Raw genomic sequence first — 230,686 nt, 5'->3', positions numbered from 1 at the left:
AGCGCCTGCTGCTTCAAACTGCTCAGCAGCAAAGTGACTATGGCTTAATTCAGGGCTAATAAAATCAGAAGCATATAATTTGAAAGCATCACTTTTGGCGTCAAACGTTAAGCCAGTAAGTGCCGACAGCCTCAACAACTGCTGCTCAGGAGCCTTGAGAATATTTTCATACTCAACCACCAGGCAGCGCTCCCCTCTGGTATACCACAGGCAAGACAGCATATAATTTTGCCACAAAGGCAGAGTCTGCTCTGGCAGCATATTGTCTCTTTTGGCAAGAGACTGCACTATGCTTAACGGATGGCGAGCAGCAATAATATAGAAAACATCAAGACCAAGCAGATCAAACACCTGCTTCCAGAAAGGCAATAACACAGACATGCGCGGATCTTTAAGCCCAAAACACGCGGTATGCTGCATTTTCTTTTTAAGCAAAGCCACCGCCCCAGGCACATAAACACGCACCTGTTCACTATTGCAAAGCTCAGGGCTAATAATGGCCAGATTGTCCCAATCCAGGCCCAGCACGCTCATCAGCTCAACATTAAATTGCAGAATTTCTCTGTCTTCCCAAAAGCCTTTGGCATTAACTTGTGCATTTGCTGGTAAAAGGTTATCGCCTAAATCTACACCCAGCACTTGCAAGCTTCTGGTCAAGGCGCTGGTTCCGCTACGGTGCATTCCCAACACCACCACTAACTGCTTGGTCATCTGGTTTCCTGTTATGCTTTAGTTGGTTTTATAAAGAGTTGCTTTCATTAAAGCTTTATTCCGTAACGCCGATATAAACGAACACGTTCAGGAAAGTAACTCAACCTTAAAAAAGTAAGTAAAAGTCGTTGAAAAACGCTTTTCTTGTACTCGCCAGAAAAAACCTTACGCGGCTCGCAACAAAAACGCTCCACACCCAAGAATTCAGCAACTTTATTCAATGAGCCATAATGATCATAAACAAGATCATTATTTCTCAATATAAGAACCTGTTCTTTTTTAAAATTGTCAAATATAGCATCTAACTGACGGCTATAATAACCTCTGCTTCTATAGCTAAAAGCGCGCCAGGCAGAGCTGAAACAGCGAGGCTTACTGTCTTTTTTTAAACGATGGTTTTCTATTAACAAGGCTGAAAGAAAAGAAAAACGCTCACTACCCTGTCGCTTTTGCATGTGAAAATGTGACAAAGCCCGCTCTGCGGGGTCACGAAGCAACACTATTACTTTAGCGTCTTTGTTATATTGCAACAGCTGGCGAGCAACGTCGGAAAAAAACATATAAACCGGCGTTGCATCACAGCGGTAACGCTCTCCACCATAATGAGAAAAGTGCTGAGAATACGCTTCGTCAATCTCTTCAGCACTCATGCCTGGAGCTGCTTCATGATCAAAAATATGCACCTCTTTATTCTTAGCCACGCAAACATCAGGGTGCAAAGACATAAATTCGGCTAAGGCGGTAGTTCCCCCTTTCTGAGTGCCGACAATAAAAAGGTTAACCTTTGGCATATTTATAATCTCAAACTTCTTCGGCCATAAAGCCAGCACACAAATCAATCATTCCGGTAGCATCTTCAGATTCGGCAATCACCTGAAACATGGCTACATCAACCCCTCTGTGTAAAAACTCACGCTCACCATTAATCAGTGCAGAGCAGCCACAATTAAGAAAATAAGTGCCATTTCGCAATGCACATACAAACTCAAACTTAATGGTAAAACAACTGCCAGCCGCCACAAACGGAATGCGATGCTGATGATTTCGGGTGGTTGTAGCACCGCTAATGGGTATGCCACTCAGCGTTTTAATCATCATGCCAAAACCAACTTCAAACGCATCCTGTTCAAAGGTGACATGATAACAATAACGGTAGCGCTGGCCCGACTCCAGCAAATTAACCTTTTCGCCGTTTAAATTCTGTAAATGAGGTGCACTAAGCACAGCACCGCGAGAGGAATACCAGACAGTGGTTTCGGGTTGCAGTTCTGCATTAAAAACCGCTTCAGAGATAACAGGAGCAGGTGAATTTTCAGACTCTTCATCTGTAGGAACATAGCTGTCAGTATGGCCAAATTGCTGCAAATGCAGACGAAAACGCTCTCGCTCCCCCTGCTCCATATGCAACAGCTTATGATAATGATGCACCACCTGCTTGGGCTCACCTATCATTAACATCTCACCATGGTCCAGCAACACAGCACGATCACACAGCTCAATAACCTGGCCGGCAGAGTGAGAGACAAACAGCAAAGTAACACCTGCGGCCTGTAACTGTTTAAGCCTGGCATAACACTTTCTTTGAAATGCTTCATCACCCACGGCTAACGCTTCATCCACAATTAATATCTGTGGGTTGCTGTGAATAATGACCGAAAAAGCCAAACGTAACATCATGCCACTGGAATAGGTCTTTACCGGCTGCTCCAGAAAGTCGCCAATGCCGGAAAACGCAACAACCTGATCAAAAGAAGCATCCACTTCCTGCCGGCTCAGGCCCAACAGCATGGCATTAAAATAGACATTTTCACGGCCGGTAAACTCGGGATTAAAGCCAGAGCCCAGCTCAAGCAGCGCCGCTACCCGGCCTTCTACGGTTACCTTGCCGCTGTCTGGCTGCATTACTCCGCAAATAATTTGCAGCAGGGTCGACTTACCCGAGCCATTATGGCCCACAATGCCGATGGTTTCCCCTGCTTCAGCATGAAAGCTGATACCTTTAAGCGCCTGAAAATAAGGAACATTTACAGAGTTAAACAGGTGCTTTTTAATCAGCGCCCAGGGTGACTGGGTAGTCACAAACGACTTGCATACCTGCTCTACCCTGATAACCGCCATATAAACCGCTCTTAGCCCCACAAAAGGAAGCAGTATACCAGAGCACAACAGCCATGTTGAGCCGGCAAAAATAGTGCCTGCCAAAATTTGGCAGGCATAAAAAAAGGGAGCCGAAGCTCCCTTTGCAACAAACCAATTATCTTTACAGAGTAAAGTCAACCAGATTGCCGTTGTCACCGTCACGCTGGTTAACGTTACGGGTACCGTTCTTGATGTCTACGCCTTCAGAGTTGGACTTCTTGATAGCCACTTCACCCTGGTTGGTCTGCACTTCAAAGATGAAGCGGGCCTGGTGAGAAGGAGCGATCTGAATGCCCAGGTCTGCAGCAACAGAAGCGGGGGTCAGGGTAACAGCACCGCCGCTGGGCAGGGTTACGTTTTTCAGCAACTGACGGTCAGCGCGAACAGTACCTTTACCACCCTGGTGGGCACCGTGCTTGTCGTACTCAACCAGAGTTACCAGGATCTTGCCACCGCTGGTACCCAGACGGTTGGACACATCACGGATGAAGATCTTGTTAGCGGAAGAGCTACCGGTGGTGATGGTGTCAAACTTCATGCCGTCACGGTCAACAATGATGATGTTGGCCAGGTTAGCATCGAACGGGTAGTAAGAGTCAGTTTCGTTAGCTTCTGCTTCCAGAGTTTCACGGTTGAACTGACCGATATCAGCAGTAATGTTGTAGTTACCACCGTTGATGGCACCGTTGTTCTGAACGTCACCATAACCCGGGCGAATGTCGTTGTTGTTACCAGTGTTATCACCATTGGTAGAGCCAGTAGTGCCGGTACCATCATTCGGAGTGAAGTTATACAGAATAGACTCAATAACCTGAGAAGGCTGAGTCGGGCTCTGCAGAGTACCTACAGTATCAACCAGACGACGAGCGGTGCCGGCAGAGGTGATTTTCCATTCAGTGGCAGTACCATCAGCTTTCAGCAGGAAGTTTTGAGCATTACGCTGGAAACCAGAGAAATCACCAGTCATGGTCAGACGAACCTGACCTTTCTGAATGTTCTGGTTGCTGGTTTCGTTAGCAATTACGAAACGACCAACGATGTCAGTGTCTTCACCTTCATAAGAAGGGCGGATTGAATCATAGCCATCGTGGTTAGAGGCTGCGTTGTTCAGACCCAGCTTGTAGTTTTCAAAGAAGGTATCAACCAGCGCAGTGGCCTGGCCCTGTTTGGTGCGGGTCAGAGAATACAGCTCAGCAGACTGATCAAATACAACCGGAGTTTCCAGAATGTCGTGAGTGTAAGAGCCGTTTTGCTGGGCACCAACAGTCAGCAGCACATCTTCAACGTCGGTGTTGTAGGCTTCAATCAGACGGAAAATGTTATTACCTTCAGACAGGTTCACATCTACACGGGCGTCGGAGAAAACGGCAGTTTCAACGTCGTTTTTCAGAGCAATACGCAGGCGGCGGCCATCTTTGTCCAGGTTATGAACGATAGTGGTATAACCATTGTCCAGAGTAGTCTGGAAGAAACGCTCAAGTTCAGCAAGAGCGTTAGAAGTCACAACAGACTCAGAACCACCCAGGTCGGTAGAAACAGCCAGACCGTCCAGAGAAGCAGCGTTGGGAGCATCGGTAGTCAGCCACTGACGAACTTCAGGTGCGTTAAAGGTAGCACCAGACTCTTCGTTGATTTCAATTACCAGGAAACCATTGTTACGCAGCTCGCGGTCAGCAGGCACAGTACCGTTGTCAAAACGCAGTTCTACGTCCTCAACAGCAGTAGAGAAGTCCAGTGCAGACTGCTTGGACACGTTGGCAATCTTGGTGATCTGCCAGGAGTTTTCATTAACGATATCAACATCAGCAAAAGCAGGAGCAGTTGCAACCATAGAGACCGCTGCAGCGATCAGAGTCTTTTTAAACATTATTGTTTCCTTTTGGATCCATTTTGCTTTTTGGAAATGAGTCACTTACACCACTGCAAGCGCTCCCTGTTCCTCATCAACCTTCGGCGCACTGTGAAGGTCACAATGATAAGCATATGTAACACAGCACCCCGAAGTGCGCGCAGTGAGGATAGTAGAAATCTGGCGCGAGTGTCAACAAGCTAAGCGCTGAAAAATTTCGTCTTGCATCACCTGAAAGACTCACTCAGATCACATTTATTGCAAAACGCAAAAAAAATGACGCCATATCTAGATCCAGAAGAAATTTCAATTAGCTTTTATGCTAAAAATAAGGAATATAGGAGGATTTTTGCGACAAAATCCCGCACTACTAAAATGTAAAAAAAGCCCCAATCGAGCCCCTCAGGCTTTATCCATTTATTAACAACACGGAAACAAAAAAGCGGACCCTGAGGTCCGCTTTTTTAGTTAATGTGATGTCTTTTTGCCCGCCTTCGTAGTGCCTGCTCATAAAGCTGCATATCTGCGGCATGAAAGCGCTCCACAGCTTCTTGTATGCTTGGAGGCAGCTGCTCACGGGCTTGACCGCCGCTGGTCACATTCACTGTGTGCTTGTTAACAGGGTGTTTTAATACATACTGAGAGAAGTAATCCATATCTTCACTGTAATGCTCTGTTATGCCCACAAAACTGAAGTTACTCTGGGGAAACCCCCACAAATACTGAGTGTAAATGTTACGAAACTGCTTACTAAGGCAAAACTGCTCCAATGACCATTTTTCTTCTATCACTCGCTTATGGTGCGGCGCTGAAAGCATGGGATCATAGGTCTGCTGCCAATAATGATAATGAGATATCAACCGTTCAACAGGATGGCGCATCCAGGTAATAAAGGTACAAGGCTCACTATCGGCCAGTGGCAAATATTTCACCGGCAAAAAGTGGCCATGAATACAATCATGGGCTTCTACTCCCTGCTCAGCCACAGCAAGCGCTGATGACAGCACTTCTCTGTGTCGCTGCACAGGTGGCTTGCTGATGCTTCTGTCACCATAATCACACAGCAGGCGCTCACCAAACACCTCTTCCAGCGTAGTTCTGAAGCTGGACCCTGCAGTTTTAGGCAAATGAAGAGAAATCAGCTTCATCAGCTTTGCCCTTGCGGCTCAAACGGGTTCCAACCTGTAATGGTACGGAACTCATTGGTATAGAAGCCGGCGTCTTCCCGGGAGTTAATCACATAAGGCGTGATCAGCAGTACCAGCTCGGTAATGTTAACGTCGTCTTCCTGAGACTTGAACAAATAGCCCAGTCCGGGAATATCACCAAAGAAAGGCACCTTGCGCTCTGTGGTGGTGGTGTTACGCCGGATCAACCCCCCCATATATACAGTGTCGCCGCTGTCGGCCAGCAGCTTGGTGTTAAGGGAGCGGGTTTGTATGGGCGGTGTGTCACCACCGCCACCGGTGCCGGGAACACTTACTTCCTGACTGATAGTCAGCTCCACCAGGCCATTCTGGTTAATGGAAGGCGTAATATCCAACGTCAGGCCTACAGAAATATACTGAAATGTGGCCACTTCCTGGTTGTTATCAGAGCCGCCAATCTGGCCGGTTTTCACCGCTATCTGGTCACCCACGTTAATGCTGGCCGACTCCTGATCCAGCGCAATAATGCGCGGCGTAGACAAAATACGCGCCTGGCTATTAGTCAGAGCGGCGTTCAGCCGGGCGGTTACATCAGAGAACACACCCGTCAGGTTAAGAAAGCCAGAGCTTGCCAGCGCACTGGTGCCGCCGGTTATGTCACCGTCAGTAATATCCCAGGACACACCCAAACTGGTGCTGTCTTGCAAAGACACCTCGGCAATAACAGCCTGCAGCAGCACCTGCCGCGGGCGCTGATCCACAAACTTGAGCAGTTCCACCAGACGCTGATAGTCGCTGTAGCGACCGGTAAAGATCAGTGCGTTACGCTTGGCATCCACCACTACTCTATATTCATCAGTTACCACGCTCATGCTCTGGGCGCGGGCATTATTGTTATTATCACGCATGCCGCCACGGTTGCCGGGCAATGGATAGGTGGGCGTCACCATATTGGTGTTGTTGCGCTCAATCTCTTTGTTTGCATTGGCCAGCAGGTCAACACCGGGCTGCTCGCCCTCGCCCATTTCTTTCTGGGCACCAAAAATAGCCGACACCACCTCCCAGGCGTCTGCTGCTTTGGTGTTCTTCATATAATAGGCATATACGCCATCGCCGCTGCCCACTGGTTTAGGCCGATCCAGCCGCGTTACCCAATCTTGGGTATAATCCAGCCAGGCCCGGGTAGATGATGAGATCAGCAGAATATTATTGGACATGGGCACCAGCACCACACCGTTATTGCCTTCTTCTTCATACACCGGCACGCCGGCAGCTTTCAGTGCACGCTGCAAATCTTCCATCAGCTCTTGCTGAGTAAGATAAGAAGGCTGCACCACCGTCATATGGCTAGATACCCGTTTGGGTACGTCAAGTTTTGTCAGCAGCTGATGGATTTTCTCAATATCATCCCGTCGAGAGATCACCATAAGGGCATTCAGGTTGTTCTGAATAAGCACAGTTCCCTGGCTCTCGCGCACAATACGCTCGGCCATGCTGCTGGCTTCAATCATGGGCAAATAGTAAATAGGAATAATCTCTACCACGTTGCCATACTTCAGCTTGGGACCCACTGTTTCAGCCAGCAGAGAAATATTCCCTTTTTCGCCCTTGGAAGAAGGAATCACCGTAACCAGACCATCAGAAACCGTCAGCATCACGCCATTTACCTGCAGGGCTTCTTCAATCAAGCCCAGCATACGATCACTGCTCACCGGCTGGGTTACCCGCAGGGTTACCAGCTGTTCATTGTTTGCCAAAGACTCGTCAACAATATAATCCAGCCCCAGCACGTCCCCCAGCGCCAGGTTAATAAAATAGTTAAGCGGCATGCCATCGGCATTAATGCTTACTTTTTCTTCAGGCAGGGCAATGTTGTTACGCTCAGCAGTGCCAGACTCAGCCTGTCGCAACAAGGGTGCTGCCGGCACATTGCTGCGCGGATTAATAAAGCGCCCGCCCTGGCCAGACAAGGCACCTTCAGTCTCGTTTACAATCACCTGGCTGGAGGCATCACTCATTTTGGTGGCCTGCACGGGTTTTACTGTCATATCTGGCTGAGTAACACAGCCAGACAACACCAGACCGGAGAGCACACAGAGCGCCAACTTGCTGTATGCGGGGGTATATTCCTTTTTACTAAATTTACGCATCTGTAGAAACCTGGTTCAGCTTGTCACTGGAGGATGGGAAAATAACAAAATCGCTGGTGCCATCAGCAGTGGAAATGGTGACGGTATAGTCATTAATTGCCGTCACTTTAGCAACCTCATTCAGGTTGTCGCCCACCTGCACCATTTTCTTGGTCTTGCCGATCAGAAAAACAGCAAATTTCTCGCTGCCACGGGTAATAATGGTGGTCAGCACCGGCTCGGAAGAGACCACTTCTTCTGCAACTTCCTGCTTTTCTGCTTTTTTATCTGCATCATTTCGGCTGCGTCCGCTCACAAACAGGTTGCCCGGTGCCAAATCTGGCCAGGGCTCATACTCGTTCAGCGCAAACCGAAAATTATTGCCACTGGCCGCATCGTCTTCCGCATCACTGCTAATAGACCAGGCAGTCACCACAGTAGCCAGCACGGCACAGGCTGCAAAGCCGGCAATCAGCCTTATATCAAACGGCGTTAACAGGCTCATCTTAAACGCTCCTGCTGCTTAATCTGATCAAGAGCCAGCTTTCGGTATGAAATGAACTTGCCCGAGAGCTTGTATTTAGCCTCGCCTCTCACCTGATAAGGGATCATCTCTATCTCATCGGGAATAATAATGATGTCTGCATCGGCAATACGATACAGGAAGTCCATCAGACTCTGGCTGCTGCCTACAAATCCCCACTCGGTATGAATGCGCTCGCCCAGCCAGCTTTCATAAGCACCATCGCCAAAACGGCGTGACTCAAAAGTAATGTTCAAGGGGTTAAAAATGCCCTCAAGGGTGCTTAATTGCTCAGAAATAGCACCATTATAGGTGCGCGCCTGCAGCAAATGGCTCTGAGCCTTTTGGTGAATGGCATCCACTTTTTCACGAATAGTGTTCACGCTGTCGCGCTTGGCGTTTAACGACTCAAGTTTAATCAGCTGCGCCGAGTCTACTTTAATGGTGTCAATAAACTGGCCACGCCACTGCATATAAGGCAGTACCAAAAACATAAACACCACAATCAGCAAAATGGCCAAGCCCGCCCATTGCACCAGAGGGCTAGACAGCTCACGTTTCAGTTCTTCCTTGTTCTTAAGGGGTAAACGGTCAATGATATTCATGAGTTTTTCAGCCTTACTTCTGCACGAAACACCTGCATGCCCTCATTGTTAAAGGTAATTTCCCCCAGCAGGCGGGCAGTATCTACCGTGTTCATGGAGGTCAGGCTTTCAAGAAACTGATTACTGTCGGTGGCCGCTCCTCTCAGTGTTACCACGCGGTCTTTATAAGAAATACGCTCAATTACCACCTCTGGAGACAGCGCTTTCAGCAGCTCATCCAAATAGCCCACCAGCTGCTGCTGCTGGTTCAGTGCAGCATTAATCTGGTCCATATTTTTAGACACATCCTGAAAATGGCTGCGCGCATCCAGCACATCCTGCACCTCGGCCTGCAGCACATTTACCTCGTCTTTAATGGCACTATGCTTGCTGTTCAGCCAGGCATAATCCAGCCCCATATAACCCAGCCATAGCACAGACAACACCCCAACAGCACGATAAAGCGGCACAGGGTTGGTGAGGTCGAGCTTGTCGGCACGCTTGCCGGCTTGCAGCACACGCCAGCTGGTGTTTGGCTTTAACTCACTCCATTCCAGATCAATACCAATGTGCTCAGCGTCATTGGTAAAGCACACCACCTTGTCGCGCTGGCAAGATAGCACCAAATGACGCTGGTGCGCCATGCGCAACGATCCAATGCGTTCAATCACATCCAGCGCAGACACAGTGCAGGTAAAGGTGGCGTTATCTTCTTTGTAAAACAGCACACTTTTCTGGCCTGTTGCATTCATCATGCCCAGGTAATAAGCCATGGCCGGAACAATATGCGTAATGCCATCGGCAAACTCTGCCTGCTGCTTTTGCCAAATCCATACCGACACCTGCCAGTGGTGGCTTATTTCGTTAACCAGATAATAAAAATCATAATCCGGCCACTCCACCAGGGTTTTCAGCTCATTTTCTACACAGCCGGCAATGTCGTCTTTGGCAATAATGTCGGTTTCATACTGAAACTGCTTGAACAGGCACACACTCTGGGGCACCAGGCCAATTACCCGATCAAAACGCCCCACCTTGCCAGCCGGCGTGGTTGGCTTGCCAGAGCAGGACAAGGGCCACAGCAAGTGCTCTTTCTGAATTTTATTTAACACAACTACCTCTTAGCCTACTGTGCCGTGCTCATTAAAAAATGCCGCTCATGATCCGGAAAGTACCAGAGACGCTTTCTGGGTGGCAGCGGAATAGTGGTTCTTACCTGATACTCAGCACGGGCGCTAACGCCGTTATATTTATACAAAACCCGATAGCGGGAGCTGGGGATCAAAGACTGATCCACAGCAATACCCAAATCAAAAATCATGGCAGAAATATCGTCCCACTTTCTGCGCTCTTTCAGGCTGGTTACCCGCGACACATCGTTATCGGTGAGGCCAAAGGCATGCACCAGCAAAAAATCGGGCACAGCAGCAAAGTTAACAAAACTGGAGCCAGAAAGCGCCAGCACAGAGCGCAGGCCCGGGCGCTCGTCGTTGTCGTTGAACATGTCGGGAGTAATGCCAGGAATAAGCATTAATTCATCCAGGCTTCTGAATGGCGCATTGCGCTCCAGTGCCAGCGCTTCTCCGTCGGCATTCTGACGCTGCCAGCGAATAATATGGTTAACAATGTCGGTTGCCTGCTGTTCATCGGTATAGCCGGTAAACAACCTTACCAGCTCGGCCCTGCGTAAATAGTGCAAACTCAGCAAACCGGCCAGATCCTGCACCGCTACCTCTACGCCGTTTTTCAGTTTGATGAAGGTACCATCGGTAGGAATAAACAAATCGCCCACATTATAACCACCGGGTAACTGCTCGCCGGCAAACATAGACAGCAGCAGTTCTTGCTCGGCATCGTTAATTTTCAGCCTGGCCTGCCACTGCTCCTGCACCAGGGCCGCTTCATCAATCTCGGCATTGGAGCGCACCAGCAAAATGCTCGCCATGGTCACCATAATGGTGATCACAATCAGTGCCAGCGGCAGCACCACGCCTTGCTGCTTATTCACATCACCACCGTGTCTGCATTAATGTCGGCACTCATCTGATAAACCGGAATGGGGAAAAACCAGTCTTTTACCTCTCCGCTGGTAAAATGCAGCTCAAAATGAACACTCAGTGGCAGCAAGCCTTCTTCATCAGCCTGGTAGGCTTTCAACCAAGTGGGCTCATAACGAATGTCAGAGGCATCTCTGAAGCGCGACAGCGCATCTTCAAAATTGGGCGGAGCCAAATAGTCAATGCGGTAGCTTTTTATCTTGTCAAACAACACCAGCTCTTTGGGCTCGGTGTCGCCATAAAAGCCAAGGTAAGGATCCTGATTTACGCTTTCACGATATACCAATGCATAGGCACTGCCTTCACTTTGAAACTCAAACTCCACTTTGGCATAAGTGCCCGGCCCACTAATAGCAGGCGCATTAGACAAAAAGGCAAGCACATATTGATCGCCTTCAAAGTAAGGCATGGCCTCGGCAATGGCAGTCACAAAATTGGAGGTATTGGCCTGGGCAAAGGTGTTTTGAATCCACTGATAGCGGTTATACATTTTTCTGACTTCACTGGTGTTATCTATGCTCTTGCTCCAGTTAAGCCTGCCCTGCTCAAAGCCCAGCATAATCAAAGAAATGGCCATGGAAAACACCGCCAGGGCCACCAGCAGCTCAATAAGCGTAAAACCCTTATGTTTATTTGTCATACCAGCCAAGCTGCTCAAACTCAAAGGCACCACTATTACTACCGCTGCGGTAAGCCACCGCAATTTTATACAACTGCAAAAATTGATCAGAGTCGGCAGTCAGCTCGCCCCGGATCAGCATGGCTGCACTCACCGGCTCAGCTTTCCACTCAAACTGCAGCGCTTCACCCAGATCACCGGCACCTTCTTGTTGCTCACCCGGATTAATTAACGCAATCTGATTGCGCATATTTTCCTCAATCATGGCTTTTTCACGGACAGCATCGGCCTTGGCATGCTGCAGTTGTGCCTGATTGAACATAGGAAACACCACCGAAATGACCGTCACCATAATGGTAATGGCCACCAGCACTTCAATAAGGGTAAAGCCGGAGCTGTGCTTAGCGCTTTTCAATCAACACCTCTCCGTCGGGCATTAACACAAAAATCACCCAATGCCGGCCAGCAGCCGTGGTCAGGTTAATTTCTCCGCCCGACACCATGCCGTCACTGCGAAACATCACCGGCACCTTAATACTGGCCACCAGCTCATGCCTTGCCGCGGCCTGTTCAAGCACATCAGTATTCTGACGCAGGGTCACATTATGCCCCTGCCTGCGCTCATGGCGTATGTGAGCAGACACTTGCTGCCAAAACTGCTCTACCTGCTGCTGCTCCTGAAAGCGGGTATATTGCCCCCACAAACCGGGCACTACTACAGCGGCCGTGATGGCCAGAAGGGCCATCACCACCAGCAGCTCAATGAGGGTAAATCCCTTATGCCGAATCATCGAGATCAGAATTTACCAATATCCTGGTTTTCGTCTTCACCGCCTTTCTGGCCGTCTTTGCCAAGGGTATACAATGCAAACTGGCCATTGTCTTTCAGCTCATAGACATAAGGCTTGTCCCAGGGGTCGAGCGGCACATCCTTGCTCAGGTAAGGGCCATCCCAGGAAGGGGCATCCTGAGGCTCTGTCATCAGCGCCTGCAAGCCCTGCTGAGTGGTAGGAAAATCACCATTATCAAGGCGATAAGTATTAATGGCAGAGGTCAGCAGCTCAATCTGGGCTTCGGCCACCTTGCTTTTGGAAGAGCCCACCTTGTTAAACAGGCTGGGACCCACCAGGCCCGCCAGCAAAGAAATCAGTACCAGTACCACCAGCAGCTCAATCAAGGTAAAGCCGCTATTTTTCTTCATCTGCTTTGCCACTTTCATCTATTTACCATCCAATATCGTTAACAGAAATAATGCCGGAAATAAGTACCACCATAATAGAGCCCACCAGCAGCCCCATTATCATGATGATGGCCGGCTCCAGAATAGACAACGCCCGCTTAATGCCTCTGGTCAAGCGGCGCTCATACAGGTTATTGATCTCTTTAAAACTCTTGGGCAGCGAGGCCCCGGCCTCACCCGATTTAACCAGACGGATCACCATGGGTGGAAAAATATTCTGCTGCTCCAGCGCACTGCCCAGGGTCTGGCCTTCTTTGATCATACCCACCACCCGGTGCAGTTTTCTTGCCATGTTGGCGTCGGAAACGTTGCTAAGCGTAATTTCTACCGCTTCGGTAATTTCCACTCTCGATTCCAGCAGCTTCTGCATGCTGCTGGAAAAGTTAACAATCTGCCAGGCCGACACCAAATCTCTTAAAAACGGCAGCCGGCCAATCACTACCATCAGCTTGCTCTGCAACACGCCCTGGCGGTAAAGATGAAACAACACGCCCACCAGCACCATCAGCAGGCCATAAATCACAGTGGCATTCTCATTAAAGAACCGGGCCCAGCTCAACAGACGCACCAGCGCGCCCTGCTGTGAGTCGTTTGATACCATGCTCTCGAAGTTGGGGATCACATAAGAGAACAGAAAAAATACTACCGCCACACAAATAAAAATAAGAAAAGCCGGATAAGTCAGCGCCGATTTAACCTCAGACACCAGATTCTCTTCCCGCTCAATACGCTCGGCCACACTCAGCAGCGCCTCCGACATATTACCGTTGGCCTCACCCAGGCGCAGCATGGAGCTCACATAAAACGGAAAGGCATCAGGCTGAGCGGCCACCGCATCAGAAAAGCTCATGCCGGAAGATACGTCATCATAAAGCCGCTTGAATACTCTATATACGTTTTTATCTTCCGCCGTATCGGTAAGCAAAAACAAACAGGCATCAATGGCCATGCCACTGGCGCGCAGCGTAGCCAGCTCCCGCAGCGTGGTCATTAACGACTCGCGGCTGATTTTAAACGTAGCGCTGCGGTCTTCCTGCTTCAGCAGCACAATATTCAGCTGCCGGCGGCCCAGCACCTTACGCGCCTCTTGCTCAGATGCCTCGTTCAGCCAGCCATCCAGCAGGCTGCCGTCCTTTTTTCTGGCAATATACCGAAATTGCTTCATCCCACTACCCGCAGCACTTCATCAATGGAGGTTTCACCAAAGGCAGCTCTGAGCAATGCATCCTGGCGCAAATTACGCATATTCTGCTGGTTGGCAATGCTCTGCAGTGCCTGCATGTCTATGTTCACGTCGTAATCGGGTGACCACTCCATCAGCTCAAAAATGGCCAACCGCCCTTTATAACCGGTGCCGTTACAATGATCGCACCCCACCGGCACCCGCCACTCGGGGTTGGCCGGCGCAATCTGTGGCCAGCACTCGCTTACCTCTTGCCAGCCAAGCTCGGCCGCCCGCGCTGCCTGGTGATGCTCGGCCGTGCTGCACACCGGGCACAGTTTTCTTACCAGCCGCTGCGCCATTACGCCCACCAGGGTGGATTTAATCAAATAATCGGGAATGCCAATATCTTTAAGACGCACAAAGCTGCTGGGGGCGTCATTGGTATGCAAAGTAGACAATACAAAGTGGCCGGTAAGAGCCGACTGAATGGCAATTTGTGCGGTTTCTTTATCCCGCATTTCACCAATCAGCATAATGTCGGGATCTTGCCGCAGCGCCGAGCGCAGCACGGTGGCAAAGTCCAGGCCAATGTCGCTGTTCACCTGAATTTGCGTCAGCCCCTTCATCTGATATTCAACCGGATCTTCAACGGTAATAATCTTGTTATTGTCGTCGTTAAGGCTGTGCAAAATGGTGTAAAGCGAGGTAGTTTTACCACTGCCGGTGGGGCCGGTGATCAAAAAAATGCCGTTTTTAAGCGAAATAATCTTGTCGATGGCAACCAGGTGATCCGGAAACATATCCAGCTTTTTCACCGCAGCAGCAGGCTCTTGCTGCTCGTTGCTAAGCAAACGCAGCACGGCGTTCTCACCATAAACGGTGGGCGTGGTAGCCACCCGAATATCCACCTGCATGCCCGACAAACGCACTCGAATGCGGCCATCCTGAGGCAGACGCTTCTCAGAAATATCCAACCCGGCCATCAGCTTAATGCGCGACAGCACAGCCGCATGCTGAGACACACTGGGCTGATCCACGGTGCGCAACACACCATCCACCCGATAACGCACACTGAACTTGTTACGGTTAATCTCAAAGTGAATGTCTGAGGCTTTTTCCTTAATGGCCCGCTGCACACACTCATTCACAAACTTTACCACGGGGGCGGTAGAGCTCTCCTGCTCCAGCACACTGCCACCGTGCATGCTGCCGTGTTCTTCCACATTAGAAAACAACTGGCGCAACTCATAGTTGGAGCACAACAGCGGATGTGCCTGCAGGCCATAATTCTGCTCTACCGAGCTGGCAACAAACTCATCCCAGATATCCAGCTGAGCAATATAAAGGATGTTCTGCTGCTTGTTCAGCAGTACCGGAAACGCCTGCTGCTGGCTCCACCATTCTTCATTAAAGAACTGGCCCAGCAACTCATCGGCAGGTGCCTCGCCACCGCAGTGTTCATCCAAAAACGGCTGTAACAGCGGCAGCTCCAGCTGCACCGACAGCGCCTGCAAAATATCGGCCTCTGTGCAATACCCCTGAGAAACACAAATTTCCCCAAAATAGGGGCGCTTCACAGAAGTTGCCTGCTGCTGAATGCTTAACACATTGTCTACATCGCTTTGCGTGAGCAAACCCTGCTCACACAAAATTTCACCAAGAAACAAAGTCATTCAAAAGTCACCTTCAGGCAGCCTTACAGCAAATCTGCAAAAACCACTTTCATTTTTTTAAAGAAAACGTAAGCAAGCAACAATGCCAGCAACGAGCAACCAAACTGCACAGCCAAGTGTTCCATCATAATATGCTGGCCGGTAAAGCCGGCTCTTATGGTGTCGGCCACGCTACTGATAGGGTTAAGATACAAAAACGTGGCCAGCTCATCCGGGGCCGTTTCCACTGAGAAAAATACCGTGCTGGTAAACAGCAGTATCATACCCAGCACAGGAGTAATTTGTGCCACATCTTTAAAAAACACGCCCAGGGTAGCCAGCAAAAATGCAAACGCCGCCAGCGTAAAAAAATACACAAACACTGCCAGCGCCATATAGCCCAGGCTCAGCCAAGACAGCTCAGCTCCGCTTAACAGAGCATATGCACACACCAGCGCCAGGCCAATTAACAAGTTAACGCACGCTACCAGCACGCAAGACAAGGGCAACAGCTCCACCGGAAAAATGACTTTTTTGACCAGGTTGGTATTGGAGCGAATAATCATGCTGGATGCAGAAATCACATCGGTCAGACAAATGTGACACAAAATGCCCACAAACAGCATTAAGCCATAATTGGCCGTGTTGCCGTCGGGCAGCAACCACTTGGCCTTAAACACCAACACAAACACAGTAGAATAAATAGCCAGCATCATCAGCGGATTAAGAATGGTCCACAAAAAGCCCAGGCTGGTGCCTTTAAAACGCGAATGCAGCTCACGCACCACCAACGACTGCAGCACAGACACCTTTTGTTTTACTCCGCCAAACCCCATTAACTGCGCTCCTGCTACACTCTGCTAAACCCGAAATGCGTCGGGCACGCTACCGCCCCTGGGTTGCAGCCCCCAGAGCGCTGACTTTTTGCAACACGCCATGTAAAACAGCAATAACAACAACCAGTTACTGGCCAAAAATACCAACACAAGGCCAGCTCAAACAGGCGGGCGAATACTACCACATGCCCCATGGCATAAAAACCAGCGGTTAAAATGACTCGGGCATGGTTTTTAAGTACCCTATGCGCGCCCCATCCAGCTCAGGAACAACGGATTGACCGCCATTAAACAACGCCAGGTATTTTATCTTCACGGCTTTGACCCTCGCGGAGCCGCCCACTATCACCGGCTCTATCGCGAGCAGGCAGCGCAGCAAGGCAAGGTAACCGGCCTGAATATTAACGTGGCTGACCGCAAACGCCACAGCAGCCACAGCCACCAGTGGCAGCTGAATGCCAGCGGCACGCAAAGCAACTACTGCTTTTTAAGCTGGGACGACATAGTGCGCCGGCACTGGGCCAAAGGCTGGCGGCAAATAGTAAGTGATGCCCTGTGTTTTGTTAGCGCTTATTTACTTTCCGGAAAAATATTCCGCTTTGCCAAAGCCTCTCCCAAGCAGCTGATGGCAGGGCTTTATCCGCTTATTTTTTTACTGCTGAGTGTGTTTGCGTCTTTATGGCTGTCGGGCATGGCCGCCGGCCAGCTACCCTGGCAAATGGCGCAATGGCCCGCCGGGCTGGTGTTGTTTGCAGCCCTCATGCACGGCAGCAAATGGCTGGGCAACAAAATGGCGGTGTTCTGGCTGTTGCGCATTTATGCATTCTCGGCGCGCTGGGCCAACGGCAGGGTGCCAGAACTGGAACCCCGCATTAATCACTTTGCCGGCCAGATTGCCAATGCCATTAACGATGAGCGTAACCAGGAAGTGGTGGTCATCGCCCACAGCGTGGGCACCATGGTGGCCATGCCCGCCATGGCACGGGCGCTGGAGCTGATTAGCAACAAAGCCAGGCTGGCCAACCAACGCGTGGTGCTGATCACGCTTGGGCACTGCATTCCGCTGGTAAGCTTTCATCGCAAGGCCAGCACCTTTCGTGCCGACATGCGCGCACTGGGGCACACGCCCGAGCTGCTGTGGCTCGACTACACAGCCCCCACCGACGGAGCCTGCTTTCCGCTGCTGAACCCGGTAACGTCCTGCGGCGAAACCTGCGCCCCCAACGCTGGGCCGCGCATGCTCTCTCCGCGCTTTTTTACGCTATTTCATCCGCCGCGTTATAAAAAACTGCGGCGCGCCTGGTATACCATGCACTTTTTATACTTAATGGCCACCGACAAGCCCGGCCCTTACGACTTTTTTGCCTTTACTGCAGGGCCTCTCGCCATTGCCAGCCAACTGAAGGAGCGAACATGAGCTGCCCGGTATTTCCCAAACCCGCCAAAAGCAAAGCCTCGCTGTGGAAAGTGTTTTTCACCAAGCGTCACTCCTGGCTGGATGCACTCTATGAGCGCAGCTACGGCATGAAAATGGGCGAATACAAACTGCCCGGCCTTACCCTGTATATGGTGAACCAGCCCGAACTGGTAAGAAACGTCATGGTGCAAAACATGGCCAACTTTCCTAAAAACCAGATGCTGGGCGATATTTTAGAGCCGCTGCTGGGCGAAAGTATTTTCACCACCAACGGTGAGCAATGGCAAAAACAGCGAGACATGCTCGATCCGGCCTTTAAACACGCCCGGGTGCAGCAAGTGTTCGGGCTGATGCAAAACGCCGCTCAAGACATGCTGGCACGGCTTAAAAACCACCAGCCCGGGCAAGATATAGATCCGGAAATGACCTTTGTGACTGCCGACATTATTTTTCGCACCATTATGTCGGCCAAACTGAACGAAGCGCAGGCCAACCGCATTCTTGAGGCGTTTGTGCGCTTTCAGGCCGAGTCGCCCAAACTGGCCTTAAAAAAAATGTTCCGTCTGCCCGGCTTTATGCAGCGTGGCGCCAGTGAGCGCCAGCGCATGGCCGCTGCCAAAGAAATTCGCGGCACCATAGAAGACATTATCCGCCCGCGCTATCAGCAGGCCGAGGCCGCCCGCGCCGGCTGCCCCAACGCCAGGGCAGAGCTGGAAAACCAGCAGGATATTCTCTCTTCCCTGCTGCTCACCACAGACCAGAGCACTGGCCAGCCCTTTAACTTCAACGAAATAGTGGATCAAATATCCATGCTGTTTCTGGCCGGCCACGAAACCACCGCCAGTTCACTCACCTGGTCACTCTATTTACTGGCCCTGCACCCGCAGGTGCAGCAAGACGCCTATGAAGAAGTAGCCAGAGTGCTGGCAGAGCAGCCCATGAGCGTGGCAGCCATTCGCAAAATGGTGCTGGTGCGGGACGTCTTCCGGGAAGCCCTGCGGCTCTATCCGCCGGTCGGGTTTTTATCACGCGAGTGCGCTCACGCCACCGAAATGCGAGACAAAAAAATGAAAGCCGGCAGCACCGTTATGGTCTCGCCCTGGCTTATTCACCGCCATAAAGACTACTGGCACAACCCGCACAGCTTTGACCCCTATCGCTTTACCAGCAAAGAGCTGAAAACGCCGCTCAGCAAATCTTACCTGCCCTTTGGTGCCGGCCCGCGGGTGTGCATTGGTGCCGCCTTTGCCCAGCAGGAATCCAGCCTGATACTGGCCAGCATTTTGCAGCACTACCACATATCCATGCCACAAGGCTTTGAGCCACAGCCCGTGGGCCGGCTCACCATTCGATCCGAAAACGGGCTGCAGCTAATTCTCACACCAAGGAACAAGCAAGAACCATGAAAGAACGCATAGCCGGCTTTATTTTAATGTGCGCCGTAGTGCCTCTGGCCGTATTAGGCTATCTCATCATTTGTTATGTAGGCTTTTTAGGTAAAACCGAACGCGCCCGCAGCGGCGTGCGCGCGCTGGATCACTTTGTAAACGCCTCCGTTTTTAACGGCTACGCATGGGAATCCATTTCATCCCACGCCTGGCGCGAGCGCGACAATAAAAAATGGGCCATGTTCGTGATTTGGGTCACAAATAAATTTCAGCAAGACCACTGCCGGCGCGCCAACAAACGCGAACAGCCCCTGGTAGATTTAATGCTGCAGAAGGGACTGCACAAACAAACGATCAAGTAACAGCATTTGCTCCTCCCCCTTTCTAAGGGTGAAGGCCGGGAGGGGGCTGCAACAGACCCCACCCTGACCCTCCCCTTAAAAAGGGGAGGGAATCGTTTCTGCCACTCCCCCTTTTTAAGGTAAGCCATCTTTGCTCCTCCCCATTTTCAAGGGGGAGGCTGGGAGGGGGTTGCAACAGACCCCACCCTGACCCTCCCCTTAAAAAGGGGAGGGAATCGTTTCTGCCCCTCCCCCTTTCTAAGGGTGAAGGCCGAGAGGGGGTTAACTTACAGCTTACGGCTTACAGCTCCCGTCCGAAGGACGGGATCACTTTTTCATTAATACCAAATTTCAGTTGTGCTATTATCCCGCCGCCAAGAAAGTGAGCATCATCAAAAAAATTTCACAGGATTTGAATGAAATCAGCCTTGCTACTCCAGGGACCACTAGGACCTTTCTTCCAGCATTTCTCTCGCTTCCTCAGCGAGCAAGGCGTAGCTGTACACAAAATTCACTTCAATGGTGGCGACGGCTGCTGGCCCTGCCGCGGTGAAAATATTCACTACACCGGCAGCCTGCCCGAATGGCGGCATTTTCTGCACAACTACATTAGCAAAAACGAAATTGACACCGTTTTCTGCTACAGCGACTGCCGCGAATATCACGCAATAGCCCGCATTTATTGCCAAAGCCACAACATACGCTTTTTTGTATTTGAAGAAGGCTACCTGCGCCCGCACTACATCACGCTGGAGCAGCACGGTGTAAACGCCCACAGCCCCTGGTATGGCAAACTGGCACAAGAGCTGCCCAAACAAAGCCCCGAGCGGGTGCACCATGAGTTTGATATAAAAGCCAACTTCAAGCGCCGCATTTATTTTGCCATGCGCTACTACGCCAGCATGCACTGCCGGCGCTGGCGCTTTCGGCATTATGTACACCATCGTCACCGCCCCTACTGGAAAGAAGGCATAGCCTGGCTTAAAGGCTGGTATACCAAATATACCCACACCGCCCACGACAAGGGGCTGCTGCAAACCCTGGCAGACCATCACTCAAAGCACATATTTCTGGTGCCCCTGCAGGTGGCAGACGACTTTCAGATCCGTGAACACTCGCACTTTAACGATGTGGCAGAATCCATTATTCACATAATGGACTCATTTGCAGCAAATGCGTCACCCAATGACGTGCTCTTGTTCAAGCACCACCCCATGGACAGGGGCTACACCAACTATACCAGGCTCATTCATAACCTGGCTGCAGAGCACGGATTAACCGGCCGCGTGTTCTACGGCTATGAGCTGCCTCTGCCCGAGGTATATCGGCACTGCAAGGGCGTGGTAACAGTAAACAGCACAGTGGGCATGTCGGCCCTGTTGCACCATGTGCCCACCATTACCCTGGGCAAAGCCCTGTATGACGTGCCCGGCCTCACCAGCCAGTGCACGCTAGATGAATTTTGGCAAGCACCGCAGCCGGTAAGTGATGACCTGTTTAAACGCCTGCGCGCGTTTTTATTAAAACACACTCAGCTGAACGGCAGCTTTTATTGCCGGCCCCACAGCACCTGCCGGCAAATTTGGCAACGGCTGCAGCAGCAGGCACAACCGCCCATACGCCAGCGGCCCAAACTGGTTATAGAAAAAGAACAAGTTTTAGCCACCAAAACCAAGCAAGAGGTGGCCTGAACCAAGGGCTGATCGCAACGCCACAAACAAAATGGTAGTATTCAGCCCGCAAAAAATAACGCTGACCATGCAAAATGCGAAAGCGTTTAAATAACACTCAATCGGCGAATTGGGAGCCGCACCCCAAGGGCGGTAGCGTGCCTTTTTTACAGAAATCTTCAGTTAAAGCGAGTAGCACCATGTCTTTGATACGCACAACTCTGGTGGCTCTGAGCCTTGCTCTGGCCGGCTGCGCCAGCCAGCCTGCTGCCACCACCAGCGCAAACACCGTAAACAGCACGCCGCTTAATGAATTTTTAAGCAACGCCGCCAGCCACAGCGCCACCCAGCTGGCCACCAGCCCCTGGGGCCCCAATGTGCAGATAACCGCCGGTGCCACTTACTTCGCGGCCAGCGGCAAAACCTGCCGTCCGCTGCAGATAACGCTGCCAGCCGGCAGCCAGCAAGAACAAATAGCCTGCCAGGCTAAAAACGGGGAATGGCAACTCACCCGATCCCTTCGGGAGCTGTAAGCTAACCCCTTCGGGAGCTGTAAGCTATAAGCTGTCAGCTGTAAGTTAAAACACCAAACCCCACCCCGGCCCTCCCCTTAACAAGGGGAGGGAGAGTATTGCTCCTCCCCCTTTTTAAGGTAGGCAGCACACGTTTTGCTCCTCCCCCTTTTAAGGTAGGCAGCACACGTTTTGCTCCTCCCCCTTTTTAAGGGGGAGGCTGGGAGGGGGTTAACTTACAGCTGATAGCTTACGGCTTATAGCTGCTTTGAGCCCTGTAGGCCCCAATTTATTGGGGCAACACCACCACACGCGCTAAACATCGCCCGAATAAATTCGGGCCTACAAAATTCCGAGAACACCACATGTCACTAAAAAAACTCATCATGCCCCTGGGGTTACTCATGCTGGCGGGTCAGTCCCACGCCCAACTCATTGGTATAAACGCCGGCGAACTGCCTGCTGAACAACAAAGCCGCTTTAACGCACCGTCCGAGTCGGACAAGGCCGCACAAAACAGCAACACCCAATGGCACAATGCCCGCTACGGCGTGCCAGGTGCCACCATGGCACAACAAGACTATCCGAGCTTTGGCAGCCACCTGTTTACCGGTGGTTTCAGCGGTGTGCGTGCCGATGGCCTGAACCCCGACTACATTATTACTCCCGGTGATCAGGTCACCCTGCGGGTGTGGGGCGCAGTAGAAATAGACAGAGTGCTGCCGGTTGATGCACAGGGCAATATTTTCATTCCCGGCGTGGGCCCCATTAAAGTGCAGGGCATAAAGCACGGCCAGCTGGATGCCAAAGTGCGCAACGCCGTTAACTCCATTTATTCCAATAACGTGCAGGTATACACCAACCTGCAGGGCGTGCAGCCGGTCTCCGTGTTTGTCACCGGATATGTGCAAAACCCCGGCCGTTTTGCCGGCACTCCCAGCGACTCGCTGCTTTATTTTATTGATCAGGCCGGCGGCATAGACAGCGCCACCGGCAGCTATCGTAAAGTGCACCTCAAGCGCCACGGCAAAACCATTGCCACCGCCGATCTCTACGCCTTTTTGCTGAACGGCACCCTGCCCAATGTGCAGCTGAAAGACGGCGACACCATAGTAGTAGAAGAGCGCGGCCCTACCGTTATCGTAGACGGTGACGTAGCCCGCCCCTACCGCTATGAGCTGCAGCCCAACCAAATGACCGGGCAAGAGCTGCTTAATCTGGCCCGGCTCAAATCTAACGTCACTCACGTGCTTCTGCGCGGTGCCCGCACGCAGGGCCCCATTTCGCGCTACGTAAAACTGGACGAACTCAGCCAGCAGCAACTTAAAAGCGGTGATCAGGTTATTTTCAGCAGCGACATGCGCGACAACACTATAGTAGTGCAGCTGGAAGGCAGCTATTACGGCCCGTCCCGCTTTGCCCTGCCCCGTGATGCCCGCCTGCACGAGCTGCTGAACGCCGTGGCCGTGCCACAAAACATGACCGACACCAACAGCATCTCGCTGAAGCGGGTAAGCGTGGCCGAGCGCCAGAAACAGGCCCTGGATGAAAGCCTGGCCCGGCTGGAAACCACCTATATGGGTGCCTCATCTTCTACCGCAGAAGAAGCCGAAATTCGAGTGCGCGAGGCAGAGCTTATCAGCCAGTTTATTGAACGCGCCCGGCAAGTAGAGCCCAGCGGCCGGCTGGTGCTGGCCAACAACGGCACCATCAGTGACATTCGCCTGCAAGACGGTGACGTAATCACCATTCCCGAAACCTCCGATTCGGTGCTGATAAGCGGTGAAGTACTGGTGCCCCAGTCTGTGGTGTTTAACGCCAACCGCAGTGCCAGAGACTATATAGAAGGAGCCGGCGGCTTTACTGACCATGCTAACGAAAGCCGCATTCTGGTAGTGCGCCAGAACGGCGAAGTGCGCGAAGCAGACGACGTAACCCTGCGCCCGGGTGATGAAATTCTGGTGCTGCCCAAGGCCCCCACCAAAAACCTGCAACTGGCCGGCACCATTACCCAAATTCTTTACCAGATTGCCATTGCTGCCAAAGTAGCGGTAGATATTTAATGAGCACCATGCAAAGCCGCACCCCCTGGCAGGTAACCCGCAGCGTGTGGTTTGCCATGTTTGTGCGCGAAGCCGTTTCGCGCACCATGGCCAATCGCATGGGCTGGTTCTGGATGATTGCAGAGCCACTGGCCATGATCACTATCATGTCTTTCGTACGTTCTTTTCTAAAAGGAGGCAACAACTTCATTATTGGAGCTGATTTTACCCCCTGGATGATAGTAGGCATGATGGGCTTCTATATGGTTCGAGAGAGTATGACACGCAGCCAAGGCGCAATAAACGCCAGCAAAGCGCTGTTTGCCTATCGCCAGGTTCACCCCAGTGATGCTGTGTTTGTAAGGGTATACCTGGACGGCATGCTCAGAACCGTTGTATTCCTGCTGTTTATATTGGGTGGCCTGCTGCTGGGGTTAGACCTTTTTCCGGATAACGCCATAAAAGCACTGTTTGGCTGGCTCTCGCTGTGGATTTTAGGGCTAGGGTTTGGTTTAGTTTTATCCGTTACAGGCCCACTTATTCCGGAAACAGCAAAAATAATCAGCATGCTGACCATGCCACTGCTTTTTGTTTCTGGTGTAATTTTACCGCTGAACATGCTACCTCATTATCTGCTTGAATACTTAATGCTCAACCCCATCGCTCACGGGCTGGAGTTTATTCGTGCCGGCTTTTTTGAAAACTACAGAGTAGTATATGGCACCAGTGAAACTTACTTATGGCTATGGGCGTTATCTTTAAACTCGCTGGGCCTGCTTTTGCATGTTCGCTATAAAGAAAGGCTGAAAGCACAATGATCGAAATCAGCAATCTTTATAAACGCTACAACAGCCGTGACGGTCGTGAGGCCCCCTGGGTATTGCAAGACATTAACCTCACCATTCCCACCAACGTAAGCGTCGGCCTGCTGGGCCGCAATGGTGCTGGCAAAAGTACCCTGCTGCGCTTAATTGCCGGCATGGACAACCCGGAAAAAGGCACAGTACAGCGCCACTGCAAAGTATCCTGGCCCATTGGCCTTGCGGGTGGTTTTCAGGGCACCATGACCGGGCGGCAAAACGTAAAATTTGTGGCCAGAGTGCACGGTGCCCGCCATGAAGAAGTGCAGCGTATTATTCGCTATGTAGAAGAATTCTCTGAGCTGGGGGCAGCGTTCGACCGGCCCATCAAGACGTATTCTTCCGGCATGCGCTCGCGGCTGAACTTTGGCTTGTCTCTGGCGTTTGACTTTGATGTGTACCTCTCGGACGAAGCCACCGCCGTAGGTGACCGGGCTTTTAAAGCAAAAGCCAGTAAAGCCTTTAAAGATAAAGTAGGCCAGTCCAGCCTGATTATTGTCTCGCACGCAGAAGGCATTCTAAAAGAGCTCTGCCAGGCCGGCATATACCTTAAAAACGGCCAGGCCCATTGGTATGACGACATAAATGACGCCATAGCGGCTTATCACGAAGAAACGTCCCCGCCTCCGGCGGGGTAAAACCCCCTCCCACCCTCCCCCTTGATAAGGGGGAGGAGCAAAAACTCCCTCCCCTTTTTAAGGGGGGCCAAACGCTTTGCTCCCTCCCCTTTTTAAGGGGAGGGTTGGGGTGGGGTTAAAACAAACAACACAGAACAAACAAGCACAACGCAGAAGCCACAAACAACGCCGCGCAACTTAAAGCTGACAGCTTAAAGCTTACAGCTATGTCACCGCGGCTATAGAACATCTTCTTACTCAAATTTAGAACTGAGATCCCATGAAGCACTTTGTTAAACGAAATCCCCACTGGGCACTCGCCCTTGCGGCCATCATCGCCGTTGCCTTCTACTGGTTTGCCTGGGCATCAGACAGATATGTATCCCGCGCCACCGTAGTGCTGGAAAGCCCGCAAATAGCCGCTCCCGAGTTCAGTTTTGACAGCTTAATAACTGGCAATGGCGGCCACGGCGATTTGTTACTGCTGCGCGAACACCTGCTCTCTACCGACATGCTTAACACAGTGCTCAAGCAACTGCCCTTTCGCGAGCACTACAGCGAAAATGGCGACCTGTTTGCCAGCCTGTGGAACAAAGACGCCCCCATAGAAGAGCTGCACAAATACTATAAAAAGCGCGTAAGCGTAGAGCTGGACGAATACGCCGGCGTGCTGAACATAGAAGTACAGGCCTTTACCCCTCAGTTTGCTCACGATCTGGCTCAATTGCTGCTCAGCGCCGGCGAAAACCACATGAACGACATGGGCCAGCGCCTGGCAGAAGAGCAGGTTAAATTCCTGGAAAAACAAACCGACCGCCTGGGTGACCGGCTGGATGAAGCCCGTGCCAACCTGCTGGCCTTCCAGAACGAACATGGTCTTATCTCACCCATTCATACCGTAGAAAGCCTTAACCAGGTAGTGGGCACGCTGGAAGGCGAACTGGCCCGCCTGCAGGCCCGCTACACAGCTGCACAAAGCTACCAGAGCGTGCGCTCTGCCGAGCTGGTGCAAATAAAAGCCGAAATAAACGCCCTGCAACAGCAAATTGGCAAAGAGCAAAACCGCCTGGCCAAAGAAACCGGCAGTGCCCTTAACCAGATTTCTGCCGGCTATCAGGCCTTGGAGCTGAAAGCCCAGTTTGCTCAGCAAACCTACTCCAGCGCCCTGGCCGCACTGGAAAGCACCCGCATAGAAGCCGCCCGCAAGCTCAAGCAGGTGAGCGTGCTGCAAAGCCCGCTGCAGCCGGAGTATGCCACTCAGCCCGAGCGGCTTTACAACACCACCATTTTTGCACTCATCACCCTGTTTCTGGCCTTTATTGCCAACATGATGATGCTGATCATTCGTGACCACCGCGACTAAGTACACAGGTACCCCAAATGCTAAACATTAAAAAGACTTCATCTTCCGTTCAGCGCAAAGGCATTATTCTGGCCGGTGGCTCGGGCACCCGGCTCTACCCGCTGACTAAAGCGGTCAGCAAACAGCTGATGCCGGTATATGACAAACCCATGATCTACTACCCGCTCAGCACCCTGATGCTGGCCGGCATTAAAGATATTTTAATTATCTCCACGCCTACCGACTTGCCCCGCTTTCAGGATCTGTTAGGAGACGGCAGCGAATGGGGTATTAACCTCAGCTATAAAGTGCAACCCACGCCAGATGGCCTGGCTCAGGCCTTTATTCTGGGCGAAGAGTTTATTGGCGACTCGCCTGTGTGTTTGATCCTGGGAGACAACCTCTTCTTTGGCCATAACCTCACCGACTCGCTGAACAGAGCTAACCAGCAACAGCAAGGTGCTACCATTTTTGGCTACCATGTGCAAAACCCCACCGCTTACGGTGTGGCCGAATTCGACGAAAACGGCAAAGTACTGTCTCTGGAAGAAAAACCTGCTCAGCCCAAGTCCAACTTTGCGGTGCCCGGCCTTTATTTCTACGACAACAACGTAGTGAACATTGCCAAATCTATTAAACCCTCTGCCCGGGGCGAGCTGGAAATTACCGACGTAAACAAAGCCTATTTACAAGACGGACTGCTGAACGTAGAGCCGCTGGGCCGCGGCAGCGCCTGGCTGGACACCGGCACCCACGACGATCTGCTGGAAGCCGGCCACTTTATTTCCACCATAGAAAAACGCCAGGGTCTTAAAGTGTGCTGCCCGGAAGAAATTGCCTGGCGTTTTGGTTATATCGACGATGCTCAGCTAAAAGCCCTGGCCGACCCCATGAAGAAAAACGGTTATGGCCAGTACTTGCTTAACCTGCTTAAAGAAACCGGTTTTAAAAGAAGTTATAAGGCTTAATCATGAAGATGATCGACACCGCCATTCCTGAGGTAAAAATCATTGAAGCCACCGTATTTGGTGATGAGCGTGGCTTTTTTATGGAAACCTTTCGCCAGAACTTTTTTGATGAGCTGACCGGTGGCAAACCCTTTGTGCAAGACAACCACTCGCGCTCAGTGCAGGGCATTTTACGTGGTTTGCATTATCAAATTCAGCAGCCTCAGGGCAAACTGGTGCGGGTGGTAAGCGGCGAAGTCTATGACGTGGCCGTAGACATGCGCAAAAACTCCCCCACCTTTGGCCAGCATGTGGGTGTGGTGCTTTCTGCAGAGAATAAACGCCAGTTCTGGGTGCCCGAAGGCTTTGCTCATGGCTTTTATGTAATGAGCGACAGTGCAGACTTTGTTTACAAGTGCACCAACTACTACGCTCCCGAGCACGACCGCAGCCTGCGCTGGAACGACCCGGAGCTGAACATAAACTGGCCCCTGGTAAACGGAGAACAACCCACCCTCTCCGAAAAAGACACCAAGGCCCCCCTGCTGGCCGAAGCTGATACATTTTAAAGCTTATTTTTTACTTACAGCTGATAGCTTAAGGCTGACAGCTAACACCCCCGAAGGGGCATTTTGATGTACATTCTAATCATCGGCAAAAACGGCCAGCTTGCCCATGAACTGGCCAACAGCATTCCTGCCGGCATAACCGCAAAGTTTTTATCCAGCCACGATCTGGACATAAGCAACCAGGCTGCAGTGCATACCCTTATTGCTACCGAGCAGCCAGACGCTGTAATCAACGCCGCCGCCTACACTGCCGTAGACAAAGCCGAAACCGAACAAGAGCAGGCTTTTGCGGTAAACGCCAAAGGGCCGCAATATCTGGCTGAAGCCTGCCGGGCAGTGGGCGCTCACCTGGTGCAGGTGTCTACCGACTTTGTATTTGACGGCACCGCCAACACCCCTTATTTGCCGAACAGCACCACCAACCCGGTAAGCGTATATGGCAGCAGCAAGCTGGCCGGTGAACGAGGCGTGCAACAAGCTCTGCCCTCTGCCACCATTATTCGCACCAGCTGGGTATATAGCAGCCACGGCAATAACTTTGTAAAAACCATGCTGCGGTTAATGAAAGAAAAAGAACAGCTGGGCGTAGTGGCCGATCAAATTGGTGCCCCCACCTGGGCTGCCGGCCTGGCACGAGTTTGCTGGCAGGCCGCACAGCAAAAACCGGCAGGCATTTTTCACTGGAGCGATGCCGGTGTAGCCAGCTGGTATGACTTTGCGGTGGCTATTCAGTCTTTGGCACGATGCAAGGGGCTGCTTAACAAGCAGATTCCGGTTAATGCCATAGCCACCGCAGACTACCCCACTCCGGCTAAACGCCCCAGTTACAGCGTGTTAAGCAGCAAACAGCTGTGCCAGGCACTGGGCATAGGCCAAATACACTGGCGGGAGCAACTTAACGCCATGTTAAACGAGCTTTAAGAGAACGATATGACGCAAATGCAACCCCATACGTTAGTGCATATTGGCGCAGGTAACGGCAGCGACAATACAGAAAACACCGCCTGGCAAAAACAAATATTAATAGAGCCACTGCCCTCTGCCGCAGAAGCACTACGCACCGCTACCAAGACTGAGCCAAACACTGAAGTATGGGAGTTGGCCATAAGCTGCCATGGCAACAACCAGCCAGCACCATTTACCGAATATAACCTTGCTGATTATAGCGGCCTGCAAGCAGACAATAACCTGAGTGAGCTTTATCCGGGCATTAAGGTTATGCAGCAGCACACCGTAACCACACTCACTCCTGCTGCGCTGTTAGACAAGCTGCAACTGGTGGCACAAGAACATAACAAGCTGATTATTCACGCCAACGGAGAAACAGCCGCCATAGCCCATGCTCTGGCGGCACAAGGCCAGCTAACACTGTTTGCCGAGCTGGAAATAAACCTTGCCAGCGAGCTTTATCATCAAGAAATAACAGCAGCTGAACTCAGCACACTGCTTGAGCAAGAGTATGATCTGGTAAAAAGCACTCAAAATGATCCTGAAGTGACTGTTCAGCACTGGCAGAAAAACCAGCATAAAATAACCAGCAACTTACTTCAGCAAGAGTTAACGCAGCTGCAAACCAAACTCGAGCAAAGCAACACCCAGCTTGCCGAACAGCAGCAACAAAACAAGCAACTGCAAACCAAGCTAGAGCAAAGCAACGCTCAACTCACCGAGCAGCAGCAACACACCAAACAGCTGCAAACTAAGCTCGAGCAAAGCAACGCTCAACTCACCGAGCAGCAGCAACACACCAAGCAGCTAGCCACCAAACTAGAGCAAAGCAACGCTCAACTCACCGAGCAGCAGCAACAAAACAAGCAGCTGAAGAACAAAGAAACAACACTTTCAGACCTACAGAAAAAACATATTGCTCTGTGTGAAAAGCACCAGAAACTACAAAGTGATCATCAGAGAGTGCAATCTCGCCAAAAATTACTGGAAAATGAGCTACTTAAAGCAGAGTCACAAATAGAACTAATTAAAGAACTTATGTTCAGCGGCAACACTATTTAACGGAAAAAACATGACTAAAACTTTTTTGATCACTGGCGGCGCCGGCTTTATCGGCTCGGCCGTGGTACGTGAGCTAATCAACAACACCAAACATAAAGTAGTAAATCTGGACAAACTTACCTACGCCGGCAACCTGGAGTCGCTGGCCAGTGTAGAAAACAACCCGCGCTATACCTTTGTTCAGGCGGATATTTGCGATGCAGCCGCCATGCAGACAGTGTTTTCACAGCACCAGCCCGACATAGTGATGCACCTGGCTGCAGAAAGCCACGTAGACCGCTCTATAGACGGCCCCGCCGAGTTTATTCAAACCAACATTGTAGGCACCTACACCCTGCTGGAAGCTGCTCGCAGTTACTGGAGCGCGCTTAAAACTTCCGCGCCGGAAAAAGCCGCCGGATTCCGTTTTCATCATATCTCTACCGACGAAGTATACGGTGACCTGCACGGCACTGATGATCTGTTTACCGAAACCACCTCTTACGCGCCCAGCTCGCCCTACTCCGCCAGCAAGGCCAGCTCCGATCACATGGTGCGGGCCTGGCAGCGCACCTTTAGCCTGCCTACTCTGGTAACCAACTGCTCCAACAACTACGGCCCTTACCACTTCCCGGAAAAGCTGATCCCGCTGATGATACTTAACGCCCTGGCCGGTAAACCCCTGCCGGTGTATGGCGACGGCAAACAAATTCGCGACTGGCTGTTTGTGGAAGACCATGCCCGCGCCCTGATCCTGGTGGCCCAGCAAGGTGTCATTGGTGACACCTACAACATTGGCGGCCATAACGAAAAGCAGAACATAGAGGTGGTGCACACCCTTTGTGACATTCTGCAGGAGCTGGTACCGCAAGAACGCAGTTACCGTGAGTTGATAACTTATGTAAAAGATCGCCCGGGCCACGATGTGCGCTATGCCATTGATGCCTCAAAAATAGAACGTGAGCTCGGCTGGAAACCAGTTGAAACATTTGAAACCGGATTGCGTAAAACCATGGAATGGTATCTTAATAACAAAGACTGGTGGCAACGAGTGCAAAATGGCAGTTATCAGGGTGGACGCTTGGGAGCGGGCGCGTAAGTTTTCATTCATATATTGATGCCATTTCTTATACACAGCTAGAGCAATAATATTCTCAATCTGAAGTGGCATCTTGCCTTATTAATGGCTGGAGTTGTGAATGACTGAAGTTAAAAAAAACGTCAAACAAAACAAAAAAACCATACGCAGTTCAGATGAAAACCAAACGCCTCATAGCCTGTGTGATAACCGTGCAGAACGTCTCCAGCCAAATAGTGAGCAGCAGGTTTATCTTGAAGCAATGATGCTATGGCATGCCGGTGAGTGGCAGGCACTGGCAGAGCTGAATATAGTAAATCTTAAAAAACACCCTCAATTTATTGAGTTAACAAGCATTAAGGTTGTTGCCAATTGTCAGTTAGGAAATATGAATGAGGCAAGCAAGTTATTAAAAACCTTGCCTCATAAAAATAAAAATGCCATATGCATTCTAATATCCGGTGTTTTTAACAGTCTTGCAAGATCAAGAGTGACCTTGGATCATATGCAGAACGCTAAAAAACACTTTGAGCAGGCAGCAATAACTGCTTCATTTACTCAAAACCAGATACTAACCCAGGCCCGTTGGATTCAACAACTTTCTCAGCTTGGCATAAGCACTGAAGAAACCACATTCAGTGTAAAAACCATTAATAAAATAGCACTGGGTGATGCTTGGGCCGGTAACACCGTGAACACGGTAATCTTTCGCCACCATGGCATTTTTACTCGTAACGGCTGGCAATATACCACCTTTTATGTAGACCAGCATACCCTGCGCGTAGTACAGCGAAACCTGAACAACGGCGAAATGCTGCAGAGTGATATAAAGGGCGATTACAACATTAAGGACGCCCACAACAGCATCAGCCTGGGCATGGACAGAGACGGCTATCTCCATATCAGCTACGATCACCATGGCACCCAGTTAAAATATCGTCGCAGCCTGGCACCGGAGTGCATAGCAAACTGGAGTGATGAGCTGGCCATGACCGGCCAGCGAGAAACAAAGGTCACCTATCCGGCCTTTTTAATGCCGTCCGAAAATGCGCCGCTACAATTACTGTATCGTGATGGAAATCATCAAAAAGGCTCAGCCTTTATCAAACAATACTCTGAAGCAGAGCAATGCTGGCAAGACTCTGATACAGCCATTTTATCAGGATCAACCAATAGCCCCTGGACCAGTAATGCTTACTGGAACCATCCTGTGCGGGATGATAATGGAACCTTACATTTAAGCTTTGTCTGGCGTACACATAGCATTGGTGAAGAACAGCAGATTAATAATCTAAATGTCTGCTACGCCCAATCTTTTGATAATGGCCAAAGCTGGCATTCATCAAATCTTAAGCCCTTTCAGTTACCCATTACTCAAGTGAATGCCGAAGTGGTTTGGCCAATATCTCCGGCCAGCAACCTGATTAACCAGTGCAGCATGGCAGTAGACAGCCGTAACCGGCCGCATATTGTGTTTTACGCCAACGATGAAAACGACATAGTGCAATATCAACATCTATGGTTTGACGGTAGTAAATGGCAACACCAGACTATTTCAAACCGTATATCAGGCTTTGATTTATGTGGTGGTGGTACCTTACGTATACCTATTTCACGCCCGGATATTATAATAGACAAGCAGGATAATGTATTTGTTATTTACCGTGGGGATTTAACCGGCGACTGCATGGCTGCGCTGTGTTTAAAGGCACCAAATTACACTTATTATCCGGCAAATCAAAAAATACTGCACCCCGAGCCATTAGGCCTGACCGAACCGGTAATAGACCGGCTTCGCTGGCAGCAACAGCAAGTATTAAGCCTGTTGCTGCAACATAACGACCAGCCCAACCACGACATTGGCCATGCTAACGTCGTAAAGCCTATTTGTATTCTAGACGTAGAATTTAACGCATAATTATTATTTTCAGCAAATTTCAGAGAGTAAAAATGGCAGTGAATACACAAGCCCCGGCCACCAGAAGCATAACACAAACGTATCTGGCACAAGGTAATTCGGCCATGCGAGCTGGCCATTACAGCCAGGCACTGGCGCTGTTTGAACAGGCATTAAAACAGTCACCAGCATTGGCGAAGGTAATTGAATTTAATATACAGCTGGCGCAGCAAAAACTTGGTAAAACTACTCCTGCCAAACTTGGAAAGCCATCGACCAAAAGTGTTAGCTCATCACCTGCACAGTTGTATGGCATTAATAGCGAAAGCTGTACGGTAGACATTGTTGTGCCTGTATATAACGCCTATGAAGATGTGCAGCGCTGTTTAGAAGCAATAGAGCGCAACACTGATGGCTTTAAGGTTAATGTATATATTGTTAACGATGGCTCTGAAGCACCTACAACTAAATGGCTAAGAGCGTTTTGTAAGAATAAGCCGATGTTTGTTTTAACGGAAAACGAGAAAAACAAAGGTTATACGCCAACAGTAAACGTAGGGCTTCGCCAGTGCAAAAGTGACTATATTGTTACGTTAAACAGCGACACTATTGTCACCAAAGGATGGTTAAGTGGCTTGGTACGCTGCTTCAAAGCTAATCCTGACTTAGGTGTTGCCGGCCCGTTATCAAATGCTGCCAGCTGGCAAAATGTTCCGATATTGCTGGATGAACACAATCAGTTTGCTGTAAATGAATTACCACAAGGCTGGAGTGCAGATGATATGGCCTTACTGGTACGTAATGCCAGCAAACGTTATTACCCACAAGTACCTTTTGTAAATGGCTTTTGCTTTATGATTGCCAAAGCTGCATTTGACAAAGTTGGCCTATTAGATGAAGCGACCTTTCCAACGGGTTATGGTGAAGAAAACGACTACTGCATAAGGGTTGCGCAAGCAGGCTTCAAATTAGCAATCTGTGACGACACTTATGTTTTTCATGCCAAGTCCAAAAGTTTCGGTCATGAAAAAAGAAAAAAGCTATCAAAAATAGGTTCGAATGCGCTGAAAACAAAACATGGCAAAGATAAAGTAAATAAACTGGCTGGCAAAATTCGTGACATGCCAATATTTAATGACATACGCGAGCAGGTTCAACAGACTTTAACAAAGTCATTTAACAAACCAGTTAAAGATCTTTTACTAAACAGAATTTTATTTTTGTTACCAGTGTCTGGCGGTGGTGGTGGCGTGCATTCCATCGTCCAAGAAACCATGGGCATGCGCCGTATTGGTTTACTGGCTAAAATTGCAGTACCGAAAAAGCATCGTCCTAAATTTATTAAGAGATACGAAGACATTGATGTTGTAGAAGACTTGTTCGTAGGATTTGAACCTCATGAGCTGGGTGAGCTTTCGAAAAAGTTTGATGTTATTGTGGGCACTATTTATACCTCAATGAAACTGGTTAAAGAAGTCGTAGATGCCAACCCAGAAATTCAACCTGCTTACTATGTACAGGATTACGAACCGTTATTTTCTGAGCCTGGCACTCCTGAGTGGCAAGAGGCACGTGACTCTTATACCTTAGTACCAAATGCGATACTGTTTGCCAAAACAGACTGGATCTGCCAGAAGGTGTATGAAGAACATGGTGTACATGTACGCAAGGTATCACCGAGTATTGACCATGATGTATATAAACCTGATCCACTGGCAAAGAAACGTGCAGGTCTTGAAGATAAAATAGTTATCTCGGCAATGATTAGACCTAAAACACCACGTCGGGGGGCTGAGCGGACCATGCGTGTGTTAAAGCGGGTGTCTGATCACTTTGGTGATAAGGTACATATTGAGTTATTCGGTTGTACAGAAGATGACCCGTTATTTCAGCAATTAGAGCGTGGCTTTAAATACAATAACAACGGTGAGCTAACACGATTAGATGTAGCAGCGGTGTTGAAAAAATCTGATTTTTTTATCGACATTTCAGATTATCAAGCATTTGGTCGTACTGGACTTGAGGCAATGGCGTGCGGTGCTACACTACTGTCTACAAAGTTCGGTGGTGTTTATGAATATGTTATAGATAAAATTAATTCTTATCTTGTTGATCCATTTAACGAGAGCTGTGTATTGAAGAGCATTATTGACATAGTGGAAACATCACAATATAACACTCTTAGAGTAAACGCTATTTCTACTGCTGCTGAATATTCTATCCATAAAGCTTGCATTTCAGAACTGAAGGTTCTCCATGAATGACTTTATTAAATTAATCAGTGAGATTAAAGAGAACGAGTGTATTCCTGAGAGTGTAAAAAAAGCTATAAGTTATAGCATTAGCTTCTCCCAAGCTGCTATTAACCCTGTAGAGTTATTCTCAAAAATAAAAATCACAGCTGAGGATAAATATATACTTTCGCTTTTTTTAATTGATGAAGCATTCGGTGGCGACACAGCACGATATTGGAACTTTATTAAAGATTGCAATATTATCAACCCTGACTTTGAAAGTTCACGAAGAATATACTCCATTACAAAATCTCTAATTAAGGGAACTATTTTACACAAAAAAATAAAATCATCTTATATCTCCGAAGTTCTAATTTATATACAAAAACACCTTAACTCAACAATAAAAAATAAACCATTAGTTAGGCAGTTCAATCTTTCCAATAAAAAACACTTATCCATTACGATCGTTGCATCAATACTTTCACCGCATCGAACGGGGGCTCATTTAGGTGTAGTTTACAATATAATAAAAGGGTTGATATCTAGTCATCAAAAGGATGTTATTGTTAACCTTGCGTTAACTGGAGAAGGAACGGTTAAAACATCTTTTGGCAATATATCTTTCCTAGACAACAAAAAGATTACGAGTCATAAAATAAAATGGAAAAACGAAGGTGGAAATGGTGAATTATATATCGGCTGTTCTGAACTGTATGACAATAAATTTGATAGCTTTATAGATTTCGCTGAAAGAGTTGAAACGGATGTCATGCTTTTTTTAGGTGACATTTTTGAAAGTAAATTATTTAGACGCTTAACTTACGATTACTTTCCAGTTGCCTATACTTATGGTACATCAACTAATGACCCGAAAGGGTTTGTTGATTCAATCATTTCTAGAGGTAGTGTTTCATTTTTGGAGCGAGTTCAAGCGGATTATAAAGCACGTTGTTTGGTTGATGTGGTTCCAGCGTTTATGCAAACACCCCTGCCATTTAAAGAATATGTTGGCCAACCACTTGATGATGATTTTTTCTGGATTTTCACCCCTCTTCAATCAAATAGATTAGAGGTGTCCTTTTCTAATCTCTCTAATACTGAGCGTAATTTTATTTTAAAAACAATCATCCAGAATAATATTGCTTGGGCATTCGCTGGTGAAGTTAATCGAGATAATTTATTTAATATATGGCCAGAGCTCAAAGAGTTAGAGAATCTAAAAAGACTGCGATTTCTTGGCTACATTGATTCACTACGAGGTCTAAAGGACCAAGTGAAGATCACTTTTATGCCACCCAATGTTGCTGGTGGAGCCGGAGGTGTTCAAGCTCTTATAACAGAGGGTGTACCCGCTATTATACCTATCATTAGCGATGCAACTAGTACTGTTCCTGAATCAGGAGTTTATAGCACGGTTGAAGAGTGTGTCTTAAAGCTGGAATTGTCCATAAATAGTATGGATTTCTACGCAACTTTGAAAAGTGACATTGAAAATAAAAAGAAAAATAATTCCTTTGAGTCAGTCGGAGATGCGTGGTTTCTTTCCCTGTTAAAGGCATCATCTTTTGGCAAATCAAGGTTGATGAGAGTTTAAAATTGATTGATATTAATCAAAATAAGTCACTAGCAGTAATGCAGCCTTACCTTTTTCCTTATATCGGTTATTTCTCATTAGTTCAATCATCCGATATTTTTGTCTTTTATGATGATGTTAACTATATAAAACAGGGGTGGATTAATCGAAATCGCATATTAATTAATGGTGCTGCACATACCTTTACTATTCCTCTTGCTAATGGCAGTTCGAACGAACTTATCATAAATGTAAAATGTAGCGGCTTCACACGCTTTAGAGATAAATTTCTTAAACAGCTTAAACAAGCTTATGCTAAATCTAGAAATTTAGATTTTGGTATGGCATATGTAGAAAAAGTGCTGGCGTATGATGGCGATAGTATTTCAGAGTTGGCTGCAAAATCCGTAACCGATTTTTATAACCATATAGACCAGAAAAAAGAATTTAGATTTTCGTCGATAAGTTTTTGTGAAAGCAAAGGTTTAGAAAGAGCAGAGCGTCTAATTGACATGTGTAAATATGTCAGTGCAAACACCTACGTTAATGCTATTGGTGGGCAGGAACTATACAGCAAAGAGCACTTCAAACAATCAGGAAATATCAACCTGAAGTTTTTAAAACCATCTTTATGGCCATATCAACAGCCAGGACAGTGTGATTTTATTCCAGGACTTTCAATTATCGATGTAGTTATGAACAACAACATTGATGAAATAAAAAACCTCATTAATAGATATGAGCTAGTTTAACTATGAAGAAAATAGCAATATTCAGCGTGCCACGTTCAGGCTCTACATGGCTTGGAGAAATATTCAATAGCAGCACAAATACCAAGTACTGCTTTCAGCCGTTATTTTCATATAGCCTAAAAAGCTATTTAAGTGAAGATTCAACAGCTGAGGAAATTGACGAATTTTATAAAAAACTAGTAGATTCAGACGATGAATTCATCTGCCAAACACAAAAAAGAATCGATGGTATTTTGCCACAATTCAGTAAGAAATCAGAGTTATCAGCAATTGTGTTTAAGGAAGTGAGATACATAAACATTATTGAAAACCTGTTAAATTCCGATAAAGAAATAAAGATTATTGGCTTGGTCAGAAACCCGCTATCTGTTATGGCTTCTTGGTTTAAGGCCCCTAAAGAATTTAATCCAGAATGGAGTATAGAAGATCAGTGGTTTAGTGCTGAGCTTAAAAACCAGGGCCGAAAAGAAGAATTTTTCGGGTTTGAACGTTGGTTAGCTGCAGCTAAGCTTTTCACCAAACTCCAAGACAAACACCCAGAACAATTTAAACTTGTCAAGTATTCTGAATTAACGAGCAATACAGATGACACTGTAAAAGATCTATTTGATTTTGTTGAACTTGATTATGAAAAAAAAGTGTTAGACTTTATCTCTGAGAGCAAAATAAAACAAGTATATGATACTTACTCCGTATACAGAAAAAATCAAGATGATGACAAGTGGAAGCATGTTGTTAGTGATTCTATCTACAACAGTATTGTAGCATCGTTAAAAGAAAACAACTTACAACACTTCCTTTAAAACCAACTCATCTTCTGGAAAGTAAAACTCATGCAACCTTTTGAAAAGCCAATATTAGTAACCAGACCTATATTCCCAGATATTGACGGCTATAAAGATCAATTGCACGATATATGGGAGAGTAAATGGTTATCTAACAATGGGCCTAAGCATAAAGAGTTAGAGTCTAAAATTAAAAATTATATCAGTGCACCTAACATTTCACTTTTCAATAACGGCACTGTAGCACTACAAACAGCAGTACAAAGTCTTAGGCTACAAGGCGAGGTTATAACTACACCATTTAGCTTCCCTGCCACTACACATGTTCTTGCTTGGAATGGTATTACACCAGTATTTTGTGACATTCATCCAGAAACCTTAACCATTGATCCTGAAAAAATTGAAAGTTTAATAACAGCCAGAACAACAGCTATTTTAGGCGTACATGTTTATGGAATCCCCTGCCACGTTGAAGAAATTGATCAGATAGCAGCACGCCATGGTTTGCGTGTAATATACGACGCAGCACATGCCTTTACCACTCAGGTTAACGAAAAAGAGATCGCACACTATGGTGATATCTCCATGTTTAGTTTCCATCCTACTAAACTGTTCCATACCGGAGAAGGAGGCGCACTGGTTTATAATGACAGCACTTTAAAAGAACGGATCGAATACTTAAAAAACTTTGGCATTAAGAACGAAGACGAAGTTATTTTACCTGGCATAAATGGAAAAATGAGTGAGCTGCAAGCTGCGATGGGGTTGCAGGTTTTACCTTTAATTTCTGACGAAAAAGCCAAACGAAGCAAGATTAGATCTGTGTATACGACGTATTTGGGTAATGCTCCTGGTATTACTGTGCTTGGTGTGGGGGCCAATGCATCACAAAGTGAACAGTATTTTTGCATCAGGGTCGATGAGCGCCAGTTCGGTCTGTCTCGGGATGCTATTTATCATAAATTAAAAGAATTCAATGTTTATTCACGAAAATACTTTTACCCATTGATTAGTAAATATCCATGTTATACTAATCTTCCTTCAGCCAGCCCGGACAAATTGCCGGTTGCTGAAGTGGCAGAAAAACAGGTGTTATGCCTACCCTTTTATGGCGACTTACAGTTGGATGATGTTGAACGCATTTGTCAAATCATCCTATCCCTGCGTTAATAACCGCTATTCCCTCGGGGGAAAGAGTACTGAGTGCCGACTTTTGCACTGTTCATCTGTCTAGCTAGGAAGGTTAAGAAACTCAGTAGCTGGGTGAAATATATGAAAAAGTGATTGCCGAATTTACCCTGAGCACGCCAGTGAAGACATGGCAACTTGCTCATTACATGGGTTCAGAGCACAGGGTGATAAAGTCAGTTCTAAGACTGACATTAAACGTAGCAAAACTGATAATTTGCAAGATCGGCTGGCTTTTTCAAGCCAGTCTAGACTGTACGTACGTTTAATTTTATCTACTTCACAAAAATATTCTCTTTTTTAATCAATACCCATGAGCAATCAAATGAAAAAAAACATTGCTATTGCCGGCACCGGCTATGTTGGCCTATCCAATGCCATGTTACTGGCACAACACAATAAAGTTATTGCCGTCGACATAGTGTCAGAAAAAGTACAGTTGCTGAATAGCAGAACTTCTCCAATAGAAGACAATGAGATCAGTGACTTTCTTGCTAATAAAGAGCTTGACTTCACTGCAACTCTGGATGCAGTGCAGGCATATCGCGATGCCGATTTTGTGATTATTGCCACTCCAACAGATTATGATCCCGAGACCAATTACTTCAACACCAACAGTGTGGAGGCAGTAATTGAACAGGTTATATCAATAAACCCCAACGCCGTGATGGTCATTAAATCCACGGTGCCTGTGGGCTATACCTCATCGGTAAAAGAGAAGTTTGGCTCGGATAATATTATTTTTTCCCCCGAGTTTTTGCGTGAAGGCAAGGCGCTTTACGATAACCTTTACCCCAGCCGGATTATTGTGGGTGAGCGCAGTACGCGCGCCGAGCAGTTTGCCGCGTTATTACAGCAAGGTGCGATAAAGAAAGATGTGCCAGTGCTGTTTACCGACAGTACCGAGGCCGAAGCCATCAAGCTGTTCTCCAATACCTACCTGGCCATGCGTGTAGCCTACTTCAATGAGCTGGACAGCTATGCCGAAAGCCATGGGTTGAACAGCCGCCAGATTATTGAAGGGGTCGGGCTTGATCCTCGCATTGGCAGCCACTACAACAACCCCAGTTTTGGCTACGGTGGTTATTGCCTGCCCAAAGACACCAAACAACTGCTGGCCAATTACAAGGATGTGCCCAACAACATTATCCAGGCCATTGTGGATGCCAACCGCACCCGCAAGGATTTTATTGCCGAATCGGTAATCAAACGCAATCCTCAGGTTGTGGGTGTGTATCGTTTGGTGATGAAGTCCGGATCAGACAACTTTCGCGCATCAGCCATTCAGGGCATTATGAAGCGCCTTAAAGGCAAAGGCATAGAAGTGGTGGTGTATGAGCCCGAGCTGCACCAACCCGAGTTTTTCCACTCTCGTGTGATCACCCATCTTGACGAGTTTAAACAAACGGCGGATGTGATCCTGGCCAATCGTATGACCGAGCAATTGCAGGATGTGGCCAGCAAGGTATATACCCGGGATCTATTTGGCAGTGACTAAAGATTCCAGACAGAGCGCAGAAGAACGGCTGCTTCAGGAAAGTAGTCTGTTCAATACCCACTGGTATTTACTACAAAATCCTGATGTTGCGGCGGCAGGCATGGAGCCGATACATCACTACTTGCATTACGGATGGCACGAGGGTCGGGAGCCAGGCCCTGAGTTTGACACCCGATATTATTTAGTACAGCAACCGGCCGTTAATATGGCTCCACTGCTGCATTATTTGTTGTATGGCAAAGCACAGGGTGCCATAGCCAAACCGCATTGGTGCAATACTCCCTGGTGGTGGAGCATAACACCAACATCAGCTGAGCCCCCCTCATGCACAGCCAGGCTAGCACGCCTTACCGCTTGGCCAACTGTGATTATACCGGTTTATAACGCTGCTTTAGCGGTTAAAAAGTGCCTGGACTCGGTACAGGCCTTTACTCATTCTGGCTGCAGGGTGTTAATAATAAACGATGCCAGCACAGACCCTGCCATAATCCCTTTACTGAAACAGTATGAAGCGGTGCCCGGCTTTGAGGTGTTCACACATGCTCACAACAAAGGCTACACCCCTACGGTAAACGAGGGCATAGCACTGGCCGGTCAGGCCGATGTTATTTTGTTAAATTCCGACACCTGCGTCTCCGCCGGCTGGGTGCAACGGCTGCGCTGGGCTGCCTGCTCCCATCCCAAAGTGGCAACGGTGACCCCTTTTTCCAATAACGCGGGGGCATTTTCGGCCCCGGCTCCCGGTGTTAATCCGCTACCGCAGGGCACAAGCCTTGCCGAGTGTGCCCGAGCCATTGCACAGGCATCCGGTCGTTATTTGCCACAAGTGCCTACCGGAAACGGCTTTTGCATGTATATTCGCCGCGCCTGCCTTGACGATATTGGCTGCTTTGATGAACAGGCCTTTCCTCGGGGTTATGGAGAAGAAAACGACTTTTGCATGCGTGCCGGTGCTCAAGGCTGGCTGCATTTAATTGATGACAGTACCTATATCGAGCATCAACGCTCGGCTAGTTTCGGCTCTAATAAAGAGGCTTTGTTGCGGGCAGGCGGTGCTGTTGTGAACTCTCGTTACCCACACTACACCCATCAGGTACGCCAGGCATTTTCTGCCCCTATACTGCAACAGGCACGTAACAGAGTTGATGCCGCACTAACGCAGTGCACCAACATAAACAGCCGGATCCTGCCAAGAGTACTGTGTGTTACTACAGTTAATAAAATGCACCTGATGCAGGAACTATCAGCCAAGACAGAAACCATGGTTCTTAGCTGCAATGCTCAAAAAATGACACTGGGGCACTATGCAAAGGGCGTGTATACTCAGCTCGCCATTCATACCCTGACCCAACCTCTCAAGTCATTATCACACCAGCATGAAGAATATGATGCGGTAATAGCCAGCTGGCTTATGCAATGGTCAATAGAGTTTGTTTATGTTCAAAACACTGTCACACACCATTTACGGGTGCTTGAGCTTGCTCACCTGTTGGGGATAAACGGTATTTTTTCTCACAGTGCAATAAGCGACCTTCGCCAATTTTTGTTGTTTACCAAATAAAGAAAACCTGAACACGTTAAAAAGCAGAGCGCGATGCAGGATCAAAAACTAATGAAAGCTATCATCCCCGTAGCAGGCCTTGGCACTCGTATGCTGCCTGCCACCAAGGCAATCCCAAAGGAAATGCTGCCCATTGTGGATAAACCGCTTATTCAATATGTGGTAACCGAGGCAGTGGCTGCCGGCTTTAAAGAAATTGTGCTGGTTACTCATTCCAGTAAAAACTCTATTGAAAACCACTTTGACACCAGCTTTGAGCTGGAAGCCACGCTGGAAAAACGGGTAAAACGTCAGCTGCTGGATGAGGTGCGTTCCATTTGCCCGGCCAATGTAACCATTATGCATGTGCGCCAGGGTGCCGCCAAAGGGCTGGGCCATGCTGTGCTTTGTGCTCAGCCCATGGTGGGTAATGGGCCCTTTGCGGTTATTTTGCCAGACGTATTAATTGACGATGCTGCCTGCAACCTGGCGCAAGATAACCTGGCCCGTATGCGTGAGCGCTTTGAGGAAGCAGGCAACAGCCAGATTATGGTGGAGCCGGTGCCAGAGCAACTGGTAAGCCAGTATGGTGTGGTGGATTGCATGGGCCACGAAGTGGAGGTTGATCAGAGCAAACCCATGACCGGCATTGTGGAAAAACCTGCTGCCGAGCAGGCGCCGTCCAACCTGGCTGTGGTTGGACGCTACGTACTGAGCAAAGCCATTTGGCCGTTGCTGGCCAAAACACCTCCCGGTGCCGGGGATGAAATTCAGCTTACTGACGCCATTGCCGAGCTTATGCAACAAGAGCGGGTAGATGCTTACCGCATGGTGGGCAAAAGCCACGACTGTGGCAGCAAGCTGGGCTATATGAAAGCTAATGTAGAATATGCTCTGCGCCACCCCGAGCTGGGTGAGGAGTTTGCCAGCATGCTTGCAACTTATACCGGCAATAAGGTAGTACCGTTTGCTGCTGGTGAATAACCGAACTGGATTGATTGTGCCGTTATCTACACTTCCTTTGTTTAAGGCGCTGCAACGCAGCGCTGAATCCATGCCCACGCTGGCAGAACGCTTTGCTGAAAACAGCCAGCGCGTGCAGCAGCTTACTTTTCATGTTGGTGACGAGTTGCTGGTGGACCTTTCTCGCCAGCAGGTGTGCCCTGCTGTGCTGCAGCAGCTGTGCGAGCTGGCCCGGCACATAAACCTGCCCGCAGCCATTGCCGGCCTGTTTGCAGATAACCAGTTTAACCCCACCGAGCAACGCGCCGTGCTGCACACAGCACTGCGTATGCCGGCCGGTGCCGTGCTGATGCGTAACGGGGAAAATATCATCCCCGTTGTGCATGCAGAGCTGGCCAAGATGCGCCGGTTTTGCCAGCGCATACACAATGGCGAATGGCGGGGTTACACCGGACTGCCCGTGACGGATGTGGTCAACATTGGCATTGGTGGCTCTGACCTGGGCCCGGCCATGGTGTGCGAGGCGCTTAAGCCCTATTGCACCACCGGCATTCGCGCGCATTTTGTGTCGAATATTGACCCTGCTCATTTGGCCACCACTCTTGAGCCGCTTAACCCGGCCACCACTTTGTTTGTGGTGTCGTCCAAAAGCTTTGGCACGGATGAGACCATGTCTAACGCGGTGGCTGCCCGCCAGTGGTTGCTGAGTGCTTGTGGTGACGACAGCCTTATTCAGCAGCATTTTGTGGCGGTGTCTACCAACCATCGTAAGGTGGTGGAGTTTGGCATTGCGGCCGAAAACATGTTTGAGTTTTGGGACTGGGTAGGCGGACGCTTTTCTTTGTGGTCTGCCATTGGCCTGCCCATTGCGCTGGCCGTGGGATTTGAGCGCTTTGAAGAGCTGCTGGCCGGTGCCCATGCCATGGATGAGCATCTGCGCACCACGCCCCTTGAGCAGAACATTCCGGTGCTGCTGGCCTTGTTAACCGTGTGGAACCATAACGTGCTGGGCCATGCCAGCGAAGGGGTGTTCCCCTACAGCCAGCTGATGCACCGTTTTCCGGCGTTTTTGCAGCAGCTGAATATGGAGTCGAACGGCAAGTCGGTTACCTTGAGTGGCGAGCCGGTCAGCTGTGCCACCGGCCCCATTGTGTTTGGTGATGTGGGCTCCAACAGCCAGCATGCGTTTTTTCAGCTGCTGCATCAGGGCACCACTGTGGTGCCGGCGGAGTTTATTGGTTTTGTAAACTCGCCTTACGACTTTCCCGCACATCGCCACAAGTTGCTGGCCAATATGCTGGCTCAGGCCGAAGCACTGGCCTTTGGCAAACCGGCCGCTGAAGTTGAAAGCGAGCTGAGAGCGGAAGGCTTGAGCGAGCAGCGCATTGCCGAGCTGCTGCCCAGCAAGGTGATGCCCGGCAACCGCCCCAGCACGGTGATTTTGTGCAAAGAGCTGACCCCTCATACCCTTGGCAGCTTAATTGCCCTGTATGAGCACAAAACCTTTGTACAGGGCGTGCTGTGGAGCGTAAACAGCTTTGACCAGTGGGGTGTGGAGCTGGGCAAAAAACTGGCCAGCGGCCTGGTAGGTGCCCTTGCCGGTGAAACGGATGCCTCAAACCACGATGCGGCCACGCAGAGTTTGATTAAGCAAATATCTCTTTGGAGCGGTAAGCCTGCCCCTGCGGGGAGCTGTAAGCCTGCCCCTACGGGGAGCTGTAAGCCGTAAGCTATCAGCTGTAAGTTAACCCCCTCCCGACCTCCCCCTTGAAAAGGGGGAGGAGCGGAACGGTTCCCTCCCCTTGCCAAGGGGAGGGTTAGGGTGGGGTTAAGGGCTGAGTTAAAACGGAAACACCACCGGCACCAGTGCTATCACTCCTGCTGAATACACCAGGCTTACGGGCAGGCCGGTTTTAATGAAGTCGGTCATGCGGTAGTGGCCCGGTGAATACACCATTAAGTGCGTTTGATAGCCAAAGGGCACCATAAAGCAGGCGCTGGCACCAAAGGCCACTGCCATAATAAACGGCATGGGATCGGCTCCAAAGGCCTCAGCGGTAGACAGCCCCACCGGAAATGCCAGCGCTGCGGCGGCGTTGTTGGTGACGGTTTCTGTCAGCATGAGTGTCATTACATATACGCCCACAAAAGCCCCGAACACGCCATAGCCACCAAACAAGCTGCGCATGCCGTCTGCCACCAGCTGGGCCGCGCCCGAACTGTCCATGGCTTTGGCTACGGTCAGCGCCGAGCCGATAATAATAACCAGCTCAAACGGAAAGCGCCGGCGCAGCTCGCCCAGGGTTAATATGCGGCTTAGCAACAGGCCGGCCAGCAACAGCAACAGGCCATTTAACAGCGGCAATGCGCCAAAGGCGGCCAGTGCCACCACGGCACCAAAGCCCACAAAAGCGAGCGTGCTTTGCCGGTTGCTGAGCTTGGGCCGCTGCCAGTTGCCCAGAATATGAAAGTTGCGGTCTATGTTGCGGTGCTGCGTAAAGTCTTGCCCCACGGCCAGCAGCAGGCTGTCTCCCACTTTCAGCGGTATGGTGCCCAGCTGGCCGGTTAACCGCTTGTTGCCCCGTCTTATGCCCACCACGCCGGCGTTGAACATGGTGCGAAAGTCCACTTCCTGCAGGGTGCTTTTGGCCAGCTCCGACTGATTGGACACCACTACTTCTACCAGGTTGGATGCCAGCAGTTTGTCTACCCCGTTACCAAACAGCTCCAGCCCGTTAAATGGCTGCAGTGCCTGCACTTTTTCTATTTCTCCGGTAAACACCAATACGTCATTTGCTTCCAGAATCTCATCGGGTGCCACCGGGCTTATCAGCCTTTCGTTGCGTACTATTTCCAACAAATAAAGACCATTTAAGTTTCTGAGTTTGTTTTGCTCTATGCTGCGGCCAATAAGCGGCGCACCGGGCTGCACTTTGGCTTCCAGAAAATAAGGCTGCTGACCGTTGTGTTGCTGTAATTTGTGCCGGGGCAGCCAGCGCCGGCTGAGCATAATCACCAGCAGGCACAGCAGCGCCACCGGCACGCCCACAGCGGCAAATTCAAACATGCCCAACGCCGGCAGGCCGGCATTTACTACAAAGGAGTTCACCACCAGGTTGGTAGAGGTGCCAATCAGGGTAGTGATGCCCCCCAGCACAGAGGCAAACGACAACGGAATAAGCAAGCGCGAAGGTGCTATGTGCTGCTGGCGGGAAATGACGCCCAGCAAAGAGCCCACCACGGCGGTGTTGTTGAGAAAGGCCGAGAGTGTGGCGGTAACGCCCATCAGCCTGAAGGTGGCCAGATGCTCGTTGCCTTTAAGCAGCGCACCGGAAAAACGTTCCAGCAGTGGAGAGCGCTCCAGCGCCAGTGACACCAGCATTAATACCAGCAGGGTGGCCAGCGCCGGATTGGTAAAACTGCTTAACCATTGCTGCTGGGTTACTACTCCCAGCATTAAATAGCCGGTTGCCCAGCTGCCAAACAGCACAGCCGGCGACAGTTTTCCGCGCACCAGCAACACCAGCAGCACTCCTACCGATGCCAATACCCACCAGGCCATCATTTTTCCCGTTCTTTTATATGCATGCTTTTATTCTACTTTGTTGTTTAATACACTGTCATCCGAAACTGAGCCTGCATTTTTTATAAATCGCTTAAAGCCAAGTGGTAACTGGGTTTGAACAACAAACAAAGTATTAAAGATTTATCGCCAGCAACGTTAAACCAGCGCCGGAAACAGGCGGTGGAGCTGCGCCTTGGCGGTGCTACTTTGGCTCAGGTTTCTGCTGCCACCGGGTTAAGCAACCCCACCATTATTGCCGCCTGCAAAGCCTTTGCCGCCGGTGGCTGGGATGCCATAAAAGTAAAGCCCAGAGGCCGGCAACAAGGTGAAGGCAGGGCGCTGTCTGCCGAGCAGGAGCACGTGCTGCTGCAGCGCTTGCACACTGCACCGCCGGCAGGTGGGCTCTGGCACGCAGGCCGTGTGCTTGAGTGGCTGGCAACCGAGCTGAACGTGAAGGTAAGCGAACGCTCTTTGCTGCGCTTTATGGAACGTCACCAGTTGCAGAGAGAGCCTGAGCAAACGGTGTTTGAGCAGTTTGTTCACCCGGCTTGCGAACAATGGCGCAGGCATGCGTTGCCCCTTATTGAGCAACGTGCCCGGCATGCAGAAGCCCGCGTGCTGTGGGGCGGCATAAAAAATCTTGGCGCTTATACCCAGCTTTATGTTCATACCGCCAAAGGCCGGCAACGCTGGATGATGGTGCCCTACCCCGCTGCAGCCAATGACTTTATTGCGTTTTTTGAGCGCCTGCTGGCAGATGAACCGTCGGTTTGCCTGGTGCTGCGCGGTTGCGATTTATCCCGTAATAACGCCATTCAGCAGTGGCTGAATGCACACTCCCGGCTGAGTGTGTTTCACCCTGCTGCTTATTCTTTTTTACCGGCAGAGCCGGTGCAAAAACACCATGGTCGTCGCGTGCAGCCTTTGGCTGCCAGCAATTCGGCTACTTCTGTAACAACGAGGACTTCAATGAACCTTACTCACCTGCAACGGCTGGAAGCCGAAAGTATTCACATTATGCGGGAAGTGGTGGCCGAGGCCGACAACCCGGTCATGCTTTATTCCATTGGCAAAGACAGCGCCGTTATGCTGCATCTGGCGATGAAGGCGTTTTATCCTTCTGTGCCGCCCTTCCCCTTGCTGCATGTGGATACCCGCTGGAAGTTCCGTGAAATGTACGAGTTTCGCGACTACATGGCCAAGAAGCTGGGTATGGAGCTGCTGGTACATGTGAACCCGGAAGCCATTGAAAAAGACATTAACCCCTTTACTCACGGCTCGGCCATTCATACCGACATCACCAAGACCGAAGGCCTGAAGCAGGCACTGGATAAATACGGCTTTGATGCCGCCTTTGGTGGTGCCCGCCGCGATGAAGAGAAGTCCCGCGCCAAGGAGCGTATTTTCTCGTTCCGTACCGAGCAGCACCGCTGGGATCCGAAAAACCAGCGTCCCGAGCTGTGGAAGCAGTATAACGCCCGCAAGCACAAGGGCGAGTCCATTCGCGTCTTCCCCCTGTCCAACTGGACCGAGCTGGACATCTGGCAATACATTCACCTCGAGAACATTCCCATTGTGCCCCTGTATTACGCCGCCGAGCGCCCGGTGGTGGAGCGCGACGGCACCCTGATCATGGTGGATGACGAGCGCATGCCGCTGAAAGACGGCGAAGTGCCCATGATGAAAAGCGTGCGTTTTCGCACCTTTGGCTGCTACCCGCTCACCGGCGCGGTGGAGTCTACCGCCGCCACCCTGCCCGACATTATTCAGGAAATGCTGCTGACCAAAACGTCCGAGCGCCAGGGCCGCATGATTGACCACGACTCCGCCGCGTCGATGGAGAAGAAAAAACAGGAAGGTTATTTCTGACGCTTCGCGTCAGAAGAGCCATCAGCTTTAAGCTGTCAGCTGTCAGACAAACACCGGGGCTGAAGACATAGTGCTGAGCATGAAGGCAGCTGATCGCTTACTGATAGCTGATAGCTGATAGCTAATAACTGACGGCTAAAACGCTGACAGCTAACAAGGAGTGTGTGATGAATTTTGAGAAATTGCAGGTGTGGAAACGGTCGGCCCGACTTTCGGCTGAGTTGTATAAAGCCCTGAAGGATCTCAAGGATTTTGGCTTCAGAGACCAGATCACCCGCTCCGGCTTGTCCATTCCCAGCAATATTGCTGAGGGAATGACGCGACAGACAGTTAAAGATAAAACACATTTTTTAGTGATTGCCCGAGGCTCATGCGCCGAGCTGAGAACACAAATTTATATCGGCATGGAAATTGGTTACATCACCTCTGAGCCCGGAAAAGCATGGCTGGAGGAGACAAGAGAAATTTCCAAAATGATCAACGGGCTGATCACGTCGCTGAATTAAGTGTCTGACTGACAGCTGACAGCTTAAAGCTGATAGCTTTAGTCCGGCATATAGCTCTGAAGGATATATAAGATGCATCAGTCATCTCTGATAGAAAGTAATATCGAACAATACCTCAAACAGCACGAACAAAAGAGTCTGCTGCGCTTCATTACCTGCGGCAGCGTGGATGACGGCAAGAGCACCCTGATTGGGCGTTTGCTGTTTGAGTCCAAAATGCTGTTTGAAGATCAGCTGGCGGCCATGGAGGCCGACTCCAAAAAGTACGGCACTCAGGGGGAAGATATCGACTTTGCCCTGCTGGTGGACGGCCTGGCCGCCGAGCGCGAGCAGGGCATCACCATCGACGTGGCCTATCGCTTTTTCTCTACCGATAAGCGCAAGTTTATTGTGGCCGACACCCCCGGGCACGAGCAGTACACCCGCAACATGGTGACTGGTGCGTCCACCGCCGATGCCGCCATTCTGATGGTGGACGCGCGCAAAGGCATTCTTACCCAGACCCGCCGTCACAGCTTTCTGATGTCACTGCTGGGCATTCGTCATATTGTAGTGGCCATCAACAAGATGGATCTGGTGAACTACGCGGAAGAGACCTTTAACCGCATCAAGGAAGAGTACGCGCAGTTTGCTGAGCAACTGAACCTTGAGAGCATTACTTATATTCCGCTGTCGGCGTTCAAGGGCGATAACATTGTTGAGCCCAGCCCGAACATGCCCTGGTACCACGGCACCACCCTGATGGGCTACCTGGAAACCGTGGAAGTGGACGACACCCGCATGCAGCGCGCGCCGTTCCGTCTGCCGGTGCAGTGGGTGAACCGCCCCAACCTGGACTTTCGTGGCTTCTCCGGCACCATTGCCAGCGGCGTAATCAAGCCCGGTGACCGCATTCGCGTGCTGCCGTCCGGCAAGGAAAGCACGGTGGCGCGCATTGTGGTGCACGGCGGCGATTTGGCTCAGGCCGTGGCCGGCCAGTCGGTGACCCTGACCCTGGCGGATGAAATTGATATTTCCCGCGGTGATGTGATCTCCACCACCGAGGATCCCATTGCCACCGCCGATCAGTTTGAAACCACCCTGGTGTGGATGCATGACGACGCCCTGCTGCCGGGCCGCCCCTATCTGCTGAAAATCGGCACCAAAACCGTGACCGCCACCATTACCGATATTAAATATCAGGTGAACGTCAACACCCTGGAGCACATGGCCGCCAAGAAGCTGGATTTAAACGGCATTGCGGTGTGCAACCTCAGCCTGGACCGGGCCATTGCCTTTGATGACTACCAGAGCAACAAGGACACCGGCGGCTTTATTCTGATTGACCGGCTGAGCAACAACACGGTCGCCGCCGGCATGCTGAACTTCTCCCTGCGCCGCAGCCAGAATATTCACATGCAACATGTGGATGTGAACAAGGACGCCCGTGCTCTGGCCAAAAACCAGAAGCCGGCGGTGCTGTGGTTCACCGGCCTGTCCGGTGCCGGCAAGTCCACCATTGCCAACCTGGTGGAGAAAAAGCTGCACGCGCTGGGCAACCACACCTACCTGCTGGACGGCGACAACGTGCGCCACGGCCTGAATAAAGACCTTGGCTTTACCGATGCCGACCGGGTAGAAAACATTCGCCGGGTGGCAGAAGTGTCGAAGCTGATGGTAGACGCCGGCCTGCTGGTGATGACCGCCTTTATCTCACCGTTCCGCGCCGAGCGCCGTCTGGCCCGGGAAATGCTGGCAGAGGGTGAGTTTATTGAAGTGCACGTGGATACGCCGCTCAACGTGGCGGAAGAGCGTGACGTGAAGGGACTGTATAAAAAAGCCCGCCGCGGCGAGCTGAAGAACTTCACCGGCATCGACTCGGCCTATGAGCAGCCCGAGAACCCGGAAATCCGTCTCGACACCACCGCCATGAGTGCCGATGAGGCAGCGGATGCGGTGATTGCCGTGCTGAGAGAAAAAGGGTTTATCGGGTAAACACAGCTATAAGCTTTAAGCTGTCAGCTGTAAGTTAACCCCCTCCCAACCTCCCCCTTGAAAAGGGGGAGGAGCAAATATAGAAGGAAACAGAATGCTCATTACTCAGGAATTGCTTAATCAGGTAGACGCGCTGGCCCGCAAGGCCGGTGCCGCCATTATGGAAATCTACGGCCGCGAATTTACCGTTGAGCAAAAGGAAGATAAGTCACCGCTTACTGAAGCCGATGCCGCCGCCCACAATATGATTGTGCAAGGCCTGGTTGAACTGCCGCTGAAAGCGCCGGTTTTGTCGGAAGAAGACACCGCCGGTTTTGCCGGTGCCGATGAGCATGGCCGCTATTGGCTGGTGGATCCGCTGGATGGCACCAAGGAGTTCATTAAGCGTAACGGCGAGTTTACCGTGAATATTGCGCTTATTGAGCACGGCAAGCCGGTGCTGGGCGTGGTGTATGCGCCTGCTCTGAATGTGGGTTATATGGCCGCCGAAGGTCTGGGTGCCTTTAAATATGAAGGCGATGGTGCGCCTGTGGCCATTAACGTGGCTGAACATCAGGCCGGCACGCCCTGGCGGGTGGTGGGCAGCCGCTCTCATGGTGGCGGCGAGCTGCCTGCCCTGCTGGAAAAGCTGGGGGAACATGAGCTGGTGCCCATGGGCAGCTCACTTAAACTATGCCTGGTAGCAGAACATGCCGCCGATATTTATCCTCGCCTTGGCCCCACCTCATTGTGGGACACCGGCGCCGCCCAGTGTGTGGTAGAGCAGGCCGGCGGCACTGTGGTGCAGCTGAACGGCGAGCCGCTGAGTTATGCTAATACTCGTGAAGTGCTGAACCCGCACTTTCTGGTGCTGGGCGGGAAGAACCCTTTTGGGGAGCTGTAAGCTGTAAGTTAACCCCCTCCCAACCTCCCCCTTGAAAAGGGGGAGGAGCAAAACAGTTCCCTCCCCTTGCCAAGGTGAAGGGTCAGGGTGGGGTTTGTTACAACCCTCTCCCAGCCTCTCCCTTAAAAGGGAGAGGAGCTGAGCTGTCAGGGTGGGGTTTGTTGCTGGCGGCGTTATCATTCAAAATGTTGGGACTCGTCCCAACCTACCATTCTTTGAGCTCGGTTTTTTATGCTCCTGACCACTTCTTTTGGTATTTGGCGTCAGCGCCGGGTGCTTAATGCTTTGCTGGCACCTTTGCGTGTTGGCTTTTTTACCACTGAAAAAGCCACCGCTGTGGTGGGCTGGGGTATGAAGCCTAATACTGAGCAGGCGCGCCGGCTGGCACAGGCGGGCGATTTGCCCTTCTGGCAGCTGGAAGACGGCTTTATTGGTTATATTGGCCACCCGGCTGAGCGGGGCCGGCGGTTGTCACTGATTGTGGATGACGTGGGTGTCTATTACGACGCCACCCGGCCAAGCGCCCTTGAGCATATGCTGGACGATATTAGCTGGTGGAGTTCTGACTGGGCGCAACGAGCGCGAATGCTGCGCCACACTCTTACTGAACACGGCATTACCAAATATAACTGTTATGCCGGCAATACCCTGCCCGTTTCTGTGCGTAACAAGCTGGATTCGAACCGCCCGCGCGTGCTGGTGATTGATCAGACCATGGGGGATCAGTCGGTACGGCTGGGGCTTGCCGGTGAGCAGCATTTTGCCGATATGCTGGCTGCGGCCAGGGCCGAGAACCCGAATGCCCAGATTATTGTGCGCACCCACCCCGATGTGCTGCTGGGTAAAAAACAGGGCTATTTAACGGCAGCTGCCGGTAACGATGTGCTGTTGCTGGCCGACAATGTAAACCCTTTTGCATTGATGGCCGAGGTAAGCAAGGTATATACGGTGACTTCTCAGCTGGGCTTTGAGGCATTGCTGGCGGGCAAGCCGGTGGTGTGTTTTGGAGTGCCCTTTTATGCCGGCTGGGGCGTTACTGATGATCGTGTTGCCGTGCCCCGCCGGGGCCAGCCACGCACTGTGGAGCAGTTGCTGGCGGCGGCTTATCTTCGTTATTGCCGCTATGCGGACCCGGTAACCGGTGAGCGCTGTGAGCCGGAAGCGTTGCTGGATTTGATCCTGGCCCAGCGCGCGCCCGTGCCGCCGGTGGATGAGCTGTATGCCGTTGGGTTTTCACTGTGGCGGCGGCGGTTTGCGCCGTATTTTTTACGCCGTTATGCCCGAAAAGTGACATTTGTTGATCGTATTCCGGATGCAGTGGATTCCGGCCTTCAGCCGGGTAATACACAAGCCGTGCTGGTGTGGGGGCGCAAATTTGAGTCTGAACTGGCGAGCTGCTCATTACCGGTGTGGCGCATGGAAGACGGCTTTTTACGCTCGGTGGGGCTGGGTTCGGATCTGCGCCGGCCCGGCTCGCTGGTGATTGACCCTGCGGGCATGTATTACGATCCGCGCACCCCCAGCGCCATTGAACAGCATTTAAAACAGCATGACTTTTCTGAGCTGGAGCTGAAACTGGGTGAACAGCTGCTGACACACTTTCACGAGCAGGCCCTGACCAAATATAACGTGGGCACTCGCAGCCAGCTGAACTGGCGGACACTGGCTGAAGAACGCCGTATTATTCTGGTGCCCGGCCAGGTGGATGATGATGCTTCTGTGCAACTGGGCAGCCCTTTTGTGGCGGGCAACGCCGCTTTGCTTGAAGCGGTGCGGGCGGCCCACCCCGATGCCTTTATTGTGTTTAAGCCGCACCCGGATGTGGTGAGCGGTAACCGCCGGGGCCAAGTGCCGGAGAAGGTGCTGAACGCCTGTGTGGATGTGGTGGAAACCAGCGCCGGCATTGTAGACTGCCTGGATGCAGCAGACGCCGTGCATGTGCTGACGTCATTAACCGGGCTGGAGGCTTTGATCCGCAGTAAACCGGTAACCGTGTGGGGCCAGCCATTTTATGCCGGCTGGGGCCTGACCACCGACATGCACCCGCTAGCACGCCGGGGCCGCAACCTGCCCCTGGCGGCACTGGTGTACGCTACTTATGCCTGGTATCCCACTTATGTGGATTATAAAACCGGCCTGTGCAGCACCCCGCTGCGCATGGCGCGCCAGCTGGCGGAAGAGCGGAAAAATTACCGGGAGCCAACACACCCGGCTCTGCAGTGGGTGTATCGCCGCTGGCGCAAGATGCGGTACTTGTGGGAGGCGTTTGCCCCTTCAGGGAGCTGTAAGCCGTAAGTTAACCCTCTCCCAGCCTCTCCCTTAAAAAGGGAGAGGAGCAAGAGCAGTTCCCTCCCCTTGGTAAGGTAAAGGGGCAGGGTGGGGTTGTTGCAACCCCCTCCCAGCCTTCACCCTTAAAAAGGGGGAGGAGCAAGTTCACGTTCCCAGATACTCCGCATGAAACCGCAGGTGGTCTTCTATAAAGCTGGCGATAAAGTAGTAGCTGTGGTCGTAGCCCGGCTGCAGGCGCAGTTCAAGTTTAGCACCGCTTTCATTGGCAGCCGCTTGCAGTGCTTCCGGCTTGAGTTGTTCGGCCAGGAAGTTGTCGGCGTCACCCTGATCCACCAGCATGGGCAGTGAGCTGCCTTTTGCCTTCAGCAGCAGGCTGGCGTCGTACTCGGCCCAGGCCGCTCTGTCTTCACCCAGATAGGCACTCAGGGCCTTGTGGCCCCAGGGGCAATCCGTGGGGTTGGAGATGGGCGCAAAGGCGGACACCGACACAAACCGCTCGGGGTTGCGCAGTGCCAGCACCAATGCGCCGTGGCCACCCATGGAATGACCGCTGATGGCGCGCTTGCCGTTGAGCGGCAGCTCGCTTTCTACCAGTGCCGGCAACTCGCTCAGCACATAGTCATACATGCGGTAGTGGCTGCTCCAGGGGGCCTGAGTGGCGTTTACATAAAAACCCGCACCCAGGCCCAGATCGTAGGCACCTTCTGCATCGTCGGCCACGCCGTTGCCCCGGGGGCTGGTGTCAGGAATGATCAGCGCCAGCCCAAGCTCGGCAGCCACGCGCTGGGCACCGGCCTTGGATGAGAAGTTTTCGTCGGTGCAGGTTAACCCCGACAGCCAATACACCGCCGGCACCGGCCCCTGCTCTGCCTGCGGCGGCAGAAACACGGAAAACTGCATGCTGCAGTTAAGGGTTTTGGAGTCGTGCTGGTAGCGAATTTGACGGCCGCCAAAGCATTTTTGTTGTTGAACGATGTTCATAGCTTCCCCTTCGGGTAGCTGTAAGCTGTCAGCTTTAAGCTGTAAGACAAACACCGAGTATTGCAGGCACAGCATGGTGCCTGCAGTATCACTAGCCGCCTGTTACATGGACTCTGGCCTTCGCCGGAGTGACACGGGTTTACAAGCGACTTCGGGCTGCTTACAGCTGATAGCTTAAAGCTTACAGCTATTTATTTGTCGTAAAGAATCACAGAACGAATGGACTTGCCTTCGTGCATCAGGTCAAAGGCGTGGTTGATGTCGTCCAGGCCCATGGTGTGGGTGATGAAGGTGTCCAGCTCAAACTCGCCGTTCATGTATTGCTCTACAATGCCGGGCAGCTGAGAGCGGCCTTTTACGCCGCCAAAGGCGGAGCCTTTCCATACCCGGCCGGTTACCAGCTGGAACGGACGGGTGGAGATTTCGGCACCGGCCGGGGCCACACCGATGATCACTGATTCACCCCAGCCCTTGTGGCAGGCTTCCAGCGCGGAGCGCATGACTTTTACGTTGCCGATGCATTCAAAGGAGAAGTCGACGCCGCCGTCGGTCATTTCTACAATCACGTCCTGAATGGGCTTGTCGTAGTCGTTGGGGTTGATGCAGTCGGTGGCACCCAGTTTTTTGGCAATTTCGAATTTGTCTTCGTTGATGTCGATGGCAATAATGCGGCTGGCCTTGGCCTGCACGGCACCAATAATGACTGCCAGGCCAATGCCGCCCAGACCGAATACCGCTACTGTGTCGCCTTCCTGTACCTTGGCGGTGTTTTTCACCGCGCCCATGCCGGTGGTAACGCCACAGCCCAGCAGGCATACTTTTTCCAGCGGCGCTTCTTTGCTGATTTTGGCCAGGGAGATTTCCGGCACTACGGTGTGCTCGGCAAAGGTGGAGCAGCCCATGTAGTGGAAAATCGGCTTGCCGTCTTTAAAGAAACGGGTGGTGCCGTCGGGCATCAGCCCCTTGCCCTGAGTGGCGCGCACGGCCTGGCACAGGTTGGTTTTGCCGGATTTGCAGAATTTGCATTCGCCGCATTCGGCGGTGTAGAGCGGAATAACGTGGTCACCCACCTGCAGGCTGGTGACGCCCTCGCCCACGGCTTCTACTATGCCGGCACCTTCGTGGCCCAGAATGGACGGAAACACGCCTTCGGCATCGTCACCCGACAGGGTGTAGGCGTCGGTATGGCACACACCGGTGGCCACAATGCGCACCAGCACTTCGCCTTTTTGCGGCGGCATCAGATCTACTTCTTCAATGCTGAGCGGCTTGCCCGGCTCCCAGGCTACAGCGGCGCGGGTTTTAATCATGTCCATTATTGTCTCCTGTTGGCTTTAACACACGAATCATCAGTGCGGTTGCACTACGCCGGTCTGTCAGCTCAATGGTTTTAGCTGACAGCTTATAGCTTACAGCTCCCCGAAGGGGTTCAGCTCCCCGAAGGGATAATGCCGGTTATTGTATTACAGCCCCTACCGTTGATAATGACTTATATAGCAAAACACTTTTACCAGTGAGTAAAAATGATCGACTGGGAAGGCATTAACGAATTTGTAAGTGTAGTGGAGAGCGAGAGCTTTACTGCGGCGGCACAGCGGCTGAATGTGTCTGTGGCCCATGTAAGCCGGCGGGTGGATCAGCTGGAAAAGCGGCTGGGGGCCAAGCTGCTGTATCGTACTACCCGCAAGCTCACTCTTACCGACACAGGCCGTGTTTATTACCGGCAGGTGTGCCAGATCCAGCACGCCCTGCAGGCGGCAGAGCAGGAGGTTATGACGCTGGAGGGCAACCCGGCGGGACGGCTGCGCATTACCGCGCCGGTGTATTATGGCGAGCAGTTTGTGGCACCGCTGGTGAATAACTTTTTGCTGCGCTATCCCGGCCTGCAGCTGGATATGGTGCTGACCAATAGCACAGTGGACCTGGTGCAGGAAGGGTTTGATCTGGCCATTCGGCTGGGCAGTCTGGGCTCGTCCAGTTTAATGTGCCGCAAGCTGGCCCGGCGCACTCAGTTTTTGTGTGCTGCGCCGGATTATCTGGCCCGTTATGGCACGCCCCGGCACATTAATGATTTGAGCACACATCGCTGCCTGGCCGGCACAGTGGATCACTGGCGGTTTATTGAGAACAAGCAGCCCCGTCGCTTTCGTCTGCCGTCCGGCTGGCATTGCAACTCGGGGCTGGCACTGAAAGATGCCGCCATCAAGGGACTGGGAATTGTGCAGCTGCCGGATTATTACGTGACCGAAGCGCTGAACAAGGGGTTGCTGGTGAGCCTGCTGGAGGAATACAGGGTACCCGACGACGGCGTGTGGGTGGTGTATCCGAACAATAAACACCTGTCGCCAAGAGTGCGGCTGCTGGTGGATTATCTGGTTGAATGTTTGTAGGGAAATGCAAAAACGATTCCCTCCCCTTACCAAGGGGAGGGTCAGGGTGGGGTTTGTTGCAACCCCCTCCCAACCTCCCCCTTAAAAAGGGGGAGGAGCAAAAACAGTTCCCTCCCCTTACCAAGGGGAGGGTTAGGGTGGGGTTTGGGGATTACATCTGTGATTGCAGGTAGTTGGGCAGGCCGATGCGCTGAATGAGGCCCAGCTGCTGTTCCAGCCAGTGGGTGTGATCGTTTTCGGTGTCTTCCAGCAGCACCTGCAGCATGTCGCGGGTCTGGTAGTCCTGCTCTTGTTCACACAGGGCCATCACCTTGCGCAGATCCTTGATGACTTTATATTCCAGATCCAGATCGCTCTGCAGCATGGAGGGCACGTCTTTGCCCACGTTCAGCGGCACCCGGGTCACCATGTCGGGCGTGCCTTCCAGAAACAGAATGCGCTCTATCAGCTTGGAGGCATGGCCTTTTTCGTCTTCAAATTCGTGGTCAATGCGCTCGTAGAGCTTGGTGAGCCCCCAGTCTTCATACATGCGGGAGTGAATGAAGTATTGGTCCATGGCGCTGAGTTCGCCTGCCAGCAGCTCGTTGAGTGCGGCAATAATTTGCTGATTACCTTTCATTATTCTGCTCCCTTACAGTTGTGACTGCTGGTAATTTTCAAGGCCGATTTTGCTGATAAGGTCCAGCTGAGTGTCTATCCAGTCGAGGTGGCCTTCTTCGTATTCTTCCAGCTCACAGAGCAGCTCGCGGGAGACGAAGTCGTGCACCGACTCGCAGTAGGCAATGGCGTCTTTCAGCACTTTCAGCTGCTCTGCTGCCTGATCGCGGTCGCAGCCGAGCATTTCTTCGGTGTTTTCACCAATGCGCAGCCGGTTCAGGTGCTGCAGGTTGGGCAGGCCTTCCAGAAACAGAATGCGCTCGATCAGCTCGTCGGCCTGTTTCATGTCTTTGATGGATTTTTTGTATTCCCGCTCGTTCAGCTTGCTGAGGCCCCAGTTTTTGAACATGCGGGCATGCAGAAAATACTGGTTGATGGAGGTCAGCTCTATGCTGAGCACCTTGTTCAGGTGCTCAATGACTTTTTTGTCCCCTTTCATAACCACTCTCCCCGTTCAATGATGGCCATAAGGATAGACGCCAAATGGCCGTTTTTCAAATTAAAACACAAGATAAGTCATTGATTTAAGAGAACTTAACTATAAGCGAGAACTAATCACATTCGCGCTTTGATCTCAATCGATCCAGATGGGGTTGGAGTAGGCGCGCTTGCCGTTGCGATCTTCCACTACCCATTGCATCCAGGTGTGGTTGGGCGGCACAGGCACACCGGTTCTGAACCATTTGGCACCGTTAATTTTCCAGCCGGCTACCTGCACACCATCCAGCCAGACTTCGGCCCTGGCCAGACCCACCTCGGAGCGAAACTCTACCTGAGTTTCGGTAAAGGGTTTGGCGGTGCCGCCGAAGTTGGTGGTAATGGGATACACCTGCGGGCCAAAGCTTAAAAAGCTGTGGCCTTTGCCTGCGGCCGTGGCGTAGTCGGCACTGAGCCGGCCTTTGGGGGTGTAGGCATAGAGCTTGCCGCTGTTGCCGCCCAGATAAACCTTTTCACCCCGGCTCCAGCGCTGTCGCAGCTCCTGCAGGCGCGCTTCAAAGCCGGAGGTGACCGGCGTCAGCTCCAGCAGTGCCAGCCTGGGTATGCCCTGACCGCCATACATGGGCTTGTCGGCGCTGAGCACGTCCAGGGCACCGGCGCTGAGCCAGGCACTGACTTCTCCGCTTTCGCGGTTTTTGCGCAGATCGTCGCTTTCATAAAGAATGCCCAGTTCGTTTTGCAGACTGGCGGCGGTCCAGTGCGCCTGCACCATGTTGGGCATGTCGTTATAGCTGGGCAGGGCTGCAGGAACCTGGTTGCGTTCCAGCTGATAGCCGGAGAACTGTTTGCCATCTTGAGTGGTGCTTAAACGAATGCCGGCATTGCTGAGGTTAACCTCATAGCGGCTGGTTACCGGTTTGCCGTTCAGCTCGCGCTGCAGTTCTATTACAACACGCTCGCCAGACTGTTCTTTCACGTCAATTTTTGTCGAGGTGAGCTTGCCGTCACCGGGCACAAAGTCGAGGGAGCGCACCAGATCCGGGCCGTACTGGCCGTTGCTGGCAATGGCCAGATCCACCACGGCGCCGGTGTCGGCACTGATGGCAAAGGCAAAATAGGGAGATCTGACGGTAATGTCTTTTTCGCCGGTGGCGTTACCGTTTTTAATAAAGGTGGGGCCGTGCAGCACATCCAGACGAGCCGGCACGGGCTCATTTTTGTTGGAGGCACAGGCAGAAAGCACCAGTGCAGCCAGCACTGTGAGTCCGGTTTGGTAAAAGCGCATAACAAAAATCCCGATAAAGTGTAGAAGCAGGTAAATTCTGACAGTTTGCCAATGGAATACAACTGCAGAAGCCGTGTAGGCCCGGTTTTATACCGGGCAAATATCGCCGCATGTTATACTGCTGCCAGCCAGTATAAATGTTGGGATTCGCTGCGCTCATCGCCAACCTGCGTGTTTCAACTTACGACTTACGGCTTACGGCTCCCAGAAGGGGGGCTTACATATTTTCCAGCCGGGTGAGCAGCTGGTTAAGGCTGGCAAGCAGCGGCTTGGTGTCGCCGCCGGTAAGGCCTTCGGCCAGACGGGCTTCCCATTCCAGCACTCTGGGCACCATGCGCTGATGCAGTGCCTTGCCCTCGGGGGTGAGCAAAATGCGGGCGGCGCGCTGATCCCTGGGGTTGGGCTTGCGCTTTATCAGCTTTTTATCTTCCAGCCCCTGCAGCGCCCGGGACACTTTTACCTTGTCCATGCAGGTGATGTCGGCCAGCTCCCGGGCAATCAGCGAGCGGCCGTCGCCCAGCACCGCCATCAGCCGCCACTCGGGCCGGGTGATGCCAAATTCCTTGCGATAGAAGACGGCCAGCTCGGCCCCTACCCGCTCCGCTACCTGCATCAGTTTGTAGGGTAAAAAGTGTTCCAGCTCCAGCGCGCTCTGCTCATCCATGACTTGCTTCCTGTTTGCCTGTAAAGACAGGAGTGTAACCATTTTTGAACACAAGTTTGAAGCCATGCCGCACATTATGGCCAGGCAGCTATAGTGAGTAAGAGTTTGATCTTCACCGGAGGCAACATTGAAATACCGAGTGTCTTTTCCGCTGCGTGAAGGCGTGCATTCCCGCCAGGCGCACTGCGATTTGCCCGCCGGCAGCTATGAGCGGGAGATTGGCAAAGACGGCTTTTTTGGCCCGGCCACTCATATGTATCACCGCCATCCGCCTACCGGCTGGAGCCATTGGGAGGGATCATTGCGTCCGCGCGCACTGGATACCAACAAGCTGCCCGATATGGGCCCCTGCCCCTGGCATGCGGTTCCTTTGCTTTATAACGAGCATTTGTGCGTTCGGTTATGGCGCTGCAACAGCCCCATGGATCATCTGGTGCGCAACGGCGACGGCGATGAATGCCTGTTTGTGCATGCGGGCAGCGGCGTGCTGTTTTGCGACTATGGCCGGCTGCCCTTCAGCAAGGGGGATTATTTAATTATTCCCCGCTCCACCAGCTGGCGAATTGAGCCGGATGAGCCGGTTACCCTGCTGATGATAGAAGCCACCCACGGCAGCTATCAGCTGGCCGACCGAGGCCCAGCCGGCCAGCATGCCATTTTTGACCCGGGTGTGCTGGAACATCCTCATATAGATGAAGCCTTTGCGGAGCAGGCCGGGCGCGCCGGTGAGTGGCAAGTCAGGCTCAAGGCCCGGGGTCAGTTTAATACCATCACTTATCCCTTTAATCCGCTTGATGCGCTGGGCTGGAAGGGTGACTTAACCGTGCTGCGGCTGAACTGGCGGGATATTCGGCCATTGATGAGCCATCGTTATCATCTGCCGCCTTCTGCGCACAGCACCTGGGTGGCCAGCCACTTTGTGATCTGCACCTTTGTGCCCCGCCCTATGGAGCAGGACGCCGGTGCACTCAAGGTGCCGTTTTTTCATAACAATGACGATTACGACGAGGTGCTGTTTTATCATGAAGGCGACTTTTTCAGCCGGGACAACATTGATGCCGGCATGATCACCTGGCATCCCTGTGGCTTTACTCACGGGCCGCACCCCAAGGCGCTGGCCTCCGCACAGAGCAATTCCCGCACGGCCACCAACGAGGTAGCAGTGATGATTGACAGCCGCTATCCGCTGGAGCTGGCAACCCTTCCTGCCGGTGTGGAGAACACCGATTATGTCAACTCCTGGAGGAAATCGTGAAACTGGCATCTTTAAAAGAAGGCCGCGATGGCAGCCTGGTAGTGGTATCCCGGGATTTGCAGCTGGCCTGCCGCGCCGACGGCATTGCAGCTACCCTGCAGGCGGCACTGGATAACTGGGATGAGTGCGAGCGGGGGCTGAACGCCATGTATCAGCGTTTGAACCGTGGTGAATGCGCTCATGCTTTTGCCTTTGATACGGCGGCCTGTGCCGCGCCCCTGCCCCGGGCCTATCAGTGGGCCGACGGCAGTGCCTATGTGAGCCATATAGAACTGGTGCGCAAGGCGCGCGGTGCCGATATGCCGCCCGGTTTCTGGACCGATCCGCTGATGTATCAGGGCATGTCGGACGGGTTTCTCGGCCCCTGTGAACCAATTGAGCTGGCGGATGAAGCCTGGGGCATCGACTTTGAAGGGGAAATAGCGGTGATTACCGGCGATGTCCCCATGGGCACCACAGAGGCCAGCGCCCTGCCCCATATGCGGCTGCTGATGCTGGTAAATGATGTGTCGTTGCGCAACCTTGTTCCCGCCGAACTGGCCAAGGGCTTTGGCTTTTTTCAGTCAAAGCCCGCTACCAGCTGCTCGCCGGTGGCCGTGACTCCCGACGAGCTGGGCCAGCACTGGCAAAACGCCCGGCTGCACCTGCCGTTGCGGGTCTTTTTAAACAATCAGCTGTTTGGCCACCCCAATGCCGGGGTTGATATGACCTTTGGCTTTGACCGGCTTATTGCTCACGCCTGCTTCAGCCGCCACTTGAGTGCCGGCACCGTGATTGGCTCGGGCACCGTATCCAACCGGGATGAAAGCACCGGCTCCTGCTGCATTGCCGAGCGGCGCACCCGCGAGCTGCTGAACACCGGCGAGGCCAGCACGCCATTTATGCAGTTTGGAGACAGCGTGCGTATGGAAATGCTGGACGAGCAGGGACGCAGTATTTTTGGGGCCATTGATCAGCAACTGGTGCACTATCGCAAAGCCTGATCCTCATGATTGACAGCCAGCGTTAACGTCGGGCTATATCATTTATTATTTCACTGACAGTGTTATTGAATATGGCTGCTCTGCTGACACTTCTCTGGCTGTTATTGTGCGCGCTGCAAGATTTGCAGCAACGACGTATTGCCAACCGGCTGACGCTGCCGGCACTGGGCTTTGCCCTGCTGTGGCTGCTGTGGTACGGCAGCACCTTTGCCGGCACCGGCGGCAATAACGGACTGACCGCCGCACTGATTGCACTGGCACTGACCCTGCCCGGTTTTCTGCTGGGAAAAATGGGTGCCGGCGACATTAAAATGATGCTGGCATTTGCGCTGCTTACCGGCCCCATGGCGGTGCTGTGGGCGGTGGCACTGGCCGCGCTGGGCCTGCTTGGCTGGCAGGCAGCCGCGGTTGCAGTGTGGCCACACCTGCCGGCTGCCATGCAACGCTATGCCTGGACGCTGGCACCGTCACGGCATCAACAACGTCCTTATGCTCCTTTTGTGTTTATTGCTGCGGTTATTTATTTTCTTGCCGGTTATTGATGAGGAATTATGTTTAAAAAATTACTCAGCACTAAACAGCATAATTCACTGAATGCCGCGCCCGACCAATTCAGCCGGCATCCGGGCCTGGTGCTCAGCCTGGATGACAGCGGCAATATTCTGGCAGTGAGTGGCAGCCTGGCTGAGCAGATTGCTGATGAACTCACGTCACTGCATGCCATCAGCGGCCTTGCTGCCGGGTTTCAGTCACTGCCGTCATTGCTGGGCAAGGTGATTGATATTCAGCTGAGCGCAATAAATGGTGCTCCGTTATATTTTCATGGCACCCTGGAGCAGCAGCCCGACAGCTGGATATTACGCCTGATTGACATTACGGCGTTAACAGCACAAGTTAACACCGGTATCCAGGCGGCAGCCAGACAACAACAAACGGGCAGCGGCATTGATCTTATTCTTTCTGCCGAGCCGGGCCAGCTGGACAAACCTATCAACGACTGCATGGCCCGCATGATGCAGGCTTATCAGCTTAACTGTCTGGCTGTGATTCTGCAGGATAATCAGAAGTGGCAGGTCAGCTATTGCCGGCATCACCAGCCAGAGCTGGCTCAGTTAGTGAACAGCAGCCTTGACGACCTTCTTGAGCGCGCTCATCAGACCGTTACGGTTGAGCTGGCCGGTTACTCCGGCGCTGTCTATTTGTTCACTGTGTTCCCTTATCATTATCACTACCGCACTTCTGCTTATCTTGTTTTCAGCGCCGGCCCGGGCCGTCCGGAACATACCGCCGCCGTCATTCAGGGGTGTCGCTTACTGACCGGTGCCATTCTTGCGAGAAAACGGGACCTTGACTACAACCTGAAAGAAGCAAGGCATCAGCACATTACCGCAGAAAAAAATATTCACTCCCTCGATTACCATATAGAAACGCAGACTTTTACACTTGCTCGGCCATTATGTGAGTTAATATCCGCTGATCCGGTATGCAGCCTGAATAATTTCATAAATAAAATTGCGGCGGCAGAGCAGGAGGAGTTTAAAGACAGGCTCAGCACTGCCGTGGTGCAGCAGTCGGGCCTGAAGCAACATATTCGGCTGATGCATAGTGACGGCCCCCCCCGCTGGTATGAAATAAACCTGCTGACAAACAGACATAACAGCGCTTTGCTCTCCGGCAGCATTACCGATATTGATCATATTGTGCAAGCACAAGTGGCCGCACAGGCCGCTCAGGAACGCATCACCACTCTGGTGGCCCATGCGCCGGCCATTATTTATCTGCAGAAATATGAACAGGGCGCCTTGATCAGCCACTATTTCAGTGACAGCATTAACAGCCTGCTGGGCTGGAATGCTGAGCAGTTTAAACAGACCAGCCTGGCGGAGCATGTGCATCCGGACGATAAAACTGTTTTTTATCAGCGCACCACTACCCTGCTTAAATATGGCATTGTCAGTTGTCACTATCGTTTGCTTGATAAGGAAGGCCAGTATCACTGGATGCTGGATGAAGCCAAGTTAATCAGGGATCAATGGGGCCAGCCTAAGGAAGTGGTGGGTTTATATATTGATGTGACCGAGTCGGTACATGCCAATGAAAAATTAAACGCCAGTGAAGAGCGCTATAGAGTCTTGGTTGAGGATTCACCGGCCATCATTTGCAGATACGATAAAAACCTGAAAATCACGTTTGCCAACACCCTGCTGCTTGATTACGTTAATGCGAATAATAACAGTGCGATTGACCTGAATCATTTATTATCAGAGGAACAACAGGCAGGGTTTTATGCCCGGCTGGCAAAGCTGTCTCCTGACAACCCGATTATTAATGCAGAAATTTGCCTGCATGCTCCTCATCGTGCTCCCATGTGGGTAGTGTGGGCCGAGCGGGGAATATTTGATGAGCAGGGTGCTCTGCTGGAAGTGCAGGCCGTGGGCAGAGACAACACGGAAGTATATCAGGCACGGCTGGAGCTGTATCAGAGTGCCAAAATGGCCATGCTGGGTGAGCTTGCCACCACACTGGCCCATGAGATAAACCAGCCGCTTTGTGTGATGAAAATGTCAATCAATAATCTTAAAAGAAAAATAAACACTGATGTGCCCGACCTTCACTATATACAAAAAAAGCTGGAACGCATTGATGAACAAATAGAAAGAAGCACCAGAACCATTGAGCATCTTCGGTTTTTTGGCAGGCGATCGGCACCGGAGAGAAAGTTATTTACCCCTCAGCATGCCATTGATGGTGCCTTATCATTAACCAGAGAAAGTCTGGAGAATGCCGGCATTGACATTGTGCTTTCTACTTCCCCCACTCCTCAGCTGACAGGGCATCAGGATCAACTGGAGCAGGTGCTGATCAACCTGATCATTAATGCCAAAGATGCACTGACAGAAAAAAAAGAAAGCATACCCGATTTTCAGCCAAAAATTTACATTAGTATATTTCATAATAACCAGCAGGTTACCATTACAGTTGAAGATAATGGCACCGGCATTGCGGAGCAACATTTAAGCTCAATATTTGATTCCTTCTTTACAACCAAACCTCATGGCAAAGGCACCGGCATAGGCCTGAATGTGAGCTTTGGCATTATTGAAAAAATGCAAGGAACATTAACCGCCTCAAACTCGCAGAAGGGGGCTTTATTCGTTATTGAGCTACCACTGAGCAAACAACAGCACAATCAGTGACTCAGGTCACACTTGTGCAGCTTACCTTTTATAAGTGGCGTCTTATACTACAGTAAATCCTTTTATAACGTGATTTTTATGGAAGAGCACAAGGTTAACAGCCTGCTTATTGTTGATGACGAAGTCATGATCACCGAAGAGCTGTGTGAGCTGTTTACTGATCATGGTTACCGTTGTTATTCCTGTAATGACACCGATACGGCTTATCAGCTTTTTTGTGAGCATAAAGACATCACCATTGTGCTTAGTGACTTTCATATGCCGGGTAAAAACGGACTGACGCTGCTCAGGGATTTTCTTGAGCTGGCCAGGCAGTCTGCCCGCCCGGTAAAAACCATTTTGTTTACCGGGCGATCCGAAAAGGAAGATATTATCAAGGCGCTCCGGCTGGGCGTGTCTGACTATTATGCCAAGCCCCTTGATATGGATGAACTGCTGCACGGCGTGAAGGGGCTCAGCGATGCGCTGAGCCGGGCAAGCCAGCCTCTGCATATCGATAGTATCGAACATAAACTGCAGCAGCTGTCCGAGTTTATGCACGATTTGCATGACGATGTGGCTCAGCTCAGAACCAGCCAGCCTGCCCGGGAGATGCCGGTGGCAACCGGCACCGACAGCGCAGAAAGCGATGCCTTGCTGCAGGAGCTGTCTCCCCGGCAACAGGCCGTGGCCCGGCTGATTGGCAAGGGCATGACCAACTATCAGATTGCCGTTGAGCTTGGTTTAAGCGAAAACACGGTGAAACTGTACGTTTCACAGATTTTGCGCCAGACCAGAATGCATAACCGCACTCAGCTTGCTCTGGCGCTTTCTGCACTGTAAACCGGCGATTCGCTAGTTGCCTCCAACCTGCCCTTCCACTCCCTGCTCATACAAATCCGGAATGGGGTGCTGGTAGCTGTCCAGCCAGCGCTGGCTGGCCAGCTCCTGCTCTGCGGCGGTGGAGGCTTGAGTTTGCGCAGAGGCTCTGCTGCCTTCACGCTGCACCTGCAGCCAGCGCTCCGTCTGGGTTTGCGGCAGCGGCTTGATCAGGCCATGGGTGCCGGCAGCATCGGGAGTGTTTGCCACAGCGCTGGCCGCCAGCAGCCAGCCTGTGAGGATCACGCTTGCTTTTACTATTGCCATAACGGGCTCCTTCAACGAAGCGAAATAGGCACAATAGGCTGGGAGACAGCATCAATGCGCTGCACCCCTTGAGTAACTCCACCGGCAGCGGCGGCCTGCTGCACGCCCTGAGGTGAGACTGCGCGTACCTGTGATACCGGCTGCGGCTGCACAGCACGCACGGCCGGGGCCTGTGCGACAGCCGGCTGCGCCGGCACGGCGCGCACTGCTGTTTGTGCCGCTGGCCTTTGTGCCACTGCCTGTGCCGTGCCGCCGCTGTCTTGCTTGCGCATGGTGCGCGCTTTGTTCAGTGCGCTCTGATATTGCTGAGCGCTGATCTGGTAACGGGCAGCCAGCTTGTCTGCGCCTGTGATATTTTCCTGATATAACGTCAGCGTCAGCAGGTTTAATATGGCGCGGGGATTGCTCTCGTTCAGCTCGGCAGCCGTTAACAATTCAAAACGTGCTTCTTCGGTCTTGCGTAAATTCATATAAATCACGCCCAGATCGTTACGCATCGACTCATTGGTCGGCTCATAGGCCACGGCCTTTTGCATATAGCTGAGTGCGGTATCGTTATCGTTCTCAAGCACTGCCATTTGTGCCAGGCCATGGTAACCATCGGCGATCAGGCAGCTGTTGAGCAGACTTTGATACAGGCCTTTGGCCTCGGGGCGCTGCAGTAACCGCAGAATCTGCGCTTTTCCGAGCCTGGCTTCGGGCAGCTCATCGGGCAAGCGCTCCAGATTGGCGAGCGCCGCATGCAAACGCCGGGCAGAGACCATTTCTTTTGACAGGTTAATGGCCAGCTCCTGCTCGCGGCTGAGTGGGTCACACGCTGCCACTGTGTCGCGCTTGGCAGTAATCAAATAGGGCGAGTTGCCATTTTTATAGCGATTACCATCGGCCGGCAATACCGCGCAGCCTGTTGTCATGCAGGCCGCCACCAGCAGCCCGAGTGTTTTTTTCATCCCATTTCTCCAAAAGCCCTGACAATGGCCATAAATCCCGGGCCAGCCAATACAATCATGAGTGCCGGAAACAAAAATGCGACCATTACCACCGACATTTTTGCAGACATTCTGGATACTTTTTCCTGCAGCGCGGTAACCCGGCGCTCGGTAAGCAACTCTTTCATGGCATGCAGCGAGGCCATGGCACCACTGCCCTGCCGCGATAACTGCTCAAGTACGGTAAAACAGTCTGTGACCTCGTCCACATCAAGCAGTCCGGCCGTGCGGGCCAGCTCTTCCTGCAGCGACAAACCTGCATCCACGCGCTGCAGCATCTGCCGAATTTCGGCAGACAGCTCGGGCAAAATACCTGTGCTCTCCTGCGCCAGCACCCGCAGCGCCTGCTCTGTAGTCATGCCCACTTCAAATAAAATGCGCAGTAACGGCAGCATCATTTCGGTTTCTTCAGCCAGTTGCCGTTTGCGCCTGGCGACTTTGCCGACCAGCCAGCGCTTGGGTATCAGATAACCGATGCCAGCCAGGGTCAGTACCGTCAGCAGTGAGCTGTGGTTAATGCTGAACAGAGAGCCATACAGCACACCCGCCAGTGCCAGCAGCACCGGCAACCCCAGCTGCACAGAAATAAACAAAGACTGCTGAGTACGTTTGCGCCAGCCCAGCTGGTTTAACAGGGTGCGTAATTCGCTGTCCAGCTGAATGCCTTTTTGCCCCATGCGGCTTTGGGCAAACTCGCTAAGCAGCTTGTGTTTATCTACCCTGCCGGGCTTGCCCAGACGCCGGTTTATGGCCGCACGAATACGCCGCTCTTCAAAAAACAGTAATAACAACAAGATGGCCAGCAACAGCTGCAGCACGGCACTGAGCAACAGCGCATTCATATTACACACTCCTCAGCATGCGCCAGAGCGTGACCGAGCCTACCAGCTGAAACAAAAACGCAAATAACAACAGTATTTTGCCGGACGGATCATGCCATAGCTCCAGAAAAAAATCCGGGCTGGATATAAATACATAAGCCGCCAGTGAGACCGGTAACAGCCCCAGCACCAGGGCACTTACGCGGGTTTCTCCGGTCATGGCTTTAAGCTGACGGCTGGCCTTGTCTTGCTCGTGGATCATGCTGACCAGCTGACTTAATACCTCCACCGCATTGCCACCGTATTTCTGGTTTATCCGCACCGCCAGGGCCAGTAACTGAAACTCCCTGATCTGATACAGGCCGGCCAGATCATCCATGGCATCTTCAATGCTGGCTCCGCGGTGCACAAACCGCTGGCTGCGTTCAAATACTGATTTCAGCGGATTGGCAGAGGCGGCAATGGCCTGATCCATGCCTTCGGGCAGGGTTCTTCCTGACTTCAGGCTGCGAATAATGTGGTCAATAAAAGCAGGCAGCTGTTTGACGATTTTGGCCATGCGCCGGCGCTGACGAACCGCAATCATGACCCTGATGATCACCAGCAGACCGCCGGCAGTAAGCAGCGCCGTCAGGCTGCCTTGCAGCAGGTAAGCCAGCATAACCACCAGCATATACAGCAGCAGCGCCATGCTCAGCCCGGCGGCAGATACCTGCACGCCGGCCCGTAACAGCATAGTGTGCAGCACACTTTTGGGCTTCAGCCGCAACCGCTCAGTGCGGTTCAGGCCACTCATCAGCTGCTCTGATCTGGCTTTTTTACGGGCACTGAACAGCAGCCGGGCAGAGAGCCCGGACAGTAATAATGCAACCAGCAGCCAGACAAGAGAGAGTTTCATGAGGGTCTCCGGAATTATTTGCCCGTATACAGATGCTGCAGTTTTTCACCTCCGGGAGTGACGGCTTCACGCACGAACCGGTGCCCCCCTCTGGTTTGCAGGCGGAACAGCGTATTGGTGACATATTGATCTTCACGCAATGAGATCACTTCCAGTATTTCACTGATGCAACGCCGGCCGTCGGCCAGCCGCACCAGCTGAATAACCAGATCAATGGCAGAGCATACCGTTTGCCGCAGAGTGCGTTCGGCTACCTGCACCCCCGACATGCCCACCAGGCTTTCCAGCCGAAGCAGCGCATCCTGGGCATTGTTGGCATGCAGCGTGGTCATGGAGCCGTCGTGGCCAGTATTCATGGCGGTGAGCACATCCAAGACTTCCACGCCCCGGATTTCCCCCAGCAGTATACGGTCCGGCCGCATCCGCAGTGCGTTTCTGACCAGCTCCCGGGCGGCAATCTCACCATAGCCATCGGTATTGGGCGGCCGGGTTTCCAGCCGTACCACATGGTCATGTTTAAGCTGCAGTTCGGCTGTATCTTCAATGGTTACAATGCGCTCAGAGGGTGATATGTGCTGGCTGAGCAGGTTAAGCATGGTGGTTTTCCCCGTCCCGGTTCCGCCACTGACCAGAATATTGCACCGGCAGTGCACCGCCTGATCAAGAAAGGTCATTATGGCTTCATCCAGCGAGCCGGCAGCGAGCAGATCGGTGCTTTTAAGCATGTCCTGGCGGAACTTGCGCACTGATAATGCCGGGCCGTCAATGGCCACGGGAGGAATAACAGCGTTAATCCGGCTGCCGTCGGGCATGCGGGCATCCACCATGGGGGAAGACTCATCCAGCCGGCGTCCTACCGGTGCCAATATGCGCTGTATCACTCGGATCAGATGAGCATTATCGATAAACCGCAGGTCGCTGCGGTGCAGGGTGCCTCTGCGCTCCACAAAGATACGATTGGGGCCGTTTACCAGAATTTCGGTTACCTCGGCGTCGTTAAGCAGCATTTCCAGCGGGCCAAAACCGGTAAGCTCATCAACCAGCTCTTCGCTGAGCTGGTCCTGCTCATATTTCGACATGGGCAGATGCCGGCTTCTGGTGTATTCGTATACCCGCGCATCAACAAACTGACGCAGTTGCTGCCGCCCGGCTTCCAACAGATTCTCTTCGTGCTCTTCCAGTGCATCAATGATGTATTTATGCAGCGCACCTTTAACCAGCTGGTGGTTATTGGCTTTTCTGTTTTCACCAAAGCGGGGTTCAGGGCTCATGAAAAGGCCTCCGTCAGCCGTTTTAACCAGTGTTTGTGCGCAGGCCCGGACACATGGCTGAGAATGTGTTTTACCAATGGCCGGTAAGCCCGGGCCAGGCTGCCCTCGGCCCGCCCCCGGTAAGGCAGGCCGGCATTTTTTACCTTGAGGCGGTTAACCGGATCCGTGGCAATGGCGGTGAGCAAAGGCAGGCCAAAGGTTGCACTCATGTCTTGTTTATCCGGTGCCACCTGGGAAACATAGTGATCAACCAGCAGCCGCGCATGCTCAAGGTTAATTCCTATTTGCCGCCAGTGCCTGAGCACCTCCAGGTTACGCTTGCAGCAAGACATGCACTGATTGGTATACCAGTAAATATGCGCAGACATGCTGGCCAGGCTGCGCAGCTGCTCGCTGTCTGGCTGCCCGGCAAGATTGACGATGACCTGATCAAAATGCTGGCTCAGCGCCGACTGCAATAAATAATGATCGGTTGCTCCGGTTTCATGAAAGCCGGCATCAGCCAGGCCGTTGCTCAGCAGACAGATGCCGCTCTGATGCCGGGGAAACGCACTTTCAATCAGGTTACTGTCCAGCCGCTTCAGGTTGCGCAGCGCATCCTGAAAGGTAAACCCCGGCTCCATGCCCAGAATTTCCTGCGCTTCGGCAACAGGACTGCCCAGATCAATCAGCAGCACGCGCTTGCCCTGCTGCTGCAATCCCATGGCCAGCATCACGCTGGCCAGCGCCGCATCCGGTGAGGCCTGAGCGCCATAGATAAGGGTGGTGTGTTTTTTTGCCGGCTTTACCGGCACGGCAGGTGCCCGTTGCGTGATGCGGTGTACCAGCCCCATCACTTCATTGCTGCGCATGCCATAGACAATAAAGTCCCGGGCACCGGCACGCATGGCGTTGATGATCAGCTCGTTATCAAGGCCATCGCCCATGCCCACAATGGTGAGCAAAGGCCGAATTGCCAGCAATGACTCTATCAGGTTGCATTTGCGCGTCATGTTTTCCGTATCCATGCCGACAAATATCACCGATGCACCGGTGGCATCACACAGCGATAGAATTTCCTCGGTGGTTTTATCGGCCGCCAGCAGCTGATGTGGCATCAGCGCGGCGCGCAGCCAGTCAATGTCCTGCTCATTGGCGGAGTAAACAATAAAAGTCTGTTCCATGCTCTGCTCCTACCGGGACAGCCCGCTTTGCATATCAAAGTCGCCATTTTCCAGAAACAGCAGCTCAAAGGCATTGGGATCATAATTACGGTAGCTTTCTCCCGGCAGTGCCGGCAGCTCGGCATTGGCAGCCAGCGGGCTCACCAGATGCGGCGTGACTATCATTAACAGCTCTTTTTCTTCGCGGGCAATGCGCGAAGAGCGAAAAAAGCTGCCCAACACCGGAATGTCTCCCAGCCCCGGCAGCTTGTCTACCTCGGCATAATTATTGGCGCTCATCAGCCCGCTGATCACAAAGCTCTCACCACTGGCCAACGCCACGCTGGTGTCGGTGCGGCGCACGTTCAGTGACGGCACTGTGGTGCCGGCAATGGAAACGCCGGTATTGAAGTTAAGCTCGCTGACCTCAGGTGCCACTTTAAGCAGAATGCGGGAGTTATCCACTACTGTGGGCGTAAGGCTCAGGCGCACACCAAACTCTTTGTATTCGATGGAGATAGCGCTGCCATCGGCACTGGGCACGGGCACCGGAAACTCGCCGCCGGCCAGAAAACTGGCGCTTTTTCCGTTCAGTGAGACCAGGCTGGGAGTAGCAAGCGTGTAGGCAAAATTACTGTTTTCCAGCGCATTCAGCACGCCCAGCACCTCTTTGGTGCCGCCGCCCCAGGCAATGTTAAAGCCATTACCCTGCAGCGGCACCGGCGTATTGCTGCCTGGCGGTACGGCGCCGCCCATGCCGACACTGCCGATGGTGTTGCCCGGCGCTCCAAACAAAAAACTGCCGCGCTGGCCAAACAGGGAGATACCCACGTCTTTCAGCTTGGTGCGGTTAACTTCAACAAACCGAATATCGGTTTGTACCTGGCTCGGCACAGTGGCACCGGCAGCCGGAGTAACGGCCTGAGTGGCACTTCCTGTGACTTGCAGACGGCTTTCAATGGGGGCTGTGGCGCAGCGTGTCCATACCTTGAGACTGGTACTGCCGGCACCTGTGCCGGTCAGCAAAATACTGTTGCGACTGGTCAGTTTTACGTCGGCAACGGCCGGATCTCCCACCGCCAGCCGGGTAACGGGGGCATCGATCACCAGTGCATGCTGCGAACCCTGGGCCAGTTGCAGGGTGTCATCCAGCGCCGGCATGGGTGAACAGGTGCGGGCATGGGCCTGAGCAGACATCGCCAAAGAGAATAGTGCAGTGATGACTGCTGAAGATAATGCCATGATATTTATATTTTTTTTCATAGTCTGCTCTTTATTTAAGGCGTTTGACGAGACACATCAGGGCCACGATAAACAGGTACACCCACGCTGTGCCGGGCCGGACCGGACCGCGCTGCCGGACTGCTCTGTCTGAGCGCAAGCTGCTCAAACTGAAACAGCTGGCGTTCTATTTCCTGCAGGGCGGTGGCTGACAAACCGTTTTTAAAGTAATCAGCCAGCCGGGCTTCACTGGCACTGCGCACGGCCAGCCGCAAGGTGCCGGCCTGAGTGGCCAGCATCAGGCGGCTGGTCAGGGTTGCCGGTACGGCCAGCACCGCCGTTTGCGCGGCTCGCTGGCGGGACGCCGGCTGAGCGTCTTCGTCACGGTATTGCACCGGCTGGCCATCTTCCCCCACCGACAGCGCGTCACCCACACTCAGCACCCTGAGTGCCGGCACCACCACCTGAGCGGTTTGATCGGTGTTGATATCGTTTTTTCGTAAATAAAGCAGCACATCCACATAATCACCGGGCTGAATAAAACCGCCGCCGCCACTTACGTCGTCAATGGCAACCGCCAGTGCCCGCTCATTTTCACCAATTAACCGCGCCAGCGGGCCGCCGGCACCGAAAGCCGCCGTGCTGAGCACAGTGCCCGCCGGCAGGTACTGCCACACATAACGGCCCAATAGCGCCTGGGTGTCGCGGAACGTGCCGGGAGGGGCAATTTTCAGTTGCTCTGTGCTCAGGTGGGCTGCTGTGATCTCTTCAAACGGCTGCAATGGTCTGGCCAGCACCACCACCGCAGTGCGCGGCTCTTCACTCTGCCGGCTGCTGATTTGCTCCGCCACCGCAGGGGCCGGCCCGGCTTGCGGCACCGCCGCCGGTGGCGGCGTGACCTGAGCCGGTGCCGGCGGTGCCTGCTGATCAAGCTGGTTGCTTAGCTGCACTCCTTTATAGCCTGCCACTATGGCACCCGTCAGTAATAACCCGGCCAGGCCAAGCATTAAGCGACTGTTCATATTCGATCTCCGTATTACAGCCAGTCCGTGAGTTGCAGTTAAATAGGTATATAGCTTAGATGTTATTTGGCAAGAAGGACTTTAATGAAACCAATACTAGAACAAAAAAAACAGGGCAGCTACTGGCCTCTGACTGTTTTCCCTTCTACACTCAGATTTTATTTAAAAAGCACGGATGACAATTAAAAACCACAAAGAAAAAAAGGACAAAACAAGGTATTAATACTTTTTATCTGTATCAGGTCGGGCGTCATAAGATGGTAACACTGCCATCTTTACATGAGCCAAATAAGTATGGAGTACGGGCATGAACCACTTATTTATTAAATTTTATGTCTATTGCAAACTGAAGACCTCGGCACTTCTTCACCGGGAAGAAGGCGCTTCTGCCATTGAATACGGCATTATTGCCGGCCTGATTGCAGTGGGGATCATTGTTTCTGTGGGTGATATCGGCGATCAGCTTGCCGATTTCTTTACCCAAATCAAGGATAATCTGACGACTGCCAGTACTGACTGAAGTTAAATCAGCTTTAAACAGCCCTCTTGCGAGGGCTTTTTTATTACAGGTTGTAGCTGGCATTTAACCGAAAGCGCGGATCCCGGTCCTGGCTGTCGGTGGCCTTGTCTCCAAAGGGTTTGGCTGCTTCCAGACTCAGGCTGTAGTGGCGCTGATCACTGAACTGCACCCCAATGGCATAAGAGCCCAGTCTGGCATCGGGGCCACCGTTATCGTTATAAGATGCCCGGGCGGTATCAATGACTGCATAGGGCTTGAGCAGGCGCATCCAGGAAAGCTCCGGATAAAAGCGATAGCCCAGCTCATAAGCCAGGCCCCAGCCTTTGTCACCTTCGGCCTGATCCGAGTCGTAACCCCGGCCAAAACTGCGGCCGCCAAAGGTGGCGCGTTCGCTGTCGGGCAAGGCATCGGCAGACCAGTAGGCCGCGCCGGACACTATGCTCTGCCAGCGGTCGGCAAAAATATTGCTTTGCACTCCGGCCAGCCGCATCCGCAAAAAGTCTACTTCTTTATGGTCAACGCGGTTGCCGGCAAGCGTAGTGATGCTGCTTTCAGCACCGAACATATCCAGGCCCTGATAGAGGCCGCCACTGATAATGCGCAGCTGGTCTTTTTCTGCTTTTTTCCACTCGCCTTCCAGGGCCAGCGCTCTTACCTTGTTGGTAATTTTTGCTTCACGGCCGGCCAGCGCTCCCGGCGCTTCTACCCGATAATCACGTTCATCATCAACGCCATATACCCGGGCAGTGGCCATGATTGACTCGTTGTTGGAAAGCCTGACAGGATGACTGAAGCCCACGGAGATGCGATCGTTACTGCGCTCTTCCTGCGACAATACATTTACCGGCCCGTTGGCAGTGTTAACCTGACCCAGGTTTACTTTTTCGTCTTTTTCACTGCGATAGGCACTTGCCGACGCTTCCAGGCGGGTGCCGTTATTCCCAATAAACTGGCTGTAATCTACCCGGGCATAACGTTCTTTGTCGTCACCGGGAGGCAGCATGGTGGTCACTTTTATTTTTTCGCCGGCAGCCGTATTGGAGTTTAATTCGGCAGACACCAGCAGTTTGGCATCGTCACCGTCGTTCAGCTCCAGCGCCGAGCTGACGGCAAGGTTCTGGCGGGTGGCTTCGGTTACCATGGTAACAGCACCATCCGTGGTGGTGGGTTTGGGGACGGACGCTTTTACCTTGACCCCCGGAATGCGCGCCATCAGTGCTGTATAGCGCTCAAAGGTTGCTTTGCGCAACGGCTTTTCGTTAATGATATTGTCAGCAAACTTGCGAATGCGCTCAGAGGCAGCGCCGATATCACCCCGCATATCCAGCGCAGCGACATAGCCTTCTACCAGCACCACCCGTACCTGGCCCAGGCTCATGTTCTGAGCCGGAATAAACGCATAAGACAGGGCATAGCCGTCGTCTTGATAACGCTGAGTGATGCGGTTGGTAATATCCACCAGTTGTTTAAGTGACACCTGCTGGCCAATAAGCTCGGCAAAGGGAGCGGCCACTTCGTTAAAGGGATAAACAGTGCCGCCTTCTATCAGCACATTGTTCAGCTGAATAACCGTATCGGCAGGAAATTGCATGGTCTGCTGCTGAGCAGGCAAAGAGGTTTGAGCTCGTTCCGGAGAGTATTGCTGCTCTGGTCTTACCTGGGCAGGAAGCGTATTGTCTACATTATTACTGTTTAAGTATGCAGGTGTTTCAGCTGTTGCTGAAATAAAAGGTAAAAGTCCTGCAGCAGGGATTACAAATCGGGAAATCACTCCCATATGCCAGTCTCCCGGAGCCAGGCTCCTGAACGTAGAAATTGGCTACATTATTGAACTGCTTTGCTTTTTTTTCAACAATACATTTTATGAGTATGTGTTGCTGCGCAAATAAAAAAATGTGCTTCAGCATACTGAAGCACATTTAATAAATTGACGGGTAAGTCAGTTACTTTTTCTTGCCACCCAGCAGTCCACCAACCAGGCCGCCATTTTCTTTATCGCCACCCAGTAAGCCGCCGGTTATTCCGTCAACGGTTCCGGTGACGGTGCCAACCAGACCGCCTTCACTGCCACCCAGCAGACCCCCTTCCTCACCGCCAAGCACACCACCGGTAACACCATTAACAGTATCGGTTACTGTGCCAGCCAGACCACCGCTTGCACCGCTACCCAGCAGTCCTCCACTGTCGCCACCGCCAAGCACTCCGCCAGTAACACCATTAACAGTATCGGTTACTGTGCCAGCCAGACCACCGCTTGCACCACTGCCCAGCAGTCCTCCACTGTCGCCACCGCCAAGCACTCCGCCGGTAACACCATTAACAGTATCGGTTACTGTGCCAGCCAGACCACCGCTTGCACTGCTACCCAGCAGGCCTCCACCGTCGCCACCGCCAAGCACTCCGCCAACGACATCATTAACGCCACTGACCACCGGCTGCAGCGCACCTTGCTCTCCGATAAGGCCGTCGGTGACATTGCCAACTACCTCAAGACTGCCGCCAGTGCCCGTGAGCCCTTCCACCACTGAGGTAACGGGTGCGAGCAAGCCGTCGGAGGGGCTGACCAGACCATTGGCCAGGTCGTTCACCGGACTCAGCGCCGTCTCTCCGGTCAGGTTTGACACAGTGCCCTGCACATCGGTAATGGTGCCGGTGCCCATATCACCAGCGGCCAGTCCATTCGTCAGGCCATTTACCGTGTCATTTACGCCTCCCACCAGACCACCGGCCAGATCAGTAACCGGAGACAGGGCCGGCTCGTTGAGCACACCGCTTACCAGGCCGGTGACTGGTGCCAGAGTGCCATTCTCACTCAGCAGACCGTTGGTCAGATCACCCACCGGCTCCAGTACGCCGCCAGTACCGGTCAGCTGATCCAGGGTGCCGGTAACAGGAGAAAGCAGGCCATTTTCCGGACCAGCCAGATTGTCGACCAGATTATTGACCGAAGACAGGCCGCCGTTACCGGTAATTTGTGTTACAGCACCCTGCACATCAGTAATGGTGCCCGTACCAATGGTGCCGGCAGTGAGAGTATCATTGACCAGACCGGTAACAGGAGACAAGGTGCCACCCTGACCAAGCAGGCCGTTGGTAAGATCCCCCACAGGTGACAGCAAACCATCAGAGCTGGTCAGGCCATCAACAATACCTGTTACCGGAGACAGCACACCGGTTTCACTGTCTACCAGGTTATTGACCAGATCTGAACCGGGCTCAAGCACGCTGCCATTGGTAATATCACCGACAACACTCTGTACATCATCAATGGTACCGCCGCCGGCCATGATATCACCGCCGTTGTCACCGCCACCGTTGTCTCCACCACCGTTGTTACCGCCGCCAGTATCACCACCGCCGCTGTCGCCGCCGCCGTTGTCGCCGCCATCGCTGATACCACTGCCGTTATCGCCGCCACCGTTGTCACCGCCGCCAGTATCACCACCGCCGTTATCACCGCCGCCACCGTTGTCGCCACCGCCGGCACCCGGCTGGGAAGTGCCGGGCTTGTTATTTGCCAGATCAAGAGAGCTGCTGCCGGAGCAGGCAGTTACACCGGTTAGCAGCATTAACAAGGCCAATGCAGCAGCACACTTTTGAGTATTGGAACCATGATTAAACATTTTCATATTCAGACTCCCGGGAACGGTAAAACTACCTATGCCCCTCAATTCTGCGAACCATGCCAACTGATGATGCGAACGCAGTGTTTAACAGCTCGAAACCTGCTTCAATTTAAGGCGGGAGAGAAATATGCGGCAATACTCGAATTAGTATTAGTCATATAGTAAGTACTGTTAATTCATTAGCTTAAGGATAAAACAGCAACTACACTGATAAATCACGGGAGAGTAGGTCACGAACATGAACAAAAAAAACTTGCTCCATAAAAAAACATTTCAAAAGCAAGATGGTGCCGCCAGCATCGAGATAGCTTTTGTTTTTATTCTGGTTTTTGTGTTGTTTTACGGCATTATCGGCTATGCCATTCCATTGATTCTTGGCGCTGCCTATCAGCAGCTGTCGGCAGAAGTGCTGCGTAATGCAGTAAGCACTTCTGATATATATGTTTATCGTGCCGGCACCGAAGAAGACGATATTAATAACATACTGCTCAACGCCGAGGCGCTGTCGCAGCAAATTATCGCCAGCTCCTGGCTGCCGGAAAAATGGGTATATCACTGCCATGGCTACGCAGACCGGGTGCTGAGTGTGTCTGCCGACGGCAGTGAGTGGAAAGCCTGCCTTCGCCATGCCGAGCCCACAGCCATTATGCCGGTTATCTCTTTGCTGGGAGTGACTGTTCCTCAGCTGCCCGATGAAATTAAAGGCGAAGCCAGCCTGCGAATTCGATAGCCGAGGACACCATGACGACTCTTCGCAGATGTAAACAAGGTGGTGCATTTACCCTGATTGCTGCCGGCACTCTGCTGCTGACTCTGGGCTGCACCATGCTGGTGCTTGATACCGGCCGGCTATATATGGAGCAGCGCAAACTGCAAAAGCTGGCGGATACCGCCGCCCTGGAAAGCATTGCCCGGCTGAACAGTGGCCGCTGCGCCGATGCTCCCGATGTTGTACAAACCTATGCTCAGGAAAATGCCACGCGCAATGGCTTTCTGGCACAAGACAGTCAGTCGATAGCCACCCAGTGTGTCAGAATTGATATTAGTGACAGCCTGAGAACACCCGTTGCCGATGCCAGCGGTCATGCAGTGCGGACTATTGCCAAGGAAACCGTGCCCGCCAGCCTGCTGTTTCGTGCCGGCAATATGCTGGGCGTAACCGATAAAAATGAAGTTAATTTGCAGGCCAGTGCTGTGGCCGAGCGTGAAGGCGGCGCGCCTACCGCGACCTTCAGTATTGGTGCCGAGTTACTGAGGCTGGATAACAGCAGGCTGATTGGTCAGGTGCTGAACGCCGTGGGAGTTAATGCCGGCACGCTGGCCATACTGAACTCCAATGCGCTTGCAGATATTAATATTACTCCGGCCGGCCTGTTAAAAAGACTGGGGGTTGATGTCTCCATTTATGAGCTGAAGGCGCTGTCTCCTCAGGGGCTGGTTGAGCTGGTGAACACCGAAGTCGGTGTGCTGGGTATTGACCGGCTGATTGGCACTTCTGCCGAGCTTGTTTCCGATAATGTGTTAAAAACGGATCTTGAAGCGCTGCAAGTAGCAGTGCTGCAGAATCCGCTGTTGCAAGATGTGCAGCTGCCACTGTTTGGCACGGCAGATAATCCGGGGCTGATCAGTCTGGCCTCAACACTTGAAGGCAACGTCGGGCCGGCCCTGGATGCTGCGGTGAATCTGGGCGATCTGCTGGGAACCAGTATATTGCTCGGCACCAGTGAGCGAGCGTTGGAAATTCCTGAGCTGAACGTTCTTGGCCTGGCCAAGGTGCAGCTGGGTATAGTGGAGCCGCCCACCATTGCCGTGGGGCCGGTGGGCACCAGAGCCTATAACGCCCAGATTCGTCTGTATGCCGATATAGATTCCAACAATCTGCTGGGCGGCGTATTAAGCTGGCTTACCGACTCTGTGCTTGGACTGCGAGTACGGCTGCCACTGACCGTGGATGTAACCACGGCTCATGCCGAATTTCTGTCGGCGCAATGCACCGAAAACCCGCCTGCCGCTACCTTTGAAGTCAACTCAGCCCTGCTGAATACCTGCATTGGCAGCATGCCTGAGGCCAGCCGCTGGTCGGGCTCGGTGCGCTGTGAAGAGAGCCTGCAGCCCACAGAAATGATTAAGCTATTACATTTGCCTGTGCTGACCGGTAAAACCCATATTGAAGGGCTTTCAGATATTCAGGAGATGATTATTCCAGAATATGATCCTGAAACAGGACCCATCCCCAGCACTGAGCCTAACAATCTTAATTTAGGTGATACAGTGGACAATATTGTGCTGGGCCTGCTGGATTTGCTGGGCGGATTATTCAGGCCACCTTCCATCGTTAATAACAGTGACCTTGATTATTCCGAAAAACAAAAAAACATGCTGATTGACCAGCTTGCCACTCAATATCTGGATGCCACCAAGGTGAATGGTTTTTATAATGTAAGCAGAGCAACCGATCTTATTTTGAATGGCAGCACAGAAACCGATCCGAATACCGGAGCGCAGCTGGTGCCGCCGCTGGCCGGTGAAGACTGGTTTCTGGCAAAAAGCATTCCTACCTCCTGGGGGCTGGGTGCCACGCACCCGTCCCAATGGCAGGACGGCAGTTTCAGTGAAGCTTTTTATGCTTACACATCAAAGCCCTACGGATTACTCGATGTAGTGGGTATTCCTACTCTGGGCAATGGTTACTGGTCTTGTGCCGGCTTGTTAAGCTCTTTACTGAGCTGGAATCAGTGTGTGGATCATAATCTGACCCGCTTGCTGCAAACCAAACCCGGCGGCATTGATCTGTCTGCCAGCAGCGATGCCAACAGCCTGCTGAACCTTGGCTCAGACACTTTCAGTTGTTCCGGCAGCGGCTTGCTGTGTGTGCTCCTTAAACCCGTGCTGAACCTGCTGAAGCCTGTGCTTAATGGCGTGAGAAGGCTGCTGACTACTGTGCTGGATGAGGTGCTGGGTCTTGACGTTGGCCGCTCCGCTCTGCATTTGCAGGAGCTGAACTGTGGCGCACCCAGGCTGGTGAACTGATGACATTATTCATGCCGGTAAAAAAACAGCAAGGCGCTGTGGCCATTGAGTTTGCCGCCCTGTTTGTGCTGTTTTTCAGTTTGTTATTTGGCACTGTGGCCTACAGCCTGCCGGTGCTGCTGGAAATCAGCTTCCGGCATATCAGCACCGAGGCCAGCCGGCAGATATTGCGGGTAGATCCTGCCGCAGGCAACTATGCCGCTGTGCTGAGCCGTGAGGTGACCAACGTCATTAATAACAGCTGGCTGCCCGAAGACTGGCGCACCGGTGGCTGTGCCGCACCGGACAGCGGCCACGCCTGGCAGCCTTTGCCATCTCACGAAGGCAACCCTGTGTTTGGTCATCTGGCAGAAAATAATAACGAACGCTTGCTGCATGTGTGCCTGCAGCGATTTTATAACCCCCAAGGCAAGAGTGAAGAGCTTGCCATTATTCCGCCTATTCAGTTACTTGGCATTACCATTCCTGCCCTGCCGGAAAATGAACAGGGAAACATTATTCTCAGGGGTGAAAGCATTACCCGGCTGTGATGGTGTCTGCTTCAGCTGTCGAGATAGCGCCCCAGGGTGAGCTCGCGCTCGCGCTGGCATTCTGCCAGATAAATGGCGGCGGCAATCTGTGATTTGCTGTGATATTCGTCTATGGCGCGAGAGACCATGCGCTCCAGGGTTTTGTCGTTTTTGGCCATGCGGAACTTGCGCAGCCAATACATTTTATCCTGCAGTTGCTGCTCTGGATTCATAGTTTCATTCATTGATGAGTGTATTCCAAAAGGAAGAAGTAAACAGGATGAACCTGTCTGTTAAGATAGTTGAAAATAATAAATAGTTCCCGTGTTTAACACGGGAACATCAGGCTTAGCGTGCCCGCGGCACAAAACCAATTACATCATACACTTTGTCGAGGGTTTTCACTGCTTTTTCCCGGGCCTTGCCGGCACCCAGCGTCAGCACCCGGCGCAGCTCGGTTTCGTCTTCCCGCAGCTCATGAAAACGCTGCTGAATGGGCGTGAGCATGTCGAGCACGGCTTCGGCGGTTTCGGTTTTGAGGTGGCCGTACATTTTGCCTTCAAAGTGCTGCTCCAGCTCGGCCACGGAGCGGCCGCCGGCACCGGACATGAGGGTAAGCAGGTTGGACACGCCGGGCTTGTTTTGGGGGTCGAACTTGACCAGGGGCGGATCGTCCGAGTCGGTGACGGCGCGCTTCAGCTTTTTGGCGATCTTTTTGGGATCTTCCAGCAGGCCGATAAAGTTATTGGCGTTATCGTCCGACTTGGACATTTTTTTGGTGGGCTCCTGCAAACTCATAATGCGGGCACCGTCTTCCGGAATAAAGGGCTCGGGTACGGTAAATACCTCGCCGTACAGCTGATTAAAGCGATAGGCAATATCCCGGGTCAGCTCAAGATGCTGCTTTTGATCATTGCCCACCGGTACCTGATTGGCCTGATAAAGCAGGATATCGGCAGCCATTAACGCAGGATAAGTAAACAGGCCGGCGTTAATGTTTTCGGCATAGCGGCTGGACTTGTCTTTAAACTGGGTCATGCGCGACAGCTCGCCGAACTGGGTGTAGCAGTTCAGCACCCAGGCCAGCTCGGCGTGTTCGGGCACATGAGACTGAATAAAAATGGTGCTCTGCTCGGGGGTGAGGCCAATGGCCAGATAAAGCGCAGCGGCATCCAGACAAGCAGAGCGCAGGGCCTGCGGGTCCTGGCGCACGGTAATGGCGTGCATATCCACAATGCAATACAGGCAGTCATAGTCCTGCTGCATTTTTACCCACTGGCGCAGGGCGCCCATGTAGTTGCCTATGGTCAGCTGGCCCGAGGGCTGGGCACCGCTGAGTACGATGGGTTTAGCCATGATATTCCTTGTGGTGTATTTAAAGCTTAAGTATTGAAACCAGACCGGCAAAGTCGTCGAGCACCCAGTCGGGCTGGCTGTCGGCAATGGCGCGGCCATAGTTATAGCCGTAGGTGAGCCCTGCCACCGCCATGCCTGCTGCTTTGGCCGCCAGCACGTCGTTTTCGGAGTCGCCCACCATCAGGCTGCGGGCCGGGCTTACATTCAGCTGCCGGCACACATGCAGCAGCGGAGCAGGACTGGGCTTTTTCTCGGTCAGGCTGTCGCCGCCCAGCACCAGTTCAAAATAATCTTCAAGTCCGGCGGCGGCCAGTATGCCCGGCACAAAACGGTAGGGCTTGTTGGTCACCAGCGCCAGCCGTTTACCCGATGCGCGCAACTGCTCAAGGGTGCCGAGCACACCGGGATAAAACACCAGGGTGCCGTGGGCATGGCTGGCGTAGGCCTCGTCAAACCGGTGACGGGCCTGCTGCTGCAGCGTGGCGTCCGGAATATGCCCCAGGGTCGCCGTCAGCGCACGCTGTACCAGCATATCGGCCCCGTTGCCCACCCAGCCGCGCACCGCACTCAGCGGCTGGGTGGCATAATTGAGACTGGTCAGCATGTCGTTGATGGCTTCAGCCAGCTGAGGCACGCTGTCTATTAAGGTGCCGTCGAGATCAAACTGAACCAGATCAAAATCAGCCATGGGCGGCAGCCAGCTCCCGGCGCATGTCGTCAATCACCGCTTTGTAGTCGGGCTGACTGAAAATGGCCGAGCCGGCCACAAACATGTCGGCACCGGCTTCGGCTATTTCCCGAATATTACCGGGCTTGACGCCACCGTCTATTTCCAGGCGAATGTTGCGGCCGCTTTCATCAATGCGTCGACGGGCCTCGCGCAGTTTGTCGAGGGTGCCGGGAATAAAGGACTGACCGCCAAAACCGGGGTTGACCGACATCAGCAGAATAACGTCTACCTTGTCCATGACATAGTCAAGATAGCTGAGCGGTGTGGCCGGGTTAAACACCAGGCCGGCCTGACAGCCCTGCTCGCGAATAAGCCCGAGGGTGCGGTCGATGTGCTCGGATGCTTCCGGATGAAAGGTAATAATGGAAGCACCGGCTTTGGCGAAGTCGGGCACCAGGCTGTCTACCGGCTTAACCATCAGGTGCACATCGATGGGCGCGGTAATGCCATAATCACGCAGCGCCTTGCACACCATGGGGCCTATAGTGAGGTTGGGCACATAGTGGTTATCCATGACATCAAAATGGACCACATCGGCACCGGCCTGCAGCACGTTATCTACGTCTTCGCCCAGACGGGCGAAATCGGCAGACAGAATGGAAGGTGCAATTAAAAAGTCTTTCATCGGGGTTACCTTGAGCGCAAAAAACGCTCCAATTCTACCCCCTCAGAAAGCGGTAAGCCATCAGCTTTAAGCTATAAGCAAACATCAATAGCGTGAAGATACGGCGCTGTGCTTGCTGACCAGGGTGTTTGACTTACAGCTGATAGCTTACGGCTGACAGCTCCCCGAAGGGGGAAAGGAGTTTAATTGAACTGGAAACACAGGTTACAGGGCGTGCTGGCGGCCTTGTTTGGGGTGCAGTCGGAGCACCATCGCCGGCGGCAGTTTTCCGGCAGCCCCTGGCCCTGGGTAGCACTGGGGGTGGTGTTGATACTGGTGTTTGTGCTGGCTCTGCTGGGAATTGTAAAAATGGTGCTGTCTTAGCGAAACAGCGCCAGCAGCTCGTTAACCTTTTGCCGGTTATGGCCGTGACGGCTGATGGTGCGCTTGACCGCCACCACATCCAGGCTGGCTTCCCGGTACAGCTCGCGGGTGAGCGGAATATCGTGATTGCTGATCAGCACCGGCACGCCCCTAGCAGCGGTTTCCCGGGCCAGCCGGGCCAGTATGGCCTGATCATCCAGAGTAAAGCCGTTGGCGGCATAGGTGGTAAAGCTGGCAGTCGTAGACAAAGGTGCATAGGGCGGATCACAGTAAAACACCTGATCCTGAGTGGCATTGGCAAACACCTGATCATAGCCCTGGCACACAAAGGTGGCTTTTTGCGCTTTTTCGGCAAAAAACCACAGCTCTTTTTCCGGAAAATAGGGCTTTTTATAGGCTCCAAAAGGCACGTTAAAACCGCCCTTGCGGTTGTAGCGGCACAGGCCGTTATAGCCATGGCGGTTCAGATATAAAAACAGCAGGGCTCTGCGCCAGCTGTCCTGCTCCTGATTAAACTCGGTGCGCAGACCATAATAAACGGCTTTGTCGTTGTGCTCAGACACAAACAGGCCCGCAGCCTCGCGCACAAAGGCATCGGGGCGCGTTTTCAGCAGCTGATAGAGGTTGATCAGATCGGCGTTGATATCGGCCAGAATGTAGGCATCGAAGTTCGAGTTCAGAAATACCGAGCCGGCCCCCACAAAAGGCTCAACCAGGGTACCTGCCTCAGGCAGCCGGCGGTTGATGTTGTCTACCAGACCATATTTGCCGCCGGCCCATTTAAGAAAGGCGCGGGTTTTTGTTACTGTTGCCATGCTTGCCGGACCCGGAACGCAAATAAAGGGCGCGCATTGTAACCCCATGGAAGAGTCATGACCATGGCCATGACTAGGGGGTGGCCTCTTTTTGCACCTGGCCAAAAGGCTTGGGCCAGGGCTTGGCAGCCCTGAGCTCGGCAGGCAGGCGGCCAACTGCCGCTCTGGCCTGCTCGGCTGAGGCAAAATCACCGTGCACCAGCACATACCAGGGCTGACCGTTCAGGTTGCGGGAATAGACCCAGGCCGGTGATAAGTTATGGCGGGTCATCAGCTGATTAAGTGCGTTCTTGTCCCGGCTGGCCATCAGCTGCAGGGTGTAGTGCCCTGCTGGCTGCCGGGAAAGCGCAGCGGGCTGACCGGCCGCCGGCTGTGCCGCCGGCGCACTTTGTGCCTGCTTGCTGGCCGCTTGTACGGTTTTGCGCTGCATCAGCTGACTGACCACTTCATCGTCTATGACCACCCGCTCCTTGCTGGTGTCTTGCGGCGACTCGGCCACCTGAGTGGTAACACGGGGAGACTCGGGTAACAGCTCTACCGGCCAGTCACTGACCAGGGCTTCTCCCTGCTCTTCAGCAGCAGGCGTCACCGGCAGGGTGTCAGCAGTCACAGGACCGGCCGGAGGCTCAGGCAGGGATTCAGCCTGAAACGGCTGAGCAACCTGGGCCGGCGGCGCTTCATCCTTGCCCAGCAAGGCACTGACAATCACGCCAAGCCCTACAATAATCAGCCCTGTCAGCAGAATTTTAACCGGCTTTTGCTCCAGCCACTGGCGGTATTCGGGTGTTTTCATGCTTGGCTCCGTACTGACCACAAGATCTCCCGGATAATGCATGCCGGCCAGTTGCCCGGCCGCCGGCGCACTATCCCGGAGGCTGCATAACTGCAGTTTATCTTCTTCGCTCAGTTCAGGAACTTCAAGCTCCAGCACCGGCATTTGCAGCTCCTGCAACAGGGTGCGCACGCCACTGGCCCAGGATGACAACCCCATCAATACCATAAAGGGCCGCTGCGCCGATGGCAGTGCCAGGCTCATTTCGGCCAGCTCCTGCAACTGAGCGTCGGTCAGCCACTGGGCGTTGTCTACCACCAGCAGACGCTTGCCGGGTGCGGCGGGCAGCAGCCGGTTTACCGAGTCGGAAAGGGGATCGCCGGCATCAAAGATGGCACCGGCAAACCACTGCTCCAGCAAGGCTTCACGAAATACTTTCTGGCTGGTGATTAGACGGGCGTCGAGCACCACCGGCGTCAGCAACTCACTTTGCTGAGTGAGCAGAGTGGCCAGCGTGGATTTGCCCGCCCCTTTGGGGCCGGACACCAGCGCCAGCTCATGGTCGAGCCGGGCCAGATGCAGCAGCCGTTCAAGCAGCTGCTGCTGGGATGAGAGCGCACGCACAGAGCCGGTCACGATTCAGCTCAGCACCTGTGTCAGCTGGGCTTCTGTGACATCACTGACCACTTGAGCCCGGCCTATGCCCTGGGGCAGTACCAGACGCAACTGACCCGCCAGCACTTTTTTGTCCCGCATCATGTGGGGCAGATAATTGGCTGTAGTCATTTGCTCAGGCCCGGCCACCGGCAGGTTAGCCTGCTCCAGCAAGGCCTGAACCCGGGCCACCTCGGCCTCGGTCATATCACCGCGCAGGCAGGCAGTATGACAGGCCTGCATGGTGCCGGCCGCCACCGCTTCGCCGTGCAGCCAGTTGCCGTAGCCCATTTCGGCTTCAATGGCATGGCCAAAGGTATGGCCCAGATTAAGCAGCGCGCGCACGCCGTGCTCACGCTCATCACTGGCCACCATGTCGGCCTTGATTTCGCAGCAGCGGCGAATGGCATAAGACAACGCCTCGGTATCGAGCTGTTGCAGACGCGTGATGTTCTGCTCCAGCCAGGCAAAAAAGCCGGCGTCCCATATAATGCCGTATTTGATCACCTCGGCCATGCCGGCGGCAAATTCGCGCGCCGCCAGTGTGCCGAGGCAATCGGTATCTATCAGCACCAGCTCGGGCTGATAAAAGGCCCCTATCATGTTTTTGCCAAGAGCATGGTTAACCGCGGTTTTGCCGCCCACCGAGGAATCAACCTGAGCCAGCAGTGTGGTGGGTACCTGAATAAAGGGCACACCACGCTGATAGCAGGCAGCAGCAAAACCGGTGAGATCACCGATAACACCGCCCCCCAGGGCGATAAGGGTAGTATCGCGGCCGTGACCGTTTTCCAGCAGTGTGCCCATCACCTGATTAAAGGTGTCGAGATTTTTAAACTGCTCGCCGTCGGGCAGCACCAGGCTTTCTGCCTCAAGCGGAGCCAGTGCTGCCAGCAAGGGCGCAAGATACAGCGGTGCCACTACCTCATTGGTGATCACCAGCACCTTTTTGCCCTTGATGGCACTTTTCAGCAAGGTGCCATCGGCAAGCAGGCCACTGGCAATATGAATGGGATAGCTGCGCTCTCCCAGGTTCACGGTTAACCTTTCCATGGAGCTTCTCCGGGCTTACAGGCCAATAAGTTCAACAATCTGATTGGCCACCAGCTTGGCGCTTTGCTCATCGGTGCGCACCACATAGTCGGCCACTTCCCGATACAGCTCGTTGCGCTCTTCAGCCAGACGCTCCAGCACATCCCGGGGCTCTTCTTTAGTTTGCAGCAAGGGCCGGCGCTTGTCTTTCTGCACCCGGGCCAGCTGTTTTTCTACCGTGGTTTCGAGGTAGACCACTATGCCCCGGGCCGACAGCCGGTTGCGGCTTTCGCGGCTCTTTATTGAACCGCCACCAGTAGCCAGCACTATGCCCTGCAGCTCGCTCAGCTCATTGATGACCTTTTCTTCGCGTAGACGAAAGCCTTCTTCGCCCTCTACATCAAACACCCAGCTGATATCGGCACCGGTACGGCGCTCGATTTCCTGATCGGAGTCATAAAACTCCATGTGCAGTTGCTGCGCCAGGTATTTGCCGATGGTGCTCTTGCCCGCACCCATGGGCCCCACTAGGAAGATATTGCGTTTTTCAGCCATGTTGCACGAAATTCTCACAAACAAATGCGCCCCACGAACACCGCGGGGTCGACGATGAACCTAACCTTGATTTTCTGAAACTGGACGCCGGATTATCGCAACTGCGCCGGCGACTGGCAAGGAGCATGCCGCCACTGTTTATTTTGGCGGCAATTCCTTAAATGCTGTCATGCACGATACGGGGGGTGACGAAGATAATCAATTCCCGCTTGCGGTTGGTGTCTTGCGTGCTTTTGAATAAGTGCCCCATTACCGGTATGTCGCCCAGCAGCGGTACCTTGCTCACCCGGCGTAAAATGTCCTGCTGGTAAATGCCTCCCAGCACCAGGGTTTCACCGTCGTTGACCAGCACCTGAGTGGTGACCGACTGGGCATTGATGGACGGCACTTCAGAGCCATCGGCCTGAGTGACAAACTCTCCTACGCTGTCCTGAGTCACCAGCAGATCAAGCACCACACGGTGATCAGGCGTAATTTGCGGTGTGACTTCCAGACTTAAAAAAGCATCGGCAAACTCCACATTGGTGCCCTGCTCACTGACGGTGCTGTAGGGAATTTGCACCCCCTGCTGAATCACCGCCGGTTTCTGGTTGGAGGTGGTCACTCTGGGGCTGGCAATAATTTCGGCGCGGTTTTCCCGCTCCAGCGCGGTCAGTTCCAGATCAAGAATATTACCGCCGGACAACTTGGCAATCTGCAGGCCGATGGAGCCGCCTTCCGCCGACACTGGCAGATTGACATTGAGGTTACCCTCGGTTTGGTTGCTGCCGCCGGCGGTGTCGTTGCGGTATTCCCAGTTAATGCCCAGCTCCTGCTCCAGCCCCTCGTTGATGGTGACCATGCGTGCTTCAATCACCACCTGCTTAATGGGAATATCCAGCAGCGTCAGCATGCGGCGCACATTGCTGATGCTTTCCCGCGTGTCTTTAATGACCAGCATATTGGTCCTGTCATCCACCGCTATGGCCCCCCGCTCCGATAACAGTCGGGTGCTTTCATTACTGAGCAGCGCCAGCATGCTGGCCGCTTTGGCGTAATTGATTTGCAAAAATTCGGTCTCCAGCGGGGCCAGCACCTGCTGCGCCTGCTGATTTTCCAGCTGGCTCTGCTCCTGCAGTGCCAGCTCGGCAGCCGGGGCCACCAGCAGAATATTGCCGTTCATGCGCTTATCGAGACCACGCACCTGCAAAATGGTATCCAGTGCCTGCGACCAGGGCACGTTGTCGAGATGCAGAGTCAGATTGCCCTGTACCGAATCGGTGGTGACCAGGTTAACCTGATTGAAATCAGCCAGGATCTGCAGTGCGGTGCGCACCGGAATATCCTGAAAATTCATGGATATGCCCTTATTCCCCTGCTGGCTCAGCTGCTGTGCCATTACCGGCATCAGCGCCAGAGACAGTAACACTGACACCATCAGCCTGCCCATGGTTATTGTTTGCATACGGCGCACTCCTGTTCTTTGCTGACCAGCAACAAGGTGCTTTCACGGCGATTCCAGCACCCCCTGCCATCGGACAGATATTCTTCCAGCACAATACGTTCACGGCTGACCACCCTGACTTCACCATGATGCAGCCCCATTCGGTCACCCGGTGTCACTGTGTGGGTAATGCCGTCGGGCGCAGACACCAGACCTGTGATCAGCCCGCCCTGCTGCAGGGTGCCGCGCATGGACAAGCGCTCAAGTGCATAGTGCTCAAGCGGCTGTTTGGGCCCGCGCATAGCGGGCGCAGTGCAATGAGCAGCAGCGGGTGGTGCGGTGGCGGCCACTTCCGGCACAGGCAGCGCAAAGGGGCTGCGCTGACTGGCCGGCTGATAGGGCTCGGGTACATAGCTGCTGACCGGTGGCACCGGCTCGGGTGCCGCCCCCGGCCGGGTGCGCACATCCAGGGTGTATTGCTGCAGGTTATCCGGATCACCGCAGCTGGCCAGCCCCAGCAGCAGCACCAGCATCAGCGCTTTCATGGCATCTCCTGCGGGTTATATTGATAGGTTTTGGCCTGCATACTCATATTAAGCTGCTCGTTGCCGGTGTGGCTGAGGGTAAAGCTGTCGAGTATGACAATGCGCGGCAGGGCGGCGATATCGGCCACAAAGTGCCCCAGCTGATGGTAGCTGCCACTGACAATAATGCGCATGGGCAGCTCGATGGAAAACTCCCCCGGCTGCTCGGCTTCCCAGTTGATGCGCTCTATCTGCAGGCCGTTGTCGGTGGCAATGAAGCTGATGTCGTCGAGCAAACCGGCCACTTCAAGCCGGCTGGGCAGTTTTTGCAGCTCGGTATCAAGCCGCGCTTGCAGAGTTTTGAGCTGTTTTTCATAAGCAGGCAGGGCCGCAGCCTGCGCCGCTTTGGCCTCAAAGGTGTTTTTAAGGCTGGCTTCCCGCTCTGTCATGCGCGCGAGTTCGGCTCTGTTATCACTTAACAGAAACTGCCACATCAGTCCGCACAGCAGCAGACAGACAGCCGCAATAACACCAACTCTCAGGGGCCGTGGCCACTGCCCGATATGCTCAAGCTCCAGTTCGTTAAGCTCTTCCAGGTTCATGGCTGCTCTCCTTGCGGGGTGACCATCACATTCATGGAAAACTGGCTGAGGGGAATGTCGCCGTCACCGGCGGCGTAAATGGCACTGAGCCTGGGTCTGGTAAGCCAGCGGCTGGCCTCCATGCGGCGCAGCATGGCAGCCACCCTGGGGTAGGCTTCGGTTTTGCCCGCCAGCTCAAGGTGCTCGCTGCTGACCTTAAGCGAGTTTAAGTACACACCGGGCGGAACCAGCTCCGGCATCTGATTAAACAGATGCACTGAAAAGGCCCTTTGCTGTTGCAGCTCATCAATCAGCCGGACCCGCTCCAGCAATTGCTCCCGCTGCTGACGAATGGTGCTGATTTCTCCTAACGCCTGATCCAACTGGTTGATCTCGGTTTGCAGATAATGGTTACGCGCCTGCTGCCGGGTGATCTCTTGTGTCAGACGGACATTAATCAGCGCCATGGCCAGCAAGGTAAGCGCCGAGGCCAGCGCCAGCTGCAGCATAAAGCGTTTTCTTTGCCTGGTTGCACGAGCTTGTCGCCAGGGCAGCAGATTTATACGGGACACGGGGTAAAGCTCCTTAGCGCCAGACCCAGGGCAATGGTGCAGGCAGCGGCACCGGGATAGTCCTGCTCACTGCCACCCAGCAGCCGGTCAAAACGCGGCTGCAGCACGGGAATGGCTAACTCCTGCTCCAGCACGGCGGCCAGCTGGGGCAGCTGGCTGGCGCCCCCGCTGAGAAATAGCGCCTGTGGTGGCCGGCTGTCGGTACCACTGTTAAAAAGGTGCATGTTGCGGCGAAGATGCTGAAGCACATTGTTGATATGCTGCTGACTGGCGTTTTCCTGCAGCTCCGCAGGCAGCGTGTGATCCAGCTTGGCTGCTTCTGCCTGAGCAAAGGGCAGCCCGGTCAGCTCACTGAGCTCACGGGTAAGGTCAGCTCCGCCAAAGTGATTAAGCCGGCTGTGGATCAGCTCGCCCTGCTCCAGCACGCCAAAGCTCAGACACTCGGCACCAATATCGGCCAGCGCCAGCCGCTGCACGCCTATTCGCTCACTGGCCAGCAGGGCATGCGCGGCCCTTGCCAGCGCGTGAATGCCAATATCCATTACCTGCACGCGCCAGCCTGCCAGCTCAAGGGCTGAAACCCGGCTGGCAATGCTTTCTTTGCGGGCGGCACTGAGCAGAATGTTTTCTCTGTCGGGGCGCTGCGGGTTGGTGCCCAGACGTTCAAAGTCCAGACTGATATCTGCCAGAGAAGAGGAAATATGCTGCTCGGCTTCCAGACTTATTTGTTGCTCCAGCTCCTCATCGGTCAATCCTCTGGGCAAGGCGATAATTTTGCTGGTGACATTGCTGCCGGAGACCGCGGTGGCCGCAACCCCCGCACGACTGCCAAGCTCACGGCGTAACCGCCTGAGCGCTTCACCAACAGCCGCAATATCCTGTATTTGATGATCCACCATACTGTGAACAGGAGCAGGAACCATGGCCATGGCTGCCAGCTGCATGTGCTCCGGCCGGCCTTTCAGGACCACCGCCTTGAGATTGGCCGAGCCCAAGTCCACACCCACCATCCATTCTGTATCCTGCATTCTGAGCAGACTAAACATGAGCGTCCATACCCTTGTTTTTATTAATGTCTTTAAGCTTAGACGGCCTTGGGGCCAAGGTTGGAATCAGGCTAAATATAGCCAAAAGCGCTCGAACATAACGGCGCTCACAGGATATACTTCGTGGCTACTGGTTAAAAAATGATTTATTGGGTTAACTTGCATGTTTAAATGGCTTATTCGCCTGCTCAGTCTTGTGTTCTTTCTGGGCTTATCGGGCATAGTTGCACTGTTGGTGCTGTATCAGCAGATTGGTGCTGAATTGCCTGATGTGTCTGCGCTGAAGGAAGTTCGTCTGGAAACACCGATGCGAATTTACAGCCAGGACAACGAACTTATTTCGCAATATGGTGAGCAGCGCCGCACGCCCGTATCTATTGAGCAAATGCCCCAGCCACTGATTGACGCCTTTCTGGCTACCGAAGATGCCCGCTTTTATGAGCACCCCGGCATCGATCCTGTGGGTATTGTGCGGGCCGCCATGGTATGGCTGAGCACAGGAGAAAAACGTCAGGGGGCCAGTACCATTACCCAGCAGGTGGCCCGCAACTTTTTTCTGACCCGGGAAAAAACCATAGTGCGCAAGGTAAAGGAGATTTTTCTTGCCCTGCACATTGAAAAACAGCTGAGCAAGAATGAAATTCTGGAGCTGTATCTGAATAAAATTCCGTTGGGACACCGCTCCCACGGCGTGGGTGCCGCGGCTCAGGTATATTACGGCAAGGACCTGGCGGACCTGACCCTGGCAGAAATGGCCATGATTGCCGGTCTGCCCAAGGCCCCCTCCATTCTGAACCCCATCAGTCATCCGCACCGGGCCGAAGAACGCCGCGCCGTGGTGCTGGGCCGTATGCTGGAAACCGGAAAAATTACTCAGGCTCAATATAACGAGGCCATGGCCGCACCGGTAAAAGCCCGTTATCACGGTGCCGAAATTACCCTGAATGCGCCTTACCTGGCAGAAATGGCCCATCAGTTTGCACTGACCCTGTTTGGCGAAGAAGCCTATACCCGGGGCCTGAATATTTACACCACAGTACATGCAGACGAGCAGCAGGCGGCCAATGAAGCCCTGGTTAACGGCCTGCTGGGTTACGACCTGCGCCATGGCTACCGTGGCCCTGCTGCTACCCTGTGGCAGGGTGGCACGCCCTGGAATGAAGAACAGATCACCGAGCACCTTGATACGCTGCCGGACTACTGGCCTCTGTTGCCGGCAGTGGTAACCGGTGTGAGCGAACGCAGCGCGACCGTGGTAATTAAGAACAAGGGCAGCAGCACCCTTGAATGGGACGGCCTGAAGTGGGCCCGGGCCTATATTGCCGACAATCGTCAGGGACATGCTCCCAAACAGGCCAGCGAGATTGTAAAGGCCGGCGAGCAAATCTGGGTGCGCCCTCAGGGTGAGGGCTGGATGCTGGGCCAGGTGCCGGAAATTAACGGTGCTCTGGTGGCGCTGGAACCACAGACAGGTGCGGTAACGGCGCTGAGCGGCGGCTTTAACTTTACGCTGAACAAGTTTAACCGGGTGAATCAGGCTGAGCGCCAGATGGGGTCCAATATCAAACCCTTTATCTATTCCACCGCGCTGGATCATGGTTTTACCCTGGCCAGCCTGGTGAATGATGCGCCCATTAACCATTGGGATGCCGGCAGCGGCAACTCATGGAAGCCGCGCAACTCACCCAATGTTTATGACGGCCCCATTCGGGTGCGAGAGGCGCTGGCTCGTTCCAAAAACGTGGTGTCTATCCGCCTGCTGCGCGACAGTGGCATTGCCAATGCCATGCAGCGCCTGAATGACTTTGGCTTTGATACGGCCAGCATTCCTGCTACCGAGAGCCTGGCACTGGGTTCACCGTCGGCTACGCCGCTGCAGATGGTGACCGGCTATGCTGCCTTTGCTAACGGTGGCTACAGGGTATCGCCTTTTGTGGTGGAGCGTATTGAAGATGCCAATGGTCTGGTGCTGTATCAGGCAGCACCGGAGCAACAGCGCATCATCAGTGAGGAAAACGCCTTCTTGATCAGCTCGGCGCTGGGCTCGGCCATTCAGGGCGGAGCCAGTGGCAGCCGCCGCTGGAATGGTACCGGCTGGCGGGCAGGCCGGGCACTGGGCCGCACCGATATTGCCGGCAAAACCGGCACCACCAATGACTCCCGGGACGCCTGGTTTTCGGGCTTTAACCCCAACCGGGTGGCCACTGCCTGGGTAGGCTTTGATGACTTTGGCCGCCCGCTGGGCCGCACCGCCTATAACCCCAATCTGGGGCGGGATCAGGTGGCCGGTGGTGAGTTTGGTGGCAGTACTGCGCTGCCCATCTGGGCGGATTATATGAAAGTGGCGCTGTCGCATTTTCCCGAGCAACCGCGCAGTGTGCCCGCCGGGCTGGTGTCGGCGAGCATAGATACCAGCACAGGTTTGCTGAGCAGCCAGGGGCGCACCGAGTATTTTGTGAAAGGCACCGAGCCTCAGCGCTACAGCCGGCCCGACAGCCATCAGCAGTTTGGCGGCACCAGTGTGACCGACGAGTTGTTTTAAACCACCATAAAAAAGGGCAGCCCGAGGGCTGCCCTTTTGATTTCGGGTTAATCAGGCCAGATCTTCCAGGCCCACAATCAGCCAGGGCGCATCGGGCTGGGTCAGGTCCCGCTCCAGGTGCCAGATTTCATTGATATCCTGCTCCACATTTTCAGCACTGTCGCGGTAGCGGCCGCTGAACTTGAGGCTGACCTGGGCCTGATAGGAAGTGTGATCGGCCCGTACCAGCTCGGCATCCACAAACATCACTTCAGTGTGTTGCTCGCCGCTCAGGGTGGCGCGCTCACGGCTCAGCTCGGCAAACAGCTCAGGCGACATATATTCACGCATTTTTTCCAGATTGTTCTGGTTCCAGGCCTCTTGCAGCGTACGGTAGTGCTCACGGGAGCCCTGCAAAAACGCCTGCAGGTCAAAACCGGGAGGCAGGCTGAAAGGCACATCAGTCTGGCCAAAGCCGCCGCTTGCACCGGCAACCGGTGCCTGAGGCGGTGCCTCAAAACGCTGAGGGCCATTATAGGCGGGCTGTTGTGCCTGTGCCTTGCCCCGGCGCAGCGCCCGGAACAACATAACGGCACCAAAGGCCAGACCGGCAATCAGTATGAAATCCATAAACTGAAAGCCTTCAAAAGCACCGGAGCCCAGCAGGGCCGCAAACAGACCACCGGCCAGCAGGCCACCCAGCAAACCGCCCATCAGGCCGGACTTTTTGGACTGGGGCTGAGTCTGGTTGGTGTTATTGCGGTTAATATTCTGCTGAGCGGGCTGGGCCGGTGCTGTTTTGAACGACTTACCCACAGAGCGGCTGCCGCCGCCCATTTTACGGGCTTCGGCATCAAAGGCGGTGGCGGTGAGGCCGACCGCAAAAATCAGAGTAAAAAGTGCAAGCAATTTGCGCATGGTTATTTCCTTGGTTAACGGGCTGGTAACATCCTAATGCAGTGACATGTTATGTCAATATTCTCGGCAGACAACTTTGAACCTTTCAGTTACCGGTAAAAATTCCGATAATGACGTTTTGCTCAATCAGTGAGAATTTAGATGACAGACAAGACCGCCGCCCGGTCCGATCAGGCCCTGGCCCAGCTGAAAATGCCCCCTCATTCCTTTGAAGCAGAGCAATCTGTGCTGGGCGGCTTGCTGCTGGACAACAACGCCTGGGACAGAGTGGCGGAAAAGGTCTCGGATGCCGACTTTTACAGCCGGCCGCACCGGCTGGTGTTTCAGGCCATGCAGCGGCTGAGCCAGAACAACAGCCCCATTGATCTGATCACGGTGCAGGAAGAACTGGAACGCCACGAAGCCCTGGAAACCGTGGGCGGTTTCTCCTATCTGGTGGAAGTAGCCAAAAACACGCCCAGCGCCGCCAACATAGGTGCCTATGCCGACATAGTACGCGAGCGGGCCGTGGTGCGGGAAATGATCTCGGTGGCCAATGAAATTGCCGAGGCCGGTTTTGACCCTCAGGGGCGCAGTTCGGCCGATCTGCTGGATTTGGCAGAAAGCCGGGTGTTCAAAATTGCCGAGAGCCGTACCAATGCCAATGAAGGGCCACAACCACTGCGGCACCTGCTTGAAAAGACGATCGATCGCATAGAGGAATTATTTAAAAATCCGCACCAGGGCATTACCGGTGTCTCTACCGGATACAATGATCTGGATAAAAAAACTGCCGGACTGCAGTCTTCCGATCTGATTATAGTGGCAGCACGCCCCTCTATGGGTAAAACCACTTTTGCAATGAATCTTTGCGAGCACGCTGCACTGACAAATGACAAACCAGTACTCATATTCTCCTTGGAAATGCCATCTGAGCAGATTATTATGCGGATGCTTGCATCCCTGGGAAGAATCGATCAAACCCGTATTCGAACCGGGCAGCTGGATGATGAAGACTGGGGCAGATTGTCTTCCACCATGGGCATGTTGCTGGAAAAGGGTCAGCTTTATATTGATGATTCTTCCGGCCTGACGCCGACCGAAGTTCGCTCCCGCGCCCGTCGCGTGGCCCGCGAACATGGAGGCCTCAGCATGATCATGATTGACTATCTGCAGCTGATGACGGTGCCCAGCCTGGCGGATAACCGGACTCTGGAGATTGCGGAAATCTCACGCTCGCTCAAGGCGCTGGCCAAGGAGCTGGAAGTGCCCGTGGTGGCGCTGTCTCAGCTGAACCGAAGCCTGGAGCAACGGGCCGACAAACGGCCGGTCAACTCGGATCTGCGGGAATCCGGCTCCATTGAGCAGGATGCCGACCTCATCATGTTTATCTACCGGGACGAGGTCTATCACGAAGACAGCCCCGACAAAGGTATCGCTGAAATCATTATCGGCAAGCAACGTAACGGACCCATAGGCAAGGTGCGGCTGACGTTTCAGGGGCAGTTCTCCCGCTTTGATAACTACGCCGGACCGGATTTCGATGATGATTATTAAGGAGCGAAGATGGATGCACGGGGAGCGGTGGCCCGCATCAGTCTGGAGGCAATTCGGCACAACCTGAAGGTGGCAAAACAACATGCCCCTGACGCCAGCGCCATTGCCGTAGTAAAAGCCAATGCTTACGGCCACGGTGATCTTGCCGTGGCGACAGCCCTGGAGCAGGACGCCGACATGTTTGCGGTGGCCCGCTTTGAAGAAGCCCAGCGCCTGCGCGCCGGCGGCATTCAGTTGCCCATTCTGCTGCTGGAAGGTTTTTTTAATATTGACCAGCTGCACTATGCAGCCCGCCACAACTTTCACCTGTGTGTGCACAGCCATGAACAGCTGGCCGCGCTGGAGCGCACTCCCCTTGCAGCTCCGGTCACCGTATGGGTAAAAATTGACTCCGGTATGCACAGGGTGGGTTTTTTGCCGGAAGAAGCCGATACCGTATTTGCCCGCCTGAGCAAGCTGTCGCAGGTGGTGCAGCCGGTAAATGCCATGACGCATTTTGCCCGCGCCGATGAACCCGACAACCGGGGTGCCACTGATGAGCAGATTGCCCGCTTCAAGGCGGTAACCGAAGGCCGGGTAAAGCACACTGCTCTGTGCAACTCCGCCGGCGTGCTGGCCTTTCCCGATGCCCATGCCGACTTTATTCGCCCGGGCGTGATGCTCTATGGCATTACTCCCTTTGGCGAGCAACAGGGCACCGACGTTGGCCTGCGCCCGGCGATGAACTTTACCACTACGCTGATTGCGGTGCGCGAGCACAAGGCCGGCGAGCCGGTGGGTTATGCCGGCAGCTGGGTCAGCCCCCGGGATACCCGCATTGGCGTGATCGCCGTGGGTTACGGCGACGGTTATCCGCGCATGGCCCCGGCCGGCACTCCCGTGCTGGTGAACGGCCGCCGGGTAACGCTGGCCGGCCGGGTATCCATGGACATGGCCACGGTGGATCTGGGCCCGGATGCCACCGATAAGGTAGGTGATGAAGTCATTCTGTGGGGCGACGGCCTCGCTGCCGAAGAAGTGGCCCGCCATGTGGGCACCATTGCCTATGAGCTGGTAACCCGCATGACCGCCCGCCCCCGGCTGGAGTACACCGACTAAATGACAAGGTTGGGACTCGTTCCAACCCTTCTTCATCAAAAAGCCCGGTTGTATTCAACCGGGCTTTTTTGTTTCATGCCTCTCGCCACTGTACCGGCTGTTGCCGGCGGCGAAACCAGCCCAGCAGCAGCAACGCCGGAATATTCATTACAATGCCATAAAGCAGGGCCATCAGCGCCAGCTCATCGGAGCCGAGCTGAGTGTAGGCCACCATAATGGCAATGGCAGCATTCTGAATGCCGGTTTCAAACGCCAGACTGCGGCAGGCAGCCTCGGAACAGCCTGTAAGCCGCGCGATCCAGAACCCCGCTCCCAGTGCCAGTGCACACAACAGCACCATGGCCAGCGCCGCGCCGCTCCACAAAGAGGGCAAGGCGTCACGGTGACGTGCCACCAGCACTATCAGCAGCAATAAAAACGCCAGACTCACTACCTTTTTCAGGCGGGGCTGATATTGCTGCACCCAGATACACCAGCGCCGGCGCACCAGCATGCCAAGCACCACAGGTACAATGCAGATAAGCGCCAGCTGTGCCATGGCCGGCCCCAGCGGCAAAGACAGCCCCGCTTGTTGCTGGCCCAGCCAGCTCAGCTGCAACACCACGGATACGGGCATCCACAAGGGAGCAAGCAGCCCTACAAAGGCGGTCAGGCTGATAGACAGTGCTGTGTCACCGTCTGCCAGAAAGCTGAACATATTGGAGGTGGCTCCGCCGGGGGCCGATGCCACCAGAATGAGTGCGGCACCCAGCAGTGGCGGCAACGCCAGCAACACTATCAGTAACCAGGCCAGCAGCGGCAGTAATAACCACTGCAGCGCCAGGCCGGTAAACAGAGCCCGGGGCCGGAGTAGCAAACGGCGAAAATGGCCGGGCTCCAGCGTGGTGCCCATGATCAGGGTCATCAGCCCCAGCAGCAGGGGCAACATCAGATTAATCAGCGGCTCATTCATGCCGGCACTCCGCACTCAAAAATGGCATGCTAGCATGATGGCGCTTTAAGGTTCTGACTCAGGTCATTTTTTGACGTTAAAACGCTGCTCGAACACACCATCGGCGGCATGCCACTTGAGGTAATACCAGGGGTTGTCGGTTTGCCAGACCGGAAAGGTCAGCTCAATTTTATCTGATTGCGATACAGCGAGGTGCTTAATTGACTGCCCCCTCCCTAAAGGAAGGGGATTCCCAATTCACCGAGAACCGGACACGGAGACTGGCCCCATGCCGCTTACATTCTCTCCAAGGGCTAACACCGCCAGCCCGGCGGCTTTAATGTTTGTCGCGGCGTTGATGTCGCGGTCATGGTGGGCACCACATTCGGGGCAGTCCCATTTTCTGACCGACAACGGCAGCGACGACAAGGTATGCCCGCAACCCGAACAGCGTTTGGAGCTGGGGAACCACTGGTCAATGGCGACCAGTGAGCGACCGGCCCATTCTGCCTTGTACGCCAACTGGCGCACGAACTCGCCCCAGCCGGCGTCGGCAATGGCTTTGCTCAGTTTCGGGTTGCGGATCATGTTTTTCACATTCAGGGATTCGACGCAGATCACTTGGTTCTCGTTAATCAGTCTGCGGGACAGCTTGTGCAAGTGGTCCTGTCGGCAATCGGAAATCTTGGCGTGAAGTTTCGCCACCTTCTGCCGGGCCTTGGCACGGTTGGCCGAGCCGAGCTTTTTCTTGCTCAGCCGGCGCTGTGCCTTGGCCAGTCTGGCGGCGTATTTCGCGGTATGGCGGGGATTGCCGACCCGTTCACCCTGGTCGGTGATAAACAGATCTGTCAGACCCAGATCAATGCCGGTCATGTTGGGAGTAACCGGCAGCTTGCCGGGCGCGAACTCACACAAGCAGCTCACAAAGTAACGGCCTGCCGAGTCCTTGGAAACGGTTATGGTGCTGGGATCGCCGGGCAGTTCACGGCTCCAGCGAATATTCAGCGGGGTTTTGCTCTTGGCCAGATACAGCTTGCCGTCCCGGTATTTGAAGGCAGAACGGGTGAACTCCGCCGACTGGCGGTGCCGCTTGTGCTTAAATACCGGATATTTGGCACGGCCTTCAAAGAAATTTTTGAAGGCGGTTTGCTGGTGGCGCAGGCATTGCTGCAAGGGCACACACGACACCTCAGACAGAAACGCCAGCTCAGGATCTTTCTTGAGTTCGGTCAGCCGGGCGTTAGCGCCAACGTAGCCGATTTTTTGCTGACGCAGCTCAAAAGCATCAGTACGCCAGCGCAGTATCGCGTTATAGACAAAACGCACACAACCGAAGGTCTGAGCCAACAGCTCAGTCTGTTCGGGTGTAGGGTAAAACCGATATTTATAAGCGCGTTTTGTCATGCGCTTAGTTTAGTAAACCACTGTATAGATAACCAGTTTAAAAGGAGAGGCGGGAACAGGGGCGGCTGACGCCGCCGTGCTATCCCTCCCCGCCCTAAAAGGACGGGGTTTCCCGCGCAAAATTGATGAACCTCGCTGGCCAGAAACAATAAAAACAGCAGGAATATGATTAACCGTATTAATGCACCCATGGATCAGCCCATGTGGTGGTGGCATTAATACAAGCATATCAGCTGGTGGTGTTTTCGCCGGCACAGTGCCGGCACTGGCCGTGGGCCTCAATGGACTGGCTGGTAATGGCAAAGCCGTGCAGCTCGGCCTGATGCTCAAAGGCATGGTTAATCGCCTCGTCGTGCAGCTCTATCACATTGCCGCACTGAGTGCAGATAAGCAGCTGCATGGGGTGATGCTCGGCAAAATGCTCGCAGAACAAAAAGGCATTCAGCGACTCCACCTTATGCACAAAACCCTGGGCCAGCAAAAAGTCCAGCGCCCGGTAAACCGTGGGCGGCTTGGCATTGGGCTCCAGCTCTTTAAGCTGATCCAGCAGCTCATAAGCGCTCACCGCTCCCTTATGACCGGCGATTAAAGTGAACACATGACGGCGGGTGGGCGTAAAACGCACACCACGCTGGTTACACAGCCGCTCGGCACGCTCAAGTTGTTGTTGCACAGACATAAATCAGGCTCATTAAAAGGCTACTGGGCGTATTCTACCACAGCCGCCCCGCCCTTCCTGCGCCCGGGCTTGGGTCTGTGAGCCGGCTTGGGTATAATGCGCGCCCTCTTGTTCAAAAAGTAATCATTTCTCATATTTCAATACTCCAGCGCCCGTTTCTCCGTTGCTCCCATGCTCGATGGGGCTGATTTTTAACTAAGTTGTTGTTTTTACTACACTGGTTAATTCCTTGGGATACTAATGGATCACCAAGGATCTGATTTAACGTTCTTTCTGCCCCCTGCTAATACCCAGTATCCCATTCGTTCCCAGGCTCCCCGCGGCATGCTAAGCGGGCTTTTGATATGTCTGCACCAATGCTCAAGCGACTTAACGCCTGTTGGCAAAAACTCGGTTTGGCAGGGCGCGAGAGGGCTCCCTATAACCTGATGCATCAGTGAGCGCGCTGCGGATTTGTCCTGGCCTGCAGCTCCGCTGGTTCTTCATGGGCTCCGCCCATACCCGCCAGGGCTAAGCCCTGGACCTCCTATTAAATCTAGGAGCTGGTAGCCTATAAATTACGTCGAGCTGAAGGGAATCTTCCAAGCGCATTAAGTCCAGCCAAGCTCAGTAGCGGCTAAAACTCACTTTTGGACTCTAGGGCTTATCTTCCCTTCGATGGCTCGTAGCGCCATAATGCAAAGGTTTCATAAGGATTCGATGGGCTCGCTGATGAGCACTGCAGGGTTATCACCCATTCCTTAAGACTGTGGAGGTGCTTATGCTGTTTTCAGTTGGTATTGAGTATCCGTCCCATGACGGCAATGCTCTCGGCATGGTAGTACCTGCGCTCAGTAGAGATGATTATGCCTGCTTCAGCGCAGCCGACAGTGAAGAACAGGTGGAGTCCATGGCAACCGAGGCCATTGCCATGGTGGTAAAGGAAATGGTCAGCAATGGGGTCAGTGTAGACAGCCTTAAGGACATGGGCCTTTGCCATTATCGACGGCTGGAGGACTATAACCACTGCGACGGCTGGCTGTTGCTGGACGTGGATCTAACCTAGTGTATGAATTAAGCGGAAGCGAATTAACGTCTGTCGGTAACTACTTTTTGGCCATGGTCAGCCACCATAGACTGGCAAGTACAGTGCTTCGTGCTGCCCATTTTCCGCCAAATAAAGCATTGTTATGATATGGGAAGGACAAAGCAGTGCCCTTTCTGCTTACTTGTAGATGTTTATCTCCAACACGTTGGTGATTGCGTTTCCATTCCAGCAATAATCAAAGTGTTTGGCCTGACAGATTTCAGTGATCAATCTTGGCCTGAACAGTACAAAACAGTCATGGCCCGCATGTCTGACTGAACGATACTTCAAGCCATCTGCCCCATTGCTACGTTGTTCGCTGGCAAATGCCTGGCTGTGATTGTAGTCGGTGGGGTGGTAGAGGTTGGAAGAAAGATGCTGCTCGGCAGTAATGTCTATCAGAGCAGCATTAAAGCGGGCGAACAGTGAGCGCATTTGAATACGCTGAGCAGGCTCTTTGGTATATCCGTATAACCGTTCCTGGTGATAAATCGTCTCTTTTATCGCTGTATCCAGGGAAGGAGCGCAGTAGTAACCGCCAAAATCACCGGTAGTAAAACGCGCCCCTTCCGGGTTGATATGGGTAAACGCAGCCATGGCGTAGCTGGCATGGGGGATCCCCACCAGCCAATCCTCTTTCGCTACCAGGCTCAGATCACCAGCCTGCTCCTGCAGTCGTGGGTTAGTCATGGCCTCAACGGCATGCACGGCTTCCAGTTCGTCAGCGGTGGCCACGTCTTCGTAAAGGTCTATTGGCGGATACTTGCTCGGGATCAGCCGATAACACTCTTGCCCCTGCAGCAGGGTCTGCTCAAGCTCTTCGCTCACGCTGTTCCCCCACGCCAGGCACTCAGCCGTTTGGATACCTCATACAAATCAGCAACCTTGCCTCCTGCCATCACATCCATGGCACTTCTGCCGGCAAAGAAGGGATGTTGGTTGGGCTTGCGCACCCAGCCATACACACTGTCTTCGGCACTGAAAAGAATACGCAGGCTCTTATGAATGTTCAGGATATAGCTCATCCGCTCCAGGGTGTCCGGACTTAGACGGATTCCGCCATGTGCTGTCTTGTACTTGGTCAATGTTGAACGTGAGTGGATACCCAGCAAGGCCAGCTGCTCCTTAGTGTCACAGTCCCATTTATCCAGGATCCGAAACACAACCGGGAGCGCCTTGCTGTGGTCAACTCCATGATTCCCTTGAGCCGGTAATACTTGAGACATAGTACCCCCTCCTGTATGCGTAGCGCCCAAGGCTCTGGCTTGGCCGCTGTGGTGTTGGTCAACTTAGGTTTATTTTAGTCAATTTGTCCATATATGAACATGACTGTTTTACTGTGACCTGTCACGATTTCAGAACCATGTTTTGCCTTTGTTCTGTATCGAACCGGGGCAAGCCAGGGCGTTTACTGTGCCCAAGCTGGCGGATTGGGGAGAGCAGTCAAGGGTATGATAGGTACATGTTTATTTGGAGAGGGATTACACATGCGGGTGTACTGCAAAGAGTGTGGAGCAAAGGGCTGAATCACCAATACCAACCGGATGGGACACCATGGCCTTTCCCCAGGTGCGGGCATCGGCCAATTTCCCCAGGTGCGGGCATCGGCCAATTTCCCGAAGGTACGGGACTCCTGATACACTATCGTCTTATCTTTTTTGACGCGCACTATGCAGCGGTACCGTATGACGCCCGCCGCTGTTTTGCGCTTCTCCACTGTAAAGCTGGCCATGTTTCCTCCGTCAGGTATCCCATTTATAGGGGATACCACAAGGGATACCGTAGCCTCAAAAACACCTGAGAACAATGCCAAATGACTGAGATTGTAAGAGATTCAAATACAAGGAAAAACCAGAGCGAAGCCGCTAGGGCTGGCGGTTTCAGCTCTGGCAGGTTTTCTGTTGCCCCCATGCTCGACTGGACTGACCGCCATTGCCGCTATTTTCACCGGCTGATGAGCCGCCATGCCCAGTTGTATACCGAAATGGTGACCACAGGGGCCATTATTCACGGCAAGGGCGACTATCTGGTTTATAACGAGCAGGAGCATCCGCTGGTGCTGCAGCTGGGCGGTAACGATCCGCAGGCGCTGGCCCAGTGCGCACGCCTGGCTGAAGAGCGTGGTTACGATGAAATTAACCTGAACGTGGGCTGCCCCTCGGATCGGGTGCAGAACGGCCTCTTTGGTGCCTGCCTGATGGCACACCCGCAAACCGTGGCCGACGGCGTGGCCGCCATGAAAGCAGCCGTGTCCATTCCGGTAACGGTAAAAACCCGTATTGGCATTGATGAGCAGGACAGCTACGAGTTTCTGTGCACCCTGGTAGATAAAATAACGGACGCCGGCGTGGATGCGCTGATAGTGCATGCCCGCAAGGCCTGGCTACAGGGACTGAGCCCCAAGGAAAACCGGGAAATCCCCCCGCTGGACTATGAGCGGGTATATCAGCTCAAACGGGATTATCCCGCCCTGACCATGGCGGTGAACGGCGGCATTAAAACCCTGGATGAAGCTCACACTCACCTGCAGCAACTGGACGGCGTTATGGTTGGCCGTGAGGCATATCAAAACCCCTATATGCTGGCACGGGTAGATGCCGAGCTGTTTGATGATCATCATGAGGTACCCAGCCGCCATCAGGTGATCCGCAACCTGCTGCCTTACATAGAACAGGAGCTGAGCCGGGGCACTTATCTTGGCAATATCACCCGCCATACTCTGGGTATTTTTCAGGGCATGCCGGGAGCCCGGGGCTGGCGTCGTTATTTAAGCGAAAACGCTCACAAGCGGGGTGCCGGTCCGGAAGTGGTGGAAGCGGCCATGGCCAGAGTGCCTGAAGATACTGGCGAAGCCATTAATCAATAGGCTCAGGCTATCAAAAGAAAAGTCTCAAATGACTTTCCCTTTTAAACCTGACGGGTGATACTGAGTCCTATCGAAGCACATCAACACAAGGACTCAGATAATGCTTACAGACAAAACCGGTCAGCGCGTGCCTCAGGCAGTTTTCCGTACCCGTCAGAATGATGAGTGGGTTAATGTGACCACTGATGAGTTATTCAGCGGTAAAACCGTGGTGGTGTTTTCTCTGCCCGGTGCCTTTACACCCACCTGTTCATCTACTCACCTGCCCCGCTATAACGAACTGGCCCCTGTGCTGTTTGAAAACGGTGTAGATGACATTATCTGCATGAGCGTCAACGATACTTTTGTGATGAACGCCTGGCTGGCAGATCAGGAAGCGGAGCACATTCATGTGATCCCCGACGGCAACGGCGAGTTTACCGATGGCATGGGCATGCTGGTCGACAAGCAGGATCTGGGCTTTGGCAAACGCTCCTGGCGCTATTCAATGCTGGTGAAAGACGGCGTGATCGACAAAATGTTTATTGAGCCAGAGAAGCCCGGCGACCCCTTTGAAGTATCCGATGCCGACACCATGCTGGCTTATATCAACCCGGAAGCAGCCAAGCCCTCGGCCATTACCGTATTCAGCAAGCCGGGCTGCCCCTTCTGCGCCCGTGCCAAGCAAATGCTGCTGGACCGCAAGATGCGCTACGAAGAGGTTATTATCGGTCAGGATGCCACCAGCATCAGCCTGAAGGCAGTATCCGGCCGCAGCACGGTTCCTCAGGTGTTTATTGACGGCCGCCACATTGGTGGCAGTGACGAACTGGCTGAATTTCTGGGCTGAAGAACATTAAGTATCAAGCAACTCAAGAAGCAATGACAGGGATTACCGGAACCGACCGTCAAATGTCAGGGATGACATTTGCCGAGCGTCCCATGGATGGGCTTGAAGCGTGTCGGTGGAGGTAACCCTGTTGTTGCTTCGTTCTGTCATATCTTTTCATTCTCACCAGAATCGGGGATCATGCTCATAACGGAGTTGATAACCATGGTGAACAGGTGAATTTACGGGATCTTGAATATCTGGTGGCGCTCGCAGAAGAGCGCCACTTTCGTAAGGCGGCAGAAAAATGTTTTGTCAGCCAGCCCACCCTCAGCGGCCAGCTGCGCAAGCTGGAAGATGAGCTGGGTGTACTGCTGATGGAACGCACTTCCCGCAAGGTGTTGTTTACCCCGGCAGGTGACGCCATTACCGCTCAGGCTCGCCGGGTGCTGGCCGCTACCAAGGAGCTGCGTGATATTGCCCGCACCTTTACCGAGCCCATGTCCGGTGAGCTGCACATTGGCCTGATTCCTACCGTAGGGCCTTATTTACTGCCCCATATTATTCCCGCTCTGAGGCAACACTTTCCTGAGCTGCAAATCTTCTTATACGAAGCCCAGACCCAGGTGCTGCTAAAGCAACTGGCCGACGGCGATCTCGACTGCCTTATTCTGGCCCAACTGGATGATATGGATAATTTCGGCTCCATACCGCTCTACGACGAGCCCATGTTGCTTGCCTTGCCCGCAGGCGACAAGTGGGCCGAGCGAACTGAGATTGGTCTTGAGGAGCTTAAGGGCGAGAAATTACTGATGCTGGAAGACGGCCATTGCTTGCGGGATCAGGCCATGGGTTTCTGTTTTGCCGCCGGTATAGGCGAAGACAGCCACTTCAAGGGCACCAGCCTGGAAACCCTGCGCAATATGGTGGCGGCCGGCTCAGGCCTTACGCTTATTCCCAAACTGGCCGTGACTGAACACAAAGAAGACAGCGGCGTGCGCTATCTCAGCGTCACCAACCCCTGCCCCAGCCGGACCATTACTCTGCTGCACCGGTCGCACTCAGTGCGCCGCCCCTGCTTTAATGAAATGGCCCGGGTGATCAGCCGTTTGCTGAGCGAGCTGCTGTAACAAAGGCGAAGAGAGGCACCATATAGCAATGTTTTTTATCAAACCAGCTGATCAGAAGCAGAGTATTCCATCGTCTTCTGCAGGAAGCGTTTGAACATGCCCGTCAGGATTAGATAACGGTTAACGCCTCGCTGACTTCGGTGCCGGCCTAAGGGGCCGGTAACAGCTGGTAATGGTCAAAGATGCCGTGGCGTATCTGCAGAGTCATAGTGTCAGCATAGGGTACAGGAAGGTTGCTGAAACGATAGGTACGCGCCGGAGTATACAGGGCTACTTCGCAGCGCCGGTAGCTGTAATGCCGATCGTAACCTGACGCCTGCCCGCTGATAAAGTCACACTGTTTTATGTCGCTGTAGCGGATCTCAATATCGCTGACCGCAAAACCGTAATGACCTTCAAACTCAGACAACAGGGTCAGAGCTATCAGCACAGGCGCGCACCATACGCCGTGGCGGATCAACCAATGCCGGTAATTCCAGCCGATAAATGATACCAAAGCCATCTGTAACAGAATCAGAATAAAGCTGCCGTGCTGCCCCAGCGCCATCAGCGGGCGGGTATCGTCCAGACTCAGTATCAGGTCCGGCAGAATTACAATCTGCAGCAGCCCGGCAGCAAACAGCAGGCGAGTTGCGTGGTTAGCAGCAAAAAGTGCCAGCAGAGTGATACTGATGCAAAGATATAAGAATATCGCCGCCAGAGGCAGGAACACCGGGGCAAAGCCGATCAGAAAAGCGGTACCGGAAGGCCAGCCCAGGCTGGGTATATTGGCGGCCAGCAGTCCCAGCAGATAACTCAATCCCAGTACGGTCAGAGCCGACCGGGGATAGCTCAGAAAGACTTTTTTTATCCCTGCCAGCAGGCTATGAAACGCACCGCTCAGATAACAGAACGGTGGCAGCAGACTCAGATCCATATCATTGTCAGCTTGTTCACTGTCTTGTGAGGGGAGTGGATTTCTCCGGTAAACAGACATAACCTTCCCTGTCGTCGCTGATACCCGGGCGTTGCAGCGTAAGGCAAAGCGCTGCGGAATAAAAGCCACGGCTGCTCAGTTATTAAGGATGAATGAACAAACAGGCAGAAAAAAACCGGCGCTTTTAAAAAAGCAAAAAGCCGGCACAAGGCCGGCTTTTTAATATGGCGCATCCGGGAGGATTCGAACCTCCGACCGCTCGGTTCGTAGCCGAGTACTCTATCCAGCTGAGCTACGGATGCATAACAGGTCGCGTTTATTTTCAGATGGCGCATCCGGGAGGATTCGAACCTCCGACCGCTCGGTTCGTAGCCGAGTACTCTATCCAGCTGAGCTACGGATGCTTTTCTGAAAAACGCTTTTAAACAATGGCGCATCCGGGAGGATTCGAACCTCCGACCGCTCGGTTCGTAGCCGAGTACTCTATCCAGCTGAGCTACGGATGCACTACAAAAAATGGCGGTGAAGGAGGGATTCGAACCCTCGATGCGGGTATAAGCCGCATACTCCCTTAGCAGGGGAGCGCCTTCAGCCTCTCGGCCACCTCACCGTGTTTGCGGGGCGTATATTACCGCCGGGCCAAAATAAGTCAAACACTTTTCCAACCCGATTTTTTCGTTCGAACAGACTTTAACCATTTGGGCGCAAAAGCCATCAAAAAGAATGAAAAACACCCCGTAAAACTGAAAATTAATACTGGCTGTCGTCGCCGGTACCCTTTTCTGCCTGTATCCGCATGTAGATTTCTTCGCGGTGTACAGACACTTCTTTGGGTGCATTTACACCAATGCGCACCTGGTTACCCTTAACACCCAGCACGGTGACAGTGACTTCGTCACCGATCATCAGGGTTTCACCTACCCGACGGGTCAAAATTAGCATATGGCTGCTCCTGTTTTGGCTATCTGTTAGTAAAAAATGTTGTTTATTATCCGATAAAGGCGACGAAAAACCCAGCCTTCCTGTGGCATGAAATGGGGTAAAACATCGTCAAAATCAAGAGGCCTGTCAAAGACAGGCCTCTTTTACTGTTCGGCGTACGGCTGCCGACTCAAATTATAGACGCTGTTAGGTAATAACAGGCCGTTTCAGCTGCAATCAGAGGCGCTCGCCCAGCCAGCCGGACACAGACTCCAGCGCCGCCGGCAGGGCTTCCGGCTCACTGCCACCAGCCTGGGCCATATCGGGACGGCCGCCACCCTTGCCGCCCACCTGCTGGGCCACCATGTTGACCAGCTCGCCGGCTTTCACCTTGCCGGTGAGATCCTTGGTGACGCCTGCAATCAGGCTGACCTTGTCACCGGTAACAGTGCCCAGCACCACCACACCGGACTGCAGCTTGGACTTGAGATCGTCCAGGGTGCCGCGCAGTGATTTGGCATCTACCCCTTCCAGATTGGCGATCAGCACCTTGTTGCCGTTGATCTCAACCACCTGATCCAGCAAGGACGCGCCGGCCTGTGCCGCCAGCTTGCCCTTGAGCTGCTCAATTTCCTTTTCCAGCTGACGGCTGCGCTCCAGCACCTGACGCACCTTGGCCGATACCGAGAAGGTATCACCCTTGACCAGGCTGGCAGCCTGGGCAATTTCGTGATCAAGCTGATGCAGATAGGCCAGGGCCGCTTCACCGGTGACGGCCTCAATGCGGCGCACACCGGCGGCAATGCCGCTTTCCGAGAGAATTTTGAACAGACCGATATCACCGGTCCGGCTGACGTGAGTACCACCACAGAGCTCGGTAGATACCTCGCCCATGGATACGACCCGCACTTCGCTTTCGTCATATTTCTCGCCGAACAGCGCCATGGCACCGGCCTGTTTGGCCCCTTCCAGATCCATCAGCTGAGTGGCCACCGGCAGGTTGGCACGAATGTCGCGGTTAACCATGTCTTCCACTTCCCGCAGTTCCTGGGCATTCATGGCTTCCAGGTGAGAGAAGTCAAAACGCAGCCGCTCGGGCTCGACCAGCGAGCCTTTCTGGGTAACATGCTCGCCCAGCAGCTTGCGCAGGCTGGCATGCAGCAGGTGAGTCACGGAATGGTTCAGTGCCGTGGCCTGACGGCGGGCACCGTCAACGGCCGCAGAGACGGACTCACCCGTTTCCAGGGTGCCCAGCTCCAGATGGCCCAGGTGCAAAATGCCGTTACCCGCCTTTTGCGTGTCTTTCACCACAAACAGGCCGTCGTCCATGCGGATCACGCCCGCATCACCCACCTGACCACCCGACTCGGCGTAGAAGGGGGTAGTATCAAGTACTACCGCGCCTTCTTCACCGGCAATCAGGGCATTCACCGGCTCACTGCCCTTGAACAGCGCGGTCACCCTGGCCGCCTGAGCCAGGTGCTCGTAGCCGGTAAAGGCAGTTTCACCGTCAACCTTGATGGCCTTGGTATAGTCCACACCAAAGTTGGACGCTTCCTTGGCCCGGGTGCGCTGTTGCTGCATCAGGGCTTCAAAGCCGGCCTCATCAATGCTGAGCTCACGATCGCGCAGCACGTCGGCAGTAAGATCCGCCGGGAAACCATAGGTATCGTACAGCTTGAACACCACCTCGCCGGGCAGCACTGTGCTTTCACCCAAATCATTAATGGCGTCTTCCAGCAGCTGCAGGCCACGGTCGAGAGTACGGGCAAACTGCTCTTCCTCCAGCCGCAGCACCTTCTCGATGATCGGCCGCTGACTGTTCAGCTCGGGATAGGCATCGCTCATCTGCTCGCACAGGGAACCCACCAGAGTATGGAAGAAGGTCTTGTCGGCACCCAGCTTGCGGCCGTGGCGCACGGCACGGCGAATAATACGGCGCAGCACATAGCCCCGGCCTTCGTTGGAGGGCATGACGCCATCGGCAATCAGGAAGGAGCAGGAACGAATATGGTCGGCAATCACCCGCAGCGACTTGTTGTCGAGATCAGTGGTGCCCACCGCCTCGGCCGCTGCCTTGATCAGCGCCTGAAACAGATCGATTTCATAGTTGGAGTGCACGCCCTGCAAAATGGTGGCGATACGCTCCAGCCCCATGCCGGTGTCGACCGACGGCTTGGGCAGCGGCTCCATGGTGCCGTCGGCATGACGGTTGAACTGCATGAACACCAGGTTCCAGATTTCGATATAGCGGTCACCGTCTTCTTCCGGGCTGCCGGGAGGGCCACCCCAGATATGCTCGCCGTGATCGTAGAAGATCTCGGTGCAGGGGCCGCAGGGGCCGGTGTCACCCATGGTCCAGAAGTTGTCGGACGCGTATTTGGCACCTTTGTTGTCACCGATGCGCACAATGCGATCCACCGGCACACCAATTTCCTGAGACCAGATACCAAAGGCTTCGTCGTCGGTCTCATACACTGTGACCCAGAGTTTTTCCTTGGGCAGCTTGACCACGTCGGTCAGGAATTCCCAGGCAAAGCGAATGGCGTCCTGTTTGAAGTAGTCACCAAAGCTGAAGTTACCCAGCATTTCAAAGAAAGTGTGGTGACGGGCGGTGTAACCCACGTTTTCCAGATCGTTGTGCTTGCCGCCGGCACGCACGCAACGCTGGGAGCTGACCGCTCTGTTGTAGGCCCGCTGCTCCAGACCCAGGAACAAGTCCTTGAACTGGTTCATGCCGGCATTGGTAAACAGCAGGGTCGGGTCGTTGTGGGGTACCAGCGAGCTGGACGCCACCACCTGGTGTCCTTGCTGGCGGAAATATTCGAGAAACGCGTTGCGTAACTCAGACGTGGTCATTCGCATGGAAAATCCTGTTGATAGCTTGGTAGGCAATTACTCCCATAATTTAAAAGGAATGGGCAGCAATGTAAAACGCGTCATGGCGCGCGTGGGTGCGAAAAAGCGTTATTGGTCGCCGGCTTCAAGGGCATAACGAATGTGATCCGGGCCAAACCCCCTCGCCTGCAGATAACGCATGCGCCGGGCCCGCTCTTTGAAATCGGGAATGGGGGCATCACCAAAACGGGCGAAATGACACTCCCGGGCCAGCTCAAACCAGTCGGTTTCTTCTTGTTCAAGCGCTGTGGCAATCTCGTCGGGATGAACGCCTTTGCGCTGCAGCTCGGCACGAATACGCTGAGGACCATGCTTTTTGTAGATGTGCTGACGCACCTGCACTTCGGCAAAGCGCGCGTCCTGCAGCCATTGCTGTTGCTCCAGCTTGTTCAGGGTGCGGGTAATGGCCTCCTGCTCAAACTCGCGTTGGCGCAGCTTTTGCTCCAGTTCCCGCCGGCTGTGATCCCGCCGGGACAGAATTCGCAGGGCACAGTCCCACACGGGCTGATCCGGATTGGATGATTCAAATAACATGCCTGTCTCTTAACACAAAGGCCGGGCATTGCCCGGCCTTGTTATCAGAATTCGGCGTTATCGTCAGGGCCGTCCAGTTCCGGCAGGGCTTCACCCTTGCCGTTACCTTCTTCCTTGGCAGAGCCCGGTGCCAGCAGCAACATTTCACGCAGCTGCTGCTCAATTTCTTCGGCAATATTGGTGTGCTCCAGCAGATATTTAATGGAGTTGGCCTTGCCCTGACCAATTTTGTCACCCTTGTAGCTGTACCAGGCACCGGCTTTTTCAATCAGCTTATGCTTCACGCCCAGCTCAATCAGCTCACCTTCCTTGGAGATACCGGCACCATACATGATCTGGAACTCAGCCTGCTTGAACGGCGGCGCTACCTTGTTCTTGACCACTTTCACCCGGGTTTCGTTACCCACCACTTCATCGCCTTCCTTGATAGAGCCGATACGGCGAATGTCGAGACGCACGGAAGAGTAGAACTTAAGGGCGTTACCGCCTGTGGTGGTTTCGGGGCTGCCGAACATGACACCAATCTTCATACGGATCTGGTTGATGAAGATGCACAGACAGTTGGCGCTCTTGATATTACCGGTGAGCTTACGCAGCGCCTGAGACATCAGACGAGCCTGCAGACCCACATGAGAGTCACCCATCTCGCCTTCAATTTCGGCGCGGGGCGTCAGTGCAGCCACAGAGTCAACAATGATGACATCTACCGCGCCGGAACGCACCAGCATGTCACAGATTTCCAGCGCCTGTTCACCGGTGTCGGGCTGGGATACCAGCAGATCGTCTACGTTGACGCCGAGTTTACCGGCATACACCGGATCCAGTGCGTGTTCGGCATCCACAAAAGCACACACCTTGCCGGCGCGCTGGGCCTGAGCGATCACCTGCAGAGTGAGGGTGGTTTTACCGGAAGACTCGGGACCATAGATTTCTACAATACGACCGGTAGGCAGACCACCAATGCCAAGAGCAATGTCCAGAGACAGGGAGCCGGTAGAAATGGCTTCAACATTCAGCGCCTTATTGTCGCCCAAACGCATGATAGAGCCTTTGCCAAATTGCTTTTCAATCTGGCCCAGGGCGGCGGCCAAGGCTTTTTCTTTGTTCTGATCCATAACATGCTCCACTGAAATTGGCTGGTGCTGAATTGTAGTAATTAACGCTGAGTATACTGGTTATTCGTACAGTATCAAGTCGGGTTTTGCTCAAGCAGGGTCAGGCAGGCCTCAAGCGCATTGACCACGGTTTGCCGGCGCACTGCGGCCCGGTTGCCGTCCAGCTGCAGCAGCCGGCAATCAAGCTTATTTTGTGCCACAGAGTAACAAGCCAGCCACACTGTGCCCACGGGTTTTTCCGGGCTGCCGCCACCGGGGCCGGCCACACCGGTCACCGCCACACCAAAGCCACAGCCAGAGGCGGCACAGGCACCGCGTACCATGGCTTCGGCCACTTCCCGGCTGACTGCGCCGTGGCGCTCTATCAGCGCCATATCCACCCCCAGCATCTCGTGCTTGGCGGCATTGGAATAAGTCACAAAGCCCCGGTCAAACCAGGCCGAGCTGCCGGCAATGTCTGTGATGGCGGCGGCAATGCCACCGCCGGTGCAGGACTCGGCAGTGGTCATCATAATGCCTTTTGCCTGCAGCGCTTCACCCAATTGCTGTGCCAGTGTGTCTGTGCTCATGCTCACCTTCATGTGCCTGATTTAATTAGCTGGTATTATGCAGGCCCAGGCTCAAGGGTGCCAACAGCATTGAGCACTACCTCGTAACACAACGACAAAAGGCTGTGATTTCATTATGAATCAGGAAAATTCCCCGCATACGCCCATGATGCAGCAATATCTGGCCCTGAAGGCACAGCATTCAGACATTCTGCTGTTTTATCGCATGGGGGATTTTTACGAACTGTTTTACGACGATGCCAAAAAAGCGTCCCGGCTGCTGGATATCTCCCTGACCAAGCGGGGCAAGTCGGCGGGCACCGCCATTCCCATGGCCGGGGTGCCCTACCACGCAGCAGAAAACTATCTGGCGCGGCTGGTGCAGATGGGCGAGTCGGTGGCCATTTGTGAGCAGATTGGCGACCCGGCTACCAGCAAGGGGCCGGTGGAGCGTCAGGTGGTGCGCATTGTCACTCCGGGCACCCTGTCCGATGAAGCCCTGCTCAATGAGCGTCAGGACAACTGTCTGGCGGCTGTGTATCACGACGGCGAACGTTTCGGTTACGGCATTCTGGATGTCAGCACCGGTCGTTTTGTGATCAATCAGTTTGAAAAAGCCGAAACCCTCACCGCCGAGCTGCAGCGCACTCAGCCCGCCGAGCTGCTGTATCCGGAAGGTTTTGAGTGGTTTGGCCTTATCGAGCAGCGTAAGGGCCTGCGCCGCCGGCCGGAGTGGGAATTTGATCCGGGTACCGCCCGCCATCTGCTGTGCCAGCAGTTCGGCACCCGGGATCTGGTGGGTTTTGGTGTGGAGCAGTCCACCACCGCCCTGTGCGCTGCCGGCTGCCTGCTGCAGTATGTAAAAGATACTCAGCGCACCGCCCTGCCCCATATCAACAGTGTGCGGCTGGAGCGGCGTCAGGACATGGTGATCATGGATGCTGCCACCCGTCGTAACCTGGAGCTGACCCTGAACCTTTCGGGTACCATGGAAAATACTCTGGCCGAAGTACTGGACTGCACCGCCACCCCCATGGGCAGCCGGCTGCTCAAGCGCTGGATACACCAGCCCAGCCGCAACAAAGAAGAGCTGACACAGCGTCAGGATATTATCGCCACCCTGATGGAAAACGGCCGCCATGAAGACCTGCACCCGCTGCTGCGTCAGGTGGGCGATATGGAACGGGTACTGGCCCGGCTGGCGCTGCGCTCGGCCCGGCCCCGGGACTTAAGCCGGCTGCGTGCCGCGCTGCAGGCCCAGCCCGACATTCAGGCGGTGCTGGCCGAGGCCGGGGCTGAATGCCTGACACCGCTGGCCCAACAGATCAGTGACTTTCCCGCGCTGGCCGAGCTGCTGGAGACCGCCGTGGTCGATACGCCACCGGTGGTGATTCGGGACGGTGGCGTGATCCGCGATGGCTACAACGCCGAGCTGGATGAGCTGCGTGAGCTGGCCGCCGGGGCGCATCGCTATCTGGAGGAGCTTGAAGCCCGGGAGCGCATTGCCACCGGCATCAGCACCCTGAAAGTGGCTTATAACAAGGTGCACGGTTTTTATATTGATGTGAGCCGGGCCAACGCTCATCTGGTGCCGGTGCATTATGTGCGCCGCCAGACCCTGAAAAACAACGAGCGCTACATTATTCCCGAGCTTAAGGAATATGAAGACAAGGTGCTCAATGCCCAGAGTAAAGGGCTGGCACTGGAAAAACGCCTGTACGAACAACTGCTCGACCGGCTGCTGGAGCATCTGGCACCGCTGCAGCAAAGTGCGGCGGCGCTGGCCTGTCTGGATGTGCTGGCCAACCTGGCTGAGCGGGCCGAAAGCCTGGATTATTGCCGCCCTGAGCTGACCGACGATGAAGTGATAACGATAGAGGAAGGCCGCCACCCGGTAGTGGAGCAGGTGATGACGGATCCCTTTATTGCCAACCCGCTGTCATTGTCTGATGAACGCAAAATGCTGGTGATCACCGGCCCCAACATGGGCGGCAAGTCCACCTATATGCGCCAGACCGCACTCATTGTGCTGCTGGCCTACATGGGCTCTTTTGTGCCGGCCCAATCGGCCCGCATCGGCCGGGTGGATCGGATTTTTACCCGCATCGGTGCGTCCGACGATCTGGCCTCGGGCCGCTCCACCTTTATGGTGGAAATGACCGAAACCGCCAATATTCTTAACAACGCCAGCCGCCACAGCCTGGTCTTGATGGACGAAATCGGCCGCGGCACCAGCACCTATGACGGTCTGGCCCTTGCCTGGGCCTGTGCCGATGCACTGGCCAACCGGCTGCACGCCTATACTCTGTTTGCCACTCATTATTTTGAGCTGACCGCCCTGGCAGCACTGTGGCCGGCAGTGGCCAATGTGCATCTGGATGCGGTGGAGCACGGCGATACCATCGCCTTTATGCATGCGGTACAGGAAGGGGCCGCCAGCCGCTCTTATGGTTTGCAGGTGGCGGCGCTGGCAGGCGTGCCCAGGCCGGTGCTCACCCTGGCGCGGCAAAAACTGGCCGAGCTGGAAAGCGGCCGTCCGGCCCCCGAGCCGGCCACAGCCGAGCCTCAGGGCTCGCTGCCGCTGTTTGATGAGCCGGAGCATCCGGCGCTGACCTTGTTGGATGAACTGAACCCGGACGAGCTCACTCCGCGCCAGGCGCTGGAGCAGCTGTACCGGTTGAAAGAGGCCAGAAAAGACAGCTGTAAGCTTTAAGCTGTCAGCTACCAGAGGAGCAGCCTGGAAGGTTATCAGTCGTGTTTGTGAACCCGGCTCTGTCTGATACCGGCACTATTCAGCATTAAAAAACCGGCAGAACGACGAGCTCTGCCGGTTTTTTGTACAGCCCTTCAGGGTATGCCGAAGTCACAAGCACAGTCGATGGCTTTCAAGCTCCACCACTTACAGCTGACAGCTTACGGCTTCCAGCTTTGTTTTTCGTTATTCGCTGTGAAACAGGGTATCGATGCTCAGGCCCTGCTGAGTGAGAATTTCTTTCAGCCGGCGCAGGGCTTCTACCTGAATTTGGCGAACCCGCTCGCGGGTCAGGCCAATTTCCCGGCCCACGTCTTCCAGGGTGGACGGCTCATAGCCCAGCAGACCAAAACGCCTGGCCAGCACTTCCCGTTGCTTGGGGTTAAGCTCTTCCAGCCAACGCACCAGGCTTACATTCATGTCGTTGTCCTGGGTTTCGGCTTCCGGATCCTTGTCGTTCTCATCGGCCAGCACATCGAGCAGCGCCTTGTCACCGTCACCGCCAATGGGCGTATCGACCGAGCTGATCTTTTCATTCAGCTTGAGCATGCGGGATACGTCTTCCACCGGTTTGTCGAGGGCCTCGGCAATTTCATCAGCGGTGGGCTCGTGATCCAGCCGGTGGGCCAGCTCACGGGCGGTGCGCAGATAAACGTTCAGCTCTTTTACCACATGAATGGGCAGGCGTATGGTGCGGGTCTGGTTCATAATAGCCCGCTCTATGGTCTGACGGATCCACCAGGTGGCATAGGTAGAGAAACGAAAACCGCGCTCGGGATCAAACTTTTCCACCGCGCGGATCAGGCCCAGGTTACCTTCTTCAATCAAATCAAGCAGGGCCAGGCCACGGTTGTTATAACGACGGGAAATTTTAACCACCAGCCGCAGATTGGACTCAATCATCCGCTTGCGGGCGGCAAGATCGCCACGCAAAGCCCGGCGGGCGTAATGAACTTCTTCTTCAGCGGTCAGCAGCGGTGAGTAGCCTATCTCTCCCAGGTACAGCTGAGTCACATCCAGACTCCGCAGAACCGGTGCACTCAGGGTTTCTTCTGCCTGCTCATCCTCTTTTTCTTCAGCTTCAGCCAGCTCAACATCAGTGACATTCAGCTCTTCGTCCTTGTTAAAGTCTGTTTCTGCGTTTTGGGTGTTGTACTTTTTCTGGCTCATGGCAGTTCTCCCTTAACCCGGGAACAGCCTTATTCCCGGTATTTATCGCTTAGGCAGATATTTTCTCGGGTCAACCGAGTTGCCCTGATGCCGGATTTCAAAGTGCAACCGGACATCAGTCGCATCACTGCTTCCCATATCCGCTATGTGCTGACCTGCTTTCACCGTGTCCTGCTCTTTTACACGCAGTACTTCATTGTGAGCGTAGGCCGACAAGTAATCATCGTTGTGCTTGATAATGATTAAATTGCCATAACCACGTAGCGCATTCCCTGCGTATACCACTTTTCCTGCTGCAGCAGCCTTGACCGCCTGGCCTCTGCTGCCACGAATGTCGATGCCCTTATTGCCGGTTTCCGACAGTGAGAAACCCGATATGACTGCTCCGCTGACGGGCCACTGCCAGGCAACAGGACCATTGACAGACGCTTTTTTTTGTACTTCTGTGCCAGCGTATGCTTTTCTTTTGACCGGTGCAACTGCCTTTGGCGATTTTGCAACCTCTGTTTTTTTGGATACAGGCGGGGCTGGTTTCGCCCGGGACCCGGCAGCGACCACCGGCTGGCTGATGGCATGCAACGCCAGTTTCTGACCCACATAAATCCGGTAAGGCGGACGCAGTCCGTTCAGGCTGGCCAGGTCGGCCACTGAGTGCTGAGTCCGGCGGGCAATGCCGCTGAGCGTATCGCCCCGGCGCACTTGATATATGCGCGCCTTGCGGCCTGGCACGTCCAGCTTGAGCGTCTGTCCGGGATAAATACGGTAAGGAGCCCGCAGGCCATTATGCCGGGCCAGAGTGGTCACATCCGTGCCCGCCTGCCAGGCAATGGAATAAAGGGTATCCCCCCTCGCCACCACATAATGACGACCGTTGGCTTTTACCTGACCCTGAGCATGTTCACCCACACCGCGCACCGGTGCAGGCCGTGAGGCAGAGCAGGCCGAAAGCAACTGCAACAGTACCAGACTGATCACAGCTCCTTTTAAGGTCTTGCTCCGCCACATCATCAGTTTCTCAGCAGCAGGTAAGCGATCACGGCGGCAGCAACGCACAGCCAGCCCAGCAGATCAATATAACCAATGAGCTTGCGTTCCATTTTTACGCCGCCCCACACCATCAGTCCCGAGACCAGATAAAAACGCAGGCCACGGCCTATCAGCGACACCAGAATAAAAGGCAGAAAGGCCATTTGCAGCAGACCGGCAGTCACGGTAAACACCTTGTAGGGAATGGGAGTAAAGCTGGCAATAAAGATCACCCAGATGCCCCAGTCATCAAACCACTGCCGGGCCACGGCAATTTTACCTTCATAGCCCATGGTCTGAATAAAAGGCGCGACCAGCGGCTCCCACATGGCATAACCCAGAAGATAGCCAAACGCCGCCCCCAATACCGAGAACACAGTGGCCAGAGCAGCATAACGCCAGGCCTTTTCCGGCTTTGCCAGCGCCATGGGGGCCAGCATGACATCCACCGGCACCGGCCAGAAGATGGACTCCACAAAACTGTTCATGGACAGATAAAAAGGTGCATGGCGGTGTACCGCCCACATCATCACCAAACGGTACAAACGGGAAAACAGCTTCACTCAAGATCACCCTGAATTAAAGGAACAAACCGCACCGGCTCAAGCATGGTGCGATCAAATTGATTGCCCCGGCGCTGATACAGCCACAGTGCCTGCTGGCTGTCTCCTACCGGAATGACCATGCGACCGCCATCCGTCAGCTGCGCCAGTAACGCCGAGGGCACCGAGCTGGCCGCCGCCGTCACAATAATGGCATCAAAGGGCGCCTTGCTGGCCCAGCCTTCCCAGCCATCGCCGTGTTTGGTGCGTACATTATATAAATCAAGGCGCTGCAGCCGACGCCGTGCCTGATATTGCAGCGGCTTGATGCGCTCTATGGTAAAAACCTCGTCTACCAGCTGAGCCAGCACGGCGGTCTGAAAACCTGAGCCGGTGCCAATTTCCAGTACTCTTTGCGGCAGGCCGTCCTGCAGCAGCGTCTGAGTCATGCGCGCTACTATATAAGGCTGCGAGATGGTCTGGCCAAAGCCAATGGGCAGGGCGCTGTTGTCCCAGGCCTTATGGCTCATGGCTTCATCCACAAACTCGTGCCGGGGCAGAGCGGTAATGGCCTTCAGCACTTGTTCATTATCAATGCCCTGCTGTTTCAGCAGGTGATAAAGCTGCTCTGTACGCACCCTCTTTACTCCACATCCTCAATCCAGCGGGACAGTGCCGCCATCTGGTCGTAAGCGGTCAGATCTATGGTGAGCGGCGTAATGGACACAAAGCCCCGCTCTACCGCGTCGAAGTCGGTGCCCTCACCGGCATCCTGAATAGCCCCGGGAGGACCTATCCAGTAAATGGGCCGGCCCCTGGGGTCAAACTCCCTGAGCACCGCATCGGAACGATGGCGGTTACCCAGACGAGTCACCTTGATACCCCGAATTTCTGCCAGGGGCAAGTCGGGAACATTGACGTTTAAAATCTGATTGGAGTAAAGCGGCGCACGCAGCAACCCCTGCACCATGACACCGGCAAAATGGGCTGCAGTTTCAAAGTGTTTGTCACCACACAGAGAGATGGCCAGGGACGGCAGCCCCAGATGACGGCCCTCGGTGGCCGCCGCTACCGTGCCCGAGTAGAGCACGTCGTCCCCCAGGTTGGCACCATGGTTAATGCCTGCTACCACCAGATCCGGGTCCGGATCCAGCAGGTGATTGACCGCCCAGTGTACGCAGTCGGTGGGCGTGCCCTTGACGGAATAAAAGCCGGATTCATCCAGCTTGTCGGCCCGCAGAGGCACTTCCAGCGTCAGGGAGTGACTGGCACCGCTGCGGTTGCGATCCGGTGCCACTGTCACTACTTCGGCAAATTCCGACAGTGCCCGGCTGAGCTCGCGAATGCCCCTGGCGTTTACACCGTCATCATTACTCACCAGTATTTTCATGAAGTTCCTTTTCTTTGATAAGTTCCCGCACCAGGCTGGTGGCATAGGTGCCTGCCGGTAACCAGAACGACAGTGTCAGCCGGTCGCCATCACGCTGCCAGCTCAGTTGCTCAGGTTTAAGCAGCAGAGCGCGGCGCTCCTGCTTAAGGCCGTTGGCTTCCAGTCCGGCCATCAGCGCCTGCTGACCTTCCAGCGCTGTTTGCTCAAGAGTGCCGGCCTCATCTTCTGCCGGCAGCCGGCCACGCCCCCAGAGAGGGGCACTCAGGCGAATATCTCCACTGGCAAAACGGGCCTGTATGTCTTCGTTGAGCGGATTGTCGTCATTCAGGGTAAAAAACGACTGGCTGCCCGCCAGCATGACGCAGTCGCCGTTCAGCAGCTGCTCCCCCCTGCCTTCAGCCAGGCGCTGGCTGGCAGCCAGGTTAAACAGATAACTGCGGGCCGCCGACAAGTACATCGACCGCTTATTGCGATCCTTGATACGTTTTCCGCCAAACATGGCTCTGGCCTGCTCGATATTGCCGCCGTTGTGGCCAAAGCGCTGATCGCCAAAATAGTTGGGCACGCCCCGCTTGCCAATGGCCTGCAGACGGGCATCAAGATCACCTTCGCCGTCAAGTTCGGTCAGGGTCAGCTCAAACCAGTTACCCTTGAGCGCGCCGGTTTTCAGCTTTTTATTGTGCCGGGCAATGGCCAGAATTTGCACATCATCGCTTTCCAGCGGCGAGAAGTCGGGCATCTCCTTGCCCGGCAGATGCACGCCAAACCACTGCTCGGTAACCGCATGGCGGTCCTTGAGGCCGGCCCAGGTGACATCCCGCTGAGCAACACCGGCGAGTTTTGCCAGATCCCGGGCTATCCACTGAGTGTTTTGTCCGCGCTTGCGAATATGCAGAAAAATATGTTCGCCTTCACCACCCGGGACAAAGCCCAGATCTTCACGCACAATAAAATGTTCGGGCTCGGCCTTGAGCCGGCCGCTGACGGTGGGCTCACCATGGAGATAATGCCAGTTATTCATGCTTTTACCAGTAACACCACGGCTTCTGCCGCTATGCCCTCTTTACGGCCCACAAACCCCAGTTTTTCGGTGGTGGTGGCCTTGACGTTAATTTGCGATACCGCTGCCTGCAGATCTTGTGCAATGGTGGCAGTCATGGTGTCGATATAAGGTGCCAGCTTGGGTGCCTGGGCCATGACGGTAACGTCCGCATTACCCAGCACATAGCCGGCGCTCAGCACTTGAGCGTATACATTCCGCAACAGAATGCGGCTGTCGATGCCGGCAAATTCCGCATCGGTATCAGGAAAATGCCGGCCGATATCGCCGGCCCCGATGGCACCGAGCAGGGCATCGCTCAGAGCGTGCAGAATAACGTCTCCGTCGGAATGGGCCAGCAGCCCCTGCTCATAAGGGACTGCCACACCGGCCAGCATACAGGGGCCGTCACCACCAAATTTATGCACGTCAAACCCGTGCCCGATTCGCATCATGAGTTGTTCTCTTTAAGCTGCTGCAGAAAGAAGCCGGCCAGGGCCAGATCTTCCGGCTGCGTGATTTTAATGTTGTCGGCGCGCCCCGGCACCAGCAAAGGGTGAAAGCCGGCCAGCTCCATGGCGGACGCTTCGTCGGTAATGGTCAGGCCTTGTTCCAGCGCCTTGCTCAATGCCTGCTGCAGCTTCCGCGTGTTAAAACACTGGGGCGTAAGCGCATGCCAGAGTTCGTTGCGGGACACACTTTCAGCGATGGCACCACAGCCGTCTCCGCGCTTCATGGTGTCTCGTACCCGGCTGGCCAGTATGGCTCCCTGCGGCTGGTTGGCTGCCGCCAGCAAGGCGTCGAGATCCTCCATGGCCAGACAGGGCCGGGCGGCATCGTGCACCAGGACTTGTTCACTGGTGACCTGCGTCAGCGCATTAAGCACTGAGTCGGCCCGCTCCCGGCCTCCGGCAGCCCGCGCTATGCGCGGATCGGACGCCAGCGGCAAAGTGCCGAACCATTGATCTTCCGGGCTGACTGCCACCACCACCCGCTCAATCGCCGGGTGCGACAGCAGACGCATCAGCGTGTGCTCCAGTACGGTTTTATCACCCAGGGGCAGATATTGCTTGGGAATGGTGCTGCCCATGCGTTTGCCTACGCCGGCGGCCGGTACCACGGCGGTCATCTTGATCATTGTGCTGGTTTGTCTTCCGGAAGCAGAATTCGGTAGAAGGTTTCGTCGGGTTTAATCATGCCCAGATCATTCCGGGCCAGTTCTTCCACGGCAGCCAGACCCTGGTTGAGATCCTTGATTTCGCGGTATAACAGGGCATTTCGCTCGGCCAGGCGTTCATTATCAACAAGCTGGCGTTCTACATTGGCGGCCGCTTCATGGTATTCGGCCAGGCCGTTTTTACCCTGCCACAGGTGGTATTGCAGGGTGGCCAGCAGGGCAAGCAGTATCAGCGTCAGGGTGCGCATTCATCCTCCGGAACAAGGCGGCTAGTTTCCCATATTCGACGGCCGAACAAAAGAAACCCCGCACAAGGCGGGGTTTCAGGATAACAACGAAAGCGGTCTGCAGTCACGGGAGCAAGGTCGTACAAAGGGACTGCGCCGCCGACACGCTTCAAGCCCATCCATGGGACGCTCGGCAAATGTCATCCCTGACATTTGACGGTCGGCTCTGCAGTTCCCTTTGCCCTCCCGGTTCGACTTCCCGGCAGTCTGCCTTTAACAGACAGCAGGGTCAGGCATTAGGCCTGGCCTTTAACCTCGGACAGACCGTTGAACGGAGCCTTGGCACCCAGCTCTTCCTCGATGCGGATCAGCTGGTTGTACTTGGCAACGCGGTCGGAGCGGCTCATGGAGCCGGTTTTGATCTGGCCGGCGCAGGTGCCCACAGCCAGGTCGGCAATGGTGGCGTCTTCGGTTTCACCGGAGCGGTGAGAAATAACGGCGGTGTAGCCGGCGTCCTTGGCCATTTTGATGGCGTTCAGGGTTTCGGTCAGGGAGCCAATCTGGTTGAACTTGATCAGAATGGAGTTGGCGATGCCCTTGTCGATGCCTTCCTTCAGGATCTTGGTATTGGTTACAAACAGATCGTCACCCACCAGCTGTACCTTGTCACCCAGAATCTTGGTCTGGTAGGCAAAACCGTCCCAGTCGGACTCGTCCTGACCGTCTTCAATGGAAACGATCGGGTACTGCTGGCACAGCTCGGCCAGATAATCGGAGAACTGCTCGGAGGTGAAGATCTTGCCTTCGCCCTTCATGTTGTACTTGCCGTCTTCATAAAACTCGGAAGAGGCACAGTCCAGGGCCAGGGTCACATCTTTACCCAGGGTGTAGCCGGCCTGCTCAACGGCTTCCTTGATGGCAGCCAGGGCGGCAGCGTTGGACTCCAGGTTGGGAGCAAAACCACCTTCGTCACCCACGGCGGTGCTCAGGCCCTTGGCCTTCAGTACCTTGGCCAGGTTGTGGAATACCTCGGCACCAATGCGCAGGGCTTCCTTGATATTTTTGGCACCCACCGGCTGGATCATGAACTCCTGAATGTCGACGTTGTTGTCGGCATGCTCACCACCGTTGATGATGTTCATCATGGGCAGCGGCATGGAGTACTGACCGGGAGTACCGTTCAGCTCGGCAATCCAGGCGTACAGCGGCAGCCCCTTGGCGGCAGCGGCAGCTTTGGCGTTGGCCAGAGACACGGCCAGAATGGCATTGGCACCCAAAGTGGCTTTGTTATCGGTACCGTCCAGATCGATCATGATCTGGTCGATCTCGGCCTGTTGGGTGGCGTCCTTGCCTGTCAGAGCGGCAGCAATGCGGTCGTTGATGTTGGCAACGGCGGTCTGTACGCCCTTGCCCAGGTAGCGGGATTTGTCGCCGTCACGCAGTTCCAGCGCTTCGCGGGAACCGGTAGAGGCACCGGACGGTGCTGCTGCACGGCCCATTACACCACCTTCCAGGTAAACGTCGGCTTCCACTGTGGGGTTACCACGGGAATCGATGATCTCACGACCGATCACTTTAACGATCTTAGCCATTCTCACTTTCCTCTTGAGTTAAACGTAAAACCTAACTAACGCACTAAAAATTACGGCCGACCCAAGGGGTCAGCCGTTGGTACTGGTTACTCCAGCTCTCCCTGCTGGTACTGGCCGGCCGCCTTTATAAAGCCGGCAAACAGGCCATGACCATCGCGGGGGGTGGAGGTGAATTCGGGGTGGAACTGAGCCGCCACGAACCAGGGATGATCCGGGTTTTCGATAATTTCCACCAGCTTCTTGTCGGCGGAAAGGCCGGTCACCTTCAGGCCTGCCGCTTCAATTTTGGGCAGCAGACGATTGTTCACTTCATAACGGTGACGATGGCGCTCGTAGATGGTGTCGGAGCCATAAAGAGCATGAACCTTGGAGCCCGGTGCCAGGTGACACAGCTGAGCGCCCAGGCGCATGGTGCCGCCCAGATCGGACTCTTCGTCCCGCATTTCCACATTGCCTTCTTCGTCCACCCATTCGGTGATCAAACCCACCACCGGATAAGGGCTCTTGGGATCAAACTCACTGGAGTGAGCGCCTTCCAGGCCGGCCACGTTACGGGCATATTCAATCAGTGCCACCTGCATACCCAGGCAGATACCCAGATAAGGCACCCGGTTTTCCCGGGCATAGCGGGCCGCCATGATCTTGCCTTCCACACCACGGGCACCAAAGCCGCCGGGCACCAGAATGGCATCCAGACCTTCCAGCAGGCCGGTGCCTTTGCTTTCCAGATCCTGGGAGTCGATGTATTTGATATTAACGGTAAGACGATTTTTCAGGCCACCGTGCTTGAGCGCCTCGTTCACCGACTTGTAGGCATCGGGCAGCTCTATGTATTTGCCCACCATGCCGATGGTCACTTCACCTACCGGATTGGCTTCTTCGTAAATAACCTGCTCCCACTCGGACAGATCCGCCGCCGGGCATGTCAGGCCAAAGCGCTTGACCACCAGTTCGTCCAGCCCCTGAGACTTGAGCAACGCCGGAATCTTGTAGATGGAGTCGACGTCTTTCAGAGAGATAACGGCCTTTTCAGACACGTTACAGAACAGGGCTATCTTGCCCCGCTCCACTGCCGGAATAACCCGGTCGGAGCGGCAGATCAGCACATCGGGCTGAATGCCGATAGACAGCAGTTCTTTTACCGAGTGCTGGGTAGGCTTGGTTTTTACCTCACCGGCAGCAGCCATATAGGGCACCAGAGTCAGGTGCATGAACAGGGTGTTTTCCCGGCCCACTTCCACCGCCAGCTGGCGCAGGGCTTCAAGGAACGGCAGTGACTCTATGTCACCGACAGTGCCGCCCACTTCCACTATGGCCACTTCATGGCCTTCGGCACCGGCGATAACGCGGTCCTTGATGGAGTTGGTAATGTGAGGAATCACCTGAATGGTGGCACCCAGATAATCTCCGCGTCGTTCCTTGCGCAGCACATCCGCGTATACACGACCGGAGGTGAAGTTGTTGCGACGGGTCATTTTGGTACGAATGAACCGCTCATAGTGGCCCAGGTCCAGATCGGTTTCGGCACCATCATCGGTCACGAAGACTTCACCGTGCTGGGTGGGGCTCATGGTGCCCGGATCCACGTTAATGTAGGGATCCAGCTTCATGATGGTCACATTAAGGCCTCGGGCTTCGAGGATAGCGGCCAGAGAGGCTGCTGCAATGCCTTTGCCCAGGGAGGAGACCACCCCGCCAGTAACAAATATATATTTAGTCGTCATGCTGAACCTGAAAAGCTTGGGAACGAATGAAATGTGGAATTCGAGACGGGGTCACATTATACGCAAGAAGCCCGTTTACGACAATGAAACAATGGTCCCGCCATACGGCATTTTCTCGTTCGAATGCCGGTCACTATAACCGTTAACGTAGTTTTATTACAACAGGATAACATTTACGCCCTTGCCATTATTTGCCGCCGGGTCAGAATGGGCCATGCCGGCTCACTCACCGCCGGCACGGCGGTTTCTCACTAATAAGGATATGAAATGAGCTTTACTTTCAATGATTTGAAAAAGCACTGCGAACACAACTGGCGCGACTACCTGCAGCATGACTTTGTGTGCAAGCTGGGTGATGGCACCCTGGCCCCCGACGCCTTTCGTCATTATCTGAAACAGGATTACCTTTTTCTTATTCAGTTTGGCCGCGCCTTTGCTCTGGCAGCCTATAAAAGCCCTACCCTGAGTGATTTGCGTCATGCCAAGGCCGGGCTGGATGCCATTATTGATCTGGAGCTGGGGCTGCATATCGACTACTGCAACCAGTGGGGTATCAGCGAACAGGAGCTGGCGGCGCTGCCGGAAGCCCGCGCTACACTGGCCTACACCCGTTATGTGCTGGACACCGGCAACCGGGGTGATCTGCTGGATCTGCATGTGGCGCTGGCCCCCTGCCTGGTGGGCTACGCCGAGATTGCAAGCTGGCTGACGAAGCAGCCTGCCACGGTGCGCGGCGACGCCAACCCTTATGAAGCCTGGATTGCCATGTATGAAAGCGCCGAATTTCAGGCTGCCGCGCAGGCTGAAATTGCCTGGCTGAACGAGCGTCTGGCGGAAGTGCCGGCGTCCCGCTTTAAGCAGCTGTGCCGTATTTTTAATGACGCCACAAGACTTGAAATCGACTTCTGGGACATGGGCCTCGAGCAGAGAATGTGATTTCTGAGGGAATGGGGACTCCCATTCCCTAATCCCTGCTCCCTATTCCCTGCCCTTCAAAGTTTGTCGATCAGCTCGGGCAAAACGTCGAACAAGTCTGCCACCAGGCCGTAGTCGGCCACCTCAAAGATGGGGGCGTCTTCATCCTTGTTGATGGCCACTATCACCCTGGCATCCTTGATCCCGGCCAGATGCTGAATGGCACCGGAGATGCCCACGGCAATATACAGCTCGGGTGCCACTATTTTGCCGGTTTGCCCTACCTGCTGAGCGTTGTCGGCCAGGCCTGCATCCACCGCCGCCCGGCTGGCACCAATGGCGGCATTCAGCTTGTCTGCCAGTTGCTCCAACAGGGCAAACTGCTCTTTGGTTCCCAGGCCCCGCCCGCCGGAGACCACCACCCGGGCCGAAGTCAGTTCCGGACGCTCGCTGACACTCAACTCATCCCGCTCAAAACGGCTGCTGTTTTCCACCGGCACCGCCGCCAGCTTTTCCACCGGCACGGGTTCACCGCTTTCAGCCGCCGCGTCAAAGGCGGCAGGGCGAATGGTCAGCAGGCTGACCGCATCCAGTGACTGCACTCTGGCCAGGGCGTTGCCGGCATAAACGGGGCGCACAAAAATGTCTTCGCTTTCAATGGCCACCACATCGGCCACCATGCCCACCCCCAGCAGGGCGGCAGCTCTGGGCAGCATATCCTTGCCAAAGGTGGAGGCCGGTGCCAGCACATGACGATATTCGGTGGCCAGCCGCGACACCAGGGCGGCACAGGGCTCCGCCAGCTGATGCTGATAGAGGGCATCATTTGCCAGCAGCACCCTGGTTACACCAGCAAGGCGGCTGCCCTGCTCCCCCACGGCGGCACAGTCATGGCCCATTACCAGCAGGTGTATCTCGCCCTGCAGCTGTTTGGCCGCACTTATTACCTTGTGTGTATTGAAGTTCAGGGTCTGATTATCGTGTTCGGCTATCACCAGTATGCTCATGGGATCACCTTGGCGTCGGTTTTCAGTCTGGTTACCAGCTCGGCCACATCGGCCACCTTGATGCCCGCCTTGCGCAGCGGCGGCTCGCTGACACTCAGCAGGCGCACATGGGGCTCAATGGCTACCCCAAGCGCGTCGGGAGTCAGGCTGGCCAGTGGCTTTTGTCTGGCTTTCATTATGTTGGGCAAGGATGCAAAGCGGGGCTCGTTCAGCCGAAGATCCGTGGTGATGACCGCCGGTGGCGCAAGGCGCAGGGTGCGCAGACCACCGTCCATTTCCCGGGTGACCAGCAGCTCGTCGCCTTCACGTTCAATGGCCGAGGCAAAGGTGGCCTGAGGCCAGCCGTTCAGCGCCGCCAGCATTTGTCCGGCCTGATTATGGTCAGTGTCGATAGACTGTTTGCCCATGATCACCAGATCGGGCTGTTCGCGCTCACACAATGCTGCCAGCAACCGGGCCACTGCCAGGGGCTCGGCGGGCTTATCAGTTTCTATCAGAATGGCGCTGTCGGCTCCCAGCGCTAGCGCGGCCCGCAACTGCTCCCCGGCGTCGGCCGGACCTATGCTGACGGCCACTATCTCGGACACCCAGCCCTTTTCCTTCATGCGCACCGCTTCTTCCACGGCAATTTCGCAAAAGGGGTTGGCGGCCATTTTAACGTTGCTCAGATCCACGTCGCTGCCATCGGCACGCACACGCACCCGAACATGGTAGTCAATCACCCGCTTGACGGTTACCAGTACTTTCATGCTCGCTCCCGGGATCAATCAGTCCGACTTAATACTAGTCGATTCTGCCGCATCGGCGATTTGTTAAATATCGCCGCCAATACAATACTTTAGCCAGAGCAGTCTGGCAGGAGAGCGCAATGGAACGGGAGTCGATGGAGTTTGATGTCGTGATAGTGGGGGCCGGCCCGGCAGGGCTGACGGCGGCCTGCCGCCTGATGCAGAAAGCCAACAAAGCGGGCCTGAAGCCGAGTGTATGCGTAGTCGAAAAAGGCGCTGAAGTAGGTGCCCATATATTGTCGGGTGCTCTGCTTGACCCGCGCTCCCTGAGTGAGCTGTTTCCCGACTGGCATGAGCGTGGCGCGCCGGTGAACACTCAGGTTGGCAATGAGCATTTTTATATGCTGAGCAGTGAACAGGGTGGCCTGGAGCTGCCGCCCTTGCTGGTGCCCCGCTCCTTGCATAACAAGGGTAGTTATATCGTCAGCCTGGGTAAGCTGTGCCGCTGGCTGGCCCGACAGGCCGAAGAGCTGGGCGTGGCCATATTCCCGGGATTTGCCGCAGCCGGGGCGCTGTTCGACAAACAAGGGGCCGTATGCGGTGTACTCACCGGCGATATGGGGGTGGCCGCCGATGGCTCGGCCAGGGCCGGCCATATGCCGGGCATGGAGCTGCATGCCAAATACACACTGTTTGCCGAAGGCAGCCGGGGACATATCGGCAAGAGCCTGATCGACCGTTTTGCGCTGGACAGAGGGCGGGATCCTCAGCATTACGCCATTGGCTTTAAGGAGCTGTGGCGGCTGGATTCAAAGCGTTATCAGCCAGGTCTGGTGGTGCACGGCGGCGGCTGGCCACTGGGCAATAATGGCGGCGGTTTTTTTCTCTATCACGGCGACGACGGCCTGGCTTCGGTCGGTCTGATTGTGGATCTTAATTATCAGAATCCGCATCTGGATCCCTTTCAGGAGTTTCAGCGGCTGAAACAGCATCCGCTGCTGGCCCGTCACTTGTGGGGCGGCGAGCGGCTGTCCTGGGGGGCCAGAGCGCTCACCAAGGGCGGGCTGAATTCACTGCCGCAAATGGTGCTGCCCGGTGCCCTGCTGCTGGGTTGTGATGCGGGCACACTCAACGGCGCGCGCATCAAGGGGATTCATACTGCCATGAAGTCGGGCCTGCTGGCCGCCGACGCCCTGGTGCCGGCATTAGCCGAAGGCCGGCGCGGCGACAAGCTGACAGTGTTTGACACTCATATGAAAAACAGCTGGCTGCATACCGAGCTGAAACAGGCCCGGCACTTTGTTCCTGCATTGCATCAGCTTGGCCCCTGGGCCGGCGGGGCCGTAAACTGGCTGAGCCAAAGCCTGCCGGGTGGCTGGTTGCCGTTTGCGCTGAAGGATCGCATACAGGATCATGCTGCCCTCAAGCCGGCAGCAGACTGCACACCCATTATTTATCCCAAGGCCGACGGCGTGCTGACCTTTGATCGCATGTCGTCGGTACATTTGGCCAATACCGGCCACGATGAAAATCAGCCCTGCCATTTGCGCCTTGCAGACCCACGGCTGCCGGTGCGGGATAACCTGCCCCGCTTTAATGAGCCGGCGCAGCGCTATTGCCCTGCGGGCGTTTACGAAGTGATAAAGACGAATGGCAAGCCGGTATTTCAGATTAATGCCGCCAACTGTGTGCACTGCAAAACCTGTGATATCAAGGATCCGGCACAAAATATCACCTGGGTGCCACCGGAAGGCGGCAGCGGACCTAATTATTCCGGCATGTAATATAAAAAAACCCTGAAGGCAATGTTCCCTCGTAAGGAATCAATGCGTTCAGGGGTATGGCAGTGGTTATGGTTATTTTTTTGTTTAGCTCTGTTAACGCAAGGGCACGTTCCGTTGCTGTGCGTTGCAAAAAACAATACGCTTACCACTGTCTGTTAACAAGATAGACTTTAGTGTTAACCTTGCCGACGAGGATCACAAAACCCTGGTTTACAACCGCAAACCGCCATCCATTTCCACTATGCGCCCGTTGAAATAGTCGTTTTCAATAATATATTGCAGGCTGTGCAGCAACTCATCCACCTTCGCCAGCCGGCCAGCAGGAATGCGCTGAGTAATGCGTGCCATGGCTTCAGGTTTCATTTGTGCTGTCATGTCAGTACTGATCACGCCCGGCGCGATTCCCGCCACCCGAATGCCAAAGCGGGCCAGCTCCCCGGCCCAGCCCACCACCAGAGACGCTACCCCTGCTTTGCTGGCAGCATAGTTACTTTGCCCCGGATTACCGGCTCTGGCAACGGAAGAAATATTGATAATCAGACCGCCCTCTCCCCGCTCGGCCATAATGGCGGCGGCTTCCCGGCCACAGAGAAAGCTGCCGGTAAGATTAACATCAATCACTTGCTGCCAGTCTTGCAGGCTCATTGTGCGGCTGATATTACCCTGTTCCAGCTTTACCAGCAGCGCATCACGCATCACACCGGCATTATTGACCAGCACATTCAGGCCGCCCAGCTCCCGTACTATATGGCCAAAACAGTCGGTTACCTGAGCTTCATCGGCCACATCGCACAGGTATACCGCCACCCGGGCACCGGCAGCGGCGACCATTTCACCGCTTTTGGCCAGATCCTGCTCGTTGGTATCGAGCAGTGCCAGCGTCGCCCCCTGCCGGGCCAGATGATAAGCCATTGCTTTTCCAAGGCCGCGGCCGGCACCGGTAATCACCACTACCTTGCCTTTAATATCCATTTAGTCCTCTCCCTGATGATAAAACCGGAACAGGCTGGAGAAGTCGAGCCCGCCATGACCTGCGCTGTGATGAAAGCTGAACAGGGCCCGCGCCGCCGAGCCCATGGGCACCGGCGAACCACTGGCCTGGCTGAGGCTCATGGCCAGCCCCAGATCCTTGCACATCAGACTGACCTGAAAGCCGCCGTGATAGCCATGGCTGGCGGGGGTACTTTCCATGACACCGGGTACCGGATTGTAGTGCTCCATCACCCAGTTATTACCCGAGCTCTGCTGAATGATCTCCGATAATACGGCGGCGTCCAGGCCGTGGGCCATTCCCAGATTAAGCGCCTCGCAACTGGCGGCCATTTGTGCGGCCAGCAGCAGGTTGTTACAGGCCTTGGCTACCTGGCCGGCCCCATGAGGGCCGGCATGCAGCACCTTTTTTCCCATATGCGCCAACACCGGCTGAGCCCGGGCGAACTGCTCTTCGCTGGCACCAACAATAAAGGTGAGTGTACCCGCCTCGGCTCCGGCCACGCCGCCGGAGACAGGCGCATCCACAAAGTCGAGCCCGTGTTTTGTGGCCATATCGGCCATTTTTCTGGCGGTGTCCGCTTCTATGGTGGAGCAGTCAATGACCAAGCAGCCCGGAGCCAGATGACCAAAGAGCCCCTTGTTACTGCTGTACAGCGCCTCGATCTGCTGCCCGCTCTGCAACATGGAGATCACCACGTTGGCATGGCTGACCGCTGCCACTGCCGTGGTGTGGGGAATGGCGCCCAGGGCTGCGGCCCGGCTGACTGCTTCTGGTTGCAGATCGTAGACCTGCACTTGATGCCCGGCCCTGATAAGGTTTGCTGCCATGGGCAGCCCCATATTACCCAGGCCGATAAATGCAATCGTCGCCATAGTGTGCCTCCTTCAGCTTACGTCGCCCCGAGGGCCAACTTCACGACACGCTTCAAGTACCTCCATGTAACGCTCGGCAAATGCCATCCATGGCATTTGATCGGTCGTGAAGCTGTTCCTCCGGATCTCCGTCTCAACATCAGCATGGCCTGCTTGGGCGCAAACTGAATATTTTGTTGCTTACCTGAGATCCGCCAGTGGACTCAGGCCCCAGGGGGACGTGAACAGGGTGTCGAGCAGTGCTGTGTCCACTTCGCTCAGGCTGGTGTAAGTCCAGTCGGGGGTTTTGTCCTTGTCAATCAGGTGAGCGCGTACGCCTTCGGCAAACTCACGAAAGCGGCATAGCTGCACCGACAAATCCAGCTCGGCCTGAAATACCCGCGCCAGCGAGAAATGCCGGCAGCGCGCCAGTTGCCGGTGGATCACCGCCATGGCCAGGGGGCTGCCTGCGGCCAGGGTTTGCTTGGCTCGCCAGAACCAGTCGTCTTCGGTGCTCACTTCCAGTATGGCGTTGACCTTGTCGGCCAGGGTGTCTTTGTCCATCAGTTGCTGAATTAAGTCCTGATGCCGGCGTAAAGGTGAGTCGAGCTGAGCCAGAGCTTCAGCTGATTCGGCTTCCAGTTGTCTGAGCACACTGGCCGGACTGCTCTTTTCTTGCTGCAGTCTGGGCCAGAGTTCACTCAGCTTGTCTTCGGCTATAAAACGGTTGGCCAGCCCCAGCCAGAGGCTGTCTTGGGCATTGAGCGAGCAGCCGGTCAGGGCAATAAATTCGCCCAGCCCGGGCGGCAGGCGGTTCAGAAACCAGCTGCCGCCCACATCCGGATAAAGGGCAATGGTGACTTCGGGCATGGCCAGCCGGCTGCGCTCGGTCACAATGCGCTGACCAGCCGCGGTAAACAATCCCATGCCGCCGCCCATCACTATGCCGGAGCCCACGCAGACCACTGGTTTAGCAAAGGTATGCAACAGATAATCGAGCCGGTATTCGCGCTCAAAAAAGCGCGCCGCCGCTCCGGGCACGGCACCCAGTTCGTGCCTGCCGCAGCCGGCCCGGGCAGCAGCAATCGCCTTGCTCAGCCCCACCACATCACCACCGGCACAAAAGGCCTTGCTACCTGCTCCTTCCAGCACCACAGCGACAATGTCATCGTCTTGCTGCCATTGCTGCAGTGTGGTCAGCATGGTTTCAATCATGTCCTGATTAAGGGCATTCAGCTGCGCTTCCCGATCCAGCACCAGCCGGCCGATATCGCGGCCGTCGGCAGCAGGCTGCCGGCTTACTGTGACACTCATGGCACCTCCTGATAGTTACATTTTTTATTGCAGGTCATCGCCTTCGCTCAGCAGCCGGCGGGCGATCAGCAGTTTCATGATTTCATTGGTGCCTTCCAGAATGCGGTGCACCCGGGTATCGCGCACATGGCGCTCCAATGGATATTCCCGAATATAGCCATAGCCGCCATAAAGCTGCAGCGCCTGATCGCAGACGTTAAAACCCACGTCGGTGGCGAAGCGTTTGGCCATGGCGCAATAAGTAGTGGCATCCGGGTGACTGGCATCCAGCCAGCTGGCGGCCAGCCGTACCAGCTGGCGGGCCGCTACCAGCTCGGTGGCCATATCGGCCAGGGTGAACTGCAGCGCCTGAAAATCCGCCAGTTTGCGGCCAAACTGGCTGCGCTCCTGCAGGTAATTGCGCGCCAGGTTCAGCGCCTGTTGCGCCGTGCCCAATGAGCAGCTGGCGATATTGATACGGCCACCATCCAGCCCCTTCATGGCGAGCTTGAAGCCTTCGCCTTCCCGCCCCAGCAACTGGCTGGCGGGCACCCGCACGCCGTCAAAGGTGACACTGCGGGTGGGCTGACTGTGCCAGCCCATCTTGTCTTCAGGCCGGCCGTACTCAATGCCGGGGCTGTTGGCATTCAAAGCAAAGGCGGAAATGCCGCCGGGGCCATCACCGCCGGTGCGGGCCATGACCACCAGCACCTGGGTGCTGCCTGCCCCCGAGATAAACATCTTGCTACCGGTCAGTTCATAGTGGTCACCCACTTTTTTCGCCCGGGTTTTCAGGGATGCGGCATCGGAGCCGGCATTGGGCTCGGTAAGGCAATAGGAACCGAGCAAACGGCCACTGATCATGCCTTCCCGCCATTGCTCCCAGACCGCTTTTTCTGCGGTACTGGCAATCATCCAGGTGACCATATTATGAATGGTGAGAAAGGCGGTCGTGGAGGTACAGCCCATGGCCAGCCGTTCAAAAATCAGGCTGGCATCGAGTCTTGATAAGCCCAGCCCGCCCGCGTCTGCCGGCGTATAAAGCGCACAAAAGCCCAGTTCACCCGCCTGCTGCAGGGTTTCCACCGGAAAGTGATGTTCTTTGTCCCACTCTGCGGCAAAAGGGGCCAGCGCCTTGTCGGCAAACTCTCCCGCCAGCGCCACAAAGGCCCGCTGATCCTCATTCAGTTCAAAGTTCATGGCTCCTCCTGACTGACAACCAAACGTTGACTGCAAATTCCTGCCTGCCTTCGAGCAAAGGGCACTACTTCGCCGACACGCCGTAAACCCCTCCATGGGGGCTCCGCTGCGCCATCCATGGCGCAGAGGGTACGGCGAAGCAGACACCCTTTGCTCTTCGGGAAAATGCCGAGTTGCCTGACGACATTTATAAGGCGACACCGGCGTGAAGCGAAGAAGCAGCAGGGATTGCCGGAGCCGACCGTCAAATGCCAGGGATGGCATTTGCCGAGCGCTACATGGATGTACTCGCAGCGTGTCGGCGCAGGTAACCCTGCTGATTCTTCGCTTGGCAGGAGCACCCAAACAGCAGACACCCTTCCCGCTGTGCTCATCATTTCAAATGAATCGACATATTGGGGCCGGCTGCCACATCATCGTCGAACCAGCGGGCGGTGACGGTTTTGGTTTCGGTATAAAAGCGCACCGCCTGTTTACCGTAGGCATGCAAGTCGCCATAAAAAGAGCCGCGCCAGCCGGTAAAGGAAAAAAACGGCAGCGGCACCGGTATAGGCACATTAATGCCCACCTGCCCCACCTGTATCTCTTGCTGGTATTTACGCGCCGCCGCCCCCGAGGCGGTAAAAATGGCGGTACCGTTGCCATAAGGGTTGACGTTCACTAGGGCAATGGCCTGCTCAAGGCTGTCGGCTGCCATTAACAACAGCACGGGGCCAAAAATTTCTTCGGTATAAATGCGCATGGCAGGGGTGACGCCGGCAAACAGAGTGGGGCCTACCCAGTTGCCGTCCGGATGCTCGCTCACGGTGCAGTCACTGCCATCCAGAAGACAGTCGGCCCCTTCCTGCTTGCCCGCCTCAATCAGCGCCAGCACCCGTTTTTTAGCGGCTTTACTGATTAACGGACCGTAACCGGCTTGTGGATCATTCCAGACTCCGGGCTGCACCTTCGCCAGTGCTGCTTTAATATCGGGAATCCACGCCTGGGCCTCGCCCACCAGCACGCCTACCGAAATGGCCATGCAGCGCTGGCCGGCAGCCCCCACAGAAGCACCCACCAGATTATTGATGGCCTGCAGCTTGTTGGCATCCGGCATCACCACCATATGGTTTTTTGCCCCGGCAAACACCTGCACTCGTTTTAACCGGTCGGTGGCGGCGCGATACACATGCCTGCCCACGGCCACCGAACCCACAAAAGACACGGCAGCAATGTCGTCGTGTGTGAGCAGCTGATCCACCACCTCAGGCCCGCCATGCACAATATTCAGCAGGCCATCGGGTGCACCGGCCTCTTTAAATAATCTCGCCAGCTCCATGGGCACCAGCGGGTCCTGCTCGGACGGCTTCAGTACAAAGGCATTGCCGCAGGCGATAGCCAGCGGAAACATCCACAGGGGGATCATGGCCGGAAAGTTAAAGGGAGTGATGCCCAGACACACACCAATAGGCTGACTGAAGCTGTAACAGTCCACGCCGGTGGCCACCTCGGTCTGGATTTCTCCCAGGGTCAGTGAGCTGATATTGGCGGCCTGCTCCACCACCTCTATGCCCCGCCACACATCACCTCTGGCATCTTCCAGGGTTTTGCCGGTATCCCGGCTGAGCAGTTGCGCCAGCTCGTCATGGTGCTCCTTGAGCAGGGCCTGGTAGCGCAGCATTAATCGCGCCCGCTCCGGCACCGGCACCCGTTGCCACTGTTCAAAGGTGTTTTTTGCCGCCGCTATCGCCGCCTTTACTTCATCAGCGGTGGCACAAGGCAAATGAGCAATCACCTTTTGGCTGGCCGGGTTGGTCACTTCCAGCCACTGCTGTGTTTTGCTTTGCACCATGCTGCCGTTGATCAGCAGCGGAACCTGATAGGCCATGGGTTCACCTCATTCACACAATTCAACGGCCAGCGCCGTGGCCTCGCCGCCGCCAATGCACAGAGCCGCCACGCCGCGCTTGAGCCCACGCTTGCGCAGGGCATGAAGCAGGGTCACCACAATGCGAGCACCACTGGCACCGATAGGGTGCCCCAGCGCACAGGCACCGCCATTCACATTCACCTTGTCCGGATCCAACCCCAGCTCTTGAATGGCCAGCAGAGTCACCACCGCAAAGGCCTCGTTGATCTCAAACAAATTCACCTCACTTGCCTGCCAGCCCAGCTGTGAAAGCAATTTCTGAATGGCTCCAATAGGAGCCAGAGTAAATTCGGCAGGCGCTTGTGCATGAGTGGCGTAGCCCACAATGCGCGCCAGCGGTGTTAACTCCAGCTCAGCCGCCCGCTGTGCGGTGGTCAGCAGCAGAGCGGCGGCACCGTCGGAAATGGAGCTGGAGTTGGCGGCAGTCACGGTGCCGTTTTGGGCAAAGGCCGGTTTAAGGGTGGGTATTTTTTCCGGGTTTGCCTTGCCCGGCTGTTCATCGGTATCGACGCTGGTTTCTCCGCGCCGGTCAGACACTGTGACCGGGGCAATTTCCTCGCGAAAGTCCTCTTCCATCATGGCCCGCTGCGCTCTGTGCAGTGAAGTAATGGCAAAATCGTCCATCTCGGCCCGGGTCACGCCAAAACGATCCGCTGTGTCTTGAGCAAAGCAGCCCATCAGGCCCCCTTCATAGGCGTCTTCCAGGCCGTCGCAGAACATGTGATCCAGCAACTGGCCGTGGCCCAGCCGCAAACCGGCTCTGGCTTTGGGTATCAGATAAGGGGCCTGACTCATGCTTTCCATGCCGCCGGCCACTATTACCGAGGCCGAGCCCGCCATTAACTGATCATGCGCCAGCATCAGTGCCTTCATGCCCGAGCCGCACATTTTGTTCACCGTGGTACAAGGCACCGACACCGGCAAGCCCGCCCTCAGCGCTGCCTGCCGGGCCGGTGCCTGACCCTGACCGGCAGGCAGCACGCAGCCCATGATCACCTCGTCTACTTGACCGGCCTTCACGCCGCTTTTTACCAGTACCGCCTCAATGGCCACAGCTCCCAGACCATGGGCCGGCTCACTGCTCAGGGTGCCCATCAGGCCGCCCATGGGAGTGCGGGCGCTGGCGGTAATCACAATGGTATGGTTTGTGCTCATGCTGGCCTCATTGCTGAAAATTACGTCACTTGATAAAGCTTAGCCGGCTTCTCCTGACTATAGTTAATGCATTCAAACGAACCCGATTTATTTCATTAACGGGAGGCATGATGGCGTCATATTCCACGCTTGAGCTTGATCTCGGCGATATGCATATCCTGTTGCGTGAGCAGGTGGCCGCCTTTGCCCACAAAGAAATCGCCCCTCTGGCCGAGGCCATTGACAGATACAACCGCTTTCCTGCCGAGCTCTGGCCAAAGCTGGGCAAAATGGGGCTGTTCGGCATTACGGTGGCAGAAGAGTTTGATGGGGTGAACATGGGTTATCTGGCTCATGTGCTGGCCATGGAGGAGATCAGCCGGGCCTCGGCCTCGGTGGGGCTGTCTTACGGCGCTCACTCCAATCTGTGTGTCAATCAAATTCACCGCCATGGCAGTAAGGAGCAACAACACAAATACCTGCCCGCCCTGCTCAGCGGTGAGCATGTCGGTGCCCTGGCCATGTCCGAGCCCGGGGCCGGCTCCGATGTGGTAGCCATGAAGCTCACCGCCCGCCGCGACGGCGATCACTTTGTGCTGAACGGCAACAAAATGTGGATCACCAATGGCCCCGATGCTCATGTGTTTGTGGTGTATGCCAAAACCGCCCCGCAGGCAGGAGCAAAGGGCATCAGTGCCTTTATTGTGGACGCTGGTACCCCCGGATTTTCCACCGCGCAAAAGCTCGACAAGCTGGGCATGCGCGGCTCCAACACCTGTGAACTGGTATTTCAGGACTGCCGGGTGCCCGCCGCCAATCTGCTGGGGCCGCTGAACGAGGGCGTAAAAGTGCTGATGAGCGGCCTGGACACAGAGCGGCTGGTGCTGGCCGGCGGACCGCTGGGCATTATGGCGGCGGCTATGGATCTGGTGGTGCCCTATGTGCGCGAGCGCAAGCAGTTTGGCCGGGCCATTGGCGAGTTTCAGCTGGTGCAGGGCAAGCTGGCTGATATGTACACCCGCATGAACGCCGCCCGCTGTTACACCTACATGACCGCCATGGCCGCCGACAAAGGCAGGCTCAGCCGCCAGGACGCCGCCGGCGTGATTCTGCTGGCAGCCGAAACGGCTACTCAGGTAGCCCTGGATGCCATTCAGCTGCTGGGCGGCAACGGCTATATCAATGAGTACTCCGCCGGCCGCCTGCTGCGGGACGCCAAGCTCTACGAAATCGGTGCCGGCACCTCGGAGATTCGGCGCATGCTGATTGGCCGGGAGCTGGTGCGCGAACCTTAAGGAGCCGTTATGACCCAGTTTGTCAGCCGGGTACAGCCGGCGTCAGCAGAGTTTATTGCCAACCAGGCCGCCATGGCCGCCGAGGTGGCCGCCCTGCGGGAACAGGTAGCCGTCATTGCCGAAGGGGGCGATGCCGAAAGCCGGCAGCGCCACCATGCCAGAGGCAAGCTGCTGGCACGGGAGCGCATTGCCGCCCTGCTGGATGAGGGCGCGCCCTTTCTTGAGCTGTCGCAACTGGCGGCGCTCAACGTATATGACGAGCCGGTGCCGGCGGCGGGCATTATCACCGGCATTGGCCGGGTCAGCGGTGTGGAGTGCATGATTGTGGCCAACGATGCCACCGTCAAGGGCGGCACCTATTACCCGCTCACGGTAAAAAAACACCTGCGGGCACAGACCATTGCCGAACGCTGCCGCCTGCCCTGCCTGTATCTGGTGGACTCCGGCGGCGCGCATCTGCCCAGCCAGGATGAGGTGTTTCCGGACAGAGAGCACTTTGGCCGCATCTTTTTTAATCAGGCGCGCATGTCTGCCGCCGGCATTCCTCAGCTGGCGGTGGTCATGGGTCTGTGCACCGCCGGCGGAGCCTATGTACCGGCCATGGCGGACGAGTCCATTATGGTGCGCAATCAGGCCACCATTTTTCTGGGCGGTCCGCCTCTGGTAAAAGCCGCCACCGGCGAAGTGGTCAGCGCCGAAGAGCTGGGCGGTGCCGGTGTACACACAAAGCAGTCAGGCGTGGCAGATCATGCTGCCGATAACGACCACCAGGCGCTGGCCCGGGCCCGCCGGCTGGTGGCCAATCTCAATCACTGCGCCGTTCCCGCACCGCCTCACGAGCCAGCTCTGCCACGCTACTCAATGGATGAGCTTTACGGCATTGTCGGCACCGATTTGCGCAAACCCTTTGACGTGCGGGAAGTGATTGCCCGGCTGGTGGATGACTCTGTGCTGGACGAGTTCAAGCACGACTATGGCTCCACTCTGGTGACCGGCTTTGCCCGCCTGCACGGCTATCCGGTGGGCATTATTGCCAACAACGGCATTCTGTTCAGCGAATCGGCCCAGAAGGGCGCGCACTTTATCGAGTTGTGCTGTCAGCGCCATATTCCGCTGCTGTTTCTGCAGAACATCACCGGCTTTATGGTGGGCAAAAAATACGAGGCAGAAGGCATTGCCAAACACGGTGCCAAGCTGGTGACCGCCGTGGCCTGCGCCAGCGTACCCAAAATCACGCTGATCATCGGCGGCAGCTTTGGTGCCGGTAACTACGGCATGTGCGGCCGGGCCTATGATCCCGACTTTTTGTGGTGCTGGCCCAATGCCCGCATTTCGGTCATGGGCGGTGAGCAGGCCGCCGGCGTGCTGGCTACTGTGCGCCGGGATGCACTGGCCAAGGCCGGTAAAGACTGGTCCGCCGAAGACGAAGCCGCCTTCAAGGCCCCCATTATCGAACGCTATGAGCAGCAGGGGCATCCCTGGTATGCCAGCGCCCGACTATGGGACGACGGTGTGATTGCCCCCAAAGACAGCCGCACCGTGCTGGCCATGAGCCTGGCGCTGGCAAGCAATCGCACACAAGCCCCCACCCGCTTTGGCGTGTTTCGCATGTAAGGAGGCGTCATGTCCGAACCCGTGTTGCTGCAAGCCGCCGGCCAGGGCGTTTGGCAGCTGGTGCTGAACAACCCCGAACGCTGCAATGTGCTGAACGACGCCACCATTGACGCCTTTCATGACCGCCTGAGCGAAGCCGAGGCCAAGCCAGCGCTGCGCCTGCTGGTGCTGAAAGCCGAGGGCAGGCACTTTTGCGCCGGTGCTGATCTGGGCTGGATTCAGCGGGCGGCCGCGTTAAGCTCAGCACAAAACCGTGCCGATGCCGCCCGGCTCGCCGAGCTGCTGTGGCGGCTGGACCGCTTTGCCCAACCCACTCTGGCACTGGTGCAGGGAGCGGCCTACGGCGGTGCCCTGGGGCTGGTGTGCGCCTGCGATATGGTAATGGCCGCCGATGACGCCCGCTTCAGCCTGAGCGAAACCCGGCTCGGGCTGATCCCCGCCACCATCTCCCCCTATGTGCTGCGGGTGCTCGGTGCCCGTCAGGCACGGCGCTATATGCTGAGTGCCGAGGTGATTGACGCGGCCACCGCCGAGCGGCTGGGGCTGGTACATCAAGTGACCGCACAGCCTTTGCAACAGGCCGCCACTCCCGTCATTGAAGCGCTGCTGCGGGGCGGCCCGCAGGCACAAATCGCCACCAAAGATCTGATCCGGGACTATGCCGGCCAACCGGTAAGCCGGACTTTGGTCACTGACAGCGCTGCGCGCCTGGCCGTCCTGCGCGTGACCGATGAGGCTAAAGAAGGGCTGGCCGCCTTTCTGGAAAAACGCAAGCCAAGCTGGGAGGACGACGTATGCTGACCAGACTGCTGGTGGCCAACCGGGGCGAAATTGCCTGCCGGGTGCTGCGCACCGCGCGCCGGCTGGGGCTGCACACCATAGCCGTGTATTCCGATGCCGACCGCCATGCCCTGCATGTGGCCATGGCCGACGAGGCCTGGTGCATAGGCCCGGCACCGGCGGTAAAGAGTTACCTTAATCAGGCGGCGCTGCTGGAAATCGCCAGCGCCTGCGGGGCCGATGCCGTGCACCCGGGTTATGGTTTTCTGTCGGAAAACGCCGGTTTTGCCCAGGCCTGTGCCGACACCGGCCTGATATTTGTGGGTCCGTCTCCATCCGCCATTGCCGCCATGGGCGACAAGGCCGCCGCCAAGGCGCTGATGGCGGCGGCTGGTGTGCCCCTGGTGCCCGGCTATCATGGCGATGAGCAAAGTAATGAACGGCTGAAAGCCGAGGCCGATGCCTGCGGCTACCCGCTGCTGCTGAAAGCCGTGGCCGGCGGCGGCGGCAAGGGCATGCGCATTGTGCACAACCCCGCCGGGTTCGAGGAAGCGCTGGCCGCCGCCCGGCGCGAGGCCAGGGCCGCCTTTGGCAACGACGCCATGCTGCTGGAGCGCTACCTGCCCGAGGCCCGCCATGTGGAAGTGCAGGTATTTTGCGATGCCCACGGCAACGGGCTTTATCTCTCGGAGCGGGACTGCTCGGTACAGCGTCGCCATCAGAAAATTCTGGAAGAAGCCCCCGCTCCCGGCCTGAGCCAGGCCACCCGCACCGCCATGGGCGAAGCCGCGGTACGGGCCGCCCAGGCCATCGGCTATCGCGGGGCCGGCACCGTAGAGTTTCTCTATACCGATGACGGCCACTTTTACTTTATGGAAATGAACACCCGACTGCAGGTGGAGCACCCGGTAACGGAACTGATTACCGGGCTGGATTTGGTGGAATGGCAGCTGCGAGTAGCCTCGGGGGAACCCCTGCCGCTCACTCAGGACCAAATCACGCTGCGCGGCCATGCGGTGGAAGCCCGCATCTACGCCGAAGACGCCGAGCACGGTTTTCTGCCCGCCGCCGGCACCCTGCATGTGCTGCGCGAGCCCGCCACCTCAAGCCGGATACGCCTCGACACCGGCGTGCGTGAGGGCGATGAAGTAGGCATTTATTATGATCCGCTGATCGCCAAGCTGATCGTCCACGATCAAAGCCGGGAAATCGCATTAAACCGGTTGGCACAGGCACTGGCGCAATATCGTATTGGCGGGGTGAAAACCAATATCGGCTTTTTGCATCGTCTGTGCCGACATTCCGCTTTTATTAACGAAGCGCTGCATACCCGCTTTATTGAACAACACGAGCACAGCCTGTTTAGCGCCCCGGCTCTTGCCAACGGCGAGGTACTGGCATTGGGGGCGCTGGCACATGTGCTTGGCCTGCCACAAAACAGCTCCTCGCCCTTTGCCGCCGCCACCGGCTGGCGGCTGAACCAGCCTGCGGCTTACTCACTGCGGCTGGACTATGGCGGCGAGTGTTATGCAATCACACTGACCGCCACCGAAGCCGGCTGGCGGGCAGGAGTAAATGAGCAAACCTTTGATCTGCAGGGCGAGCTGGCTGGTGAGCAGCTGAGAGCCATGGTGAATGATCGCCGGATCAGCCTGCATATAGCCAGTATCGATGCTCACCTCTGGCTGTTTTATCAGGGGCAACGCTTTGATTTACGCAAAGTAGCCGACGAAGCCGGAGCCACTCAGCACAGCGCCGGCGGCAGCCTGACCGCGCCCATGCCCGGGCTGGTGGCTGAGCTGAAGGTAGCCGAAGGCGACCGGGTCGCCGAGGGGCAGACCCTGCTGGTGCTGGAAGCCATGAAAATGGAGCATCCCATTCGCGCGCCCATGGCGGGCACAGTGGCGGCCATTCACTTTCGCGCCGGCGAGCAGGTGAGCGAAGGCGACGAGCTGTTACGGCTGGAGCCTGACAATGGATAAGGTCAGGCTGGTGGAAATGGGCCCACGGGACGGCCTGCAGAACGAGCCGGCGCAAGTGCCCACTGCGGTAAAAATCGAGCTGGTGCAGCAGCTGGCGGAGTGCGGCCTCACCCATATCGAGGCGGCCAGCTTTGTCTCCCCCAAATGGGTGCCGCAAATGGCCGATGGCAGTGAGGTGTTAACCGGCCTTCGCCGCAAGCAAGGCGTGGTCTATTCGGCGCTGACGCCCAACCTGAAAGGTCTTGAAGCGGCCCTGGCCGCCGGTGCCGATGAAGTGGCGGTGTTTACCGCCGCGTCCGAACGCTTCTGCCAGAAAAATATCAACTGCTCGGTGGCGGAGAGTCTGGCGCGTTTTGAGCCGGTACTGCAGCTGGCCCGTGAGCGCGGCGTGCGGGTGCGGGGCTATGTTTCCACTGTGCTGGGCTGCCCTTACGAAGGCGACATTGCCCCCGCCGCCGTGGCCCGGGTGGCTGGTGAGCTGTACCGCCTGGGCTGTGATGAAATCTCTCTCGGCGATACCATAGGTACCGGCACCCCGAACAAGGCCATTGCGATGCTGTCGGCGGTACGTCAGGAAGTACCTCTGCTGCGGCTGGCAGCTCACTTTCACGATACCTACGGCCAGGCGCTGGCCAACTTGTATGCCGTGCTGGAGCAGGGCCTGCGCATTATCGACAGCTCGGTGGCGGGTCTGGGCGGTTGCCCCTATGCGAGAGGGGCCAGCGGCAACGTGGCCAGCGAAGATGTGGTTTATCTGCTGCAGGGCCTGGGCCTGAACACGGGAGTGGATCTAGACCGGCTGGTAAACACCGGCCGCTGGATAAGCCGACAGCTGGGCCGGGAAAACGGCTCCAAGGTAGGCAGGGCCTGGGATAACCACAGCTATAAGCCATAAGCTGTCAGCTGTCAGTGGTGTAGCCTGGTTGATACTGAGCCATGCTTGTAGAAAAGCGGGAGGTTGTCCCCCCCATTCCCTAATCCCCAGTCCCCACTCCCAAAACAAAAAAAGGGAGCCGAAGCTCCCTTTTTGAGTGTTTAACCCGTAAACCTTACTGGTTAACGAACTCCACACCTTTCTCAATGTCGCCACGCAGGGTTTCCAGCATGCCGTCCATTGCAGACTTTTCAAACGCGCTGAGTTCGCCGTAAGGCAGAACTTTTTCTACGCCGTTCTTGCCGAGCAGTACTGGCTGGGCGAAGAACTGGGCGTGTTCGCTGCCGCCGTCTACATAGGTGCACTCAACCACGTTGGCTTCACCCTGCATGGCTTTCACCAGAGACAGCGCGAAACGGCAGGCTGCCTGACCCATGGACAGAGTAGCGGAGCCGCCGCCGGCCTTGGCTTCTACCACTTCGGTACCGGCGTTCTGAATGCGGTAGGTCAGTTTCTCGATTTCTTCGTCGGAGAAGGAAGCGCCTTCCACCTGAGACAGCAGCGGCAGTATGGTCACGCCGCTGTGGCCACCGATTACGGGAACCTTGACGTCGGCCACATTCAGGCCCTTGGCTTCCGCCACAAAGGTCTCGGCACGGATCACGTCCAGAGTAGTGATACCGAACAACTTGTTCTTGTCGTAGATGCCGGCTTTTTTCAGTACTTCGGCAGCGATGGGAACCGTGGTGTTCACCGGGTTGGTGATGATGCCGATGCAGGCTTTGGGGCAGGCAGCCGCGGCTTTTTCAATCAGGTTTTTCACAATGCCGGCGTTCACGTTGAACAGGTCGGCACGATCCATGCCCGGCTTACGGGCTACACCGGCAGAGATCAGCACAATGTCGGCACCGGTCAGGGCCGGAGTGGGATCTTCACCACCAAAACCAACCACGTTAACAGCGGTAGGGATGTGGCTCAGATCGGCGGCTACACCGGGAGTCACGGGAGCAATATCGTACAGGCTCAGTTCAGAGCCGGCAGGCAGGTTGTTCTTCAACAGCAGGGCGAGAGCCTGACCGATACCACCGGCAGCTCCTAGTACGGCAACTTTCATAACTGAACTCCGTTTATAATTGAATAGTTATACGTTTCCTGGGCTTTAGCAAAATAGCGAAACAGCCGTTCAAACACAATGCCCAGGCCAATCAAATGTTATGGTTCTGTGAGCCAACGCAGCACGCAACAGCAGCGCGGTTGTGCTACGCCGACACGCGTTACCCCTGCTGCTGAAACGCCAGCGCGCGCTGTTCCAGCAGGCGGAACAACCAGGTCAGCAGGCTGTTCATCAGCAGATAGATGGCACCGGCCACGCCGAACACCGCCAGGGTGTCGTAGGTCTGACCATTGATGCGCTGGGCCAGACCCATTATGTCCATAATGGAGATGGTACTGGCCAGCGAGCTGCCCTTCAGTACCAGCACCACCTCATTGGAATAGGCCGGGATCACCCGGCGCATGGCATGACGCAGCTTGACGCTTAAGGTCTGCCATTCATTCATGCCCAGCGCCCGGCAGGCCAGGGTTTCCCCTTTCGGCACCGCATCCAGCGCGCCTTTGAACAGCCGGCAGGTATAGGCGCCGGCATTCATGCCCAGGGCCAGAATGGCGCAGAACATGGGCTCACGCAAATAGGTCCAGGCCCAGCTTTGCTTGATCCAGTCAAACTGGGCCGGCCCGTAATAGATCAGAAAAATCTGCACCAGCAGCGGTGTGCCGGTGATCAGCAGCAAGTAGCCTTCTGCCAGCCAGTGGGCAAGCGGCACCCGCTTGTCCAGCACCCAGGTCAGCACCAGGGCAATGACCAGCCCCAGCAATAAACCGGCACCGGTGATCAGCAGGGTGATCTGCAGACCTTCCAGCAGGGTCAGTCCGTAATCCAGTAATTTAGTCATAGCGGGTTACCCTCGCCTGCAGCCGTTTCAGCCCCTGCTGGCTGACCAAAGTAATGGCCAGATAAATCAGGGCCGCCAGCGCATACCAGGTAAAAGGCTCGTAGGTGCTGGCCGCCGCCGATTTGGCCTGATGCATGAGATCATGCACGCCAATCAGGGATACCAGCGCCGTGTCTTTCAGCAGCACCAGCCACTGGTTGCTGAGGCCGGGCAGTGCATGCCGCCAGGTTTGCGGCAGCACGATATAAAAAAAACTGTAAAGCGCGGGTAACCCCAGTGCCTGCGCCGCCTGACGCTGGCCCCGGGAAACCGCATTGAGCGCCCCTCGCAGGGTTTGCGCGGCATAAGCCGCAAACAGCAACGACAGCGCGGTGACACCGCACCAGAAGGGGCTGAATTCAATATATTCACCGGTTAACAGGAACAATACCTGAGTCGAGCCGAAGTAAATAAAGAACACCACCAGAATTTCCGGCAGGCCTCTGAGCACGGTTGTCAGAGCAAAGGCCGGCAGCCGAAGCAGCCGCCAGCGACTCATCTCGGCACCGCACAGCAAAACGGCGAGCACCATGCCCACCGCCAGCGATACCAATGCCAGCCCGAGGGTCATCAGGCCGGCATTCAATAAATGATTCATCATCTTATTTGGGGAAGTACTTGCTGTAGAGGCGGTCGTAGGTGCCGTTTTCCTTCAGCTCGGCCAGGCCCTGGTTCAGCTTGTTCAGCAGTTCCTGGTTGCCCTTGGTCACGGCAATACCAAAACCAGTGCCGAAGTAGTTGTCGTCGGTCACCGCCTCGCCTACCACTTCATAGCCGGTGTTTTTGCCCAGCCAGTCGCCTACCACGGCAGTATCGGCAAACACGGCTTCAATGCGGCCGTTGGTCATGTCCAGCAGACCGTCCTGCACACTCTGGTAAGGGCGCGGCTTCAGGCCTTCACCTTCCAGCTTGTCCTGAATGTATTTCTGGTGGGAAGTGCCGTTCTGCACCCCCACGGTCAGGCCTTTCAGCTCATCAATGCTGCTGAACTTGTCATTCGGGGCCACAAATACCGCAGAGTTTTCGTAATAAATATCACTGAAGTCTACCTGCTCGGCACGCTCGGGGGTGATGTCCATGGCGGCAATGGCAGCATGATAACGCTTGAACTTGAGGCTGGGGATCAGGCTGTCAAAGGCCTGATTGTGAAAGCTGCACTCCAGCTCCGCCACCTCACACAGGGCCTTGGCCAGCTCAATGTCAAAGCCCTGCATTTCGTTGTTGTCATCAACAAACTCAAAGGGAGGGTAAGCGGCGTTGGTCACAAACTTTACTTCATCGGCCAGAGCAGCAGTACTGCCAAAGGTGGCCAGCAGGGCAACAGACAACAGGGTCTTTTTCATGAGTATGTCCTTATTAATGAGTCAGAAATTCCGCCAGACGCTGGGTCTGAGGATGGTCAAGCAAGCCGGCATCGCCGTATTCCACCAGCTTACCCTGCTCGAGATAGGCCACCCTGGTGGCTACCCGGCGGGCAAAATTCACTTCGTGGGTCACTATAACCTGAGTAATGCCGGTTTTACGCAGCTGTAAAATGATCTCGGCCACTTCTTTGGTAATTTCCGGATCCAGCGCAGCCGTAGGCTCGTCAAACAACAAGACATCGGGGTTCATCATCAGCGCCCGGGCAATCGCCACCCGTTGCTGCTGCCCGCCGGAAAGCGCACCGGGCCAGGCATGGCGCTTGTCGGCCAGCTTTAACTGCGTCAGCAGTTGCACCGCTTTTTGCTGAGCCTCTGCCTTGCTCATGCCCAATACCTTGCAGGGCGCTTCCAGCAGGTTTTGCTCAACAGTGAGGTGTGGCCAGAGGTGATATTGCTGAAACACCATGCCCACCTTGCTTCGCAGCAGCTGCGCCCGCTTTGACAGCCGGCCATTGTTATCGGCAGGAAAGCTGAACTGCTCGCCGGCAATCGCCAAAGTGCCGGAGTCCGGAATATCCAGCAGGTTCATCAACCGAAGCAAAGAGCTTTTTCCTGCTCCACTAGGGCCAAGCAGCACTAATGTCTCTCCGGCATCGCATTGCAGCGAAACCTGGCTTAAAATTTCCTGACCAGACCAGGACTTGTTTATGCCGCTGAATTCTATGCCCATGCGCTATATTCACTTCATTCGTCAGAGTCTTTGGCTGATTTTATTTTGCAATATTGTTAATGCAAGCTAATTTTGCATCTTTATGCAAGATAAATGACTATTCCTTGATAAAACCCTATAACGGATAGACAATATGCCCCATTCACTCACGCTTGGTCGACTGCAAAAAATGAACGAAAAACAGGAACAGCTGGTCAAGGCGTTCAAGGCGCTGCTGAAAGAGGAGCGTTTCGGCTCTCAGGCGGAAATCGTTAATGCCCTGCAGGAGCTGGGGTTTGAAAACATTAACCAGTCCAAGGTGTCGCGCATGCTGAGCAAGTTCGGCGCTGTGCGCACCCGCAATGCCAAGATGGAAATGGTCTATTGCCTGCCGGTGGAGCTGGGCGTGCCTACTTCCAGCAGCCAGCTGAAGAACCTGGTGCTGGACGTGGGCCATAACAGTGCGCTGATCGTGATCCACACCAGCCCGGGCGCAGCCCAGCTGATTGCCCGCATGCTCGACTCTCTGGGCCGGGCCGAAGGCATTCTCGGCACCATTGCCGGCGATGACACCATCTTCATCACGCCCACCATGGAAACCCCCATCGAAGAGCTGCACCAGAGTGTGCTGGAGCTGTTCGAGCAATACGTCTGACGCCTGCGGCGAGCCGGAAGCTGGAAGCTGGAAGCCAGAAAGAATAAGCGGTTGCTTTTGTATAGCGCCGTTTTTATTCATCTCAAGCCACACCATAAGTTCTGGTTACTAACTTAATTGCCAGACGGGTTGCTTCCAGCTTCGGGCTGACAGCTTTCAGCTGCAGTTCAGTCCCCTGCCCGTTCCAGCCAGTCTTCCGACGGCGCGAAAAACGCCGCGCCGGTTTTGGCCTCAGTAAACAACGTTAAATGATCAAAATGGCCGTTGTTGTCTTTGCGGTACATGCTTTCCAGCATGGCGGTAAAGTGGCGCGGCGTATTGCAACAGGAAATAAATACCAGCCCCTGCTCGGTGGCGCTGCCCCAGGGCATGCTCTGGCGCAGAATTTCCATGCTGCGGCCCGTTTCGTCTTTCAGGCTGGTGCGCCTGGTGTGGGCGGTGGGTGCCTTGTCGGAGGAAGCAAATTCAATATTGTCGGCCTTGGTGCGGCCATAAATGGCTTCCTGCGACGACAGGCTCAGCTTTTGCCAGCGGTTCATACGGTGATGAAAACGCTGCACATGCACATAGCTGCCGCCGGCAAAGGGGCCATCAGCCAGCAGTGCCACGCTGGCTCTGTCTTCGCCTTGCGGGTTTTCGGTGCCGTCCACAAAGCCGGTCATATCGCGACAGTCGAGATAACGGAAGCCCTGGCGCTCGTCCTGCACGTTCACCAGCCCGGCCAGCAGCGCCATTACCCGCTGAACGCCGATATAGGCCACATCCAGCCGGTCGGCTCGCAATTGTACAAAGAGATCGGCCGGAGTTTCCGGTGCAGCGTCTCCCTGCGCGGGAAAGGCGGTCAGTTCGGGCGGGCGGTCATCAGGATAGAGGTTATCCCAGACCCGGTTACCAATGGCTACCAGGCCGGAAAAAGCGGCGTCGGCATAGCTGCTTTCCAGCTCACGCCACAAGGCGGGCAGCCGGGCCAGCGCGGCTGTTACGGCAGCGTGACTGCCCGGCACTATATTCAGGAACAGGTAATGGGCATGCAGATTGGGTTCGGCACAAATGCCGGCTTGTGCTTTCATGATGGCTTATCCGTTACTTCGAAAGAGCCTAATATAACAACAAAAACAGGGATTAGGGACTGGGTTTCAGCCCCCAGTCCCGCTGTTAAGCGACTGCCTGCCGGCGCTGGGCTTGTTCAGAAAAAAAGGTCAGAGCATGTGGGGTTACACTTACCTGTACCCGGCTGACAGCAGGCAGCGGCTCGTTAATACTTACTTCAAGGGTCAGCCCATGGCATTCCACCAGGCAGCGGGTATGGGCACCAAGAAACTGCTGCTCCAGCACGCGGCCATTGCCCTGTTCATGCTCGGTCAGTTGTATCTGGCGCGGACGCAGCAGCAAACGGCCTTCACTGCCCGGCTCGGCATCAAGCTCCACCTGGCTTTCAATGGGACCGATGGGAGTAACCAGGGTATGGCGGTTATGCACCGTGGCCGGAACATAGTTACTCTGGCCGAGAAAGTCGGCCACAAAGGGCGTTTGCGGATGCTGATACAGGGTTTGCGGCCGGCCCACCTGCTCAATTTGCCCTTCCCGGAACAGCGCCAGCTTGTCGGAGAAAGCAAAGGCTTCTTCCTTGCTGTGAGTCACAAAGATGGCACTGATGCCCTGCTCTTTCAGCAGGGTGCGTATTTCTCCAATCAGACGCATACGCACCTGAGTGTCGATATTGGAAAATGGCTCATCCAGCAGCATCAGCTGGGGCTGGCAGATTAATGCCCGGGCAATGGCCACCCGCTGCTGCTGACCGCCGGAAAGCTGGTGCGGATAACGATCACCAAGTCCGGCCAGATTAACCAGCTCCAGCACTTCCTTGACCCGGCGCTGAATGAGCGCCTTGTTGCTTTCTTTGCTTTGCAGACCAAAAGCAACGTTTTGCGCCACATCAAGATGAGGAAACAGCGCATAATCCTGAAAAATCATGCCGATATTGCGCTGCTCCGGCACCGTCGCCTGACCGCCACCATTGACCTGCTGATCATTAATGGTAATTTCACCCTGGGTGACCGGCAGCAAGCCGGCTACGGCTTTCAATAGTGTGGTCTTGCCGCAGCCGCTGGCACCCAGCAGACACATGATCTCATTACGTTCCACATTAAGCGACAGGCCATCAAGCACCGGCTTGCCGTTATAACTGCAACAAATGTCGTGAATTGTCAGTGCCGCCATCAGTGATGTTGCTCCAGTGAACGGTTGAGAAAAATCAGCGGTATCAGGCCTACCAGCACAATCACGATAGCGGGCAGCGCCCCCAGCTCCAGCTGCTCGTCGGACACAAACTGATAGACATAAGTGGCCAGTGTCTGAAAGTTAAAGGGGCGCAGCAGCAGGGCTGCCGGCAGCTCTTTCATGCATTCAATAAAGACCAGCAGGGCGCCGGCCAGCATGCCCTTACGAATGAGTGGCAGATGCACACGCTTGATCATGGCTGCCGGGCCGTAGCCCATGGTCTGGGTTACCATGTCCAGAGACGGCGACACCTTGTTCAGGCTGCTTTCTACCGCACCGATGGCCATGGCGCCGAAACGCACCAGATAACCAAAGGCGATGGCCGTCATGGTGCCGGTGAGCAGCAGGCCCGGCTCAGGCAGATGAAACCACAGCGCCATATCGTTAATGGCAAAGTCCAGCATGGTCAGTGGTACCAGCACACCAATGGCCAGCACTGTGCCCGGCAGCGCGTAGCCCATGGACGCCAGCCGCATGGGCAGCACAGTGTAGCGTTTACCTTTTAAACGGTGAGTCATGCCCAGCAGCAGCGCTACCATCAGCGCCAGCACAGCCACCACCACAGACAGCACCAGACTGTTCAGGCTGTATTCAAAGAAACGGCTGTTCCAGGCCTGATCAAAATAACGCACGGCGTGATAACACAAAATACCAAAGGGCAGTAAAAAGCCCAGCCCCACCAGGCTCCAGCAAAACGCCAGCGCTGCCCACTTGCGACCTCCGGCAAGCCGGTAGCCGCTGTCCTGCTCGTGGCCCATGCTTTTCTGAAATACCTGCTGACGCTTGCGGCTCATGCGCTCCATGCTCAGCAACAGCACCACCACCAGCAGCATAATGGCGGAGATCTTGGCTGCCGCCTGCAGACTGCCGTAGCCCAGCCAGGTGTCGTATACCGCTGTGGTCAGAGTATTGACCGCAAAGAAATTCACGGTACCAAATTCAGCCAGGGTTTCCATTGCCACCAGCGACAACCCTACCGCCAGCGCAGGGCGCGCCAGCGGCAGACTGACCCGTCGAAAACTTTGCCAGGGCGTGCACCCCAGCAGCCGGCTGGACTGAATAAGACTGGTAGACTGCTCCAGAAAGGCGGTGCGCCCCAGCAGATAAACATAAGGATAAAGCACCAGCCCCATCACCAGGGCAGCGCCCCCCAGGGTGCGAATGGGAGGAAAGAAATAGTCAGTGGCCGACTGCCAGCCAAACCAGGTCCGCAGGGCCTGCTGTACCGGCCCTGAATAATCGAACAAATCGGTGTAAACAAAGGCGACAATGTAGGAAGGCATGGCCAGAGGCAATATCAGTGCCCATTGCAGTATGCGCTTGCCGGGCAGCTCGCACATGGCCATCAGCCAGGCCGCAGGCAGACCAAATAACAGACTGAGCCCCATCACCAGCAGCACCAGCCAGAAAGTATTGCCAATATAAGCAGGAAGCACAGAAGCCCACAGATGACGGAAGATGTCTTCTGCGGGCAACAGGGCTTCAATAACCAATGCCAGAACCGGCAAGGTCAGTATCAGGGCAATGACCCAGCTACTGACCGTCCAACCATGTCTTTTCATTTACTACTCAAAGCGGGGGAATCTACCCCCGTCTTTTTACAGATCGTATTTCACTTCGTCTACCAGCTTGATCGCGTCTTTGGCATGTTTGGCCACATCGGCCAGCGGCAGAGTATCGGATTTGAAGTCACCCCAGCCTTTTACCAGCTCGGACGGTTCCACACCCGGCTTAACCGGATATTCATGGTTGGCAGAAGCATACAGGTGCTGGGCTTCATCACCGGCCAGGAATTCCATCAATTTAAGAGCGGCGTCCTTGTTCTTGGCATGCTTGGCCATGGCTACCGCAGAGATGTTCACATGCGTGCCGCGACCATCCTGATTGGGGAAGTTGATATAAACGGACTCGGCTGCCTCACGCTGATCGTCGTTGGTCAGCATGACGCCATAGTAATAGCTGTTGCCCAGGGCATAATCGCACACACCATCATGAATGGCCTTGATCTGATCGCGGTCACCACCCTGAGGCTTGCGTGCCAGGTTGTCTTTCAGGCCCTGCAGCCAGTTTTTGGTGTATTCGGTACCGTGCTCGGCAATCATGGAGGCAGTCAGCGCCACATTGTAGGGATGCTTGCCGCTGCGGGTACAGATTTTCCCTTTATACTTGGGATCCGCCAGCTCTTCGTAGGTGATGTCATCACGCTTGCCTACCCGGTCAACCGAACTGTAAATGGCGCGGGCACGCGTAGTAAGGGCATACCAGCTGCCACCGGCATCACGATACTGGGCCGGAATACTCTCTTCCAGCACATCGCTTTGTACCGGCTGTGTAAGATCGGCATTCACTACTTCCATCAGGCGGCTGACATCCACCGTCAGTACCAGATCTGCCGGAGACAGTCGTCCTTCCCGCTCCAGTCGCTCACCCAGGCCATCTTTCATAAACACCACATTCACATCAATACCGGTTTCCTCGGTAAAGGTGTCCAGAATGGGCTTGATCAGGAATTCCTGACGGTTGGAGTAAACGTTCACTTCTTCAGCAAAGGCCTGAGCAGTAAAGCTGGATGCCAGTAAAGCGGCGGCAGAGAGAACAAACTTTTTGGTCATACACAGTTCCATTTGGTTGACTGAGAATAATTAACGTTTAGAAGTATACAGAGAGCATAACGGGAATCAACTACCAAAGCGTATTGAAATAAGAAAAATTTTCATCTGCAATACGATCTTTTGCAGCGGATCAAAAAAGAGGAGCCGAAGCTCCTCAAAAACAAGACAAACTGCCTCGTGACGTAAAGGCATTAACGGGGCTTGAGCGTCACAAACTCAGGATAGGCATCAATGCCACAGTCAATTTGATCCATGCCCGACAGCTCTTCTTCCTCTCCAACACGAATGCCCATGGTGCGCTTGAGCCCGAACCAGACCAGCAAACTCATTACAAAAGACCAGCCGCCAATCACCAGTATGCCTGCCAGCTGAACAAGGAAACTGGCCTCACCATTGGCCACCGGCACCAGCATCAGGCCCAGCATACCGCATACACCATGAACAGATATGGCACCCACGGGGTCGTCAATACGCAACCGGTCCAGCCCGACAATGGCATACACCACCAGCACGCCGGCCAGCAAACCGATGCAGGCTGCCCACAAGTGTCCGGGCGATAAGGGATCGGCGGTAATTGCAACCAGGCCCGCCAGGGCACCGTTGAGGATCATGGTAAGATCGGCCTTGCCCCAGGTCAGCTTGGTGACCAGCAGCGCACCAATGGCACCGGTAGCGGCAGCGGCGTTGGTGTTCACAAAGATTTTGGCTACGGCGGTGGCGTTCTCGACATCAGACACCAGCAGCTGAGATCCACCGTTAAAACCAAACCAGCCCATCCATAAGATAAAAGTCCCCAGGGTCGCCAGCGGCATGTTGGAGCCGGGAATGGGGTGCACTTCGCCATGCTTGCCATATTTGCCTTTACGTGCACCCAGCAGCAGCACACCTGCCAGAGCGGCGGCCGCACCGGCCAGGTGCACAATACCGCTGCCGGCGAAGTCAGTGAACCCCCACTCTGAAAGAAAACCGCCGCCCCAGGTCCAGTAGCCTTCTACCGGATAGATAAAGCCGGTCATAACGACGCTGAAGGCAAGAAAGGCCCATAATTTCATGCGCTCGGCCACGGCACCGGAAACAATGGACATGGCGGTTGCGACAAATACCACCTGAAAGAAAAAATCAGACTCAAGGGCATGATCCGCGCCTTCAGCCACATTGCCAATCAGGCCGCCTAAGCTTGGCATGACACCGCCTTCAGCGTTATTGACATACATGATGTAATAGCCCACCAGCAGATACATGGTGCAGGCAATGGCAAACAGCAGTATGTTTTTGGTCAGTATTTCGGTGGTGTTTTTGGCCCGTACCAGACCGGCTTCCAGCATGGCAAACCCCGCTGCCATCCACATCACCAGCACACCCGACATCAGAAAGTAAAAAGTATCGAGGGCAAACTTCACTTCGGTTAATGCATCCATGACAAATCCCCTTAAATGGCATCCATGTCCCGCTCGCCGGTGCGAATACGTACCGTTTGCAGCAGGTCATACACAAAAATTTTGCCGTCGCCGATTTTGCCGGTGCCGGCAGCTTCCAGAATGGTTTCAATCACCCGCTCAACCTCTTCACTGTGAGTGGCAATTTCCAGCTTGATCTTGGGCAAAAAATCCACCTGATACTCGGCACCACGATACAACTCGGTATGGCCCTTCTGACGGCCGAAACCTTTCACTTCCGTTACCGTCATGCCGTCTATGCCCATGGCGGCCAGAGCGGCACGCACATCGTCAAGCTTGAAGGGTTTGATAATGGCGCAAATCATTTTCATCCTGTGTTCCTCGCGCTGTTAAAAGAGTCAGGATGATACTTACAAGCTTTATGCCAGCTTTTTATTTATTTAAATTCAAATACTTACAATAATCAGCATGGATGTTCGCAAAGGCACAATGTTATGCTGGTGCAATAGCAAAGCAATCAGCACCAAAACGGTGCAGAGGAAAGAGAGAATGCTGGAGATATCAGCCCGGGTAAGCATCCCGGATAATGAACTGGAGTTTATTACCATGCGGGCCGGTGGCCCCGGCGGCCAGCACGTTAACAAGACCGACTCTGCAGTGCAGCTGCGCTTTGATTACGCCAACAGCCCCAGCCTGCCCGGCATCTATAAAGAAGCCCTGTCCAGAATGAAGGATCACCGGATATTGCCAAGCGGCCTGATACTGATCAGAGTGGAAAGCGAGCGCAGTCAGCTGATGAATAAGGAAGCCGCCAAAGAAGCGCTGGTGGCCCTGTTACAGAAAGCCGGCAGACCGGTAAAAGTACGCCGCCCCACCAAACCCAGCAAGGCCGCCAAAGCCAGACGTACCGACAGCAAAACCCACAGGGGCAAGATCAAAAGCACTCGAGGAAAAGTAAAGCTGTGAGCGGGGAATAGGGAATGGGGATTAGTAGCTGCCGCTTTAGCTGGCAGGGGCTGCGCAGCAGGCCTGTAATGCAGGAGCCGCCTGCTTGCGCCAGCTGAAGCGGCGTCTACTCCTCACTTCCGTCCCCTCACTCCTCACCGGCCTTGAATGAACTCCCGCCATTGGGTTAGCAGGCGGGCGAGATCGTCCAGGCCGCAGCCGGCGTAGTGGGCGTCATCGTAATAGCTCATGCCCTCTTCCAGCGCCTCGCTGTCAAAAGCCAGACCGTGGCCGGTCAGCTCAGCTTCGCCGTCACTCAGTGCCAGCGTGAATTCGGCATATACCTTACGAAACTCCTCCTGGGGCTGAGCGTCGAGTCGAGTGATGGTATTCAGCAACCATCCTGCTTCAGCCGCAGTTACCTCGTCGGTCAGCCATTGCCCAAAGGCCTCATGGCCCATCTCGCACCGGGCACGGCAGCGGCCGTCCAGATCACGTAAAAATTCAAATTCCATGGTGCAGCTTTCCGGCACAAAAGAGCGCTATTTTAACGAGGTGGTTCATTCGCTCACAAGTAGCATTCGAGTAAAAAAGCAAAGTGACGAATTTTGTCCCGGTAAACCAACTTTTCGGTCAGGTGATGATAAAGCGAACAAAAAATGCATACATTTTATGCTCGTTTTGCATCCGGTTACTGGTCGTCAGCCTGCTTATCCAGTATCCTATGCGCCCTTCAGCCGAGTGCGTTTTCAACCACAGGCCAGAAATAACCATAACAAAACCAACACCCGTAGATACATACCGGAAAAAATATGTCCAACACGCAGCAATCTTCGCACCAGAGTGATCTGGTGTACCGGCTTCACGACAAGCCGCCGTTTATGCAGTCTCTGTTCGCCGCCATTCAGCACCTGCTGGCCTTGTTCGTGGCGGTTATCACTCCGCCACTGATCATCTGCCAGGCGCTGGGCATTCCTGCTACCGACACCGCCCATATCATCAGCATGTCGTTGTTCATTACCGGTGTTGCCTCCTTTATTCAGATGAAACGGTTTGGTCCTGTGGGCACGGGTTTGCTGTCCATTCAGGGCACCAGCTTTAACTTTCTTGGTCCTATCATTGCCAGTGGTCTGGCCATGAAAGACGGCGGCGTGACCACCGAAGCCATGCTGGCGGCGATTTTTGGTACTGCGCTGCTGGCCGCACCTACCGAGATGATTATTTCCCGTTTTCTGCACCTGGCCCGGCGCATTATTTCCCCGCTGGTCAGCGGCATTATCGTGACCCTGATCGGCCTGACCCTGATCCAGCTGGGCCTTACCTCAATCGGTGGTGGCTTTGGTGCCATGGAAGCCGGTGAATTCGGTTCGCTGGAAAATCTGGCTCTGGCAGGTACTGTGCTCGGCATTATTATTCTGATGAATCGCAGCCGTAATCCTTATATCCGGCTGTCTTCCATTCTGGTAGCCATGGTCGCAGGTACCCTGCTGGCCTGGTATATGGGCAAGCTGGCACCGCTGTCCGGCAGCCTGCCGACCATTGCCCTCCCCATTCCCATGCAATATGGTCTGGGTTTTGATGCATCCCTGTTTATTCCGCTGGTGCTGGTATATGTGATCACCTCACTGGAAGCCATTGGCGATACCACCGCCACGTCGGAAGTCTCCGGCGAACCCGTATCCGGCCCTGTATACATGAGCCGTCTCAAGGGCTGTGTGCTGGGTGATGGTGTTAACTCCTCACTGGCCTCCATCTTCAATACCTTTCCGGTATCCACCTTCAGCCAGAATAACGGCGTGATTCAGATGACCGGCGTGGCCAGCCGCCACGTGGGCTTTTATGTAGCCGGCATTCTAGTGGTAATGGGCCTGTTCCCGGCCATCAGTACCCTGGTGCAGCGCATTCCCGAGCCGGTACTGGGTGGTGCCACTCTGGTAATGTTCGGCTCTATTGCCGCCGCTGGTGTACGTATTCTGTCCCGTGAAAAACTGGATCGCCGCGCCCTGTTCATTATTGCCATTTCCTTTGGCATGGGCCTGGGTATTTCCCAGAAGCCGGACATTCTGCAGTTTATGCCCGACATCATTAAGAACGTGTTTGCTTCCGGCATCTCCGCCGGCGGCATTACCGCCATTGTAATGAACATCATTATGCCGATGGGCAAGCCCGAGACCGACGACGCCGCTGACGCCGAAACTCAGCAGGCGTAATCTATCAGGGAATCGGGATTAGGGACTGGGGGACTGGTGAAAAGCGGTTCCCGGTCCCTTTTTCTTTTCCTGCTCCCTGTTCCCCACTCAAAGCGCCCAGCGGCGCAGCAGGTTGTGATAGACACCGGTAAGCTGAATGCTGGTCTCGTTGTCGGCTCCCAGCTGCTGGTTAATGTTCTGAATGCTGGTGTCCAGATCAAACAACAGACTGCGCTGGCCATCGTCCCGCACCATGCTCTGAATCCAGAAAAACGAGCTGATACGCGCCCCTTGCGTCACCGGCAGCACCTTGTGCAGGCTGGAAGACGGATACAGAATCAGATCTCCTGCCGGTAGTTTAACGCTGTGAGCGCCATAGGTGTCTTCCACTACCAGCTCGCCCCCTTCATATTCTTCCGGTTCACAGAAAAACAAGGTCGCCGACAAATCGGTACGAATGCGCTCTCCCGTAACCGGGTGCATACGAATGGAATTGTCTACGTGAATGCCGAAAGCCTGGCCGCCCTGATAGCAATTGAACAGCGGCGGAAAGATTTTCTCCGGCAGCGCCGCCGCCACAAACAGCGGATGACGGGCCAGCGCCTCTGTGATCATTTTGCCAATCACAGCAGCGGTGTCGCTGTTTTCAGGCAGTTGCAGGTTGTTTTTGGCCTGAGCCGACTGAAAACCGGCGGTGGCATTGCCGTCTATCCAGTCGGCCGCCAGCAAAAGCTTGCGGCATTCGGCCACCTGTTCGGCGCTGAGCACGCCGGGTATATGCAGCATCATGATGAAATTCTCGCTTTCTTGCTAAACAAATAAAGCCCCGGCAGGGGCTTGGCTTAAATTTATGTGGGTTATCCAGAGGCTCATTTCAGACGGCTCTGTTTGTCGATAAGGAGGACCAAGGAAATGGCTTCACGACCGATCAAATGCCATGGATGGCATTTGCCGAGCGACACAGGGAAGTGCTTGAAGCGTGTCGTGAAGTTATTCCTTGGTCCGACGTTACCCGATATGACAGACGATGTTGTTATCAGAACCGGTAGTTGGCGGAGAGCACGGCAGAGCGGCCATCACCCAGCTCCACGGCGGAGCTGCGGGTCAGAATGCCGGTGGCCGGATCAACCGAGCCGTTGCTGCCGCGAACCCGTTCTACATATTCTTCATCAAACAGGTTGTTCACGTTCAGCTGCAGGCTGAAAGCCTCATTAACCCGATAAGACGCCATGGCATTGTGCACCCAGTAGCTGTCGATTTGAGTATCAGAGCTGCTGGTCACGGCACGGGAGCCCACATAGCGGGCGCCATAGCCCAGCTCCACGCCCGGAATCACCTCATAGGTGGTCCACAGGTTGGCGCTGTTGCGCGGGGTGTTCTGCAGCTCCCGGCCCACTGCATCGGGGTTGGTCACCGAGCTCAGGGTTTCGCTGTCGAGCAGAGTATAGTTGGCAAACACTTTCCATTCGTCGGTCAGCACACCGGTCAGCCCCAGCTCGGCACCCTGTACTCGCTGTTCACCCGCGTTATACAGGTTATCGTTGGCGTCTTTTTCATTGACGTTATTCTTGTTAACCCGGAACAGTGCCGCATCCACCCCCAGACGACCGTTCATCAGCTCCCACTTGGTACCCAGCTCCCAGGTTTCATTCTTCTCAGGCTCCAGGCTTTCGGCACCGGCAGCCCCCCGCAGCGGCAAACTGCCTGAGGTGGCCAGCGCTTCGGCAGACGGATTAAAGGAAGTACCGTAAGCCAGGTAAATACGGCCATTATCGGCAGGCTTATAAACAATACCGGCACGACCACTGAACATTCGATCACTGGTAGAGATGGTATCACCGCTGACCTTATTGGAGGTATCACCCGAGATCCAGTCTTGGCGCGCGCCCAGACTCAGATCCCACTGCGGGTGCAGCGTAATGGTATCAAACACATACAGTGCCCGCGTGTTCAGCGCCGCCTCGGTACCGCCGCTGTTTTTATAATTGACGGGCCCGCTCCAGTGCCCCGGCGGATGGTAGAGATCAAAGCCATTGGCCGGATAATTACCACTCAGGTTATCGCTGCCGGAGGTCAGATCATAGGTCTCGCGCGAAATCTCGCCGCCTACCAGCATGTCATGCCTGAAAGCGCCGGTGTCAAACTCAAAGGCCACACCGGTCTGGTTGATCCACAGCTCGGTTTTGGCATCGCGACGGTAGCCCTGCGGCCCGGCAGGCAGATATTGCCCATCCGGCAAAGCTACCCAGTTGGGATTATTCCTGTCGCCCAGGTTTTCACCCAGACTGACATGAGATGCAGAAATAGTGGTGTCTCTGTCTACCCGGCTGTAGCGGGTCTGGTTTTCGATGCGGGCGGTATCGCTCAGCTGGTGCTCAAGCTTGAGAGTAATGGCATCGGACTGAATTTTTTCTTCGTCCAGGTTGCGCCAGCCAAAGTAGCTCTCTCTGTCTACACCGGGCAGCACCTTGCCGTTTTGCGCCGGCAGGCCGTAGTCGGGCAGATTGTCATCCTGCTGATGGAAGTAGCTGAGGGTGGCCTGAGTCTGCTCGCTCAGCCCTATGGTTACCGAGGGCGCAATACCAAAACGCTGACGATCAATGTTATTGCGCCCGGGCACGTCGTTCTCGTGAGCCATCAGGTTGATGCGGGCGGCGCTGTTCACGCCCACATCCAGGGTAGTGTTGGCATCCAGGGTCACACGGCGATAGTTGTCAGTGCCCAGGCTGGCACCCAGCTCGGCAAAGTCACGCTGTTTGGGAGCCTTGCTTACCTGGTTGATGGCGCCGCCCGTGGTGCCGGCACCGCCAAACACCGAATTGGGGCCTTTCAGCACTTCCACCTGCTCGATGTTAAAGGTGTCGGTGCGGTTGTTCTGGCTGCTGTCACGCAGGCCGTCAATCTGCATGTTGGCGTTGGCGCTGAAACCACGAATATTGATTTTGTCACCGGAGCCGCCGCCGCCCTCGCCTGCATCAAAGGTGATGCCGGACACATTGGACAGCACTTGGCGCAGGCTCAGCGCCTGCTGCTCTTCCATCACTTCTTTCGGTACCACTGTGACCGTCTGGGGCGTGTCCAGCAGGGGCTTTACATATTTGCTCGAGGCCGACGCTTCCGTCTTATAGGCCTGCTCCCGCTGATCCTTGACGGTGACCGTATCAAAACGAGTGACATCCTGCTGGGCATAGGCAGGAACCGCCATGCTGGCCACGGCCAGCCCCACGGCGGAACTGAGCATGGTTTTGGGGGAACCGGCGGTTGAGCGAATAAAGGTGCGCACTGACAACTCCTTGTTAGTATTTAGACTTAAAGATACTTTTGTAAAGGATACTAATTCTCATTTATTATTTGATTTAGATCAAGTTCTGAAATGTCTGTTTCCGCTATTTATTTCAGGCATAAAAAAACCAGCCCGAAGGCTGGTTTTGATATCAGAGTGAATATATTCGGCGTTTAAACGGCCTGCTGCACTATCACCGTATTGGCTTTTTCCACGTAGCTGTCCAGCTCATCGAAGTTCAGATAACGATAAGTGTCGGCAGCGGTGGCGTTCAGCTCCTGGGCGTATTCCAGGTATTCGGCCACGGTGGGCAGCTTACCGTGAATGGCAGCCACGGCAGCCAGCTCGGCAGACGCCAGGTACACGTTGGCACCCTTGCCCAGACGGTTGGGGAAGTTACGGGTAGAGGTGGACACCACGGTAGTGTTGTCCCCTACCCGCGCCTGGTTACCCATACACAGAGAGCAGCCCGGAATCTCGATGCGGGCACCCACCCGGCCAAAGATACCGTAGTAGCCTTCGGCGGTGAGCTGATCCTTGTCCATCTTGGTGGGCGGTGCCACCCACAGGCGGGTCGGCAGCTGGCCCTTGAACTTGTCGAGCAGCTTGCCGGCGGCCCGGAAGTGACCGATGTTGGTCATGCAGGAGCCGATGAAGATTTCATCGATGCTCTCGCCGGTCACGTCAGACAGCAGACGGGCATCGTCGGGATCATTCGGGGCACACAGGATCGGCTCCTTGATCTCGCTCATGTCGATTTCCAGCACGTGGGCGTACTCGGCATCGGCATCGGCTTCCATCAGCTCGGGGTTGGCCAGCCACTCTTCCATGCCCTTGATGCGGCGTTCCAGAGTACGCTTGTCACCGTAACCTTCGGCGATCATCCACTTCAGCATCACTATGTTGGAGTTCAGGTACTCGATGATCGGCTCTTTATCCAGCTTGATGGTACAACCGGCGGCGGAGCGCTCGGCGGTGGCATCGGCCAGTTCAAAGGCTTGTTCCACCTTCAGCTGGGGCAGACCTTCAATTTCCAGCACCCGGCCGGAGAATTCGTTGATCTTGCCTTCCTTGGCTACGGTCAGCAGACCGTGCTGAATGCCGTAGTAAGGAATGGCGTGAACCAGGTCGCGCAGGGTGATGCCGGGCTGCATTTCGCCCTTGAAGCGCACCAGCACGGATTCCGGCATGTCCAGGGGCATCACGCCAGTGGCGGCGGCAAAGGCCACCAGGCCGGAGCCCGCCGGGAACGAGATACCGATGGGGAAACGGGTGTGGGAGTCACCGCCGGTGCCGACGGTGTCGGGCAGCAGCATGCGGTTCAGCCAGGAGTGAATAACACCGTCACCCGGACGCAGTGACACGCCGCCCCGGTTCATGATGAAGTCGGGCAGAGTGTGATGCGTATTAACGTCCACCGGCTTGGGATAAGCCGCGGTATGACAGAACGACTGCATGGTCAGGTCGGCGGAGAAGCCCAGACAGGCCAGATCTTTCAGCTCGTCCCGGGTCATGGGGCCGGTGGTGTCCTGAGAACCCACTGTGGTCATCTTGGGCTCGCAGTACTGACCGGGGCGTACGCCCTTAACGCCGCAGGCCTTGCCCACCATTTTCTGGGCCAGCGTAAAGCCCTTGCCGGAGTCGGCCACCGGTGCCGGACGCTTGAATACCTCGGACGGGGCCAGGCCCAGCGCTTCACGGGCCTTGTCGGTCAGACCACGACCGATGATCAGCGGAATACGGCCGCCGGCGCGCACTTCGTCGAGCAGCACGTCGGTTTTCAGTTTGAAGGTGCTCAGTACCTCGTCACTGCCATGGCGACAGATTTTGCCCTCATAGGGGTAAATGTCGATCACATCGCCGGTGTTCAGCTTGGTCACATCACATTCAATGGGCAGGGCACCGGCATCTTCCATGGTGTTGAAGAAGATGGGGGCGATTTTGCTGCCAATGCAGATGCCGCCGGCGCGCTTGTTGGGCACAAACGGAATGTCGTCGCCCATGTGCCACAGCACGGAGTTGGTGGCGGACTTGCGGCTGGAGCCGGTGCCGACCACGTCGCCCACATAAGCCAGCGGATGACCTTTTTGCTTCAGGGCTTCAATGGCGGTGATGGGGCCGATCACACCGTCTTCATCGGGCTCAATGCCGGGACGGGCGTTTTTCAGCATGGCCTGGGCGTGCAGCGGAATGTCGGGGCGGGACCAGGCGTCCTGGGCCGGAGACAGGTCATCGGTGTTGGTTTCACCGGGCACCTTGAATACGGTCATGGTGATCTTGTCAGCCAGAGGCGCGCGCTCCAGGAACCACTCGGCCTCGGCCCAGGACTGCATTACCTGCTTGGCAAAGGCATTGCCGGCCTTGGCTTTTTCGTCCACATCGTGGAAAGCGTCAAACATCAGCAGAGTGTGGCTCAGGGCCTTGGCGGCGATGGGCGCCAGGGCGTCCACGTCCAGCAGCTCAACCAGCGGAGCAATGTTGTAACCACCCTGCATGGTGCCCAGCAGTTGTGTGGCCTGCTCGGCAGACACGACCGGCGAGCTCACTTCGCCCTTGGCCACAGCAGCAAGAAAACCGGCCTTTACATAGGCAGCTTCATCAACACCGGGGGGAATGCGAGTGGAAAGGAGTTCGTAGAGGAAAGATTCTTCGCCAGCGGGCGGGTTTTTGAGTAATTCAACCAGGGCAGCAACTTGCTCTGCGTCGAGCGGTTTGGCAACCACTCCCTCAGCGGCACGTTCTTCGACGTGTTTACGATAGGCTTCAAGCACGACTGTATCCTCTTATTATCATTCGCCACCACGGGCGTAAGTATCCTTTATAGGGGGCCTTGGGCGTCGGTGAGACGCCGCGAAAGTATATTAGTTTTAACCGTGAATTAAAATCCGGCCTGCCCTACCTTTGGTCGAATGTTTGACTAACGCCATGTTTTGAATAGCATTTCCGTGCATAAGCCACAATTTCAAGCATCAACAAGCCATTAACATTAAAAGCTGAACAGATTGCCAAAATAGAGGTAGATGCTGCTTTTATTCCCGTCAGCCTGACCAAATGCCAGATAGAGCGGCCCCCAGTTGGTGTCTACACCAACGAATATGCTACCGGCTGTCAGTGATTCATCCCAGCCCACATCGGCACCCGAGTTCCATACGCCCCCCCGCTCCAGTGAAGTACCCAGATAGACAGGTGAGCGAAAAGCACCAAAGTCATTATCCAGCCAGCGGTAGTGATAGAGCAGTCCGGCCAGACCGCTGTAGCGGCCGCTGAGCTGCTCGCTCTGATAACCGGACAAATTGAATAATCCTCCCAGGCTGCGGGCAAACACCGGCAGCGGCTGCTCGGCGGTAGAGCCTCCCAGCGTCAGCTTGGTGATCAGAGTATGACGGCCGGCATTCCAGGGGCGCAGCCAGTCCAGTTCATAGTCAAGGCCGGTGACGTTTTCATTATTACCCTGCCCTTCCAGCCGGTTGCGGTAATAGCCCAGGGTCAGCCCGGCACTTTCCCCGCGGGTGGGGAAAAATACATTATCCAGCGTGTCATGGGTCACTCTCAGATAAGGTCCGGCAGAGAACACATCCAGCCCGCCGTCCAGATTCCGCGCCTCTATGCTGCCGGTCAGCCCCTGAAAACCCAGGGCCAGCTCACTCCAGGGGTTGAGGTTATAGCCCAGCTCGCTCAGCAGGCTCCAGGTGGAATAATCAAAGTCCAGGGTAGTGAGCCGGCCGAACTGCTCATAGGTTTCGTCACCGGGCTCAATAAAAAAAGTGCGCCGGCGCTTCTCATATTCCCCCCTGGCCTTCCAGAAAAAGTCGTAGTCGGTATCCAGCGGCGTGTAGAACTCGGTGGCCAGCAGCTTGTTGCTGCCCAGGGTGACTTCAGCCAGCCACTCGCCCCCCAGCATATTGATATTGGTGCGGCGAAACTGAGCACCAATCTCATAACTGGTGCGGCTGGAGAAGTCATCTTCCAGTGCAAACTTGAGATCCACAAAGCCCGGGCCCCAGCCTTTTTCCGTGGTCTGCACCGTCAGCACCTGCTCGCCGTCCCGCTCTTCAATGCGGTAACTGACCTGCTCAAAGGCATCCAGCGCATAGAGCCGGCGCACCCCCTGCTCCAGCTCTTCGGTCTGGTGAAAGTCACCGGGCTGAAGCCCCAGCGCATCACGGATCACGGCCTCGCTCAGGCTGGCATTGCCTTCCACTTCAACCCGGTCGAGAAACACCACATCACTGCGCTGCAGCCGGGCGCGTCTGTCCAGCTTGCGGTTACGGTAATCAATATAATCCTGCTCACTCAGCGCCAGCGGCAACAGCTCGGGCAACAGGGCGGTAGCGGCCGCCCTGCCTCTGGCAATGGCTGCAGGCATCAGCCTGAAATCTCCCACGCCAATGCCGGTGATATCGGGAGTCAGCAGCACATCGTCCTCGGTAAGCAGTGCCTTTTGCCGCTCTGTGCCAGCCCGGGTAAGGTAGTTGGTAAGCTGGGTGACCATGGCCAGGGCGCTGTCGAGGCTTTCTCTGGGCAGCATGGCATCACCGATGTCCACGGCAATCACTACCCCGGCCCCCATGTCTTTAGCCACATCCACCGGCAGATTGTTGACCACGCCGCCGTCGGCCAGCAGCTTGCCGTTCAGATCAACCGGCTGCAGCACACCCGGCACCGACATGGAGGCCTGCATGGCGGTGGCCAGGTGGCCCTTGTTCAGCACCACAGGCGTCATGGTTTCCATATCGGTGGCCACGGCCCGGTAAGGAATGGGCAGCTGATCAAAGTTCTTCAGCCGGGGAATGGTGAGGGTGCTGCGCCTGAGCAGGGCCCCCAGCGCCTGGCCCTGAAAAAAGCCGCCGGGCAGGCTGAGCTGCCATTGTTCGTTCAGACCGATATCAGTGCGCAGCAGAAATTCATCATTCTGGCGCTTGCGCCTGAGCGAAAGTTCGTCGCGACCGACCTTGTCCTGATAGCCCTGATTCCAGTCCAGGCTCAGCAGCTGCTGCTCCAGCTCATCGGCGTCCAGCCCCAGGGCATACATGCCCGCGATATAAGCTCCCATGCTGGTGCCGGTAACAATATCTACCGGAATGCGGTGCGCTTCCAGTACCTGCAGCACTCCCACGTGGGCCGCTCCCTTGGCCCCGCCGCCGCTCAGCACCAGCGCCACACGCGGACGCTCCGCCAGCGCCGGCAAGGACAACATCAGAGTTAACAGCAAAATAAAGAGACGCATGACAGCTCACGGCAGTACAAACAATGCGTGCATTGTATGCCGGGGAATGGGGAATGGGGAATGGGGAATGGGGAATGGGGAATGGTAGTCCCTAATCCCAAGTCCCTAATCCCTGAAATAACAACGCCCAGCTAGCGAGCCGGGCGTAAATATTACAGACAGCGAGAAGACGATTTACTTCTTCTTGGCCTTGGGGTTCGGCATGTCGGTGATGGAGCCTTCAAACACTTCAGCAGCCATGCCCACAGACTCGTGCAGAGTGGGGTGAGCATGAATGGTCAGCGCTATGTCTTCGGCGTCGGCACCCATTTCAATGGCCAGGCCGATTTCGCCCAGCAGTTCGCCAGCGTTGGTACCAATGGTGGCACCACCCAGAACACGGTGAGTGTCCTTGTCGAAGATCAGCTTGGTCATGCCGTAGGCAGAGTCGGAGGCGATGGCGCGACCGGAAGCCGCCCAGGGGAAGCTGGCCACTTCTACGTTCAGGCCCTGCTCCTTGGCTTCCTTCTCGGTCACACCCACCCATGCCACTTCCGGCTCGGTGTAGGCAATGGACGGGATCACTTTCGGATCGAAGTAGTGCTTCATGCCGGCAATCACTTCGGCAGCCACGTGGCCTTCGTGCACACCCTTGTGCGCCAGCATGGGCTGACCCACTATGTCGCCAATGGCGTAAATGTGCGGCACATTGGTGCGCAGCTGCTTGTCGACGTTAATGAAGCCACGCTCATCCACGTTAACACCGGCTTTTTCAGCGTCCAGCGACTTGCCGTTGGGCGCGCGGCCAATGGCCACCAGCACGGCGTCGTAGACGTTGGTGGTGCTTTCGCCTTTCTTGTCTTCCATGGTGACGTGAATACCATCATCTTTGGCTTCAACGGCGGTCACCTTGGTTTCCAGCATCAGGTTGAACTTGCTCTTCACCTGCTTGGTGAAGATCTTGATGATGTCTTTGTCGGCAGCCGGGATCACCTGGTCGAACATTTCAACCACGTCGATCTTGGAGCCCAGAGCATGGTACACGGTACCCATTTCCAGGCCGATAATACCGCCACCCATCACCAGCAGCTTCTCGGGCACTTCTTTCAGCTCGAGGGCATCGGTAGAGTCCCACACGCGCGGATCGTCGTGAGGAATAAACGGCAGTTTGATCGGACGGGAGCCGGCAGCAATGATGGCGTTGTCGAAGTTAACCGTGGTGTTGCCACCCTCGCCTTCCACCACCAGGGTGTTGGCACCGGTGAACTTGGCCACGCCGTTCACCACCTTGACCTTGCGCATCTTGGCCATGCCGCCCAGACCCTGAGTGAGCTGACCGATGACTTTTTCCTTGTGCGCGCGCACCTTGTCCAGATCGATCTGCGGCTCACCAAAGGTCACACCGTGGCTGGCCATGATCTTGGATTCTTCAATCACTTTGGCGATGTGCAGCAGTGCCTTGGAGGGAATACAGCCCACGTTCAGGCAAACACCGCCCAGAGTGGAGTAACGCTCAACGATTACGGTTTCCAGGCCCAGATCGGCGGCACGGAAAGCGGCGGAATAGCCGGCAGGGCCCGCGCCCAGAACCACAACCTGAGCTTTGACTTCTTGACTCATGGTGACCTCTATTATGATTTTTAGCCCTGTTCAGGCAGTGGCGACAGGAGAACCAGACTCAAGACGGCCACTACATTACAAACGGGGAAAAGTTTACTGTTCTGTTATCAAAAAGAAAGTAAAAAGGCAGGCTTATGCCTGCCTTGTCACATTAAAGGGCCAGGCGGCGAAGGTCGCTCAGCACACCACTCAGCATGGTGATGAAACGGGCACCGTCGGCACCGTCAATCACTCTGTGGTCGTAAGACAGCGCCAGCGGCTGGATCAGGCGGGGTTCAAACTCCTTGCCGTTCCATACCGGCTTGATGCCGGACTTGGACACACCCAGAATGGCCACTTCAGGGGCGTTCACGATAGGCGTGAACTGGGTGCCACCAATGCCGCCCAGCGACGAAATGGTGAAGCAACCGCCCTGCATGTCGGCCGCGGTCAGCTTGCCGGCACGGGCTTTCTTGGAGATTTCGCCCAGCTCGATGGCCAGCTCGCGAATGCCTTTCTTGTTGACGTCGCGAACAACCGGCACCACCAGACCATTGGGAGTGTCTACTGCCACACCAATGTGCACGTATTTTTTCATCACCAGGCTCTGGCCGTCTTCGGAGAGAGAAGAGCAGAACTTGGGATAGGCTTCCAGCGCCTTGGCGGCGGCCTTCATGATGAAGATCAGCGGAGAGATCTTGTAACCCAGCTTCTGTTTCTCGGCAATGGCGTTTTCGCTCTTGCGGAATTCTTCCAGCTCGGTGATATCGGTCTCGTCAAACTGAGTAACGTGGGGAATTTTCACCCAGTTACGGTGCAGGTTGGGGCCGGAGATCTTCTGAATGCGGGTCAGGGCCACTTCTTCCACTTCACCGAACTTGGCAAAGTCGACCTTGGGCCAGGCCAGCACTTCCATACCACTGCCGGCCACGGCCACGCCCGCGGGCTGACCGGAAACCTGCTTGATAATGGATTTAACGTAGTTTTGTACGTCTTCTTTCAGAATACGCTGTTTCGGGCCGGTGGCGGATACCTTGGACAGATCCACACCAAACTCGCGGGCCAGACGGCGTACTACCGGGGTGGCGTGCACGTAGGCGTTGTTCTCAACGAACTCGCCCTTGGCAGGTGCGGCAGCAGCGGCCGGAGCAGCCGCCTTCGGTGCTTCGGCTTTAGGTGCTTGTGCTTTCGGCGCTGCGGCCGGAGCAGCAGCAGCCGGGGCGGCACCTTCCACCTCGAATACCATTACCAGCGAGCCGGTGTTCACCTTGTCACCGGTGGCTACCTTGATTTCCTTGACCACACCGGCGAACGGCGCGGGCACTTCCATGGAGGCCTTGTCGCCTTCCACGGTCAGAATGGACTGATCGGCTTCTACCTTGTCGCCCACGGCCACCATCACTTCGGTCACTTCTACTTCGTCACCGCCGATGTCCGGCACGTTCACGTCTTTGGCAGCAGCAGCGGCCGGGGCCGCAGCAGGGGCAGCTTCAGCTGGCGCAGCAGCAGCCGGCGCAGCTTCACCCGCCGGTGCGGCACCAGCCACTTCAAAGACCATGATCAGAGAGCCGGTGTTAACCTTGTCGCCCACGGCAGTCTTGATCTCAACAACCTTGCCGGCAAAGGGCGCAGGTACTTCCATGGAAGCCTTGTCGCCTTCCACGGTGATCAGGGTCTGCTCTTCCTCAACGGTGTCGCCCACGGCCACGGCAATTTCGGTGACTTCTACTTCATCACCGCCGATGTCCGGTACGTTTACGTCTTTCTGCGCGCTGGCAGCGGCCGGTGCAGCAGCGTCAGCCTTGGGGGCTTCTTCTGCAGCAGCCGGGGCGGCAGCGCCGCCCTCTGCTTCAAAAACCATAATCAGTGAGCCGGTGTTGACCTTGTCGCCAACGGCAATCTTGATTTCCTTGACCACGCCGGCGGCGGGGGCAGGAACTTCCATGGAGGCCTTGTCGCCTTCCACGGTGATCAGAGATTGTTCTTCCTCAACCTTGTCGCCCACGGCAACCAGGATCTCGGTGACTTCAACCTCATCGGCACCGATATCCGGCACCAGAATATCTTTAGACATGTGTTACCCCTTATGCGTACAGCGGGTTGATCTTGTCGGCGTCGATGCCGTACTTGGCGATGGCGTCGGCAACCACTTTCTTGTCGATGGTGCCCTGCTTGGCCAGCTCGGTCAGCGCGGCAATCACAACATAGTGCTTGTTCACTTCAAAGTGACGACGCAGGTTGTCACGGCTGTCGGAACGACCGAAACCATCGGTGCCCAGCACCTTGTAGCTCACGGACGGCATAAAGGCACGCACCTGTTCGGCGTAGTTCTTCATGTAGTCGGTGGCAGCAATGGCCGGCTCGGAACCCATCACCTGAGCGATGTAAGGCACGCGGGCCTCTTCGGTCGGGTGCAGCATGTTCCAGCGCTCCACGTCCTGACCTTCACGGGTCAGTTCGTTGAAGGAGGTCACACTGTATACATCGGAGCCGATGCCGTACTCGTCGGCCAGGATTTGAGCGGCTTCACGCACGCCAACCAGGATGGAGCCGGAGCCCATCAGCTGAACCTTGCCGTTCTTGCCTTCCACGGTGTCGAGCTTGTAGATACCCTTGCGGATGCCTTCCTCGGCACCTTCAGGCATGGCCGGCTGATGGTAGTTCTCGTTCAGCGTGGTCAGGTAGTAGTACACGTTCTCGGGGTTGTCGCCGTACATGCGACGCAGACCGTCCTGCACGATTACCGCTACTTCATAAGCGTAGGTCGGATCGTAGGTGATACAGTTGGGGATCACGCCAGCCTGAATGTGGCTGTGGCCGTCTTCGTGCTGCAGACCTTCACCGTTCAGGGTGGTACGACCGGAGGTACCGCCAATCAGGAAGCCGCGCGCCTGCTGGTCGCCAGCCGCCCAGCACAGGTCACCCACCCGCTGGAAACCGAACATCGAGTAGTAGATGTAGAACGGAATCATGGGGCAGTCGTTGGTGCTGTAGGAGGTGGCAGCGGCCAGCCATGAAGACATGGCACCCAGCTCGTTGATACCTTCCTGCAGTACCTGACCCTGCTTGTCTTCCTTGTAGTAGGCAACCTGCTCACGGTCCTGCGGCGTGTAGTTCTGACCATGAGTGTTATAGATGCCAATCTGACGGAACAGACCTTCCATACCAAAGGTACGGGCTTCGTCGGCCAGAATGGGCACAATGCGTTTGCCGATGGACTTGTCCTTCAGCATGATGTTCAGAGAACGCACAAACGCCATGGTGGTGGAGATTTCACGCTTCTGCTCTTCCAGCAGCGGGCTGAAGTCTTCCAGCGCCGGAATATCCAGCTTGACGGTGGTCTCGGGCAGGCGGGTCGGTACATAGCCTTTCAGGCTCTGACGACGGGCGTGCAGGTATTCGTATTCGCGGCTGCCTTCTTCAATTTTCAGGTAAGGCAGGTTGGGCAGGTCTTCATCGCTCACTTCAATGTTGAAGCGGTCACGCATGTGCTTGAGGGAAGACATGTCCATTTTCTTGACCTGGTGCGCGATGTTCTTGCCTTCGGCAGAATCGCCCATGCCATAACCCTTGATGGTTTTGGCCAGAATAACGGTCGGCTTGCCTTTGGTGTCGGCGGCGTTCTTGTACGCAGCGAACATCTTGGCAGGATCGTGACCGCCACGGTTCAGGGCAAAGATTTCTTCGTCGGTCCAGTCTTTTACCAGGGCGGCGGTTTCGGGATATTTACCGAAGAAGTGCTCACGCACATAGGCACCGTCTTTGGACTTGAAGGTCTGGTAGTCACCGTCCAGAGTCTCGTTCATCAGCTGAACCAGTTTGCCGGAGGTGTCTTTGGCCAGCAGGTCGTCCCAGCGACGGCCCCAGATAACCTTGACCACGTTCCAGCCGGCACCGGTGAACAGGCCGTCCAGTTCGTTGATGATTTTGCCGTTACCCACCACAGGGCCGTCGAGGCGCTGAAGGTTACAGTTGATAACGAAGCACAGGTTGTCCAGCTTCTCACGGGCGGCAATGGTAATGGCACCCTTGGATTCCGGCTCGTCCATCTCGCCGTCGCCCAGGTAGGCGTATACGCGCTGCTCGGAGCAGTCTTTCAGGCCACGGTCGGTCAGGTACTTGAGGAAGCGGGCCTGATAGATGGCGTTGATCGGACCCAGACCCATGGACACGGTCGGGAACTGCCAGAAGTCCGGCATCAGCTTGGGATGCGGGTAAGACGGAATACCCTTGCCGTCCACTTCCTGACGGAACATGTCGAGCTGGGCTTCGGTCAGACGGCCTTCGGCAAAGGCGCGGGCGTAGATACCGGGAGAGATGTGACCCTGGAAGAACACCAGATCGCCGCCGTCTTTCTCGTTACGACCACGGTAGAAGTGGTTGAACGCCACTTCGTACATGGTGGCACTGGAAGCGAAAGAAGACATGTGACCACCCAGGTCCAGATCTTTCTTGGAGCCACGCAGTACAATCATGACTGAGTTCCAGCGGATGATGGCGCGGATCCGCCGTTCCAGATCCCAGTTGCCCGGGTACTCAGGCTCTTCGTCGGTGCTGATGCTGTTGACGTAATCTGAGTGAGCGTTGCGGGCCACGGCTACACCATGCTTGATGGCTTTGGTGGTCAGGCGCTCGTAAATGTACTGAGCGCGCTCAGGTCCTTCTTGACGGATCAAAGACTCCAGGGCGTCAAGCCACTCTTGAGTCTCTATTGAATCCACATCATTTTTCAGGATATCAGACATGGCTGTTTCCTATCTCGTTTGGGGCTGATGCCCATGGGTTTCGTCGCTGCCGAAGGCATTATTATTCCTGTTGCCGGGTCCGGCGCAGAGAACGCTGAATGCGGCTTTCTTCACGCTGGATCTCGAACAGGGTTTCTTCAATAAAGGCCAGGTGCTCATGACAAGCGTCCCTGGCCTTTTCCGGCTCGCGAGACAGTATGGTCTGGATCAGATTGGCGCGATGTTTGCGGATCTGCTCCACCATGCCGGCTCGCCGGTTAAGAATCTGAATGTTGCGCAGAATGCTGGACTCCAGCATGGGCTGAATGGCTCTCAGCAGGTGCAGCAGCACCACGTTGTGGGCCGCGGCCGCCACCGCCAGATAGAATTCAGCGGCATGCTTGGCTTCACCAGCCAGGTCGCCCTGCTCCTGAGCGGTAATAATGGCCTGCTGGGCCGCACGAATGGCATCAAAATCGGTTTCAGTGCCGCGCATGGCGGCGTAGAAGGCAGAGATGCCTTCCATGGTGTGACGAAACTCCAGCAGGTCATACTGAGATTCCGGATGCTCCGCCAGCAGCTGAAACAAGGGATCCGCCAGGCCTTTGGTGAGGGCATTTTGTACGTAGGTGCCCCCGCCCTGCCGGCGGGATACCAGACCGCGCACTTCAAGGTGCTGAATCGCTTCGCGCACAGACGGGCGCGACACCGCAAACTGCTCGGCCAGCTCACGCTCGGGCGGCAACCGCTGACCCGGCTTCAGGCTGCCTTCCACTATCATCTGCTCCAGTTTGGTGGCGATAGTTTCGGCAAGTTTGGGTTGTTTGATTCGCTGGTAGGCCATTCACTCTGCTTTAAAAATTGGTAATACCAATTAACACTGTTAAAAAAAGGTATCAGAGCAGGCAAGAATTGTCCATGGTTTTTGTGATCATTGCATACAAAAGACCATTTGCGCGCGGTAATTTTTTGGGCCGGCTCATAAAACTAGACCAGCCCCGGGAAAACACAAGAATATTGGTAATGGTCAGACCAACCGAAAAGAAAGCTGGAAGTTGTAAGCTGGAAGCCGGATGCTGCCCGAGTCGCTTTTGCTTCCCGCTTCTAGCTTCCCGCTTTCAGCTCCGCTTTGAAGCGTTTCCAGTCAAAGCCGGGGCCGGGGTCGGTTTTGCGGCCGGGGGCAATGTCGCTGTGGCCGGTAATGCGGCCGGGCGTGATGGCGGGGTAATGTTGCATCAGTATTTGGGTAACCGCGGCCAGTTGCTGATACTGGGCCTCGGTATAGTCACCGGTATCGGTGCCTTCCAGCTCAATGCCAATGGAAAAATCATTACACTTGTCACGGCCGTCAAAACTCGACAGTCCCGCATGCCAGGCCCGTTTATGAAACGGCACATACTGCACCAACTCACCGTCGCGGCGAATAAGGCAATGGGCTGACACCCGCAGCTGATGAACAGCCTCAAAATAAGGATGCATATTTGCATCAAGACGGCCCATAAAAAGGTCATCTATGTAATGATCACCAAAACGCCCCGGTGGCAGGCTGATGCAATGCACCACCAGCAGGGAAATATCATTATCAGGGCGGTCATCCTGATGAGGAGACTCACAATAACGGGCCGGACTGAGCCAGCCATGCTCCAGGGTAAAAGACATAGAGGGTCCGTTCACTGTATTCGGGCGGACGTATACTAACAGGGTAACGGCAAACTTTGCCAAGGAGCCGATATGGGACAATCGTCAGATCCGGTGCGCCGTGCCGGGCGCATTATGTGGATTCTGGTATGGGCACTTGGGTTATTGATGCTTACCTGGTATTTCAGCCACCTGCTTGACCGGCAACACAATCCCAATCAGCAGGTGCAGATACTCAGCGCCAACAGCATGGTGCTGGAGCAAAACCGTTATGGCCATTATGTGGCCAGCGGGGCAGTAAATAACCAGCCGGTGGTGTTTTTGCTGGATACCGGTGCCACTCAGATGGCCGTGCCCCGGGCCGTGGCTGCACGGCTGGAGTTGCCGGTAGGCGCACCACTGACGCTGGGCACGGCGGCAGGTCAGGTTACCGGTTACCGGTTACCGCACTCATATTAAATCGTTGTCGCTGGGGCCCTTCACCCTGTACGATCTGAGCGCCGTCATTATGCCCAGCCAGAGTGAGGAAATACTGCTTGGCATGAACGCCCTGCGCCGCTTTGAGCTGATACAGCGGGGCTCACAAATGACCATTACCTATTCCGGGCCGGAGCAGTGATTCCGGCATTTTCAGTACAATTGTGAACTTGTGACAAAGGTAGACTCAATGCCCAACTCCACCCTGGCCAACGAAATCCGCTTAAATGTAACTGCCGCCCTCACCGAGGATCTGGGTGGCAGCACGGATCCTGTGCAGGATATTACCGCCATGCTGCTGCAAGAGAGCCAGCAGGTTACCGCGCACCTGATTACCCGTGAAGACGGTGTGTTCTGCGGCCGGGACTTTGCCGAAGAAACCTTTACCCAACTCGGCGGGCAAGTGGAGTTACACTGGCTGGTAAAAGACGGTGATACCGTGACCGCCGGCCAGCGGCTGCTGACCCTGACCGGGCCGGCCCGTGCCATTCTTACCGGTGAGCGCACTGCACTCAACTTTATTCAGACCCTGTCTGGCGTGGCTAGCGAAACCAGACGCTATGTCGACAAACTGGCCGGCACTCACTGCCGCCTGCTCGACACCCGCAAAACCCTGCCCGGCCTGCGCCGGGCGCTGAAATATGCGGTGACCTGCGGCGGCGGCCACAATCACCGCATGGGCCTGTATGACGCTTACCTTATCAAGGAAAACCACATCTTTGCCTGTGGCGGCATCGACAAGGCAGTGGCTGAAGCCCGCCGCCTGCAGCCGGAAAAGCCGGTAGAAGTGGAAGTGGAGTCTCTGGCGGAGCTTAAACTGGCACTGGATGCCGGTGCCGACATTATCATGCTCGACAACTTCAGCGTGCCCGATATGCGCACCGCCGTGGCCAGCACCGCCGGCCGCGCCAGACTGGAAGTGTCGGGCAATGTGACCCTGCAGACCATCGCCGACTACGCTGCCACCGGCGTGGACTTTATTTCTGTAGGTGCCCTCACCAAGCATGTGCGGGCGCTGGACCTGTCACTGCGGGTTGAAAACTGATCCTGTGATCTGACCACTGCCATCATGATGCCGGGTTTGCCGATTGGGCAAACCCGGTAACGCTTGCTATAGATATAAGACGGGTAAAACAAAACAGATACCCGTTTGTCAGGCGTTTCAAGGAAGAAGTCATGATGAACCATAAACCAAGCTGCCCTCAGTCCGGCTTTACCCTGATTGAACTGATGATAGTGGTTGCCATTGTTGCCATTCTGGCGGCAGTGGCACTGCCCGCTTACCAGACCTACACTCAGCGCGCCAAATTTACCGAAGTGATTGCCGCCACCGGACCGGCTAAAACGGCGATTGAGGTCTGTGCCCAGACCGGGGGAAGTGACTGTACCGCCTCCGCAACGGGTGCTCTGACCAATGCTGTGGATACAGACGTTGTTAAAGCAGTCAAAGTGGAAGTAGACAGTACAGGTAATAACAAAGAAGGCCCCTGGATCATCACTTCTACAGGCACAGATGAAGTGGACGGCAGTACATTTATTATGAAAGGCGAACTGGATAACGGCAGGGTTAAGTGGACAAATAACCCTTCAGATAATGCAGGCTCATGTGTCACTAAGGGCATCTGCTAACCCTATGAGCACCTTCACTTCTCCCTCCAATAGCGGCCTTGCCAGAAGCCTGGTGGCGGCGGCCCTGCTGTCTGCCGAAGAGCTGGAGCTGGTACAGGAGCAGGCCAGAAAAGAAGGCAGGCCGCTGGGCTCGGTGCTGGTAGAAAAGCAGTGGCTGTCTTCCGAGGAGCTGGCGCGCTTTTGTGAGCGTGAGTTTATGCTGCCGCTGAGCAATCTGCATGATTTCGATATCAAGCAGATTGCACCTGAATATCTGAGCATGGATCTGATAGAGCATCACCATGCCATTCCGGTGCTGCTGGAAGACAAAGTCCTTTACCTGGCCATGTCTGACCCCACCAATATAAGTGCACTGGAAGACTTCAGCTTTCGCTTTAATCTGGTCACCGATGCCCTGCTGGTAGAAGAAGGCAAGCTGCAGGCATTACTACAGCAGCTGCAGCAGCAACATGGTGCCGGGCTGGAGTTTGAACATACCCTTGATGATGATATTGCCGCCCTTGAGCAGGATGAACAAAACGCCTGGCAGGAAAAGGACAGGATCAGCGCCGATGATGACGCGCCCATTGTGCGCTATATCAACAACATCATGATCAATGCGGTACGCAAGGAAGCGTCCGATCTGCACTTTGAGCCTTATGAGCGTTTTTTTCGTATTCGCTTTCGCATTGACGGCATACTGCACGAAGTAGCATCGCCGCCGGTGCAGCTGGCGGCGCGCCTGGCTGCCCGGCTCAAGGTAATGGCAAAGCTCGATATCGCCGAGCGGCGCTTGCCTCAGGATGGCCGTATCAAACTGCACTTGACCGGCTCAAAATCCGTCGACATGCGAGTGAACATACTGCCCACCCAATGGGGAGAAAAGGTCGTCATTCGTCTGCTCGACAGCGCTGCTACCCGCCTTGGCATTGAGCAGCTGGGGCTGACTGACGCGCAGAAAACCTTATATCTGCAGGCATTACAGCGCCCTCAGGGCATGATACTGGTCACCGGGCCCACCGGCTCGGGCAAAACCGTGACACTGTATACCGGCCTGAGTATTCTCAATCAGGTCACTGCCAATATCTCTACTGCCGAAGACCCTATTGAAATTAATCTGCCGGGTATCAATCAGGTACAAATTAATCCCAAAGTCGGACTGAGCTTTGCCTATGCATTACGGGCATTTCTACGGCAGGACCCCGATATTATTATGGTGGGCGAAATTCGTGATCTGGAAACCGCTGAAATTGCTGTGAAGGCAGCACAAACCGGTCATCTGGTGCTTTCTACGCTGCATACCAACTCGGCGGCAGAGACCCTGACCCGCCTCAGCCATATGGGGCTGCCCGCTTACAATATTGCTTCATCCATCAGCCTGATTATTGCCCAGCGCCTGGCCCGTAAACTCTGTGTTCATTGCCGGGAGCCGGAACAGCTGTCCCCCGGGCAACTGAGCCAGCTTGGCTTTACGCCGGCACAGCAGGCCAGTGGCATCACACTTTATCGCGCCACAGGCTGCGACCAGTGTACAGATGGCTATAAAGGGCGCACCGGGGTTTATGAAATCATGACCATGAGTGAGCAGCTGGCTGAGCTGATTATGAACAATGCCGGTGCCCTTGCCATTGCACGGGCGGCACAGCAGGAGGGGATGATCTCATTACGCCACTCGGCGCTGGCCAAGGCAGGCCAGGGGCTGATCAGTCTGGCTGAGGTAAACAGAATTACCGGATAATGCCGTTCACGGGGAGCTGAACATGGCCGACACCAACGCATTCCGAGTGTACTCGTATAAGTGGGAAGGCATTAATCGTCAGGGCCGGAAAACAACAGGTCTGCTGCAGGCAACCGATGTCAGATCGGCCCGCCGTGAACTGCAACGCCAGGGCGTAAACACGCTTAAAATTAAACGTCAGCGGCAGGGGATGCTGGCGCGTTACAGCAACATTATCAAGGCTGCCGATATTGCCATTGTTACCCGCCAGATTGCCACCATGCTGGAAGCCGGCGTGCCTCTGGTGCAGACACTGCAGATTATTGCCCGTTCTTCGGGAAAGCCGGCACTGCGGGAGCTGGCCAGCGCGCTGGCTGCAAACGTGGAAGGCGGCACACCGCTTTCTGAGGTATTAAGAAAATATCCGCATTACTTTGATACTCTTTATTGCGATCTGGTGCATTCCGGTGAGCAGACCGGGGCACTTGAGCATATTTTTGATCGTATTGCTGTGTACCGGGAAAAAGCCGAAGCCATCAAATCCAAAATTCGCAAGGCCCTGTTTTATCCCGCCCTGATTGTGCTGGTGGCCATGGCCGTCACGGCAATTTTACTGCTGTTTGTTATTCCCCAGTTTGAAGATATATTTGCCGGTTTTGGCGCTCCCCTGCCCCTGTTTACACAAATGGTGATCAGCATGTCGCGCTGGTTACAGCAGTATTGGCTTTATATGGTAACCGGCGTCATTGTGGGTATTTTGCTGTATATTCGGGCCTGGCGGCGTTCACAAAAAGTGCGCAATATGACAGACCGCTTTTTGCTGCGCCTGCCCGTTGTGGGCACCATTTTGCATAAGGCAGCCCTGGCTCGTTTTGCCCGCACGCTGGCCACCACTTTTACCGCCGGCATTCCGCTGGTAGAAGGGCTGGTGTCGGCCGCCGGTGCCTCTGGCAATGTGGTGTACCGGCGGGCGGTGATGAAGATGCGTGATGAGGTTATTGCCGGTATGCAGATTAATCTGGCCATGCGCACTACCCGGTTGTTTCCGGATATGGTGGTGCAGATGGTAATGATTGGTGAAGAATCGGGAGCCATTGACACCATGATGCACAAAGTGGCCACCATTTATGAGCGTGAAGTGGACGATGCCGTAGACGGACTGTCGAGTCTGATTGAACCTTTGATTATGGTGGTGCTGGGCATTCTGGTTGGCGCTCTGGTCATTGCCATGTATCTTCCCATCTTTAACCTGGGCAGTGTGATACGCTGAATTCAACTTGCTTGTTGGGCCATGCGAGTTCGTCGGACAAAGGGCACTACTTCGCCGACACGCCGTGAACCCCTCCATGGGGGCTCCGCTGCGCCATCCATGGCGCAGAGGGTACGGCGAAGCAGACACCCTTTGCCCTCCTTGTCAGGCACCGAGTTGACTGTCAGTATTCTGCAGACAGCTCTGCAACATCACGAAACGGCAGCGTGGATTACCGGAGCCGGCCATCAAATGCCAGGGATGGCATTTGCTGAGCGCCCCATGGATGGGCCTGAAGCGTGCCGGCGGAGCGTAACCGCGCTGTCGCTTCGCACTGCGTTCGCTCAGGCAATTTGCAACGATAAGTCGGGTAAAAGCCGAGAGAAAATAATGATACTGGAAACCTCATGACCCAACTGCTCGACCATACTTCTCTGCTTTATATTGTGATCCCCCTGCTCGGCCTGCTGGTGGGCAGCTTTCTTAATGTGGTGATTCACCGGCTGCCGCTGATGATGCAGCGAGAGTGGCAGCAGGAATGCGCCGCATTAAATGAACAGCCGGTGGTGGAGCAGGCTCCCTTTAATCTGTGTATGCCCCGCTCGCGCTGCCCGCACTGCGAACACCCGCTGGCGGCCAGAGATAATATTCCCCTGCTCAGCTGGCTGTGGCTGAAAGGCCGGTGCCGCTATTGCCGCGCGCCTGTTGCCAAACGTTATCCGCTGGTAGAGCTGACCTCGGCCCTGCTGGCAGGGCTGGTGCTGTGGCGCTTCGGGCCCGGAGCGCAACTGGTGGCGGCGCTGGTGTTCAGCTGGGTGCTGCTGTGCATGACCCTGATTGATCTCGATCATCTGCTGCTGCCCGATAACCTGACCCTGCCGCTGCTGTGGCTGGGCCTGCTGCTGAATGTGGGCGAACTGTTTGTATCCCTGCCGTCGGCGGTGATTGGCGCTGCGGCCGGTTACGGTATTTTATGGAGCCTGTTCTGGCTGTTTAAACTGGCCACCGGCAAGGAAGGCATGGGCTATGGTGACTTCAAACTGCTGGCTGCCATTGGTGCCTGGTTTGGCTGGCAAAGTCTGCTGCCGGTGCTGTTGCTGGCGTCCTTTACCGGTGCCGTGCTGGGCCTCGGCCTGATGGCATTGCGTCGCCTGAATGAAGATCGCGTGCTGCCCTTTGGTCCGGCGCTGGCACTGGGCGGCTGGTGTTATCTGATGTGGGGGACGGAAGTGGTGGACCTGTACTGGAGTATTGCGCTGTGACTTATGTAATTGGCCTGACCGGCGGCATTGGCAGCGGAAAAAGCACAGTAGCCAGCCTGTTTGCCGGGCTGGGCGCAGACATTATTGATGCCGATATTATCGCCCGTGAGGTGGTGGCCACCGGTGAGCCGGCACTGGCAGCCATTGCCGATCACTTCGGTGCCGAGGTGATCACCGCCAGCGGCGAACTGGACAGGCGCGCCCTGCGGGCCCGGGTGTTTGACAACCCGCAGGAAAAGGAGTGGCTGAACGCCCTGCTGCACCCAGTTATTCGCGAGCGCATGCTGGCCGCCTGTGCCGCCAGCACGTCACCTTACTGCCTGCTGGTGGTGCCCCTGCTGGTAGAAAATCAGCTTACCAGCCTGTGCCACCGGGTATTGGTGGTGGATGTCAGCCCGGACGTGCAACTGACCCGCACCATCAAGCGGGATAACAGCAATGAAGCACAGATTCGTGCCATTATGGCTGCCCAGGCCAGCCGGGAACAACGCCTGGCCGCTGCCGACGATATTATCAACAACAACAGCCCCGACCAGGCGGGGCTGCTGAAAGAAGTGCAGCGGCTGCACCAATACTATCTGGCCCTGGCTCAGACCATTACAGAATAACGCCGCCGCCTTCAGCGGTTTGCGTATTCTGTTTGGCCGGGGCACTGGTGGTGCGCTGGCGCGGGGCCGGCTTGCGGGCCGGGGCCTTGGCCGGACGCACTATCTGGCCTTTCTCCACCAGGCTGGCTTCTCCTTCCACCAGAGTGGCATAGGCCATTTTGGGCTTGACCGTGGTAATGCGAATTTTACCAATGGCCGCTTCATCCTGCCCCAGCACTTCGCCGGTGTAAGGATCCACCAGTTTTTCACCCAGGCTGTATACCGTAAAGTAGCTGCCGGATTTCAGGGTTTTACCACCCTGATTAATAATAATCCGGTCTCCGGTGACACTGATCACCCGCAGCGGATAGATATTATCCATCGACTCCTGGAAAATTTTGTTAACCGCCTGATTAATCAGACCATTCAGATTACCGTTGCTGGCACTCAGACTCACGGTATCGGACCATTTTACCTGCCGCGTGGGCACTTCAATAATCTGATAGCGCACCTTGAGCGCACTGCGGGCATAATGGTTTACCTCGCCGGTCATCGCGACCGTCTCGGACCAGCGCCGGGTGCTGGCATTCTGAACCTGACCAACCAGCATATAGTCCAGCCCCAGCACCTGCCCCATGCGTGCTTTTTCGGTCAGCGCCGTATCATCACTTTCCCACAGCTGACGTTCTTGCTGATAAGCCTGATCCTGCTCTCTGTCCAGCACCGCAAAACGGCGGCTTTGGGTATACAGATCCTGCAGCTCACGGCTGAAGGTGGCTCCATGACTGCCTTTAAACGGCAGCACGGCCAGCTTGCGCCGGCTGTCGGCAGACATGCCTGCGGGCTTGTAGCGCAGCACATTAACATGCAGCTCTACCCGGCAGCCGCCTTCATCACACTGCTGCGACAGCATCTGATAGCTGTCTACCATGCCTTTGGCGGCCATGCGGCCGTCACGCTGAGTGTGAGTCAGGCTTTCGGTCTCGCCGTTTTTCTTATGCAGCAGCTGCTCTACCTGCTGTGAGCTGTTGATATCTACGCCATTTACCTGACGCACTGCTTCTATCAGGGCATTTTCTACCGCCAGCTGCTCGGTAACGCCATGGCCGGTAACCTGTACCGGCGTCACATTTGCCTGAGCCATACCAGACAAAAATAATAAAGGCAGCAAGGCTGCCAGTAACCACTTTTTCATCACATCACCCTCAGAAGTCCGACACATCCATCATGTCCAGGCTGGCACCCTGATTGCTGCCGCCCTGATAGCCTGCCGCGCCTTTCTGCCCAGGCACCTTGCCGGCCTTGAAGGTACGCATGGCCTGCTCTTTCTGCGGATGCCAGGCCACCACCACGCCATTGATTTCGCGATCTGAAGTGGGATGCTTGTGAGTCCAGCGCTTGGCTACCTGCAGCCCCACCAGGCCTTTCACTGACGAGCTCATGCGCGACATTTGCCGGGTTTCCTTGAGCAGATTGGTGGTCAGCTCATCTACGGTTTCTTCACCTTCGTCCGTTTTGGTCACAGTGGCATGCTCTTCACGAGTCTGCCCCGTGGTGACTTCTGCACTGACAGTGCCATAGAGGTTATAGGCTTCGGAAATATGTGCATAAGCGGCCTGCTCGGCCTCAATAAAGGCAAAGTCACGGTTGTCGTTGCATTCTTCATAGTCCACCGGATTACAGCTGTTGCCGGCCATACCAAACGACACCAGCATGGGGTAACCCTGCTCGTCGTGCAGCAACTTGACGCCATATTCATACATCAGGTTGGCCTTGTTGGACTCAAGAAAGTTATCCAGATTAATGCCACGCTTTGCCGGCTCGGGCTGAACATGTCCTTTGCTCTCCTGTAAGGAAGCCAGCACATTCTTCATTTTATTGGAGGTCGACAACACCGCAGCCACGGCCGTTTTACCGTTGTCGTCGGTAATTTCAAACGTGCGGATGATCATGGCACCGCTGATTTCACCCCGTGAGCGAGTCCCCACAGTGCGGCTGATGGCCTTGCGCATCATCAGCTTGCGCTTGGACGGAGGCGCAGCATTATATTCCTGAGGATCCACGCCCAGCTCTACCAGCTTTTGGCTCAGTGACGCATCGGCTACCGCCACCACCTTGTCGAACATAGCTTCCAGTTTGCTGCTTTGCTGCAATTCTTCAGGCGTAAACTCCGGCTCTTTGCTGGTTTTAAACGCTTCCCGCATGACCTCGGACGAAATATCAATATAGAGCTCTTTGATTAAGGCTTCCCGCGCCTTGGTTTGCGCCTGCAGATAGGCAATGTTGCGGGCATCAGCCCAGTCCGGTGAGGTAGGCGCACGGCTGACATCAGCTACGCCATATTGCAGGAACACTTCCTGACCGCGCCCCTGACGCTGATAAGCCGCCTTGCGCTCACGCACATATTTGTCGGCCTGCTCCTGTACGTACAGATGGGCGTTATCAATGCCACGCTCGGCAGATTTTACAATTTCCAGCTCGGTCTGCGCCGGAGCCGCCGGCTCATCCACCACTTCTGCAGCCGGTGGCGGTGCCGTAACCGGTGCCGGTGCATTGGCCGGAGCAGGCTCATTCTGAGCGTGTGCGGCAGGAATCATGGCCAGCAGCAAACAGGCCGCAAGATACTGTTGTTTCATTCATTTATCCCTAAAAACAACGGGGCCATCAGGCCCCGTGCCATTACCAGGTAACAGTGCGGCTGTCACCGCGCTTGATGATGGGGTATTCGCCTTCCCAGTAGGCCAGGCCGTTTTCCAGATTGGTCAGGGTCAGCTGGAAGTAGTAGTCGGACTGCTGAGTACGGCGATCCACCCGGTTATTACGCTGAATGATTTTGCCGCTCAGGCTGAAGTCGGGGGCAATCACCGCATTGTTGCCCTTTACGGTGCTGCGTTTGACCATGGAGGATTTGCGCAGCTCACGCACCTGCTGGGTCATGGCGTCTTCCGGCCCGTTCAGACCGATGGCCGTGGTGGTAATGAATTTGCCGCTTTGCAGCAGGCTGACCCGGATTTTCTTGGTCAGCTGATCGGTATCAATACGCTGAGTGGTATCGTTGATCATGGAAGAGACCGCCATGACATAGCGGCCGCCCTGAGATGCCTTGGGGTGTACCAGCAGCGGGCTGGCAACCATGTCATCCACCGCCTGAGACGCCGCCTTCTCAAAGTCTTTATAATCCAGGCCCATCACTACTGTCTGGTCTTCACCCGGGTTAACATAATGGGCCGTAGTGGCACAGCCAGACAGGGCAGCCATCAGGATCACGGCGGACATTTGCTTTTTCATTGTGCTCTCTCTTGTATTTGCTTTTACAGATTCATCACTTCAACCTGGGGAGTTTGCATGGGCGAGGTTGCCTTTACATACACCAGGTGAAAGCGGCTTTCAGGATCCAGGGTGACATTCAGCGGCTGATCCAGCTCCGCAACCTTAATATCGAGTTTTCCATTTGCAGGGCGCTGCACCCGCGCCAGCTGCCACTCTTTGGGCAGTGCACTCCAGTCGCGAATATCAGCCCCGGTTGTGGCAGCCTGAGTCAGGCCGGCGGCCAGACCCAGCAGCTGGTTTTGATCCTGCAGCTGTTTCTGGGCCACGGTTTTAAGGGTGGCGCGAATGACTTCGCGGCTCAGAATGTAGGGAAACTCGGTTTTAAACTCGGCCTGAATAATGCGGTCCATGCTGGCCAGAGGGCGGGTTTTTACCGGGCCCATCTGCAGATTGCTGAAAGCCGGCTCACGGTCTACCAGCTTAGGCAAGGCAATACCGCTGTAACTGACATTGGAGGTGAGCACAAACAGCGGCAAATCAATGCGGAACTCTTCTTTTTTGCTGCCCAGACCGTTTTCAAACAACACCCACACAGTGGGTTTCTGGCGCTCCATCGACTGACCACGGCGCAGCGCATTGGCCATGTTCATGTCGGTTTTCACATCGGCGTGCTTGGTCAGTCCATATACTCGCTTGAAACTGTCATGGGCCTTGCTGTAATCACTCTTGTCCTGAGCCTTGAGCATGAAATACAGTCCATGCATATAAGTAGCAAAGGGGTTTACATAACCGTCGTAGGCCTGCCACTCAGACAAGTCAACGCCCTGCTGGGCCAGTAACGGATCGGCCGCTTCCAGCGTGCGATTTACGTTTTCCTTATCGACTTTTTCTTCTTCCTCGGCCAGCTCTTCTTTCTGTGCTGCAATTTTGGCGGCGAAATGTTCCGCGGCACGGCGTTGCCGGTCTTCAGTGCGGTTCCACTCAATACGGGCATTGGCATAGTCGCCCTGTGCCATAAAGTTAAGGGCTTTATAGGTATTGAGCATGACGCCGTCATACTGGGTCTGGGTATAACTGGTAATGCTGTCATTCACCAGCATGGAGCCGGCAAGCTCAACGCCCTGCATCAGCACATGCTTGGTATCTTCATCCTTCATGCCGTGCTCGGCCTGATCAAACAGGCTGTTGGAGCGGGCGTATATTTTCTCCTGGCGCATCAGGCTGGCTGCCTGCAGTGACCATAACAGGTCATCGGCCCTGCCTGTGTCATCCAGACCTGAGTGCTGCTCGGCAATGGCAAGCGCATCGAGACTGCGGCCTTCAGCCAGCGCCTGGTCAAAATCACCGAATTTGTTTTTCTGATAAGCCGTCGTACAACCAGACAGCAGCAATATGCCTGCCAGGGCGAAGGGAAATTTTCCTGCGAGGGGATTCATTATGCGCTCTTCCGTGCGTTTTTAATTAAAGTTAATAAGTGCGTCTGAAACTGACGCAGCATATTAAACACAAAAAGAGGACCTGTTTGAACTGTTCGTTAGTATTAAAATGATATTGTTGCGATGAAATATCAGAAATTAAGCAAAAAATCGCCATATAGAAGAAAAGTGCAACACAGAACTGCTTACATAACGAAACAGGGCCGGCAATGCCGACCCTGTTACTTGAGCGCAGGAATAACCTTGCGTTATGACGTACGGGTAAAAATCAGATCCCAGACGCCGTGACCCAGTCGGTGGCCGCGCTGTTCAAACTTGGTCAGCGGGCGGTAATCGGGGCGCGGCATATAGTCGCCGGAAGCAGCAGCATTGGTATAACCCGGCGCGGCCTGCATCACTTCCAGCATATGTTCAGCGTAGTTTTCCCAGTCGGTGGCCATGTGGAATTCACCGCCGATTTTCAGCTTGCTGCGCACCATTTCCACAAACTCGGGGCGTACTATGCGGCGTTTGTGATGACGTTTTTTGTGCCAGGGATCCGGGAAAAACAGCTGCACTCTGTCCAGGCTCTGCTCGGGCAGCATTTGTTCAAATACTTCCACCGCATCGTGGCACATCACCCGCAGGTTGGTCAGACCGGCTTCCGCCGCGCCCATTAAACAGGCACCCACACCCGGCGTGTGCACTTCAATACCGATAAAGTCCTGCTCCGGCGCCGCTGCGGCCATTTCCACCAGGGATCCGCCCATACCAAAGCCGATTTCCAGCACCCGCGGCGCGCTCCGGCCAAATACCGTGTCCAAATTCAGCAGTTCACCGCTGAACTCGATGCCCATCACCGGCCATTGCTCTGCCATGGCTTTTTCCTGCCCCTTGGTCAGGCGGCCTTCCCGGCGCACAAAACTGCGAATTTTACGTTTGCGCAGCTCTTCTTCGGTCTGGGCGGGCTTGTGTTCTGTCATTCTGTTTCTCCGGCGAGCAATGAAGTGCGAATTATCCAAAGTTAGGGCCAAGGTGCAAGCCGAAATGCACCGGCAAAAAAAGTAGCTGTTTTTTAGCCGCTTTCAAAAAAAACACCATGCTGTTGCTGCCATTACCAAAAAAATCAACGGGGTCCGCCGCCTAGACTGAAAACATCAGCAAGCAACCCGAACAATGCAGGAGATCGCTTATGACCGCCATGGAACGCCTTATGCCCAACGGCAAAGTGACCGATGCCCTTATGCCCTACCTGCAAGACCCGCGTCTGGTGCGGGAGCTGGCCTACATTAACGGCCAGTGGGTGCACAGCCATCCTGATTTGCCGGTGTTCAATCCGGCCACCGGTGATGTGATTGGTCATGTGCCCGAGCTTGACGCCGGGCATGCCACTCAGGCGGTGGATGCAGCGCAGTCCGCTTTTGGCCCCTGGGCCGGCCTGCAAGCCGATGAAAGAGCCGCCCTGCTGCTGCGCTGGCATGACCTTATTCTGGAGAATAAAGAAGATCTGGCCATCCTGATGGTGCTGGAGCAGGGCAAGCCACTGCAGGATGCCAGAGGCGAAATTGATTATGGCGCTTCTTTTATTCGCTGGTTTGCCGAAGAGTGCCGACGCGCCTATGGCGACACCATTCCAGGCCATATTGCCGGTGCACAGCTGTTTACCCTGCGCGAGCCGGCCGGAGTGGCGGCATTGATCACGCCCTGGAACTTTCCTCATGCCATGATCACCCGCAAGGCTGCGGCCGCTCTGGCCATTGGCTGCACTGTGGTGATTAAGCCTGCCAAAGAAACACCTTTTTCAGCCCTGGCGCTGGCAGAGCTGGCAGAGCGGGCCGGCTTTGCCCCCGGGGTTATCAATGTGCTCACCGGCCCGGGCAAGACGCTGGGCGATGCTCTGTGCGCCGACAACCGGGTGCGGGCGCTGTCGTTTACCGGCTCTACCGGGGTGGGCAAGCAACTGCTGCAAGCCTGCGCCGGCACCGTAAAGAAATGCGCCATGGAGCTGGGCGGCAATGCGCCCTTTATTGTGCTGCCCGATATGGATATACAGGAAGCCGCCAAAGCGGCCGTGGCCGCCAAGTTTCAGACCGCCGGTCAGGATTGCCTGGCCGCCAACCGCATTCTGGTGCCCCAAAGCCAGTATGAAGAGTTTCTTGATGCCTTTGCCGGCGAAATGGCGCGCATTCGGGTGGGTAACGGCCTCACCGCCGGCACCACCATGGGGCCGCTTATCCACCGCAAGGCTGCGGATAATGCCCAACGTCTGGTGGACGATGCGCTGACCAAGGGTGCCCGGCTGTTTGCGGGCAGCCAGCAGGCCGTGCCCGGTGAAAACTTTTTTATGCCGGTGCTGCTGGCGGATGTAACGCCTGCCATGCGGGTGTTTCGCGAAGAAACCTTCTGTCCGGTCGCCGCCGTACTGCCTTATTCAAATACAGACGAGGTGCTGGCCCTGGCCAACGACACTGAATATGGCCTGGCCGCCTACATATTTGGCCATGACCAACGGCTGATCTGGCCACTGCTGCGCGGACTTGAGTTCGGCATGGTGGCGGTGAACTCGGTAAAAATGACCGGCCACAACATTCCCTTTGGCGGCATCAAACATTCGGGCCTGGGCCGGGAAGGCAGCCGCCACGGCTTTGATGATTTCAGCAACATAAAATACACCTGCCTGGGCGGGCTTTAATCGCGTATTTTTGAAGGAGGTCTATCATGACCATCAACTCTCAGAAGTGGCTTGAAACCGATCGCAACACCATTTTTCATGCCTCCACTCCTCTTGGGCAGTATGCCCGGGGCGAAATGGGCGGACGCATTATTACCGGGGCCGAAGGCATTCGCATTAAAGACTCGGACGGCACTGAACTGATTGACGCCTTTGCCGGCCTCTATTGCGTCAATATCGGCTATGGCCGCATGGAAATGGCCGAGGCCCTGTATGAGCAGGCCAAAAAGCTGGCCTATTACCACACCTATGTGGGCCACAGCAACGAAGCGCTGATTGAGCTGTCACAGCGCATTATCAACAAAGCACCAGCGGGCATGAGCAAGGTGTACTACGGCCTGTCGGGCAGTGATGCCAACGAAACCCAGATCAAACTGGTGTGGTACTACAACAACGTGCTAGGCCGGCCGCAGAAGAAAAAAATCATCTCCCGGGAGCGGGGTTATCATGGCTCTACCATCGCATCCGGCTCCCTCACCGGCCTGCCGCTGTTTCATGCTCACTTTGACTTGCCGCTGGAGCGCATTCATCACACGGCGGCCCCCTGTTACTACCGTCGTGAAGACAGTGCCATGAGCGAGCAGGACTTCTCCCGCTGGTGTGCCGGGCAGCTGGAAGCCAAAATTCTGGCGGAAGGGCCGGATACGGTGGCCGCGCTGATCGCCGAGCCGGTGCTGGGCACAGGAGGCATAGTGCCGCCGCCGGCGGGTTACTGGGCCGAAATTCGCAAGGTGCTCGATAAATATGAAGTACTGCTGATTGCCGATGAAGTGGTGTGCGGCTTTGGCCGGCTGGGGGCCGAGTTTGGCTCCATTTATTACGATATGCAGCCGGATCTGATGACCATTGCCAAGGGCCTGACCTCGGCCTATCAGCCGCTGTCCGGCGTGATAGTGGGAGACAGAGTCTGGCAGACCCTGGAGCGGGGCACCGACGACTGGGGCGCTATCGGCCATGGCTATACCTATTCCGGTCATCCCATGGGGGCAGCGGCGGCATTGTGCAACCTGGATATTATTGAGCGGGAAAACCTGGTAGGCAACGCCGAAACGACCGGTGCTCACCTGCAGCAGCGCATGCAGGCGGCCTTTGCTCATCATCCGCTGGTAGGGGACTGCCGCGGCATAGGCCTGCTGGCGGCACTGGAGTTTTCTGCCGATCCGGCCAAGCGTACGCCGCTGGATCCTGCCCTCAAGGTAGGCCCGCGCATTGCTGCCGCCTGTCTGGAGCAGGGGCTGATTGCCCGTGCCATGCCCCACGGCGATATTCTGGGCTTTGCCCCGCCGCTGGTGGTCACTCCGGACGACATTGACGATATCGTTGCCCGTACCGAAAAGGCGGTGAACAAGGTGACTGACGAGCTGGTGCGTAACGGTGAATGGCGACCGGCCAGGGATTGAAGTTCAAAAAAAGTGAAGGGTGAACAGTGAAGAGTGAAAAAGGCCTGTCAGTGACAGGCCTTTTGTGTTTTTAGCGCACCGGTGCTGCACGAAGCAGCGGCAGGGATTACCGGAGCCAACCGTCACATGCCATGGAAGGCATGTGCCGAGCGTCCCATGGATGGGCTTGAAGCGTGTTGGCGCAGGTAACCCTACCGATGTTTCGCATGACGGACTCTACTCTCCTGTTAACGCTGCGGACGCAGGGTCGGGAACAGGATGACATCACGAATGGTGTGAGAGTCGGTCAGCAGCATCACCAGACGGTCGATGCCGATGCCCTGGCCGGCGGTAGGCGGCAGGCCGTGCTCCAGCGAGGTCACATAGTCCTCGTCGTAGAACATGGCTTCGTCGTCACCGGCGTCCTTCTGCTCCACCTGATCGCGGAAACGCTGAGCCTGATCTTCGGCGTCGTTCAGCTCGGAGAAGCCGTTGGCGATCTCGCGGCCACCGATAAAGAACTCGAAGCGGTCGGTGATGCTCGGGTCGTCGTCGTTACGACGAGCCAGCGGTGATACTTCCGCCGGATATTCGGTAATGAAGGTCGGCTGGATCAGGCGGTGTTCGGCGGTCTCTTCAAAGATCTCGGTGATCACGCGGCCCAGGCCCCAGGTTTTTTCAACCTTGATCTTGAGATCCTTGGCCACTTCACAGGCACCTTCAAAGGTTGCCAGCTGGTCCAGGGTCACTTCCGGGTTGTACTTGAGGATGGCGTCTTTCATGCTCAGGCGCGCGAACGGCTTGCCGAAGTCAAAGGTCTCCTCGCCATACTGCACTTCGGCGCTGCCCAGCACCTCAGTAGTAACAGTGCGCAGCATTTCCTCGGTGAAGTCCATCAGGTCACGGTAATCGGCGTAGGCCCAGTAGAACTCCATCATGGTGAACTCGGGGTTGTGCCGGGGCGACAGACCTTCGTTACGGAAGTTACGGTTGATCTCAAACACCTTCTCGAAACCGCCCACCACCAGCCGCTTCAGGTACAGCTCGGGGGCGATACGCAGGTACATGTCCAGATCCAGCGCATTGTGATGGGTGATAAAGGGACGGGCCGAGGCACCACCCGGAATCACCTGCATCATGGGAGTTTCCACTTCCATGAAGCCGTGGTCGTTCATAAAGCTGCGAATGGCGGCCATCACTTTTGAGCGCACCATGAAGGTCTTACGGGAGTCTTCGTTGGTGATCAGATCCAGGTAACGCTGACGGTAGCGGGTTTCCTGGTCGGACAGACCGTGGAATTTCTCCGGCAGCGGGCGCAGGGCCTTGGTCAGCAGCTGAAAACGGTCCATGTTGACGTAGAGGTCGCCCTTGCCGGACTTGTGCAGGGTGCCGGTCACGCCGATGATGTCACCGATGTCGAGGCCACTGTACTGATCCTTGATCAGCTTCTGGGCATCCTTGGTGGCGTAGGCCTGAATACGGCCGGACATGTCCTGCAGGGCCAGAAAGGGGCCGCGCTTGGCCATAATGCGGCCGGCCACCGAGGCTACCTTACCCAGCGATTCCAGGGTCTCTTTATCGTGCTCACCGAATTCGGCCTGCAAATCGGCGGCCAGATGCTCCCGGCGAAAGTCGTTGGGGTGACCGTTGGCGGGGCAGTCCTTGCGGATCTGCTCCAGCTTGGCACGGCGCTCGGCAATGAGCTTGTTCTCGTCTTGTTGCTGCTCTGTCGTCATGATTAAGCCTTGTTTGAATCTTTTTATTTACAGCCCGGACTTGAGGCTGGCTTCAATAAACTTGTCCAGATCACCGTCCAGCACCGCCTGGGTGTTGCGGGTTTCCACGCCGGTGCGCAGATCCTTGATGCGGGCGTCGTCCAGCACGTAGGAGCGGATCTGGCTGCCCCAGCCAATGTCGGACTTGCTGTCTTCCAGCGCCTGTTTCTCGGCATTCTGCTTTTGCAGCTCCAGCTCATAGAGCTTGGCTTTCAGCTGCTTCATGGCCTGATCGCGGTTTTTGTGCTGAGAGCGGTCATTCTGACACTGCACCACCACGCCAGTCGGCTCATGAGTAATACGTACCGCCGAGTCGGTCCGGTTTACGTGCTGACCACCGGCACCGGATGCCCGGTAGGTATCGATGCGCAGATCCGCCGGATTAACCTCAATTTCGATATCATCGTCAATTTCCGGATACACAAAGGCAGAGCAGAAAGAGGTGTGACGACGACCGCCGGAGTCGAACGGAGATTTACGCACCAGACGGTGCACACCAGACTCGGTGCGCAGCCAGCCATAGGCATATTCACCGGAAAAACGCACTGTGGCAGACTTGATGCCGGCCACTTCCCCTTCCGACAGTTCGATGATCTCGGTTTTAAAGCCGCGGGCCTCACCCCAGCGCAGATACATGCGCAGCACTATGTTGCACCAGTCCTGGGCTTCAGTACCGCCGGAGCCGGACTGTAAATCGAGATAGCAGTCTGACGCGTCCTGCTCACCGGAAAACATGCGACGGAATTCCAGATCCTCAAGCTTTTTCTCAAGGCCCGCCAGGTCGGATTTGGCTTCTTCGAAGGTGTCTTCGTCTTCTTCTTCTACCGCCAGCTCCACCAGCTCGCCAATGTCGGCAATACCCCGGTCCAGCTCTTCCAGGGTTTCCACCACGGTTTCCAGGGCGGATCTTTCCTTACCCAGTGCCTGGGCGCGCTCGGGCTGATTCCATACATCCGGCTGTTCCAGCTCGGCGTTTACTTCTTCCAGACGCTCTTTTTTGGCGTCATAGTCAAAGGTACCCCCTAAGAAGCTGCGCCCGTTCAGACAGCTCCTTAAGTTTGTTGTACACAGGGTTTGTTTCAAACATGGACTGACAGACTCTCTGTTTACTAAGTGAGTGGACTTGGCGCTTGGCCAAATAAGGCGGCTATTCTACCCAAAAGCTGCCCAAAACGCAGCCATACCGATGATTTTCATCCGCAAACAGGCACCCTTTTGGCATCAAAATATTCACCTGCCTTTCCTGCACTGTGGCGATCTTGTGCTAATACTCTAAATGGCATGCCGTTTTATGCCCCCAATGCATAACGCAATCGTTTAATCGCCAACAAGAGGATGTGTTTATGACAGGCAAAGGAACAGCAGCGATTCTGATGGCCGGCACCCTGCTGGCCGCCCCCCTTCAGGCCGCCACCCTGGATGAAGTAAAGCAACGGGGAGAGCTGAAATGCGGTGTAAACAGCGGTCTGCCGGGTTTCTCCAACCCCGATGACAAGGGCGTATGGAAAGGCCTGGATGTGGATCTGTGCCGGGGCATTGCCGCCGCCATCTTCAACGATGCCGGCAAGGTGCAGTACATTCCGCTCAACGCCAAGGAGCGCCTCACCGCCCTGCAGTCGGGTGAGATTGATGTGCTGTCGCGCAATACCACCTGGACCTCCAGCCGCGATACTGAACTTGGTATCAACTTTACCGGCGTCAACTACTACGACGGTCAGGGCTTTCTGATTAACAAAAACCTGGGCGTCAGCAGCGCCAAGGAGCTGGATGGTGCCGCCATCTGTATTCAGTCGGGCACCACCACAGAGCTGAACGTGGCAGACTATTTCCGCCGCAACGGCATCGGCTACAGCGCCGTTGTGTTCGACACGTCCGAGCAGACGGTACAGGGGCTGGAAGCGGGGCGCTGTGACGTGCTGACCTCGGATCTGTCCCAGCTTTATGCCCTGCGCATCAAGCTGTCCAAACCCGATGATGCTGTGGCACTGCCCGAGGTCATTTCAAAAGAGCCGCTGGGGCCTTCGGTACGGCAGGGAGATGATCAATGGTTTAATGTGGTCAAATGGACTCACTTTGCCATGGTCAATGCCGAAGAGCTGGGCATTACCAAAGCCAATGTAGACAGCATGAAGACCAGCGAAAACCCGGACGTTCGCCGCCTGCTGGGCCTGGAAGCCGACTTCGGCAAGGGCATGGGGCTGGATAAGGACTGGGCCTATCGCATCATTAAACAAGTAGGTAACTACGGCGAAATCTTTGAGACCAACGTGGGTCAGAGCTCGCCGCTGAAAATTGACCGCGGCCTGAACGCGCTCTGGACCGAAGGCGGCCTGCAATACGCGCCACCGGTACGTTAATGCCGGCACGGGCTGCTGCGGCAGCCCGTTACTCACAGGTGCCAGTGTCATATTCAAGGATGAAGCCATGTCGTCACCGCTCAAGCCTGCCTCCCCTTCGGTAAAGTTCTGGCGCGATCCTGCCAAGCGGGCGCTGCTGTTTCAGGTAGTACTGCTGTGCGCCGTGGCCGCCTTTATCGGATTTATTGTTAACAACACCCTTAATAACCTCAGTACTCGCGGCATTACCACCGGCTTTGGCTTTCTGGATGATCCTGCCGGTTTTGCCATTGCCCAGTCACTGATCCCCTACGCCGAAACCGACACCTATGGCCGCACTTTTGTAGTGGGCCTGCTTAATACGCTGCTGGTCTCGTTTCTCGGCATTATCGGTGCCACTGTGCTGGGCTTTATCATTGGGGTGGCGCGGCTGTCACCCAACTGGCTGATCGCCCGGCTGGCCTCGGCCTATGTGGAGTTGTTCCGCAACCTGCCATTGTTGCTGCAGATGTTTTTCTGGTATTTCGCCGTGCTGCGTACCCTGCCCGGCCCACGCAACAGTCTGAGCCTGAATGACAGCGCCTTTCTTAATGTGCGCGGCCTTTATTTACCAGAGCCTCTGCCCGGTGCGGGTTTTCACTGGATCTGGCTGGCGCTGTTGCTGGCCCTGGCCTTTTCTTTCTGGCTGATCCGCTTTAATCACCGTCGCCAGGAAGCCACAGGGCGGCGACTGCCTGCCTGGTGGATCAGTATCGGGCTGATACTGGCCCTGCCCGGTCTGACCTTTGTCGCACTGGGCGCACCGCTGGAATGGAACTATCCTGAGCTGCGCGGCTTTAACTTTCGCGGCGGCATGACCATTATTCCCGAGTTTCTTGCTCTGTGGCTCTCACTGACGGTGTATACCGCCGCTTTTATTGCGGAAATTGTCCGCTCCGGTATTCAGGCTATTTCTCACGGCCAGACCGAGGCCGCTCATGCGCTTGGCATTAAAGACAGCCTGACACTGCGGCTGGTTATTATTCCTCAGGCCATGCGGGTCATTATTCCGCCACTGACCAGCCAGTACCTTAATCTGACCAAGAACTCATCTCTGGCCACCGCCATCGGTTATCCGGATCTGGTCTCGGTATTTGCCGGCACCACCCTTAACCAGACCGGTCAGGCTATTGAAGTCATAGCCATCACCATGCTGGTGTATCTCACCATCAGCCTGCTGGTGTCTTTCTTTATGAACTGGTTTAACAACCGCATGGCGCTGGTGGAGAGGTAAGCATGTATAAAGATACCCTGACCCCGGAGCGTCCGGCACCGGTTTCCAGCAAAGGGCTGCCCGGCTGGCTCAGAGCCAACCTGTTTTCCGGCCCGCTCAATACGGCAGTGACCCTGCTCGGCCTTTATGCCCTCTATCTGATACTGGTCCCCGTGATTGACTGGGCCATTATCAGCGCCGACTGGACCGGCAGCAGCCGTAACGACTGTACCGGTGACGGGGCCTGCTGGGTGTTTATCAGCGCCCGGCTGCAGCAGTTTATTTACGGCTTTTATCCGGATTCAGAACTGTGGCGCATCAATCTCACCTTTGTGCTTTTTGTGGCGCAGCTGCTGTGGCTGGCCCTGCCCCGCATGCCGGGCAAAATGTGGCTGGCTCCTTTTATGGTGGTGGTGTTTCCGGTCATCGCCTGGGTGCTGCTTTATGGTGGCTGGTTCGGTCTGGCAGAAGTACCCACTCACCGCTGGGGCGGCCTGACCCTGACCCTGATACTGGCAGTAGTAGGCATTACCGCCGCCCTGCCTATCGGTACCCTGCTGGCACTGGGGCGGCGCTCGGATATGCCCATAGTGCGCAGCCTGTCGGTGGTATTTATCGAGTTCTGGCGGGGCGTACCGCTGATTACCGTGCTGTTTATGTCGTCGGTGATGCTGCCACTGTTTGTACCCGAGGAGCTGACCCTCGACAAGCTGGTGCGGGCCATGATTGGCATCATTTTTTTCCAGTCTGCCTATATGGCAGAAGTGGTGCGCGGTGGCCTGCAGGCCATTCCCAAGGGTCAGTATGAAGCTGCCGAAGCGTTAGGGCTGAATTACTGGAAAATGATGGTGCTGATAGTACTGCCCCAGGCGCTGAAGCTGATGATACCGGGCATAGTGAATACCTTTATTGCCCTGTTCAAGGATACCAGCCTGGTGCTGATTATCGGCCTGTTCGACCTGCTGGCCATAGTACAGTCGGGGCTGGCAGACCCCAACTGGCTGGGCTTTGCCACAGAAGGATATGTGTTTGCCGGTCTGGTTTTCTGGATTTTCTGCTATGGCATGTCCAAATACAGTCAGTATCTGGAACGCAAGCTGCACACCGGCCATCACAAACGTTAGTGGAGTAAGTACATGGATGCACAGCAACAGGAATACATGGTTACCCTGCAGGGCGTGAACAAATGGTATGGGGATTTTCATGTACTGCGGGACATCGATCTGACCGTGACCAAGGGCGAGCGCATCGTAATTTGCGGCCCGTCCGGATCGGGCAAGTCTACCCTTATTCGCTGTATTAACCGGCTGGAAGAGCACCAGCAGGGCGATATTATCGTGCGCGGCACGCCACTGACCAACGACGTAAAAAACATTGAAACCATTCGCCGGGAAGTGGGCATGGTGTTTCAGCACTTTAATTTGTTTCCGCACTTAACCGTGCTGGAAAACTGCACTCTGGCCCAGATTTGGGTGCGTAAAACTCCCCGCCGGGAAGCAGAAGAAATCGCCATGAAACTGCTGACCCGGGTCAAGATTGAAAGTCAGGCCAAAAAGTATCCGGGTCAGCTTTCCGGCGGCCAGCAGCAGCGGGTAGCCATTGCCCGCAGCCTGTGCATGAACCCGGAAATCATGCTGTTTGACGAGCCTACCTCGGCGCTGGATCCGGAAATGATCAAGGAAGTGCTGGATGTGATGATAGAGCTGGCGGAAGAAGGCATGACCATGATGTGCGTGACTCACGAAATGGGCTTTGCCCGCACCGTGGCCGACAGAGTGATTTTTATGGATGCCGGTCAGATTATTGAAGAAAACGATCCCGAAACCTTTTTTCACCATCCGCAGTCGGAACGGACCAAACTGTTTCTCAGTCAGATCCTGGGCAACTGAGACCAGCAAAGGCTGCAGTGCAACATGCTGCAGCCCAACTTTTTTACAGCACAAGATTTCACTTAAGTTGCGGTGTGCTCAGCCGATAAGTGTATTGCCTCCCCAACCCGGAATAACAAGATGCAAAACCTTAAATTAAAGCACAAGATACTGCTGAGTTTTGTCGTAGCAATTGTGCTCACCGTGGCTGCGATCAGCACCATGAGTTTTATCAGCCTTAAAGACAAACTCTATAGTGACAGCCAGCATTCGGTGGCAGCCATGGCCGAAAAGGAAACAGGCCGGGTTTCTGACTGGCTTGCCATGCGTCAGGGCATGCTGACTGCAGCCAGCAAGCAACTGGGAGACAATCCGCATCCGGCCCTGCAGCTGATTGAAGAAGCCGGTGATTTTCAGCTGGCCTATTTTGGCACCAGCAGCGGTATTATGCTGGACGCTCACCCAAGGGATCGCAGCGGCTACGACCCCCGTACCCGTCCCTGGTACCAGCTGGCACAGCAGGAAAATCGTGCCGTAGTAACCGCCCCCTATGAAGATGCCACCTTTGGCGGCACTGTGGTCACCCTGGCCGAGCCGGTTAACCGCGGCCCCTGGCAGGGCGTGATTGCCGCCGATGTGGCCATTACCAGCCTGATTGAAAGCGTGAATGCCATTCGCCTGCCCGCCGAAGGCTACGCCATTATGCTGAGTCAGGATGGTACATTAATCGCCCATCGTGATGCCAAACTGGCCCTGCAGCCCTCAACAAAAATTGATCAGGAGCTGAGCGCTGCCAACCTGAGCCGCTGGCAAAAGACCCCTGAAATGCACCCTGTCAGTCTGAATAACACCGACAAGCTGGTGTATGCCGAAGCCATTCCCGACAGTGACTGGCAGCTGCTGTTTGTGCTCGACAAGGCCGCGCTGGAAGCGCCCCTCAGTGCTCAGCTGTGGCGTCAGCTGGGTATCTCTGTTCTGGTCACCATTGCTGCTGTTGTCCTTATCAGCCTGCTGTTGCAATACCTGCTCGGTCCGCTGGTCAGAGTATCCCGGGGGCTGGAGCAGATCGCTGATGGCAAAGGTGATCTGACACAGCGCATTGAGCTGCACAGCAAAGACGAAGTCGGTCTGCTGGCCAGCAACTTCAACCGCTTTGTCGCCAGCCAGGCCGAGCTGATCAAGGATATCCGCCATCAGGCAGAAGAACTTGGCAGCAGTGCCGAACAGGCTTCGGTACGGGCCAACCAAAGCGTCACCGAGCTGGGCCGGGCCCAGCAGGAAGTCACTCAGGTGGCTACCGCCGTGACCGAGATGGCTTCTGCTACTCAGGAAATTGCCCATAATGCCGAACAGACGGCCACTGCGGCTCAGCAGTCGAGTTCCAGCACCGAGCAGGGCAAACAACTGGTACACAAAACCCGCGATTCAATTTTCACGCTGGCCAAGGAAATGGAGCAGGCCGCGGCGGTCATCACCCGCCTGGATCAGCATGCTCACGACATATCCAGCGTGCTGGCCACCATTCAGGGCGTAGCTGAGCAAACCAACCTGCTGGCCCTGAACGCCGCCATTGAAGCGGCCCGTGCCGGTGAGCAGGGCAGAGGCTTTGCGGTGGTGGCTGATGAAGTACGGGTGCTGTCCCAGCGCACTCATGCTTCCACCGAGGAAATTCAGGGCACCATAGGCACGCTGCAGCAGGCCACCGGTGAGGCGGTGAAACTGATGCAGACCAGCCGCAATATGGCCGAACTGAGTGCAGAAGATGCCGAAGCCGCAGCGCAGGCGCTGGAGGAAATTACCGCTGCAGTAGGATTGATTTCAGATATGGCCAGCCAGATTGCTACCGCCGCGGAAGAGCAGAGCCAGGTGACCGGGGAAATTACCCAGAACACGACCGCCATCAAGGATGCCTCTGACGAGCTGGCCAACGATGCCGAACAGTCTTTGCAGCAGTCCAAGGATCTGCATCAGCAGGCCGGTGAGCTCAAGGGACTGGTCAGCGCCTTTCGAGTATAAATAACACAGGCAGCGCCGGCTGCCTGTGTTTTACTTCACGATAGTGGTGCCAGCCGCTCCACCAGCAGTTGCAGCTGGCGTCGCCCCTTCCATTCATTCACATCCGGCTTGTACACCAGCTGCACTTTCTGAATGGCGGCATTGGGCCAGATACCCAAGTCCACATTAAAGGCGATAGCATCGATCACGGTGCGCCCTTCGTCCGGGCTGAGCACCAGCTTGAGGTGTTTGTCGCCCACCAGCCGCTGCTGAATAATGCGAAACTCACCGTCGAATACCGGCTCGGGAAACGCCTGTCCCCAGGGGCCGGCAAAGCGCAGCTGCTCCGCCAGCTCCAGATTCAGCTCGTTCACGCTCAGCTCGCCGTCACTTAAAATTTCACCGGCCAGCAGCTCGGGGCTGACCCACTCATCCACCATTTGCTCAAAAGCGGCCTTGAACGGCGTTAAGGCGTTTTTGGTCAAAGACAGCCCGGCGGCCATGGCATGACCACCGAACTTGGTGATAAGTCCGGGATGACGGGTGTTGATGGCATCAAGCAAATCGCGCAGGTGCACGCCGGGAATGGAGCGGCCCGAGCCTTTCAGCTCATCGTCGCCGGCCTCGGCAAAAGCGATCACCGGGCGGTAATACTGCTCCTTGATGCGCGAAGCCACCAGCCCCACCACGCCCTGATGCCAGTCGTCCTGATGCAGTACCAGCCCGGACGGCAGTGCGCCATCACTGATGCGCACCCTGGCCAGGGTAGCAAGGGCTTCCTGCTGCATGCTGGCCTCAATGGCCTTGCGTTCACGGTTCAGCTCATCCATCTGCGCTGCCAGCCGGCGGGCTTCATTAATATCGTCACAGAGCAGACAAGCCACGCCCATGGACATATCATCCAGCCGGCCCACCGCATTGAGCCTCGGCCCGAGGGCAAAGCCCAGATCAGACGCTACCAGCCGCTGCTGATTGCGTCCGGAAATATCAATTAATGCCTGAATGCCAGGGCGTAGCCGGCCGGCGCGCATGCGCTGCAGCCCCTGATGCACCAGCACCCGGTTGTTACCGTCCAGGGCCACCACATCGGCCACCGTGCCCAGTGCAACCAGATCGAGATAATCCGCCATATTGGGCGGGCGAATGCCCTGCTGCTCAAACCAGCCCTGCTCACTCAGGGCCGAGCGCAGCGCCAGCAGCAGGTAAAAAGCCACCCCTACCCCGGCCAGGTTTTTGGAAGGAAAATCACAGCCGCTCTGATTAGGATTGACGATGGCGTCGGCATCGGGAACGTTTTCACCGGGCAGGTGATGGTCGGTCACTATGACCTCCATGCTTGCGGCTTTGGCTGCCGCCACGCCGCTGATGCTGGAAATGCCGTTATCCACGGTGATCAGCAGCTCGGCCCCCAGCTTTTGTGCTTCTTCCACCACCTGCGGACTCAGACCATAGCCGTAGTCAAAACGGTTGGGCACCAGATAATCCACGGCTTGCGCCCCCATGGCCCGCAAGCCGTGCACCATCAGCGCCGAGCTGGTGGCACCGTCACAGTCAAAGTCGCCCACTATCAAAATGCGGCGCTGGTTTTTCAGGGCGGCAGCCAGCAGACGCACCGCTTCACCCATGCCCTTGAGCACCGGCTTGTGCAGATTGCCCGCCTGTAAATTCAGCTGCTCCGGCGTGGTGACACCCCGGCTGGCATACAGCCGCTGCAGTAAAGGAGAAAGGCTGGCAGGCAGCTGATGAGCCACCGGCTCACGCCGGCGAATGGGCAAAGCAGAGAAGGATGACATGAATAATACTGGCTGTTTAAACAGGGGAAACACACTAACCGCACCCGGTGAAATTTGCAACGCTCCGACCGCCTTCGGCGGAGCTGTAAGCCGTAAGCTATCAGCTGTAAGTTGCTCAGGTGGTGCTAATAGATTCGGGGTTGTGCCTGCAGCTTTTTCCTGTCGGTGTTGTGGATTTGTGCCAGCTAAAGCGGCACCTACACCTACACCTACACCTACCTACTGTCAGCCATTATATAAACGCAGGCACGGCGCAGTGCCTCCAGCCATACCACTTAAGGCTTATAGCTGACAGTTCAAGCTCCCCCGAAGGGGTCATCCGCGGGGGTGGTGCTCTTCATGCAAGGCATTGAGGCGGTGGGTGGCCACATGGGTATAGATTTGGGTAGTGGAGAGATCCGAGTGGCCCAGCAGCATTTGTACCACCCGCAGGTCGGCTCCGTGGTTAAGCAGATGAGTGGCAAAGGCATGGCGCAGGGTGTGGGGCGACAGCTCCTGAGTAATGCCGGCGCGCAGGGCGTAATGCTTGATGCGGTGCCAGAAGGTCTGCCGGGTCATCTGCCGGGCCCGGCGGGACGGAAACACCACGTCTGACGCCTGCTCGCCCAGCAGCGCTGCCCTGCCCTCTTTTAAAAAACGGCTTAACCAGTGAAGGGCTTCTTCGCCCATGGGGACCAGCCGCTCCTTGTTGCCCTTGCCGGTTACCCGTACCAGCCCCTGACGCAGGCTGACACTTTCCATCGACAGGCTGACCAGCTCGGTCACCCGCAGGCCAGTGGCATAGAGCAGCTCTAGCATAGCTTTATCACGCAGCTCCAGCGGATCATCAGCTTCCGGCGCATCCAGCAGGGCCAACACCTGCTGCTCACTCAAATCCTTGGGCAGGCGCTTGGGCAGCTTGGGCCCGGCAATGAGCACGCTGGGATCATCACTGCGCAGTTGTTCCCGCAGCAGATACTGAAAAAACCGCCGCAATACACTCAGCATACGCGCCGTACTGCTGGCCTTGAAGCCCAAATCGATACGATGGGCCAGATAGTGCTGCAGAGTCAGGCTGTTAACCGCCAGCAAACTGTCGCCTTCGCCGTCCAGCCAGCCGGCAAAATGGCTGAGATCACTGCGATAGGATGCCAGGGTATTGTCGGACAGGCCTTTTTCCAGCCAGAGGGCATCGATAAACTGCTCGACCAGCGGATGACTCATATTCACTCCATATTCTGCCTGCAGGGCGGCTTCTGTTATTATGAGCCCATTCCATCAAGAGTGAACGGAGCCCCATGAATATCGGTTTGTTTTATGGCTCGACCACCTGCTATACCGAGATCGCAGCCGAAAAAATTCGTGAGCAGCTCGGTGCCGAGCTGGTTGATCTGCATAATATCAGGGATGTGCCTCTGGCGCGTGCGCAGGATTATCCCATTCTTATTCTTGGTATTTCTACCTGGGATTTTGGTGAATTGCAGGAAGACTGGGAGTCTCATTGGGACGATATCGATACCCTGGATCTGGACGGTCATGTGGTGGCGCTGTTCGGTATGGGCGATCAGCTGGGTTATGGCGAATGGTTTCAGGATGCGCTGGGCATGCTGCACGACCGGGTGGTGGCCCGGGGGGCCAGCGTGGTGGGTTACTGGCCCAACCAGGGTTATGAGTTTGAAGCCTCAAAGGCGCTGACCGAAGACGGCAAGTACTTCGTCGGTCTGTCACTGGATGAAGCCAATCAGTACGACGACACCGATCCCCGCATTGAAGCCTGGGTCGCGCAGATACTGGATGAAATCGCGGCGCTTTAATCTCTTTGATCAACAAGTACCGCAACGCGAAGCAGCAGTGGGGATTGCCGTAGCCGACCGTCCCATGGATGGGCTTGAAGCGTGTCGTGAAGTGCAAACCGCACTGATGCTTCACATGCCGCTCTTTCTCAGCAATGCGTGGCTAAACAACAAAAAAGCGGCATTGAAGCCGCTTTTTTTATACCGGTTGCCAAGCTCAGGCCGTGGCAGTCCGGGCTGTTTTGCCCACAGTCAGGCCGATAATGGCAGCAATGGCGGTGGGCAGGGTCCAGGCCATGCCCACGCCGAACAGCGGCATAAAGTCCAGCAGGCTCATATCCAGGCCGGCGGCCTGCATGCCATCGAGCAGACCAAACACAAAGGCCACGCTCATGATCAAGCGAAAGGCAAACACGGGAGCGCGCATCAGCGGCCGCAGATAAGTGGCCACCACCAGCGCAATAGCTACCGGATACAACGCCACCAGAATCGGAACAGACACACTGATCAGAGTGTTCAGACCCACATTGGCCACCAGCATGCAGGCCAGTGCAATGGCCACCACCCAGGCTTTGTAGCAGCCCTTGCCGGTCAGGTTATGGAAATAGTCGGCACAGGACGACACCAGCCCCACCGCCGTGGTCAGGCAGGCCAGGGTCACAATGGCCGACAAAATCAGCAAACCCGGCTCACCAAATAAAGACAGCACATAAGCACTGATGATCTCGCCGCCATTGCTGGCATCCATCACCACGCCCTGGCTGGTTCCACCCAGTACAAACAGCGAGATATACACAAAGCCAAGACCTGCTGCCGCAATCAGTGCCGCTGCCATCAGATAACGGGACTGAGCACGGGTATCAGTGACGCCTTTCTTGCGCAGCACATCCAGGATCAGCATGGCAAACAGCAGGGAGGCAAACGTATCCATGGTGTTATAGCCTTCAATAAAGCCCTTCACAAACGGCTGAGCCAGATAGGCCTCGGTGACCGCCGGCTGTGTGCCCTGAGGATTCACAAACACGGCAATGGCCAGCGCCACCAGTAACAGCAGCAGCAGCGGAGTCAGCAGCTTGCCAATGGCTTCCAGCAGCCGGCCCTGACTCAAAGACAGCAGCAGCGCCACACCAAAAAAACCAAGGGTATACAGGGTTAATGCGCCCTGCCCGGGGTTTTCCAGAAAGGGCTTAACGCCCATCTCATAGGCCACCAGACCGGTGCGGGGAGCGGCAAAGGCCGGGCCGATAATAATAAAGATGGCACTGCCCATCAGGGTAATAATCACCGGCGGCAAATAGCGGCCCATCACCGGCAAACCGCCACCGGCCAGCGCTGCTGCCACCAGACCGGCCAGGGGCAGACCTACGGCTGTGGTCAGGAAACCAAACATGGCGCTGGTCATGTTTTCACCGGCCAGAAAACCGGCCAGGGGCGGAAAGATAATGTTCCCCGCCCCCAGGAAGAAGGCGAATGTCATGAACCCCAGGCCCATCACATCAAAAGTGGACAATGGCTTTTTCAAGGCAAACCTCGTGGCGGCAAAGCGCTTGGCGAAAGTTTCGTTTGGAAACTAACTAAATTAACAAAACGATGCGCTGCTGTTTAAGGTTTGTAAAATACTAAAAACCAACAGAGCGCGAGCTGCACAGTAGCATAATGATGTGAAAAGTATCTTCAATACAAAATTTACATCTTCAGATAGAAGGGCGAGACCATTCCTTTGTATATGTCGCCATATTCGCCACAAACAGTATTAATGACAATTTCTTCTTTGATTACACAGTTTTTGATCCTGCCAAAGCGCAATAAAAAACGAGTGGGTGTTTTACCCTCACGAGTGATCACCGACTGCTGCTCCTGCAGATAAAGGGCATTTGAGTCTGCCAGTGTCAGCGCTTCTTCATGTGCCTGCCAGGGCAGTACCAGACAGATCTGTCCATTTTCGCTCAGTAACCGGCAGCCATGACTGAACAGGTCCGCCAGACTCAGGCTGCCGCCGTGGCGGGCACTGGCCCGGGCCGCGCAGTCAAAATGCTGCCCCGGCATAAAATAGGGCGGGTTGGAGACGATCAGATCAAAGGGTTTCGCCACAAACTGCTGCAGCGCGCCCTGTTCAATGTGCATTTTCCCGGGCCAGGGCGACTCGGCCACATTTTCTGCCGCCTGCGCTGCGGCTGCCTTATCCAGTTCCAGACCGGTGATCTGCACCTGACCGTTACTGCGCTGGGCCAGCATCAGCCCCACCAGACCGGTGCCGGTGCCCACATCCAGAATGCGTTCAGCTCTCCCCAGTGGTGCCCAGGCCCCGAGCAGAATGCCGTCTGTGCCCACCTTCATGGCACAGCGATCGTGATTAACCTGAAATTGTTTAAAACGAAAACCCTGTCCGGCCATGGTTATCCTGAGAGTATTTTGATGGAAGTTCGCCTATAATAACCGGCCATTTTGGTTGACGGAATTGAACATGAGCAGTATGACCTTTGAGCAACTGGAGCTGGACCCTATTCTGGTTCGCGCTCTGGCCCGTATGGGCTACGCCAGACCCACCACCATTCAGAGCCAGGTCATACCCGAAGCCATGAGCGGCCGGGACATCATGGCCTCCGCTCCCACCGGTACCGGCAAAACAGCGTCGTTTTTGTTGCCGGCCTGCCAGCACCTGCTGGACTTTCCGCGCCGACAAGCCGGCCCGGCCCGGGTACTGGTGCTCACGCCCACCCGGGAGCTGGCCAAGCAGATTGCCGACGATGCCAAGGCCCTGCTGAAAGACACCGGTCTGCGGGTAGAAACCATTACCGGCGGCGTGCATGCCGACAAACATCTGCCGGCCCTGACCAAAACCACCGACATAGTGGTGGCCACTCCCGGCCGGCTGCTGCAATACATAGACGAAGAGTCGTTTGACAGCCGCGATATTGAAATACTGATCCTGGACGAAGCCGATCGCATGCTCGACATGGGCTTTATTCAGGATGTGGATCGCATTGCTGCCGAGGCTCGCTGGCGTCGTCAGACCATGCTGTTTTCTGCCACCCTCGAAGGCCGTGGTCTGATGAAGTTTGCCGCAGACATTCTCAAGGAGCCGGTGGAGCTGTCTGCCGAGCCGCCCCGCAGCGAGCGCAAGAAAATCAATCAGTGGCTGCACCTGGCCGACAACCCGGAGCACAAGTTTGCGTTGCTGCTGCATCTGCTGCGCCAGCCAGATGCCACCCGCAGCATCGTCTTTGTAAAAACCCGCGAGCGTCTGATGGAGCTGGCCAGCCGGCTGCAGCAGGAAGGCCTGGACAACGCCTGGCTGCGGGGCGAAATGGATCAGGACAAGCGCTTTGAAGCGCTGCGCCGTTTTCGCAACGGCAAGGTCAATATTCTGGTGGCCACCGATGTGGCAGCCCGGGGCATAGACCTGCCCGAAGTCAGCCATGTGATCAACTACGACATGCCGCGCACCGCCGATGTGTATGTACACCGTATCGGCCGTACCGGCCGGGCCGGCCGCAAGGGCACCGCCATCAGCCTGGTGGAAGCCCACGACATGGCCATGGTGGTCAAGGTAGAGCGCTACACCGATCAAAAGCTCAAACGTCGCATCATTGACGAGCTGCGCCCCAAACACAAAGAAGCGGCAGTGACAGTGCGCAAGAAGAAAGAGGCCGACGGCAAAGGCAAAAAAGCGGTTCAGCCCAAGAAGAAAACCCGCCAGCGCGACAAGAAGGCCAAGGGCCAGCCCCGCTGGCTGAAAGACAAGCAGGCCGACGACAAGGCATAAAAAAACCGGCCTTCATGGCCGGTTAAACAAAGAGAGAGTCAAAAAAGGGAATTGCTGAAAGTCAGTAGACACATCCTTATAGAGAGCGGCAACCGCATAAAGGTTCCCGCTCTTTTTTATTTTTTCAGGATGTTTGCTCTTCCCGCCGGAACACCAGCTCGGTGGCGGTGGACTCGTCTTCTGCAAAGTAATAGCCGGCAGTATCAAACGCCGTCAGCTGGCTGACCTCGGTCAGCCGGTTTTCAATAATGTAGCGGGCCATCATGCCCCGCGCCTTTTTCGCGTAGAAGCTGATAATTTTGTACTGGCCGTTTTTGCAGTCCTTGAACACCGGCGTAATAATCTGGCCTTCCAGCTGCCTTGGCTTAACCGCCTTGAAATATTCATTAGAGGCCAGATTAATCAGTACGTTGTCACCCTGGGCCGCCATGGCCTCATTCAAGGTTTCTGTAATCACAGCGCCCCAGAAGGCGTACAGATCCTTGCCGCGGGCATTGTCGAGCTTGGTACCCATTTCCAGCCGGTAAGGTTGCATCAGATCCAGCGGCCGCAACACGCCATACAGCCCCGACAGCATACGCATATGTAATTGTGCAAAGGCAAAGTCGCCGGCCGTCAGGCTTTCGGCGTCCAGCCCCGTATAAACATCGCCTTTAAACGCCAGCAATGCCTGCTTGGCGTTCTCCGGCGTAAATTCCGGCTGCCAGTCGGCAAAGCGGGCGGCGTTAAGACCCGCCAGTTTGTCACTGATTTTCATCAGCTTGCCAATCTCTGCCGGTGTCAGCTGCCGGGCCCGTTCAATCAGCTCGGCAGAGTGCGCCAGCAACTCGGGCTGAGTGTAATCGGCAATCACCGGCGGCGTGTCGTAGTCCAGCGTTTTGGCAGGGGACACTACTATCAGCATAATTTCCTCAGGATTCGATGGTTACATTGTCGAACAGGCCGGAGTCGAGCCCGCCGCCGCCCTGCAGCTTGATCATCAGCCGCAGATCGTTGGGAGAGTCAGCATAGGCCAGTGCTTCGGTGTAGCCTATATGCTGCTGGCTGTAGAGGTCAAACAGTGCCTGATCAAAGGTCTGCATGCCTGCCTCACGGGATTTGGCCATGATTTCCTTGAGCTTGTGCATGTCTCCCTGACGGATCACATCGGCAATAAGCGGTGTATTCAGTAAAATCTCAAACGCGGCACGGCGTTGAGTGCCATCCTGGGTGGGGATCAGTTGCTGAGCCACTATGGCTCTGAGATTAAACGATAAATCAAACAACAACTGACGGTGCTTGTTTTCCGGTACCAGATGCATAATGCGGTCAATGGCCTGATTGGCGTTGTTGGCATGCAGGGTGGCCATGCACAGATGACCGGTTTCGGCAAACGACAGCGCATAGCCCATGGTTTCTTCCGAGCGGATTTCACCAATCAAAATGACATCCGGAGCCTGACGCAACGAGCTTTTCAGCGCGGCATCGAACGATTCGGTGTCGATGCCCACTTCACGCTGAGTAATAATGGAACGTTGATGCTGATGGACAAATTCCACCGGATCTTCAATGGTCAGAATATGGCCGTCGGCATGGCCGTTGCGGTGGCCTATCATGGCCGCCTGAGTGGTGGACTTGCCGGTGCCGGTACCCCCCACAAACAGCACCAGACCACGCTTGGCCATGGCAATGTCGCGCAGGGTTTCAGGCAGATACAGCTCTTCAAAAGACGGAATGCGGCTTTCAATCCGGCGCAGCACCATGCCGGCTTTATCCTGCTGCCAGAAGGCGCTGACCCGAAAGCGGCCATGCTCGTCATCATGAATAGCAAAGTTGGCTTCTTTTTGCTGATGAAACCGCGTCTTGTTTTCCGCCGTCATGCAGGATTCAACCAGCGCCAGTGTTTCCTGCTCAGTCAGTGGCTGCTCGCCCAGAGGCATAAGTTTGCCCTGTGTCTTGATGGTGGGCGCAATGCCCGCCGAGATATACATGTCCGAGGCCTTGTGCTCGCACATGCGGCTTAATAATGATGCCAGCTTCATGGCTTTCTCCGGTGTATCAGATGCTTTGCGGATCCGCCGCACGCAGGCGGGCATCGGCAGGGGCCACCTGACCGCTGGCCACCAGCCGCTTGAGAGACTGATCCATGGTCTGCATGCCATGGGCCATGCCGGTCTGAATCACGGAATACATCTGGGCGACCTTGTCTTCACGGATCAGGTTACGAATGGCCGGCGTACCCAGCATGATCTCGTGGGCCGCTATCCGGCCGCCATTCACCTTTTTAAGCAGGTTCTGGGATATCACCGCCCGCAATGATTCCGACAGCATGGAACGTACCATGTCTTTTTCCGCACCCGGAAACACATCAATAATACGGTCAATGGTCTTGGCCGCCGACGAGGTATGCAAAGTACCAAATACCAGATGGCCGGTTTCCGCGGCAGTGAGTGCCAGCCGAATAGTCTCCAGATCACGCAGCTCCCCCACCAGAATAATATCGGGATCTTCCCGCAGCGCCGAGCGCAGCGCATTACTGAAAGAATGAGTGTCTCTGTGCACTTCCCGCTGGTTGACCAGGCATTTTTTATTGTCGTGCACAAATTCAATGGGATCTTCAATGGTCAGAATATGCTTGTTGAAATTGTCATTAATGTGATTGACCATGGCTGCCAGCGTGGTGGACTTGCCCGAGCCGGTGGGGCCGGTCACCAGCACCAGACCACGGGAATACTCGGCAATGCGCTCAAAGATGTCCGGCCCGCCCAATTGTTCCAGGGTCCACATGTCGCTGGGGATCACCCGGAACACCGCCGCTGCCCCACGCGCCTGATGGTAGGCATTCACCCGAAAACGCGCCAGCCCGGGTAACTCAAAAGAAAAGTCGACTTCAAAGTTTTCTTCCAGCTCCTTGCGCTGGCGATCATTCATGATGTCGTAGACCAGCCGGTGCACTTCTCTGTGATCCAGCACCGGCAGATTAATTTTGCGAATATCGCCATCCACCCGCAGCAGTGGCTGCACACCGGAAGAGAGATGCAGATCAGAGGCATTATGCTTTACACTGAACGCCAGTAATTCCGTAATATCCATATTTTTTCCCGTTGCCCGAGGCTTAACTGAATTTATTCATATGAGTACTATCGCACAGCATCTTCAGGACGTTAACGCCCGCATGCAGGCCGCCGCTGAACAGGCAGGCCGCCCCCTACACCATATCAAGCTGCTGGCCGTCAGCAAGACCAAACCCGCAGAAGACGTAAAGACTGCCTATGCCGCCGGTCAGCGCTGGTTCGGTGAAAACTATGTGCAGGAAGCGGTAGACAAAATAACCAGCCTCAAACAACATTGCCCTGATGCGGTGTGGCACCTTATTGGCCCGCTGCAGTCGAACAAAACCCGGCTGGTGGCGGAGCACTTTGACTGGGTGCAGACAGTCGACAGGCTCAAGATAGCACAGCGCCTTAATGATCAGCGCTCGGCCCATATGTCACCGCTCAATCTCTGTCTGCAGGTAAATGTAAGCGGTGAGGCCAGCAAGTCGGGTCTTGCTCCCGCCGACGCCGAAACCCTGGCCGACGAAATAGCGCACTTGCCCAATCTGTGCCTGCGCGGCCTGATGGCGATTCCGGAGGCAACCGACAATTCCGAGACCTTGCGGGCACAATTACTAGAGTTGAAGCATCTGTTTGATAGAATGCAGAAAAAACATTCCACCATGGACACACTGTCGATGGGAATGAGCAACGATCTGGAACTCGCAGTAGCTTGTGGCAGTACCCTGGTGAGGGTAGGCACGGCTATTTTCGGCTCCCGCAACCCTTGAGTGATCATTGATGGAACACAGAAAACTCGCTTTTATCGGCGCGGGCAACATGTCTCGCAGCCTGATTTCCGGGCTGATCCGCTCCGGCTATCCGGCCAGTCACATTACCGCCGCAAACCCGTCCCGGCCCAAACTGGATGCCCTGGCTGCCGACTTTGGTATTCATATCACCCAGAATAACCTCGAAGCCGCCACTCAGGCCGAGGCCATCGTGCTGGCAGTCAAACCCCAGATGATGGCTGGCATGCTGAGCGAGCTGCTGGCTGCCGGGGCTGACTTCAGCGGCAAACTGCTTATTTCCATTGCTGCCGGTATATCCGTTAACCGGCTTGAACAGATGGCCGGCGGTCATGCCAATATAGTCCGCACCATGCCCAATACGCCGTCTTTGCTCGGCCTGGGCATGACCGGCCTTTATGCCGGCGCGGCGGTAGCGCAGGCAGACAGGGATTATTGCCAGCAAGTGATGGAAGCCGCCGGAAAAACCCTGTGGGTGGCCGAAGAGGACGGCATTAACCAGATTATTGCCGCTGCCGGCAGTGCGCCTGCCTACTTTTTTCTGTTTATGGAAGCCATGGCAAAGCAGGCTGAGCAAAGCGGCTTCTCTGCCGATGAAGCCCGGTTGCTGGTGCAGCAAACCGCGCTCGGTGCCGCCAATATGGTGGCTGCCAATCCGCACTTGTCTTTGGGCCAGCTGCGTGAGCAGGTCACTTCCAAGGGCGGTACCACCGCCGAAGCGATTCGCAGCTTTAACGACAATGGTCTGGAGCCGCTGGTGGCCAATGCCATGCAAGCCGCCGTGGCCCGGGCCCGGGAACTGGAAAGCCAGCTTTAAGGATATTCAATGAACACCGCTTATTATCTGATTAACACGGTTTTCGATCTTTACCTCATGGTGGTGCTGCTGCGTATCTGGCTTCAGCTGGTCAGGGCCGACTTCTATAATCCTTTCAGCCAGTTTGTGGTCAAGGCCACTAATCCGCCACTGAAACCGCTGCGTCGCCTTATTCCTGGTTTTTTTGGTATTGATATGGCCGCCGTGGTACTGGCACTGATAGTGGCTACGGTCAAATTTACGCTGCTTAAAGCGATGAATGTGTTCATAGCGGACTGGAGCGTGGTATTGCTGGTAGGCGTCATCACAGTGCTGAAAAAGGCCGGTGTGATGCTGTTCTGGATTCTGATTATTCGCGCTTTGCTGAGCTGGGTCAGCCAGGGGCGCAGTCAGATTGAGTATGTGATGTATCAGCTGACCGAGCCTTTGCTGGCACCGCTGCGCCGTATTATTCCGCCAATGGGCGGGCTGGATCTCAGCATTCTGGTGGCCTTTATCGGTCTGCAGGCACTGAACTGGCTGATGGGCGATTTGTTTGGCTCACTCTGGTGGCAGCTATAACCGGCGGAACTCCTGAGCAAGGCGTTCTAAACTAATCACTGTCAGCCACAGGTTAAAAGGGGAATTCTTATGTTTAAAGCCATTATCGCCACTCTGGCCTTGCTGTTTACTTTTCAGGCTTCAGCCGAAGAGACCCGCATCGGCGACTGGACCGTACACTACAGTGCCTTTCCGTCTACCTTTCTGGCACCCGATGTTGCCAGAGACAACAATATTGAACGCAGCCGCTTTAATGGTCTGCTCAATATTGCCGTGCTCGACGCCGACGGCAAGGCCGTTCAGGTGGCTCTGAAAGGCCAGGGCAAGAACCTGCTGGGTAATGTACGTCAGCTGGAATTTCAGACCATTCGTGAAGGTGAGTCTGTTTACTACATTGCCCAGTACCCCTACCGCAATGAAGATAATGTGCTCTTCACCATTGATATCAGCGGCCCCAAACAGGGCGGCGAGCTGAGCTTCCGTCATACCTTTTACACCGAGTAAGTTGTTCTGTTGTGACTCAAAAAATTGTACTGGCCTCCGGCAACGCCAAAAAAGTTGCCGAACTGCAAAGCCTGCTGGGCGAACTGGGCATGAGTGTGGTGCCGCAAACCGAGCTGGGCGTGACTGACGCCGATGAAACCGGCACCACCTTTGTGGAAAATGCCATTATCAAGGCCCGTCACGCCGCACAAATAACCGGCCTTCCCGCCATTGCTGATGACTCCGGCCTGGCGGTGGCAGCTCTGGACGGCCGCCCCGGTGTTTACTCGGCCCGCTTTGCCGGCCCAGGTGCGACAGACCAACAAAATCTGGAGCTGCTGCTGGAGCAAATGCAGCAAGTGCCCGAAGGCCAGCGCCAGGCCACTTTCTGGTGTGTGCTGGTCTATATGCGCCATGCCGACGACCCCACGCCGCTCATTTGCACCGGCCACTGGCAGGGCGAAATTACCCTTGCTCCTGAAGGTGAGCACGGCTTTGGTTACGACCCTGTTTTCCGGGTGCCGGAAGCGGGCAAAACCGCTGCCGAACTGACCCCTGCCGAGAAAAACCGCCACAGCCACAGAGCCAGTGCCCTGCATCAGCTGCAACAACTGCTGCAAGAAGCGATGCAATGCTGATACTGCCACCTTTGAGTCTGTATATTCATATTCCCTGGTGTGTACAGAAATGCCCTTACTGTGACTTTAACTCTCATGCCTTGAAGCACGATATTCCCGAGCAGGAATATATCGATGCCCTGCTGCAGGATCTCGACGCCGATCTGCATTTTGCACAGGGGCGCAAACTGCACAGCATCTTTATTGGTGGCGGTACGCCCAGCCTGGTAAGCCCCGAGTCCATCGGCCGGCTGCTGGCCGGGGTGCAGCAGCGTCTGCCCTTTGAAGACGATATTGAAATTACCCTGGAAGCCAATCCGGGCACGGTGGAAGCCGGCCGCTTTGGCGGCTTTCAACGGGCCGGCGTTAATCGTATTTCTATTGGTGTGCAGAGCTTTCAGGCCGACAAGCTCGAACGCCTGGGCCGTATTCATGACCCCGCACAGGCCCGCTTTGCCGCACAGGAAGCCGCCGGTGTGGGGCTGAACAGCTTTAATATTGATCTGATGCACGGTCTGCCTGAACAACGCCTTGAAGACGCTCTTTATGATCTGGAGCAGGCACTGGCGCTGGCACCGCCGCACCTGTCCTGGTATCAGCTCACCATAGAGCCCAATACGCCGTTTGCTTCTCGTCCGCCGGCGCTGCCGGAAGACGACACCCTGGCAGATATTTATGAACGGGGTCACGCGCTGCTGCTGGCTCACGGCTATCAGCAATATGAAGTGTCTGCTTATGCCAAACCCGGGTTTGAGGCCAGACACAACCTCAACTACTGGCGCTTTGGCGACTACCTCGGCATTGGCTGCGGTGCCCACGGCAAAATCACCCTGCCGCTGCAGGGGCAAATACTGCGCACCGTCAAGGTCAAGCATCCCCGGGGTTATCTGGACTCAGGCCGGCCTTATCTGGATCAGCACTGGCATATAGAGACGCAGGATCTGTCGCTGGAATATTTTATGAACCGGCTTCGCCTGTTCGAGCCCATTCCCTGCCACGAATTTACTGGCCTCACCGGCTTGCCGCTGGCGCAGCTGCAGGCCCCGCTGGCTGAGGCCTGCCGGCTGGAGCTGCTGGAAAACACCGGCAGCCACTGGCGGGTAACACCGCTGGGCCGGCGTTTTCTTAACCGCCTGCTCGATTTGTTTCTTGAGGAGTGAAGCGGGTACACTTGCGCCATTAATGCCTCGAACCACAGGCCAAGCAGCTTATGTCATCACTGGTTTACGAATTTCCTCTTAATGAAAAATGCCGTAACTATTTACGGTTGAATGAACTGCTGAAGCAAATTGAACAATGCCGCAAACTGAATGCTCCCGGCCAGGCCACCGCCCTGTTCAAGGCCCTGCTCGACGCCCTGGAGTTACTGGAACGTTGCGACTTGCGCAGCGATCTGGCCAAGGATCTGGAGCAGCAGAATGCCAGGCTGGAGGCCTGGGCCCAGGTGCCCGGCGTGGATGCCGCCGCTCTGCAGCAGTTCTCCCGAAAGCTGACCATGCTCAGCCAGCAACTGCCTCGCAGCGCCCGTCTGGGTCAGACCCTGCGGGAAGACAAGCTGCTGACGGCAGTACGCAGCCGCTTTGCCATTCCCGGAGGCCTCTGCTCTTTTGATGTACCTCAGTTGCATCACTGGCTGCATCAGCCTGCCGAGGTACAGCAGCAGGATCTGGAGCGCTGGGTTGGCCAGCTCAGCCTGCTGCGTCAGGGTCTGGATATGCTGCTGACGCTATGGCGGGAAAGCAGCCAGTTCAGTGCCCAGCAGGCCAATGCCGGCTTTTTTCAGGACAGCGCCGAAAATACCAACATGATCCGGTTACGGCTGCCCACCGAGCAGGCGGTTTATCCGGTGGTCAGCGGTAACAAATATCGTTTTACCATTCGTTTTATGCCGGTGGGCAACACCGATATCGGCAATATCGACTTTGAACTGGCAGATATCAAATGAGCAAGATAACCACAGTCCCCTGCCCCACCTGCGGAACAGCAGTAGAATGGGGCGAGCAGAGCCCGTTTCGTCCCTTTTGCAGCAAACGCTGCCAGCTGATTGATCTGGGTGAGTGGGCCGATGAAGAAAAGCGCATTCCCGGCGATCCCGCCTGGCTGCCGGAGCAGGATGGCGAAAATGAGTACTGAGGGTAAAAAATCGGTACTGGTGGCAGTGGGCGTGATTGAAAACGCCGCCGGCGAGATTTTTGTCTGCCGCCGGGGCGAAAGCCAGCACCAGGCCTTTAAATGGGAGTTTCCCGGCGGCAAGGTAGAAGCCGGCGAAACCGTGCCCCAGGCCCTGGCCCGGGAGCTGGAAGAAGAAATCGGCATTCGGGTCACTGTGTGCGAGCCTTTAATGCGCATTGAGCATGACTATGGCGACAAACAAGTCACCCTGGATATTCGCAGAGTCACCGCCTTTACCGGCGAGCCCCACGGCCGTGAAGGCCAGCCCAGCCGCTGGGTGCCGGTGGGCGAGCTGCACAGCTACGACTTTCCCGCCGCCAACAGCCCGATAGTGGAAAAACTGCAAAACCCATAGCGGGAAGCGCAGGGTGGCGATGAACGCAGCGAATACCAACACTTTTCAATAAAAAACCGGGCTAACATGGCCCGGTTTTTACTTCCAGCTTTCAGCTTCTCGCTTCAAGCTTGAGTGGCTTCAATCTCCAGGCTGTCCACCCGTTGCAGCCCACGGGGCAGCAGCGCGCCGCGGCGGCCGCGTTCACCTTCATAGTGGGCCAGGTCGGCAGGTTTCAGAGTCAGCTTGCGCTTGCCGGCATGAATGGTTATGCAGGCCCCTTCCGGTACCACCGCCAGCTGCTTGATGTAATCTTCCCGGGCCTGCACGCGGGCTGAGGTAATGCCTATCAGCTTGTTGCCCTTGCCCTTGGCCAGCATGGGCAGATCCTTCAATGGGAACAGCAGCATACGACCCTCGTTGGTCACCACCAGGCAACGGGAAGTCTCCACCTCCGCCACCGGCACCGGCTTGAGCACCTCGCCCCCGGCAGGCACGGTGAGCAGCGCCTTGCCGTTTTTGTTGCGGCTGACCATGTCACCATAGCGGCAGACAAAACCATAACCGGCATCGGACGCCAGCAGATAGAGCCGCTCGTCGTCTCCGGTGAGAACAAAGCGGACCTGCTCGCCCGGACTCAGGCTGCAGCGACCGGTGAGTGGCTCCCCCTGACCCCGCGCCGACGGCAGGCTGTGGGCATCCAGGCCGTAGGCCCGGCCGGAGCTTGCCAGAAACACTGCCATCTGATTGCTGCGCCCGGCAGCGGCATCGAGAAAGCTGTCCCCGGCCTTGTAGCTGAGGGCAGCTCCATCCACCTCATGGCCCTTGGCGGAGCGGATCCAGCCCTTCTCGGACAGCACTATGGTCACCGGCTCGCTGGGGATCAGCTCCTTCTCGCTCAGAGCTTTGGCTTCTTCGCGCACCACCAGCGGAGAGCGGCGATCGTCGCCGTATTTTTCGGCGTCTGCCAGAATTTCCTTTTTCAGCAGGGTGCTGAGACGACGCTCAGATCCAAGAATCTGCGCCAGCTTGTCGCGCTCGGCGGCCAGCTCGTCCTGCTCGCCGCGAATTTTCATTTCTTCCAGTTTGGCCAGGTGACGCAGTTTCAGCTCAAGAATGGCTTCCGCCTGAATCTCGGTGAGATCAAACCGGGCCATCAGCACCGGCTTGGGCTCATCCTCGGTGCGAATGATCTCAATCACTTCATCGATATTGAGAAAGGCGATCAGCAGGCCGGCCAGAATATGCAGCCGGGCTTCTACCTTGTCGAGCCGGTATTGCAGCCGGTTGCGCACCGTTTCACGGCGGAACTGCAGCCACTCACTCAGAATGCGATCCAGCGTTTTCACCTGAGGACGGTTGTCCAGCCCCAGCATGTTGAGGTTAACGCGGTAGTGCTTTTCCAGATCCGTGCTGGCGAACAGGTGCTGCATCAGCTGCTCCACGTCCACCCGGCTGGAGCGGGGAATGATCACCAGACGGGTAGGGTTTTCATGATCCGACTCGTCCCGCAAATCCGCCACCATGGGCAGCTTTTTGGCCTGCATCTGGCCGGCAATCTGCTCAAGTATTTTGGCACCGCTGGCTTGATGGGGCAGCGCGGTAATAACGATGTCGCCCTGCTCCATTTGGTAGACGGCACGCATTTTGATGCTGCCCTTGCCGGTTTCGTAAATTTTCTGAATATCGGCTTTGGGGGTGATGATCTCGGCCTGAGTAGGGTAATCGGGGCCGGCCACATGTTCCATCAGCTCAGCCACAGTGGCCCTGGGGTGCTCCAGCAGATGTACACAGGCATTGGCCAGCTCGCGCACATTGTGGGGCGGAATATCGGTGGCCATACCCACGGCAATGCCGGTGACGCCGTTCAGCAATATGTGCGGCAGCCGGGCCGGCAGCATGCGCGGCTCCTTCATGGTGCCGTCGAAGTTGGGGATCCACTCTACCGTGCCCTGTCCCAATTCACTCAGCAGCAGCTCGGAGAAGCGGGACAGCCGCGCCTCGGTATAACGCATGGCAGCGAACGATTTGGGATCGTCCGGCGCGCCCCAGTTGCCCTGCCCGTCCACCAGAGGATAGCGATAAGAGAAGGGCTGGGCCATCAGCACCATGGCCTCGTAACAGGCGGAGTCGCCGTGCGGGTGGTACTTACCCAGCACGTCACCCACGGTACGGGCCGACTTCTTGTGCTTGGACAGGGCCGACAGCCCCAGCTCGCTCATGGCGTAAATAATACGGCGCTGTACCGGCTTGAGACCGTCGCCGATGTGCGGCAGGGCCCGGTCCATGATCACGTACATGGAATAATTGAGGTAAGCCTGCTCGGTAAAGGTGTGCAGCGGCAGGCGCTCCACCCCTTCCATGGTAAAATCTTGATTCATAGTAATTTATTGTCCTCAGGCCAGGGGATCGACCATATTGCCCTTGGTTTCCAGCCATTCCCGGCGGTCGCCGGCGCGCTTTTTGGCCAGCAGCATGTCCATCAGCTTTTCGGTGGCCTCGCTGTCGTCCACCGTCAGCTGTACCAGCCGGCGAGTATTGGGATCGAGCGTGGTTTCGCGCAGCTGCTTGGGGTTCATCTCACCCAGGCCTTTAAAGCGGGTGACCTGCACCTTGCCGCGTTTTTTCTCGGCCTTGATGCGCTCCAGCACGCCGTCCCGCTCGTCTTCATCCAGGGCGTAGAACACTTCCTTGCCCACATCGATGCGGTACAGCGGCGGCATGGCCACAAACACATGCCCCGCCGCCACCAGATGCTGAAAATGACGCACGAACAGGGCGCACAGCAGGGTGGCGATATGCAGGCCGTCGGAGTCGGCGTCGGCGAGAATACAGATTTTGCCGTAACGCAGGCCGGACAGATCGTCCGAGTCCGGATCCAGGCCAATGGCCACCGAAATATCATGTACTTCCTGAGAGGCCAGCACCTGGCCGGACTCCACTTCCCAGGTGTTCAGGATCTTGCCCCGCAGGGGCATGATGGCCTGAAACTCCCGGTCCCGGGCCTGCTTGGCACTGCCGCCGGCGGAGTCCCCTTCCACCAGAAACAGCTCGCCCTGCATGGGATCGGAGCAGGCGCAGTCGGTCAGCTTGCCGGGCAGCGCCGGCCCCTGGGTGACCTTTTTGCGCACCACTTTCTTAGCCTGACGCAACCGGCGCTGGGCGCTGCTGATGCACAGCTCGGCCAGCTGCTCGGCCAGCTCGATATGCTGGTTCAGCCACAGGCTGAAGGCGTCTTTTACCACACCGGAAACAAAGGCCGCACACTGGCGCGACGACAGCCGCTCCTTGGTCTGGCCGGCAAACTGGGGATCCTGGATTTTGACCGACAGAATATAGGCACAGCGCTCCCAGATATCATCCGGGGTCAGTTTGACGCCCCGCGGCAGCAGGTTGCGGAATTCACAAAACTCACGCATGGCATCGAGCAGGCCCTGACGCAAACCGTTAACGTGAGTGCCTCCCTGCGCCGTGGGGATAAGGTTAACGTAACTTTCCCCCAGGGTGTCGCCCCCTTCCGGCAGCCAGCACAGGGCCCAGTCGGCGGCCGAATGCTCGGCAGCGAAGCTGCCGGTAAAGGGCGCTTCCGGCAGGCAGGGATAATCCTTGACCGCTTCCACCAGATAGTCTTTCAGGCCATCTTCATAGCACCATTCCAGCGATTCGTTATTGGCCTTGTCATCAAAACGAATGGTGAGCCCGGGGCACAGCACCGCCTTGGCCCGCAGCAGGTGCTTGAGCCGGGTGGCGGAGAATTTGGGGGCATCGAAATAGCTGACATCAGGCCAGAACCGTACTCGCGTACCTGTGTTGCGCTGACCGCAGGTGCCGGTCACGGTCAGCTCACTGACCTTGTTGCCATGCTCAAAGGCCATTTCGTAGACCTGGCCGCCACGGCGCACGGTCACGTCGAGCCGTTGGCTCAGGGCGTTGACCACGGAAATGCCCACACCATGCAGACCACCGGAGAACTGGTAGTTTTTGCCGGAGAACTTGCCGCCGGCGTGCAGCTTGCTGAAAATAAGCTCCACCCCGGAGATGCCTTCTTCCGGATGAATGTCGACCGGCATGCCGCGGCCGTCGTCGATCACCTCAAGGGACTGATCCTCATGCAGTATTACTTCCACCTTGCGGGCGTGGCCGGCCAGGGCTTCGTCCACGCTGTTGTCGATCACTTCCTGGCCAAGGTGGTTGGGGCGGCTGGTGTCGGTATACATGCCGGGGCGACGACGCACCGGCTCCAGACCATTGAGAACCTCAATGGCGTCGGCAGTATATTGACTCGATGTCATGTTGACCTTCGGTAATCTGGGGTGATTGCCGGATCTTACTACTCGAAGGCCATTGCTGGAAGAAGGAAGCAAAACAGCCGGAAAGAGGATGTATGCGGAAACGGTGCGATATGAAGCATCAGCGGGGTCACCTGCGCCGACACGCTTCAGGCCCTTCCATGGGACGCTCGGCACATGCCCTCCCTGGCATGTGACGGTCGGCTCCGGCAATCCCCGCAGCTGCTTCAGTCAACTCCGGAGCTGCCAATGAAGGCTGTCAGGCAACTCGGTGATGAGTTCGGAGGGCAAAGGGTATCTGCTTCGCCGCGCCCTTCGCGCCAGGGATGGCGCGACGGAGCGTACAGGGAGGTATTCACAGCGTGCCTTCGAGCCGTGCGCTTTGCCCGACAAAATTGCACGGCCAGACAGACGATATGCATTCCCACGCGGAGCGTGGGAACGAGAGTGGATTAGAGTTGCAGGAAGCGGATTATCTGGGCGCAGTAGTGCTGAAAGCCGATAAAGGAGTGGTCACCGCCTTTCTGAATGCAGACCCGGGCGAAACGGTAGTAGTCCAGCGCTTCCCGGTAGTCGAGCACTTCGTCTTCCTGCTGTTGCAGCAGCCAGATGCGCTCAAGACAACAGGGCTTATTTACTCTCAGCTCTGCCAGCTCGGCCATATGCTGACGCTCCAGCGTATAGCGCTCGCCGGTGTAGGGATTTTCCTGCTCCCCCAGCCAGTCGGCCAGCAGAATATGCGGATTGACCGCCGGGTTCACCACCACGGCACGCACGCCATAGTGCTCCGCCACCCGCGTGGCCCAGAAGCCACCGAGGGACGAGCCGACCACCCCAAAGGGCGTATTAAGCTGGTCACACATGGACGCTATCTGAGCCCAGGCTGCCGCCGGCGTGGCCGCCAGCTGAGGGCAGACCAGCTCAATATCAGGCCGGTACTGCTCAAGATGTTCCCGCATCAACTGAGCCTTGATGGAATTAGGAGACGAATTGAAGCCGTGCAGATAAAGCAGGGTGGCCATCATTAATATCCTCTGGCACTGAAGTCGGGCACAAAGGCATCGGGGGGCAGCCGCCACACCCGGGTACTGAGCCGGCCATCAGGGTGTAGCGACAGCTGACGCCAGCCCGGGGCGGTATGATCCAGAGCGAAGTCATCGGACAACGGCTTGAACTGAATGCAGGTAGAAGGACTGGCCAGATAACGAATACCGTTTTGTACCTCGTCAAAGCCCTGATGTACATGACCGCACAACACCACTCTGGTGGCATTATGCTGGTTTAGTCTGACCGCCAGTTCATCCGCATTACGCAGGTTGTGCTGATCCAGCCAGGCGCAGCCTACGGGCACCGCCTGATGATGCACTGCCACCAGCAGATGATGATGGGGATAAGCAGCGACCGCCTCGTCCACCATGACCAGCTGCTGCTCGCTTAGCCGGCCGCAGGTTTCTCCCTGGGCCTGAGAATCCAGCAGCAACACCTGCCAGTGCTCCCCAAGCAGATGTTTGGCCTGATGAATACCGGCTCCGTCCAGCTCGGCCTGCATAACAGGGGCTTCATCATGATTGCCCGGCAGCCAGAATACCGGCGGTGTCAGTTCAGCCATCATGCTCACAAAGTGACGATAAGACGCCGGGCTCTGATCCTGAGACAAATCACCGGTGGCCAGAATGGCATCGCAGCCGGCCAGCTCTTCTTTCATGGCATTCACCACGGCCCGGCAGCTGTGCCAGGTGGGCACACCCAGCAGATCACCCTCGGTATCGGCGAATAAGTGAGTATCGGTTATCTGGGAAAGCTCTATGGTGCCGCTGGCGGCTTGAGTACCAAGGGGAAGAGTGGAAAGCGTCATTGCCTCGCTCAAAGCTGTTTGACCGTGCTGAATCCGTGTTGCAGGCAACATCTCAGCCATTCGGCCAGAAAGAAATTAACCTGTTCCTTTTCGTTACGGTGGTGCATTTTTTGGTTGGGATAATCATAACTTGGCTGCAGCGCCGAAATCTGTTGACTGGCACACACTTCGGCCATTCTTACATCATGATAAAGCCGCACCCGCACTTTCATGCGCATAAACACCGGCAAACCCGGCGTGCACTGCTCAATGGACACATGCCAGGTATAGGGTGCAGTTTCCAATACCCGTAGCACAAACAGCACCTGCTCACTGATGCCCACCGACAGGCTCTCGCCCGCTTGAGCCTCATTAGGCAACAACTTCATCAGCGCCATATAGTTGGTGTCACAAGTGCGCTGCAGCCCCTTTAAGTCCGGCACATGCTTATTACGAGTACGAACAGATATCAACGTCTCCTCCTTGGGCATGGCAAGGGCTTGTCTTGCCCTACTTCCACAGCCCGGCTTCATGGTTCAGCGCCAGCCATTGCAGTGCAATCACACTGGCGGCGTTATCTATTCTACCATCAGCCAGCCATTGCATCGCCTCTCTGCGCGAAAGCCGGTGCACGCGAATATCTTCGCCTTCGTCGGTCAGCCCCGCATGACTGGCCGCCTGAGTGGCATCCACTTCCCCTACAAAGACAGTAATGCGCTCGCTGCAACCGCCCGGGCTGGAGAAATAACTCATGGCACGGGTCAGCCGGCCCAGGGTTAACCCTGCTTCTTCTTCTGCTTCACGGCGTACCACTTCTTCTTCCGACTCGCCGGGCTCCACTATGCCCGCCACCACTTCCAGCAGCCAGGGGCTGCTGTCATGATGAATGGCACCCACGCGAAACTGCTCCACCAGAACCACCTCATCGCGTACCGTGTCATAAGGCAGCACAGCAGCAGCATGCCCCCGGTCAAACAGCTCCCGGGTCAGTTCCGGGCCCCAGCCGCCGGCAAACAGACGGTGGCGCAGCCGTACCTTCAGCAGCCGGAAAAAACCTTTATACCCCGTATCCTCGGCTATAATCTGCATGTCCTGCCGCCCAAAACGGGCGCTGTTATTATTGCTCATGCTGGCTCCTTGCTTGACATTCCGACGGCAAAATTTAGACTGAAACGCCTTAATGAATGAACGTTCATTCTCTTATTGTATATTGTAACGACCTGCCGAATTAATAATGCGCATGTTACCGTTATACTGAACAGACGAAAACCGACTGCCTGCATGTGCCGGGCATAATGGCTCCACTCGCTTTACAAGGCCCATTCATGAAAAAAACACTGTTGTCGACCCTGGTATTGCTGTGTGCCGCAGGCCAGGCCCAGGCTGAAAACCTGCTGGAAATCTATCAGCAGGCCACGCAAAACGATCCTCAGGTGCGTGAAGCCAAGGCCCGCCGCGATGCCGCCTTTGAGAAAATTAATGAATCCCGCGCTGCTCTGCTTCCTCAGATTAACCTGGGTGCAGGCGCGACCTATACCGAAAGCAATCAGACCGACTCTACCGTCACCAATGCCGGTGTTAATCTGAGTCAGGCACTGTATCGCAAGTCGAGCTGGGTCAACCTGGATATCACCGAAAAGCAGGCGGCACAAAGCGAAGTCAGCTACAAACAGGTGCAGCAACTGCTCATTTTGCGTGCCACTCAGGCTTACTTTAATGTGCTTAATGCCGAAGACGCCCTGAGTTTTGTCCAGGCCAATAAAGAAGCGGTCAGCCGCCAGCTGGAGCAGACCAAGCAACGTTTTGAGGTGGGCTTGAGTGCCATGACAGACGTGCACGAAGCTCAGGCTCAGTATGATCAGGCACTGGCAGATGAAATTATTGCCCGCAACGCTCTCGACAACAGCAAAGAAGCCCTGCGTGAGCTTACCGGCATGAGCTATGATCAGCTGTCTGCACTCAACACTGACAGTTTCAGCCCTCAGGCACCGGTGCTGCGCGCTGACGGCTGGCTCGACATTGCCCTGGAGCAAAACCTGGAGCTGCACGGCCAGCGCATTGCCAAAGACATTGCCAGCGAGCAAATTGATCTGGCTCAGGCGGGTCATCACCCTACTCTCGACTTGAATGCCGGCCTTAACAGCCGCCGCACCGATTTCAGCGGCAGCTCGGCCAGCAATAATGTACGTGACAACACCCTCAGTGAGGGCAGCTTGGGGGTCAGCTTTAATCTGCCGCTTTATTCAGGTGGTGCCACCAGCTCTCAGGTAAGCCAGGCACAATACAACTATGTCGCCGCCAGCGAGCTGCTGGAAAAAAGCTTTCGCTCCGTGCAGAGCAGCGTGTACTCCTCTTATAACGACGTCACCGGCGCACTTGGCTCCATTCGCGCCTTTGAGCAGCTGGTAGTGTCGGCAGAAAGCGCACTCAGTGCTACCGAGGCCGGCTATGAAGTGGGAACCCGCACCATAGTCGACGTGCTTAACGCCACTCAGCAGCTGTATGATGCCAAGCAGAAACTGTCTTCTGCCCGTTACAACTACATCATCAGCCAGTTGCAGCTCAAGCAGTCGGCCGGCAACCTCACCGAGCAGGATCTGATTGACATCAATAACGGACTGCAACGCTGACGCTGCACACTCAACACAAGGAACCAACGTGGTTAAGATTATTGTAGGCATTGCCCTGGTAGCCCTATTTTTGCTTTTTTTCTATCGCGCTCAGGGCAACAAACAGGCCGCTGCAGAAAATATTCAGGCCGGTGAAGCCTTCCTTGCCGATAACAAACAGCAGGAAGGAGTACAGACCACCGCCTCCGGCCTGCAGTATCAGGTATTGCAAGCAGGCACCGGCACGGTTCACCCCAAGGCCAGTGACAAGGTTACGGTGCATTACCATGGCACCCTGCTCGACGGCACCGTCTTCGACAGCTCGGTTGAGCGCGGCGAAACCATACAGTTTGGCCTCAAACAGGTGATCAAGGGCTGGACCGAAGGCCTGCAGCTGATGGTGGAAGGCGAGAAGACCCGCTTCTTTATTCCCGCCAGTCTGGCCTACGGTAACCGCGCCGTGGGCACAATACCACCGGGTTCCGTGCTGATTTTTGAGGTTGAGCTGTTCAGGATCAACTGATGCAAAAAGGCCGGCTTGTCAGCCGGCCTTTTACTGTCTGTGGTTCGTTCAGCGAGTGCGAATGGCTTCGATAATGGCGGTGGTGGAACAGCCGTCTTCAAAGTTAAGCACTTTTACTTCGCCACCGTTAGCGGTCACTTCAGCGTAGCCGGCGATCTCTTCCGGTTTGTAATCACCACCCTTGACCAGAATATCCGGCAGCACGCCGGCAATGAGCCGCTGAGGCGTGTCTTCGGCAAAGGGCACCACCCAGTCTACCGCGCCCAGCGCTTCCAGCACCGCCATGCGGCGATCCACTGTGTTTACCGGCCGGCCTTCGCCCTTGAGCGCCCGTACCGACTCATCGGTGTTCACTGCCACTATCAGCCGATCACCCAGCTTGCGGGCATTGTTCAGGTAAGACACATGACCGGCGTGGAGAATGTCAAAGCAGCCATTGGTCATGACGATTTTTTCACCCCGGCGGCGGGCCGCTTCCACCACAAACTTGAGCTGCTGCTCACTGACCACGCCCATGCCCGACTCGGCCGCACCGTAAAGGGCGTTGGCCAGTTCAATGGCAGACACGGTAGAGGTACCCAGCTTGCCCACTACGATGCCGGCGGCCACATTGGCCAGAGCACAGGCTTCTTCCAGCTCCAGACCGGCAGCCAGGCTGGTGGCCAGAGTGGCGATGACGGTATCGCCGGCACCGGTCACGTCGAACACTTCATGAGAGCGGGCCGGCAAATGCAGCTCGTCACCCTCACGGCGAATTAAGGTCATGCCATGCTCGGAGCGGGTGACCAGCAGCGCCTGCAAGTCAAAGCGCTTCACCAGCTCCCGGCCGCGCTCCACCAGCTCCTGCTCGTCTTTTACCTTGCCCACCACGGCTTCAAACTCGCTCATATTGGGCGTGAGCAAAGTGGCACCGCGGTATTTTTCAAACTCGGTACCCTTGGGGTCGACCAGCACCGGCACCCCTGCCTCACGGGCTGCCCGGATCAGCTCCTGCACCCGTGCCAGAGCGCCCTTGGCATAATCCGACAACACCACCACACCGGCCTGGGCCAGCGCCGCAGCATGCTTTTCGGTAAGAGGAATGGCATCGTCGGCATCAAAACCGTTTTCAAAATCGAGCCGCAGCAGTTGCTGGTTACGGCTCATCACCCTGAGCTTGGTGATGGTGGGATGTACGGCATGGCGCACAAAGTCACACCGCACCCCCACCGCCTGCATGCGATCTTCCAGGGCATTGGCTGCTTCATCGTTGCCGGTCAGGCCCAGCAGCTGAGCACCGGCACCCAGCGCAGCGGCGTTCAGCGCCACGTTGGCGGCACCCCCCGGGCGCTCTTCATTGTGCTCTACCTTGACCACAGGCACCGGTGCCTCGGGAGAGATGCGTCCGGTGGGACCGGACCAGTAACGGTCCAGCATCACATCCCCGACTACCAACACCCTGGCATGGTTAAATTCCGGCAGCTTGATCTTCATAGGTAAAGACTCTTTAAACAGGTGGAAAGCACAAATAATATCACAGCCAAACCGCCCTTGGGCGCGCGGGTGGTCATTAACGCCGGAGTTCTTTAAAATCCGCACATTCCTTTTTACTGGCGTTGTGACATGCAAACACACCGGCTTCCTTCTTTTCGTGCAGCCTTGCTGCATCCGCGCTTCTGGCCTGCCTGGCTGGGGCTGGGGGTGCTCTGGCTGCTGGTTACATTGCTGCCCTGGCGCGCTCAGATGGCACTGGGCAGAGCCCTGGGCCGGCTGGCCATGAAGCCGCTGAAGTCCCGGGTAAAGGTGGCCCGGCGCAATCTGGAGCTGGCGCTGCCGGAGCTGAGCGACGCTGAGCGGGAAACGCTGCTGAAGGCCAACTTTGAAAGCGTGGGCTGCGCCGTGTTTGAAACCGGCATGGCCTGGTTCTGGCCTCACTGGCGCATGCGTGCCATAACCATCATGGAGGGCACAGAGCATGTGGATGCCGCCGTGGCCAAAGGCCAGGGCATGCTGCTGCTGTCGGCGCATTTTCTGACGCTGGAGCTGAACGCCCGCCAGTTTGGCCTTTATCGACCCGGTGTGGGCGTGTACCGGCCCAACACTAATCCGGTGCTGGAATATGCTCAGGTGCACGGCCGCTGCCGCTCCAATAAATATCTGGTGGACCGGCTCGATATCAAGGGCATGCTCAAGGCGCTGCGTGCCGGTGATGCGCTATGGTATGCACCGGATCATGACTATGGCCGTCACGCCAGCGTATTTGTGCCCTTTTTCGCCGTAGACAAGGCCGCCACCATTACCGGTACTGCGACTCTGGCGCGCGTAAAGAAAACCGTTACCCTGCCCTGTTTTACCCTGCGCGAAAAGAATGGCTACCGGCTGGTGATCCAGGCCCCGCTGGACAACTTTCCCGTCGGCGACGATGAAGCCGATGCCATCACCGGCAACAGGGTAATAGAAGCCGCCATTCGCCGCGCGCCGGAGCAGTACATGTGGCTGCACCGCCGGTTTAAGACCCAGCCGGAACGGGGCATGCCGTCACGGTATTGATGACCTGCGAACGAAACATCAGCCCCGTAGTTGGGACGAGTCCCAACATTTCAGCAGGCGATAAAAGTGTTGGGATTCGCTGTGCTCATCCCAACCTTGTATGTTGAACGCACAGGAATTGATAGAGTTAAAACCAGTTACCGGGGAGGCCGTCCCAACCTGGAGGCAGTGTTTACTGACCTCGTGCGTAGATTGGCCCCCCGCCTCATTGCCTATCTCGAAGAGTATCAGGAAGCCATCAAGATGGACTTCGCATCACAAGGTTGAGACTGCATGAAGTGCGAGGTCGGGGAACCGGTGATAATTGTGAACTATAGCGAGGCGAGAGGAAAGGGAATGAGTGTATTTGTCGGCATTGATATTGCTGCT

207 protein-coding genes, 4 tRNA genes and 1 pseudogene (1 of these 212 cut by a window edge) are annotated in these 230,686 nt (G+C 55.4%); 88 read left to right on the top strand and 124 right to left on the bottom strand.

The window, feature by feature from the left end; genetic code table 11:
- The 17 genes from G364_RS16740 to G364_RS0101000 all read right to left on the bottom strand — a co-directional run.
- A protein-coding gene (locus tag G364_RS16740) for a hypothetical protein (RefSeq protein WP_019933294.1) crosses the window boundary here: on the bottom strand, positions 1-711 show its 5' end (the start). Its footprint begins 2,370 nt before the window's first position; 711 of the gene's 3,081 nt are visible here — the first part of the coding sequence; it begins with the start codon at positions 709-711; its stop codon lies beyond the left edge, outside the window.
- Positions 712-758: 47 nt separating this feature from the next.
- A complete protein-coding gene (locus tag G364_RS0101080) occupies positions 759-1,502 on the bottom strand; it encodes a sulfotransferase domain-containing protein (RefSeq protein ID WP_040614397.1) in 744 nt (247 codons plus the stop codon).
- Between the two features lie 10 nt (positions 1,503-1,512).
- Positions 1,513-2,829: an ABC transporter ATP-binding protein gene (locus tag G364_RS0101075; protein WP_019933292.1), complete on the bottom strand. Its 1,317-nt coding sequence runs from the start codon at positions 2,827-2,829 to the stop codon at positions 1,513-1,515.
- A gap of 142 nt (positions 2,830-2,971) precedes the next feature.
- Positions 2,972-4,717, bottom strand: coding sequence for a VapA family S-layer protein (locus G364_RS16180; RefSeq protein ID WP_019933291.1), 1,746 nt, complete (start codon positions 4,715-4,717; stop codon positions 2,972-2,974).
- Between the two features lie 446 nt (positions 4,718-5,163).
- Complete coding sequence (locus G364_RS0101060) at positions 5,164-5,847, bottom strand: sulfotransferase family 2 domain-containing protein (protein ID WP_019933290.1); 684 nt, start codon at positions 5,845-5,847, stop codon at positions 5,164-5,166.
- Positions 5,847-7,997, bottom strand: a complete 2,151-nt coding sequence (locus G364_RS0101055) for a type II secretion system protein D (RefSeq protein WP_019933289.1) — start codon at positions 7,995-7,997, stop codon at positions 5,847-5,849. The genes G364_RS0101060 and G364_RS0101055 overlap by 1 nt, the downstream gene beginning before the upstream one ends.
- Entirely contained in the window at positions 7,990-8,481 is a 492-nt protein-coding gene (locus tag G364_RS0101050) for a hypothetical protein (protein ID WP_019933288.1), read from the bottom strand. Before G364_RS0101050 ends, G364_RS0101055 begins: the two co-directional genes overlap by 8 nt.
- Entirely contained in the window at positions 8,478-9,104 is a 627-nt protein-coding gene (locus G364_RS0101045; RefSeq protein WP_019933287.1) for a hypothetical protein, read from the bottom strand. Before G364_RS0101045 ends, G364_RS0101050 begins: the two co-directional genes overlap by 4 nt.
- Positions 9,101-10,195 carry a PilN domain-containing protein gene (locus G364_RS0101040; protein WP_019933286.1) on the bottom strand — a complete coding sequence of 365 codons (1,095 nt, stop codon included), beginning with the start codon at positions 10,193-10,195 and terminating at the stop codon, positions 9,101-9,103. Before G364_RS0101040 ends, G364_RS0101045 begins: the two co-directional genes overlap by 4 nt.
- A 14-nt stretch (positions 10,196-10,209) precedes the next feature.
- A complete protein-coding gene (locus G364_RS0101035; RefSeq protein WP_019933285.1) occupies positions 10,210-11,091 on the bottom strand; it encodes a type II secretion system protein GspK in 882 nt (293 codons plus the stop codon).
- Positions 11,088-11,780 (bottom strand): type II secretion system protein, encoded by a 693-nt coding sequence (locus G364_RS0101030; RefSeq protein WP_019933284.1) that lies wholly within the window; start codon positions 11,778-11,780, stop codon positions 11,088-11,090. Before G364_RS0101030 ends, G364_RS0101035 begins: the two co-directional genes overlap by 4 nt.
- Positions 11,770-12,174: a prepilin-type N-terminal cleavage/methylation domain-containing protein gene (locus G364_RS0101025; RefSeq protein WP_019933283.1), complete on the bottom strand. Its 405-nt coding sequence runs from the start codon at positions 12,172-12,174 to the stop codon at positions 11,770-11,772. The genes G364_RS0101030 and G364_RS0101025 overlap by 11 nt, the downstream gene beginning before the upstream one ends.
- Positions 12,161-12,550 (bottom strand): type II secretion system protein, encoded by a 390-nt coding sequence (locus G364_RS0101020; RefSeq protein ID WP_019933282.1) that lies wholly within the window; start codon positions 12,548-12,550, stop codon positions 12,161-12,163. The genes G364_RS0101025 and G364_RS0101020 overlap by 14 nt, the downstream gene beginning before the upstream one ends.
- Before the next feature lie 5 nt (positions 12,551-12,555).
- Positions 12,556-12,978: a type II secretion system major pseudopilin GspG gene (gspG, locus tag G364_RS0101015; protein WP_019933281.1), complete on the bottom strand. Its 423-nt coding sequence runs from the start codon at positions 12,976-12,978 to the stop codon at positions 12,556-12,558.
- A 4-nt stretch (positions 12,979-12,982) separates the two neighbouring features.
- Positions 12,983-14,164, bottom strand: a complete 1,182-nt coding sequence (locus G364_RS0101010; protein WP_019933280.1) for a type II secretion system F family protein — start codon at positions 14,162-14,164, stop codon at positions 12,983-12,985.
- Positions 14,161-15,837, bottom strand: a complete 1,677-nt coding sequence (locus G364_RS0101005) for a GspE/PulE family protein (RefSeq protein WP_019933279.1) — start codon at positions 15,835-15,837, stop codon at positions 14,161-14,163. Before G364_RS0101005 ends, G364_RS0101010 begins: the two co-directional genes overlap by 4 nt.
- Positions 15,838-15,860: 23 nt before the next feature.
- The gene (locus tag G364_RS0101000) at positions 15,861-16,652 is read right to left on the bottom strand and encodes an ABC transporter permease (RefSeq protein WP_019933278.1); all 792 of its coding nucleotides are present in this window, start codon (positions 16,650-16,652) and stop codon (positions 15,861-15,863) included.
- Between the two features lie 277 nt (positions 16,653-16,929).
- Here G364_RS0101000 and G364_RS0100995 point away from each other — a divergent pair, with 277 nt between their 5' ends.
- The 24 genes from G364_RS0100995 to pgi all read left to right on the top strand — a co-directional run bounded on the left by G364_RS0100995 (position 16,930) and on the right by pgi (position 45,586).
- Complete coding sequence (locus G364_RS0100995) at positions 16,930-18,069, top strand: hypothetical protein (protein ID WP_019933277.1); 1,140 nt, start codon at positions 16,930-16,932, stop codon at positions 18,067-18,069.
- Positions 18,066-19,475, top strand: coding sequence for a cytochrome P450 (locus tag G364_RS0100990; protein ID WP_019933276.1), 1,410 nt, complete (start codon positions 18,066-18,068; stop codon positions 19,473-19,475). The genes G364_RS0100995 and G364_RS0100990 overlap by 4 nt, the downstream gene beginning before the upstream one ends.
- On the top strand, positions 19,472-19,819 hold the full coding sequence (locus G364_RS0100985) for a hypothetical protein (RefSeq protein WP_019933275.1): 348 nt from the start codon (positions 19,472-19,474) through the stop codon (positions 19,817-19,819). The genes G364_RS0100990 and G364_RS0100985 overlap by 4 nt, the downstream gene beginning before the upstream one ends.
- A 395-nt stretch (positions 19,820-20,214) precedes the next feature.
- Positions 20,215-21,489, top strand: a complete 1,275-nt coding sequence (locus G364_RS0100980; RefSeq protein WP_019933274.1) for a capsule biosynthesis protein — start codon at positions 20,215-20,217, stop codon at positions 21,487-21,489.
- 179 nt (positions 21,490-21,668) lie between these two features.
- Complete coding sequence (locus tag G364_RS0100975) at positions 21,669-22,001, top strand: DVU3141 family protein (RefSeq protein WP_019933273.1); 333 nt, start codon at positions 21,669-21,671, stop codon at positions 21,999-22,001.
- Between the two features lie 344 nt (positions 22,002-22,345).
- The gene (locus G364_RS0100970) at positions 22,346-24,043 is read left to right on the top strand and encodes a polysaccharide biosynthesis/export family protein (protein WP_245541351.1); all 1,698 of its coding nucleotides are present in this window, start codon (positions 22,346-22,348) and stop codon (positions 24,041-24,043) included.
- Entirely contained in the window at positions 24,043-24,840 is a 798-nt protein-coding gene (locus tag G364_RS0100965; protein WP_156816398.1) for an ABC transporter permease, read from the top strand. The genes G364_RS0100970 and G364_RS0100965 overlap by 1 nt, the downstream gene beginning before the upstream one ends.
- On the top strand, positions 24,837-25,520 hold the full coding sequence (locus tag G364_RS0100960) for an ABC transporter ATP-binding protein (RefSeq protein ID WP_019933270.1): 684 nt from the start codon (positions 24,837-24,839) through the stop codon (positions 25,518-25,520). Before G364_RS0100965 ends, G364_RS0100960 begins: the two co-directional genes overlap by 4 nt.
- A 259-nt stretch (positions 25,521-25,779) precedes the next feature.
- Positions 25,780-26,862 (top strand): KpsE/RkpR family capsule polysaccharide export protein, encoded by a 1,083-nt coding sequence (locus G364_RS0100955; protein ID WP_019933269.1) that lies wholly within the window; start codon positions 25,780-25,782, stop codon positions 26,860-26,862.
- 17 nt (positions 26,863-26,879) lie between these two features.
- Positions 26,880-27,809, top strand: coding sequence for a glucose-1-phosphate thymidylyltransferase RfbA (gene rfbA, locus G364_RS0100950; RefSeq protein ID WP_019933268.1), 930 nt, complete (start codon positions 26,880-26,882; stop codon positions 27,807-27,809).
- A 2-nt stretch (positions 27,810-27,811) separates the two neighbouring features.
- Entirely contained in the window at positions 27,812-28,357 is a 546-nt protein-coding gene (gene rfbC, locus G364_RS0100945; RefSeq protein ID WP_019933267.1) for a dTDP-4-dehydrorhamnose 3,5-epimerase, read from the top strand.
- 66 nt (positions 28,358-28,423) lie between these two features.
- The gene (rfbD, locus tag G364_RS0100940; protein WP_019933266.1) at positions 28,424-29,278 is read left to right on the top strand and encodes a dTDP-4-dehydrorhamnose reductase; all 855 of its coding nucleotides are present in this window, start codon (positions 28,424-28,426) and stop codon (positions 29,276-29,278) included.
- Positions 29,279-29,287: 9 nt separating this feature from the next.
- Complete coding sequence (locus G364_RS0100935) at positions 29,288-30,367, top strand: hypothetical protein (protein WP_019933265.1); 1,080 nt, start codon at positions 29,288-29,290, stop codon at positions 30,365-30,367.
- 10 nt (positions 30,368-30,377) lie between these two features.
- Positions 30,378-31,445: a dTDP-glucose 4,6-dehydratase gene (rfbB, locus tag G364_RS0100930; protein WP_019933264.1), complete on the top strand. Its 1,068-nt coding sequence runs from the start codon at positions 30,378-30,380 to the stop codon at positions 31,443-31,445.
- Positions 31,446-31,545: 100 nt separating this feature from the next.
- A complete protein-coding gene (locus tag G364_RS0100925) occupies positions 31,546-33,342 on the top strand; it encodes a BNR repeat-containing protein (RefSeq protein WP_019933263.1) in 1,797 nt (598 codons plus the stop codon).
- A 32-nt stretch (positions 33,343-33,374) separates the two neighbouring features.
- Entirely contained in the window at positions 33,375-35,585 is a 2,211-nt protein-coding gene (locus G364_RS16735; protein ID WP_083928678.1) for a glycosyltransferase, read from the top strand.
- Entirely contained in the window at positions 35,578-37,152 is a 1,575-nt protein-coding gene (locus tag G364_RS0100910; protein WP_019933261.1) for a hypothetical protein, read from the top strand. Before G364_RS16735 ends, G364_RS0100910 begins: the two co-directional genes overlap by 8 nt.
- Complete coding sequence (locus tag G364_RS0100905; RefSeq protein ID WP_156816397.1) at positions 37,092-37,883, top strand: WbqC family protein; 792 nt, start codon at positions 37,092-37,094, stop codon at positions 37,881-37,883. The genes G364_RS0100910 and G364_RS0100905 overlap by 61 nt, the downstream gene beginning before the upstream one ends.
- Before the next feature lie 2 nt (positions 37,884-37,885).
- Positions 37,886-38,686, top strand: a complete 801-nt coding sequence (locus G364_RS0100900) for a sulfotransferase domain-containing protein (RefSeq protein ID WP_019933259.1) — start codon at positions 37,886-37,888, stop codon at positions 38,684-38,686.
- 30 nt (positions 38,687-38,716) lie between these two features.
- A complete protein-coding gene (locus G364_RS0100895) occupies positions 38,717-39,838 on the top strand; it encodes a DegT/DnrJ/EryC1/StrS family aminotransferase (RefSeq protein ID WP_019933258.1) in 1,122 nt (373 codons plus the stop codon).
- A gap of 343 nt (positions 39,839-40,181) precedes the next feature.
- On the top strand, positions 40,182-41,354 hold the full coding sequence (locus G364_RS0100890; protein WP_019933257.1) for a nucleotide sugar dehydrogenase: 1,173 nt from the start codon (positions 40,182-40,184) through the stop codon (positions 41,352-41,354).
- Positions 41,347-42,915: a glycosyltransferase family 2 protein gene (locus G364_RS16730; protein WP_169336638.1), complete on the top strand. Its 1,569-nt coding sequence runs from the start codon at positions 41,347-41,349 to the stop codon at positions 42,913-42,915. Before G364_RS0100890 ends, G364_RS16730 begins: the two co-directional genes overlap by 8 nt.
- A gap of 33 nt (positions 42,916-42,948) precedes the next feature.
- On the top strand, positions 42,949-43,878 hold the full coding sequence (galU, locus tag G364_RS0100875) for a UTP--glucose-1-phosphate uridylyltransferase GalU (protein ID WP_019933255.1): 930 nt from the start codon (positions 42,949-42,951) through the stop codon (positions 43,876-43,878).
- 16 nt (positions 43,879-43,894) lie between these two features.
- Positions 43,895-45,586: a glucose-6-phosphate isomerase gene (pgi, locus tag G364_RS16165; protein WP_245541350.1), complete on the top strand. Its 1,692-nt coding sequence runs from the start codon at positions 43,895-43,897 to the stop codon at positions 45,584-45,586.
- 111 nt (positions 45,587-45,697) lie between these two features.
- On the opposite strand, the gene G364_RS0100865 is transcribed toward pgi, so the two are convergent.
- A complete protein-coding gene (locus G364_RS0100865) occupies positions 45,698-47,422 on the bottom strand; it encodes an SLC13 family permease (protein WP_019933253.1) in 1,725 nt (574 codons plus the stop codon).
- A 924-nt stretch (positions 47,423-48,346) separates the two neighbouring features.
- Here G364_RS0100865 and cysD point away from each other — a divergent pair.
- From cysD to G364_RS0100840, 5 genes are all read left to right on the top strand, one after another.
- Complete coding sequence (cysD, locus tag G364_RS17370; protein ID WP_425411217.1) at positions 48,347-49,291, top strand: sulfate adenylyltransferase subunit CysD; 945 nt, start codon at positions 48,347-48,349, stop codon at positions 49,289-49,291.
- 167 nt (positions 49,292-49,458) lie between these two features.
- Positions 49,459-49,797 carry a four helix bundle protein gene (locus tag G364_RS0100855; RefSeq protein WP_019933251.1) on the top strand — a complete coding sequence of 113 codons (339 nt, stop codon included), beginning with the start codon at positions 49,459-49,461 and terminating at the stop codon, positions 49,795-49,797.
- A 72-nt stretch (positions 49,798-49,869) separates the two neighbouring features.
- Positions 49,870-51,771, top strand: coding sequence for a sulfate adenylyltransferase subunit CysN (gene cysN, locus G364_RS0100850; RefSeq protein WP_019933250.1), 1,902 nt, complete (start codon positions 49,870-49,872; stop codon positions 51,769-51,771).
- A gap of 94 nt (positions 51,772-51,865) precedes the next feature.
- A complete protein-coding gene (cysQ, locus tag G364_RS0100845; protein WP_019933249.1) occupies positions 51,866-52,654 on the top strand; it encodes a 3'(2'),5'-bisphosphate nucleotidase CysQ in 789 nt (262 codons plus the stop codon).
- Between the two features lie 231 nt (positions 52,655-52,885).
- Positions 52,886-54,949, top strand: a complete 2,064-nt coding sequence (locus tag G364_RS0100840; RefSeq protein ID WP_019933248.1) for a capsular polysaccharide biosynthesis protein — start codon at positions 52,886-52,888, stop codon at positions 54,947-54,949.
- Between the two features lie 138 nt (positions 54,950-55,087).
- Here G364_RS0100840 and fghA read toward each other — a convergent pair whose 3' ends face one another.
- Positions 55,088-55,924 (bottom strand): S-formylglutathione hydrolase, encoded by an 837-nt coding sequence (gene fghA, locus G364_RS0100835; RefSeq protein ID WP_026344585.1) that lies wholly within the window; start codon positions 55,922-55,924, stop codon positions 55,088-55,090.
- A 191-nt stretch (positions 55,925-56,115) separates the two neighbouring features.
- Complete coding sequence (locus G364_RS0100830; protein ID WP_019933246.1) at positions 56,116-57,240, bottom strand: S-(hydroxymethyl)glutathione dehydrogenase/class III alcohol dehydrogenase; 1,125 nt, start codon at positions 57,238-57,240, stop codon at positions 56,116-56,118.
- A 207-nt stretch (positions 57,241-57,447) separates the two neighbouring features.
- Here G364_RS0100830 and G364_RS0100825 point away from each other — a divergent pair, with 207 nt between their 5' ends.
- Positions 57,448-58,314 (top strand): LysR family transcriptional regulator, encoded by an 867-nt coding sequence (locus tag G364_RS0100825; RefSeq protein ID WP_019933245.1) that lies wholly within the window; start codon positions 57,448-57,450, stop codon positions 58,312-58,314.
- A gap of 151 nt (positions 58,315-58,465) precedes the next feature.
- On the opposite strand, the gene bfr (G364_RS0100820) is transcribed toward G364_RS0100825, so the two are convergent.
- From bfr (G364_RS0100820) to G364_RS0100805, 4 genes are all read right to left on the bottom strand, one after another.
- Complete coding sequence (gene bfr / locus G364_RS0100820) at positions 58,466-58,933, bottom strand: bacterioferritin (RefSeq protein WP_019933244.1); 468 nt, start codon at positions 58,931-58,933, stop codon at positions 58,466-58,468.
- A 12-nt stretch (positions 58,934-58,945) separates the two neighbouring features.
- Positions 58,946-59,410 carry a bacterioferritin gene (gene bfr, locus G364_RS0100815; RefSeq protein WP_019933243.1) on the bottom strand — a complete coding sequence of 155 codons (465 nt, stop codon included), beginning with the start codon at positions 59,408-59,410 and terminating at the stop codon, positions 58,946-58,948.
- Between the two features lie 135 nt (positions 59,411-59,545).
- Positions 59,546-60,694: a CehA/McbA family metallohydrolase domain-containing protein gene (locus G364_RS0100810; RefSeq protein ID WP_019933242.1), complete on the bottom strand. Its 1,149-nt coding sequence runs from the start codon at positions 60,692-60,694 to the stop codon at positions 59,546-59,548.
- A gap of 217 nt (positions 60,695-60,911) precedes the next feature.
- Positions 60,912-61,358 carry a MarR family winged helix-turn-helix transcriptional regulator gene (locus G364_RS0100805; protein ID WP_019933241.1) on the bottom strand — a complete coding sequence of 149 codons (447 nt, stop codon included), beginning with the start codon at positions 61,356-61,358 and terminating at the stop codon, positions 60,912-60,914.
- Between the two features lie 127 nt (positions 61,359-61,485).
- Between G364_RS0100805 and G364_RS0100800 the strand changes: the two genes are divergently transcribed.
- The 5 genes from G364_RS0100800 (at position 61,486) to G364_RS0100780 (ending at position 67,615) form a co-directional block, all read left to right on the top strand.
- Entirely contained in the window at positions 61,486-62,613 is a 1,128-nt protein-coding gene (locus tag G364_RS0100800; RefSeq protein WP_019933240.1) for a homogentisate 1,2-dioxygenase, read from the top strand.
- Positions 62,610-63,596, top strand: coding sequence for a fumarylacetoacetate hydrolase family protein (locus G364_RS0100795; RefSeq protein ID WP_019933239.1), 987 nt, complete (start codon positions 62,610-62,612; stop codon positions 63,594-63,596). Before G364_RS0100800 ends, G364_RS0100795 begins: the two co-directional genes overlap by 4 nt.
- Before the next feature lie 71 nt (positions 63,597-63,667).
- Positions 63,668-64,138, top strand: a complete 471-nt coding sequence (locus G364_RS0100790) for a prepilin peptidase (protein ID WP_019933238.1) — start codon at positions 63,668-63,670, stop codon at positions 64,136-64,138.
- Between the two features lie 9 nt (positions 64,139-64,147).
- Complete coding sequence (locus tag G364_RS16160) at positions 64,148-66,793, top strand: PAS domain-containing sensor histidine kinase (protein WP_019933237.1); 2,646 nt, start codon at positions 64,148-64,150, stop codon at positions 66,791-66,793.
- 78 nt (positions 66,794-66,871) lie between these two features.
- Positions 66,872-67,615, top strand: coding sequence for a response regulator transcription factor (locus G364_RS0100780; RefSeq protein WP_019933236.1), 744 nt, complete (start codon positions 66,872-66,874; stop codon positions 67,613-67,615).
- A 12-nt stretch (positions 67,616-67,627) separates the two neighbouring features.
- Here the strand turns inward: G364_RS0100780 and G364_RS0100775 are convergent, their stop codons facing one another.
- The 8 genes from G364_RS0100775 to cpaB are packed head-to-tail and all read right to left on the bottom strand — an operon-like array spanning position 67,628 to position 75,282.
- Entirely contained in the window at positions 67,628-67,918 is a 291-nt protein-coding gene (locus G364_RS0100775; protein ID WP_019933235.1) for a DUF3613 domain-containing protein, read from the bottom strand.
- An 11-nt stretch (positions 67,919-67,929) separates the two neighbouring features.
- Complete coding sequence (locus G364_RS16155) at positions 67,930-68,868, bottom strand: tetratricopeptide repeat protein (protein WP_019933234.1); 939 nt, start codon at positions 68,866-68,868, stop codon at positions 67,930-67,932.
- Positions 68,865-69,749, bottom strand: a complete 885-nt coding sequence (locus tag G364_RS0100765; protein ID WP_019933233.1) for a type II secretion system F family protein — start codon at positions 69,747-69,749, stop codon at positions 68,865-68,867. The genes G364_RS16155 and G364_RS0100765 overlap by 4 nt, the downstream gene beginning before the upstream one ends.
- A 1-nt stretch (position 69,750) precedes the next feature.
- Positions 69,751-70,626 (bottom strand): type II secretion system F family protein, encoded by an 876-nt coding sequence (locus G364_RS0100760; protein ID WP_019933232.1) that lies wholly within the window; start codon positions 70,624-70,626, stop codon positions 69,751-69,753.
- A 14-nt stretch (positions 70,627-70,640) separates the two neighbouring features.
- Positions 70,641-71,897 carry a TadA family conjugal transfer-associated ATPase gene (locus G364_RS0100755; protein WP_019933231.1) on the bottom strand — a complete coding sequence of 419 codons (1,257 nt, stop codon included), beginning with the start codon at positions 71,895-71,897 and terminating at the stop codon, positions 70,641-70,643.
- Complete coding sequence (locus G364_RS0100750; RefSeq protein ID WP_019933230.1) at positions 71,894-73,060, bottom strand: CpaE/TadZ family protein; 1,167 nt, start codon at positions 73,058-73,060, stop codon at positions 71,894-71,896. Before G364_RS0100750 ends, G364_RS0100755 begins: the two co-directional genes overlap by 4 nt.
- A gap of 9 nt (positions 73,061-73,069) precedes the next feature.
- Entirely contained in the window at positions 73,070-74,302 is a 1,233-nt protein-coding gene (locus tag G364_RS0100745) for a type II and III secretion system protein family protein (RefSeq protein WP_040614367.1), read from the bottom strand.
- A gap of 14 nt (positions 74,303-74,316) precedes the next feature.
- Positions 74,317-75,282: a Flp pilus assembly protein CpaB gene (cpaB, locus tag G364_RS0100740; protein WP_019933228.1), complete on the bottom strand. Its 966-nt coding sequence runs from the start codon at positions 75,280-75,282 to the stop codon at positions 74,317-74,319.
- A 307-nt stretch (positions 75,283-75,589) separates the two neighbouring features.
- Between cpaB and G364_RS16150 the strand changes: the two genes are divergently transcribed.
- On the top strand, positions 75,590-75,802 hold the full coding sequence (locus tag G364_RS16150; protein WP_019933227.1) for a Flp family type IVb pilin: 213 nt from the start codon (positions 75,590-75,592) through the stop codon (positions 75,800-75,802).
- A gap of 43 nt (positions 75,803-75,845) precedes the next feature.
- Here G364_RS16150 and G364_RS0100730 read toward each other — a convergent pair whose 3' ends face one another.
- Positions 75,846-77,393: a ShlB/FhaC/HecB family hemolysin secretion/activation protein gene (locus G364_RS0100730; RefSeq protein WP_019933226.1), complete on the bottom strand. Its 1,548-nt coding sequence runs from the start codon at positions 77,391-77,393 to the stop codon at positions 75,846-75,848.
- Positions 77,394-77,475: 82 nt separating this feature from the next.
- Here G364_RS0100730 and G364_RS17265 point away from each other — a divergent pair, with 82 nt between their 5' ends.
- Positions 77,476-77,691 carry a hypothetical protein gene (locus G364_RS17265; RefSeq protein WP_169336637.1) on the top strand — a complete coding sequence of 72 codons (216 nt, stop codon included), beginning with the start codon at positions 77,476-77,478 and terminating at the stop codon, positions 77,689-77,691.
- A 54-nt stretch (positions 77,692-77,745) separates the two neighbouring features.
- On the opposite strand, the gene G364_RS16145 is transcribed toward G364_RS17265, so the two are convergent.
- Positions 77,746-79,431: a hypothetical protein gene (locus tag G364_RS16145; protein WP_019933225.1), complete on the bottom strand. Its 1,686-nt coding sequence runs from the start codon at positions 79,429-79,431 to the stop codon at positions 77,746-77,748.
- Between the two features lie 235 nt (positions 79,432-79,666).
- Between G364_RS16145 and G364_RS0100720 the strand changes: the two genes are divergently transcribed.
- From G364_RS0100720 to G364_RS0100710, 3 genes are read left to right on the top strand one after another with little or no spacing between them, the layout of a single operon-like run.
- Positions 79,667-80,158: a TadE/TadG family type IV pilus assembly protein gene (locus G364_RS0100720; RefSeq protein ID WP_019933224.1), complete on the top strand. Its 492-nt coding sequence runs from the start codon at positions 79,667-79,669 to the stop codon at positions 80,156-80,158.
- A gap of 11 nt (positions 80,159-80,169) precedes the next feature.
- Complete coding sequence (locus G364_RS0100715) at positions 80,170-82,458, top strand: pilus assembly protein TadG-related protein (protein WP_019933223.1); 2,289 nt, start codon at positions 80,170-80,172, stop codon at positions 82,456-82,458.
- Positions 82,458-82,988 carry a TadE/TadG family type IV pilus assembly protein gene (locus tag G364_RS0100710; protein ID WP_019933222.1) on the top strand — a complete coding sequence of 177 codons (531 nt, stop codon included), beginning with the start codon at positions 82,458-82,460 and terminating at the stop codon, positions 82,986-82,988. The genes G364_RS0100715 and G364_RS0100710 overlap by 1 nt, the downstream gene beginning before the upstream one ends.
- Positions 82,989-82,999: 11 nt before the next feature.
- On the opposite strand, the gene G364_RS0100705 is transcribed toward G364_RS0100710, so the two are convergent.
- The 4 genes from G364_RS0100705 to rpe all read right to left on the bottom strand — a co-directional run bounded on the left by G364_RS0100705 (position 83,000) and on the right by rpe (position 85,678).
- Positions 83,000-83,212, bottom strand: coding sequence for a hypothetical protein (locus G364_RS0100705; RefSeq protein ID WP_040614365.1), 213 nt, complete (start codon positions 83,210-83,212; stop codon positions 83,000-83,002).
- A gap of 103 nt (positions 83,213-83,315) precedes the next feature.
- Complete coding sequence (gene trpS / locus G364_RS0100700; protein WP_019933220.1) at positions 83,316-84,323, bottom strand: tryptophan--tRNA ligase; 1,008 nt, start codon at positions 84,321-84,323, stop codon at positions 83,316-83,318.
- A gap of 19 nt (positions 84,324-84,342) precedes the next feature.
- The gene (locus G364_RS0100695; RefSeq protein ID WP_019933219.1) at positions 84,343-85,011 is read right to left on the bottom strand and encodes a phosphoglycolate phosphatase; all 669 of its coding nucleotides are present in this window, start codon (positions 85,009-85,011) and stop codon (positions 84,343-84,345) included.
- A complete protein-coding gene (rpe, locus tag G364_RS0100690; RefSeq protein ID WP_019933218.1) occupies positions 85,004-85,678 on the bottom strand; it encodes a ribulose-phosphate 3-epimerase in 675 nt (224 codons plus the stop codon). Before rpe ends, G364_RS0100695 begins: the two co-directional genes overlap by 8 nt.
- Positions 85,679-85,864: 186 nt before the next feature.
- Here rpe and G364_RS16910 point away from each other — a divergent pair, with 186 nt between their 5' ends.
- Positions 85,865-86,041 carry a DUF2970 domain-containing protein gene (locus tag G364_RS16910; protein ID WP_019933217.1) on the top strand — a complete coding sequence of 59 codons (177 nt, stop codon included), beginning with the start codon at positions 85,865-85,867 and terminating at the stop codon, positions 86,039-86,041.
- Here G364_RS16910 and G364_RS0100680 read toward each other — a convergent pair.
- The 9 genes and pseudogenes from G364_RS0100680 to pilM form a co-directional block, all read right to left on the bottom strand.
- Positions 86,038-86,856, bottom strand: a complete 819-nt coding sequence (locus G364_RS0100680; protein WP_019933216.1) for a Dam family site-specific DNA-(adenine-N6)-methyltransferase — start codon at positions 86,854-86,856, stop codon at positions 86,038-86,040. The two genes, G364_RS16910 and G364_RS0100680, sit on opposite strands and share 4 nt — an antisense overlap.
- Positions 86,857-86,929: 73 nt before the next feature.
- The gene (locus G364_RS0100675; protein ID WP_019933215.1) at positions 86,930-88,264 is read right to left on the bottom strand and encodes an AAA family ATPase; all 1,335 of its coding nucleotides are present in this window, start codon (positions 88,262-88,264) and stop codon (positions 86,930-86,932) included.
- Positions 88,265-88,267: 3 nt separating this feature from the next.
- Positions 88,268-89,335, bottom strand: coding sequence for a 3-dehydroquinate synthase (gene aroB, locus G364_RS0100670; protein WP_019933214.1), 1,068 nt, complete (start codon positions 89,333-89,335; stop codon positions 88,268-88,270).
- Positions 89,336-89,350: 15 nt separating this feature from the next.
- Entirely contained in the window at positions 89,351-89,869 is a 519-nt protein-coding gene (aroK, locus tag G364_RS0100665; RefSeq protein ID WP_026344579.1) for a shikimate kinase AroK, read from the bottom strand.
- A 157-nt stretch (positions 89,870-90,026) separates the two neighbouring features.
- Positions 90,027-91,229, bottom strand: a pseudogene (locus tag G364_RS16140) (type IV pilus secretin PilQ); the annotation flags it as partial.
- Between the two features lie 71 nt (positions 91,230-91,300).
- A complete protein-coding gene (locus tag G364_RS0100655) occupies positions 91,301-91,837 on the bottom strand; it encodes a pilus assembly protein PilP (RefSeq protein WP_019933211.1) in 537 nt (178 codons plus the stop codon).
- Positions 91,834-92,418, bottom strand: a complete 585-nt coding sequence (locus G364_RS0100650; RefSeq protein ID WP_019933210.1) for a type IV pilus inner membrane component PilO — start codon at positions 92,416-92,418, stop codon at positions 91,834-91,836. Before G364_RS0100650 ends, G364_RS0100655 begins: the two co-directional genes overlap by 4 nt.
- Positions 92,415-92,969 carry a PilN domain-containing protein gene (locus G364_RS0100645; protein ID WP_026344578.1) on the bottom strand — a complete coding sequence of 185 codons (555 nt, stop codon included), beginning with the start codon at positions 92,967-92,969 and terminating at the stop codon, positions 92,415-92,417. Before G364_RS0100645 ends, G364_RS0100650 begins: the two co-directional genes overlap by 4 nt.
- Positions 92,957-94,015 (bottom strand): type IV pilus assembly protein PilM, encoded by a 1,059-nt coding sequence (pilM, locus tag G364_RS0100640; protein WP_211212404.1) that lies wholly within the window; start codon positions 94,013-94,015, stop codon positions 92,957-92,959. The genes G364_RS0100645 and pilM overlap by 13 nt, the downstream gene beginning before the upstream one ends.
- Before the next feature lie 163 nt (positions 94,016-94,178).
- Between pilM and G364_RS0100635 the strand changes: the two genes are divergently transcribed.
- The gene (locus G364_RS0100635; protein ID WP_019933207.1) at positions 94,179-96,557 is read left to right on the top strand and encodes a penicillin-binding protein 1A; all 2,379 of its coding nucleotides are present in this window, start codon (positions 94,179-94,181) and stop codon (positions 96,555-96,557) included.
- Between the two features lie 51 nt (positions 96,558-96,608).
- Here the strand turns inward: G364_RS0100635 and G364_RS0100630 are convergent, their stop codons facing one another.
- Positions 96,609-97,454 carry a Tim44 domain-containing protein gene (locus tag G364_RS0100630; RefSeq protein WP_019933206.1) on the bottom strand — a complete coding sequence of 282 codons (846 nt, stop codon included), beginning with the start codon at positions 97,452-97,454 and terminating at the stop codon, positions 96,609-96,611.
- A gap of 141 nt (positions 97,455-97,595) precedes the next feature.
- Between G364_RS0100630 and dnaB the strand changes: the two genes are divergently transcribed.
- On the top strand, positions 97,596-98,990 hold the full coding sequence (gene dnaB / locus G364_RS0100625; protein ID WP_019933205.1) for a replicative DNA helicase: 1,395 nt from the start codon (positions 97,596-97,598) through the stop codon (positions 98,988-98,990).
- Positions 98,991-98,999: 9 nt separating this feature from the next.
- On the top strand, positions 99,000-100,088 hold the full coding sequence (alr, locus tag G364_RS0100620; protein WP_019933204.1) for an alanine racemase: 1,089 nt from the start codon (positions 99,000-99,002) through the stop codon (positions 100,086-100,088).
- 73 nt (positions 100,089-100,161) lie between these two features.
- On the opposite strand, the gene G364_RS0100615 is transcribed toward alr, so the two are convergent.
- The 3 genes from G364_RS0100615 to zur all read right to left on the bottom strand — a co-directional run bounded on the left by G364_RS0100615 (position 100,162) and on the right by zur (position 103,102).
- Complete coding sequence (locus G364_RS0100615) at positions 100,162-101,040, bottom strand: bile acid:sodium symporter family protein (protein ID WP_019933203.1); 879 nt, start codon at positions 101,038-101,040, stop codon at positions 100,162-100,164.
- Between the two features lie 237 nt (positions 101,041-101,277).
- Positions 101,278-102,423 (bottom strand): RNA-guided endonuclease InsQ/TnpB family protein, encoded by a 1,146-nt coding sequence (locus G364_RS0100610; RefSeq protein WP_019933202.1) that lies wholly within the window; start codon positions 102,421-102,423, stop codon positions 101,278-101,280.
- A 229-nt stretch (positions 102,424-102,652) separates the two neighbouring features.
- On the bottom strand, positions 102,653-103,102 hold the full coding sequence (zur, locus tag G364_RS0100605) for a zinc uptake transcriptional repressor Zur (protein ID WP_019933201.1): 450 nt from the start codon (positions 103,100-103,102) through the stop codon (positions 102,653-102,655).
- Positions 103,103-103,862: 760 nt separating this feature from the next.
- On the opposite strand from zur, the gene G364_RS16135 reads away from it, so the two are divergent.
- Positions 103,863-104,147: a type II toxin-antitoxin system HicB family antitoxin gene (locus tag G364_RS16135; protein ID WP_019933200.1), complete on the top strand. Its 285-nt coding sequence runs from the start codon at positions 103,863-103,865 to the stop codon at positions 104,145-104,147.
- Positions 104,148-104,306: 159 nt separating this feature from the next.
- Here the strand turns inward: G364_RS16135 and G364_RS0100595 are convergent, their stop codons facing one another.
- Both G364_RS0100595 and G364_RS0100590 read right to left on the bottom strand, forming a co-directional pair.
- The gene (locus G364_RS0100595; protein ID WP_019933199.1) at positions 104,307-104,996 is read right to left on the bottom strand and encodes an RES family NAD+ phosphorylase; all 690 of its coding nucleotides are present in this window, start codon (positions 104,994-104,996) and stop codon (positions 104,307-104,309) included.
- Positions 104,993-105,394, bottom strand: a complete 402-nt coding sequence (locus tag G364_RS0100590) for an MbcA/ParS/Xre antitoxin family protein (protein ID WP_019933198.1) — start codon at positions 105,392-105,394, stop codon at positions 104,993-104,995. The genes G364_RS0100595 and G364_RS0100590 overlap by 4 nt, the downstream gene beginning before the upstream one ends.
- 587 nt (positions 105,395-105,981) lie before the next feature.
- Between G364_RS0100590 and dusA the strand changes: the two genes are divergently transcribed.
- The 3 genes from dusA to oxyR all read left to right on the top strand — a co-directional run bounded on the left by dusA (position 105,982) and on the right by oxyR (position 108,972).
- Positions 105,982-107,034 carry a tRNA dihydrouridine(20/20a) synthase DusA gene (gene dusA, locus G364_RS0100585; RefSeq protein ID WP_083928673.1) on the top strand — a complete coding sequence of 351 codons (1,053 nt, stop codon included), beginning with the start codon at positions 105,982-105,984 and terminating at the stop codon, positions 107,032-107,034.
- Between the two features lie 100 nt (positions 107,035-107,134).
- On the top strand, positions 107,135-107,863 hold the full coding sequence (locus G364_RS0100580; protein ID WP_019933196.1) for a glutathione peroxidase: 729 nt from the start codon (positions 107,135-107,137) through the stop codon (positions 107,861-107,863).
- A gap of 215 nt (positions 107,864-108,078) precedes the next feature.
- Positions 108,079-108,972 carry a DNA-binding transcriptional regulator OxyR gene (oxyR, locus tag G364_RS0100575; protein WP_019933195.1) on the top strand — a complete coding sequence of 298 codons (894 nt, stop codon included), beginning with the start codon at positions 108,079-108,081 and terminating at the stop codon, positions 108,970-108,972.
- A gap of 148 nt (positions 108,973-109,120) precedes the next feature.
- On the opposite strand, the gene G364_RS0100570 is transcribed toward oxyR, so the two are convergent.
- The 10 genes from G364_RS0100570 to G364_RS0100525 all read right to left on the bottom strand — a co-directional run bounded on the left by G364_RS0100570 (position 109,121) and on the right by G364_RS0100525 (position 115,937).
- Positions 109,121-109,888, bottom strand: coding sequence for a hypothetical protein (locus G364_RS0100570; protein ID WP_019933194.1), 768 nt, complete (start codon positions 109,886-109,888; stop codon positions 109,121-109,123).
- 225 nt (positions 109,889-110,113) lie between these two features.
- A tRNA-Arg gene (locus G364_RS0100565) sits at positions 110,114-110,190 on the bottom strand.
- A gap of 25 nt (positions 110,191-110,215) precedes the next feature.
- A tRNA-Arg gene (locus G364_RS0100560) sits at positions 110,216-110,292 on the bottom strand.
- Between the two features lie 25 nt (positions 110,293-110,317).
- A tRNA-Arg gene (locus tag G364_RS0100555) sits at positions 110,318-110,394 on the bottom strand.
- An 11-nt stretch (positions 110,395-110,405) separates the two neighbouring features.
- Positions 110,406-110,498, bottom strand: a tRNA-Ser gene (locus G364_RS0100550).
- 140 nt (positions 110,499-110,638) lie between these two features.
- Positions 110,639-110,830, bottom strand: coding sequence for a carbon storage regulator CsrA (gene csrA / locus G364_RS0100545; RefSeq protein ID WP_019933193.1), 192 nt, complete (start codon positions 110,828-110,830; stop codon positions 110,639-110,641).
- Positions 110,831-111,046: 216 nt separating this feature from the next.
- Entirely contained in the window at positions 111,047-113,674 is a 2,628-nt protein-coding gene (gene alaS, locus G364_RS0100540) for an alanine--tRNA ligase (RefSeq protein ID WP_026344576.1), read from the bottom strand.
- 102 nt (positions 113,675-113,776) lie between these two features.
- Positions 113,777-114,241: a regulatory protein RecX gene (locus tag G364_RS0100535; RefSeq protein WP_019933191.1), complete on the bottom strand. Its 465-nt coding sequence runs from the start codon at positions 114,239-114,241 to the stop codon at positions 113,777-113,779.
- A 44-nt stretch (positions 114,242-114,285) separates the two neighbouring features.
- A complete protein-coding gene (gene recA, locus G364_RS0100530) occupies positions 114,286-115,356 on the bottom strand; it encodes a recombinase RecA (protein WP_019933190.1) in 1,071 nt (356 codons plus the stop codon).
- 74 nt (positions 115,357-115,430) lie between these two features.
- Complete coding sequence (locus G364_RS0100525; protein ID WP_026344575.1) at positions 115,431-115,937, bottom strand: CinA family protein; 507 nt, start codon at positions 115,935-115,937, stop codon at positions 115,431-115,433.
- Between the two features lie 100 nt (positions 115,938-116,037).
- On the opposite strand from G364_RS0100525, the gene mutS reads away from it, so the two are divergent.
- Positions 116,038-118,617, top strand: coding sequence for a DNA mismatch repair protein MutS (gene mutS, locus G364_RS0100520; protein WP_026344574.1), 2,580 nt, complete (start codon positions 116,038-116,040; stop codon positions 118,615-118,617).
- 225 nt (positions 118,618-118,842) lie between these two features.
- Here the strand turns inward: mutS and rpoS are convergent, their stop codons facing one another.
- The 11 genes from rpoS to pyrG form a co-directional block, all read right to left on the bottom strand.
- Positions 118,843-119,826, bottom strand: a complete 984-nt coding sequence (rpoS, locus tag G364_RS0100515; protein WP_019933187.1) for an RNA polymerase sigma factor RpoS — start codon at positions 119,824-119,826, stop codon at positions 118,843-118,845.
- A gap of 42 nt (positions 119,827-119,868) precedes the next feature.
- On the bottom strand, positions 119,869-120,801 hold the full coding sequence (locus tag G364_RS0100510; protein WP_019933186.1) for a peptidoglycan DD-metalloendopeptidase family protein: 933 nt from the start codon (positions 120,799-120,801) through the stop codon (positions 119,869-119,871).
- Between the two features lie 32 nt (positions 120,802-120,833).
- Positions 120,834-121,415, bottom strand: coding sequence for a YqaA family protein (locus tag G364_RS0100505; RefSeq protein WP_019933185.1), 582 nt, complete (start codon positions 121,413-121,415; stop codon positions 120,834-120,836).
- Positions 121,412-122,032, bottom strand: coding sequence for a protein-L-isoaspartate(D-aspartate) O-methyltransferase (locus tag G364_RS0100500; RefSeq protein ID WP_019933184.1), 621 nt, complete (start codon positions 122,030-122,032; stop codon positions 121,412-121,414). Before G364_RS0100500 ends, G364_RS0100505 begins: the two co-directional genes overlap by 4 nt.
- Before the next feature lie 5 nt (positions 122,033-122,037).
- Complete coding sequence (surE, locus tag G364_RS0100495; protein ID WP_019933183.1) at positions 122,038-122,784, bottom strand: 5'/3'-nucleotidase SurE; 747 nt, start codon at positions 122,782-122,784, stop codon at positions 122,038-122,040.
- Positions 122,765-123,805, bottom strand: coding sequence for a tRNA pseudouridine(13) synthase TruD (gene truD, locus G364_RS0100490; protein WP_019933182.1), 1,041 nt, complete (start codon positions 123,803-123,805; stop codon positions 122,765-122,767). Before truD ends, surE begins: the two co-directional genes overlap by 20 nt.
- A complete protein-coding gene (gene ispF, locus G364_RS0100485; protein WP_019933181.1) occupies positions 123,802-124,278 on the bottom strand; it encodes a 2-C-methyl-D-erythritol 2,4-cyclodiphosphate synthase in 477 nt (158 codons plus the stop codon). The genes truD and ispF overlap by 4 nt, the downstream gene beginning before the upstream one ends.
- Positions 124,275-124,961, bottom strand: coding sequence for a 2-C-methyl-D-erythritol 4-phosphate cytidylyltransferase (gene ispD / locus G364_RS0100480; protein WP_019933180.1), 687 nt, complete (start codon positions 124,959-124,961; stop codon positions 124,275-124,277). Before ispD ends, ispF begins: the two co-directional genes overlap by 4 nt.
- Positions 124,958-125,248: a cell division protein FtsB gene (gene ftsB, locus G364_RS0100475; protein ID WP_019933179.1), complete on the bottom strand. Its 291-nt coding sequence runs from the start codon at positions 125,246-125,248 to the stop codon at positions 124,958-124,960. The genes ispD and ftsB overlap by 4 nt, the downstream gene beginning before the upstream one ends.
- A gap of 275 nt (positions 125,249-125,523) precedes the next feature.
- The gene (eno, locus tag G364_RS0100470) at positions 125,524-126,819 is read right to left on the bottom strand and encodes a phosphopyruvate hydratase (protein WP_019933178.1); all 1,296 of its coding nucleotides are present in this window, start codon (positions 126,817-126,819) and stop codon (positions 125,524-125,526) included.
- A gap of 86 nt (positions 126,820-126,905) precedes the next feature.
- Positions 126,906-128,543 (bottom strand): glutamine hydrolyzing CTP synthase, encoded by a 1,638-nt coding sequence (gene pyrG / locus G364_RS0100465; RefSeq protein WP_019933177.1) that lies wholly within the window; start codon positions 128,541-128,543, stop codon positions 126,906-126,908.
- A 267-nt stretch (positions 128,544-128,810) separates the two neighbouring features.
- On the opposite strand from pyrG, the gene tenA reads away from it, so the two are divergent.
- Positions 128,811-129,479 carry a thiaminase II gene (gene tenA / locus G364_RS0100460; RefSeq protein ID WP_019933176.1) on the top strand — a complete coding sequence of 223 codons (669 nt, stop codon included), beginning with the start codon at positions 128,811-128,813 and terminating at the stop codon, positions 129,477-129,479.
- 56 nt (positions 129,480-129,535) lie between these two features.
- Here tenA and G364_RS0100455 read toward each other — a convergent pair whose 3' ends face one another.
- Together G364_RS0100455 and G364_RS0100450 are read right to left on the bottom strand one after the other, a co-directional pair.
- Positions 129,536-130,465 (bottom strand): electron transfer flavoprotein subunit alpha/FixB family protein, encoded by a 930-nt coding sequence (locus G364_RS0100455; RefSeq protein WP_019933175.1) that lies wholly within the window; start codon positions 130,463-130,465, stop codon positions 129,536-129,538.
- Positions 130,462-131,214, bottom strand: a complete 753-nt coding sequence (locus tag G364_RS0100450) for an electron transfer flavoprotein subunit beta/FixA family protein (RefSeq protein ID WP_019933174.1) — start codon at positions 131,212-131,214, stop codon at positions 130,462-130,464. The genes G364_RS0100455 and G364_RS0100450 overlap by 4 nt, the downstream gene beginning before the upstream one ends.
- A gap of 119 nt (positions 131,215-131,333) precedes the next feature.
- Between G364_RS0100450 and G364_RS0100445 the strand changes: the two genes are divergently transcribed.
- Positions 131,334-132,977, top strand: coding sequence for an electron transfer flavoprotein-ubiquinone oxidoreductase (locus G364_RS0100445; RefSeq protein ID WP_019933173.1), 1,644 nt, complete (start codon positions 131,334-131,336; stop codon positions 132,975-132,977).
- Positions 132,978-133,187: 210 nt separating this feature from the next.
- Here G364_RS0100445 and G364_RS0100440 read toward each other — a convergent pair whose 3' ends face one another.
- The 6 genes from G364_RS0100440 to G364_RS0100415 form a co-directional block, all read right to left on the bottom strand.
- Complete coding sequence (locus G364_RS0100440) at positions 133,188-133,949, bottom strand: SDR family NAD(P)-dependent oxidoreductase (RefSeq protein ID WP_019933172.1); 762 nt, start codon at positions 133,947-133,949, stop codon at positions 133,188-133,190.
- A complete protein-coding gene (gene mmsB, locus G364_RS0100435) occupies positions 133,950-134,843 on the bottom strand; it encodes a 3-hydroxyisobutyrate dehydrogenase (RefSeq protein WP_019933171.1) in 894 nt (297 codons plus the stop codon).
- Positions 134,844-135,023: 180 nt separating this feature from the next.
- Positions 135,024-136,136 (bottom strand): enoyl-CoA hydratase/isomerase family protein, encoded by a 1,113-nt coding sequence (locus tag G364_RS0100430; RefSeq protein WP_019933170.1) that lies wholly within the window; start codon positions 136,134-136,136, stop codon positions 135,024-135,026.
- 24 nt (positions 136,137-136,160) lie between these two features.
- Positions 136,161-137,315: an acyl-CoA dehydrogenase family protein gene (locus G364_RS0100425; RefSeq protein ID WP_019933169.1), complete on the bottom strand. Its 1,155-nt coding sequence runs from the start codon at positions 137,313-137,315 to the stop codon at positions 136,161-136,163.
- 373 nt (positions 137,316-137,688) lie between these two features.
- Entirely contained in the window at positions 137,689-139,182 is a 1,494-nt protein-coding gene (locus G364_RS0100420) for a CoA-acylating methylmalonate-semialdehyde dehydrogenase (protein WP_019933168.1), read from the bottom strand.
- A gap of 9 nt (positions 139,183-139,191) precedes the next feature.
- The gene (locus G364_RS0100415) at positions 139,192-140,379 is read right to left on the bottom strand and encodes an acetyl-CoA C-acyltransferase (protein ID WP_019933167.1); all 1,188 of its coding nucleotides are present in this window, start codon (positions 140,377-140,379) and stop codon (positions 139,192-139,194) included.
- Positions 140,380-140,489: 110 nt separating this feature from the next.
- On the opposite strand from G364_RS0100415, the gene G364_RS0100410 reads away from it, so the two are divergent.
- From G364_RS0100410 to G364_RS0100390, 5 genes are read left to right on the top strand one after another with little or no spacing between them, the layout of a single operon-like run.
- On the top strand, positions 140,490-141,653 hold the full coding sequence (locus G364_RS0100410; RefSeq protein ID WP_019933166.1) for an isovaleryl-CoA dehydrogenase: 1,164 nt from the start codon (positions 140,490-140,492) through the stop codon (positions 141,651-141,653).
- A 9-nt stretch (positions 141,654-141,662) separates the two neighbouring features.
- Positions 141,663-143,267 carry a carboxyl transferase domain-containing protein gene (locus tag G364_RS0100405; RefSeq protein ID WP_019933165.1) on the top strand — a complete coding sequence of 535 codons (1,605 nt, stop codon included), beginning with the start codon at positions 141,663-141,665 and terminating at the stop codon, positions 143,265-143,267.
- Positions 143,268-143,276: 9 nt separating this feature from the next.
- Positions 143,277-144,068 (top strand): enoyl-CoA hydratase-related protein, encoded by a 792-nt coding sequence (locus G364_RS0100400; protein ID WP_019933164.1) that lies wholly within the window; start codon positions 143,277-143,279, stop codon positions 144,066-144,068.
- Positions 144,062-146,029, top strand: a complete 1,968-nt coding sequence (locus tag G364_RS0100395) for an acetyl/propionyl/methylcrotonyl-CoA carboxylase subunit alpha (RefSeq protein ID WP_019933163.1) — start codon at positions 144,062-144,064, stop codon at positions 146,027-146,029. The genes G364_RS0100400 and G364_RS0100395 overlap by 7 nt, the downstream gene beginning before the upstream one ends.
- Positions 146,022-146,924: a hydroxymethylglutaryl-CoA lyase gene (locus G364_RS0100390; protein WP_019933162.1), complete on the top strand. Its 903-nt coding sequence runs from the start codon at positions 146,022-146,024 to the stop codon at positions 146,922-146,924. The genes G364_RS0100395 and G364_RS0100390 overlap by 8 nt, the downstream gene beginning before the upstream one ends.
- Positions 146,925-147,078: 154 nt before the next feature.
- Here G364_RS0100390 and mdh read toward each other — a convergent pair whose 3' ends face one another.
- The 5 genes from mdh to G364_RS0100360 form a co-directional block, all read right to left on the bottom strand.
- Complete coding sequence (gene mdh / locus G364_RS0100385; protein WP_019933161.1) at positions 147,079-148,017, bottom strand: malate dehydrogenase; 939 nt, start codon at positions 148,015-148,017, stop codon at positions 147,079-147,081.
- 160 nt (positions 148,018-148,177) lie between these two features.
- Positions 148,178-148,855 (bottom strand): arginine ABC transporter permease ArtM, encoded by a 678-nt coding sequence (artM, locus tag G364_RS0100375; RefSeq protein WP_019933159.1) that lies wholly within the window; start codon positions 148,853-148,855, stop codon positions 148,178-148,180.
- Positions 148,848-149,495, bottom strand: a complete 648-nt coding sequence (gene artQ / locus G364_RS0100370) for an arginine ABC transporter permease ArtQ (RefSeq protein ID WP_019933158.1) — start codon at positions 149,493-149,495, stop codon at positions 148,848-148,850. The genes artM and artQ overlap by 8 nt, the downstream gene beginning before the upstream one ends.
- A 1-nt stretch (position 149,496) precedes the next feature.
- Positions 149,497-150,237 (bottom strand): transporter substrate-binding domain-containing protein, encoded by a 741-nt coding sequence (locus tag G364_RS0100365; protein ID WP_019933157.1) that lies wholly within the window; start codon positions 150,235-150,237, stop codon positions 149,497-149,499.
- Between the two features lie 13 nt (positions 150,238-150,250).
- On the bottom strand, positions 150,251-150,988 hold the full coding sequence (locus G364_RS0100360) for an ATP-binding cassette domain-containing protein (protein ID WP_019933156.1): 738 nt from the start codon (positions 150,986-150,988) through the stop codon (positions 150,251-150,253).
- A gap of 133 nt (positions 150,989-151,121) precedes the next feature.
- Between G364_RS0100360 and argR the strand changes: the two genes are divergently transcribed.
- Positions 151,122-151,622 (top strand): transcriptional regulator ArgR, encoded by a 501-nt coding sequence (gene argR / locus G364_RS0100355; protein WP_019933155.1) that lies wholly within the window; start codon positions 151,122-151,124, stop codon positions 151,620-151,622.
- A 167-nt stretch (positions 151,623-151,789) separates the two neighbouring features.
- On the opposite strand, the gene G364_RS0100350 is transcribed toward argR, so the two are convergent.
- From G364_RS0100350 to G364_RS0100325, 6 genes are all read right to left on the bottom strand, one after another.
- Entirely contained in the window at positions 151,790-152,692 is a 903-nt protein-coding gene (locus G364_RS0100350; RefSeq protein ID WP_019933154.1) for a Dyp-type peroxidase, read from the bottom strand.
- A gap of 85 nt (positions 152,693-152,777) precedes the next feature.
- Entirely contained in the window at positions 152,778-153,842 is a 1,065-nt protein-coding gene (locus G364_RS0100345; RefSeq protein ID WP_019933153.1) for an ABC transporter ATP-binding protein, read from the bottom strand.
- Positions 153,842-155,464 (bottom strand): ABC transporter permease, encoded by a 1,623-nt coding sequence (locus G364_RS0100340; protein WP_019933152.1) that lies wholly within the window; start codon positions 155,462-155,464, stop codon positions 153,842-153,844. Before G364_RS0100340 ends, G364_RS0100345 begins: the two co-directional genes overlap by 1 nt.
- 36 nt (positions 155,465-155,500) lie before the next feature.
- On the bottom strand, positions 155,501-156,514 hold the full coding sequence (locus tag G364_RS0100335; protein ID WP_019933151.1) for a Fe(3+) ABC transporter substrate-binding protein: 1,014 nt from the start codon (positions 156,512-156,514) through the stop codon (positions 155,501-155,503).
- Between the two features lie 191 nt (positions 156,515-156,705).
- Entirely contained in the window at positions 156,706-157,932 is a 1,227-nt protein-coding gene (locus G364_RS0100330) for an ammonium transporter (RefSeq protein ID WP_019933150.1), read from the bottom strand.
- An 11-nt stretch (positions 157,933-157,943) separates the two neighbouring features.
- Positions 157,944-158,282 (bottom strand): P-II family nitrogen regulator, encoded by a 339-nt coding sequence (locus G364_RS0100325; RefSeq protein WP_019933149.1) that lies wholly within the window; start codon positions 158,280-158,282, stop codon positions 157,944-157,946.
- Positions 158,283-158,460: 178 nt separating this feature from the next.
- On the opposite strand from G364_RS0100325, the gene arfB reads away from it, so the two are divergent.
- Positions 158,461-158,877: an alternative ribosome rescue aminoacyl-tRNA hydrolase ArfB gene (gene arfB, locus G364_RS0100320; RefSeq protein ID WP_019933148.1), complete on the top strand. Its 417-nt coding sequence runs from the start codon at positions 158,461-158,463 to the stop codon at positions 158,875-158,877.
- A gap of 134 nt (positions 158,878-159,011) precedes the next feature.
- Here arfB and G364_RS0100315 read toward each other — a convergent pair whose 3' ends face one another.
- Positions 159,012-159,371, bottom strand: coding sequence for a YacL family protein (locus tag G364_RS0100315; RefSeq protein WP_019933147.1), 360 nt, complete (start codon positions 159,369-159,371; stop codon positions 159,012-159,014).
- Positions 159,372-159,668: 297 nt separating this feature from the next.
- On the opposite strand from G364_RS0100315, the gene G364_RS0100310 reads away from it, so the two are divergent.
- Positions 159,669-161,066, top strand: coding sequence for a uracil-xanthine permease family protein (locus tag G364_RS0100310; protein ID WP_019933146.1), 1,398 nt, complete (start codon positions 159,669-159,671; stop codon positions 161,064-161,066).
- Between the two features lie 87 nt (positions 161,067-161,153).
- Here G364_RS0100310 and G364_RS0100305 read toward each other — a convergent pair whose 3' ends face one another.
- The 9 genes from G364_RS0100305 to ampD form a co-directional block, all read right to left on the bottom strand.
- The gene (locus tag G364_RS0100305) at positions 161,154-161,834 is read right to left on the bottom strand and encodes a Fe2+-dependent dioxygenase (protein WP_019933145.1); all 681 of its coding nucleotides are present in this window, start codon (positions 161,832-161,834) and stop codon (positions 161,154-161,156) included.
- A 247-nt stretch (positions 161,835-162,081) separates the two neighbouring features.
- Positions 162,082-164,328 carry a TonB-dependent receptor gene (locus G364_RS0100300; protein ID WP_019933144.1) on the bottom strand — a complete coding sequence of 749 codons (2,247 nt, stop codon included), beginning with the start codon at positions 164,326-164,328 and terminating at the stop codon, positions 162,082-162,084.
- A gap of 173 nt (positions 164,329-164,501) precedes the next feature.
- A complete protein-coding gene (gene acnB / locus G364_RS0100295; RefSeq protein WP_019933143.1) occupies positions 164,502-167,099 on the bottom strand; it encodes a bifunctional aconitate hydratase 2/2-methylisocitrate dehydratase in 2,598 nt (865 codons plus the stop codon).
- 215 nt (positions 167,100-167,314) lie between these two features.
- Complete coding sequence (locus tag G364_RS0100290; RefSeq protein ID WP_019933142.1) at positions 167,315-169,555, bottom strand: patatin-like phospholipase family protein; 2,241 nt, start codon at positions 169,553-169,555, stop codon at positions 167,315-167,317.
- A 174-nt stretch (positions 169,556-169,729) separates the two neighbouring features.
- The gene (gene lpdA / locus G364_RS0100285; protein ID WP_019933141.1) at positions 169,730-171,154 is read right to left on the bottom strand and encodes a dihydrolipoyl dehydrogenase; all 1,425 of its coding nucleotides are present in this window, start codon (positions 171,152-171,154) and stop codon (positions 169,730-169,732) included.
- A 151-nt stretch (positions 171,155-171,305) separates the two neighbouring features.
- Positions 171,306-173,207 (bottom strand): pyruvate dehydrogenase complex dihydrolipoyllysine-residue acetyltransferase, encoded by a 1,902-nt coding sequence (gene aceF / locus G364_RS0100280; RefSeq protein ID WP_019933140.1) that lies wholly within the window; start codon positions 173,205-173,207, stop codon positions 171,306-171,308.
- Positions 173,208-173,217: 10 nt separating this feature from the next.
- The gene (aceE, locus tag G364_RS0100275; protein WP_019933139.1) at positions 173,218-175,878 is read right to left on the bottom strand and encodes a pyruvate dehydrogenase (acetyl-transferring), homodimeric type; all 2,661 of its coding nucleotides are present in this window, start codon (positions 175,876-175,878) and stop codon (positions 173,218-173,220) included.
- Between the two features lie 61 nt (positions 175,879-175,939).
- Complete coding sequence (pdhR, locus tag G364_RS0100270; protein WP_019933138.1) at positions 175,940-176,701, bottom strand: pyruvate dehydrogenase complex transcriptional repressor PdhR; 762 nt, start codon at positions 176,699-176,701, stop codon at positions 175,940-175,942.
- A gap of 260 nt (positions 176,702-176,961) precedes the next feature.
- On the bottom strand, positions 176,962-177,516 hold the full coding sequence (gene ampD, locus G364_RS0100265) for a 1,6-anhydro-N-acetylmuramyl-L-alanine amidase AmpD (RefSeq protein WP_019933137.1): 555 nt from the start codon (positions 177,514-177,516) through the stop codon (positions 176,962-176,964).
- Positions 177,517-177,588: 72 nt separating this feature from the next.
- Here ampD and G364_RS16130 point away from each other — a divergent pair, with 72 nt between their 5' ends.
- The 8 genes from G364_RS16130 to coaE all read left to right on the top strand — a co-directional run bounded on the left by G364_RS16130 (position 177,589) and on the right by coaE (position 184,416).
- Positions 177,589-177,954 (top strand): retropepsin-like aspartic protease family protein, encoded by a 366-nt coding sequence (locus G364_RS16130; protein ID WP_019933136.1) that lies wholly within the window; start codon positions 177,589-177,591, stop codon positions 177,952-177,954.
- 4 nt (positions 177,955-177,958) lie between these two features.
- Positions 177,959-178,114 (top strand): pepsin/retropepsin-like aspartic protease family protein, encoded by a 156-nt coding sequence (locus G364_RS17305; RefSeq protein ID WP_019933135.1) that lies wholly within the window; start codon positions 177,959-177,961, stop codon positions 178,112-178,114.
- A gap of 48 nt (positions 178,115-178,162) precedes the next feature.
- Positions 178,163-179,017: a carboxylating nicotinate-nucleotide diphosphorylase gene (gene nadC, locus G364_RS0100255; protein ID WP_019933134.1), complete on the top strand. Its 855-nt coding sequence runs from the start codon at positions 178,163-178,165 to the stop codon at positions 179,015-179,017.
- A 131-nt stretch (positions 179,018-179,148) separates the two neighbouring features.
- Positions 179,149-179,601, top strand: a complete 453-nt coding sequence (locus tag G364_RS0100250; protein WP_019933133.1) for a pilin — start codon at positions 179,149-179,151, stop codon at positions 179,599-179,601.
- Between the two features lie 4 nt (positions 179,602-179,605).
- Positions 179,606-181,318 carry a type IV-A pilus assembly ATPase PilB gene (gene pilB / locus G364_RS0100245; RefSeq protein WP_019933132.1) on the top strand — a complete coding sequence of 571 codons (1,713 nt, stop codon included), beginning with the start codon at positions 179,606-179,608 and terminating at the stop codon, positions 181,316-181,318.
- 22 nt (positions 181,319-181,340) lie between these two features.
- The gene (locus G364_RS0100240; protein WP_019933131.1) at positions 181,341-182,567 is read left to right on the top strand and encodes a type II secretion system F family protein; all 1,227 of its coding nucleotides are present in this window, start codon (positions 181,341-181,343) and stop codon (positions 182,565-182,567) included.
- A 386-nt stretch (positions 182,568-182,953) separates the two neighbouring features.
- Positions 182,954-183,808: a prepilin peptidase gene (locus tag G364_RS0100230; RefSeq protein WP_019933129.1), complete on the top strand. Its 855-nt coding sequence runs from the start codon at positions 182,954-182,956 to the stop codon at positions 183,806-183,808.
- Positions 183,805-184,416 (top strand): dephospho-CoA kinase, encoded by a 612-nt coding sequence (gene coaE / locus G364_RS0100225; protein WP_019933128.1) that lies wholly within the window; start codon positions 183,805-183,807, stop codon positions 184,414-184,416. The genes G364_RS0100230 and coaE overlap by 4 nt, the downstream gene beginning before the upstream one ends.
- Here coaE and G364_RS0100220 read toward each other — a convergent pair.
- The 5 genes from G364_RS0100220 to trmB all read right to left on the bottom strand — a co-directional run bounded on the left by G364_RS0100220 (position 184,406) and on the right by trmB (position 190,063).
- Positions 184,406-185,590, bottom strand: coding sequence for a CsgG/HfaB family protein (locus G364_RS0100220; RefSeq protein ID WP_019933127.1), 1,185 nt, complete (start codon positions 185,588-185,590; stop codon positions 184,406-184,408). The two genes, coaE and G364_RS0100220, sit on opposite strands and share 11 nt — an antisense overlap.
- Positions 185,591-185,600: 10 nt before the next feature.
- Positions 185,601-187,031 (bottom strand): DUF6844 domain-containing protein, encoded by a 1,431-nt coding sequence (locus G364_RS0100215; protein WP_019933126.1) that lies wholly within the window; start codon positions 187,029-187,031, stop codon positions 185,601-185,603.
- Positions 187,032-187,074: 43 nt separating this feature from the next.
- A complete protein-coding gene (gene lpoB / locus G364_RS0100210; RefSeq protein WP_019933125.1) occupies positions 187,075-187,683 on the bottom strand; it encodes a penicillin-binding protein activator LpoB in 609 nt (202 codons plus the stop codon).
- A 23-nt stretch (positions 187,684-187,706) separates the two neighbouring features.
- Positions 187,707-189,101, bottom strand: a complete 1,395-nt coding sequence (locus tag G364_RS0100205; protein ID WP_019933124.1) for a COG3014 family protein — start codon at positions 189,099-189,101, stop codon at positions 187,707-187,709.
- A gap of 248 nt (positions 189,102-189,349) precedes the next feature.
- A complete protein-coding gene (gene trmB, locus G364_RS0100200) occupies positions 189,350-190,063 on the bottom strand; it encodes a tRNA (guanosine(46)-N7)-methyltransferase TrmB (RefSeq protein WP_019933123.1) in 714 nt (237 codons plus the stop codon).
- A 209-nt stretch (positions 190,064-190,272) separates the two neighbouring features.
- Here trmB and G364_RS0100195 point away from each other — a divergent pair, with 209 nt between their 5' ends.
- Together G364_RS0100195 and G364_RS0100190 are read left to right on the top strand one after the other, a co-directional pair.
- Positions 190,273-191,772: an NAD-dependent succinate-semialdehyde dehydrogenase gene (locus G364_RS0100195; protein WP_019933122.1), complete on the top strand. Its 1,500-nt coding sequence runs from the start codon at positions 190,273-190,275 to the stop codon at positions 191,770-191,772.
- A gap of 26 nt (positions 191,773-191,798) precedes the next feature.
- Positions 191,799-193,211 (top strand): aminotransferase, encoded by a 1,413-nt coding sequence (locus G364_RS0100190; protein WP_019933121.1) that lies wholly within the window; start codon positions 191,799-191,801, stop codon positions 193,209-193,211.
- Positions 193,212-193,438: 227 nt separating this feature from the next.
- On the opposite strand, the gene lysS is transcribed toward G364_RS0100190, so the two are convergent.
- Positions 193,439-194,926: a lysine--tRNA ligase gene (lysS, locus tag G364_RS0100185; RefSeq protein ID WP_019933120.1), complete on the bottom strand. Its 1,488-nt coding sequence runs from the start codon at positions 194,924-194,926 to the stop codon at positions 193,439-193,441.
- A gap of 27 nt (positions 194,927-194,953) precedes the next feature.
- Positions 194,954-196,052, bottom strand: a protein-coding gene (gene prfB / locus G364_RS0100180) for a peptide chain release factor 2 (protein WP_156816392.1) whose coding sequence is annotated in 2 segments (ribosomal slippage) — positions 194,954-195,976 and positions 195,978-196,052 — 1,098 coding nt in all. Because the reading frame shifts where the segments join, the coding sequence is not laid out codon by codon here.
- Positions 196,053-196,308: 256 nt separating this feature from the next.
- Here prfB and G364_RS0100175 point away from each other — a divergent pair.
- The 5 genes from G364_RS0100175 to G364_RS0100155 all read left to right on the top strand — a co-directional run bounded on the left by G364_RS0100175 (position 196,309) and on the right by G364_RS0100155 (position 202,437).
- Positions 196,309-197,322 (top strand): amino acid ABC transporter substrate-binding protein, encoded by a 1,014-nt coding sequence (locus G364_RS0100175; protein WP_026344569.1) that lies wholly within the window; start codon positions 196,309-196,311, stop codon positions 197,320-197,322.
- A 67-nt stretch (positions 197,323-197,389) separates the two neighbouring features.
- Positions 197,390-198,574, top strand: coding sequence for an amino acid ABC transporter permease (locus tag G364_RS0100170; RefSeq protein WP_019933117.1), 1,185 nt, complete (start codon positions 197,390-197,392; stop codon positions 198,572-198,574).
- Positions 198,575-198,576: 2 nt separating this feature from the next.
- The gene (locus G364_RS0100165; RefSeq protein ID WP_019933116.1) at positions 198,577-199,677 is read left to right on the top strand and encodes an amino acid ABC transporter permease; all 1,101 of its coding nucleotides are present in this window, start codon (positions 198,577-198,579) and stop codon (positions 199,675-199,677) included.
- A gap of 12 nt (positions 199,678-199,689) precedes the next feature.
- Positions 199,690-200,442, top strand: coding sequence for an amino acid ABC transporter ATP-binding protein (locus tag G364_RS0100160; RefSeq protein ID WP_019933115.1), 753 nt, complete (start codon positions 199,690-199,692; stop codon positions 200,440-200,442).
- Between the two features lie 120 nt (positions 200,443-200,562).
- Positions 200,563-202,437 carry a methyl-accepting chemotaxis protein gene (locus G364_RS0100155; RefSeq protein WP_019933114.1) on the top strand — a complete coding sequence of 625 codons (1,875 nt, stop codon included), beginning with the start codon at positions 200,563-200,565 and terminating at the stop codon, positions 202,435-202,437.
- 35 nt (positions 202,438-202,472) lie between these two features.
- Here G364_RS0100155 and recJ read toward each other — a convergent pair whose 3' ends face one another.
- Together recJ and xerD are read right to left on the bottom strand one after the other, a co-directional pair.
- Positions 202,473-204,209, bottom strand: coding sequence for a single-stranded-DNA-specific exonuclease RecJ (gene recJ / locus G364_RS0100150; RefSeq protein ID WP_026344568.1), 1,737 nt, complete (start codon positions 204,207-204,209; stop codon positions 202,473-202,475).
- A 315-nt stretch (positions 204,210-204,524) separates the two neighbouring features.
- Positions 204,525-205,412, bottom strand: coding sequence for a site-specific tyrosine recombinase XerD (gene xerD / locus G364_RS0100145; protein ID WP_019933112.1), 888 nt, complete (start codon positions 205,410-205,412; stop codon positions 204,525-204,527).
- A 74-nt stretch (positions 205,413-205,486) separates the two neighbouring features.
- Here xerD and fldB point away from each other — a divergent pair, with 74 nt between their 5' ends.
- The gene (gene fldB / locus G364_RS0100140; protein ID WP_019933111.1) at positions 205,487-206,002 is read left to right on the top strand and encodes a flavodoxin FldB; all 516 of its coding nucleotides are present in this window, start codon (positions 205,487-205,489) and stop codon (positions 206,000-206,002) included.
- Between the two features lie 196 nt (positions 206,003-206,198).
- Here the strand turns inward: fldB and brnQ are convergent, their stop codons facing one another.
- Both brnQ and G364_RS0100130 read right to left on the bottom strand, forming a co-directional pair.
- Positions 206,199-207,503 carry a branched-chain amino acid transport system II carrier protein gene (brnQ, locus tag G364_RS0100135; protein WP_026344567.1) on the bottom strand — a complete coding sequence of 435 codons (1,305 nt, stop codon included), beginning with the start codon at positions 207,501-207,503 and terminating at the stop codon, positions 206,199-206,201.
- Positions 207,504-207,667: 164 nt separating this feature from the next.
- The gene (locus G364_RS0100130) at positions 207,668-208,375 is read right to left on the bottom strand and encodes a tRNA1(Val) (adenine(37)-N6)-methyltransferase (RefSeq protein ID WP_019933109.1); all 708 of its coding nucleotides are present in this window, start codon (positions 208,373-208,375) and stop codon (positions 207,668-207,670) included.
- Between the two features lie 70 nt (positions 208,376-208,445).
- Here G364_RS0100130 and srmB point away from each other — a divergent pair, with 70 nt between their 5' ends.
- The gene (gene srmB / locus G364_RS0100125; protein ID WP_019933108.1) at positions 208,446-209,747 is read left to right on the top strand and encodes an ATP-dependent RNA helicase SrmB; all 1,302 of its coding nucleotides are present in this window, start codon (positions 208,446-208,448) and stop codon (positions 209,745-209,747) included.
- A 124-nt stretch (positions 209,748-209,871) separates the two neighbouring features.
- Here the strand turns inward: srmB and yaaA are convergent, their stop codons facing one another.
- The 3 genes from yaaA to G364_RS0100110 are packed head-to-tail and all read right to left on the bottom strand — an operon-like array spanning position 209,872 to position 212,819.
- A complete protein-coding gene (gene yaaA / locus G364_RS0100120) occupies positions 209,872-210,651 on the bottom strand; it encodes a peroxide stress protein YaaA (RefSeq protein WP_019933107.1) in 780 nt (259 codons plus the stop codon).
- 7 nt (positions 210,652-210,658) lie between these two features.
- Positions 210,659-211,768 carry a PilT/PilU family type 4a pilus ATPase gene (locus G364_RS0100115; RefSeq protein WP_019933106.1) on the bottom strand — a complete coding sequence of 370 codons (1,110 nt, stop codon included), beginning with the start codon at positions 211,766-211,768 and terminating at the stop codon, positions 210,659-210,661.
- Between the two features lie 16 nt (positions 211,769-211,784).
- On the bottom strand, positions 211,785-212,819 hold the full coding sequence (locus G364_RS0100110) for a type IV pilus twitching motility protein PilT (protein ID WP_019933105.1): 1,035 nt from the start codon (positions 212,817-212,819) through the stop codon (positions 211,785-211,787).
- Between the two features lie 40 nt (positions 212,820-212,859).
- Between G364_RS0100110 and G364_RS0100105 the strand changes: the two genes are divergently transcribed.
- The 9 genes from G364_RS0100105 (at position 212,860) to mutT (ending at position 218,554) form a co-directional block, all read left to right on the top strand.
- On the top strand, positions 212,860-213,552 hold the full coding sequence (locus tag G364_RS0100105) for a YggS family pyridoxal phosphate-dependent enzyme (RefSeq protein WP_019933104.1): 693 nt from the start codon (positions 212,860-212,862) through the stop codon (positions 213,550-213,552).
- A 10-nt stretch (positions 213,553-213,562) separates the two neighbouring features.
- Positions 213,563-214,387, top strand: a complete 825-nt coding sequence (gene proC / locus G364_RS0100100) for a pyrroline-5-carboxylate reductase (protein ID WP_019933103.1) — start codon at positions 213,563-213,565, stop codon at positions 214,385-214,387.
- 9 nt (positions 214,388-214,396) lie between these two features.
- Positions 214,397-214,948 (top strand): YggT family protein, encoded by a 552-nt coding sequence (locus G364_RS0100095; RefSeq protein ID WP_019933102.1) that lies wholly within the window; start codon positions 214,397-214,399, stop codon positions 214,946-214,948.
- Positions 214,949-215,017: 69 nt separating this feature from the next.
- A complete protein-coding gene (locus G364_RS0100090) occupies positions 215,018-215,431 on the top strand; it encodes a DUF4426 domain-containing protein (RefSeq protein WP_019933101.1) in 414 nt (137 codons plus the stop codon).
- An 11-nt stretch (positions 215,432-215,442) separates the two neighbouring features.
- Positions 215,443-216,048 carry an RdgB/HAM1 family non-canonical purine NTP pyrophosphatase gene (gene rdgB, locus G364_RS0100085; RefSeq protein ID WP_019933100.1) on the top strand — a complete coding sequence of 202 codons (606 nt, stop codon included), beginning with the start codon at positions 215,443-215,445 and terminating at the stop codon, positions 216,046-216,048.
- Positions 216,042-217,187, top strand: a complete 1,146-nt coding sequence (hemW, locus tag G364_RS0100080; protein WP_019933099.1) for a radical SAM family heme chaperone HemW — start codon at positions 216,042-216,044, stop codon at positions 217,185-217,187. The genes rdgB and hemW overlap by 7 nt, the downstream gene beginning before the upstream one ends.
- A gap of 50 nt (positions 217,188-217,237) precedes the next feature.
- Positions 217,238-217,972 carry a cell division protein ZapD gene (gene zapD / locus G364_RS0100075; protein ID WP_019933098.1) on the top strand — a complete coding sequence of 245 codons (735 nt, stop codon included), beginning with the start codon at positions 217,238-217,240 and terminating at the stop codon, positions 217,970-217,972.
- Positions 217,969-218,160, top strand: a complete 192-nt coding sequence (gene yacG, locus G364_RS0100070; RefSeq protein ID WP_019933097.1) for a DNA gyrase inhibitor YacG — start codon at positions 217,969-217,971, stop codon at positions 218,158-218,160. The genes zapD and yacG overlap by 4 nt, the downstream gene beginning before the upstream one ends.
- On the top strand, positions 218,150-218,554 hold the full coding sequence (mutT, locus tag G364_RS0100065; protein WP_019933096.1) for an 8-oxo-dGTP diphosphatase MutT: 405 nt from the start codon (positions 218,150-218,152) through the stop codon (positions 218,552-218,554). Before yacG ends, mutT begins: the two co-directional genes overlap by 11 nt.
- 104 nt (positions 218,555-218,658) lie before the next feature.
- Here mutT and parC read toward each other — a convergent pair whose 3' ends face one another.
- The 6 genes from parC to nudF all read right to left on the bottom strand — a co-directional run bounded on the left by parC (position 218,659) and on the right by nudF (position 225,784).
- Positions 218,659-220,914, bottom strand: a complete 2,256-nt coding sequence (parC, locus tag G364_RS0100060) for a DNA topoisomerase IV subunit A (protein WP_019933095.1) — start codon at positions 220,912-220,914, stop codon at positions 218,659-218,661.
- Positions 220,915-220,929: 15 nt separating this feature from the next.
- Entirely contained in the window at positions 220,930-222,825 is a 1,896-nt protein-coding gene (gene parE / locus G364_RS0100055) for a DNA topoisomerase IV subunit B (protein ID WP_026344564.1), read from the bottom strand.
- 449 nt (positions 222,826-223,274) lie between these two features.
- Entirely contained in the window at positions 223,275-223,847 is a 573-nt protein-coding gene (locus G364_RS0100050) for a YqiA/YcfP family alpha/beta fold hydrolase (protein WP_019933093.1), read from the bottom strand.
- Entirely contained in the window at positions 223,847-224,677 is an 831-nt protein-coding gene (gene cpdA, locus G364_RS0100045) for a 3',5'-cyclic-AMP phosphodiesterase (RefSeq protein ID WP_019933092.1), read from the bottom strand. The genes G364_RS0100050 and cpdA overlap by 1 nt, the downstream gene beginning before the upstream one ends.
- Positions 224,678-224,685: 8 nt before the next feature.
- Positions 224,686-225,129 (bottom strand): DUF1249 domain-containing protein, encoded by a 444-nt coding sequence (locus G364_RS0100040; protein ID WP_019933091.1) that lies wholly within the window; start codon positions 225,127-225,129, stop codon positions 224,686-224,688.
- A gap of 37 nt (positions 225,130-225,166) precedes the next feature.
- Positions 225,167-225,784 (bottom strand): ADP-ribose diphosphatase, encoded by a 618-nt coding sequence (nudF, locus tag G364_RS0100035; RefSeq protein WP_019933090.1) that lies wholly within the window; start codon positions 225,782-225,784, stop codon positions 225,167-225,169.
- A gap of 197 nt (positions 225,785-225,981) precedes the next feature.
- Between nudF and tolC the strand changes: the two genes are divergently transcribed.
- Both tolC and bamJ read left to right on the top strand, forming a co-directional pair.
- Positions 225,982-227,286: an outer membrane channel protein TolC gene (tolC, locus tag G364_RS0100030; RefSeq protein WP_019933089.1), complete on the top strand. Its 1,305-nt coding sequence runs from the start codon at positions 225,982-225,984 to the stop codon at positions 227,284-227,286.
- A gap of 37 nt (positions 227,287-227,323) precedes the next feature.
- Positions 227,324-227,788 carry a BamJ family beta-barrel-assembly machinery protein gene (gene bamJ / locus G364_RS0100025; RefSeq protein WP_211212414.1) on the top strand — a complete coding sequence of 155 codons (465 nt, stop codon included), beginning with the start codon at positions 227,324-227,326 and terminating at the stop codon, positions 227,786-227,788.
- 48 nt (positions 227,789-227,836) lie between these two features.
- Here the strand turns inward: bamJ and hldE are convergent, their stop codons facing one another.
- On the bottom strand, positions 227,837-229,261 hold the full coding sequence (hldE, locus tag G364_RS0100020) for a bifunctional D-glycero-beta-D-manno-heptose-7-phosphate kinase/D-glycero-beta-D-manno-heptose 1-phosphate adenylyltransferase HldE (protein WP_019933087.1): 1,425 nt from the start codon (positions 229,259-229,261) through the stop codon (positions 227,837-227,839).
- 129 nt (positions 229,262-229,390) lie between these two features.
- Here hldE and lpxL point away from each other — a divergent pair, with 129 nt between their 5' ends.
- The gene (gene lpxL / locus G364_RS0100015; protein WP_019933086.1) at positions 229,391-230,317 is read left to right on the top strand and encodes an LpxL/LpxP family Kdo(2)-lipid IV(A) lauroyl/palmitoleoyl acyltransferase; all 927 of its coding nucleotides are present in this window, start codon (positions 229,391-229,393) and stop codon (positions 230,315-230,317) included.
- The last annotated feature ends 369 nt before the right edge of the window (positions 230,318-230,686 follow it).

This window comes from Oceanimonas smirnovii ATCC BAA-899 (genome assembly GCF_000381965.1).
GTDB classification, from domain to species: domain Bacteria; phylum Pseudomonadota; class Gammaproteobacteria; order Enterobacterales; family Aeromonadaceae; genus Oceanimonas; species Oceanimonas smirnovii.
Note: the sequence above shows the minus strand (reverse complement) of the source record. Positions and strands in the feature narration are given on the sequence as shown.

What these genes read in the sequence shown, in the direction of transcription:
- G364_RS0100955 (WP_019933269.1), top strand. Translation starts at nt 25,780, where the DNA reads ATGAAGCACTTTGTTAAACGAAATCCCCACTGGGCACTCGCCCTTGCG.
- G364_RS0100345 (WP_019933153.1), bottom strand. Translation starts at nt 153,842, where the DNA reads ATGGCGGCACTGACAATTCACGACATTTGTTGCAGTTATAACGGCAAG.
- G364_RS0100810 (WP_019933242.1), bottom strand. Translation starts at nt 60,694, where the DNA reads ATGCGCTTTTACCAAACCGGACTCACAGTGCTGGCTGCACTGGTGCTT.
- G364_RS0100400 (WP_019933164.1), top strand. Translation starts at nt 143,277, where the DNA reads ATGTCCGAACCCGTGTTGCTGCAAGCCGCCGGCCAGGGCGTTTGGCAG.
- G364_RS0100415 (WP_019933167.1), bottom strand. Translation starts at nt 140,379, where the DNA reads ATGAGCACAAACCATACCATTGTGATTACCGCCAGCGCCCGCACTCCC.
- mdh (WP_019933161.1), bottom strand. Translation starts at nt 148,017, where the DNA reads ATGAAAGTTGCCGTACTAGGAGCTGCCGGTGGTATCGGTCAGGCTCTC.
- rfbC (WP_019933267.1), top strand. Translation starts at nt 27,812, where the DNA reads ATGAAGATGATCGACACCGCCATTCCTGAGGTAAAAATCATTGAAGCC.
- dusA (WP_083928673.1), top strand. Translation starts at nt 105,982, where the DNA reads ATGACTGAGATTGTAAGAGATTCAAATACAAGGAAAAACCAGAGCGAA.
- G364_RS0100115 (WP_019933106.1), bottom strand. Translation starts at nt 211,768, where the DNA reads ATGAAGCTGGCATCATTATTAAGCCGCATGTGCGAGCACAAGGCCTCG.
- ftsB (WP_019933179.1), bottom strand. Translation starts at nt 125,248, where the DNA reads ATGCGCACCCTGACGCTGATACTGCTTGCCCTGCTGGCCACCCTGCAA.
- G364_RS0100410 (WP_019933166.1), top strand. Translation starts at nt 140,490, where the DNA reads ATGGCGTCATATTCCACGCTTGAGCTTGATCTCGGCGATATGCATATC.
- G364_RS0101055 (WP_019933289.1), bottom strand. Translation starts at nt 7,997, where the DNA reads ATGCGTAAATTTAGTAAAAAGGAATATACCCCCGCATACAGCAAGTTG.
- G364_RS0100390 (WP_019933162.1), top strand. Translation starts at nt 146,022, where the DNA reads ATGGATAAGGTCAGGCTGGTGGAAATGGGCCCACGGGACGGCCTGCAG.
- G364_RS0101060 (WP_019933290.1), bottom strand. Translation starts at nt 5,847, where the DNA reads ATGAAGCTGATTTCTCTTCATTTGCCTAAAACTGCAGGGTCCAGCTTC.
- G364_RS0100105 (WP_019933104.1), top strand. Translation starts at nt 212,860, where the DNA reads ATGAGTACTATCGCACAGCATCTTCAGGACGTTAACGCCCGCATGCAG.
- G364_RS0100910 (WP_019933261.1), top strand. Translation starts at nt 35,578, where the DNA reads ATGAATGACTTTATTAAATTAATCAGTGAGATTAAAGAGAACGAGTGT.
- G364_RS16735 (WP_083928678.1), top strand. Translation starts at nt 33,375, where the DNA reads ATGGCAGTGAATACACAAGCCCCGGCCACCAGAAGCATAACACAAACG.
- G364_RS0100890 (WP_019933257.1), top strand. Translation starts at nt 40,182, where the DNA reads ATGAAAAAAAACATTGCTATTGCCGGCACCGGCTATGTTGGCCTATCC.
- cpdA (WP_019933092.1), bottom strand. Translation starts at nt 224,677, where the DNA reads ATGACGCTTTCCACTCTTCCCCTTGGTACTCAAGCCGCCAGCGGCACC.
- G364_RS0100705 (WP_040614365.1), bottom strand. Translation starts at nt 83,212, where the DNA reads ATGAATGAAACTATGAATCCAGAGCAGCAACTGCAGGATAAAATGTAT.
- G364_RS0100230 (WP_019933129.1), top strand. Translation starts at nt 182,954, where the DNA reads ATGACCCAACTGCTCGACCATACTTCTCTGCTTTATATTGTGATCCCC.
- G364_RS0100975 (WP_019933273.1), top strand. Translation starts at nt 21,669, where the DNA reads ATGTCTTTGATACGCACAACTCTGGTGGCTCTGAGCCTTGCTCTGGCC.
- mutT (WP_019933096.1), top strand. Translation starts at nt 218,150, where the DNA reads ATGAGTACTGAGGGTAAAAAATCGGTACTGGTGGCAGTGGGCGTGATT.
- tenA (WP_019933176.1), top strand. Translation starts at nt 128,811, where the DNA reads ATGAGCTTTACTTTCAATGATTTGAAAAAGCACTGCGAACACAACTGG.
- G364_RS0100805 (WP_019933241.1), bottom strand. Translation starts at nt 61,358, where the DNA reads ATGGATGAGCAGAGCGCGCTGGAGCTGGAACACTTTTTACCCTACAAA.
- parC (WP_019933095.1), bottom strand. Translation starts at nt 220,914, where the DNA reads ATGAATCAAGATTTTACCATGGAAGGGGTGGAGCGCCTGCCGCTGCAC.
- bfr (WP_019933243.1), bottom strand. Translation starts at nt 59,410, where the DNA reads ATGAAAGGGGACAAAAAAGTCATTGAGCACCTGAACAAGGTGCTCAGC.
- yaaA (WP_019933107.1), bottom strand. Translation starts at nt 210,651, where the DNA reads ATGCTGATAGTAGTGTCCCCTGCCAAAACGCTGGACTACGACACGCCG.
- rpe (WP_019933218.1), bottom strand. Translation starts at nt 85,678, where the DNA reads ATGAAAGACTTTTTAATTGCACCTTCCATTCTGTCTGCCGATTTCGCC.
- bfr (WP_019933244.1), bottom strand. Translation starts at nt 58,933, where the DNA reads ATGAAAGGTAATCAGCAAATTATTGCCGCACTCAACGAGCTGCTGGCA.
- ampD (WP_019933137.1), bottom strand. Translation starts at nt 177,516, where the DNA reads ATGTCTTTTACCCTGGAGCATGGCTGGCTCAGTCCGGCCCGTTATTGT.
- G364_RS0100420 (WP_019933168.1), bottom strand. Translation starts at nt 139,182, where the DNA reads ATGGCCTATCAGGTTCCGCTGCTGATCAACGGCAGCATGGTGCAAAGC.
- G364_RS0100750 (WP_019933230.1), bottom strand. Translation starts at nt 73,060, where the DNA reads ATGGAACAGACTTTTATTGTTTACTCCGCCAATGAGCAGGACATTGAC.
- G364_RS0100635 (WP_019933207.1), top strand. Translation starts at nt 94,179, where the DNA reads ATGTTTAAATGGCTTATTCGCCTGCTCAGTCTTGTGTTCTTTCTGGGC.
- G364_RS0101000 (WP_019933278.1), bottom strand. Translation starts at nt 16,652, where the DNA reads ATGGGGTTTGGCGGAGTAAAACAAAAGGTGTCTGTGCTGCAGTCGTTG.
- G364_RS16130 (WP_019933136.1), top strand. Translation starts at nt 177,589, where the DNA reads ATGGGACAATCGTCAGATCCGGTGCGCCGTGCCGGGCGCATTATGTGG.
- G364_RS0100305 (WP_019933145.1), bottom strand. Translation starts at nt 161,834, where the DNA reads ATGATGCTGCATATACCCGGCGTGCTCAGCGCCGAACAGGTGGCCGAA.
- G364_RS0100445 (WP_019933173.1), top strand. Translation starts at nt 131,334, where the DNA reads ATGGAACGGGAGTCGATGGAGTTTGATGTCGTGATAGTGGGGGCCGGC.
- proC (WP_019933103.1), top strand. Translation starts at nt 213,563, where the DNA reads ATGGAACACAGAAAACTCGCTTTTATCGGCGCGGGCAACATGTCTCGC.
- G364_RS0100960 (WP_019933270.1), top strand. Translation starts at nt 24,837, where the DNA reads ATGATCGAAATCAGCAATCTTTATAAACGCTACAACAGCCGTGACGGT.
- G364_RS0100745 (WP_040614367.1), bottom strand. Translation starts at nt 74,302, where the DNA reads ATGAAAAAAAATATAAATATCATGGCATTATCTTCAGCAGTCATCACT.
- G364_RS0100130 (WP_019933109.1), bottom strand. Translation starts at nt 208,375, where the DNA reads ATGGCCGGACAGGGTTTTCGTTTTAAACAATTTCAGGTTAATCACGAT.
- G364_RS0101050 (WP_019933288.1), bottom strand. Translation starts at nt 8,481, where the DNA reads ATGAGCCTGTTAACGCCGTTTGATATAAGGCTGATTGCCGGCTTTGCA.
- G364_RS16135 (WP_019933200.1), top strand. Translation starts at nt 103,863, where the DNA reads ATGCTGTTTTCAGTTGGTATTGAGTATCCGTCCCATGACGGCAATGCT.
- zur (WP_019933201.1), bottom strand. Translation starts at nt 103,102, where the DNA reads ATGTCTGTGCAACAACAACTTGAGCGTGCCGAGCGGCTGTGTAACCAG.
- G364_RS0100655 (WP_019933211.1), bottom strand. Translation starts at nt 91,837, where the DNA reads ATGAAAGCGCTGATGCTGGTGCTGCTGCTGGGGCTGGCCAGCTGCGGT.
- G364_RS0100440 (WP_019933172.1), bottom strand. Translation starts at nt 133,949, where the DNA reads ATGGATATTAAAGGCAAGGTAGTGGTGATTACCGGTGCCGGCCGCGGC.
- G364_RS0100160 (WP_019933115.1), top strand. Translation starts at nt 199,690, where the DNA reads ATGGATGCACAGCAACAGGAATACATGGTTACCCTGCAGGGCGTGAAC.
- G364_RS0100680 (WP_019933216.1), bottom strand. Translation starts at nt 86,856, where the DNA reads ATGGCAACAGTAACAAAAACCCGCGCCTTTCTTAAATGGGCCGGCGGC.
- G364_RS0100425 (WP_019933169.1), bottom strand. Translation starts at nt 137,315, where the DNA reads ATGAACTTTGAACTGAATGAGGATCAGCGGGCCTTTGTGGCGCTGGCG.
- G364_RS0100535 (WP_019933191.1), bottom strand. Translation starts at nt 114,241, where the DNA reads ATGTTATTTGAATCATCCAATCCGGATCAGCCCGTGTGGGACTGTGCC.
- rfbB (WP_019933264.1), top strand. Translation starts at nt 30,378, where the DNA reads ATGACTAAAACTTTTTTGATCACTGGCGGCGCCGGCTTTATCGGCTCG.
- srmB (WP_019933108.1), top strand. Translation starts at nt 208,446, where the DNA reads ATGAGCAGTATGACCTTTGAGCAACTGGAGCTGGACCCTATTCTGGTT.
- G364_RS16180 (WP_019933291.1), bottom strand. Translation starts at nt 4,717, where the DNA reads ATGTTTAAAAAGACTCTGATCGCTGCAGCGGTCTCTATGGTTGCAACT.
- G364_RS0100450 (WP_019933174.1), bottom strand. Translation starts at nt 131,214, where the DNA reads ATGAAAGTACTGGTAACCGTCAAGCGGGTGATTGACTACCATGTTCGG.
- G364_RS16155 (WP_019933234.1), bottom strand. Translation starts at nt 68,868, where the DNA reads ATGAAAAAAACACTCGGGCTGCTGGTGGCGGCCTGCATGACAACAGGC.
- G364_RS0100290 (WP_019933142.1), bottom strand. Translation starts at nt 169,555, where the DNA reads ATGCGTCTCTTTATTTTGCTGTTAACTCTGATGTTGTCCTTGCCGGCG.
- G364_RS0100865 (WP_019933253.1), bottom strand. Translation starts at nt 47,422, where the DNA reads ATGATGGCCTGGTGGGTATTGGCATCGGTAGGAGTGCTGCTGGTGTTG.
- surE (WP_019933183.1), bottom strand. Translation starts at nt 122,784, where the DNA reads ATGAAAATACTGGTGAGTAATGATGACGGTGTAAACGCCAGGGGCATT.
- G364_RS0100610 (WP_019933202.1), bottom strand. Translation starts at nt 102,423, where the DNA reads ATGACAAAACGCGCTTATAAATATCGGTTTTACCCTACACCCGAACAG.
- G364_RS0100970 (WP_245541351.1), top strand. Translation starts at nt 22,346, where the DNA reads ATGTCACTAAAAAAACTCATCATGCCCCTGGGGTTACTCATGCTGGCG.
- G364_RS0101075 (WP_019933292.1), bottom strand. Translation starts at nt 2,829, where the DNA reads ATGGCGGTTATCAGGGTAGAGCAGGTATGCAAGTCGTTTGTGACTACC.
- G364_RS0100855 (WP_019933251.1), top strand. Translation starts at nt 49,459, where the DNA reads ATGAATTTTGAGAAATTGCAGGTGTGGAAACGGTCGGCCCGACTTTCG.
- G364_RS0100825 (WP_019933245.1), top strand. Translation starts at nt 57,448, where the DNA reads ATGATCGACTGGGAAGGCATTAACGAATTTGTAAGTGTAGTGGAGAGC.
- nudF (WP_019933090.1), bottom strand. Translation starts at nt 225,784, where the DNA reads ATGAGCAATAATAACAGCGCCCGTTTTGGGCGGCAGGACATGCAGATT.
- truD (WP_019933182.1), bottom strand. Translation starts at nt 123,805, where the DNA reads ATGAATAACTGGCATTATCTCCATGGTGAGCCCACCGTCAGCGGCCGG.
- aceF (WP_019933140.1), bottom strand. Translation starts at nt 173,207, where the DNA reads ATGTCTAAAGATATTCTGGTGCCGGATATCGGTGCCGATGAGGTTGAA.
- G364_RS0100775 (WP_019933235.1), bottom strand. Translation starts at nt 67,918, where the DNA reads ATGGCAATAGTAAAAGCAAGCGTGATCCTCACAGGCTGGCTGCTGGCG.
- cpaB (WP_019933228.1), bottom strand. Translation starts at nt 75,282, where the DNA reads ATGAACAGTCGCTTAATGCTTGGCCTGGCCGGGTTATTACTGACGGGT.
- pilM (WP_211212404.1), bottom strand. Translation starts at nt 94,015, where the DNA reads ATGTTTAGTCTGCTCAGAATGCAGGATACAGAATGGATGGTGGGTGTG.
- G364_RS0100720 (WP_019933224.1), top strand. Translation starts at nt 79,667, where the DNA reads ATGAACAAAAAAAACTTGCTCCATAAAAAAACATTTCAAAAGCAAGAT.
- G364_RS0101005 (WP_019933279.1), bottom strand. Translation starts at nt 15,837, where the DNA reads ATGACTTTGTTTCTTGGTGAAATTTTGTGTGAGCAGGGTTTGCTCACG.
- G364_RS0100715 (WP_019933223.1), top strand. Translation starts at nt 80,170, where the DNA reads ATGACGACTCTTCGCAGATGTAAACAAGGTGGTGCATTTACCCTGATT.
- arfB (WP_019933148.1), top strand. Translation starts at nt 158,461, where the DNA reads ATGCTGGAGATATCAGCCCGGGTAAGCATCCCGGATAATGAACTGGAG.
- alaS (WP_026344576.1), bottom strand. Translation starts at nt 113,674, where the DNA reads ATGCGAATGACCACGTCTGAGTTACGCAACGCGTTTCTCGAATATTTC.
- G364_RS0100165 (WP_019933116.1), top strand. Translation starts at nt 198,577, where the DNA reads ATGTATAAAGATACCCTGACCCCGGAGCGTCCGGCACCGGTTTCCAGC.
- G364_RS0100580 (WP_019933196.1), top strand. Translation starts at nt 107,135, where the DNA reads ATGCTTACAGACAAAACCGGTCAGCGCGTGCCTCAGGCAGTTTTCCGT.
- aceE (WP_019933139.1), bottom strand. Translation starts at nt 175,878, where the DNA reads ATGTCTGATATCCTGAAAAATGATGTGGATTCAATAGAGACTCAAGAG.
- G364_RS0100985 (WP_019933275.1), top strand. Translation starts at nt 19,472, where the DNA reads ATGAAAGAACGCATAGCCGGCTTTATTTTAATGTGCGCCGTAGTGCCT.
- rpoS (WP_019933187.1), bottom strand. Translation starts at nt 119,826, where the DNA reads ATGAGCCAGAAAAAGTACAACACCCAAAACGCAGAAACAGACTTTAAC.
- G364_RS0100980 (WP_019933274.1), top strand. Translation starts at nt 20,215, where the DNA reads ATGAAATCAGCCTTGCTACTCCAGGGACCACTAGGACCTTTCTTCCAG.
- G364_RS0100095 (WP_019933102.1), top strand. Translation starts at nt 214,397, where the DNA reads ATGAACACCGCTTATTATCTGATTAACACGGTTTTCGATCTTTACCTC.
- G364_RS0100220 (WP_019933127.1), bottom strand. Translation starts at nt 185,590, where the DNA reads ATGAAAAAGTGGTTACTGGCAGCCTTGCTGCCTTTATTATTTTTGTCT.
- lpxL (WP_019933086.1), top strand. Translation starts at nt 229,391, where the DNA reads ATGCAAACACACCGGCTTCCTTCTTTTCGTGCAGCCTTGCTGCATCCG.
- G364_RS0100340 (WP_019933152.1), bottom strand. Translation starts at nt 155,464, where the DNA reads ATGAAAAGACATGGTTGGACGGTCAGTAGCTGGGTCATTGCCCTGATA.
- G364_RS0100455 (WP_019933175.1), bottom strand. Translation starts at nt 130,465, where the DNA reads ATGAGCATACTGGTGATAGCCGAACACGATAATCAGACCCTGAACTTC.
- artM (WP_019933159.1), bottom strand. Translation starts at nt 148,855, where the DNA reads ATGACTAAATTACTGGATTACGGACTGACCCTGCTGGAAGGTCTGCAG.
- lysS (WP_019933120.1), bottom strand. Translation starts at nt 194,926, where the DNA reads ATGACGACAGAGCAGCAACAAGACGAGAACAAGCTCATTGCCGAGCGC.
- G364_RS0101080 (WP_040614397.1), bottom strand. Translation starts at nt 1,502, where the DNA reads ATGCCAAAGGTTAACCTTTTTATTGTCGGCACTCAGAAAGGGGGAACT.
- recA (WP_019933190.1), bottom strand. Translation starts at nt 115,356, where the DNA reads ATGGATCAGAACAAAGAAAAAGCCTTGGCCGCCGCCCTGGGCCAGATT.
- G364_RS0101030 (WP_019933284.1), bottom strand. Translation starts at nt 11,780, where the DNA reads ATGACAAATAAACATAAGGGTTTTACGCTTATTGAGCTGCTGGTGGCC.
- mmsB (WP_019933171.1), bottom strand. Translation starts at nt 134,843, where the DNA reads ATGGCGACGATTGCATTTATCGGCCTGGGTAATATGGGGCTGCCCATG.
- gspG (WP_019933281.1), bottom strand. Translation starts at nt 12,978, where the DNA reads ATGAAAGTGGCAAAGCAGATGAAGAAAAATAGCGGCTTTACCTTGATT.
- aroK (WP_026344579.1), bottom strand. Translation starts at nt 89,869, where the DNA reads ATGGCTGAAAAACGCAATATCTTCCTAGTGGGGCCCATGGGTGCGGGC.
- rfbD (WP_019933266.1), top strand. Translation starts at nt 28,424, where the DNA reads ATGTACATTCTAATCATCGGCAAAAACGGCCAGCTTGCCCATGAACTG.
- lpoB (WP_019933125.1), bottom strand. Translation starts at nt 187,683, where the DNA reads ATGAAAAAGCAAATGTCCGCCGTGATCCTGATGGCTGCCCTGTCTGGC.
- G364_RS0100170 (WP_019933117.1), top strand. Translation starts at nt 197,390, where the DNA reads ATGTCGTCACCGCTCAAGCCTGCCTCCCCTTCGGTAAAGTTCTGGCGC.
- G364_RS0100935 (WP_019933265.1), top strand. Translation starts at nt 29,288, where the DNA reads ATGACGCAAATGCAACCCCATACGTTAGTGCATATTGGCGCAGGTAAC.
- hldE (WP_019933087.1), bottom strand. Translation starts at nt 229,261, where the DNA reads ATGAAGATCAAGCTGCCGGAATTTAACCATGCCAGGGTGTTGGTAGTC.
- G364_RS0100590 (WP_019933198.1), bottom strand. Translation starts at nt 105,394, where the DNA reads ATGTCTCAAGTATTACCGGCTCAAGGGAATCATGGAGTTGACCACAGC.
- G364_RS0100190 (WP_019933121.1), top strand. Translation starts at nt 191,799, where the DNA reads ATGACCATCAACTCTCAGAAGTGGCTTGAAACCGATCGCAACACCATT.
- G364_RS16160 (WP_019933237.1), top strand. Translation starts at nt 64,148, where the DNA reads ATGTTTAAAAAATTACTCAGCACTAAACAGCATAATTCACTGAATGCC.
- G364_RS0100525 (WP_026344575.1), bottom strand. Translation starts at nt 115,937, where the DNA reads ATGAAGGTGAGCATGAGCACAGACACACTGGCACAGCAATTGGGTGAA.
- G364_RS0100050 (WP_019933093.1), bottom strand. Translation starts at nt 223,847, where the DNA reads ATGATGGCCACCCTGCTTTATCTGCACGGCTTCAATTCGTCTCCTAAT.
- G364_RS0100350 (WP_019933154.1), bottom strand. Translation starts at nt 152,692, where the DNA reads ATGAAAGCACAAGCCGGCATTTGTGCCGAACCCAATCTGCATGCCCAT.
- recJ (WP_026344568.1), bottom strand. Translation starts at nt 204,209, where the DNA reads ATGTCATCCTTCTCTGCTTTGCCCATTCGCCGGCGTGAGCCGGTGGCT.
- G364_RS0100315 (WP_019933147.1), bottom strand. Translation starts at nt 159,371, where the DNA reads ATGGAATTTGAATTTTTACGTGATCTGGACGGCCGCTGCCGTGCCCGG.
- trmB (WP_019933123.1), bottom strand. Translation starts at nt 190,063, where the DNA reads ATGACAGAACACAAGCCCGCCCAGACCGAAGAAGAGCTGCGCAAACGT.
- eno (WP_019933178.1), bottom strand. Translation starts at nt 126,819, where the DNA reads ATGGCTAAGATCGTTAAAGTGATCGGTCGTGAGATCATCGATTCCCGT.
- G364_RS0101010 (WP_019933280.1), bottom strand. Translation starts at nt 14,164, where the DNA reads ATGAAGCAATTTCGGTATATTGCCAGAAAAAAGGACGGCAGCCTGCTG.
- aroB (WP_019933214.1), bottom strand. Translation starts at nt 89,335, where the DNA reads ATGGAAAGGTTAACCGTGAACCTGGGAGAGCGCAGCTATCCCATTCAT.
- csrA (WP_019933193.1), bottom strand. Translation starts at nt 110,830, where the DNA reads ATGCTAATTTTGACCCGTCGGGTAGGTGAAACCCTGATGATCGGTGAC.
- hemW (WP_019933099.1), top strand. Translation starts at nt 216,042, where the DNA reads ATGCTGATACTGCCACCTTTGAGTCTGTATATTCATATTCCCTGGTGT.
- G364_RS0100760 (WP_019933232.1), bottom strand. Translation starts at nt 70,626, where the DNA reads ATGAAACTCTCTCTTGTCTGGCTGCTGGTTGCATTATTACTGTCCGGG.
- G364_RS0100215 (WP_019933126.1), bottom strand. Translation starts at nt 187,031, where the DNA reads ATGAAACAACAGTATCTTGCGGCCTGTTTGCTGCTGGCCATGATTCCT.
- G364_RS0100730 (WP_019933226.1), bottom strand. Translation starts at nt 77,393, where the DNA reads ATGCAATTTCCTGCCGATACGGTTATTCAGCTGAACAATGTGCTGATA.
- G364_RS0100570 (WP_019933194.1), bottom strand. Translation starts at nt 109,888, where the DNA reads ATGGATCTGAGTCTGCTGCCACCGTTCTGTTATCTGAGCGGTGCGTTT.
- G364_RS0100250 (WP_019933133.1), top strand. Translation starts at nt 179,149, where the DNA reads ATGATGAACCATAAACCAAGCTGCCCTCAGTCCGGCTTTACCCTGATT.
- alr (WP_019933204.1), top strand. Translation starts at nt 99,000, where the DNA reads ATGGATGCACGGGGAGCGGTGGCCCGCATCAGTCTGGAGGCAATTCGG.
- G364_RS0100925 (WP_019933263.1), top strand. Translation starts at nt 31,546, where the DNA reads ATGACTGAAGTTAAAAAAAACGTCAAACAAAACAAAAAAACCATACGC.
- G364_RS0100430 (WP_019933170.1), bottom strand. Translation starts at nt 136,136, where the DNA reads ATGAGTGTCACAGTAAGCCGGCAGCCTGCTGCCGACGGCCGCGATATC.
- G364_RS0100780 (WP_019933236.1), top strand. Translation starts at nt 66,872, where the DNA reads ATGGAAGAGCACAAGGTTAACAGCCTGCTTATTGTTGATGACGAAGTC.
- cysQ (WP_019933249.1), top strand. Translation starts at nt 51,866, where the DNA reads ATGCTCATTACTCAGGAATTGCTTAATCAGGTAGACGCGCTGGCCCGC.
- G364_RS0100330 (WP_019933150.1), bottom strand. Translation starts at nt 157,932, where the DNA reads ATGGATGCATTAACCGAAGTGAAGTTTGCCCTCGATACTTTTTACTTT.
- G364_RS0100695 (WP_019933219.1), bottom strand. Translation starts at nt 85,011, where the DNA reads ATGGCTGATTTTGATCTGGTTCAGTTTGATCTCGACGGCACCTTAATA.
- ispF (WP_019933181.1), bottom strand. Translation starts at nt 124,278, where the DNA reads ATGATGCGAATCGGGCACGGGTTTGACGTGCATAAATTTGGTGGTGAC.
- G364_RS0100900 (WP_019933259.1), top strand. Translation starts at nt 37,886, where the DNA reads ATGAAGAAAATAGCAATATTCAGCGTGCCACGTTCAGGCTCTACATGG.
- dnaB (WP_019933205.1), top strand. Translation starts at nt 97,596, where the DNA reads ATGACAGACAAGACCGCCGCCCGGTCCGATCAGGCCCTGGCCCAGCTG.
- G364_RS16150 (WP_019933227.1), top strand. Translation starts at nt 75,590, where the DNA reads ATGAACCACTTATTTATTAAATTTTATGTCTATTGCAAACTGAAGACC.
- cysN (WP_019933250.1), top strand. Translation starts at nt 49,870, where the DNA reads ATGCATCAGTCATCTCTGATAGAAAGTAATATCGAACAATACCTCAAA.
- G364_RS0100310 (WP_019933146.1), top strand. Translation starts at nt 159,669, where the DNA reads ATGTCCAACACGCAGCAATCTTCGCACCAGAGTGATCTGGTGTACCGG.
- fghA (WP_026344585.1), bottom strand. Translation starts at nt 55,924, where the DNA reads ATGAACATCGTTCAACAACAAAAATGCTTTGGCGGCCGTCAAATTCGC.
- G364_RS0100765 (WP_019933233.1), bottom strand. Translation starts at nt 69,749, where the DNA reads ATGAATGCGCTGTTGCTCAGTGCCGTGCTGCAGCTGTTGCTGGCCATC.
- pdhR (WP_019933138.1), bottom strand. Translation starts at nt 176,701, where the DNA reads ATGGCCTACCAGCGAATCAAACAACCCAAACTTGCCGAAACTATCGCC.
- G364_RS0100325 (WP_019933149.1), bottom strand. Translation starts at nt 158,282, where the DNA reads ATGAAAATGATTTGCGCCATTATCAAACCCTTCAAGCTTGACGATGTG.
- G364_RS0101020 (WP_019933282.1), bottom strand. Translation starts at nt 12,550, where the DNA reads ATGATTCGGCATAAGGGATTTACCCTCATTGAGCTGCTGGTGGTGATG.
- G364_RS0100090 (WP_019933101.1), top strand. Translation starts at nt 215,018, where the DNA reads ATGTTTAAAGCCATTATCGCCACTCTGGCCTTGCTGTTTACTTTTCAG.
- rfbA (WP_019933268.1), top strand. Translation starts at nt 26,880, where the DNA reads ATGCTAAACATTAAAAAGACTTCATCTTCCGTTCAGCGCAAAGGCATT.
- G364_RS0100405 (WP_019933165.1), top strand. Translation starts at nt 141,663, where the DNA reads ATGACCCAGTTTGTCAGCCGGGTACAGCCGGCGTCAGCAGAGTTTATT.
- G364_RS0100830 (WP_019933246.1), bottom strand. Translation starts at nt 57,240, where the DNA reads ATGGACATGATTAAAACCCGCGCCGCTGTAGCCTGGGAGCCGGGCAAG.
- nadC (WP_019933134.1), top strand. Translation starts at nt 178,163, where the DNA reads ATGCCCAACTCCACCCTGGCCAACGAAATCCGCTTAAATGTAACTGCC.
- tolC (WP_019933089.1), top strand. Translation starts at nt 225,982, where the DNA reads ATGAAAAAAACACTGTTGTCGACCCTGGTATTGCTGTGTGCCGCAGGC.
- lpdA (WP_019933141.1), bottom strand. Translation starts at nt 171,154, where the DNA reads ATGAGTCAAGAAGTCAAAGCTCAGGTTGTGGTTCTGGGCGCGGGCCCT.
- G364_RS0100650 (WP_019933210.1), bottom strand. Translation starts at nt 92,418, where the DNA reads ATGAACCTGGAAGAGCTTAACGAACTGGAGCTTGAGCATATCGGGCAG.
- trpS (WP_019933220.1), bottom strand. Translation starts at nt 84,323, where the DNA reads ATGGCTAAACCCATCGTACTCAGCGGTGCCCAGCCCTCGGGCCAGCTG.
- pyrG (WP_019933177.1), bottom strand. Translation starts at nt 128,543, where the DNA reads ATGACGACTAAATATATATTTGTTACTGGCGGGGTGGTCTCCTCCCTG.
- G364_RS0100110 (WP_019933105.1), bottom strand. Translation starts at nt 212,819, where the DNA reads ATGGATATTACGGAATTACTGGCGTTCAGTGTAAAGCATAATGCCTCT.
- zapD (WP_019933098.1), top strand. Translation starts at nt 217,238, where the DNA reads ATGTCATCACTGGTTTACGAATTTCCTCTTAATGAAAAATGCCGTAAC.
- pilB (WP_019933132.1), top strand. Translation starts at nt 179,606, where the DNA reads ATGAGCACCTTCACTTCTCCCTCCAATAGCGGCCTTGCCAGAAGCCTG.
- G364_RS0100755 (WP_019933231.1), bottom strand. Translation starts at nt 71,897, where the DNA reads ATGAGCCCTGAACCCCGCTTTGGTGAAAACAGAAAAGCCAATAACCAC.
- ispD (WP_019933180.1), bottom strand. Translation starts at nt 124,961, where the DNA reads ATGATCAAGATGACCGCCGTGGTACCGGCCGCCGGCGTAGGCAAACGC.
- artQ (WP_019933158.1), bottom strand. Translation starts at nt 149,495, where the DNA reads ATGATGAATCATTTATTGAATGCCGGCCTGATGACCCTCGGGCTGGCA.
- G364_RS0100205 (WP_019933124.1), bottom strand. Translation starts at nt 189,101, where the DNA reads ATGAATCCCCTCGCAGGAAAATTTCCCTTCGCCCTGGCAGGCATATTG.
- G364_RS0100895 (WP_019933258.1), top strand. Translation starts at nt 38,717, where the DNA reads ATGCAACCTTTTGAAAAGCCAATATTAGTAACCAGACCTATATTCCCA.
- G364_RS0100615 (WP_019933203.1), bottom strand. Translation starts at nt 101,040, where the DNA reads ATGAATGAGCCGCTGATTAATCTGATGTTGCCCCTGCTGCTGGGGCTG.
- G364_RS0100395 (WP_019933163.1), top strand. Translation starts at nt 144,062, where the DNA reads ATGCTGACCAGACTGCTGGTGGCCAACCGGGGCGAAATTGCCTGCCGG.
- G364_RS0100360 (WP_019933156.1), bottom strand. Translation starts at nt 150,988, where the DNA reads ATGGGCATAGAATTCAGCGGCATAAACAAGTCCTGGTCTGGTCAGGAA.
- G364_RS0100195 (WP_019933122.1), top strand. Translation starts at nt 190,273, where the DNA reads ATGACCGCCATGGAACGCCTTATGCCCAACGGCAAAGTGACCGATGCC.
- yacG (WP_019933097.1), top strand. Translation starts at nt 217,969, where the DNA reads ATGAGCAAGATAACCACAGTCCCCTGCCCCACCTGCGGAACAGCAGTA.
- G364_RS0100790 (WP_019933238.1), top strand. Translation starts at nt 63,668, where the DNA reads ATGGCTGCTCTGCTGACACTTCTCTGGCTGTTATTGTGCGCGCTGCAA.
- xerD (WP_019933112.1), bottom strand. Translation starts at nt 205,412, where the DNA reads ATGAGTCATCCGCTGGTCGAGCAGTTTATCGATGCCCTCTGGCTGGAA.
- G364_RS0100155 (WP_019933114.1), top strand. Translation starts at nt 200,563, where the DNA reads ATGCAAAACCTTAAATTAAAGCACAAGATACTGCTGAGTTTTGTCGTA.
- G364_RS0100335 (WP_019933151.1), bottom strand. Translation starts at nt 156,514, where the DNA reads ATGACCAAAAAGTTTGTTCTCTCTGCCGCCGCTTTACTGGCATCCAGC.
- G364_RS0100175 (WP_026344569.1), top strand. Translation starts at nt 196,309, where the DNA reads ATGACAGGCAAAGGAACAGCAGCGATTCTGATGGCCGGCACCCTGCTG.
- G364_RS0100990 (WP_019933276.1), top strand. Translation starts at nt 18,066, where the DNA reads ATGAGCTGCCCGGTATTTCCCAAACCCGCCAAAAGCAAAGCCTCGCTG.
- G364_RS0100630 (WP_019933206.1), bottom strand. Translation starts at nt 97,454, where the DNA reads ATGCGCAAATTGCTTGCACTTTTTACTCTGATTTTTGCGGTCGGCCTC.
- G364_RS0100365 (WP_019933157.1), bottom strand. Translation starts at nt 150,237, where the DNA reads ATGAAAAAGACCCTGTTGTCTGTTGCCCTGCTGGCCACCTTTGGCAGT.
- argR (WP_019933155.1), top strand. Translation starts at nt 151,122, where the DNA reads ATGCCCCATTCACTCACGCTTGGTCGACTGCAAAAAATGAACGAAAAA.
- parE (WP_026344564.1), bottom strand. Translation starts at nt 222,825, where the DNA reads ATGACATCGAGTCAATATACTGCCGACGCCATTGAGGTTCTCAATGGT.
- G364_RS0100840 (WP_019933248.1), top strand. Translation starts at nt 52,886, where the DNA reads ATGCTCCTGACCACTTCTTTTGGTATTTGGCGTCAGCGCCGGGTGCTT.
- G364_RS0100965 (WP_156816398.1), top strand. Translation starts at nt 24,043, where the DNA reads ATGAGCACCATGCAAAGCCGCACCCCCTGGCAGGTAACCCGCAGCGTG.
- galU (WP_019933255.1), top strand. Translation starts at nt 42,949, where the DNA reads ATGCAGGATCAAAAACTAATGAAAGCTATCATCCCCGTAGCAGGCCTT.
- fldB (WP_019933111.1), top strand. Translation starts at nt 205,487, where the DNA reads ATGAATATCGGTTTGTTTTATGGCTCGACCACCTGCTATACCGAGATC.
- G364_RS0100710 (WP_019933222.1), top strand. Translation starts at nt 82,458, where the DNA reads ATGACATTATTCATGCCGGTAAAAAAACAGCAAGGCGCTGTGGCCATT.
- G364_RS0100240 (WP_019933131.1), top strand. Translation starts at nt 181,341, where the DNA reads ATGGCCGACACCAACGCATTCCGAGTGTACTCGTATAAGTGGGAAGGC.
- G364_RS0101045 (WP_019933287.1), bottom strand. Translation starts at nt 9,104, where the DNA reads ATGAATATCATTGACCGTTTACCCCTTAAGAACAAGGAAGAACTGAAA.
- G364_RS16145 (WP_019933225.1), bottom strand. Translation starts at nt 79,431, where the DNA reads ATGAAAATGTTTAATCATGGTTCCAATACTCAAAAGTGTGCTGCTGCA.